This is a genomic window from Amycolatopsis sp. NPDC051716 (genome assembly GCF_040681595.1).
Taxonomy (GTDB): Bacteria; Actinomycetota; Actinomycetes; order Mycobacteriales; family Pseudonocardiaceae; genus Amycolatopsis.
Genome location: NZ_JBFAZA010000020.1, coordinates 1 through 174,311, shown reverse-complemented (window position 1 = coordinate 174,311; position 174,311 = coordinate 1). Strand labels below are relative to the sequence as shown.

The following is a 174,311-nucleotide window of genomic DNA, read 5'->3' as shown; positions in this document are numbered from 1 at the left end:
GCACCGAAGGCCGCCTTCGGTGCGTTCAACGCACCGAAGGCCACATTGGGGCGCTCTTCCCGGACGTCAAACAACTTGCGACGCGCGACACTAGCTGGTCCGCAGGTGCGGCCAGATCTCGTTCCACGGCTGCCGACGGCCCTCGTACAACGTCAGCAAGCCGCCGACCACCTCGCGGCTGCTGCTGAAGTAGGGCGCGATCTGTTCGCCTTCGCCGCGGCTCGGGTTGACGACGAGGACCTTGTCCTTGGTGTCGGACGGCATCCCGAAGTACCAGTAGCCCCGGTGTCCGCTGTAGACCTGCTCGATGCCGTAGGCGCGGCCGTAGTAGTCGGTCGCCGCCGCGAACGGGTAGATCTCGGCGAAGACCGCGGTGTGCGCGCGCACCTCTTCGGGCAGTGCGGCGTACGCCTGGCCCGCGCGGATGCCGACGTCCCGCTGGGGCAGCTCGCCGCTCGCGAACGTCGAGCCGAGCGGGATGCCCTGCCACGACTGGGGCATGCTCTGCACCTTGCTCGCGGGGTAGATCGGCAGCTGGACGACGGCGAGCACGGCCGAGAGCGCGAACACCGGCCAGACCAGCAGGCGCCAGGGCTTCGCCATCCTGCGCCGGCTCAGCTCGGCGGCCGCGGCGCCGAACGGCAGCGCGTACAGCCCCATCGTGTAGTAGAACCGCCCGTCGGTCAGCAGGAACGCGACGAACGTCGCCAGCAGCGCGACCGCGAGGAACCGGTAGCTCCGGAGCTCGGGGGCACGCAGCAAGCGCCAGTACCCGTAGCAGAGCCCGAGCACGCCCGCCAAGAACCCGGCGCCCGACACACTCGTGATGACGAAGGCCACCTTGCCGGTGGACTCGCCCGCGACGACCTGGCCCATCTGCAGGTACGGCCAGCCGTGCGTGGCCTGCCACACCAGCGTCGGAACGGTGCAGACCACGGCCACGGCGGCGCCGAGCCAGAGCATCGGCCGGCGCAGCAGTTCGCGCGGGCCGAGCACGAGCGCGCTGAGCCCGGTGAGCACCCAGAACGCCGGGATCATGAACTTGGTCTCCAGCGAGACCGCGGTGACGATGCCCGCCCAGAGCAGCGGCCGGTCGTCGCGGACGCCGGCCCGGTGCAGCCGCACCCAGCGGACCACCAGCCAGGTGAGCAGGGTCCAGAAGAACGGGTCGAGGGTGTAGGTCGCCAGCCAGTGGCTGACCGTGATGACGCCGCTGCAGGCGTAGGCGCCGGCGGCCATGGCCTGCGCGCCCTTGCCGCCGCCGAGTTCCCGGGCGATGAGCGCGGTGATCCCCGCGCCCGCCGCGGCCGCGAGGCTGACCGGCAGGCGCAGGGCCACCAGCGAATCCGGGAACCACCGGTCCAGCAGGCCGGCCAGCAGCGGCACGAGCGGCGGCTGGTCGAAGTAGCCCAGGGCCGGGTGATCACGCCCGGCGATGAGGAAGTACATCTCGTCGAACCCGCGGGCGTAATTCGCGCTGGTCACCACCATCACGACGCCGACGAGGAAGACAATGGCGAGTACCGGCCCCCACGCGATGCGAGGCACCGCAAGGGAAGCGGGAATCGGTGTCGCAGTGCCGGCTCTCGCGGCGCCTGCCGGGGCGGTCAGCGTCCGTGCGTTCTTGGAAAGCATCACGGGTACCGGCGGTCCTTTCAGTGGGAACCAGCTCGACTCTCAGATGTCAGATACCCATCTGACCGTGGATCAAGCGCGGTTTCGACCTCTCCAAGGTCCAGGATTGGTACGGATGACCCAAGACTTTGGTATGCCCCGACAGGATCGCGTGAAAGGATATTACCCCATTTGGGTAATGCCGTCGGGAGGATGAGTACGGTGAGTAATCGAATCTCGAGAAGTGAGGGGAAGTGTGCCGACGCCGACGGGTGATGTCTAAACCTAATGTGACCCAGATCTCACGAAGGCCGGTCTACCTGGCGTCGATGGCCGGTCTGCAAGAAAAGGGCACCGCGCCCCCTTTGCGGAGTGCGCGGTGCCCTTTTCGGTAGGTGTAAAAACGCTTACGGTGTTGTTTAGTGAATGTTTTCCGGTGAAACCTTCGGTGGCCATTGGCCGACGGGCAGGATTCCTTGCGCGTACGCCTTGGAAACCAGTGCGGAACGGTTGGGAGTTTTGAATCGGCGCAGCATCGCGCTGACGTGGTACTCGATCCCCTGTCTGCTCAGGTAAAGCTTGGTGGCCAGTCGTGCGGTCGAAATGCCGGTGGCGATCCCTTCGAGCACGCGCGCGTCCAGCTCGCTCAGCGTCTTGCGCTGGTCGGGCTCGGGCGGGGGTACCGCCGCGCGGGCTCGATCCGGCCTGAGCAGCATGACGATGCCGCTCACCTCGCCTCCGGCCTTGCGGACGGCGATTCCGGTCAACATGCCGGAGGCCACCGTGAAGCTCGGCCGTTCGGCCAGCATCCGGGTCGTGAACCGGTCCCGGGTACCCGCCCGGAGTCCGGCCAGGTGCTGGGAGACGAGACGTTCGACGCTGGGATGGACGAACTTGCTGAACGTCCGCCCGTAGACGTCGGTCGCGGACCGGCCGAGGTAGTGGAGAAACTCGGCGTTCGCTTCCAGTACGAGGAGGTTGTGGTCGAGATTGGCTACACAGAATTCGGAAAGCTGACCGGCGGCTGCCGGCCACCCTGTTCGCTGCGTCGGGCAAATAGCTCCCGGTGCCGGCGAAGCTTCCATACGCACATTCATTAGTAGACCCCCCAGAGACCTACGAATAATGTTAATTGTATATTAATTGCATGTATGCAGAAGCCATGGTGAACTTCTAACCATAACCTATCAGCAGTGGGTGGGTCAGTCAACCAGGCTTTGATAAGTGTTGAAGTCGGGAGTTTTACTCCTGGGTTAAGTGGACTGAACGGGAAATGATCATGGCTAATAAGGGACCGATTCCCGTCATTCATGCGAGCTGTTCTCGGCCGGGCAAGAGACCTTGGGATATCTTTCGATATACCTTGGTATATTTTTCTGTTGCCTGGATCTCATCCCCTTGTCGTGGCTCGCAAAACAGCGCGGCCGGCTCGTCTCGAAGCCGGAGAGGGTGCGGTGCCCCCGAAGATCAGTGTCCTCGGCCGCGGATCAAACGAGTGTGAGAACAAGCTTATCCAGACCGAACACCAGCGCGGCCGACGCCGCGTTCTTTCCGGCGCTCCGGACCGCGAGCTCGTGCTTTCCGGCGGTCAGCCGCACGGTGCCCCGGTCGTTTTTCACGACTGCCTCGCTGCCGGGCCGGTAGGCGTCGAACGGCTCGCCGATCGCTTTCCCGTCGAGCTCGATCGCGCCCAGGCCGCGTTCGGGGGAGGCGGACCAGAATGCGCTCAGCTCGTACTCCCCGTCCCGGGGCACCGAGACGGACGCGGTGAAGCCGTCGCCGGGGTGGTCCGCCGCGGCCAGCACGTAGGCCGTGTCCGACATGAGGGGACTCAGCGGCACGTAGAGCTGCACGTTCGACTGCGCCTTCGAGGCGAGCGCCTCGGCCTCGATCTCGTATTGCCGTCCCGCGGTGCCCGCGACGGCGGCGGAGGCAGCGCTCGCGTTGCCGGCGCCGTCCACCGCCCGGACGCGGTAGTACCACCGGTCGCCGGGACCGGCGCCGCGGTGCTGGAACGAGAGGCCGGTCGTGGTGCCGGCGAGGTTCGCCGCCGTCAGGGGCACATCGGGCGTTTTCGCCGCGTACACCTCGTACTGCGAGATCATCCCGTCGTCGCGGGCCGGCGCCCACGCGACGTTCACGGAGTCGGTGCGGTCCGCCCTCGCGCGCACCGAACCCGGCACGGCCGGTGGGGTCGTGTCGGCGAAGGGGTCGACGCGGGACAACAGCCGGTACTGCGAGGCCGACCACGCGGGCGCGCCGGCTTTCGGCCGGAGTTCGACGGTGAGCTCGCGCTTGTTCCCGGTCAGTGCGGCGGGCAGCGGGAACTCGTCCTCGAGCCAGCGCGAGGTCTTGTCGTGCAGGGGTTGCCGCCACGTCCCCGCCGCCGTGCCGTTGACGAACACCTCGGCTTCCTGGCCGGCGAGCTGCTGATCGGCCAGCCGCCGGAGGAGCGCGCCGCGGTTGTTCGGCGCGGTCCGCACGGTGAACGTGACGGTGCCGGTCGCCGAGGTCGTCGGCCGCTGCAGCTTCGCCCGGTAGGCCACGCCCTCGACCGTGCTGTCCAGGGTGGACACGGTTTCGCCGCCGGCCCGGTAGCCGTGTGCCGTCCGGCTCGCGCCGTCGGCGGTGTCGACGAGGTCGGTTTCCCGCAGCCCCAACTTTTCCTGGCCGTACCAGTACGAGGTCCAGCTGTGCTCGACCGGATCGGTGTTCACCGAGCCGCGTTCGGCGGAGAACCGCAGTGAGCCGGCGAACGGGATCGAGTCGGTCAGCAGCAGCTTGGTCGCGCCGACGCACAGGGCGGTACAGCCGTCGGCCTGCTCGGAGAAGCCGGACAGCGCGGCCGTCGGTGTCGACCCGGGCATGGTGATGCCGAGGAAGTACCAGCCGCCGCCGTAGAAGTCCTCCGTGCCGGTGCCGTGCAGCGCGGGTGTCGCGCGGCCGTCGACGTAGGCGCGCTCGTCGCCCTCGAGGAATTCGAGCTGGTTCAGGCCACCCGGCGCGCCCCGCATCGTGTCGGTGACACCGTAGAAGGTCCCGCGGCCCCGCGCGTCGAGCAGCGGCACGTCCTGGCCGTCGGGGAGCCTGCCCGACTTGCCGTGGGTGGCGTGGAAGTAGCCGATGGACTGGGCCGCGAGCTTGCCGGCGACCGAGCTGTCCGGCGCCGAGGTGACCTCGACCTTCGCGCCGGTGATGGGCACGCCGGCGTCGTTCACGAGCTCGACCTCGGCGTGGCCGGCGAAGGGCATCGGCCACCACGCCGTGAACCAGCCGCCCGGCGAGGGGTCCACGGCGTACAGCAGGGTCCTGGTGTCGAACGCGCCGAGCCCGGAGCCGAAGAACTCGCCGATGGGCGCGTCGACCGTGGTGCGCCCGTCGAACGAGATGCGCAGGCGCGCCCCGGCGAGCAGGGCGCGAGAGCGCTCCGCGGCGGCTTCGGGCACCGGGATGCGCAGCTTCCGGAGCCCGTGCCACACCTCGCCGCGGTTCGTGTAGTCGTGGGCGCGTTCCTCGGCGGCGTGCCAGTGGCCGACGTCGAGCGTGTCGGTCCTGGTGTAGGAGCCGTCGACGAGACTGTGGACGTCGAAGCGGAACTCGGTGGCGCGGTCCGTGCCCGGGCCGGTCTTCGTCGTGATCGCGAGCGACGATTTGCCCGCCGTGAGCTCCGCGGGCACCTGCAGCGACTCGAACGCGGCATCGCCGGCGGCCGTCGCCGTGACGTCCGCCCGCTTGCCGTCGACGAACACCTGCGCGCGCGGCCCGGCCTCCGCCGGATCGACCTCGCGCGTGAGCCGGACCCCCTGGTTGCGGGGATCGATGGCGACGCGGAACGAACTCCCGCCGCCCGCGCCGAGCGTCCGGCCGTCTTCGTAGCCCGCGGAGGCCGGCACGACCTGTGGAAGGGCGACGCGCAGCCGGGTGATGCGGCCGGGGCCCGTCAGCCGGACCGGCTCGGTGGCCCGGCCGCTCGGGATGTCGGCGGTCCGGGTCGCGGCCGTCGCGCCGGCGGCCGGTGGTTTCGGATCGTCGAAGCCGAACCGCCGCAGCCGCTGGACCACGTCGCCGGCGGGGTCGGCGGGGTCGAACGTGCGCACCTGGGACGCGTCGTCGAAGTCGCGGTAGTCGACGTGGTAGAACAGCGGCGAGCTGCTCATGGTGACCCGCATCGACTGGCGGTAGGGCATCGGGATCCCGATCGACATGCCGCCCTTGGTGCCGAGGCTGTCGCCGACCAGCGGCCAGACGAACGGCCCGCCGAGTTTGCCGGACACGACGTCGCCCATGCGGGCGGCGAGCACCGTCTTGCCGTCGAGTTCGATCTTGATCGTGTTGTTCTCGTAGCGGTCGGGCGGCGGCACGTGGGCCGCTCCGGCCAGGTCCGGCGGCCCGGCCGCCTGCTTGATCGCCTGCTTGGCCGGGGGATCCGGCTCGTCGGGGGGCGTGTCGCCGACCATCCAGATCGAGGTCAGCTCCCCGGCGCCGGTCCGGTCGGCGATGACGCAGCCGTCCGGGCTCTCCCGCAGGCAGGTGTAGGTGCCGAAGAAACCGTCGTCGTTGGCGCCCGACCGGTCGAAGCTGGAGAACCGGCCGCTCCGGTCGCCCGTGCGCAGCGAGCTCAGGCCGTCGAGGTCGCGGTAGACGTCCCAGCCGCCGCGCTGGGCTCCGGGAGCCGCCGCCGCGGACGGCACGCCGCCACCGGAAGCCGTGGCGACGCCGGTCGCGGCGGTGGCGAGCACCAGAAACCCGGACAGCAATCGTTTGCATCGATCGGACCGCACGATGTAGTACTCCCCCAGAGCACTAGGTGATCAATGATGCCGACGTTAGAACATCGGGTGGTTGCTCGCGCGATGGTCTGCGGCTTTGAGGGAAAATGCCAGTCCTGTCCACGTCGGGCCTGGTCAAGGGTTGCCGTGCCCCGGGTGGGGGTGGGAAGCTGGGACACTTGGGGGATGGCCCGCTCCAGGAGCCTGCGCCGCCGCGGTCAGCGCGCCTTCAGCGGCTCCCACCACGACCGGTTGTCCCGGTACCAGGAGACGGTCTCGCGAAGCCCGGTCTCGAGGTCGACCCGCGGCCGGTAGCCGAGCTCGGCCGACGCCTTCGTGATGTCGACCGAGTAGCGGCGGTCGTGGCCCTTGCGGTCGTCGACCGGGAGGATGGCGGACTCGTCGCGGCCGGTCGCTTCGAGCAGCCGGTGGGTCAGCTCGCGGTTGGTCAGCTCGGTTCCGCCGCCGATGTTGTAGACCTCGCCGGCCCGGCCGCCGCCGGCGACCAGCTGGATGCCCCGGCAGTGGTCGTCGACGTGCAGCCAGTCGCGCACGTTGAGCCCGTCGCCGTACAGCGGGACGCGGAGGCCGTCGAGGAGGTTCGTGACGAACAGCGGGATGACCTTCTCCGGGAACTGGTACGGACCGTAGTTGTTGGAACAGCGGGTCACCGAGACGTTCAGCCCGTGCGTGCGGTGGAAGGCGAGCGCGATCAGGTCGCTCGACGCCTTCGAGGCCGCGTAGGGGGAGTTGGGCGAGAGGGGGAAGTCCTCCGCCCACGAGCCGTCGTCGATCGAGCCGTAGACCTCGTCGGTGGACACGTGCACGAAGCGCCCGACGCCGGCGTCGAGCGCTCCCTGGAGCAGCGTCTGGGTGCCGACCACATTGGTCCGGACGAAATCGGCCGCGCCCTCGATCGAACGGTCCACATGCGACTCGGCGGCGAAGTGCACGACCAGGTCGGCGTCGGACATCGTCTGCTTGACGATCGCGGGATCGCAGACGTCGCCGACGACGAACCGCAGCCGCTCGTCGGCCTCGACCGGGGCGAGGTTGGCCCGGTTCCCGGCGTAGGTCAGCAGGTCCAGCACCGTCAGCACTTCCGGTTCGAATCCGGGGTAGGCGCCGGAGAGCGCCTGCCGGACGTAGTGCGAACCGATGAACCCGGCTCCGCCGGTCACCACGACGCGCATCCGGCTCACCTCCCGTTCCGTTGTGCGGCGAGCGCGATTTCCATGACGTACTGCCCGTAGACCGACTTGCTGATCCGTTCGCCGAGCCGGTGGCAGGCCGCGGGGTCGATGAACCCCATCCGCAGGGCGATCTCCTCGAGGCAGGCGATGCGCACGCCCTGGCGTTCCTCGAGCGTCTGCACGTAGTGCCCGGCTTCGAGCAGCGACTCGTGCGTTCCGGTGTCCAGCCACGCGAAGCCGCGCCCGAGATCGACGACGTGCGCGCTGCCCCGCTCCATGTAGGTCGCGTTGACGTCGGTGATCTCGAGCTCGCCCCGCTTGGAGGGGGTCAGGCCCTTGGCGATCTCCACCACGTCGTTGTCGTAGAAGTAAAGCCCCGTGATCGCGCGGTTGGACTTCGGCTCGGCCGGCTTCTCCTCGACCGAGATCAGCATGCCGTCGTCGTCCACCTCGCCGATGCCGTGCCGGTGCGGGTCGGACACCGCGTAGCCGAAGAGGACGCAGCCCTTGAGGTCCTGCGTCTTGGCCTTGAGCATCCCGGAGAAGCCGGGGCCGTGGAAGATGTTGTCGCCGAGGATGAGCGCGGCGTCGTCGTTGCCGATGTGGTCGGCGCCGATGATGAACGCCTCCGCGAGGCCGTTCGGTTCCGGCTGTTCGGCGTAGCCGATCCGCAGCCCGAGCCAGGAACCGTCGCCGAGCAGGCGGCGGAAGGCGGGCAGATCGGTGGGTGTGGTGATGATCAGGATCTCGGTGATGCCGGCCAGCATGAGCACCGACAACGGGTAGTAGATCATCGGCTTGTTGTAGACCGGCACGAGTTGCTTGGACACGGCGAGCGTGACCGGGTGCAGCCGGGTGCCGCTGCCGCCGGCGAGAATGATGCCCTTCATGGGAAACCTCGTGAGGTTGTCGGGACGAACGGAATGGGGGCACCGCGTCCGGGATCGGTGGCGGCGGAGGGGAACGTTCAGGGTGCGGTCGTGTGCGGCCACAGCGACTCGAGCACGTCCGCTGCCCGGACCGAGCCGCCGGCCTCCCGGATTTCGGTGTGCATGCGGGCGACGTGCCGGGCGATCCCGGGATCGGTGGTGACCGACTCGACCGCCGCCCGGATCGTCGCGCCGGTCGCGTCGGCGGGGTCGAGAGTCTTGCCGAGCCCCACCTTCTGGAGGTGGCGGGCGAACGTCACGGCGTCCGGTTGCTGCGGCACCATCACCACCGGCACGCCGTGCCGCAGTGCGTCGAGGACCGTTCCCGCGCCCGCCGAGCAGACCACGGCGCGCACCTGGGGGAACACTGCGTCGTGGTCGACCCAGTCGTGCGCCTCGACGCCCGCGGGCAGCCGGTCGACGTCGGCCGCGCCGAGGTGGCCCGCCGTCGCGAGGACGACCCGCCAGCCGCTGCCCGCGAAGGCGTCCGCGCAGCCGCGGAAGAACTCCGGGTTCGCGGTCGCCGACGTGCCGAGCGAGACGAGCACCGCGCGGTCCCGGTCCTGGTGCGGGCGCAGTTTGCCGCTGTCCGGCCCCGGTTCGGGGCCGACGAACGCGAAGGTGTCGTCGAACCGGTCCGCGTAGGGCTGGAGGGCCTTGGGGATGAAGACGAGGTTCGCCGAAGCCGCGCGGCCGCGCTGGGCGTACTCGAACGCGGCCTCGTCGAGCCCGTACGGCACCAGCGAGGTGAACAGTTCCTCGCCGGCCCGCTCGATGATCGCCGTGTCCGGGATCAGCGGGTTCTCCGGAGCCGGCTCGCCGCCGTCGAGCGAGACCTCGTCGTTGCCGCCGAACCCCGCGAACGTCCGCACGACCGGGCAGCCGGCGTCGCGGGCGACGAGGGCGCTGGTCGCGGTGCTCAGCGCGTCCTCGAGCACCAGGTCGGGGAGCTGGTGCTCGAGGTGCTTGCGCGCGGCCGGCAGGGCCGCCAGCCCTTCACGCAGGAAATCGACGAGGAGTGCGGTCAGCTCTTCCGGGGTGTCCACCGGCCCCACCGCGGCGGGGAAGCGCGACGGGTACGGCACGACGTCCGCGCCCGAGGCGGCCACCGCGTCGGCGTACGACTCGGCGGCGAAGTAGGTGACCCGGTGTCCCCGGCGCAGCAGTTCGCGCACGACCGGCAGGGTCGGCCGGATGTGCCCGAACCTGGGGAAGTTGAAGACCGCGACATGACGGGGGCGGCCGGCCTCGCCGCGGCGAGGCACTCTCGGCGCGTGCGGGAACTCGGCGGCGGTTGGCTTGGACACGCGACCACCATGCCGTCCGCCGAGGTCACGGCCAACCGACGGTGCCGAGTAATGAGAGATTCCCTAGTGGGTCGCACGCGGCGCCGGAAGAACTCCCGATTCCCGCCTAGTGTTGGCCGACAGAACTCGGGGAGTGGCCGAGTTTTCCCGTGAGGAGAGTGCATGTCCCGCCACCGCGAACCGAGTTCGCCCCACCCTCGAGCCGTGGCGCCGCGTTCTGAAGCAGGCACGCGGTCGCGGAACACGCCCGCTTTTCCGAGGGGGTTGCGATGAACGAGCACGCCGGCCCGCCGTTGCGCCTGGGACTGATCGGGTGTTCCCCGATCGCCCGCCGCCGCATGCTGCCGGCCATCGGCCTGGTGGACACGGTTCGCTTGAGCGGCGTCGCCGCGCGCGAAGTCGAGCGCGCGAAGGAGATCGCCGCGGAGCTCGGTACCGTCGCGAGCGGCTACGAGGAGATCCTCGAACGCGACGACGTCGACGCGGTCTACATTTCCTTGCCCAACGGGCTGCACTGCGAATGGGCGGGAAACGCGTTGCGCGCCGGCAAGCACGTGCTGTGCGAGAAGCCGCTGGCGACCACGCGCGAGGACGCCCTCGAGCTGACCGAGCTGGCCGCCCGCAACGGCCTGGTGCTGCGGGAGAACTTCAGCTTCGAACACCACAGCCAGCACACGAAGGTGCGGCAGCTCCTCGCCGAGGGCCGATTCGGTACACCGAGGACGTTCACGGCTTCCTTCTGCATTCCGCCGCTTCCCCCGGACGACACCCGCTACAACGCGGCACTGGGCGGTGGCGCGTTGCTCGACATCGGGGTGTACCCGCTGCGGGCCGCCCAGCTGTTCCTCGGCCCGGACCTGACCGTGACCGGCGCGACCCTGCGCATCGACGAGCGGCTTTCGGTCGACCTCTCCGGCCAGGTGCTGCTGGTTTCCGCCGACAGCGTGTTCGCGACGCTCGACTTCGGGATCCAGCACAGCTACGGCTCGCGGTACTCGCTGTGGGGGAGCACGGCGTCGGTCGCGCTCGATCGCGCTTTCACGCCGCCCCCGAGCCGGCTGCCCGTGTTGCGCATCGACGAGCAGGACCACGCCGAGGAGATCGTGCTGCCGCCGTCGGACCAGTTCCGCAATTCCCTCGAAACCTTCGTGGGGGCGGCGACCGGGCCGGTGGTGGACGAAGACGTCGAGCGTCCGTGGCGGGACGCGGCCGTGACGACCGCCGGCCTCATCGACGAGATCCGCAAGAAGGCCGTGTGCGTCGGTGTGCGTGACGAAGGCGAGAGTTGATGGAGATCATCGGAAACGGCTTCATCGCGGGGCACGCTCGCGCGTACTTCGGCGCGGCGCATCCACACGCGACACTCATCGCAGCGGGAGTGTCCAGTGTGTACCTGACCGACGCACCCGCGTTCGAGCGCGAAGCGAAACTCGTCTACGACGTGATCCGCCGGTGCAAGGCCGAAGGACGCACGGCGGTCTTCCTCTCCACGGCGGCGGCCGGGATGTACGGCGCGCCCGACTCGCCGGGCACCGAGGAGGGCCCGGTGTTCCCGGAGACCCACTACGGCCGGCACAAGCTCGCGCTGGAGGCGGTGTTCGCGGCCTCCAGCGTGCGCTGGCTCGGGTTGCGCCTGACGCACATCGTCGGCGAGATGCAGGTGGCCCACCAGCTCCTGCCCTCGCTCACCCGGCAGCTGCTCAGCGGCAAGGTCACCGTCTACAGCGGCGCTTCGCGGGACCTGCTGGACATCGAGCACCTGATGCGGGCCGTCGACCTGCTGCTGACCCGCGACGTCCGCGACGAGATCGTCAACATCGCGTCGGGACAGCCCGAGGACATCGAGCTCATCGTCGACGGTCTCGAACAGCGGCTGGGGACGCAGGCCGAGCGGACCGTGGTGCACGGCAAGCCGGCCAAGCGTTCCGTCGCGAGCATCGCGAAGCTGCGCAAGCTGGCGCCGGAGATCGACGACTTCGGCTTCGGCCCCGGCTATCTCGCGGCGCTGCTGGACCGCTACGTCGACGACCTGGCGGCTCACGCCAGCAAGGCGCTTTAGCAGCACTCCGCGCGGTCGGCCTGGACCGTTGAGGAACGATCGTTCTTGACTGATCGTTCCTCAACGGTCTACGGTCGTGCCATGGGCCGGCCAAGAGCGTTCGACGAGGACGAAGTGGTGCGCGCCGCCGTCGCGTTGTTCGGCGGCCGCGCGTACGACGGGGTGTCCGTCGACGACCTCGTCACCCACCTCGGCGTGCACCGCAACAGCCTGTACAAGGCGTTCGGCAGCAAGCGCGGCCTCTACCTGGTCGCGTTGCGCCGTCACCTCGCCGACGACGTCGGCCCCTTGGCCGAAGCGCTGGCCGCGGCACCGGACGCCGCGACCGCGCTGCGGCTCGTCACGTCGGCCGACCTCGGCCTGCTGCTGCTCGCGGCGGTCGAACGCGCCCCGGCCGACGAGGAGGTCGCCGCCGAGGTCGCCGCGGCGCTGGCCGCCGTCGACCAGGCGATCGCCGGCGCCCTCGGCATATCCACCGAACTGGCCGCCGCCCTCACGGCGGCCGCACTGGGCATCCTCCTGCGCGGCAACCCCGACGGCGCCGCCGCCGCGCTGACCCACCGTCTCGATCCGCTCGATTGACAAGGAAAACAGACATGGCACTGGTCCACATCGACGGCGACGACCTCGTCGTCGTGATCGAAGGTCTCGACAAGCTCTGGGCCTTCAAGAGCAGCCTCACCATCCCGCTGGCCAACGTCCGCGGCGCGACCGCCGACCCCGGCATCGCCGCCGATCCCAAGGGAATCCGTGCGCCGGGTGCCCACCTGCCCGGCGTGATCACGGCGGGCACCTTCCACCTCGACGGCGAAAAGGTCTTCTGGGACATCAAGGATCCGTCGAAGGCCGTCGTGATCGAACTCGCCGACGAGCGCTACGCCCGCCTGGTCCTCCAAGTCGACAACCCGCGCGAGACCGTCACGCTCGTCGAGAACGCCCTGCGGTGAAGATGTTCCCCCACCTCACCGCGGCCGTGATGTCGCTGGCGGTCGTGACCGCCGCCCCGGCCGAGGCGGCGCCCGGCCTCGTGCCCGCCGCCGACCGCGAAGTCGTCTTCACGGTCGACGGGACGGCGACGTACGGCACCCTCCACGTGCCCGCCCACCGCGCCGGGCACCGGTTGCGCGCGGCGCTGCTGCTGCCCGGCAGCGGCCCCACCGACCGCGACGGCAACCAGCCACCCCACGCGTCTCCGAACACCCTGGCGCAGCTGGCCGCCGCCCTCGACGCCGACCGGATCGCCACGCTGCGGTTCGACAAGTACGGCACCGGCCGCACCGGCCTCGGCGCCTACCGCGACCACCCCTCGGAACTCGATTACCCGGCGTTCGTCCGCCAGGCAACGGCCGCCTACGCGTCGTTGCGCGACCAGCCGGAGACCGACCCGCACGCGCTGATGGTCGTCGGGCACAGCGAGGGCGCGATGACGGCCCTGCTGCTCGGCGGCACCGCCCACCCGCGCCCGGCCGGCCTGGCCCTGCTGCAACCGCAGGCGATCCGCCTGCTGGACCTGGTCGCGCTGCAACTGCACGCCCAGGTCGCCGAGGCGGCCCGGCAGGGCCAGCTGACCCCGGAGCAGCAGCGGACCATCGACGCGGCGATCGACGCCGCCGTCAAGGCTCTGCGCGAACACCGGCCGGTCGACACCACGGGCCTGCCGCCCGCCGTCGCCCAGCTCTTCGAGGCCTTCCAAGGCCCGAGCGGCCGATTCGTGGAGACCGACGACGCCATCTACCCGCCGGCGGCCGCCGCGGCCCTGCGGCCGGGGACCAGGGTGCTGGTTACCTGCGGCACGAACGACGTCCAAGTCCCTTGCGCCACAACGGACGCCCTGACCGCCGCACTACGCCGGGCGCGCGTCGGCGGACCGGGCCGGGTGCCGCTGCCCGGACTGGACCACCTGCTCCACGACGCCGACCACCCGGACACCCCCGCCCCGGCCGCGCTCGACGCCCTGCACCGGTTCGCGGCACGCTGAGTTCGTCACCCGGCGCCTGGGGGTTTCGGCCGCCCCGGCTCCACGCCGAACTTCTCGATCACGAACCGCCAGAACAGCGGCACGGCCTCATCGCTGGTCCGGAAGACCTGATCATCGTGACCGGTCGCCGAACGATGCTCGACAAAGACCCCACCCGCGCCGACAAAGCCCGACGAAGGAGACCGCACAACAACAACCTCGACCGGCGGCCGCGCCGGCACCGGCCGGGTGGTGACCACCAGGTCGTGCATGGACGTGAGCCCCGCCAGGTGTTGGTCACCGCCACCGGCCAGCACACTGTCGACGATGTCGGCCAGGTGGCGGAACTCCGAGTGCCGAGTGGCCATCTCGTGAAATCGAGTGGCGATTTCGGCCCACGGGACCTCGTCGAAGGGACCGGACCAAGCGCGCGAGTTCATCCGCATGCGATCAGTGTGCCAAGCACGCGCCAGTCCACCGACGCTGCCCAGCACAGGCCGACGTCGACATCCGGCTCGGCTGGACATGCCGGCGGTTTCTCCTGGCGCCGCATTCGACGCTGTTGGCCCACTCCTGTTGATCGGCTGGGCGGAGGTCGGCGCCGGCCCGCTGCAGGCGATCGGGGCGACGAGCCGGTCCGAAGGAGTCTCCGGACCGGGCGGGGAGGCGCCGAGCAGGATCGAGCCGCCGGCGCCCGGCGCCGACCAAAGTCCGGCGAGGCCGAAGGGGACCGAAAGCAGCCGGGCACATAATCCGGCCGTGGTCACCCGGTTCTGGCCTACGCTGGACGTCATGACTCGCCATCTCCGCCTCGCCGGTGGTTGTGCAGCCGTAGTGCTCCTGGGATTCCTGACCGCCTGCAGTGGCGACGAACCGCCGAGCCGGGAGGTGATCATCGCGAAGATCAAGTCCGATCCGCAGACTCAAGGCACGTCGGACCGCACGGCCGGATGTCTCGCTGAGTGGTACCTGAAATACGCCACGGCGGACCAGGTTTCGGCCTTCGTGGCCGGCAAGGCGGGAGATCGCCCGCTCGACCAGGTCGCCGCGGATCCGCAGGCCAAGGCCGCCATGCTCGACTGCCTGAAGGCCGCTGCCGACGATCGGTGAGAGTGCCCGGCTTGTGCCCGATTGTGCGAAGATGACGCTGTTTGGGCTATGGCGCGTGATCCAAAGCTGGTTAGGCTGAGGATCAGCAGCGGCCGCCGGCACCATCGTCAAAGGGGGGGATGGCTTCCGGCGGCCACGATCTGGGGGGATCAGTGCACGGTAGACGTGGCTCTGGTGTGCTCTCACGCGTCCTGGTCCTGGCTCTGGTGCTTGCGGTGGTCTTCGTCGGACTGCCCGCATCCTTGCCGCTTTCCCTGGGAGGCAGCCAAAACAACGCACGCCGCCAGCCCGCCGGGGCGCCGGTGCGCGTGCGTGAGCTGGCCGAGCGCCGCACCGCGGACATGCGGGTCTTCGAGCTGTCGAACGGCCAGCTCGAAGCGGAGCTTTCCGCCCGGCCGCAGTCTTTCCGCGACCGGCAAGGAACCTGGCAGCCGATCGACACGACGGTGCGCGAGCACGCGGGCGACGGCTACCGATTCGCCAATGACACCAACGGGTTCAGCACCTCCTTCGGGGACCGGACGGATCGGCTGGCCCGGTTCGCCATGGGCGGCACGCGGGTCGAGCTGGGGCTCGACGGCGCGGGCAAGCCGGTCGAACCCCATGTGGACAAGGACTCCGTCAGCTATCCGGGCGCGTTCGACGGCGCCGAGCTGAACTACCGGGTCACCCGCGATTCCCTCAAAGAGCGGATCGTCCTCGCCGCACCGCCCCGCGACGCCACGTACCGCTTCAGGTTGCACCTGTCCGGCGTCTCCGCCCAAGCGCGGCCGGACGGCTCGATCGCGTTCTTCGGCACCGGCACCGACGGGCCGCCGCGGTACGTGATGCCCAAGCCGTTCATGCTCGACGCGTCGGGTTCGCGCACGGATTCCTTCAGTGGCCAGGTTTCCCAGACGGTCGAGCAGCACGGGCCGGACATCACCGTGGTCGTGCGGGCGGACCACGACTGGCTGGCCGCCCCGCAGCGCAAGTACCCGGTCGTGATCGACCCGACGATCAAGGTCGAGCCGACGTCGAACTCCGGTCAGGACAGCCAGCTCTGGTCCGACACGCCGGATCGCAACGACGGCGCGAGCTACCAGCTCTCGGTGGGCACCGACGGCTCCGGTGTCGCGCGCAGCCTGGTCAAGTTCGACACGTCCGTGGTGCCCGCCGGCACCAGCCTGACGTCGGCGAAGCTGCGGATGTACTACGACAACGAGCTTTACACCAACGCCAACGACGTCACCATGGAGGCGCGCCGGGTCACCGCCGCGTGGGCCGAGAACACCGTCACCTGGAACACCTTCAACGGGGCCTTCGCCGAGGCGGGCCTGGCGACCGCGGTCAAGCGCGCCAACGTCACGCAGGCCTGGTCCGAATGGGACGTCCGCAACATCGCGCAGTCGTGGGTTTCCGGTTCCGCCGGCAACAACGGGCTCCTCGTCAAGGCGACCGACGAGACGCTCAAGCGAGGCGGCGCGATCCACCACGGCGCCGAGTTCGACTACAACGGCGACACGGCGACGTTCCCGAAGCTGCTGCTGACCTACGGCAAGCCGGGCGCCGTCCTGCAGCCGATCACCAAGGCCTACGCCACCGGCGCCGAGCTGGCCTGGACCCCCTACACGAACCCGGGTCCCGGCAACGGTCCCGACGACATCGTCGGGTACCAGGTGCACCGTTCGGTGTCGCAGGTGTACACCCCTTCGGCCGCGACGCTGGTCACTTCGCTGGGGCCGCAGGCGACCCGGTTCGTCGACACCACCGCCCCGGTCACCCCGGACAGCGCACCGGACCTGGGCTGGAACGCCTACTACTACATGATCGTCGTGCAGACCCGCGGCGGCGAGAGCATCCCGAGCGCCACCCAGCTGACCCGCACGCCGAAGGCGGGGCAGGTCCGGCAGATCTTCCCGGCCACGGCCGACACCACGGTGTCCGCCACCCAGCCGAACACCAACTTCAACGTGCTCACCGGACAGCCGTGGCTCCAGGTCGGCAACAACGGCGCCACCCTCGGGAAGAGCCGGGCGCTGGTGAAGTTCGGCGGTCTGAGCGCGATCCCGGCGGGGACCACGATCGTCGACGCCGACGTGTCGATGTGGGGGTTCTACTCCAACGGGTCCGGCGCGACCTTCGACGGGCACACGGTCGGCAGAGCCTTCGTGGAAGGCGAGGCGACCTGGAACCGCGCGTCCGCGGCCGCCGCGTGGACCGCGCCGGGCGGTGACATCGCGGCGAGCCGGTCGGACTTCGTTTCCGGCGTTCCCGACCGCCCGACCTGGCAGATCTGGGAAAACGCGAGCATGGCGCAGGGCTGGGTGAACAACCCGGCGTCCAACAACGGCTTCGAGATCAAGCTGCACGACGAAGCGGGTGCGGCCCAGCGGGTGCTGTTCCTGTCCAACGAGGCGCCGGAGCCCTCGCTGCGGCCCCACCTCGCGGTGTCCTACCTGGGCACCCCGCCGCCTCCGCCCGCCGCACCGGTCGTGTCCTCCGTGGACTACCCGCAGGACGGGCCGCACGGTGCGCCGGGGCAGACGGGCGCGTTCGTGTTCAAGCCGGGCAACACCGTGCCGATCGCCAAGTTCGTCTACCAGCAGGACTCCGATCCGCGCCCCACGGAGGTGCCCGCGACCGGCCAGGTCACGGTGAACCTGGCACCCGCCGCGCCGGGCCGGCGGACCCTGAGCGTGTGGGCGCTCGATGCCAACGGGGTGTCCTCGGGCGAGACGGCCTACACGTACTCCGTCGCGGAGCCACCGACCCACCGCAAGCGAAAGTCGGACTTCGACGGCGACGGCAAGGATGACGTCGTCACCTTCACCCGCGGCAGCGCTCCGGCGGTCTACGTCTCCCTGTCCGACGGCACGAAGTTCGTGCAGGACGGCTGGAAGTGGCACGACAGCTTCGCGGCGCAGAACGAGATCCCGCTGACCGGTGACTTCAACGGCGACGGGAAGGCCGACGCCGTCACGTTCACCCGTGGCACCGACGCGAGTGTCTACGTCGCGCTCTCCGACGGCACGAAGTTCGCGGCCACCCCGGCGAAGTGGCTGGGCGGCTTCGCCGCGGGCACCGACATCCCGGTCGTGGGCGACTTCAACGGCGACGGCCGGGACGACGTCGCCGGCTTCGCCCGCGGCACGGACGGCGGTGTGTTCGTGGCGCTGTCCGACGGCACCAAGTTCGGTACCCCGGTGAAGTGGCACAGCTCGTTCGCGCTGGGCACCGCCATGCCCGCGGCCGGCGACGTGAACGGCGACAACAAGGACGACATCGTCGGGTTCTCCGGCGGTGAAGCGGCGGACGTCTTCGTGGCGCTGTCCGACGGCACGAAGTTCGGCGCCTCGGCCAATTGGCAGGACAACTTCGCCCCGGACGCGAACCGGGCCGCCGTCGGCGACATCGACGGTGACGGCAAGGACGACGTCGTCTCGTTCTCGAACGGCCAGGTGAACGCCGCGATCTCGACCGGTTCGGCGTTCGGCGCCGCACGGCAGTGGAACGCGAGCTTCGCACCCGGCGACGAGCTTCCCGGCCTCGGCGACTTCACCGGGGACGGCAAGTTCGACATCGTCACCTTCACCCGCGGCAGCACCGGGAAGGCCTACGTCGGCGCTTCGGACGGCGCCCGCTTCGGCGCGGGCGTCCAGTGGCACAGCCACTTCGCGGTGGGCGCCGAAGTTCCGCGGCCCAGCGTGTTCGCCGCCGGTCCGGGCACCCCGGCGCCGGTGCCGCCCGCCACGCCGCTCGCGTCCTCGGTGGACTACCCGGCGGACGGTCAGCCGCACGGGCGGCCCGGCCGGCCCGGCACGTTCGTCCTCAAGCCGGGCGACGCCGTGCCGATCGCGAAGTTCGTCTACCAGCTCGACTCCGACTCGCAGCCGACGGAGGTGCCGGCCACCGGGCAGACCTCGGTGACCGTGACACCGCTCGCCGCGGGCAACCGGACCTTGACCGTCCGCGCGGTCACTGCCGGTGGCCTGGCTTCGCCGCCGGCTTCCTACGCTTTCGTCGTCGCGACGCCTCCGCAGGCGCCCGCCGCACCGCTGGTGTCCTCCGTGGACTACCCCGCGGACGGTCAGCCGCACGGCGTGCCCGGCCGGGAAGGCGTCTTCACGCTCAAGCCGGGCAGCACGGCCGCGGTCACCGGGTACCGGTGGCAGCTCGACGACGGCGGTCCCGCGGACGTGCCCGGCACCGGTGAGGTCCAGGTGCGCGCGACGCCGCCGACGCCGGGACAGCACACGTTGACCGTGCGTGCGCTCGGCGTCGAGAACCTGATCTCGCCGCCGGCCACGTACACCTTCGTCGTGGCCGACGCGCCGAACGGACCCGGTGCGCCGCAGGTGCTTTCGCTGGACTACCCGTCGGGCGGGGCACCGTACGGGGCGCCCGGCAAGGAAGGGACGTTCACCTTCCGGCCGACCGGGTCGACGGCGATCGCGGGCTACCGCTGGCAGCTCAACGGTGGCCCGGCCACCGACGTGGCCGGTGCGGGCAAGGTGGCGGTGAAGATCACGCCGGTCACCGCGGGTTCGCAGACGCTCACCGTGCGGACGTTCACCGCGGCGGGCGCGGTTTCGGCACCGGCGAACTACACGTTCGAGGTGGCACCGCTGCCGCCGCCGGACGCGCCGGGTGTGTTCTCCACGGACTACCCCGCGGACGGGCAACCGCACGGCAACGCCGGCCAGGAAGGCGGCTTCACCTTCCGCTCCACCGGGACCACGGCCGTCGCCGGCTTCCGCTGGAAGCTCGACGAAGGCACGACCACGGACGTGCCGGGCACCGGCGACGTCGCGGTGCGGATCACCCCGCCGACCGGCGGCACGCACACGCTGGTCGTGTGGGCGATCGGCAGCGCGGGCAGCGCTTCGGCGCCGGCCGCCTACACGTTCCTGGTCGCCGGGGCGGCACCGACCCCGGCCACGCCGCTCGTGTCCTCCACGGACTACCCCGCGGACGGGCAGCTGCACGGCAGCCTCGGCCAGGCGGGCACGTTCACCCTGCGCAGCCAGGGTGCCGTCGCCGCGGACGCCGTGCGGTACCAGCTGGACACCGACGCCGCACCCACCGAGGTGCCCGCCGGCACCGGCACCGCGACCGTCAGCCTCGCCCCGGTCCGCTCCGGCCAGCGCACGCTGACGGTCTGGGCGAAGGTCACGTCGACCGGGGTGCTTTCGGCACCGGCGAAGTACACGTTCGCCGTCGGTGCGCCGTCCGGCCCGCGCGACTACTTCTACGACGCCGCCGGACAGCTGGCGGGCGTCACGAACAACTCCGGTGAGGCGGCCGCCTACCGGTACGACGCCGCGGGCAACCTCGAGGCGACCGACCGCTACCGCACGGACACCGCGTCGATCTTCGCGCTGGTGCCCACCCGCGGTCCGACCGGCAGCACGGTGGAGATCAGCGGCACCGGATTCGCCACGCAGCCGGCCGGCAACCAGGTGAGCTTCGACGGGATCGCCGCGCAGGTCACCGCCGCGACGGCGACCCGGCTCACCGTGATCGTCCCCGCGGGCACCGGCGGTGGCGCGGTCAAGGTGACCGCGAACGGCAAGACCGCGGCCGCCCGCGCCCCGTTCGTGGTGACCAAGGGCGTGCCGGCTCCGGCGATCACCGGCGTGTCCGCCGACCGCGGCAACTCCGGGGACACGATCACCATCACCGGCACCGGGTTCGATCCCGATGCCACGCGTGATGTGGTGCTGTTCCACCAGACCGCCGCGCGGGTCAAGCAGGCCGGCCCGACCAGCCTGACCGTCGAGGTGCCCGCCGCGGTGGCGTCCGGCCGGATCAGCGTGCGCACGCCCGGCGGAACGGCGACCAGCGGTGCCGACTTCCTGGTGTCGCCGCGCGGGTTCAAGATCGACCAGCTGGTCTACGGCGGCCGGATCGAACTCGGCAAGCCGATGGAGCTCGACATCCCGGCCGGCAAGGAAGCGGTCGTCCTGATCGACGGCCAGGCCGGCGAGCGCGTGCACCTGGACCTGGAGAACAACACGGTCCCGGTCCGCTCGGCGATGTGGATGTTCTCCCCGCACGGCGGCGACTTCGCCCGCCGCACCATGGGCGACCCGCTCGACCTGTGGGCGGGCAGCACGCTGCGCCAGGACATCCCGGTGTTCGGCGCCACCGGCACCTACACGATCGCGGTCGCGCCGGACGACGACGCGGCCGGCAAGGTGCGGATCACCGCGTCGCACACCCTGACCGGGGACAAGCTGACCCGCGACGGCACCGGCGTGCCGTTCACCGTCAGCGTGGCGCAGCAGCGCGCCGAAATGACGTTCACCGCCACCGCGGGCGAATGGCTCAGCTTCGGCTTGACCGACCTGAGCATGCCGGCCAACACCTTCGACGTCCTGGTGACTCAGCCCGACGGCTACAAGAACACCTGGAAGGCCTCGCTCACCCTCTACACCCCGACGATGGTGTTCAAGGCCCGCCAGAGCGGCACGTTCACCGTCGGCGTCACCTTCGGCGCGAACGAGCTCGGGGCCGGCAAGGTCTGGTTGTCCGGGGTGCTCGAGGCGGGCCAGCTCGCGGTCGACGGGGCGGGCACGCAGTTCAAGATCAACCGGCCCGGCCAGTCCGTGCGGCTGCCGTTCACCGGTGTCGCGGGCAAGAACCTGCGGTTCGGCGTCACCGAGAACACGCTGCGCGAGAACGGCCGCCCCGGTTACCCGGGCGGAATCCTCGCCGAACCGGACGACAACCAGGTCGAGCTGCGCACCGGCACGCAGGAGATCCGCAACGTCCCGATCCGCAAGAGCGGCCAGCACAGCCTGTTCATGAGCGGCTGGGAAGCCGTCGGCAGCGCCCGGGGCTGGCTGACCTCCGCGACCGAAGCCGGCCAGCTGCCGATCAACGCGCAGACCAAGGTCACCATCGACCGGCCGGCCCGGGAGGTGTGGTTCGACTACAACGGTGTCCAGGGCCGGCCGCTGCACCTGCAGACCCGGAACAAGAGCCTGCCCGGCTACGTCACCATGCGGGTCTTCCAGCCGACCGGTGGCAAGCTGGTGACCAGCTCGATCGACGGCAAGCTGGACGTTCCCGCGCTGCCCGAGACCGGGAAGTACCGCATCCAGCTCGAACCGGCGTACGCCACCACGGGCGACGTCACGATCGCCGCGTCCGAGCCGCTGGACCTCGGCCAGCTCGCCATCGACGGGCCGCCGCCGACGGCTTCGGTCACCGTGCCGGGCCAGCGCGTCGTCGCGAAGTTCACCGGGCAGGCCGGGCAGCGCCTGAGCCTCGGCTTCACGTCGCCGAACATCCCGTTCCTCAAGCCGACGGTGTACAAGCCGGACGGCACCACGCTGGACTCGCCGTTCAACTTCGGCCTGCCGTGGGGCTTCGACCTGACCACCCTGCCGGTGGCGGGCGACTACCGGATCGTGCTCGAACCGCTCGAGGACGGGGCCGGGCCGGCGGCGGGTGACCTGACCGTCCTGCTTTCGTCCGAGGTAGACGGTGGCAAGGTCGCCGTCGGCGGCGCCGCCGGCACGGTCACCATCGGCCGGACCGCGCAGAACGGGAAGGTGACCTTCGACGGCACCGCGAACGACGTCCTGCAGGCGGACTTCACGTTCGGTTTCCCGAACAACGGCGGGTCCTACTACAGCCTGATCGCGCCGGACGGCACGATCTCGCCGAACCACTCCTGGATTTCGTTCAGCCGGTTCAAGCTGCCCGCGCTGAAGATGACGGGCACCTACACCATGGTGTTCGACCCCGGCGGCCAGGCCACCGGCTCGATGACCGTGGCGCTCAGCAAACCCGCCGCGGCCGCGATGGTGGCCCCGCAGCAGCGGATCGACCCGCCGAAGCCGGTCACGCCGAAGTGCGTCCCCGCCGAACCGGTGCCGGCTCCGGCCAAGTCCGGCAAGGCGCCCGAGGGCTCGGCGCAGCCCCCGGCCGCACCGGAACCCCAGCCTGCCCCGCCGTCCTCGTCGACCTGCGGGTCGCCCGGTGGCTGGCAGCCGGACACCGCCAACCTGAACGGCACCGACTGGAGCACCCGCTACGACCCGGCGCCGGTGCGGGACCGGCCGCTGCAGTTCGACGTCGGGTTCACCGGCCTGGTCGGCAAGGTCCAGTCCACGGCCGGCCGGCCCCTCGCCGGCGTCACGGTGAGCGCCGGCGGCAGCCGCGTCACCACCGACGACAAGGGCAAGTTCGTGCTGACCGGGCTGCCCGGCGGGCACGTCGTGGTGCGGGTGGACGGTCGTACCGGCACCTCCGGCCGCCCGTTCGGCTCGTTCGACATCGGCGTCGACCTCAAGGGCGGCCAGGTCCTCGTCCTGCCGTACACGGTGTTCCTGCCGGAGATCGACGCCGCCGCGACGGTGCACGTGCCCAGTCCGACGACGACCGAGACCGTCCTCACCACCAAGGCCATTCCCGGCCTGGAAGTCCGGCTGCCGGCGGGGACCGTCGTCCGCGACGCCGACGGGAACGTGGCGACCGAACTGAGCCTCACCCCGATCCCGATCGACCGGCCGCCGTTCCCGCTCCCGCCCACCAAGGTCCCGGTGTACTTCACGGTCCAGCCGGGCGGCAGCTACCTCTTCCCCGAGGGCGCCACGATCGTCTACCCGAACTACACGAAGGAGCGACCGGGGACCCGGACCCAGTTCTGGAACTACGATCCGGACGGCCCGGGCTGGCACATCTACGGCTACGGCACGGTTTCGCCGGACGGCAAGCAGATCGTGCCCGATCCGACGGTCAAGTTCTACCGGCTGACCGGCGCGATGACCGCCGTGCCGGGGATGAACCCGCCACCGATCGCGCCGAGGGCCGGCGTGCCCCGCGTCGGGGACCCGGTGGACCCGGCGACCGGGCTCCTGGTGGACGAGACGACCGACCTGGTCGTCGACGACATCGCGCCGATCGAGATCAAACGCAGCTACCAGCAGGGCGACACCGACATCCGCGCGTTCGGCGTCGGGACGAGCTTCAACTACGGCCTCTACCCGTGGTCTCCCGGCATCATCGGGCAGTTCACGTTCCAGGAGTTCGACCTGGTACAGCCGGACGGCAGCAAGATCCACTACCGCCGCACCTCGCCGGGGCAGGACTACGCGGGCGCGGTGTTCAAGGCCGACCCGACGCCGACGAAGTTCGACGGCTCGATCGTGAAGTGGATCGACAGCGGCTGGGACGTGACGCTTCGCGACGGCACCGTGATGGTGATCGGCGAAGAGGCGCCGTTGCAGGAGATCCGCGACAAGTTCGGCAACACCACCACCCTCACGCGGGCGACCGCGCCGCCGGGCACCGACGGCAAGGTCCGTGCCAACGGGCCGGTCACGCAGATCACCTCGCCCAACGGCCGGTGGGTGAAGTTCGCCTACGACGAGTCGAACCCGCCGCGCGTCAAGTCCGTCGAGGACAACCTGGGCCGGCACGTCGGCTACACCTACGACGCCACCGGGCACCTGGAGACGGTGACCGACGTCCGGGGCGGCCTCACCCGGTACACCTGGGACGAAAAGGGCCGGCTCAAGACCATCACCGACCCCAGGGGCATCCGGTACCTGCTCAACGAGTACGACGACAAGGGCCGGGTGAAGACCCAGACGGCCGCGGACAACGGGATCACCCGGTTCGAGTACGTCACGTCGGGCGAGGCGATCGTCGAGACCCGGATCACCGATCCGCGGGGACACGTCCGGCAGATGACCTTCAACGACAAGGGATCGGTGCTCACCGATACCAAGGCGTTCGGCACCGGCGTCGCCGAGACGACGACCAGCGAGTACGACACGGACGGCGTCCGGCTGAAGGCCGTCACGGACGCGTTGCAGCGCAAGACGGCCTACGTCTACGACGATTTGGGCCAGGTAAAGGAAAAGACGGTCCTGGCGGGCACGCCGGACGCGCGCACCGAGAAGTTCGAGCGCACCGGGCCGCATCACGAGCTGACCAAGTACACCGACAGCTACGGCAAGGACACGGTGTACGGGCTCGACCCGCGGGGCGCGGTGCAGTCGGTCACCGACCCGGCGCAGCGCGTCAAGACCTATGACACCAACGAAAAGGGCCTGGTCACCAAGGTCACCGATCCGGCGGGCAAGTTCGCCACCACCGAGTACGCGGGCACCGATCCGGTCAAGACCACCGACCAGCTCGGCCGGGTGAGCAAGGCGGGCTTCGACGCGCTCGGCCGGACGGTGCTGGCCACCGATCCACGGGGTGCGGTCACCGAAACCGCGTACACCGCGGCGAACGAGGTCGCCTCGGTGACCGATCCGCTCGGCCGGACCATGGCGTACGGGTACGACCCGAACGGCAACCGCCACCAGGTCACCGACGCCCGCGGCGGCGAAACGGTCTTCGACTACGACAACATGGACCACGTCGCGAAGGTCACCGACCCGCTCGGCCGGTTCGAGCAGGCGGAGTACGACCAGAACGGCAACCTGAAGAAGCACACCAGCCGCCGCGGCATCGTCACCGAAAACGACTACGACGACCTGGACCGCAAGTCCGAAAGCCGGTTCGGCGCCGAGAGCAGCACGAAGTTCGGCTACGACCTGGGCAACCGCCTGAAGCGGACCGAAGACTCGGTGGCCGGAGTGGCGACCACCGAGTACGACGGCCTGGACCGCGTCAAGGCCGAGACCACCACGCAGGGCAGCGTGTCGTACGACTACGACACCGCCGGGCGGGACCGGGTGCTGAACGTGCCCGGCCGGGCCCCGGTGCGGTACGTCTACGACGCGGCGGGCGCGTTGTCCGAGGTCCAGCAGGGTGGCACGGCGGTCACGACCGTCGGCCGTGACGCGGTGGGGCGCGTGCAGCGGATCGGCGCACCCGCTGGTGGCGTTTCCCAGACGTACGGCTACGACGACGCCGGCGAAGTCAAGACGATCACCTACCGCGCGGGCCAGACCGTGCTCGGCGATCTCGCCTACGACTACGACACGGCGGGGCAGCCGGTCCGGACCGGCGGCAGCTACTCCCGGGCCATGCTGCCGGAGCAGTTCGGCGTGGCCACCTACGACCAGGCGAACCGGATCCGCGGCATCGGCGCGACGCCGGTCAGCTACGACGCGGACGGCAACCTGATCTCCGACGGCGTGGCCGGCTACACCTGGAACGCCCGTGGCCAGCTGGCCACGGAGTCCGGGCCGGGGACGACGGCCGCCTTCAGCTACGAGGCGGACGGCCGCCGCCGGTCCAAGACGATCGACGGTGTCACCACCGGCTTCCTGTACGACGGATCGAACCCGGTGCAGGAGAAGGTGAACGGCGCTGTCACCGCGACGATCACTTCGTCCGGTGTGGACGGTTACCAGCTCCGCGACGCCGGCGGGGTGACCCGCCGGTACCTCACCGATGGCCTGGGCAGCACGCTCGGCCTGGTCGACAGCGCCGGTGCGGGTGCCACGTACACCTACGAGCCGTTCGGCCGGACCTACGTCGCCGGCAACGACGGCGGGAACGCCTACCGGTACGCGGGACGCGAGGACGACGGCACCGGGCTGTACTTCAACCGGGCCCGCTACTACAGCCCCGGCCTGCAGCGGTTCTTGAGCGAGGACCCGATCGGGTTCGACGGCGGGAACAACCTCTACGGCTACGTCGGCAACCAGCCGACGGCTCGGATCGACCCGAGCGGCGAGAAGCCGATGGGGGCCGGCGGCGAGTACGACGGCTACGTTCCCGGCCAGTACCTGATCGACAAAGCGTTCAAGGCGCCGAAACAGATCACTCCCGGCACACCCGTTCTGCGCGGTGAGTACATCAACGATCGCGGACCGGGCGGTGTCCGGGTCGAGCCCTGGGAGGCCTATTATGATCAGTATGGGCGCCTGATCGGCCGCACCGACTACAACGCCGGTCTCCCGGGCCGGAATATCCCGGACGTGCACCACCACGTCTACGAGTACGGCCCCGGACGGAATGGAGCGGAAATCGTGGCACATGCTCCAGGCGAGTACACGTCATGGCGGTGAACGCGGTGCTGGACGAGTACGACCGGCTGCTTCGGGAGGGGCCGTGGTCGATGAGCCGAGTCGTTCTCGAGACGGTCGACGGCGGGCCGTCCTTGAGGATCGAGCTCGAGCGGCGAGGGATGGCCACCGGACCCGCGGGTGTTCTGTTGTTCGAGGGAGTGACGGGACTGGAATTCAAGCAGAATGCCGATGGCCTTCCGCTTGGCTTGCAGATCATCGACATGACCGGTGACGGCTGGGAGGATCTTCGCTACAAGGTGACGGATCCGGAATACGGGATTGCTTCTTTCTGGTGTTCCGATCTTCGGATAGAACAGGGCGAGAAGACGTAGCCCGGTAGCTGTCGAGACGAAGTGCGTGCCGACCGGGCATCGGAGCATTGCCTGCGCGGTCGGCTTGGCTCGGAATCTGGTTTGCGCGGACCGGTGTCCGCCGTGGCTTGGGGGAGTTCAGGATGCGCGCGTCGTCAAGAAGAAGCCGGCTCGTCGCCGCGGGTGCCGCGGTGGCGGTGCTCGCGGGGCTTTCCGCGGGGGTCGCGGCACCCGCACAGGCGGCCGTGGGGCAGGTGGTGAAACCGGCCGGCGCCAAGGTGATCGACGGCAGCTACATCGTCCTCACCAAGCCGAGCCAGCTCGCGGTCCCGGCCGCGGCCGGCGTGCTCACGAGCCGCTACGGCGGCAAGGCCGGGCGCACCTACCAGGCGGCCCTGCACGGGTTCCTCTTCACCGGGACGGCGGAGCAGGCCGCGAAGCTGGCCGCCGATCCGCTGGTCGAACGGGTGGAGGCCGACGCGATCGTGTCGGGTCAGGCCACCCAGCCGCTGCCGCCGTGGAACCTGGACCGGGTCGATCAGCGGAGCACCGTGCTGGACGACGCGTTCACCTACCCGGATGGGGCGGGCGCGGGCGTGACCGCGTACATCATGGACACCGGCGTCCGGATCTCCCATTCGGAGTTCGAGGGGCGCGCCAGTGTCGGCTTCGACGCCATCAACGACGGCTGGAACGGCCAGGATTGCAGCACCTCGGGGCACGGCACGCACGTCGCCGCCACGGTCGGTGGCAAGACGTACGGGGTGGCGAAGAAGGCCAAGCTCGTCTCGGTCCGGGTGCTCAGCTGTGAGAACCTCGGCGCGACCAGCCAGATCATCGCGGGTGTCGACTGGGTGACCCAGCACGCGCAGCGTCCGGCGGTGGTCAACATGAGCCTGGGCGGTGGGCAGTCGGCCGCCGAAGACCTCGCGGTCAAGAACTCCATCGCGGCCGGCATCACCTACGTCGTGGCCGCCGGGAACGACGATCGGGACGCCTGCTTCGCCAGCCCGGCGGACGTGCCCACGGCGATCACCGTCGGCGCGAGCAACCCCGTCGACGAACGAGCCCGCGACTGGAAGGAGACGGGCGGCGTCACCGGCGGCTCGAACTACGGATCCTGCGTCGACTTGTTCGCGCCGGGGGAGTCGGTCAAGTCCGCGCACAACGCCACCGACACCGCGACGGTGACCCTCCGGGGTACGTCGATGGCGTCCCCGCACGTCGCCGGCGCGGTCGCGCTGCTGCTGTCACAGTCTCCCGGCCTGAGCCCGGCCGAAGTGACCAATGCCCTGCTCGGGCGGGCCACGGCCGGCGTCCTCAAGCAGGACACGCTGAAGACCGGTTCCCCGAACAAGCTGCTCTACACCGGCGTGCCGCCGCAGCAGGTCTGCACGGCCGCGAACGACACCCGGCAGCCGATCCCGGACCTGGGCAGCGTCACCAGCACGATCGAAATGACCGCCTGCGGGCGGAAGGTGGCCGCCACCGCCCGCGTGCGCGTGCGGGCCGAGCACCCGGCCCGCGGTGACCTCTCGATCCGCCTCGTCACGCCGGACGGCACCGAGCTGCCGCTGAAGAACGCCGACGGCACGGACGCCGCAGCCGACCTCGACCAGACCTACCCGCTGCCCGATCTGACCACGAAGGACGCCAACGGCGTCTGGAAGCTCGTCGTCCGCGACAACTTCGGCTTCGACGAGGGCGCGTTGGCCGGCTGGAACCTGGTGCTGGCCGAGCCCGCCGTGGCGCTGCCCGTCGTGTCGTCGGCGGCCTACCCCGCGGACAACCAGCCGCACGGCGGCGCCGGGGTCGCCGGCACCTTCACGTTCAAGCCCGGCAGCTCGGTCCCGGTCGCGAAGTACTCCTACCAGCTGGACACCGAGGCGCAGCCGAAGGAGGTGACCGCGGTCAACGGCGAGGCTTCGGTGACCGTCACGCCGGGCTCGGCCGGGCGCCGGACGCTGACCGTGCGCGCGTTCAACGCCGTCGGCGAGCCGTCCGCACCGGTCCCGTACGACTTCGTCGTCGCCGACGTAGCACCGCCGGCCACGCCGTCGGTGTCGTCCTTCGACTACCCCGCCGACGGACATCCCAGCGGTGGCACCGGTTTGACGGGGACGTTCACCTTCAAACCGGGTGGCGCCGAGCCGGTCGACAAATACGTCTACCAGCTCGACTCCGATTCGCAGCCGGTCGAGGTGACCGGCACGGGTGAGGTTTCCGTGGGCGTCACCCCGAATTCGTCCGGAGTGCGAACGCTGACCGTCCGGGCCGCCAAGGGTGGCAGCCAATCCGCGCCGGCCACGTACACGTTCACGGTCGCGAGCGCGGCGGATGTCGTCGACGGTGGCACGATCGTGGCGGACGGCGCGGCGGCCGGCCCGGCGATTCCCGCGGACAAGGTGCTGCGGCTGAAGTTCGACGCGACGGCGGGGGACAAGGTCGGCATCGGCGTTCCGTCGAATTCGCTCACCACTTCGGCACGGCTCTGGCTGGTCGATCCGGGTGGCCGGTCGTTCACCGTCGAGACGAACAACGGACCTACGTATCTCGCCGCCGGCCTCGGGCGTGACGTGACGCTTCCCGCGCTGCGCGCCACGGGGACGTACCAGGTGTTCGTCGATCCGGACGGCGCCGGGACCGGTGCGGTGACCGTGCAGTTGTCGAAGAGCATCGTCGGGACCACCGACACCGCTTCGGCGGGATTCGCCTACAGCCGGATCCGCCCCGGCCAATTCGTGGATCTCGGCTTCGACGGCGCGCAGGACACTTGGTACGACATCGGCGTCACGGATCAGCCCGGCTTCACCTACCTCATGGTGTACGTGTTCGACCCGAGCGGCTCCCGGGTGGGGAATCCGCTGGTGATCACCACCGGTTCGGCGGATCGGCTCCGAATTCCGGTGGCCGGCAGGTATCGGCTGGTCGTCGGCCAGTACTTCGGCGAAAGCACCGGCAGCGGAAAGCTGTGGTTTTCCGCGGAGGTGGCCGCGGGGGACATCAGCGCGACCGGCGCGGGCAAAGCGCTGACCCTGAGCAGGCCCGGACAGCAGGCGCGGCTCAGGTTCGACGGAACTCAAGGGCAGCGGCTCGGGGTGGGGTTCGCCGGCGCGGCGTTGCCCAACGGCTCGCCGAAGGCGGTTCTCGTCGGCCCGGGCGGCGCACTGCTGAACGCGGAAAATTACGGAAACGGGGCGATCTTCCCCGCACTGGGCCAAACCGGCAGCTACGACCTGGTCGTCAACGGCGGCTCCGGAACCGGGACGGTGACCACCTGGCTGTCCGAAGAGATCGCGGCGGGCACGCTCGCCGTCGGCGGCGCCGCGAAGCCGATCAGCGTCGGCCGGGTCGGGCAGCACACCCGGCTGAAGTTCGACGGCACGGCGGGGCAACGCCTCAGCCTCGGCGTGACCGGCGCGACGGCGGGCTTCGACCAGCAGTTCTTCCGGGTGTACAAACCGGACGGCACGGCGCTGAACTACGGGGACAACACCACGGGCGCGGACAGTGCCGCGTTCGGCGCGATGCCGGTGACGGGCACCTACGAGCTCGTGGCGGCGCCCACCAACAGCGCCACCGGCACGGTCACCCTGACCTTGTCCGGTCTCGCCGACGCGGGGACGATCACGATCGGCGGCGCCGCGGCGACGGTTTCGGTCACGCGCGCCGGCCAGGACGGCCAGGTCGCGTTCACCGGCGCCACGGGCGACAAGCTCCGGCTGACCTTCAGCGGCAGCACGTTCGCCGGCAAGACGTTCGTGCTCACGGTGCTCAAGCCGGACGGGACGACCCTGGTGGACCGGGCGTACAAACCCGACCAGAACCCGTACGACCTGCCGGCGCTGCCCACGGCGGGCAGCTACCGGGTGCTGCTCGATCCGTCGTCCGCGGAGACCGGCTCGATCGCGGTCGGCCTGGTCAGGACGCCATGACACCCCACCGCCTCGGCCGGCGGTCGTTCCTGGCCGCAGTGGGGGCGGCGGGCCTCGCCGGCTGCGCGGGCCAGGAGCCGCCGCCTCCGCCACGGCCACCCCGGCCAGTGCCGGGCCAGCCTGGCGTGGTGACGCCCGCGCGCTCGAAGACGGCGCTCGCGGCGTTCGACGTGACCACGCGGGACCGGAACGGCCTGGCCGAAACCCTGCGTGCGTGCGCCTCACCGGTCCCGGACACCACGACGACGGTGGCCGTGGGCGCGTCCCTGTTCGACGGCCGGTTCGGTCTCGAGCGCCCGCGCCACCTGACGTCGATGCCGCCGTTCCGCAACGACGTGCTGGATCCGCAGTGGTGCCACGGAGATCTGCTCGTCCAAGTGAGCGCGGACAGCGAGGAGGCCCTCGACGCGGCGCTGGCCCGCCGGATTCCGGGTGTGACACCGCGCTGGCAGTTGACCGGCTTCCACCCGGACGCCGAATCCCGCAACCTGTTCGGCTTCCGCGAAGGAGCGGGAAACCCCGACATCGCGGACGCGCGCGCCATGGAAAAGTACGTGTGGGTCCAGCCGGGCGACGACGAACCCGCATGGTGCACGGGCGGGACGTACCAGGTAGTCCGCCTCATCCGGCTCGCGATGCCGATTTGGGACGCGGAGCCGATACCGGTACAGGAACGCGTGTTCGGCCGCCGAAAGACCTCCGGCGCCCCTTTGGGCCAGGCGGAAGAAGGCGCAAAGCCCGACTTCGCAGCCGACCCCCAGGGCAGCGTCATCGCCCTCGACGCGCACATCCGCCGAGCCAACCCGCGGACGCCGGAGAGTGAAGCGCACCGGATCTTGCGCCGCGGCCACTCGTACCGCCGTTCGGAGGAGGACGCCGGCCAGATCTTCGTCTGCTACCAGCGCAACCTGGAGTCGGGTTTCGCGACCATCCAACGCCGGCTCGCCGGGGAGGCATTGGAGAAGTACACCCTGCCCTTCGGCGGAGGTTACTTCTTCGTGCTCCCGGCGAGTACGGGCGCGGGCGGCGACTACCTTGGGCGCACCATGCTGGCCACCTGAGTCGGCTGGTCTGGCGCCATGCGCGGATGCCCGGATTCGGCCGTGGTCCGCCGGGGTTGGACATGAATCGGCCCCTACCGCGTTCTCGCTGGTAGGGGCCGGTTTTGCGCGATCAAAAAGGGTGCCCTCGGCAGGATTCGAACCTGCGACACCTGCCTCCGGAGGGCTAGACGGCGTCGCGCCACGACAGGGGCGCTGACCTGCGCAAAGTCGGGTAAGCGCTAAGAGGTCAGTTCAGAATGAGTCGGCGTGTCGTCTTGTGTGTGCTGCCAGGGTTTCCAGAATGTTGGTATGCGTGAGGAGGTTCTGACCGATCAGCTGTGGGAGCGGCTGGAGCCGCTGCTTCCTGTGCATCCGCGGCGTTTCCGCTACCCGGGCCGCAAGCGTGCCGACGACCGTGCCGCACTCGAAGGCATCCTGTACGTGATCCGCGCCGGCATCGGATGGAACCGCCTGCCGACGGCGTTGTTCGGTGCCTCCGGGGCCACCTGCTGGCGGCGGCTGATCGAGTGGCACGAGGCCGGCGTCTGGCAGCAACTGCACGAGCACCTGCTCGCCGAGCTGCGCGCGGCGGGCCTGCTGGACCTGTCCGCGGCGCTGGTGGACTCCACCCACCTGCGTGCCCTCAAAGGGGGGACCACGCCGGACCCAGCCCGGTCGACCGCCGCAAGCTTGGCTCGAAGCACCACCTGATCACCGACGCCTACGGCACCCCGCTCGCCGTCACCCTCACCGGCGGCCACCGCAACGACATCACCCAGCTGATTCCACTGCTCGACGCCATCCCACCCATCCGGGGCGTGGTCGGCCAGCCACGTCGCCGGCCGCGGCGGCTCTACGCCGACCGCGGCTGCGACCACGACAAATACCGCCGACTGGTCCGCGCTCGTGGCATCACCCCGCTCATCGCCCGCCGCGGCGTCGAGCACGGCTCCGGCCTCGGCACGATCCGCTGGCCGGTGGAGCGCACCTTCGCCTGGCTGAAGAACTTCCGCCGCCTGCGCATCCGCACCGAACGACGAGCCGACGTCCACCAAGCCATCCTCAGCCTGGCCTGCTCGATCATCTGCCTCCGCAGACTCATTCTGAACTGGCCCCTAAGTGGCCCGTGTCATTTTGGGAACGTATTGGGAGTGTCTCCCTGGGCAGTCGAGCAGTCGACGCGGGCGAGATCGACGCATGACACCCGGAGACACCACAAGACGTTGCACAGATCGTGGCGGCCGTCCACCGTTGTCCGGCCATCAGGCAGCCAAGGCCCACAAGCTGGCCGGTAGTGGCACAGTGTTGCTGGCCAGGTTGTCCATCAAACTGAGAAGCGCCGGCAGGGACGCGGCGATCGCGAACCTACACCGCTACGCACGCTAGCTTCCGCCGTTCCGCCGCCGAGTGGCTTCACGTGTCGGCAGCGTAGCGGGTCGAACAAAGTCAGTTTGACCTGCCGCCCAGCGACCCAGCAAGTCAGATGCCCACTTGTCTAAATCACTTAAGAAGCTCAAGTCTGACTGACGACCCAGCCGACTATGCGCTAATGCCTTCAGGCGCTCATCATGCAGGAAGTTTAACCTTACCTCAGATTGACGTCCTTTTCTGCCCGTTGCTGCAGTCTGTTCTCCATTCTCAAATCGCCTGGCGTAAAACGCCTCAACGTACGGCAACAACAACAGTGCCGCGGCAACAAAAGTGTCATCCTCAAAGGTTCGTGGTTCTGCGGGAGTTCTAATATTAGAAATCAAAGATCTCGCCGTATACAAAACTTTCTGATCGACCCATGGAGGTGGCGGGAGCTTCTGAAGCCATGGAGAAATTTGTCCCAGAAACTTCCTGCGACGAGCGTCGATAAGTTCTTCACCGGGATTCCCGGGGCGCGTCGGGAACCTGGTAACCCACAAGGCTGCCGGAATTCGAACAAAAGTATAGAAATCATTGGGAGAGTCTACAAAAAGAGCCAGAAATCTACGGAGTGGCGTATCGGTCGAAGCGTCTGGGCCGATCGAGCCAAAAATGTCGTAAAATTCTTCATAAATAGCCCCGGCTCTGACATCAGCGTTTAGGATCGCATCCGATTCAAGAGTGTCCCTGTTTGCGGACACCAGATCCCCGCGCCACTTTAGCCATCGCGCGCGATTATTTTCGATCCAGAAATCAGAGCGAGAACCTCCTCTTCTGCTAGTCGGCAATCCAAACAGCATGAACCATGCTCTCTCTCGAACGCTCGAATCCGAGCTTGTTAGCTTAGAGTTCAATTCGATCGTGAGCTGATCTTCAATTACGTCAATCGAATAAGTCGAAGAGCTATTAAATAGGTGATGGATAGGAGCCGGGCGACTAACATGCTCGATAGAGTCAGACATATCGGAGGCTTTGGGATCAAAAGTCATTTCCACTGCACGATGGACAATTTCTCGCACCATTGTCGGCGGCGGAGCATGAAATTCTAGACACCGACAAAGGAAGCTCAGTATGTTGAATTGCCCTTCGGCTGCGCGCTTAACCTTTTCGTTGATGATGGTATCAAAGATGCGATTCGCGCCATGGCTTCGATTCTTGTTCTCGATCTGAACAGCGAGCTGTGAAACAACATCCCACTCGCCTTTTGCGATATGAGGCAGTATTTGTCGCGCAAGTCGCTCCGGCGACGCTGAACGGCGTGACAATTCGAAGGCTGCAAAATACTCAAGGAATGTTCTGTGCGTAAACTTATAGAGTGGCTCCCCGTCGGCTGTGGAGCCTGCATCCGAAAATACCCAGGCTCGTCCCCTGCAAAATTTAATGAATTGCATCGCGGCACGTCTTGCGCGCTCATCTTGCTCATACGAGGACTCACGCAAATATCTGGCGGTTTCGTCAATAAGTGCCCCTTCAGGGACGCCTTCTTGTGAGCTTTCCTTTGTGAATATCCACCAGGCGAGATGCTTCAAAGCCGCGTCTACCAGATGTGCCACTTCGACATCTACGTAGATATTTCGATGGCTGTCCCACTTATCAAACAGCATCGTTGCGCACTTCTCATACAACTCCGGTCGATTCCGAGGAATATACTTTTCTCCTCGATACATGATGCACATCAAGGAAAGTAGCAACGGGTTGCCGCGCAAGTCAGCCACCACTTTACTTTCTTGCATGAAAGATTTGGCGAGATCTGCAGCTGAGGTTTGCTCGTCCGGCGCGGCTCGTCGGAACCAATTCTCGACGTATTCGCGTACTTGCTCATCCGCGAACCGCGTGATTCGCATTACGCGAAAGGTGTGTTCGTCGACCGGTGCTTGCTCATAACCGACTTCCCGAGAAGTCACCAAGACCTTAGTCAGAGGATAGCGAGAGCAGAACATCTCTACTATGTCTGTAACTTCTCGACGCTTAGATGTATCAATAAGTTCATCAAGGCCGTCGAAAATAACCATCGCCCTGCCAGCGAGGAGCAACATCTCTATAACGCCATCCGCAGGCCTGACTTGATAGATATAATTTACCTTATCTTCGATAAATTGCAAAACTGACTTATCGTTAGCGTCGCGCACAGGAAAGTCGCGTAGAACGATTAAGAAAGGAATCATCTCGCTTGCTGTCTGAGCAAGTCGACATGTGAGAACTGTTGCCGCAGTGGACTTTCCACCGCCTGGATCTCCCAGAATTACAGTGCGATCGATCTCGTCTTGCACCTCAGTTAACGTACTTTCCAGGACTTGACCTTTATCGGCGAGAACGAGGCGCGCGTCCACATAAAGGTCTTCAATCGGAAACCTTCGCTTCTTCTCGAAGTCTGGCAGTACAATGTGGCCGTGCTTGGCAACGACTTGCACACGGTAACTGGCCGCAAACTTCTCGATCTCGTCCCCATGGAGGAGTCCTTGATTTGCCAGAGCTTCCGCATGTCGTTCAATCGCCTCAAGCGTGTTCCTGATAAGTGAATAGCTCGAATTTGTTCGAATTCTGTCAATCACATCCTGCTTGCCTGCGTAAACGTGACTAGTTACCTCCTTGCAACGTTCATCCAGATATTGAAAAAGTGCGTTTGCGATCCGATCAACATCACGCTGCTCCTGCGATTGCAGCCTAATTCGAAGCAGTCGAGTGAAGCTCTCGCGGATAGTATTAATTTGATACTGTGGATCTTTTAGAAGATTTAACGCCAGCAACTCGTGTACCAACGACGCGACTTCGACAGACTTGAGAGCCGTTGCAACTAGGCTCGGCTCGACAGTCAACGACAGCGCCCTTGTCACATCAGTAGGGTCCAGAGACTCTGTTATCTCAGCACTTGCCATCAACGATGCTAGGTCTAGATCAATCTGGGCGTGCTTACCCTTGATCTTCACGGCGCCACCAGCGAGCCGTGCGCCGAGATCCGTAGTCGCCTTGGTGATCAAACCTGCGACGACACTCTCAAGAACGGTCACTGCGGCACTCCTAGTTCATCGGGTGAGCCCGCTATTTTTCACATAAAAGGTGCTGATGTCAACGATTTGATCGATGTTCCACTCGACTGGCTGTCTGAAACGGTATACACGAACAAGCTTGTTTATTTCGTATTCGGCGTGACCTGCGATATTGTCAACCCCCACTCCCGAGCGGACGCCGCGGAGGGGTCTAGGCTCTGCCTCGTCTCCGTGTATTGTCGGCGGCCAGTCGCTTCCTACTTGTCGATGATGGTTCCCTCGCCCATCTCGCCAGGATGCACACTGAGCTGCGACGATGCTACTAGCATCAAACGCGTGAGCGAACACTTGCGCCCAGGCACGGTACCCGACATGAGCGGGCCCGATGACCTGCCAGTCCGCTCGAGCGAGATCGCGTGTGGTGCCTGGACCGCAAGTACCGGTGGGCGCTGGCCAATGGCGGCAGCAGCTATCACCACGCTCCTCGGCGGTGCACGCAGGCGTGCGCCCGCTGTTGGCTCCGGCGGCAACCGCTGGCCAGGTGCCTGGTCGTCGACCATCGTGTGCCCATGTCCGACCAAGCCGACCAGCAGGACGGCCGCGTGCGCTCACCTGCTGAGCGGTCAGCTTAACTCGCCCCATCCTGTGAAGCTTGTAGCTGCGCGCCGCACGCTGCGTATACGCCCGACCGCGGCCTGACGGCTCGGCCGTGATCGAGGTGATCACCGGCGAACAGTTGGAACCCGCCGCGTAGGCGGTATGAGATCCGCGCATAGGCAACGAGGGAACACTCCGGTCACCGCACCCGCCTAAGTGGGCTCCATGAACGTACTTAGGCCACAATTACTAAGAATTTAGATACTTGTCAACTATCTTGTCAATTCGATCAATTGCATCTGTCAGCGGTATTTGCCCCGCCCTGTAGGCTAATACTGTTTTCCGAACTTCGCGCGCCAACTTGGGACGCTTCTCGTCTTCAAGCTTGTTTGCGAATTTTAAGGCTCGCACCATTTGCCACTGCGATCGAATTCGCTTAGAGGCCAAGCTGGCGCAGCCGTACAGGCCGAGCGCGGCTGCCGCCCCCGGGGCAGCCGTTACGAGCGGGTCGGCAAACGGAAATAAATTCCAGGAAGCATCGGAAAAAAAGGCGGCGCCAGCTCCGAGTCCCGCTGCGGCGACGTTACTCGGAGAGTTTAGTGCTCGCTTCCAGAACCCCGGCACGGGCTCTTTGTCGAACGGCTGCAGTTCATTCACGACGACTCCGCTTTCGCGGTTGAATCCGCATTGGTCGACTACTTCCACTGCTTTGCCTTCTGGTGCTGTGGACGTAGTCGTTCATTCGCCGCAATAGAAAAGATTGCGTACGCCTTGAAGTGACAGCCAGGTAGGTCAGAAGTGCCACTAGAGCCACTGCGCCAAAGGCAATCAGGGTCTTTGTGTTATAACCTATGCCACTAATTAGCGACGTAAGTACGACGCCGCCCACTACAACTCTCGAGAAAGAATCGGAAACAGGAGGGGTTCTACGGGTCTGCATCTATCCCTCCAGACTTCATTGATCAACACCTCGCTGGGTTCCAATCTTACTAGCCCCGATCCTCGCCGCTGCCGGAGCCTGCCACATCGTGCGTGGGCTACCTCAAACGCAGCACCAACCCCACGGAAGGGACGCCATGGCCAGTGCAACTAAGAACGGCTGGCCACTGTGGCCGCCGGGCAACACGGATCGCCCACGGTTGCGCCTTGCTGAGGACTCGGACGCTGGGCCGGATTTTTGTCAGCGCGCTGAACGACTGGATCATGCCGAGGTCATCGCCATGGCCCTACTCGGAATCTTCTCCGGCGAGCCGCTGGAACCCGCCGCGTAAGCGCGGCATGCACTACCCGCACGACGGAGGGAACGCCATGGCCAGCACGAATTCGCAACGACCGTGGTCGGTCGGGCCTGGTGGCCGACCACGGCTGCGGACCGGGGCCGCGCCGGAAACCATCCGGGTCCTGACCGCCGCGGTGGACGGCCGCATCATCCCCGACACCTACGTCTCCGATGGCGCCCCCGTGGTCGTCGAACAGGTGTCCGGTGCGGCTGATCCAACCGCCGGGGACGACGACGTGGCGCTGCCGGTGGCCGCGTCGGTGTTGAGACCCGCGCTGCTGGCCAACCTGCTGGCCACCCACACCGACGTGATCCAGAGCAAGGTGAACGAGAAAGGAGACACCTACGACGTGGAAGTCTCCCCGCCGGCCAGCGTGTTGAGTGCGGTGCTGACCGGCCGTTCCTGGCCCGGCCTGCCGGTGCTGCGCCGGATCATCTCCACCCCGGTGCTGCGCCCGGATGGGACGCTGCTGCGAAAGACCTGGCTACGACCCGGCGACCGGTTTCTACCTGACCGCCAACGGCCACCTCGACCCGATCCCGGACCGGCCGAGCGCGGCGCAGGTCGACGCCGCCCGGGAATTCCTGCTGGAACGGTTCCTGCACGATTTCCCGTGGCGGTCGCCGGCCGACCGGGCGAACTACCTGGCGTTGCTGGTGACGCCGCTGATCCGGCCGTTCACCAACCCGCTGTCCCCGTTCGGGATGATCGAGGCGTCCATGCCCGGCTCCGGCAACACGATGCCCGTTCGGGCGGCCGTCGACCCGGACGTTCTGCGCGCGCTCCAGCGCGCGGTCACCAGGCGGCTGGACGGGAAGAAGTTCGCTCCGAGCGTCGCGCGGAAGACCCGAGGAGTCCTGTTCAACGCGCTCGACTACGCGGTCGAAAAGAAGTTGATCGACGCGAATCCGCTGACGTCGGTCAAGTGGACGGCGATGCCGAAGGGCAAGAGGAAGGTCGACAGGCGGGCGGTGCCGAACCCGACGCAGGCGCGGGCGCTGCTGGCTGGCATCGGCGCACTGCCGCGCAGCGGACCGCGGCTTGAGGCGTTCTTCGCCGCGATGTACTACGCCGGCCTGCGACCGGAAGAGGCGGTGTCACTGAACAAGCGGAACGTCGTTTCCTTGCCCGATCCGGTGTGGAGCGACGATGACGGCGGGTACGTCTACGGCTGGGGCACGTTCCGCCTCGACAAGGCCGAGCCGCACGCGGGCGGGCGGTGGACCGACAGCGGGAAGCCCCGCGACGACCGGCCGCTGAAGTCTCGGGATGACGACGCTGAGCGCACCGTGTCGTTTCCGCCGGACCTGACCCGGCTGCTGCACCGGCACATCCTGCGGTACGGCTACGGGCCCGACGGCCGCCTGTTCCGAGCGGAGCAGGGCGGGGAGATCCCGATGATCACCTACACCCGCGCGTGGCGCGCGGTGCGCAAGGTGGTGCTGACGGAGGAGCAGCAGCAAACTCCGCTGGCCGCCCGGCCGTACGACCTGCGGCACGCCGCGGTGAGCACCCAGCTGGTGGCGGGCGTTGACCCGGCGAGCGTGGCCGAGTGGGCTGGCCACTCTGTCGGCGTGCTGTTCGAGGTCTACGCCGCGTTCCTCGACGGGGGAGAGGAGGCCAACCGGGCCCGGATCGAGAAGATCCTCGGTCACAAGCCGCGGAACGACCCGGAAGGCTGATTGACGGCGTCCGGCTCGTTCCCGTGGGAACGCATTGGGAAGAGACACCCGTGTTTGGCCGTGAATGGCCGTATCCAGCCGGAGGATGGGAAGAACCGCTTCGAGCGCATAAGCGCTGGTGAGGAGCGGTTTTTCCCGCTCCCGTAGGGGTGCCCTCGGCAGGATTCGAACCTGCGACACCTGCCTCCGGAGGGCAGTGCTCTATCCCCTGAGCTACGAGGGCCCATCGCTGGGCGACTCCGAAAGCTTAGCGCATGCCCCGCGACCCGCCTCCCGCAGGTGGCCGGACCGGCAATCCCGCTGGTCAGCCCCGGTGAGGTTGATCGATTCGGCGGGTCGTCGCTAGCGTGGGTGGCCCACCTGAAGGAGCCGAGATGGCCGAGTCGTTCCGGGTTGCTCTTGATGAGGCCGATGTCGCCGATCTGCGGGAGCGGCTGCGGCGGACTCGGTGGCCCGAGGCCGAGACCGTCGATGACTGGTCGCAGGGGGTTCCGCTCGCCTATGTGCGTGAGCTGTGCCGGGATTGGGGCGAGGAATACGACTTCGGGTTCGCCCGGCGGGTCAATGCCTTTCCGCAGTTCCGGGCCACTGTCGACGGGGTCGGCCTGCACTTCCTGCACGTCCGGTCGCCCGTGGCCGAGGCGCTGCCGCTCGTTCTTACCCATGGCTGGCCCGGGTCCGTGCTGGAGTTCCTCGATGTCCTCGGGCCGCTCATCGATCCCGAAAAGCACGGGGGCGATCCCGCCGATGCTTTCCACGTCGTCGCGCCGTCGCTGCCCGGGTTCGGGTGGAGTGACAAGCCCGCGCTGAAGACCGGGCGCGTGGCCGAGCTGTGGGACCGGCTCATGACGTCGCTCGGCTACGAGCGCTACGGCGCCCAGGGTGGCGATTGGGGCGCCGCCGTCACGAACGCCCTGGCACGGTCCGGTCACGTGGCCGGCGTGCACGTCAACTTCGCGCCCGTGCGGATGGACACCGCCGATCCGACGCCCGAAGAGCGGCAGGCCCTCGCCGATCTCGAGGAGTTCCGGCGGAGCGGCAGCGGCTACTCCGCCCAGCAGGGCACCCGCCCGCAGACGCTCGGCTACGGCCTCACCGACTCGCCCGCCGGCCAGGCCGCCTGGATCGCCGAGAAGTTCTGGGCCTGGACCGACCACAAGGGCCGCCCGGAGGACGCCGTCGACCGGCAGCGCATCCTGGACGCGATCTCCGTCTACTGGTTCACCGCGACGGCGGCCTCGTCCGCGCGGATGTACTGGGCGAACAACGACCGCGATTTGTCCACTGTGGATGTTCCGGCCGGGATTTCGGTGTTCCCGAAGGAGATCGTGCGGCCGTCGCGGCGGCAAGCCGAGCAGCGCTACACCGACCTGCGCTGGTTCGAGCAGCTGCCCGTCGGCGGGCACTTCGCCGCGCTGGAGCAGCCCCGGCTGTTCGTCGAGCAGGTGCGCGGGTTCTTCCGGCTGGTGCGCTAGGCGAGCCAGCCACCGGTCAACCGCTGCACCGCCGCGCCGTCCAGGTCGGCGAACTTGAGCGCCGCGAACTCCCCGGCCCACTTCGACGTCTGGATGCGGAAGGCGGGCGCCTCCGCCGTCATCGCGTCCAGGATCACTTCGGCGACCTCGTCGGCGGTCTGCGCGCCCTGGAACGACTTCGTGACGTTGGCGATGTACTTCCGCAGGGACTCGGCGTACGGCCCGGCCTCGGCGAAGAGCCGTTCGTCGACGCCGACGTTGTTGACGAACTCCGTCGCGACCGCCCCCGGCTCGACCACGCAGACCGTGACACCCTGCGCCGCGGCGACCGGCGCCAGCGCCTCCATCATGCCTTCGACGGCGAACTTCGCCGCGCAGTAGGCCTCGTTGAACGGCTGGCCGACCACGCCGCCGACGCTGGTCACCGTGATCAGGCGGCCGCCGGCGGCGCGCAGGGCCGGCATCGCGGCCTTCGTCGTCTCGGCGACGCCGAAGAAGTTGACCTCCATCGTCGCGCGGACCGCCGAGACGGGCTCCTGCTCGATCGTGCCGAGGTGGCCGGCGCCGGCGTTGTTGACCAGGACGTCGAGCCGGCCGTAGTCGGCGAGGACGCCTTCGAACGCCGCACCGACGGACTCGGCGTCGGTGACGTCGAGCGGGCGGACGTCCAGTTCGACGCCGGCGTCGGCGGCGGCCTCGCGCAGGCGGCCGGCGCGGCCGGTGTCGCGCAGCGTCGCGACCGTGCGGAAGCCCCGCCGGGCCGTCAGTACCGCCGTGGCCAGGCCGATCCCGGAGGACGTGCCGGTGATCAGGGCGACGCGGTCGTTGCTCATCTGACGAACCTCGATCTGTTCAGGAGAATGATGGTTAATGCAGTGAACTAAAATGACTATAGGCATGGATGGTTCATGCACTCAACTATCGGCATACACTCGGCTGATGAGCGCTGACCCGATCACCGAAGACGTCGTCGCCCTGCTCGGGCGGATCGTCGACCGGTTCGTCGAGTCGTACGAGTCCGCGGCGGCGGCCCAAGGGCTGACGACGGTGCAGGCGAAGGTGCTCGTCGCCCTCGACGAACCGCTGCCCATGCACCGGATCGCCGACAAGCTGAAGTCCGAGCGCTCCAACGTGACCGGGATCATCGACCGGCTCGAGGCCCGCGGCCTGGTGGAGCGCCGTCCGGGTGAACGGGACCGGCGGATCAAGAACATCGTGGCCACCCCGGCGGGAGCCGGGCTGGCGCGCGACTTCCGGCGGTCGCTGGGGTTCGCGGCCGAACCGCTGGCCGCGCTCGTGCCGGAGGACCGCGTCCGGCTGCGGGACCTGCTCGGGCGCATCGTCGACGCCGAAGCGTGACGAGTCCGCCTGGCGGGAAACCCCGCCTGGTGGATTGGATGGCTCGCACCGCGCGCGGTAGCTTGCCGGTGAGTGATCTTAGGCTGTCCTCTGTTGCACATATGCGCATCCGACTATATGTTTGACCCGACGGTGAACCGGGAACGGAGGCGGCATGGGTCAGGGACACGGCCACGGGCACTCGATCGCGCCGGCGAGCGCGTCGGGGCGCTACGTGCGACGGCTGGCCATCGCCCTGGGGATCGGCGCCGGGTTCATGGTGCTCGAGTTCGTCGTCAGCGTGACGACCGGCTCGCTGGCCCTGCTCTCGGACGCGGCCCACATGTTCACCGACGTCCTCGGGGTCGGCATGGCGCTGGCCGCGATCATCCTCGCCCGGCGCAGCGGGCCCACGGTCAGCCGCACCTTCGGGCTCTACCGCGCGGAGGTGCTGGCCGCGCTGGCCAACGCGCTGCTGCTGTTCGGCGTCGCGGGGTACGTCCTCATCGAGGCCATCGGCCGCATCGGCGAACCGCCGGCGGTCCCGGGTCTCCCGGTGCTGCTGGTCGCGGCGGCCGGCCTGGTGGCCAACCTGGTGTCGTTCGCCGTGCTGCGGTCGGGGGCGAAGGAGAGCCTCAACGTCCGCGGCGCGTACCTCGAGGTGCTGGCCGACCTGATCGGCTCGGTCGGCGTCCTGATCAGCGGCGCGGTGACGCTGCTGACGGGCTGGCGCTACGCCGACCCGATCATCGGTGTCGCGATCGGGCTGTTCGTGCTGCCCCGCACGTGGACGCTGGCCCGCCGGGCGCTGCGCATCCTGTTCCAGCACGCGCCCCAGGGCGTCGACGTCGGAGCGATCAACGCGGAGCTGGCGGCCCTGCCGGGCGTGGCCGACGTGCACGACCTGCACGTCTGGACCCTGACCTCCGGCATGGAGGTGGCTTCGGCGCACCTGACGCTGGCGCCGCCGGCGAAGCAGTCGGACGTGCTGACCGAGGCGCAGAACCTGCTGTCTTCGCGGTACGCGATCGAGCACGCGACGCTGCAAGTGGAAGCGCCGCAGTGCGCCCGCCGCTGCCAGGAGCTCTCCTGGTGACGCCGAAGCGCCCGGCCGTCGGAACCGCCGAAGCCGGCTAAGCCGGCAGCGGCTGGGCGCCCCGGCCGGAGAGCATCAGCTTGATCTGGTCCATTTCCGCGCCTTGCGACGTCAGAATGCTGTTCACCAGCGCCTTCAACGCCGGCAGCGTCGAATGCGCGGCCGCGTACTGGGCCATCGATGTCCCGCCCTGGTGGTGGCGCAACATCAGCTGCAGGAAGAACACGTCGAAGTCGCGGCCCGACAGGGAGCGCAGCTTCTTCAGGTCCTCGTCCGTCGCCATGCCGGGCATCAGCGGGCCGGCCCCCGGGTTGACCGACGACGGGGCCATCGACATTCCCGGCATGTCACCGTGGCCCTGCATCGGCTCGGTCATCCACTGCATCGGGGCGCCGATCGGCTGCTCGGGCCGGTCCCACAGCATGAGCCAGCCCTTCATGCGGCCGACCTGCTCGAGCTGCGTGCGCTCGATGTCGAACGACAGCTGCTTGATCTCCGGGTCGGTCGTGCGGTCGCGGGCGATGCCCGCCATCGTCACCGCCTGGAGGTGGTGCGTCGACATGTCCTGGGCGAAGCCGACCTCGACCGAGCCGGCGGCCGGCGTGGCCGCCGGCGGGTCGTCGACGGCGCGGGTGAGGAACATCCCCGCCGTCGCGCCGATCAGCAGGACCGCGAGGAGCGTCCCGCCGATGATCACCCAGCGCGACCAGGTCGGCTGCTCGGTGACCTCGTCGGTGTCGAGGCCGGCTTCGGAGGTCACTTCGTCGTCGGAGCGGAAGCCGGAGCGGACGCGGGGGCCGACGCGGGCGCGGACGGCGGCATGCCCTGCTCACCCTGCGCGGCGGTGCTGCCCTTGTAGTCCATCGGCTTCGCGTCGGGGCCCGGCTTCGAGGCGTCGAACGGCGGCGGGTTGTCCGGGTCGAACTGGCCCGGCACCGCGTCGCAGGACGCGCCGACCTCGGGGTAGACGCCGTTCGGGTTGCTCCGCAGCGCCGCGATGAACTCGTCGATCCGCGGGTCGTTGACGTCGTCCAGCTTGAGCTGGTGGCCCCACGACTGCAGCGAGATCGGCTTGTCCAGGCCCGGGTACGGCGACAGCATCGTGTACGGCTTGCCCTTGGCGCGGACGCTCAGCGTGTTGACCGCGTCACCCGTGACCTGCTGCGGGTTGTAGGCGATCCAGACGGCGCCGTGTTCGAGCGCGTGCACCATGTTCTCGGTGCGGACGGCGGTCGGGTACACGGTGCCGGTGCAGGTGGCCCACGTCTGGTCGTGCGGGCCGCCGAACGGCGGGGTCTTGTCGTAGGCGACGCGCTCGGTCGGCAGTACGTGCACGCTGCCGGTGTAGGTCGCGGTCACCACGCCGGGAATGCGCTTCGAGGGGTCCGGGTCCGACGCGCTCGGCGCGAACGACGCGGCGGCGGCCTCACGGTCGGCCTGCGCACGCTTGGGGGCGGACTGCACCATGTAGTAGATGATCACCGAGGCGGCCAGCGCCACGATGGCGACGACGGCGATGATCGTGCCCCACGGGGTGCCCTTCTTGCTCACCACGGAACCACGGGCCGCCTTCACCGCCGACCCCTTTTTCCGAGTTGTCCCGTTCGCCATGGCTCCCGCGTTCTCCCTCTGGTGGCTGCGGACGGATTCCCGCCCGGGCCAGTGTAGAGACCACGCGTCTGACTACCGTTAACACCTCACATACACCCCAGCCGTGACGTGGCCGAGACCGCTGCAAGCGCCGGACCTGGGCACACCTAGAATTCGGCAAGTGACTCCCGCCGCTCTCGCCGACCTGGTCCGCAGCTCCGCCGTGCAGGTGCTCGCCGCACGCGGCATCGACGACGCCGTGCTGCCGGAGCAGGTGACCATCGAACGCCCGCGCAACCCCGACCACGGCGATTACGCGACGAACCTCGCCCTCCAGGTGGCCAAGAAGGCCGGCCTCAAGCCGCGCGACTTCGCCGAAGCCCTCGCCGAGGCGGTCTCGGCGGACGACGGCGTCGCCTCGGCCGAGGTCGCCGGCCCCGGCTTCCTCAACTTCCGGCTCGCCGCGGCCGCGCAGGGCGACATCGTGCGCCAGGTGCTCGACGCCGGCGCGGCCTACGGGCGCGGCGACGCGCTGACCGGCACGCGGATCAACCTCGAGTTCGTCTCGGCGAACCCGACCGGCCCGATCCACCTCGGCGGCACCCGCTGGGCCGCGGTCGGCGACGCGCTGGGCCGGGTGCTGGCCGCGCAGGGCGCCGAGGTCACCCGCGAGTACTACTTCAACGACGCCGGCGCCCAGATCGACCGGTTCGTCCGGTCCCTGGTCGCCGCCGCGAAGGGCGAGCCCGCGCCGGAGGACGGCTACGCGGGCGGCTACATCAACGACATCGCCGCCGAGGTCATCAAGGCCGAGCCGAGCGCGCTGTCGCTGCCGGAGGCCGAGCGGCACGAGACGTTCCGCCGGATCGGCATCAACCTGATGTTCTCCGAGATCAAGCAGAGCCTGCACGACTTCGGCACCGACTTCGACGTCTACTTCCACGAGAACTCGCTGCACGAGTCCGGCGCGGTCGACGCCGCCGTCCAGCAGCTGAAGGACTCGGGGAACCTGTACTTCGACGAGGGCGCCTGGTGGCTGAAGTCGTCGGAATACGGCGACGACAAGGACCGCGTCGTCATCAAGCAGGACGGCAACCCGGCCTACATCGCCGGCGACCTGGCCTACTTCAAGGACAAGCGCAACCGCGGCTTCGACCTGTGCATCTACATGCTCGGCGCGGACCACCACGGCTACACCGCGCGGCTCAAGGCGGCCGCCGCGGCCTTCGGCGACGACCCGGGCACGGTCGAGGTGCTGATCGGCCAGATGGTCAACCTGGTCAGCGACGGCAAGCCGGTCCGGATGTCCAAGCGCGCGGGCACCGTGATCACCATGGAGGACCTCGTCGAGGCCGTCGGTGTCGACCCGGCCCGCTACGAGCTGATCCGCTACTCCGTCGACTCCACTTTGGACGTCGACCTGGACCTGCTGCGCAAGCACTCCAACGACAACCCCGTCTACTACGTCCAGTACGCCCACTCGCGGATCCGCTCGATCGAGCGGGCGGCCGGCGACCTCGGCCTCAAGTCCGATGTGGACGTCGACTTCGGGCTCCTGACCTCCTCCGCCGAGGGCGACCTGATCCGCACCATCGGCGAGTTCCCGGAAACCGTGCGCCGCGCCGCCGATATGCGCGAGCCGCACCGGATCGCGCGTTACCTCGAAGAACTCGCGGGCGCCTTCCACAAGTCCTACAACTCGAGCCGCGTGCTGCCCATGGGCGACGAAGAGGCGACTCCGCTGACGTACTCGCGGCTCGCGATGTACCAGGCGGCCCGCCAAGTGCTGGCGAACGGCCTCACGCTGCTCGGCGTCACCGCACCGGAACGGATGTAAGAAATGGCGCACCCCGCGGGCCCCAGGCACGCCGACGTCCACACCCACGCCGACACCTCCGGGCTCCAGCCGTCCGGGGTCGAGGAACTCGACAAGCTGCCCGCGAAAGTGTGGCCGCGCAACACCTTCCGCGCCGCCGACGGCGTCGTCCGGATCGCCGGCGTCGACGTCCGCGAGCTCGCCGAGCAGCACGGCACGCCGCTGTTCGTCGTCGACGAAGCCGACTTCAAGTCCCGGTGCGCGGACTACGCCGAGGCCTTCGACGACCCGTCGCTGGTGCACTACGCGTCCAAGGCCTTCCTGTCCATCGAGGTCGCCCGCTGGGTGGCCGAGCAGGGGCTGAGCCTGGACGTCTGCAGCGGCGGCGAGCTCGCCGTGGCGCAGCGGGCGGCCTTCCCGGCCGAGCGGATCACCTTCCACGGCAACAACAAGTCGCCCGCCGAGCTGGAAGCCGCGGTCGTCGCCGGGGTCGGCACGGTCGTGCTCGACTCCTACTTCGAGATCGCGCGGCTGGCCGACATCGCCGCCCGCCACGACGTCGTGCAGTCCGTGCTGATCCGGGTGACCGTCGGCGTCGAGGCGCACACGCACGAGTTCATCGCGACCGCCCACGAGGACCAGAAGTTCGGGTTCTCCCTGGCGAGCGGGGACGCCGCTGAGGCGGTCCGCCGGGTGCTCAACGCGCGGTCGCTGAAGCTCGTCGGCCTGCACAGTCACATCGGCTCGCAGATCTTCGACGCCGACGGCTTCGAGGTCGCCGCCCGCCGCGTCGTCGGGCTGCTCGCCGACCTGGCCAAGGAGCACGGCCCCGAGCTGCTCGACCAGCTGAGCCTGGTCGACCTCGGCGGCGGCTTCGGCATCGCCTACACCGAGAAGGACAACCCGCCGCCGCCCGCCCAGATGATCACGCAGATCCGCGAGATCGTCCGCAAGGAGTGCGCCTACGCGGGCCTGCCGGTGCCGCGGATCGCCGGCGAGCCGGGCCGCGCGATCGCCGGTCCGGGCACGATCACGCTCTACGAGGTCGGCACCATCAAGGACGTCTCGCTCGGCGACGAGTCGGCGCGGCGGTACGTCAGCGTCGACGGCGGGATGAGCGACAACATCCGCACCGCGCTCTACGACGCGGTCTACGACGTCCGGCTGGTTTCCCGCTCCGCGGCCGACAACGATCAGCCGGTACCGGCCGTGTTGTCCCGGGTCGTGGGAAAACACTGTGAGTCCGGCGACATCGTCGTACGAGACTGCTGGCTGCCCGACACGCTGGCTCCCGGCGACCTGCTGGCGGTCGCGGCGACCGGCGCGTACTGCTACTCGATGGCGAGCACGTACAACCGGATGCCGCGTCCGGCCGTGGTCGCCGTGCGCAACGGCAGCTCACGGCTGCTGCTGCGGCGGGAGACGACCGACGACATGCTGCGCCTGGAGGTCTGAAACACCGTGTCTGCTTCCGAACTGCCCGCAGCCGAACGACGTCCGATCCGGGTCGCGCTGCTGGGCTGCGGGACGGTCGGCGGCGAGGTCGCCCGGCTGCTCACCGAGCAGGCGGGGGAGCTGGCCGCGCGGGCCGGCGCGCCGGTCGAGCTGGCCGGCATCGCCGTCCGCCGCCCGGACAAGCACCCCGAGCTGCCGCCGGAGCTGCTGACCGCCGACGCCGAGAAGCTCGTGACCAGCGACGACGTCGACGTCGTCGTCGAGCTGGTCGGCGGCATCGAGCCGGTGCGCGGCTGGCTGCTCGCCGCGCTGAAGGCCGGGAAGTCGGTCGTCACGGCGAACAAGGCGCTGCTGGCTGAGCACTCCGCGGACCTGTTCGAGGCGGCCGACGCCGCGGGCGCCGACCTCTACTTCGAGGCCGCGGTGGCCGGGGCCATCCCGCTGCTGCGGCCGTTGCGCGAATCCCTCGCGGGCGACCGGATCACCCGCGTGATGGGCATCGTCAACGGCACCACGAACTACATCCTCTCGGCGATGGACTCCACCGGCGCCGGCTACGCCGAGACGCTCGACGAGGCCAGCCGGCTCGGGTACGCCGAGGCCGACCCGACCGCCGACGTCGACGGCTACGACGCCGCCTCGAAGGCCGCGATCCTCGCCTCCCTCGCCTTCCACACCCGCGTGACGGCGTCGGACGTGCACCGCGAGGGCATCGCCGACGTCACCGCCTCCGACCTCGCGGCGGCCCGGGGGCTCGGGCGCACGGTGAAGCTGCTGGCCATCTGCGAGCGGGTCATCGACGACGACGGCGTCGAGTCGGTGTCCGCCCGCGTGCACCCGGTGATGATCCCGCGCAGCCACCAGCTCGCGGGGGTCGGCGGCGCGTTCAACGCCGTCTACGTCGAGGCCGACTCGGCCGGTGAGCTGATGTTCTACGGCCAGGGCGCGGGCGGCGCGCCGACCGCGAGCGCGGTGCTCGGCGACCTCGTCGCGGTGGCCCGCAACCGGGTCGTCGGCGGCCGCGGCCCGCGCGAATCCGCGCACGCGGCCCTGCCGGTGCGGCCGATGGGGCAGACGCCGACCCGGTATCACGTCAGCCTGTCCGTCGCCGACCGCGCCGGCGTGCTCGCCCAGGTGGCGCAGGCGTTCGCCGACCACGGCGTCAGCATCGCGGCGGTGCGCCAGAGCGACGTCGGCGACCGCGCGAGCCTGGTCGTGGTGACGCACCAGGCACCCGACGCGGCGTTGCAGTCCACTGTGGACGAGATCAGCCGGCTGGACGTGGTGCACGAAGTTGTCAGCGTCATGCGCGTGGAAGGCGAAGACCAGTGAGCGACGCTTGCGAGCGAACCATGGACATCATGCGCCAAAAGAAATCAAACACTGTCTCGCGAAGCGAGGCGATCGCATGATCAGGCACCCGTGGCCCGGACTCATCGAGGCGTACCGGGACCGCGTCCCGGTCCCGGACGGGGCGCGGGTCGTCACGCTCGGGGAAGGCAACACGCCGCTGCTGCCCGCCCACCACCTGTCCGAGCTGACCGGCTGCGAGGTGTACCTCAAGGTCGAGGGCGCCAACCCGACCGGCTCGTTCAAGGACCGCGGGATGACCGTGGCCATCACGCACGCGCTGGCCAGCGGCCTCAAGGCGGTGATCTGCGCGTCGACCGGCAACACGTCCGCCTCGGCCGCGGCCTACGCCGCCCGCGCCGGGCTCACCTGCGCCGTGCTGGTGCCGCAGGGCAAGATCGCCATGGGCAAGCTCGCCCAGGCCGTCCTGCACGGCGCGCGGATCCTGCAGGTCGACGGCAACTTCGACGACTGCCTCGAACTGGCCCGCAAGACCGCGGCCGACTACCCGGTCACCCTGGTCAACTCGGTCAACCCGGTGCGCATCGCCGGCCAGAAGACCGCGGCTTTCGAAATCTGCGACGTGCTCGGCACGGCACCGGACATCCACTGCCTGCCGGTCGGCAACGCGGGGAACATCACCGCCTACTGGGCGGGGTATTCGGAGTACGCGGCCGACGGTGTGGTGAAGAACACGCCGCGGATGTTCGGCTTCCAGGCGGCCGGTGCGGCGCCGCTGGTGCACGGCGAGCCGGTGCGCGACCCGGACACGATCGCGACGGCGATCCGGATCGGCAGCCCGGCGTCCTGGACCGCCGCCGTGAAGGCCAAGGACGCCTCGGACGGGCTCTTCGAAGCCGTCACCGACGAGAAGATCCTCGAGGCCTACCGCCTGCTGGCCGGCCGCGAAGGCGTCTTCGTCGAGCCGGCGTCGGCCACCAGCGTGGCGGGCCTGCTGGCCACGGCCGCCGACGGCCGGCTCCCGCGCGGGTCCCGGGTCGTCTGCACGGTCACCGGGCACGGCCTGAAGGACCCGCAGACGGCGCTGGCGGGCAACGTCGAGGTCGAACCCCTCGCCGTGGACCCCTCGGCGGTCGCGGCGGCGCTGGACCTGCGGTGAGCGCCTTCACGGTCACCGTTCCCGCCTCCACGGCGAACCTCGGCCCGGGCTTCGACGCCTTCGGGATGGCGCTGAGCCTCTACGACGTCGTCGAAGTGCGGGTCGCCGGCTCCGGGCTCAAGGTCGGGGTGGAGGACGCCGGCGCCGGGGGCGTGGCGGACGTCCCCACCGACGAGACCCACCTGGTCGTGCGGGCGATCCGCGCCACCTGCGAGCACCTCGGCGTCGAGCTGCCCGGCCTGCACCTGCGCTGCTCCAACGCCATCCCGCACGCGCGCGGCCTCGGCTCGTCCGCGGCCGCGGTGGTCTCCGGGGTGGCCGCCGGCTACGCCATCGCCGGCCGGGAACTCGACGCGTCCGAAGCGCTGCAGCTGGCCGCCGGGTTCGAAGGCCACGCCGACAACGCCGCCGCCAGCCTGCTCGGCGGCCTGGTCCTGGCCTGGTGCGACGCCGGCCGCTTCCACGCCGAACGGCTCACGCCGCACCCGTCGATCCGGCCGGTCGTGGCCGTGCCGTCGGTCCGCTCGGCGACCGCGACCACGCGCGGCCTGCTGCCCGCGGTCGTGCCGCACGCCGACGCCGCGCACAACGCCGGCCGCGCCGCGCTCGCCGTCCACGCGCTCACGGCGCGGCCCGAGCTCCTGCTCCCGGCCACCGAAGACCGCCTGCACCAGGGCTACCGCGCCCCCGCGTACCCGGCGAGCACGGAGCTGGTGGCGACGCTCCGTGCACACGGAGTGGCCGCCGCCGTTTCCGGCGCCGGTCCCACGGTGCTCGCCCTGACCACCGCGGGAATACTTCCGCCGGAGGTGGGCGTTAAGGGCTTCGACGTCCTCGAGCTGCCCGTGGATCTTGCGGGCGTGCAGGTTGCGGCTCAGTAAAGGGTGGGTCACGTGCCCGCCGCCACGCCCGCCACGCGGGGGGTGGTTGTTGCACCCGGCACCGCTGCGGTCTACCCTCGGGGGCGTTCGATCACCGTGCGTTTCCGCACCCGATGCCGGTCCCGGGGATTCCCCCGGATCGCATCCTTCGTCGATCCGCCGAATCCGCACCGCCTGGCACGCGGGGTAACGCGGAGGGACGCAGGCGGGTTTCCGGTCTCGGCGGTGCCGAATTCCGTGTCCTCCGAATGGAGGACGCAAACCCCTGTGGTGGAGGCGCTCCAGCTGTGTTCCGCACGGCCGAAGAGCTCATCTCGCGTATCGGGGGGCAATTACGCCGGTTCGCGATCAGAAGCGAGCGGCAGTCCGCTGATCCGCCTGGAGGCGTGGATCGGTCAGGAAGGACATGTGTGAGCAACACCGATCTTTTGAGCGACGTGGGTAGCGACACGGCCGGATCGAACGGCACGGCCCCCGCTCCCAAGCGGGCGGTCGGCGGGCTGACCGGTAAGACCGTCGCCGAACTGCGTTCGCTGGCTGGGGAGCTCGGCGTCGGCGAGACGACGGGCATGCGCAAGGGCGATCTGATCGCCGCGATCCGTGAGCGCCAGGGCAAGTCCCGCAAGCCGCGTGCGGCGGCCGAGACGTTGCCGCTGGAAGGCGTCGGCGAGCCGCCCAAGGCGGCCCCCAAGGCGAAGGCCGAGGCGCCCGCCGCTCCGGCGGAGACCAAGCCGGAGCCGAAGGCCGAGGTGCCCGCGTCCGCGCCGTCGGACGCCCCGCCGCAGGCCGAGCGCCCGCAGCAGGACCGACAGGACACCCCGCAGGACGGCCAGCCCGAGGAGGGTGGCCGCAGCCGCCGTCGCCGCGGGTCCAACCGGGCCGCCGGATCGCCCGACACCCAGCAGGGTCAGGGCGACCGTCAGCAGGGTGGCGACCGCCAGCAGGGGCAGGGCGACCGTCAGCAGGGCGGTGACCGCCAGCAGGGTCAGGGCGGCGACCGCCAGCAGGGCGACCGCAACCGCGACCAGCAGCGCCAGGGCGGTGGCAACCGCGGCGACAACCGCAACGACAACCGCGGGGACAGCCGCCAGGACGGCAACCGCGGGGACGGCCGTCAGGACGGCAACCGCCAGCGCAACAGCCAGCAGGACGGCAACCGCGGCGGGCAGGACAACCGCAACCAGCAGCCGGACGACGACGAGGAAGGCGGCCGTCGCGGCCGTCGCTTCCGCGATCGCCGTCGCCGGGGCAGCGGTGGCGGCCAGCGCGAGGGCGGTTCGCCGGACACCGAGATCCGCGACGACGACGTCCTGCTGCCCGTGGCGGGCATCCTCGACGTGCTCGACAACTACGCGTTCGTGCGGACCTCCGGCTACCTCGCCGGCCCGAACGACGTGTACGTCTCGCTGTCGCTGGTCCGCAAGTACGGCCTGCGCCGCGGTGACGCCATCACCGGCGTCGTGCGCCAGCCGCGTGACGGCGAGCAGCAGCGGCAGAAGTTCAACCCGCTGGTGCGCGTCGACTCGATCAACGGCCTGGAGCCGGACGAGGCCAAGCGCCGCCCCGACTTCACCAAGCTGACCCCGCTGTACCCGAACGAGCGGCTGCGCCTCGAGACCGAGTCGCACAAGCTCACCACCCGCGTGATCGACCTGATCATGCCGGTCGGCAAGGGGCAGCGCGCCCTGATCGTGTCGCCGCCGAAGGCCGGTAAGACCACGATCATGCAGGACATCGCGAACGCGATCTCCACGAACAACCCCGAGTGCCACCTGATGGTCGTCCTGGTCGACGAGCGTCCGGAAGAGGTCACCGACATGCAGCGCTCGGTGAAGGGCGAGGTCATCGCCTCGACCTTCGACCGGCCGCCGGCCGACCACACCTCGGTCGCGGAGCTGTCGATCGAGCGGGCCAAGCGCCTCGTCGAGATGGGCCACGACGTCGTCGTGCTGCTCGACTCGATCACCCGCCTGGGCCGGGCCTACAACCTGGCGGCTCCGGCGTCCGGCCGGATCCTGTCCGGTGGTGTCGACTCGACCGCGCTCTACCCGCCGAAGCGGTTCCTCGGCGCGGCGCGCAACATCGAAAACGGCGGCTCGCTGACCATCTTCGCCACGGCGATGGTCGAGACCGGCTCGACGATGGACACGGTCATCTTCGAAGAGTTCAAGGGCACCGGTAACGCGGAGCTCAAGCTCGACCGGAAGATCGCCGAGCGCCGGGTGTTCCCGGCCGTCGACGTCAACCCGTCCGGTACCCGCAAGGACGAGCTGCTGCTGAACCCGGATGAGCTGGCCGTGACCGTGAAGCTGAGCCGGGTGCTGCACGCGCTCGACTCGCAGCAGGCCATCGACCTGCTGATCTCGCGGCTGCGCAAGACGAAGACGAACACCGAGTTCCTGATGCAGGTGTCGAAGACCGCCCTCGGCGGCGGCGAAGACGACTGAGTCCCGGCCTGCGGAAGGGCCTTCCCGGCGTGCCCGGGGAGGCCCTTCCGCGCCGGGAATAGCTGGTCAGCGGGGTACGTTCCAGTACCCGTCAGCCCGTCTGGCAGAATTACCCGCTGAAGTCCGGCGCCGGTTCACCCCGTGGGAACGACTGGGGACCCGGAGCCAACGAGAGAGGACACCATGAAGAGCGGCATTCACCCCGAGTACGTAGTCACCGAAGTGAACTGCGACTGCGGCAACAGCTTCACCACGCGCAGCACCAAGACCAGCGGCAACATCCACGTCGAGATCTGCTCGAACTGCCACCCGTTCTACACGGGCAAGCAGAAGATCATGGACACCGGTGGCCGGGTCGCGCGCTTCGAGGCTCGCTACGGCAAGCGGCAGAAGAAGGACGCCGACGCCAAGTAGCTTTTTCCACGGCGCCCACCCGCACGCGCGGGTGGGCGCCGTTTCTCGTCTTGACCCGGGCTGAGAGGTGGCAGAGGTGGATTCGAGCTCGCTCAAGGGGCTGCTCGCCGAACACGCGGAGCTGGAGTCCCAGCTCGCGGACCCGGCGGTGCACGCCGACCAGGCGCGCGCCCGCAAGCTCGGCCGCCGCTACGCCGAGCTGTCGCCGGTGGTGCGGGCCGTCCGCGAGCTGGACACCGTCCGCGACGACCTCGCGGCCGCGCGGGAGATGGCTTCCGAGGACGCCGAGTTCGCCGCCGAGGCCGAGGTGCTGGCCGCGCGGATCCCCGACCTCGAGTCGAAGCTCACCGAACTGCTGCTCCCGCGCGACCCGTACGACGGCTCCGACGTCGTGATGGAGATCAAGTCCGGCGAGGGCGGCGAGGAGTCGGCCCTGTTCGCCGGCGACCTCCTGCGCATGTACCTGCGCTACGCCGAGCGCCACGGCTGGAAGGCGGAGGTCCTCGACTCGGTGGACTCCGACCTGGGCGGCTTCAAGGACGTGACGCTGTCGATCAAGACCAAGGCCGCCGCCGTGGACGGGGTGTGGTCCCGCCTGAAGTTCGAGGGCGGCGTCCACCGCGTCCAGCGCGTGCCGGCGACCGAGTCGCAGGGCCGCATCCACACCTCGGCGTCCGGCGTGCTGATCTACCCGGAGCCGGAGGAGGTCGAGGTCGAGATCGACCCGAACGACCTGCGCATCGACGTGTTCCGGTCGTCGGGCCCGGGCGGCCAGAGCGTCAACACGACCGACTCGGCGGTCCGGATCACCCACCTGCCGACGGGCATCGTGGTGTCCTGCCAGAACGAGAAGTCCCAGATCCAGAACCGCGCCCGGGCGCTGCAGGTGCTCCAGGCCCGCCTGCAGGCGGTCGCGGAGGAGGAAGCGGCGGCGAAGGCGTCCGACGCCCGCCGTTCGCAGGTCCGCACGGTGGACCGCTCGGAGCGCGTCCGGACGTACAACTTCCCGGAGAACCGCATTTCCGACCACCGGGTGAACTACAAGGCGTACAACCTGGACCAGGTCCTCGACGGCGAACTGGACGGCGTGCTGGACGCCCTGGCGACCGCGGACCGCGAAGAGCGCCTGGCGGCCCAGTCGGGCTGACCGCGACCCGCCTCCCGCGGCGGCTCGTGGGCTTCGGCGAAGTCCTCGGCTCAGGGCCCGCCACAGCGCCGGCAGCTTGAACGCCAGCGCGAGTCCGAAGAAGACACAGGCCCGCTTCAGCAGCAGGAAGTAGACGGCGCCGAGGGAGAACGCGGTGTAGATCGCGTCGCCCTGGGCACACATGGCCAGCCGGACACCGAAGGCCGGCAGGACCAGCAGAGCGGCGAGCACGTGCCCGATTCCTGTCGCAGCGAACCCGGCTGGCTCATCCCCGTGGCTGGGCTCAACCGGACCAGAAACCGGTGATGAAGCGCAGGTAGATCATTCCGCAGACCAGCGCGTTCGCGTACAGGACCACGTGCACCGCACCGCGCAGCTTCGGGCGCCGCTCGCCGAACAGGACCAGCGCCACGTACATCACCAGGCACGGCAGCAGGTAGCGGTGCACCGACACCACGTTGTTGTTCATCGTCAGCATCACGATCGACGCGAACCCGAACAGCGCCAGCGGGACACCGTCGGCGCGCAGCGCCACCAGGACGTACACCGAGGACGCGAACAGCAGCGCCAGGCCGATCATCGGCAGCACGTGGCTCATCAGCGTCCACGCGTCCATCGGGGTGTCCCCGAGCAGCGCGTGGCCGGTGATCTTGGCTTCGCGCCAGAGCGTTTCGAGGATGTTCGGGTTGAACTGGTGGTACGACCACTCCCGCACGCCCTTGAGCGCGTTGAAGCTGGCGAAGAAGTCCCCGGTCTGGATCTTCATGGCGACCAGCACGCCGCCGAGGCCGAGGAACGCCGCCGGGAACCACAGCACGTTCGCCGACAGCAGGCCGCGCGGCTTCCAGTCCTTCGACCGCCAGAACTCCAGGAAGCACAGGCCGACGAACACCGCCGCCGTGATGCGGGAGGCCGTCAGCGGGATGAGCGTCAGGCCCATCCAGAGCCATTGGCGGCGCAGCGCGAACAGGTAGGCCCAGAAGCCCAGCGCGCAGAACACCGCCTCGCTGTAGAACGAGTGCAGGAAGAACGCGGCGGGCGCGGTGAGGAACGCCGCGACGACCAGCCACGGGGCCCGTTCGCCGTCGAAGAAGTGGCGGCCGATCTTCAGCAGCGCCACCGCGGCCAGCCAGGTGGCCACCAGGTTGACGAGGAAGCCGGCGGCGAGCAGGCCGAGCGTGCCGAAGCTGACCGTCTGCACCAGCCAGACCAGCAGCGGGAACACCGGGTAGAACGCCCGCGTCGGGGCGTAGCTGCCGGTGTAGGCGTGCACGGCGATTTCGCCGTAGTTGCCGGCGTCCCAGCGGTAGGTGTGCGCCAGGAGGCTCATCGTCGAGCCGATGCCCGTCTTCGGGATGCCCTCGTCGACCGGGCTGGACGGCGCGAACAGGTACGCCACCGCGAGCAGCACCACGTTCCAGGCCAGCACCACGGCGAAGACGCGGGCGTAGTCGCCGTTCAGCCAGGCCCAGCGACCGGCGGGGGCCGGTTCCGCACGTTCCGGCTCGACCTCGTCGGCGAGCCGGGACGGGACGGCCGTCCTAGTCATGCGTGACCTCGGCGACCGGCGGCTCGGCGGCCGCGGGCCGCTGCCGGAAGACGACCTTGTTGTAGAGCACGTAGTTCCAGACCAGGCCGACCGCGATCCCGGCGAACTTCGGGATCAGCAGGTTCACCCCGGGGAACGCCGCGGTGACGGCGAAGATGATCGCCGCCTGCACCACCCACAGCCCGAACGCGGTGACACCGAAGAACAGCAGCGCCTGGCGACGGACGTCGCCGTCCTTGGCGCGGAAGGTGAAGTTCCGGTTCAGGGTGAAGCTGAGCAGCATGCCCGTGGTCGTCGAGGCGAAGTTCGCCACGAACAGCGGGACGCCCAGCGTCACCAGCAGCGCGTAGCCGAGGGCGTCGACGAGGGTGTTCCCCACGCCGACCAGCCCGAAGCGCAGCTGGGTCGCCGAAATCAGCTTCACCGGGCGCTTCTTCCCGCTTCGGCGCCCTCGCGGGCCTCGACCGGCACCCCCGGGCCGGTGCGCACCGACGCGACGCCGTAGAGCGGCCGGTTCTGCACCTGGGAGTACGTGCGGCCGATGTAGCTGCCGAGCACGCCGAGCATGATGATCTGGATCCCGCCGAGGAAGAACATCGCGATCCCGAGGAAGGCCCAGCCGGGCACCGCGGTCTGCGGGGCGAACAGCTTGACGCCGCCGACGTAGAGGACCCCGACGAAGCTCAGGAACGAGATCAGGTACCCCATGCGCGTGATCATCCGCAGCGGCGTCACCGAGAAGCCGAGGATGCCGTCGGCGGCGAAGCGCAGCATCTTGCGCAGCGGGTAGCCCGTGACGCCGGCGTGCCGCTTGTCGCGGTCGAACAGCACGGCCGTCTGCTTGAAGCCGATGTAGCTGACCAGCCCGCGCAGGAAGCGGTCGCGCTCGCGGTACTTGCGCAGCTCGTCGACCACCTTGCGGTCGATCAGCCGGAAGTCGCCGGTGTTCTTCGGGATGTCGACCGCGGCCATCTTCCGCAGGAACCAGTAGAACCCGCCGGCGGTCAGCTTCTTGAACGCCGAGTCCTGCCGCGAGCGCCGCTGCGCGTAGACGACGTCGAAGCCCTCTTCCCACTTCTCGATCAGCTCGAGCGCCACCCGCGGCGGGTCCTGCATGTCGCTGTCCATGATGACGACGGCGTCCGCGTCGACCAGGTCCAGCCCGGCGGTGACGGCCATCTGGTGGCCGAAGTTGCGGGACAGCTCCACCACGGTGACCCGATCGTCGCGGGCGCTGAGCTCGGTGAGCTTGGCCAGCGAGCCGTCCCGGCTGCCGTCGTCGACGTACAGGAAGCTGAAGTCGTACTTCCCGGCGAGGGGGGCGGTCACCTCGTCCACGGTCCGGTGCAGCAGGTCGATGTTCTCTTCCTCGTTGTAGATCGGGAAGATGAACGCCACCCGGCGGGTGATCGGCTCTGTGGGCACTGCGGGGCTCCCCGGAGTTTCGGTGTCGAAGGTGCGGGCGGCGCCGTCGAGCAGGCGATTCCCCCGTCCTGGTGCCCTGCATCCTAGAAGATCCGGCCCGGCGCGATCCCGGGACCCGGGTCAGCCCATCGTGGCGGCCGGGGAGCGGAAGCAGCCGCGGCCGGTGCGAAACAGCCCGGCGAGCGGGTCGAGGGTGGCGCCGGTCCGCCGGTCCCGGCGGCCGAAGTCCGCGCCGACCTCGGCGAACTCCGGATCGTTCCAGCCGGTCGAGCGGGGCAACCTGCCGGGCCGGCGCGAACGGCTCCCGCGGCGGCACGATCGGCACCGGGCCGGCGGGGTACTTGTCGGCCAAACCGTGCGGGTGCCTCGATACGCTGGTCGGGTAGGACCGGCGCGTGTCCTCACGGGGGAGTTCCGCCTGGTGTGCCAGGCTCGACGAGGTGAAGGACGACGAGTGAATCGGCAGCCGCTGCGCCTGGCCATCATCGAGGCCACCCGGATCCTCGAGCGCGCGGGCGTCGCCTCGCCGCGGTTCGACGCCGAGGTGATCGCCGCGCACGTGCTCGGGGTCGAACGCGGCCGGCTGCCGATGGTGCCGCTGGTCGACCCGCCGGTCATCGAGGCCATCGGCCAGCTCGTCCAGCAGCGCGCCAAGCGCATCCCCCTCCAGTACCTGACCGGCTGGGCCGCGCTCGGCGACATCACGGTCGCGGTCGGCGCCGGGGTGTTCGTCCCCCGGCCGGAGACCGAGCTGCTCCTCGAGTGGGGCGTCAAGTTCCTGCAGGGCCGCGAGTTCCCGGTGGTGGTGGACCTGTGCACGGGCTCCGGCGCGCTGGCGCTGGCGGTGGCCAACGCCCGCCCGGACGCGGTCGTCTACGCGGTGGACATCGACCCCCAAGCGCTGGCCTGGGCCCGCCACAACGCCGACGTGCACGCCGACGCGGGCAACACCCCGATCAGGTTGTACTCGGGCGACATCGGCGACCCGACGATGTTCGCCGAGCTCGACGGCCTGGTCGACCTGGTGCTGTGCAACCCGCCGTACGTCCCGGAGGGCACCCCGGTGCCCCCGGAGGTCGCGGAGCACGACCCACCGCGCGCGGTGTTCGCGGAGGAGAGCGGCCTGGCGGTGATCCGCCACGCGATCGCGGCGGGCGCAAGGCTGCTGCGCCCGGGCGGCGGCCTGGCCATCGAGCACGACGACACGCACGGTTCAGCGGTCCCGGCCCTGGTGCGGGCGCGCCGGGTGCTGACCGGGGTCGAGGACCACGCGGACCTGACGGGCCGGGCCCGGTTCGTCACCGCCCGCCGGCTGGGTTGACGGGGCGCCGCCCGGGCCGCTGGCTGGGTTGGGTGGGCGGCGCTGGGCTGCCGGCTGAGCTGAGCGGGCGGCGCTGGGCCGCTGGCTGGGTTGGGTGGGCGGCGCCGGGCCGCCGGCTGGGCTGAGGGAGCGGCGCCGGGCCGCCGACAGGGCTGAAGGGGCGGCGCCGGGCCGCCGACAGGGCTGAAGGGGCGGCGCCGGGCCGCCGACAGGGCTGAAGGGGCGGCGTACGGGCCGCCGGTCGGGTTGGGCGGGCAGCGTACGGGCCGCCGACTGGGCTGAGGGAGTGGCGCCGAGCCGCTGGCTGAGCTGAGGGAGTGGCGCCGGGCCGCCGGCTGGGTTGGGCGGGCGGCGTACGGGCCGCCGACTGGGCTGAGGGCGTGGCACCGGGCCGCCGGCTGAGCTGAGCGGGCGGCGCCCGGGGCTTGGTGGCGTCGAGGAACCGCTGCTGGAGGCTGTGATGGGTCGCGGCCCACCACCGCACCCAGCGCTGTCCGACCAGCTGCGCGGCGCAGGCAATCCTGGCCCGCCGCCGGGGGCGCCCCCCCGTCTTCCACGCTACCGATGACCACCGACGGTTTCGGGCGCATCTCGGGTCGGCAGCCGGAGCTGTCCACAGTTCGCGCCGGCAGCCGGAGTTGTCCACAGGCAGGCGAGCAGAAGGGGGCCGCCCGAACCGGCGCGGCCCCCCGACCAGAAGCCGGGCTAGAAGCCGAACGCCGTGCAGCTCGCCGTCGCGGTCTTCGACGGGTCGCTCACCGAGGTCGCCGTCAGCTTCACCCTCGCCGCCAAGTCGCCGCCCTGGCCGCGCTTCGCGTACGCCGGCACCTTCACGTGCCCGCCGAACTTCGCCGTGGCCAGCTCGTTCGGGAGGCGGACCTCCCAGCCCCGGGCGTCCGTCGACACGCTCAAGCGGTACGTGTCCGTGTCGTACGGTGCCTTCGCACCCCGAGCCGAGCCCGTGTTCAGCAGGCCGAACTCGCAGGTGGCCAGGCCTCCCCGGGCGAGGGCCGGGAGGGCCGGGGTCAGCGCCGCCCCGCGGGCCTGGCCGCCCGAGCCGTCCAGCGAAGCCACCGTCACCGTGTACGACAGGATCCCCTGGCGGTCGCGGGCCACGTCGGTGATCAGGAACCGCAGGCGGTTCGCCTCGTCGGTGTACTCGTACGGGCTCGCCGCTTCGGTGCCCGCCTTGAACAGGGCGTCGTTGAGCTGCCGGTAGTCACCGATGGTGATCTTCACCGGCGTCCCGTCCGGCTTCGTGTAGTCGGTGATGCCGATGTCCCGCGGGTTGGCGTCGATCACCCAGTCGAACGGGGCGTTGTCCTGGTTCTTCGTCTTCGTGATCAGCACACCCGAGTCGGGCGCGAACGAGTCCGAGCCCATCCGGTCGACGACCTCGACGGTGTAGTTGTCGTAGCCGCCGCCGTCGCAGAACGGGTCCTTCGACCGGTCGCACTTGGGTGCCTTGTCGCCACCGGTGAGCGTGATGTTCAGGCCGGTGAACGCTCCGGGCCGCGCCTCGGCCTCACGCGCCGTCAACCGCGCCGACACCGGCCCCGAAGCCGCCAGCTCGGCACGGTCCAGCCGCAGCACGTCGGCGGGGTCGACGATGCCGAGCTTCAGCTTGTTGCGCAGCTGGTGCTGGGCCCCCATCGAGCTGCCCTGCGTGGCCGGGATCTGCCACCGCGTGTGCGGGCCGCCGGGGCCGTTGAACGTGCCGCGCGACAGCATGTCCCACGGGCCGCTGTAGCTGCGCGAAGGCGGGACGCCGAACGGGTTGTTGTAGTTGTCACCGATGCCCAGGATGTGGCTGAACTCGTGGGCGTAGGTCGACTGACCGGAGCTTTCGGCCTGCACCGAGCTGCCGTCCTGGGCGTTCGGCCAGATGCTGGCGGCCGAGGCCCACGACGTCCACGGCACGTACCGGGTGGCCGCGTAGTTCGGCAGGTCGTGGTTCGGCGGGCCGAAGCTGTCGGGCACGTTCTCCTTCGTCCCGAACTTCATCTCGCCGAACTCCTGCCAGGTCGAGCTCTCGTCCTGGCCGGCGGAGAGGTAGAAGACGAAGTCGAACTGCTTCGCGGCGTCCCCGACGTCGGCGCGCCAGGCGTCCCCGGCGTCCTTGCGCAGGTCGCGGGCGCAGTTCGCGCCGGGCGGGCACGCGCTCGGCTGGAACTCCATGCCGTACTCGAAGGACTTCCCGGGCATCCGGTACGGCCCGAAGGCGGTCAGCTGCACGCCGAACCGGCCGCCGGAGTCCTCCATCCAGTACTCGTTGATCGTGTGGCCGTTGTTGAGGGCCTCGGGCTTGTTGAGGAAGTCCTGGTAGTGCTTCGCGACGTTCGCCCGCGGAATGTTCGCCGCCGTCGGCGCGGGGTTGCCGAACACGGTCGAGTTGGCGGGACGCGTGACGACGAAGTCCTGGTCCGGGTAGTCGGCGAGCACGACGGCGCCCTTGAAGGTGCGCTGGGTCGGCTTGAGGTTCGGATCGGCCCAGTTCGTGCCGGGCACCTTGCGGTAGTCGGACCAGGTCATGTGGTCCTGGTTCTCCCAGTGCGCGGCATCGATCGGGGCGGGCCAGCCCCGGGTGAGCGGTTCGGCCGCGGCGGTGCCGGTGCCGAGCCCGGTGAGGACGGCGACCGCGGCGAGCAGGGCGAGTGCTTTCGGGGTTCTGGGGCGCATGTGCGGCTCCTTCACTGGGAACCACGGGTGGTGGTTCCCAGTGATCGACCGTATTGAGCCGCACTGTCGTGGTTCTGCCCTGCGGCGAGGTTTACCCGCTTGCCCCACGACGAAAGTCTGGCCACCGGTCAGCCCGGCGCCGGGCATGGCGGCGGCGCCGGATTGTGCCGAGCGTTGTGGACAACTCGGGCCGCGGGCACCGGGAACGCCCGAAACTGTCGGTGGTCGCCGGTAGCGTGGAAGACGGGGGGCGCCCCCAAGGCACCGGGCTGGACGTACTTGCGCCGGGCCGGGCCGCCCAAACCGGCCAGCCGAGCTGAGCCGAGCAGCCGAGCTGAGCCGACCAAGCAGCCGAGCCGAGCAGTTGAGCCGCGCCGACCGGGCCAGCTGCGCTGACCAGTCAACCGGCCGGCGAGTCGAGCAGCCGAGCTGAGCCGAGCAGCGAGCCGACCGGCCAGCCGAGCTGAGCCGCGCCGACCGGCCAGCCGAGCCGACCGGGACCGGCCGGGGCTGCAAAACCCACCCAGAAACGGCCCACTTCGCACCCGCCCAACCACGCCCTACCGGCACCGCTCCGCCACCCACCCCAGCCGGTGTGACGCGGCGAACGCCCCCGCGACCGGCCGGACTACCCTTGGCCCCCATGAGCGTGGTCTACGACTGCAGCAAGCGGGAGACCCGGGCCGACGGGCTGGCCGCGGCGGCCGGGGCGGTGCGGTCGAGCAGGCTGGTCGTCCTGCCGACCGACACGGTCTACGGCATCGGTGCCGACGCCTTCGACGCCGGCGCGGTCCAAGCGCTGCTGCGTGCCAAGAACCGCGGCCCGGACATGCCGGTCGGCGTGCTCGTCGGGTCCTGGTCCACTGTGGACGGGCTGGTGCTCGGGGTGCCGCCGCAGGCGCGGGCGCTCATCGAAGCCTTCTGGCCCGGCGATCTGTCCATCGTGCTGCCGCACGCGCCGAGTCTGCAGTGGAACCTCGGCGACGCCCGCGGCACCGTGATGCTGCGGATGCCGCTGCACCCGGTCGCGCTGGAGCTGCTGCGTGACGTCGGCCCGATGGCCGTCTCGAGTGCGAACGTCTCCGGGCGGCCGCCCGCCAGCACCGCGCAGGAAGCCCAGGAACAGCTCGGCGATTCGGTCGCCGTGTACCTCGATGGCGGGTCGAGCGGGGAGGCCGTCGCCTCGAGCATCGTGGACCTGACCGGCACCGAGCCGGTCGTGCTGCGCGAGGGCGCGGTCGGCAAGGAAGCCATCGCGGAGGTGCTCGGTGTACCCGCGGAATCGTTGGCCTGAAGCCGGATCACCGGGATTTCCGCGGCACGATAGCGTGTCGCGGGTGACCCCGACCCCGCGAGCGTGACGTCCCCGTGCCGCCCACATCCGGTCTCCTCCCCATCCGGGAATACATCCTCGTCGCGCTGACCGCGACGGCCGTGACCTACCTGCTCACCGGCGTCGTCCGCCGCATCGCGATCCGCGTCGGCGCGATCGCCAACCCGCGCGCCCGTGACGTGCACGTCGCCCCGATCCCGCGGATGGGCGGGATCGGCATCTTCCTCGGCGTCGCCGGCGCGATGGGCCTGGCCCACCAGCTGCCCGCGCTGTCGCACGGCTTCGACGCCTCCTTCGACTCGGTCGGCGTGCTGCTGGCCGCGGGCGTCATCTCCCTGATCGGCGCGCTCGACGACCGGTTCGAGCTGGACGCCTGGACGAAGCTGGCCGGCCAGGTCATGTGCGCCGGGATCCTGGTCATCTTCGGCGTGCAGTGGGTGTCGTTCTGGGTGCCGTGGGGCGGCACCGGTGCCTCGTTCGGCTCGGTGCTGGTGCTCGACAAGAACCAGGGCGCGCTGCTCACCGTCGTGATGGTCGTGGTGATGGTCAACGCGATGAACTTCGTCGACGGCCTCGACGGGCTGGCCGGCGGCCTCGGGTTCATCGCGGCCGCCGCCACCTGCGCGTTCTCCCTCGGCCTGCTCGACAGCTCCGGCGGCGACGTCGGCACCTACCCGCCCGCGCTGATCGCGGCCACGCTCGCCGGCGCGTGTCTGGGCTTCCTGCCGTACAACTTCCAGCCCGCGAAGATCTTCATGGGCGATTCCGGCTCGATGATGATCGGCCTGATGCTCGCGGGCGCGACGACGTCGGCGTCCGGGCGGGTGCCGTACCCGCAGTTCAGCGGCAAGGACGCGATCGCGCTGCTCTCGCCGCTGGTGGTCGTGGCGGCGGTGCTGTTCGTGCCGATGCTGGACCTGATCATGGCGGTCGTCCGGCGCACCCGCCGCGGCGAAAGCCCGTTCGCCGCCGACAAGATGCACCTGCACCACCGCCTGCTGGAGATCGGTCACTCCCAGCGCCGCGCGGTCCTGCTGATCTACTTGTGGGCCGGGATCCTCGCCTTCGGCGCGGTGTCGGTGACGCTGTTCGACGACGCCGCGGCGCTGTGGATCATCGGCGTCGGGCTGGTGTTCGCGGTGGTGGTCTCGGTCGTCCCGCGGCTGCGCTCGCGCAACCAGCCGGGGACCTGACCCGCGGGAGTCTCTACACTCGGGGGCAACCGAGCAGGGAGCCAGGTGTGAGCGAAGCCGAAACGCACGAGCAGGAGAACCCGCACGCCAAGGTGGTGCTGCAGGCGGCCCGCGCGATGACGAAGGCCTCGCTGCTGGTGACCCCGCCCGCGGTGCTGGTGTGCATCGCGTTGTTCACCATCCTCAACGGCCTGCCCGGCTTCCTGGGCTCGCTCGTCGGCGGCGTGCTCGCCATGCTGGCGTCGCTGTCCACGCTGGGCATGATGAGGTTCAGCGCGGGCCAGGACCCGATGTTCGTCATGGTCATCGCGCTCGGCGGGTACGTCGTGAAGGTCGTCCTGCTCTTCGGGGCGCTGACCCTGTTGAAGGGCGTCACCGCGCTGCACCCGATGTCGCTCGGCATCACGATGATCGTGGCCATCCTCCTCGCCGCCGCGGCCGAGTTCGCCGCCTTCCGCAAGACGAAGATCCCGACGATCATCCCGTCCTGACGCCGTTACTCTTCGTGCCCTCACCTGCGGCCGCCCGAGTGTGACCGGCGCCATAAAAGTGCGCTTTCGTGCGGACTGCGGACAGTGACCGGGACCCCTCGCCTGCGGTGATCCGGACCGGGTCCCGGCCCGCACCGGACCTGGGTCCCGGGGCGACCCGGGACCTAAGTCCTGGGCTGATCGGTTGGTTAGGAGTACGCCTGTCCGGCACTGATTGACCTGCTGGTATGGTCCGCGTCAAGGGTGGCGGCCTCGACCGCGCACTCCCTCAGACGAACCGCGATCAGCAGAGTGGCGACCGTGTAGTTCCGCCGTCCGGCCGCTGGTCCGAAGTAGACCGCAGGGCAGTGTTCACGCGAGACAACCCCGTGTGCAGAACGTGAAGCCGTGTTCATCGCACAGTGGGGCAGCCGCCTCCGACGTCCCGATACGTATCGGGTACGTTAAGTCCAGATCGTGACGATTCCCCCGGCGGAGTGAACGCCGGCCGGGAGAACCGGAAGGAGCCCAGTGGGCGCGCTGGTACTGACCGAGGGTGAGACATTCAAGCCCCCCGGTGTGGCGGACTTCAACCTGCCGCCTCTCTTCGGCTCCGGGTACTGGGGCAGCTTCACCAAGCCGATGCTGCTCGTGGTGATCTCCGTGATCATCATCATCGCCTACTTCGTGCTGGCGTCCCGGAAGCTGAAGGTCGTCCCCGGCAAGTCGCAGTTCATCGCCGAATCCATCTACGACTTCGGCCGCAACAACATCGCCAGGGAACAGATCGGCTCGAAGGACTTCAAGCCGTTCATCCCGCTGATCCTCGCGCTGTTCACCTTCGTACTGGTGAACAACTTGTTCGGGATCATCCCGTTCTTCCAGTTCCCGACGATGGCGCGGATCGGTTTCCCGCTCGCGCTCTCGGTGCTGGTCGTCTACCCGGTGTACCACTACGTCGGCTTCAAGCGCCACGGCTTCAAGGGTTACCTGAAGAAGGAGCTCGCGCCGGCCGGAGTGCCGGGCTTCGTGCTGCCGCTGTTTTCGACGATCGAGTTCGCGCAGAAGTTCTTCATCGCGCCGGCCACGCTCGCCATCCGGGTGTTCGCCGCGATGTTCGCCGGTCACCTCATCATCATGGTGTTCACCCTCGGCGGCACTTTCCTGCTGAACGAGACCGACGGGATCGGGCTGAAGCTCGTCTCGCCGGTGGCGTTCGCCTTCGCGATCCTGATGACTTTCCTCGAGGCCTTCATCCAGGTGCTGCAGGCCTTCATCTTCGCCCTGCTGTCGGCCGGGTACATCGGCGCCGCGCTGGCGTCGGAGCACTGAGAACACAAGCCCCCGATCCGCGCGAGCGCGTGGACCGAAGTGAAGGGAAATGCACGTGAGCAACATCGTTCTGGCCCAGGCCGCGGAGCAGGCCGCCAACATCAACCCCGGCCTCGCCGCCATCGGTTACGGCCTGGGCGCGATCGGCCCGGGCATCGGTGTGGGTCTGATCTTCGCCGCCGTCATCAACGGCACCGCGCGTCAGCCTGAGGCGCAGGGCAAGCTCCAGGGCATCGGCTTCTCGACCTTCGTGCTGACCGAGGTGCTGGCCCTGATCGGTATCGTCATCTACTTCATCGCCTCCGCTGCCTGAGTTCGTCAGCTCATCGCTTAAGGAGACGTCGTGCTGAAGACTGAATTGGTGTTGGCCGCCGAAGAGGCGCCCAACCCGATCCTCCCGCACATTCCCGAGGTCATTCTCGGGATCGTCGCCTTCGTGATCCTGCTGCTCGTTCTGAAGAAGTACGTCGTCCCTCGCTTCGAGGCCGCGTACGAAGAGCGTGCGCAGAAGATCGAGGGAGGCATCGAGAAGGCCGAGCGGGCTCAGGCCGAGGCCGAAGAGGCGCTGGCCAAGTACAAGGCCCAGCTGCAGGAGGCCCGGACCGAAGCCGCGAAGATCCGCGACGACGCCCGGCTCGAAGCCGAGCAGATCAAGGCGGAGCTGCGGGCCGACGCGGAAGCCGAGTCCCAGCGGATCGTCGCCCAGGGGCAGGCTCAGCTGCAGGCCCAGAAGGCGCAGATCATCGCGGAGCTGCGGGCCGACATGGGCCGCAACGCCGTCGAGCTGGCCAGCCGGATCGTCGGCGAGTCGCTCGAGGACGAGGCGCGCCGCCGCGGCACCGTCGACCGGTTCCTGGCGGAGCTGGAGACCTCGGGTGCCTCCAACGGAGCGGGGAAGTAACCAGAGATGACGCTGCATGCTGCGAGCCGTGAAGCGCTCGGCCTCGCCGAGGAACGCCTCGGCGAGGTTCTGGCCGACGCGGGAGCCGACGCGGCCACGGTCGGCGACGAGCTGCTCTCCGTCGTCGACCTGCTGGACCGGGAGATCGGCCTGCGCCGGGCGGTGAGTGACGCTTCGGCGACGCCGGAGTCACGCTCCGAGCTGGTGCGCCGGCTGTTCGACGGCAAGCTGTCCGAACCGGCCCTGAAGGTGCTCGACGCCGTGGCGGGCAGCCGCTGGTCCAGCCCTCGTCAGCTGGTCGACGGACTCGAGTCGCTCGGGTACTCCGCGCTGCTCACTGCGGCCGAAAAGACCGGCAACATCGACGCCGTCGAGACCCAGCTGTTCCAGGTCGCGCGCGTGGTGGCCCACCACCCGGAGCTCGAGACCGCACTGTCGGACCTGGCCGGTCCCGCGGATGCCAAGCGGAACCTGGTGCGCGGGCTGTTCGCCGACAAGGTGGACGTGGTCACCGAGACCCTCGTCGAGCAGGTCGTCCGCCGGGCCAAGGGGCGCGGTGTCGGCGTCGGCCTCGACGCGCTGGTCAAGCTGGCCGCGGAGCGGCGTCAGCGCTCGGTGGCCTACGTGACCAGTGCGAGCGCCCTGACCGACGAGCAGACCGCCCAGCTGGGCGCGAAGCTGAACGCCATCTACGGGCGGTCGATCGCGCTGCACGTCGAGGTCGACCCCAGTCTCGGCGGCGGGCTCGTCGTCCGCGTCGGCGACGAGGTCATCGACGGAAGCGCGGCGGGGCAGCTCGCGGCGTTGCGCAGGCGGCTGGCCCGGGCATAGCCCCAGGTCACACAAGACTTTGCATACTGGCAAGAACGAAGCGAGAGCGGGAAAGACATGGCCGAGCTGACGATCTCCTCGGATGAGATCCGTAGCGCGATCGAGAACTACGTCTCGAGTTACGCCCCGGACGTGAGCCGGGAAGAAGTTGGCGTCGTGATCGACGCGGGTGACGGTATCGCCCACGTCGAGGGCCTCCCCTCGGCCATGGCCAACGAGCTGCTCGAGTTCCCCGGCGGCGTCCTGGGCGTCGCCCTGAACCTGGACGCGCGCTCCATCGGTGCCGCGATCCTCGGTGACTTCGAAAGCATCGAAGAGGGCCAGCAGGTCAAGCGCACCGGGCAGGTCCTGTCGGTGCCGGTCGGCGACGGCTACCTCGGCCGCGTCGTCAACCCGCTGGGCCAGGCGATCGACGGCCTCGGCGAGATCGAGACCACCGACCGCCGCGCGCTGGAGCTGAAGGCCGCCTCGGTGGTCGAGCGCCAGCCGGTGTCGGAGCCGCTGCAGACCGGCATCACCGCCATCGACGCGATGACGCCGATCGGGCGCGGCCAGCGCCAGCTGATCATCGGTGACCGCAAGACGGGCAAGACCGCCGTCGCCGTGGACACGATCATCAACCAGAAGGCCAACTGGGAGACCGGCGACCCGAAGAAGCAGGTTCGCTGCATCTACGTCGCCGTCGGCCAGAAGGGCTCGACGATCGCCGCGGTCAAGAAGTCCCTCGAGGACTCCGGCGCGATGGAGTACACCACCATCGTCGCGGCCCCGGCTTCGGACTCCGCCGGCTTCAAGTGGATCGCGCCGTACACCGGCTCGGCCATCGGCCAGCACTGGATGTACGAGGGCAAGCACGTCCTCATCGTGTTCGACGACCTGACCAAGCAGGCCGACGCCTACCGCGCGATCTCGCTGCTGCTGCGCCGCCCGCCGGGCCGCGAGGCGTTCCCCGGCGACGTCTTCTACTTGCACTCCCGCCTGCTGGAGCGGTGCGCGAAGCTGTCGGACGAGCTGGGCGCCGGCTCGCTCACCGGTCTCCCGATCATCGAGACCAAGGCGAACGACGTGTCGGCCTACATCCCGACCAACGTCATCTCGATCACCGACGGCCAGTGCTTCTTCCAGTCGGACCTGTTCAACGCCGGCCAGCGCCCGGCCATCGACGTGGGCATCTCGGTGTCCCGCGTGGGTGGTGCCGCGCAGGTCAAGGCGATGAAGTCGGTCTCCGGTTCGCTCCGGATCGACCTGTCGCAGTACCGCGAGCTGGAGGCCTTCGCGGCCTTCGCCTCGGACCTCGACGACGCGTCGAAGGCGCAGCTCGAGCGCGGTGCCCGCCTGTACGAGGTGCTCAAGCAGCCGCAGTACTCGCCGATCCCGGTCGAGGAGCAGGTCTGCACGGTGTGGCTGGGCACGAACGGCCACTACGACTCGGTCCCGACCGAGGACGTCCGCCGCTTCAACCACGAGTTCCTCGACTCGGCCCGGCGCAAGCACGCCGAGATCCTCGACACGATCCGCGAGAGCGGCAAGTTCGAGGACGAGACCGCCGACAAGCTGGTCGCCGCGGTGAACGAGTTCAAGAAGGAGTTCACCACGTCCGAGGGCAAGTCCCTGGTCGAGGCGGACGCCGACGCGATGGACGCCGACAAGGTCGGGCACGAGACCGTCAAGGTCAACAAGCCCGCCCCGAAGAAGTGAGCTGATAGCTCATGGCCGCACAACTCCGGGAACTCCGGTCGCGCATCAAGGCGACCAAGTCGATCGGCAAGATCACCAAGGCGATGGAGCTCATCGCCACCGCGCGCATCACCAAGGCGCGGGCGAAGGTCGCCGCCTCCCGGCCGTACGCGGACGAGATCACCAAGGTGCTCTCGGCGCTGGCCGGTGCGGCGGCCAACCTCGACCACCCGATGCTGGTCGAGCGCCCGAACCCGAAGCGGGCCGCTGTCCTGGTCGTGACCAGTGACAAGGGCCAGTGCGGTGGCTACAACTCCAACGTGCTGCGCGCGACCGAAGAGCTGCTCGCCCTCCTGCGTTCGGAGGGCAAGGAGCCCCAGGTCTACGTCACGGGCAACAAGGGCCTGAACTACTACCGGTTCCGCAACCGCCCGGTCGAGGACAGCTGGACGGGCTTCTCCGACCAGCCGACCTACGCCGGCGCGGTGGCGGCCGGTGAGACCCTGGTCGAGTCGTTCATGGCCGGTGTCGACGACGAGCACGGCAACACCGACGGCGTCACGGGTGTCGACGAGATCCACATCGTCTACACCGAGTTCGTGTCGATGCTGACCCAGCGGCCGGTCGCCAAGCGCGTCGCGCCGCTCGAGGTCGAGTACACCGACGGCGAGGAGGAGCAGCAGCCGAAGCCGGGCGAGCTGCTCCCCAGCTACGAGTTCGAGCCGAGTGCCGACACGCTGCTGGACGCTCTGCTGCCGAAGTACATCAACACGCGGCTCTACGCGGCCTTCCTCGAGTCGGCGGCGTCCGAGCTGGCCGCCCGCCGGACGGCGATGAAGGCCGCCTCGGACAACGCGAACGACCTGGTGGGCAACCTGACGCGGGAGATGAACCAGGCCCGCCAGGCGCAGATCACCCAGGAGATCTCCGAAATCGTCGGTGGCGCGAACGCGCTCACCGCAGCAGGAAGTGATGATTGATGACCAGTACTGAAGCTCCGCGCGCCAAGGGGCGCATCGTGTCGGTGACCGGTCCGGTCGTCGACGTCGAGTTCCCGCGCGGTTCCGTCCCCGAGCAGTTCAACGCCCTCAAGGTCGAGATCGAGTTCGAGCAGCTCCGCAAGACGGTGACGCTCGAGGTCGCCTCCCACCTGGGTGACAACCTCGTCCGCACCATCTCCCTGCAGCCGCAGGACGGCCTGGTGCGCGGCGCCGAGGTCACCGACACCGGCGGCCCGATCACGGTCCCGGTCGGCGACAAGGTCAAGGGTCACGTCTACAACGCCCTCGGCGAGTGCCTCGACGAGCCCGGCTACGGCGATGACCTCGAGCGCTGGGGCATCCACCGCAACGCGCCGTCCTTCGACCAGCTCGAGGGCAAGACCGAGATGCTGGAGACCGGCCTCAAGGTCGTCGACCTGCTCACCCCGTACGTCCAGGGTGGCAAGATCGGCCTGTTCGGCGGGGCCGGCGTCGGCAAGACGGTGCTCATCAAGGAGATGATCACCCGCGTCGCCCGGAACTTCGGTGGTACCTCGGTGTTCGCCGGCGTCGGCGAGCGCACCCGTGAGGGCAACGACCTCTTCCTGGAGATGTCCGAGGACGGCGTCATCAACGACACCGCCCTCATCTTCGGCCAGATGGACGAGCCGCCGGGCACCCGCATGCGGGTCGCGCTGTCCGCGCTGACCATGGCGGAGTACTTCCGCGACGTCCAGAACCAGGACGTGCTGCTGTTCATCGACAACATCTTCCGGTTCACCCAGGCCGGCTCGGAGGTGTCGACCCTGCTGGGCCGCATGCCGTCGGCCGTGGGTTACCAGCCGACGCTGGCCGACGAGATGGGGCAGCTGCAGGAGCGGATCACCTCGACCCGGGGTCGTTCGATCACCTCGATGCAGGCGATCTACGTCCCCGCGGACGACTACACCGACCCGGCCCCGGCCGCGACGTTCGCCCACCTGGACGCCACCACCGAGCTCTCCCGGTCGGTGTTCCAGAAGGGCATCTTCCCGGCGGTGGACCCGCTGGCGTCGACGTCGACGATCCTCGACCCGGCCATCGTCGGTGAGGACCACTACCGCGTCGCCTCCGAGGTCATCCGGATCCTGCAGAAGTACAAGGAACTGCAGGACATCATCGCGATCCTCGGTATGGACGAGCTGTCGGAAGAGGACAAGCTGACCGTTCAGCGCGCGCGCCGCATCGAGCGGTTCCTGTCGCAGAACATGCTGGTCGCCGAGGCGTTCACGCAGATCCCGGGCTCGACGGTGCCGCTGTCGGAGACCATCGAGTCGTTCGACCGCATCACCAAGGGTGACTTCGACCACTACCCGGAGCAGGCGTTCCTGGGTATCGGTGGCCTCGAGGACCTCGAGAAGAAGTACAAGGAAATCACCAAGAAGTGATGCGTTAGCAGACGCAGTCGAGGGCGGCGGGGGCAGTGTCCTATATGGACTCGGGCCCCCGCCGTTCTCATACCAGGAGACAGACCTATTACACTCGGTGGTAACACCCCGAGCGAAGGAGTGCTACGTGGCTGAGATGTCCGTGGAGCTGGTGGCCGTCGAGCGCCGTCTCTGGTCGGGTACTGCCACTTTCGTGGTGGCCCAGACCACCGAGGGCGAGATCGGCATCATGGCCGGTCACGAACCCGTGCTCGGTCAGCTGGTCGAGGGTGGCGTGGTCAAGGTGACGACCACCGACGGGGAGACGGTCTGCGCGGCCGTCCACGGCGGGTTCCTGTCCGTGACCGGTACCGGGGTGAGCATCCTCGCCGAGAGCGCCGAGCTCTCGGACGAGATCGACGTCGAGGCAGCCAAGGCGGCCCTGACCGGGGACGACGAAACCGAGCGGGCGAGGGCTTCGGCCCAGCTCCGCGCAGCGGGTCAGTCGGCCTGAGCGCGAGACGGGCAGGAGCCGGGCCGTGAAGATCACCGTGGTCGTAGCAGGGCTCCTGATCGTGCTCGCGGTGCTGGCCGCCTGGTACGGCCAGCGGTGGATCCGGATGCGCCGCGGTGGTGGCGTGAGCGTCGCGCTGCGGTGGCGTCCGGACAACCCGCGTTCCAGCTGGCACCTGGGGCTCGGCCGCTACGAGGGCGACGAGTTCGTCTGGTACCGGGTGTGGAGCCTGCGCACCGGCGCGGACCGCGTCTTCCAGCGCGAAAGCATGCAGATCGCCGACCGCCGGGACCCGTCCGGCACCGAGGCCTACGCCGTTCCCGAGGGCTCGACCGTGCTGCGCTGCGAGTCGGAGACCCAGGAGGCGATCGAGATCGCCATGGGACCGGGTGCGCTGACGGGCTTCCTTTCGTGGCTCGAGTCCGCCCCGCCCGGGCGGCGCCTCCCGCGGGCGTCCTGACCTGTCTCATTCCGAGACAGCCGGCGGTGGCTGCGCGGGTTTACCGTGGAGGCCATGATTCTCATCGTGGTCAAGTGGCCGGTGAAGGCCGAGCACGCGGACTCCTGGCTCGACATCGTCGGGGACTTCACCCGCGGCACCCGTGCCGAGGCCGGTAACAAGTTCTTCGAGTGGTCCCGCAGCGTCGACGACCGGAACACGTACGTGCTGGTCGAGGGCTTCGAGGGGCAGGACGCGGCCGTCGCGCACGTCGGCTCCGAGCACTTCAAGACGGCGGTCGCGACGCTGGGTGCGTACATCTCCGACAACCCGCGGATCATCAACGTCCAGGACGCCTCCGACTGGGGCCCGATGGCCGAGATTTCCCCCCACTAAACTCACGGTGTGACTCTCGTCGAGATCCCCGGCTCCAAGTCCGTCACCGCCCGTGGCCTGTTCCTCGCCGCCGCCGCGCACGGCACCACCGTGCTCGGCCGTCCGTTGCACTCGGACGACACCGAGGGCTTCGCCGAGGGCCTGGTCGAGCTCGGCTACCGCGTCGACCGGCAGCCGGGCGAGTGGACCATCGAGGGCCGGCCGTCGGGTCCGGGGGTCGCCGAAGCCGACGTCTTCTGCCGGGACGGCGCCACGACGGCCCGGTTCCTGCCCGCGCTGGCCGCGGCCGGCACCGGCACCTTCCGCTTCGACGCCTCCGACCAGATGCGCCGCCGCCCGCTGGGGCCGCTCACCGACGCCCTGCAGGAGCTGGGCGTCGACCTCGAGTTCCGCGGCGAGCCGGGTCACCACCCGCTGACGGTCCGCGCGAACGGCATCAAGGGCGGCGAGCTGACCCTGGACGCGGGGCTGTCCTCGCAGTTCCTGACGGCGTTGCTGCTGGTCGGGCCGCTGACCGCGGAGGGCCTGCGGATCACGGTGACCGACCTCGTGTCGGTGCCGTACGTCGAAATCACGCTGGAGATGATGCGCCGCTTCGGCGTCGACGTCCGCCGCGAGGGGCAGACGTTCGTGGTCCCGGCGCAGCCGTACCAGGGGTGCGCGTACCCGGTGGAGCCGGACGCGTCGACGGCGAGCTACTTCCTGGCCGCGGCGGCGGTCACCGGCCGCACGGTGACCATCCCGGGCCTCGGCTCGGACGCCCTGCAGGGCGACGTGAAGTTCGCCGACGTGCTGCGGGAGATGGGCGCGCACGTCGACCTGACGCCGGACTCGGTGACGGTCGCGGGCCCGTCGGACGGCCTGCGCGGCATCACGGTGAACATGCGGGACATCTCCGACACGGTCCCCACCCTGGCGGCGATCGCGCCGTTCGCCTCCGGCCCGGTGCGCATCGAGGACGTCTACAACACGCGCATCAAGGAGTGCGACCGGCTCGACGCGTGCGAGGAGAACCTGCGCGCGATGGGCATCGAGGTGGCGACCGGCCGCGACTGGATCGAGATCCAGCCGGGCGAGCCCACGGGCACCGTGGTGTCCTGCCGCCGTGACCACCGGATCGCGATGGCGTTCAGCATCACGGGCCTGCTGGTCGACGGCGTGACCCTGGACGACCCGGAGTGCGTGAAGAAGACCTTCCCCGGCTTCCACCAGGCCCTGGGGACCCTGCGGGAGGGCTGGGGGATCTAGGGCTGCCCGCCCGGCGCCCACAGCACGTCACCCTCGGGATTGGCCAGCCGGGCGAGGATGAACAGCAGGTCCGACAGCCGGTTCAGGTACTTCAGGGCGATCGGGTTCGTCGTCTCCGGCTCCGCCTCGTAGAGGGCCCAGGCCGAGCGCTCCGCGCGTCGCGACACCGTGCGCGCCTGGTGCAGGAACGCCGCGCCCGGAGTGCCGCCCGGCAGGATGAACGACGTCAGCTTCGGCAGCCGCTCGTTGAACTCGTCGCACCAGGTCTCGAGCCGGGAGACGTACTCCTCGGTGATCCGCAGCGGCGGGTACGGCGGGTCGTCGGAGATCGGTAGGCAGAGGTCGGCCCCGACGTCGAAGAGATCGTTCTGCACCGTGCGCAGCACGTCCGTCACCTCGGCCGGCAGGCCGCCGACCGCGATCGCCAGGCCGAGCACCGAGTTCGTCTCGTCCGTGTCCGCGTACGCGCCCAGTCGCGGGGACGTCTTCGGCACGCGGGACCCGTCGCCGAGCGCGGTCGTGCCGTTGTCGCCGACCTTCGTGTAGACGCGGTTGATGCGAACGACCATGAACCCACCATAGCGGCCCCCGCCCGGGCCGAATCCGGGCGAGAGGGCATGATTGGCGGCCATGAGCGAGCACTTCGACGTGCATGGCGGAGCCCGGCTGGTCGGCGAGGTCGACGTGGTCGGCGCCAAGAACAGCGTGCTGAAGCTGATGGCCGCGGCACTGCTGGCCGAGGGCACCACGACCATCACGAACTGCCCGCAGATCCTCGACGTCCCGCTGATGGGCGACGTGCTGCGGAGCGTCGGCTGCGAGGTCGTGATCGAGGGCGACACCGCCACCATCACGACGCCGGCCGAGCTGTCGCACCGCGCGGATTCGGCGGCGATGGGCAAGCTGCGCGCGTCCGTCTGCGTGCTGGGGCCGCTGGTCGGCCGGCTGAAGCAGGCCGTCGTGGCGCTGCCGGGCGGCGACGCGATCGGCTCGCGCCCGCTGGACATGCACCAGAACGGCCTGCGCAAGCTGGGCGCGACGAGCACGATCGAGCACGGCTGCGTCGTCGCGAAGGCCGAGACGCTGGTCGGCGCGCAGATCTGGCTGGACTTCCCGAGCGTCGGCGCGACCGAGAACATCCTGATGGCGGCCGTGCTGGCCGAGGGCACCACGGTCATCGACAACTGCGCGCGCGAGCCGGAGATCGTCGACATCTGCACGATGCTCATCGAGATGGGCGCGAAGATCGAGGGCGCCGGCACGTCGACGCTGACCGTGCACGGCGTGGAGCAGCTGCACCCCACGACGCACAGCGTGATCGGCGACCGGATCGTGGGCGCCACCTGGGCGTTCGCCGCCTCGATGTCCCGCGGCGACATCACCGTGCGCGGGGTCAACCCGCACCACCTCGACCTGGTGCTGAACAAGCTCCAGCTGGCCGGCGCGGACGTCGAAACGTTCGGGGACAAGGGTTTCCGCGTGGTCCAGCCGGAGCGCCCGAAGGCGGTCGACTGGGTGACGCTGCCGTACCCCGGCTTCGCGACCGACCTGCAGCCGTTCGCGGTGGCGCTGTCGGCGGTGTCGGAAGGCACGTCGATGATCACGGAGAACGTCTACGAGGCGCGCTTCCGCTTCATCGAAGAGATGGTCAGGTTGTCGGGCGACGCCCGCACGGACGGCCACCACGCGGTGGTCCGCGGCGTCGAACGGCTCTCGAGCGCGCCGGTCTGGGCGTCGGACATCCGCGCGGGCGCGGGGCTGGTGCTCGCCGGCCTGTGCGCGGACGGCGTCACCGAGGTGTGGGACGTCTTCCACATCGACCGCGGCTACCCGCACTTCGTCGAGAACCTGAACCGCCTGGGCGCGAACATCAAGCGCGTCGCCGGCGAGCCTGAGCGGAAGTGAGTCACCCGCCCTGCGCGCCCAGTGCGCGCAGGGCGTACTCCACGAGCCGGTCCAGGTAGTCCGGCTCGGCGGGCGCCTGCCGGACCACCAGGCGCCAGTAGATCGGCGCGGCCAGGACGTCCAGCGCCATCTCCATGTCGAGGTCTCCGGGCAGCTCGCCGCGCGCGATGGCGCGGCGCAGCATCGCCTCGCCGACCTCGCGCCGCGGCCCGCCGATGCTCGTGCGCGTGCTCTCCGCGGTGTCGGGGCTTCGCACGCCCTCGGCGACCAGGTCCGGCAGGATGCGCGAAAACAGCGGGTGCGTCAGCCAGTCGATCAGGCCCTGCATCGTTTCGCGCAGGTCGCCGCGCAGTGAGCCGGTGTCGACGTCGGTCGCGCGGGTGACGCTGAACTCCGCGACGACCGCGGTGATCATCTCGGGCTTCGAGCGCCAGCGGCGGTACAGCGCGCTCTTGCCGACGCCCGCCCGCTTGGCCACCGCTTCCATGGACAAGCGCCCGTAGCCCTGCTCGGCGAGTTCGTTCAGGACGGCGTCGGTGATCGCCTGCGTGACCTCGGGCTGGAGGACCGCGGCGCCGGTCGGGGTGCGTGCCATGGAGCACAGTCTAGCGGGTGGACGGAACGGTACCGTCCCGTCTATGGTTACGACGGGACGGTACCGTCTCGTCCGAACGTTGAAGGAGGCTGCGATGCGCGACTTCGTCGAGCACGCGCTCGAACTGCTGCTCAAGCACGACATGGCCGGGTTCGCCGGGCTCTGGGCCGAGGACGGCGTCCTCGAGTTCCCGTTCGCCGGGCCGGGCTACCCGAAGCGGGTCGAGGGCCGCGACGCGATCCGCGAGTACCTGCGCGACTACCCGAACCTGCTCGACATCCGCGAAGTCACGGCCAAGACCGTGCACGAAACCACCGACCCGGCCGTGGTCGTCGTCGAGTTCACCGTCGCCGGGGTCGTGGTGGCGACGCGGAAGCCGTACGAGCTGTCCTACATCGCCGTGCTCACCGTCGAGGACGGCGAGATCCGCAGCTACCGCGACTACTGGAGCCCGCTGGCCGCGGCCGAGGTCCTCGGCGGCGTCGAAGAGCTGACCGCGGCCTTCACCGGGGGCGACCGTGGCTGACGTCCTGGTCCTCGGCGGCACCGGCACGACCGGCCGCCGGGTCGTCGCGGGCCTGCGTGCCGCGGGAGTCCCGGCCCGGGCGGCCACGCGGAAGCCGGCGGAGCCCGGCCAGGTCCGGTTCGACTGGGCCGACCGCTCGACCCACGCCGGCGCGCTGCGCGGGGCCTCCGCGGTGTACCTGCTGGCCCCGATCGGCGAGGCTTCGCCCGCGGTGCTGGTGGAGCCGTTCTTGGCGGATGCCCTCGACGCGGGCGTGCGGCGGGTCGTCCTGCTCAGCTCGTCGGCCGTCACCGAGGACACGCCCGGGCTCGGCGCACTGCAGAAGCTGGTGCGCACGGCGCCGGAGTGGGCCGTGCTGAGGCCGTCCTGGTTCATGCAGAACTTCACCGGCGAGCACCTGGTCGCCCAGGGCGTTCGGGACGGCGAGATCGTCACGGCCACCGGCGACGCCCGGGTCGCGTTCGTCGACGCCGGCGACATCGCGGCGGTCGCCGTGCGCGCGCTGACCGATCCGGTACCGCACAACACCGGACACGTCCTGACCGGACCGGCGGCCTTGAGCTACGCCGAAGCGGCCGCGATCGTGGCCGCGCACCTCGGCCGCCCGGTGCGGCACCGCGCCGTCGGCACGGCCGAGTTCGCCGAGCACGTGACGGCGTCGGGAACTCCCGCCGAGTTCGCCCGCGTGCTGGCCGCCCTCGACGAGGACATCCGCCGCGGCGCCGAAGACCGCGTCACCACGGTCGTCGAGCAGGTCACCGGACGGCCGGCCCGGTCGTTCGAAACTTTTGTGCAGGAGGAGATCCGGTGAAGCAGCTGATGTTCGAAGACGACGTCCAGTTCTGGTTCGAAACCCTGCGCCTGTTCGGGCACGCGGCCTACGGCGGCTCGGACTTCGGCGAGGTCCTCGCGGCGGCCTCGACGGTGACGCCGGGCGACTACGACAGCTGGCACGACGCCTACCGCGCGCTGGCCGACCGGCTGTACGCCGAAGCGGCCGAGGCGGGGCCGGTCACCGCGCGCGACCTGCTGCTGCGCGCGTCGACGTACTACTTCTCCTCGGAATTCTTCCTGCACGGCGACCCGGCGGACCCGCGGATCGCGGCGGCGTACGACCGCAGCGTCGAGTGCTTCCGCCGGGCGGGGGTGGCCGAGCCGGTCGAAATCCCTTACGACGGCACGGTTCTGCACGGCTACTTCTACCGCGCGCCGGGCGAGGACCCGAAGCCGTTGCTGATCATGCACAACGGTTTCGACGGCAGCGCCGAGGAACTGCACTACCTGGGCGCGGCGGCCGGCGCTTCGCACGGCTACCACGTTCTGACGTTCGACGGCCCCGGCCAGCCGAGCGCGGTCCGGCGCGAAAAGCTCCTGTTTCGCCCGGACTGGGAGCACGTGGTCACGCCGGTGGTGGACTTCGCGCTGGCGCTCGAAGGAGTCGACCCGGCGCGCATCGCGCTGCTCGGCGTGAGCTTGGGCGGCATGCTGGCCCCGCGCGCGGCGGCGTTCGAGCCCCGCCTGGCCGCGGTGGTCGCGGTGGACGGCGTGTACGACGCGGGGTCCGCGGTGACGTCGATGTTGCCGTGGCCGCGCGAGGAGATCGTGCGCCGGGCCCGGGCGCCGCACGACGAGGAGTTCGACGCGCTGCTCGCCGCGGGGCGCCGAACGAGCCCGACGCTGCGCTGGGCGTGCGACCACGGCCGGTACGTGCTGGGCGCGGCGACCGACCGCGAGTTCGTCGCGAAGTACCTGGAGTACACGCTCGAAGACGGCGTCGCGGAGAAGATCACCTGCCCGGTCCTGGTGTGCGAAGCGGCCGACGACCTCTTCTTCGGTGGTTCGCGGGAGACCGAGCCCCGGCGGCTGTACGCGCACTTGGAGGCACCGAAGACGCTGCTGACGTTCACGGCGGAGGAGGGCGCGGACGCGCACTGCCACGTCGGCGCCCAGCGGCTGGCGACGGGCCGGATCTACGACTGGCTGGACCGGACGCTTTAACCTTCGAGGGCGAGCGCCGCGCCGAAGCCCACCAGCGCGGTGCCCGTCGCGCCGTCCATCGCCCGGCGCACCTTCCGCTGCCCCAGCCAGCCCCGGACCCGGTGCACGAAGAACAGCAGCAGCACCTGCCACACGACGCCCAGGGCCGCGACCGTGTACGCGAGCAGCAGCGCGTCGGCCTGGTCCGTCACGCCCGGCGTCAGGAACTGCGGCAGCACCGACAGGTACAACACGATCACCTTGGGGTTGGTGATGTTGGACAGGAACCCTTCGCGGAACCGCCGTCCGCGGGAGGCGCGGGCCCGCCGGACGTCGTCGAGGGCCGCGTAGTTCCCGCGCCAGGCGCCGCGGAGGGCCTGGACACCGAGGAAGACGAGGTACGCGGCGCCGAGCCACTTCACCGTTTCGAACACCGGGCGGTAGCGGGTGATCACCGCGCCCAGGCCGAGCGCGGCCGCCGTGCCCTGCAAGAAGTTCGCGACGGTGATCCCCGCGCACGCCCAGCCGCCGCCACGAGCGCCGTCGGTCAGGGCGTTCTTCAGCACGACCATCGTGTCCGGGCCCGGCATCATCGCCAGGAACGCCATCATCCCGGCGAAACCCGCGTAGGTGCTCCAGGTCATCAGGCCTCCAGGGCGAGGGCGGCGCCGAAGCCGAGCAGCGCGGTACCGGTGACGCCGTCCAGCGCCCGGCGCACCCGCCGGCGCTCCAGCCACGCCCGCACGCGGTGCACGAACACCAGCAGCACCAGCAACCACAGCACACCGAGCACGGCGACGGTGTAGGCCAGCGCGAGCGCGTCCCCCGTCGTGGTGCGCCCCGGATCGAGGAACTGCGGCAGCACGGACAGGTACAGCACCAGCACCTTCGGATTGGTGATGTTGGAGAGGAAGCCTTCGCGGAACCGCCGGAACCCGCCGCCCCGCCGTCGCTGGGCCTCTTCGACGGCGTGGTAGCTGCCGCGGAACGCGCCGCGCAGCGCCTGGACGCCGAGGAAGACGAGGTAGGCCGCGCCGGCCCACTTGAGCGCGAGGAACACCGGCTGCGAGCGGGCGATGAGGACGCCGAGTCCCAGCGCCGCGGCGCTGCCCTGCACGGCGTTGCCGGCGAAGATGCCCACCGACGCGAGCAGCCCGCCCCGGAACCCGCCGGACAGCGCGTTCTTGAGCATGACCATCGTGTCCGGCCCCGGCGCGAGCACGATCAGGACCACGATGACCAGGTAACTCCCGTACGAACTCCACGTCACGGCTGCCCACGCTAACCGACGGGACCGGCCCGGTCTCGCGGATTTCGGTCACACAGTCCACATCTCGCGCACGGTGTGGACAAGTCGGCCGCCGGACGGCTTTCCGCCGATTTTGCCCGCCCCCGCCGATAGACTGGACTTGGGCACGCCCCCCGGAGAGGGTGGGGGCTGCTGTTTGGGGGCGGAGGCCGCCGGCGGCACCGGCCGGGTCGCCCTCGCCGGGCAGGTCACGGTCGCTGTCTCCATGGTCGCTGTCTCCATGGTCGCCTCGGCGGGATCTGCGCGGGTTTCGCCAGTGGCGGACACCGGCGAGCTGCCCGAACCGGTGCTGCGGCAGCACCCCGACGCCACCGGCTCGATCACCTTCGCCGGCGCGGAAGACCGGCGACGGCGCCGGATCGTCCACATCGACCGGTCCGCCGAACGCGATCCGGTGCTCCGCGCGATCGATCACGCACGGAGGGTGCACGAGCACGTGCGGCGCGCGCGGGACTCGGCGGGAGACGCTCCGGCAGAGTAGTGTTCGGCCATGTCAGCAGGCGAAATCGATCTTCTGCCCGGTGAACGCGTGCTCTGGGCGGGGGAGCCGGTCCAGCGCCCGCTCTACGTCGCCGCGGACGGGGTGATCGCCCCGGCGGGTCTCGTCCTCGCCGCCGCCTCCCTTTGGTTCCTGCTCACGAAGCAGCCGAGCGGCCTCACCATGGCCGCCGCGGTGGTCGCGCTGGTGCTCGGCTGCTACGGCGCTGTCGGCCGGTCGGTCGTCCGGTACCTCGCGCTCGGGCGCACCACCTACGCGCTGACGGACAGCCGGATCATCGCGCGCTCGGGCCTGTTCCGGCAGAAGGAACGCTCCAGCGAGCTGGCCGGCCTGTCGGCCCCGGTGCTCAAGACCGGGCCCTCCCGCACCGGGACCATCGCCTTCGGCGGCCCGGGAACGGTGACGTTGATGGGCATCGGCGAGCCCAAGCGGGTCCGCGACCTGCTCACCAAGGCGATCGACGAGGCCAAAGCCCGCCAGGCCCCGCCGGAGGCGGACAGCCCGGCCGCCTGACCGGGCAACCCGCACGGCCTCCCGGAGCGTCAGCCCGGCAAAGAGGAGGTCGCCGTGGATGTGCCGACGAACGTCCTGCTGCCGGGTGAGCGGCTGCTGTGGTCGGGACGGCCACAGCGGCTCATCCTCGCCCGGTTCGACTGGTACCAGTTCGCATTCGGCCTGCTCTGGATAATCGTGGCCATCGTGGTCCCGGTGGCCAGGCAGAACTCGCTGTCGCTCTTCGAATGGGCCCTCGGGGTGGGCGGTGTCGCGTTCGTCTGGGTGCCGGTCGTCGTCAGGTTGCGAGCGCGGCGCGGTGTCGAGTACATCGTGACCGACCGGCGGATCGTGCTGGCCGATCGGTTCTCGGGAAGGACGCTCTCGTCGGCGTATCTCGGCACGCTGCCGCCGCCGGTCGCCCGGCTCCGGCAGGACGGCAGCGGAACCATCGTTTTCGGCAGGTACTCGCGTCCCCCGTTGATGCCCCCTCCTTCGTCGGGGCCCCTGATGTTGACGGGCCTGGTCGCCGTGCCGGAGGCCGGGCGTGTCCGCGACCTGATCGCGTGGGCACAGGCCGGGCAGGCCTGACGTGTCCGAGCGCGTTCGGGCCTGTTCCGGCAGAAGGAACGCTCGAGAGCCCGGCAAAGAGGAGGCCGCCGTGGACGAACCGTTGATCGCGCTGGAACCGGGTGAGCGACTGCTGTGGTCGGGACGGCCGCGGCGGATCGCCCCGACGGGTCTCGAGTGGTACCGCATCGTCTTCGGCTCGGTCATGGTGGCGGGGTTCGCCGCCGTCGGGTTGCCGGCCCTGGGGGTGGCCGTGACCTTGGGGATCGCCGGGCTCGCCGTCGTCTGGGCGCCGGTGCTCTGGCGGCTCCGGACGACGCGGCGCGAGGTGTACGCGGTGACCGACCAGCGGGTCGTGGTGGCCGACCGCGTCTCGGGCCGCACCCGCGCGTACGAGTACCTGAGTGAGCTGGAGCCGCCGGTCGTCCGGCGCGGCCAGGACGGCGGCGGCAGGCTCACCCTCACGAGACGGGACGCGTCCGTGAACCTGCTCGGCTACTCGATGCCGACGCGGAGTGGATCGGCCCCGATCGAGCTGTTCGACGTGCCGGACGCCGACGGGCTGGGTGCCCTGATCGTGCGGGCGCAGGACTGACGTCACCCGGACGTGTCCGATTGCACTGCCACCATAAGTTACCGGTCGGTACACTCGACGAAACGTCCACCGCCGGAGGTGTCCTGTGCCGTACCCAACGGACCGCGAGCGAGACCGACCGTGGGTGATGCGGACCTACGCGGGTCACTCGTCCGCGGCCGCGTCGAACGAGCTGTACCGGCGCAACCTCGCGAAGGGGCAGACCGGCCTCTCGGTGGCGTTCGACCTCCCCACCCAGACCGGCTACGACCCGGATCACCAGCTCTCCCGCGGCGAGGTCGGCAAGGTCGGCGTCCCGGTGTCGCACCTCGGCGACATGCGGCGGCTCTTCGACGGCATCCCGCTCGCCGAAGCCAACACGTCGATGACCATCAACGCGCCGGCCATGTGGCTGCTCGCGCTGTACGTCTCCGTGGCGCGTGAGCAGGCCGAGGCCGAGGGCCGCGATGTGGACGAGGTGCTCGCGAAGCTCGCCGGCACCACGCAGAACGACATCATCAAGGAGTACCTGTCCCGCGGGACCTACATCTTCCCGCCGGGGCCGAGCCTGCGGCTGATCACCGACGTGATCGCCTGGACCGTGCACCACGTCCCCAAGTGGAACCCGATCAACATCTGCAGCTACCACCTGCAGGAAGCCGGCGCGACGCCGACGCAGGAGGTCGCGTACGCGCTGTGCACCGCGATCGCCGTGCTCGACGCCGTCCGCGACTCGGGGCAGGTCGACGCGGCCGACATGGCGAAGGTCGTCGCGCGGATCTCGTTCTTCGTCAACGCCGGTGTCCGGTTCGTCGAGGAGATGTCCAAGATGCGCGCGTTCACCGCGCTCTGGGACGAGCTCACGCGGGACCGGTACGGGGTAACGGATCCCAAGGCCCGCCGGCTGCGCTACGGCGTGCAGGTCAACTCGCTGGGCCTCACCGAAGCCCAGCCGGAGAACAACGTCCAGCGGATCGTGCTCGAGATGCTCGCGGTCTCGCTTTCCCGCGGTGCCCGCGCCCGCGCGATCCAGCTGCCCGCGTGGAACGAAGCCCTCGGCCTGCCGCGGCCGTGGGACCAGCAGTGGGCGCTGCGGATGCAGCAGGTCCTCGCGTTCGAGACGGACCTGCTGGAGTACGAGGACATCTTCGACGGCTCGCACGTCATCCAGGCGAAGGTCGACGAGATCATGGCCGGCGCCCGCGAGGAGATCGCCCGCGTCCAGGACCTCGGCGGCGCGGTCGCCGCGGTGGAAAGCGGCTACATGAAGTCGCAGCTGGTCGCCTCGCTGGCCGAGTACCGCCGCGAGATGGAGAACGGCGACCGGGTCCTGGTCGGGGTCAACAAGTTCGGGACGACCGAGCCGTCGCCGCTGCAGGCCGAAGGGGCGAAGGCGATCGAGACGATCGACCCCGCCGTCGAGAAGGCCGCCGTCACCGCCATCGAAGAGTGGCGCGCCGCGCGGGACAACGACGCCGTCGAGCGGTCGCTGGCCACGCTGAAGGAACGCGCGCGGACCACGGAGAACCTCTTCGAGGCCACTGTGGACTGTGCGCGGGCCGGCGTGACCACCGGCGAGTGGGCCGGCGCGCTGCGGGAGGTGTTCGGCGAATACCGGGCGCCCACCGGCGTGTCCGCCGCCGCGGTCGCCGGCGTGGGCGATCCCGAGCTGGAGCGGGTGCGCGCGCGGGTCCGGGAAACCGGGGCGGAGCTGGGCGAGCGGCTGCGCATCCTGGTCGGCAAGCCGGGCCTCGACGGGCACTCCAACGGCGCCGAGCAGGTCGCCGTCCGGGCGCGCGACGTCGGCTTCGAGGTCGTCTACCAGGGCATCCGGCTGACGCCCGAGCAGATCGTCGCCGCCGCGGTGCAGGAAGGCGTGCACGTCGTCGGGCTTTCCGTGCTCTCCGGTTCGCACCTCGAGGTCGTCCCGCACGTCGTCGACGGCCTGCGGGCGGCAGGCGCCGGCGACGTGCCGGTGATCGTCGGCGGGATCATCCCGCCGGACGATGCCGCGCTGCTGACCGAACGCGGCATCGCCCGGGTGTTCACGCCGAAGGACTACGAGCTCACCGGGATCATGGACGGCATCGTCAGCCTGATCCGGGAGCGGCACGGCCTCAGCTGAGCCCGGCCAGGATGTCCTTTGTGGACCGCACGGTGGCGAAGCCGCCACCGTGCAGGTTGGTCGCCGTCGCGCGGGACAGCTCGTCGGCGGTGAGCACGGTGCCGTCGGGGCCTTCGAGGTCGAACGTGAACGTGGCGTCGAGGGCGAACGTGACGTCGTAGCCGAGGTTCCCGCCCATCCGCGCGGTGGTCTCACAGCAGAAGTTCGTCTGGATGCCCGCCAGCACGATGCTCGTGATGCCGCGCTTGCGCAGCCACGCGTCGAGGTCGACGTCGCCGATGAAGGCCGAGTTGACCCGCTTGCCGAAGACGAGGTCCGGCCGCGCGCCGTCGAGTTCGGGCTTGAAGTCGTTGCCCGGCTGCCCGGGCCGCAGCGGCGAGCCGGGCTTCGGCGAGTCGTGGTGCACCAGCACCACCGGAAGCCGCCGCTCCTGCCACGCGTCGAGCAGGGCCTTCATGTTCGCTTCGGCGCCCGGGTTGTTGCGCGGGCCCCAGAACTCGGGGTCGTCGAACCCGTGCTGGACGTCGATCAGGATGAGTGCCGTTTCGGTCATGACGTCGAGTGTTGCCGTCCGACGCACGGCGAGGGGAGTGGCAGAAGGCGCGCGATGCGGTACTTTTCTGCCATGCGCACGATCGGCGTCCTCCTGCTACCGGGCACCCGGATGTTCGACCTCGCGGTGATCGGCGAGGTCTGGGGCCAGGACCGGACCGACAGCGGCATCGGCCCGTTCACCGTGCGGCTGTGCAGCCCGGGCCGGGTGCGGACCCGTACGTCGCCGTTCGGTGACGTCGCGGCCACGCACGGGCTCGCCGGGCTCGACGGCTGCGACCTCGTGCTGGCGCCGGGCCGCGACGACCCTCTCGCCCCGGTGCCCGCGTCGGCGGTCACGGCGTTGCGGCGGGCCCACCGGGACGGGCGCACGGTCGCCGGGCTGTGCTCCGGCGCGTTCACGCTGGCCGTCGCCGGCCTGCTCGACGGCCGCCCGGCCACCACGCACTGGCGAGACCTCGACACGCTCGCCGGCGTCGCCCCGCGGGCGGAGTTGCAGCGTGACGTGCTCTACACCGACGACGGCGGGGTGTTGACGTCCGCGGGCGTCGTCGGCGGCCTCGACCTCTGCCTGTACCTGGTCCGGCGGGACCACGGCGCCGACGTCGCCGCCAGGCTGGCGCGCCGGCTGGTGATGCCGCCCGCTCGCGAAGGCGGGCAGCGCCAGTACGTCGACAACCCGTTGCCGCCGTCGGCGGCCCAGCCCGGCCTGGCGTCCACAATGGACTGGGCGCTGGCCCGCCTCGGCGCCGGGATCGGGGTCGAGGACCTGGCCGGGCACGCGCGGATGAGCGAGCGGACGTTCCACCGCGAGTTCGCGGCGGCCACCGGCGTCACGCCGGGACGCTGGCTGCGCGTCCAGCGCGTCCGGTACGCGCAGCGCCTGCTGGAGACGACGGCGCTGCCGGTCGAGCGCGTCGCCGAGCGATCGGGGCTGGGCACGGCGGCCAACCTGCGCCGGCGGATGCGGGCCGAGGTCGGCGTCGGCCCGGACGGTTACCGGCGCACTTTCCGGGCCGGAGGGGCTACGGTCGGGGAATGTACGAGCACCTGCTGATGAGCCGGGACGGCGACACCGTCACGATCACCATGAACCGGCCGGAGCGGCGCAACTCGCTGTCCGCGGACCACCTCGCCGAGCTGCTCGCCGCGTTCCGCGCGGCGGGGACGTCCGACGCGACCGGCGTCGTGCTGGCCGGCGCGGGACCGGTGTTCTCCGCGGGGCACGACTTCGGCGACGTGGCCAAGCGCGACTTGATGGGCGTGCGCGAGCTGCTCACGGTGTGCACGGACCTGATGAAGACGATGCAGTCGATCCCGCAGGTGGTCATCGCGCGGGTGCACGGCCTGGCCACCGCGGCGGGCTGTCAGCTCGTGGCGTCGTGCGACCTGGCCGTGGCCGCCGAGTCGGCGGGCTTCGCGCTGCCGGGCGGCAAGGGCGGCTGGTTCTGCCACACGCCGGCGGTGCCGGTGGCGCGCGCGATCGGCCGCAAGCGGCTGATGGAGCTGGCGCTGACGGGCGACGTCATCGACTCGGCGACGGCGTTGGAGTGGGGCCTGGTCAACCGGGTCGTTCCGGACGACCAGCTCGACGACGCCGTCGGGGACCTGCTGTCGCGGGCGACGCGCGGCAGCCGCGCCAGCAAGTCGATGGGCAAGGTGACGTTGTACGCCCAGCTCGACCGGCCCGAGGCAGACGCGTACGCGATCGCGCTGGAGGTCATGGCGGCGGCGTCCCAGCTGCCCGGCGCCCGCGAAGGCATGGCGGCGTTCCTCGAGAAGCGCAAACCCTCCTGGACCGACTGAACCCGCCCCGCTGCGGCCGGGTTTCGTCGTGGCCACGGACCGTACCATACGGTATGGTATGGCCATGGCGGGCAAACGGGACTGGCTGGACGCGGGACTGGTGCTGCTGGCGGAGCAGGGCGCGCCGTCGGTGACCATCGAGCGGCTCACCGAACGCCTCGGGCTGTCGAAAGGCTCCTTCTACCACCACTTCAAGGGCATGAGCGGCTACCGCACCGCGCTGCTGGAGCACTTCGAGGCCGAACGCACCACGCGGTTCGTGGCGCTGGCCGAGGCGGCGGAGGGCGACCGGCTGGGCGCGCTGCTGAAACTCGTCCTCGCGCCGGGGCCCGGGCCGGAGCTGGAGATCGCCGTCCGGGCGTGGGCCCTGCAGGACGCCGAAGCCCGGGCGGTCCAGGAGCGCGTGGACTCGACCCGCGTGGCCTACCTGACCGAGATCAGCGGCGACGCCGGTCTCGCGCGGGCGCTGTACCTGGTGGTCGTCGGGGCGGGGCAGGTCGTGCCGCCGCTGACCGGGCGGCAGCTCAAGGACGCACTGGAACTCGTACTGGGGAGACGGAAATGACCGAGCCGTACGTCGATGGCGCCGATTACGTCGAATTCAAGGAAATCGAGAGCGAGAACAGCCTGCGCGAGTTCGTCGCGGGCCTCTTCGGCTGGTCGCCGCCCTGGGTGAAGGCCCTGTTCGGCGTCCGGTACGTGCTCGCCAAGGCGTTGCGGCTGGACACCGCGTCCGTCCCGCGCACCGGTCGGCTGCGGCCCGAGGACGTCGGCTTCGCGCCCGGCGACCGGGTCGCGTTCTTCACCGTCCGGTCCGGCGATCCGGAGCGGTACCTGGTGGCCGGCGCGGACGACAGTCACCTGACCGGGTACCTGACGGTCGAAGCGGTGCCGCGCGGCTTCCGGGTCGGCACGATCGTGCACTTCCACAACCGCGTCGGCCCGGCCTACCTCGCGCTGATCAAGCCGTTCCACCACCTGGTGATCCGCGGGATGCTCAAGGCTGGTGCCGCTCGGCCAGCATGAGCTGCGCCCACGCGGCGATCGACTGCGCGTCGGTGATGTCGCCCGCCAGGATCATCTTTTCGATGTCCGCGCGCGCGAACCACGCGCTGCGCATGTCCTGCTCCTCGTGCTCGCGCTCCGGCTCGCCTTCGGTGAGGTCCGTGGCGAGGAACACCCAGCCGCGCTGGCTGCTCATGCCGGCGGCGACGTCGAGCTTGCCGAGCGGGACCATCGACCCGGCGCTCAGCCCGGTCTCCTCGCGCAGTTCCCGCGCGGCGAGCTCGGCCGGCGGCACGTCCGCCAGGTCCGGCGCGGTGCCCTGGGGGAACTCCCAGCGCCGCTCGCCGAGCGGGTAGCGGAACTGCTCGACCAGCCGGAACCGGTCGCCGTCCTGGGCGATGACCAGCGCGTAGGTGGGTTTGTCGATCACGCCGTAGATGCCCGGCGAGCCGTCCGGGCGGCGGATCTCGTCCTCCCGCACCGTCATCCAGTTGTTCCGGTACACCTCGCGGGACGCGACACGCTGAATGGGGTCCACGCGCCCAGTATCACCGACCCTGTCCTACCCTCCTCGAGTGCGTCTCGTGATCGCGCGGTGCCAGGTCGACTACGCCGGCCGCCTTACCGCCCACCTGCCGATGGCCACCCGCCTGCTGCTCGTCAAGTCCGACGGCTCGGTGTCGGTGCACTCCGACGACCGTGCGTACAAGCCGTTGAACTGGATGAGCCCCCCGTGCTGGCTGATCGAGGACGGCAAGCTCTGGATCGTCGAAAACAAGCAGGGCGAGAAACTGGTGATCTCGATCGAAGAGGTCTTCCACGACTACTCGCAGGCCCTGGGCGCGGAACCGGGCCTGCAGAAGGACGGCGTCGAAGCGCACCTGCAGGAACTGCTGGCCGAGCACATCAAGACCCTCGGCGACGGCTACACCCTGGTCCGCCGCGAATTCCCCACGGCGATCGGCCCGGTCGACATCATGGCCCGCGACGCCGACGGCAAGTCGGTGGCGGTCGAGATCAAGCGCCGCGGCGAAATCGACGGCGTCGAGCAGCTGACGCGCTATTTGGAACTGCTCAACCGCGACCCGCTCCTGGCGCCGGTGCAGGGCGTCTTCGCGGCCCAGATCATCAAGCCGCAGGCCCGCACGCTGGCCGAGGACCGCGGCATCCGCTGCTTGACCCTGGACTACGACGAGCTCCGCGGCATCGAGTCCGACGAGTTCCGGCTGTTCTGACGTGTTCGACGTGGAGCCGGGCCGGTACGTCCACTACAAGGGCGGCGAGTACGAGGTGCTCGGCGTGGCCCGGCACAGCGAGACCGAAGAGGAACTCGTGGTGTACCGGGCCCTGTACGGCGAGCGTGGGCTGTGGGTGCGTCCGGCGCCGATGTTCAGCGAGACCGTCGAGACACCCGCCGGCCGGGTCCCACGCTTCCGGCGAGTGCCGGACTGACCCGGGTTCGTTGAGACGGGCAGTTCGTTCGGCTGGGCCTCAGTGCCGGAAGCCGACGTCATGGGCAATTGCGGTCGATCCCGGAGAAGACGCTGGAGCACTGGGCCGGCATCTGCCTGGCCGAAGCACGCGGTGACGACCTCGACGGTTCTCGTCATCGTGGTGGGGCGCTGGACTGGGTCGGCATGTTCGGCAAGGCCCTGCCCCGGCGGCCGTTGAAGTGGGCACAGTTCTGGAAGGTCGTGACCCGGTGCGGGCCGGATGACTGGTGGGCGAGGGAAGCGCCGGCGATGAACGCCGGCTGGTGCACATCCCTGAGGCCGCGCTCAGCTGAGTGGCCACCCCCGCGGAGTTCGCCGAGACGCCGGCCGGCTGATCGCGGGTCGTTGAAAAACTGACCCCTCCGGCCGCCCGAAGGGGCGGTCTCGGTGCCGATACCGAATCGATGCCGAAATCGACGTATCTGATCCTTTGATTGTTACTCCGCCAGGAAATCGTTAACCCGATAGGTCGCCGCGCAGTCAACAGAAACTTTTTCATCGCTATTTATGCGCTGTTCGGGTGAGTTCGGGATCTTATTCGCCGGGGTCGTGCGACACTCGATTCGAGGGGTTCCGCCGGTGCGTCCGGCGTGGCCGGAGGGTGGTGCGCTCGGCCGTCTTTCTTCGTCGTGCCAACGTTTCAGTCCGCCTTCGAGCTCGTGGTGCGCATGTCATCCGGCCGACGTGTGCGCATTTTTGCCTGCACGGAGGAGGAAGTCATGCGTTATCGCCCACTCGGTTCCGATCCGGCCGACCCGCGGCTGGGCCGGTTCATTCCGGACGACTGGCGGCACGTGGAAAGGTATCCGCTCGGCGCGCTCGCCGACGAAGACCGGCCCACCCGGTCGCCGGTCGTGATCGGCGTCAACTGGTACTCGGCGTTCGACACGCCGGAACAGGACGAGAAGTCCGGCGAGTTCTTCATCGCGAAGGCCGGCGTCAAGAAACTCGGCCACATCCGCGGCGGCCACTGCGTGTGCCTCGAGCCGGGCGGCACCCCGGACACCGACGCCTGGTACGCGTTCTACGACCAGGGCCACGAAGGCGCCTGCGTCGGCTTCGGCTGGTCGCGGTGCATGTCGATCTTCAACGGCAGCGAGTACGCGGCCCGCTGGCTCTGGGACTCGGCCAAGAAGCGCGACGAGTGGCCCGAGACCAACCCCGGCGACGAGAACGGCACGTCGGTCCGGGCCGCCGCCGAGGTGCTCAAGGACACCGGGCACGTCCTGTGGGACGAGTCCTACGCGGGCGACGACTGGCACGTCCGGGAGCAGTACACCCCCGAAGCCAAGCAGGGCCTCAAGGCGTTCCGCTGGGCCAAGTCGGTCGACGACGTGCACGCCGTGCTCGCCAACCCGCGTGCCGACGAGCTCGGCGCCGTGCCGCTGCTCAATTCCTGGGGCCCGGGCTTCCCGCACCGGACCTACCTGCCCGACGCGGTGCTCGCCAAGCTGATCGAGGAGGACGGCGAGATCGCGGTACCGACCGATCGGTGATGCCGGCCGCTCCCGCGGCGCGAGAACGAGGGCGCGTTTCCCCTGGTGGTGACCGGGGGAGGCGCGCCCTCCGGCCTTTGTGGACACGTCAGCGTGCCGACCCTGAATCCATGCAGTACTGTCGCGATCCGACAGGGTGCTGGTGATTCCTGTCGGTTGTTGTCCTGTTTGAATAAGGAACTGCCGGAGGTGGGTCGGGTGCTCGTCCTAGCCGATGCGAACCTGCGACTCGACGCGAGCGCGATCGACTACATCGAATTGGCGTTCTACTTCGTGCTCGTGCTCGGCATCGGGTACCTGGCGCGGCGGCAGGTGTCGAGCAGCCTCGACTTCTTCCTGTCGGGCCGCTCCCTGCCGGCCTGGGTCACCGGCCTGGCGTTCATCTCGGCGAACCTCGGCGCGGTCGAGGTCATGGGCATGTCGGCCAACGGCGCCCAGTACGGCCTGCCGACCGTCCACTACTTCTGGATCGGCGCCATCCCGGCGATGCTGTTCCTCGGCATCGTGATGATGCCCTTCTACTACGGCTCCAAGGTCCGCAGCGTCCCCGAGTTCATGCGGCGGCGCTTCGGCAAGCCGGCCCACCTGGTCAACGGCATCAGCTTCGCCGCGGCCCAGATCCTCATCGCGGGCGCGAACCTCTTCCTCCTGGCCAGCGTGGTCAACCTGCTGCTGGGCTGGCCGCTGTGGGTATCGATCATCGTCGCCGCCGCGATCGTGCTCTCCTACACCGCGCTCGGCGGCCTCTCCGCCGCCATCTACAACGAGGTCCTGCAGTTCTTCGTGATCGTCATCGCGCTGGTTCCGCTGACGATCATCGGCCTGGTCAAGGTCGGCGGCTGGCAGGGCCTGGTCGACAAGGTGACCAACAGCCCGGGCGGCACCGCGCAGCTGCACTCGTGGCCCGGTGACAACCTGACCGGCTTCGGCAACAGCCTGCTTTCGGTGCTGGGCATCGTCTTCGGCCTCGGGTTCGTGCTCTCCTTCGGCTATTGGACGACGAACTTCGTCGAGGTCCAGCGCGCGATGGCGTCGAAGAGCATGTCCGCCGCGCGGCGCACCCCGATCATCGGCGCGTTCCCGAAGATGTTCGTCCCGTTCATCGTGATCATCCCCGGCATGATCGCCGCGGTCACCGTGTCCGAGTACGTCAAGGACAAGCAGGTCCTGCTGGACGGCGGCACCGCGGAAAGCGGCGTCACGTTCAACAACGCGCTCCTGCTGCTGATGCGCGACCTGCTCCCGAACGGCATGCTCGGCATCGCCATCGCCGGCCTGCTCGCTTCGTTCATGGCCGGCATGGCGGCCAACCTGAGCTCGTTCAACACGGTCTTCACGTACGACATCTGGCAGACGTACGTGAAGAAGGACAAGCCGGACGGCTACTACCTGAACCTCGGCCGCATCGTGACGTCGGCCGGCACGATCCTCGCGATCGGCACCGCCTTCATCGCGTCGAACTCCGGCAACATCCTGAACTACCTGCAGGACTTGTTCTCCTTCTTCAACGCGCCGTTGTTCGCGACGTTCATCCTGGGCATGTTCTGGAAGCGGATGACCCCGCACGCCGGCTGGAGCGGCCTGGTGCTGGGCACGGCGTCCGCCATCACGATCTGGGGCCTGTCGCAGGCCGGGGTGATCGGCCTGGAGGGTCAGGGCACCAGCTTCGTGGCCGCCGGCGTCGCCTTCGTGGTCGACATCGTGGTGAGCGTCGTCGTCTCGCTGGCCACCAAGCCGAAGCCGGACGAGGAGCTGGTCGGCCTGGTCTACTCGCTGACGCCGAAGGAAACCCGCCAGCACGACTCGACAGGCGAGAACGCGGGCTGGTACCGCAAGCCGGGCCTGCTCGCCGGCATCGTGCTCGTCCTGACCATCGCCCTCAACATCCTCTTCTAGGAGGTCGGAATGGCTACCGAGTCGCAGCCGCGCGCACACAAGGCCGGCGCCTTCGACATCCGGCTGATCATCGCCCTGCTGATCGGCGTCTACGGCGTCATCCTCACCGTCATGGGCATCGGCTTCACTTCCGACGAGGAGATCAAGAAGGCCGCCGGCGTCAACATCAACCTGTGGGCCGGGATCGGCATGCTGGTGGTCGCCGCGCTGTTCGTCACCTGGGCCCTGGTCCGGCCGCTCGTCGTGCCGGCCGAGACCGAGACCAGCGACACACCGGCGGCGGCGGGCGAATAGCCGGGTTGTCCGGACAGCGGCGCGAGGGTGCGGCTACCGTGCTTCGCGTGCTCCCTGACGTTCGGCGCCGCCGTCTTCCGAAGCTGTTCCTGCTGGTCACCGCGCTCGCGCTGCCGCTGACGGCGTGCGGGCAGGACCTCGGCAAGTCCAACTTCGCCCGGACGACGGTGCCCGCGGCGGCCGGCTCCGGCCAGGTCGCCGACGGCCCGATCACCGACGCCGCTGTGGCGGCCGATGTGCTCCGCACGATCCAGCCGTGCCAGTTCCTGACGAAGGCCGCCCTCGGCGCCCGGGGCCTCGGCACGGTCGAGAACGACCCGTCGCCGTCGTCCATCGCCTTCGACACCTGCAGCAACAAGGTGAAGGACCCGGGCGGCAAGGAGATCCGGTTCGAGCTCGAGATCGGCAGCACGGTGGTGCCGCGGGCCGACAAGACCGCCGGGGTGGTCGGCGGGCTGCCGCTGCGCGTGAACAAGACCGGCGACACCGACTGCACCGTCGCGGCGATGACGGCGCTGAACCCGGACGTGGCGCTCGCGGTGTCGGTCACCTACGCCGGTGATCCCTGCCGTCCCGGGCAGGCGTTCGCCGACTCCGTCGTCCAGAAGCTGCACAACTCGCCGGAGAAGTACTCGACGCCCGCGGGCACGGTGCTGACCGCCGATCCGTGCGCGATGGCCGACACCGCGGCGGTGACCGCCGTCGTGACGGCGGCGAAGCCCGCGCCCTCGGGTCTGCACTCGTGCGAGTGGCGGGACCGGGGCCCGTCGGTGACGGTCGGGTTCCGGCCGGGCCTGCCGCCGCTCGTCGGCGACGGTTACTCCAAGGTGGACCTCGGCAACGGCGTGACCGGCTTCCAGAAGCAGGCGACCGGCGGTTCGGCCCGGTGCAAGGTCGAGTGGCAGCACCGGCCGTGGCAGGGCGACGACGTCGAACTGGCCCAGGTGGACTACCAGGGCTATGACGACAACGACAGCGATCCGTGCGGCAAGGCGGTGGCCGTCGCGAAGAACGTGGTCACCAAGCTCCCCCGCCCCTGATCTGGCGGCGCGCCGCGCGGAGAGGTAGGAAGGGGGCACCCCACCCGCCGATGTGCCGGAGGCTGCCGTGAAGAAGATCATAAACGACCCGGCGAACGTGGTCGCCGAGTCGCTGCGGGGGCTCGCCGCCGCGCACGCCGACATCCTCCGCGTCCAGTACGACCCGGACGTCGTGATCAGAGCCGACGCGCCGGTCGCGGGCAAGGTCGCCGTCATCTCCGGGGGCGGGTCCGGGCACGAACCGCTGCACGGCGGGTTCGTCGGCCAGGGCATGCTCGCCGCCGCGGTGCCCGGCGCGGTGTTCACCTCGCCGACGCCGGACGCGGTGCAGGCCGCGGTCACCGCGACCACCGGCGAAGCGGGCGCGCTGCTCATCGTGAAGAACTACACCGGCGACGTGCTGAACTTCGAGACGGCCGCCGAGCTCGCCGCCGCCGAGGGCCTCGAGGTGCGCAGCGTCGTGATCGACGACGACGTCGCGGTCAAGGACTCGACGTACACCGCGGGCCGCCGTGGGGTCGGCGGCACCGTGCTGCTGGAGAAGATCACCGGCGCCGCCGCCGAGCGCGGCGATTCGCTCGACGCCGTCACCGCGCTGGCGCAGAAGGTGATCGGCCAGGTCCGGTCGATCGGCGTCGCCCTCACCGCGCCGACCGTGCCGCACGCCGGCACCCCCAGCTTCGACCTCGACGACAACGAGATCGAGTTCGGCATCGGCATCCACGGCGAGCCCGGCCGCGAGCGGATTCCGGCCGAGCCGGCCGACGAGCTGGTGGCGCGGCTGGTCGAGGCGGTCGTTTCGGACCTGCCGTTCGCCTCCGGCGACCGCGTGCTGCTGTTCACCAACTCGATGGGCGGCACCCCGCTCGTCGAGCTCTACCTGGCCCACGGCATCGCCGAGCGGCTGCTGGCCGACCGTGGGATCGTGGTCGAACGTCGGCTGGTCGGCCCGTACATCACCAGCCTCGAGATGCAGGGGATGAGCCTGACGTTGCTCAAACTGGACGACGAACTGACCGAGCTCTGGGACGCCCCGGTCAACACCGCGGCCCTGCGGTGGGGGCTCTGATGGCCTGCACGGCCGAGGGGGTCGCGGCGGCCGTTCGCGCCGCCGCGGCGGTGGTCGCCGAGCACCGCGGGGAACTGATCGACCTCGACCGCGCCATCGGCGACGGCGACCACGGCGAGAACCTGAACCGCGGCTTCACGGCCGTCGTCGCGGCGCTCGATTCCGCCGTGCCCGACACCCCGGGCGGGGTGCTGAAGCTCGTCGCGACGACGCTGATCTCCAAGGTCGGCGGGGCCGCGGGCCCGTTGTACGGCACGGCTTTCCTGCGTGCCTCGGCCAAGCTGGGCCCGGCCGCCGAGCTCGACGTCCCGGCGCTGGTGGACGCGCTGCGCGCCGGCCTCGAAGGCGTCCAGGCCCGCGGCAAGGCCGTGGGCGGCGACGCGACCATGGTCGACGCCCTGATCCCCGCGGTCGCGGCCGCGGAGAAGGCGGCCGGGGACGGCGGGGACGTCGCCGCGGTGCTGACCGCGGCGGCCGACGCGGCCGACACCGGTGCCGAGTCCACAGTGGACCTGGTGCCGCGCAAGGGCCGGGCGTCCTACCTCGGCGAGCGCGCGGTCGGGCACCTCGACCCCGGCGCCCGGTCGTCGGCGCTGCTGCTCCGCGCGTTCGCGGAGGCCGCCCGGTGAGCGTGGGAATCGTGCTCGTGTCGCACAGTGCGAAGCTCGCCGAAGGCCTGGCCGAGCTGGCCGCCCAGATGGCGCCGGACGTCACCATCATTCCCGCCGGCGGCCTCTCCGACGGCTCGATCGGCACGGACTACGACGAGGTCGTCGCCGCCACCCAGCGCGCCGACTCCGGCGACGGCGTCGTGCTGCTCTACGACCTGGGCAGCGCGCAGATGACAGCCGAGCTCGCCGTCGAATCGCTGGCCGACCCCTCGGCCGCGATCGTCGCGGACGGCCCGCTGGTCGAGGGCGCGATCGCGGCGGCGGTCGCCGCGCAGGCGGGGCAGGGCAGCAAGGCGGTGGCCGAGGCCGCCGCGTCGGCCGGCCTCCCCGAGGACCTGGCGCCCGCCGAGGCTGCGGCCGACGCCGCCGAAATCGAGCTGCAGCTGCACAACGAGGTCGGGTTGCACGCCCGGCCCGCCGCGGTGCTCGTGCGCACGCTCAGCGCGTTCGACGCCGAGGTGATCGTGCGGCTCGGCGACCAGGAGGCCGACGGCCACAGCGTGCTGGCCCTGATGTCGCTCGGCGCGCGCCAGGGCGACCGGATCCGCGTGCGGGCGCGCGGGCCACAGGCGTCCGCCGCGCTGGAGAAGGCGAAAGAGCTGGTGGACGGCAATTTCGGCGAGTGAAGCCGGGCGCTCGGCCGGGTGACTTGAGCGGTACTGACTCGATTCCGTCTGGGCTTCCGGCGGTTCCGTGTGGGAGAGTCGGGGCAATTACCAGCGAGTAACATCTCTGGAGGCCTCGATGGCGCGGGACATCTCGACGGTCGGTGTGGTCGGCCTGGGCACCATGGGGGCCGGTATCGCCGAAGTGCTCGCGCGCAGCGGGCTCGACGTCGTCACGGTCGAGCTCGACGAAGCGGGTGTCGCGCGTGGCCGCGGCCACCTCGAGCACTCCACCGAACGGGCGCTCTCCGGCGGCAAGCTGGACGCGCCCGGGCGGGCGGCGCTGCTGGGCCGGATCCGGTACAGCACGTCGCTGTCGGATCTGTCCGAAGTGGACCTGGTGATCGAGGCGATCCCGGAGAGCCTCGAGCTGAAGGCCGAGGTCTTCGCCGAGCTGGACAAGATCACCCGGCCCGAGGTGGTCTTCGCGTCCAACACATCGTCGCTGTCGATCACCGAGATCAGCGTGCACACCGCGCGGCCCGGCAAGGTCGTCGGGATGCACTTCTTCAACCCGGCACCGGTGCTGAAGCTCGTCGAGATCGTCAAGACGGTGGTGACCGAGCCGGACGTGGTCGCCGAAGTGGTCGAGTTCGCCGAGCGGCTCGGCAAGGTGCCGGTGGTGATCGGCGACCGCGCCGGGTTCATCGCCAACGCGCTGCTGTTCGGCTACCTCAACCACGCGGTGCGGATGTACGAGCAGCGCTACGCCACCCGCGAGGACCTCGACGCGGCGATGCGCTTCGGCTGCGGCTACCCGATGGGCCCGCTCGCGCTGCTCGACCTGATCGGGCTGGACACCGCGAACGAAATCCTCGACACGATGTACCACCAGTCCCGCAACCGCCTGCACGCGCCCGCGCCGCTGCTCAAGCAGATGATCACGGCGGGTTTGCTGGGCCGCAAGACCGGCCGGGGCTTCTACACCTACGACGCCCCCGACTCGCCCAACGTGGTCTCCTCCGGTGTCGTGTCCACGGTGGACGGTGTGCCGCCGCGCCCGGTGGCGCGGGTCGGCGTGGTCGGCACCGGCACGATGGCGACCGGCATCGCGGAGGTGTTCGCCAAGCGCGGCCTCGACGTCGTGCTGCGCGCCCGGAGCCTGGAGAAGGCGCAGGCGTCGGTGGCTCGCGTCAAGAAGTCGCTCGACAAGGCCGTGGTCAAGGGCAAACTGTCCGAAGAGGACGCCGCGTCGGCGCTGGCCCGGATCACCCCGGTGACCGACTTCGAGGCCCTGGCCGACGTCGACCTGGTCGTCGAGGCGGTGGCGGAGGAGTTGCCGGTCAAGCAGGCGGTGTTCGCGGCGCTGGACGAAGTGGTCCGCCCCGGCGCGGTCCTGGCGACGACGACGTCATCGCTGCCGGTGATCGAGTGCGCCGCCTCGACGTCCCGGCCGTCCGACGTGGTCGGCCTCCACTTCTTCAACCCGGCCCCGGTGATGAAGCTGGTCGAGGTGGTGTCGACGATCGCGACGGCCCCGGACGTGGTGGCCACAGCGAGCGCGATCTGCGCGACGGTGGGCAAGCACGCGGTGCACTGCGGCGACCGCGCGGGTTTCATCGTCAACGCGTTGCTGTTCCCGTACCTCAACGACGCGGTGAAGATGCTGGAAGCCCACTACGCGGCCGCGGACGACATCGACACGGCCATGAAGGTCGGCTGCGGCCTGCCGATGGGCCCGTTCGAGCTCCTGGACGTCGTCGGGCTGGACGTGTCGCTGGCGATCCAGCGCACGCTGTACAACGAGTTCCGCGAGGAGGGTTTCGCGCCGGCGCCGCTGCTGGAGCACCTCGTGACCGCCGGGCGGCTGGGCCGGAAGACCGGGAAGGGCTTCAAGGACTACTGATCAGTGAACGTGGCGCTGAGGTCGAAAGCCGGCCCGATGGTGACGGCCGGGGCGTCCGGTGCAGGCCAGATCCAGGCCGACCCACAGAGCGCCGGCCAAAGCCGCGCCCGCCAGACCCGCGAAGAGCAAGCGCCAGGGGTTCGTCTTGGTGCGCAACGGTGGCAGGGGCTGCGGTGGCCGTTACCCCGTTGCCCGGATCGTGATCGGCCGGGTCAGCGCTCGGCCACCTCGCCGAGGACCGGTTTCACGTCGAGCACCGGGGTGCCGTCGACGGCTTCCGAGCCCGTGACCGTGAGCGTGTCGCCGTCGACCGCCGTGACCGTGACCGTGTGGAGGCCGATCGGGTTCGGGCGGTCCGGGGAGCGCGTCGAGAACACGCCGGTGCTCGGGCGGTCGCGGTCGCCGCGGGGGTGGACCGCCTGGACGTCGCGGTCCGCCTCGTGCAGCCACGTCAGGAGGACCAGGCGGTCGCCCGGCCGGAGGTCGGCCGCCGCCGGGGTGAACTCCGGGGCGAACACCACCCGGGACGGTGGCGCGCCCTCGTCGCCCTGCTTCGGGGCCGTCGAACGGTCCGTCAGGGTCGACTCGATGCGCGCCACCGGGCGCACCTGGTAACTCGTCACCGGTAGTAGCCCTCCACCGGCACCCGGGCCTCGTCGAACAGTGCCGGGCCCTCCAGCTCGTACCCCCAGGTGACCGGCGGGCGCAGCGTGAGGAACTGCTCCGTCGACAACGCGTAGACGACGCGGCCGAGCCCGGACCGTTCGATCGCGCCGGTGCACATCCCGCACGGCTGCGTGCTGGTGAACATCGTCGTGGCCGCCGCGGTTTCCGGGTCCAGGTTCTGCGCCGCCCAGCGGGCCAGCTTCAGTTCCGGGTGGGCCGTGATGTCGTTGTCGGTCAGCGAGGTGTTGCGGTCCTCGGCCAGGATCTTGCCGTCGGCGTCGGCCAGCAGGGAGCCGAACGGCGGGTTGCCGTGTTCTTCGCGCGCCTCGCGGGCGAGCTCGATCGCCCGCCGCAGCAAGGCTTCTTCGGTGTCCTTCACAGGTTCTCCCTCCAGGACGCGGCCACCGCCGCGAGGTCTCGCCACGCCACCTCCGGGCGCAGCGTTTCGGCCGGGTCCGCGTCGAACGGGTCGAGCACGACGGTGTCCGCCCCCAGCGCCCGCAACTGCGCCAGATCGTCGATGACCTGCTCGAGCGTGCCTTCTCCGGCTCGCCGCTCCGGCCCGGTCACCGGCGCCGCCGTCACACGCAACAGGATCCGCGGCGCGAACGCGGGCAGCGGCCGGTCGCCGGCCAGCTTTTCCAGGCGCCCCAGTGCTTCCCGGAACCCGGCCATCGTCAGCCGCAGCGGGTGCCACGCGTCGCCGAGCTCCACCGCCCGGCGCAGCCCGGCGTCGCTGTGCCCGCCCAGCCACAGCGGGATCGGGTCCACGCGGTAGTCGTCGCGCTCGGCCCACGCCGCGCGGATCGTCCGCAGGTACTCGCTGGTGAGCTTGCCCCGCCGCTCGAACGGCACGCCCAGCGCGTCGAACTCCTGCTTCGCCCAGCCGATCCCGGCACCCAGCACGAGCCGGCCGCCGCTCAGCTCACTGAGGTTCGCCGCCATCCGCGCCACCAGCAGCGGATGCCGGTACGGCACCACCAGCACGGTGGTGCCCAGCCGGACCCGCTGCGTGACCCCGGCCAGCCAGGACAACGTCGTGAACGGCTCGTAGAACGGCGCCGGGTACTGCCCGGCGACGTCCGGCGTGATGGCGACGTGGTCGGACACCATCAGCAGGTCGTAGCCCAGCCCCTCCACCGTCTGCGCCCAGGCACGCAGGACGCCCGGGTCCGTGCCGGGCCCGAAATTAGGGACGTTCACGCCGATCTTCACCGCAAAAGGCTATCGGCGGACGAGCCCGGACCGGAAGGGATCGCTCACGGCGTTCGGCCCGTTCCGCCGTGGATCCCACGGTATGTTCGGCGGATGACCGAGAGTCTCGATCCGACGGACTGGGCCATCCTGGCCGAGCTCCAGCGCGACGCCCGGCTGCCCCTCACCGAGCTCGGCCGCCGGGTGAACCTGAGCGCGTCCGCGGCGACCGAACGGCTCCGGCGGCTCGAGACCGCCGGCGTGATCAGCGGCTACCGCGCGGAAATCGACCTCGCCAAGGTCGGCTACCCGGTGCTCGCCGTGGTCCGGCTCAAGTACCCCGGCAGCCGGCACGAGCCGCTGCGCAAGCTGCTCGGCGAACGCTCCGAGATCCTCGAATGCCTGCGCACCACCGGCGACGACTGCTACACGCTCAAGATCGCCGCGGCCTCCATGGCCCACCTCGAGCAGACGGTGGACGAGCTGGCCCAGTTCGGCAGCACGACCACGAACCTCGTCTACAGCCAGCCGCAGCCCTACCGCGGCCCGCGGGAGCCCGCCCGTGACCTCGGTGCCTGACCGCATCGTCGTGGTCGGCGTGACGGGCTCGGGCAAGTCGACGCTCGCGGCCCGGATCGCCGAGCGGACCGGCCTGCCCTACCACGCCGCGGACGACATCGCCTGGCAGCCGGGCTGGGTCGGCACCCCCGACGAGGAACAGCGCCGCCGGATCGCCGAGGTGTGCGCGCAGGACCACTGGGTCCTCGACGCCGCCTACAGCAAGTGGCAGGACCTCGTCCTGCCCCGCACCCAGCTGATCGTCGGCCTCGACTACCCGCGCTGGCTTTCGCTGGGCCGCCTGGTGCGCCGGACACTGGTGCGGGCGGTGACGCGCGAGCGGATCTGCAACGGGAACGTCGAGTCGGTGCGCCAGATGTTCTCCGCCGACTCGATCATCCGCTGGCACTTCCGGTCGTTCGCGAACAAGCGGGCCCGCATCCGCGCGTGGGCCGCCGAGTCGCCCGGCCCGGTCGTCGTCCGGCTGACGTCGCCGCGCGAGACCCGCCGCTGGCTCGAGACTCTCTGAGCTCAGGCGCCCGGCGGCAGCAGCGGACCGCCGCTCCAGTGCTGGAACACCAGGTTGGTGTGGACGCGGGCGACCTCGTCCCGCGCGGTCAGCTCGTCGAGGACCAGCCGCTGCAGCTCCCCGGCGGAGCTGGTCGCGACGTGCGCGAGGAAGTCGTCCGGCCCGGTCAGGTGGTAGACCGCCCGCACCTCCGGCAGGGAGAGCAGGTGCTCGATGAACGGGTCCACCAGCGGCCGCCGGTGCGGGCGGACCTGGACGAACAGGAACGCCTCCAGCGGCCGCCCGAGCTTCGCCGCGTCGACCGACGCGTGCTGGCCGGTGATCACGCCGGTGTCCCGCAGCCGGGCCACCCGGTCCAGGCACGTCGACGGCGCGATGCCGACCGCGGCCGCCAGGTCCTTGTTGGTGATCCGGGCATCGTTCTGCACCAGACGTAGAATTTCGAGATCGACCGGACTCAGTTCGACAGAAGCGGACATCGCCGAATGATATCCGAGAGTGTTGCTCCTGGTCCGGTGAAAGCTCGACCATGCTCGCATGACTTCCTCGCTGCGCACGCGGGCCGTCCACGCCGGCCGTGACGACCTCACGGACCTCGGCGTGCACGCCGCTCCGCTCGACCTGTCCACGACCTACCCGTCCCGCGACAGTGCCGCCGAAGCCGCCCGGATCGACGCCTTCGCCGCCGGCGCCGAACTCGATGGCCCGCCGATCTACGGCCGGGTGGGCAACCCGACCGTCGAACGGTTCGAGCGCGCGCTCGCCGAGCTCGAAGGCTTCGACCACGGCGTCGCGTTCGCCAGCGGCATGGCCGCCGTCTCGGCTTGCCTGCTTTCCGCGGTGGCGCAAGGGAAGCGGCACGTCGTCGCCGTGCGCCCGCTGTACGGCTGCAGCGACCACCTGCTCCAGTCCGGGCTGCTCGGCACGGAGGTCACCTGGGCCGCACCCGGCGCCGTCGCCGCCGCGCTGCGGCCGGACACCGGGCTGGTTTTCGTCGAGACGCCGGCGAACCCGACCTTGGCCGAGGCGGACATCGCCGAGCTGGCCCGTGCCTGTGGCGAGGTGCCCCTCCTGGTGGACAACACGTTCGCCACCCCGGTCCTGCAGCGGCCCGGCCTGCACGGCGCCCGGATGGTGCTGCACAGCGCGACGAAGTTCCTCGGCGGCCACGGCGACGTGATGGGCGGGATCGTCGCCTGCGACGCGGCGGATGCCGCGCGGCTGCGCCAGATCCGCTTCGCGACCGGCGGCGTGCTGCACCCGCTCGCCGGATACCTGTTGCTGCGCGGGCTTTCCACGCTGCCGCTGCGCGTCAACGCCGCGTCCGCGACCGCGGCGACGCTGGCGTCACGGCTCGGCGAGCACCCGGCCGTGACCGCCGTCCACTACCCGCGGATCGGCGGCCCGCTGGTGGCGTTCGAGGTCGGTGGCGACCCGCACGCCCTGATCGGGGCGGTCCGGCTGATCACGCCGGCGGTCAGCCTCGGCAGCGTCGACACGCTGATCCAGCACCCGGGCTCGATCAGCCACCGGATCGTCGACGAGGGCGATCGGCACGGTGCCGGTGTGTCCGACCAGCTGATCCGGATGTCTGTCGGCCTCGAGGACGTCGAGGATCTGTGGGCCGATCTGGAGCAGGCGCTGAAGGCCGGCTGAGCCCGGTCAGCCGCAGCAGCCGCCACCACAGCAGCCGCCACCGCCACCGGCCGGGGCCGCGGAACCGCTCGCGGCCCCGGTGAGGGCGACCGTGGTGAGCAGCTTGACGGTGTCGGCGTGGCCCTCCGGGCAGGTCGCCGGCGCGCCGGATTCGCTCATCGGGCGCAGGAGCTCGAACGTCTCGGTGCACTCGCGGCAGCGGTAGGCGTAGGTCGGCATGCCGTGATTATCGCCGGAGGCACCCGGGGATGGGAAGCTGGGCGCGTGCAGCCGCCCTCGCTCGCCGACGTCCCGCACCTCGGCCAGGTCGTCCCGTCCCTGCTCGCCGCGCTCGGGGTGCCCGGCTGCGGGAACGTCCTCGCGTTGCCGGAGGCACGCAGCGCCGGCGTGCTGCTCGTCGACGGGCTCGGCTGGGAGCTGCTCGCCGAGCACGCCGCGGACGCCCCGGTGCTGACCGAGCTCGCCCGCGAGTCGCTGCGCGTGGGCTTCCCGTCGACGACGGCCGCCGGGGTCGCCGCGATCGGCACCGGGCTCGCGTCGGGCGAACACGGGATGGTCGGCTACACGTTCGAGATGCCCGGCACCGGCGTGCTCAACGCGTTGCGCTGGTGCAGCCACGAAGACGGCAGCGATCTGCGTGGCGCCCTCCCGCCCCGCGAGGTGCAGCCGCTGCCGACGACGTTCGAGCGGGCCGCCGCGGCGGGCATCGACGCGGCCGTGGTGTCCTCGGCCCAGTTCCGCGACACGGCCTTGACGCTGGCCACCCAGAGCGGGGCGCAGTACGCCGGGGTCCACGCGCTGGGCGACCTCGCCGCGCGGACGTTGTCGGTGCTGGACGGGCGCGCGTTCTGCTACGCCTACCACAGCGAACTCGACTTGCTGGGGCACGTCTACGGCCCCGGCTCGACCGCCTGGCGCATGCAGCTGCGCCAGATCGACCGGCTCGTCGAGTCCCTTGTGGACGGTCTGCCCTCCGGTGCGCTGCTCGCCGTGGTGGCCGACCACGGGATGGTGACCGTCGAGGACAAGCTCGACCTCGAAGACGCCCCGGAGCTGCTGGCCGGCGTCCGGACGTTCGGAGGCGAGGTTCGCGCGCGGCACGTCTACACCGAGCCGGGCGCGGCCGCGGACGTCCTCGCGGCCTGGCGGGAGGTGCTGGGCGAGCGGGCCTGGGTGCGCTCGCGCGAGGAGGCGGTGGCCGAGGGCTGGTTCGGGCACACGGTGAGCGACCGGGTGCTGCCGCGCATCGGCGACGTCGTCGCCGCGGCCCGGGACCGGTTCGGGATGGTCCGGGGGCTCGCGGAGGCCGTGGAGACGTCGCTGATCGGGCAGCACGGGTCGCTGACCACGGCCGAGCAGCTGGTGCCGCTGGCGTTGGCCCAGGGGTAGGCCGTACCCCGGCGGACGACACGTTCGTCTTGCGCGGGGAACTTTCCGCTTCCCGGTGCCGACCTGTCCACTGCGTACCGGACTGACGGGAGTGGGCGGAATGAGCGTGCTGGACGGGATCGGGGTCGTCGGGGCGGGCGGCGAGGGACGGGCCGTGGCCGCCTACCTCGCCGCGCGGGGGCTGCCCGTGCACCTCTGCACGCGGGATCTCGAGGCCGTCGGGGAGATCGCGCGCCGCCGGGAGATCGTCGCGCACGGGGTGCTCGACGGGCGGTTCCCGCTCCGGGAGGTGACCGCGGACCCGGCCGGGCTGGGTGCGCGGGCCGTCGTGCTGGTCGCCACCGTGACCACCGCCTACCCGGAGGTCGCCGCCGGGCTCGCGCCGCACCTGCGTCCGGGGCAGGTGGTGGTGCTGTTCTCCGGCAAGCTCTGCGGGAGCGTCGAGTTCGCCCACGCGCTCGCCGCCGCCGGGGCGCCCGACGTCGACGTCGTCGAGACCGACGCGCTGTTCGCCGCACGGCCGTCCGGGACCGACGGCGTGACCGTGCTCGGCGCCAAGGGCTGGAACCTGATCTCCGGCAGCACCGAGGCCGCCGTCGGCCGGCGCGCCGGGCTGCTGTGCGAGTGGTTCCCGATGCTGGAGGTCGCGCGCAACCCGGTGGAACGTGGCCTGCACGACTTCGGCGCGGTCGCGCACGTGCCGATCGCGCTGGCCAACCTCGGCACCATCGACCGTGCGGAGGAACTGCTCTTCTACGTCGACGGCGTCTCGGCGCGGACGATCGCCCTGCTCGAACGCACCGAGGCCGAGTTCGCCGCCGTCGCGGCCGCCTACGGCGCCCGGCTGCTGCCCATGACCGAGGTCCTCGACCGCTACTACGGCTGCCCGGCCACGACGTTGCTCGACGCGCTGCGGACGGTGAAGCCGTACCGGACGATCGCCGCGCCGACCAGCCTCGACCACCGGTTCCTCACCGAGGACATCCGCTCCACCTTGGTGCCGCTGCAGGCACTCGCGCGGTGCGCGGGCGTCGCCACGCCGATGGTCGACGCGGCGATCACGATCATGTCCGTGCTCGGCGGCGAGGACTTCCGCCGGACCGGCCGCACCCTCCGCCGCCTCGGCTGGGACGGCCTCGCCCACGACGCGATCCTGGACCGGCTGGGCGCCGGGGGCCGGGTGGGGGACCGCGCGGCCTGAGTACCGGCGGGTCTCCCGTGTTCGGGCGGGTATCACGTGTGCCCGGAGAGGCACCTGGTGTGACTGGGCGGGCATCACCCGTGTCTGGAGGGGCATCACGTGTGATTGGAGGGTCATCACACGTGATTGGAGGGTCGACTCGCGTGATTGGGGGGTCGACTCGCGTGCCGGGAGGGTCGGGTGGCGTGCCTGGAGGGTCGGATCGGGTGCGGGCCGGGGCGAGTGGGGTGGCGGTTAACGTTGGGGTGTGCCACGACGCAACCGTCCCGGCCGCCGTTCGGACGGTGGGCCGCCCGAGCGGGACCTCGGTGCCGCCACCGGGTGGGCGCGGGCCGAGTCCGGGACGGACGGGGACTGGCTCGTGCGGACCGTGCCCGGGAGCCAGGCCACCAAGTTCTACCGCTGTCCCGGCTGTGACCACGAGATCCGGCCGGGGACGCCGCACCTGGTCGTCTGGCCCGCCGACGAGACCGGATCCGTCGCCGACCGGCGGCACTGGCACCGGGCCTGCTGGGAAGCGCGGGCCCGGCGGCGGCCGCACCGCCGCTGGTGACTTCGCTCTGGAGTTGTCAAACACCACCCGGCGGTCAGCGCCGGTAGTGCCGGGACATCGCGCCGTCGTACATCTCCTCCGTGTACTCCGTGAAGCCCAGCCTCTCGGCCACCCGCAGCGACGGCTTGTTCGCGATGCTCACGCTGGCCAGCACCGGCACGGACGGCAGCTCGCGGGCGCACCACTCCAGGACCGCCTGCCCCGCCTCCACCGCGTAGCCCTTCCCCCACGCCGACGGCCGGAACCGGTAGCCGAGGTTCAGGACCTTCGCGCCGTGGAACTCGCGCAGCCGCACGCCGCACATGCCGATCACCTCGGTGCCGCCGCGTTCGAGGACCGCGGGGTAGCCGAACCCGTGCTCGGCCCAGTGCGCCAGCCACCCCGAGAACATCTCGGACGCCTCCGTGACCCCCGGCGGTGCGGGGTTGAAGCGGTTGGTCCGGGGGTCGGTGTGGATGTCGACCATCGCCTGCCGGTCCGCCTCGTGGAGCGGACGCAGCAGGAGCCGGTCGGTTTCGATGTCGGTGAACACATCGGCGAAGCTAGCGAGGGGGTCCGACAAAATGACGCGCATGACCGAACTGCCGCTGGTCCTCCTCCACGCCTTTCCCCTGGATTCCCGCATGTGGAACGCGGTGCGCGAGCCCCTCGCTTCACACCTTCGGGTGATCACCCCGGATCAGCGCGGGCTCGGCCGCTCGCCGCTGCCGGAGTCCGATCGCGAACCGAGCCTCGAGGACGCCGCGCGGGACGTCGTCGCCCTGCTCGACCGGCTGGACCTCGACCGCGTCGTGCTCGGCGGCTGCTCGATGGGCGGCTACCTCGCGATGGCCGTGCTGCGGCTCGCGCCGGAGCGCGTCGGCGGGCTCGTGCTGATCGACACCAAGGCCGCACCCGACACCCCCGAGGCCGCCCAGACCCGGCTGGACGTCGCGGATCGCGTCGAGCGCGAAGGCATCGGGAACTGGCTGGCCGAGGCCAACCTGCCCAACCTGCTGGCCGCGTCGACGCGGGAAAAGCGTCCCGAGCTCGTCGAGACGGTCCGGGAGATCATCGAATCCCAGCCGCCCGCCGGCATCGCGTGGACGGCGCTCGCGCTGCGGACCCGGCCGGACTCGCTCGATCTGCTGCGGGAGTCCGGCGTGCCCGCGCTGGTCATCGTGGGGGAGGAGGACCGGATCACCCCGGTGGCCGCGGCGAGCGCGATCGTCGAGGTGATGGACGGCGCGACGCTCGTGGTGCTCCCGGAGTCCGGTCACCTGACTCCGCTCGAAGACCCCGCGGGCGTGGTCGAGGCGATCCTGTCCTGGTACCCCGCGACTCACGAAGAAGCGAAGTAGGCGGCCAGCGCGGAGCGGGCTTCGGGAAGCCGGTGCGGGAACCGCCGGGCGATCACGAAGCGCCACGCCACGGCGAAGAGTTCCCGCAACCGCGTGTACGCGCGGAGGGCCTCGCCGGACACCGAGCCGGGGTAGGCGGCCAGGTGTTCCGGGCCGCCTTGCCGCGCCAGGATGCCGAGGTCCCAGGCGAGCGGCCCGAGCCAAGTGTCCTCGAAGTCCAGCCAGCACGGCCCGGCCGCCGTCGCGATCAGGTTCCCGGGGTGCGCGTCGCCGTGCAGCGGCTGGACCGCGCCGCCCGGCAGCGTGGCTTCGATCCGCGCGGCTTCCGCCCGCAAGCGGGGGTCGAGGTCGTGCCGGGCGAAGAGCCGCTCCAGGTCGTCGAGCGGCCCGCGGCGGGGCAGCTCGCCCGGATATTCGCGCAGGGCCGCGTGCACGTCGGCGAGGGAGCGCGCGACGACGTCCGGGGCGTACCGGTGCTCCGGATCGTGCGGGGTGTGGTGCCAGAGCGTGACCGGCAGCCCGTCCGCGAAATGCGGTCCGGCCGGGGGATCCGCGGTGGGTGAGACGACGAGCACACCACGGTCCGTGAGGAACCTCGAGAGCGCGACGTCCCGGGCCAGCCAGGCCGCCGGTTCCGGGCGGAGCAGGCGGGTCGTGGCGGGCACCCTGGCCACCAGCGGACCCAGCCTCACCAGCACGTTCGAGCGTTCGTGGAGCACTTCGGGATCGTGGGCGGGCAAGCCGAGGCGAGCGGTCACCGCGCGGGCCGCGAGCACCGCCGCACGGGTGTAGTCGTCGGCCACACACCGATCTTGCCAGCCGGTGCGCGCGACTGTCGGTAGCGAGGGCTACGATCCCCCTAAGCCGCCGGATCGGGTCCCGCCCGACCCTGTGGCGCGACGATGACCACCACAAGGTTTCAGTGTTGGAGGCAGGAGTGACGGCCGTAGCCCCCAAGCCGATCGCCACGCGCCCGTACCCCGCGCGCGAGTCGGTTAAGGGTTCGTACCTGCTGCGGTTGTTCCGCACGACGGACCACAAGCAGATCGGGATCATGTACCTGGTCACGTCGTTCGCCTTCTTCATGGCGGGCGGCGCGATGGCCATGCTGATCCGCACCGAGCTGGCGCGGCCCGGACAGCAGTTCCTCTCGCAGGAGCAGTACAACCAGCTGTTCACCATGCACGGCACGGTGATGCTGCTGCTGTACGCGACCCCGATCCTCTTCGGCTTCGCGAACTTCGTGCTGCCGCTGCAGATCGGCTCGCCGGACGTCGCCTTCCCGCGGCTGAACGCGTTCTCGTACTGGCTGTACCTCTTCGGCGGCCTGATCGTGCTGTCCGGCTTCCTGACCCCGGGTGGCGCCGCCGACTTCGGCTGGTTCGCCTACACCCCGCTGTCGGACGCCATCCACTCGCCGGGCGTCGGCGCGGACCTGTGGATCTCCGGCCTGGTGGTCTCCGGTCTCGGCACCATCCTCGGCGCGGTCAACATGATCACCACCGTGGTCTGCCTGCGCGCGCCGGGCATGACGATGTACCGGATGCCGATCTTCACCTGGAACATCCTGGTCACGAGCATCCTGATCCTGCTCGCCTTCCCGATCCTGACCGCGGCCCTGATGGGCCTGCTGGCGGACCGGCACCTCGGGGCGCACGTGTTCGACCCCGAAAACGGCGGCGTGATCCTCTGGCAGCACCTGTTCTGGTTCTTCGGCCATCCCGAGGTGTACATCGTCGCGCTGCCGTTCTTCGGCATCGTGTCGGAGATCTTCCCGGTGTTCAGCCGCAAGCCGCTGTTCGGCTACAAGAGCCTGGTCTGGGCGACGCTGGCCATCGCGGCGCTGTCGGTCGCGGTGTGGGCGCACCACATGTACGCCACCGGCGCCGTGCTGCTGCCGTTCTTCTCCTTCATGACGTTCCTGATCGCCGTCCCGACCGGCATCAAGTTCTTCAACTGGATCGGCACGATGTGGAAGGGCCAGCTGTCCTTCGAGACGCCGATGATCTTCTCGATGGGCTTCATCGTCACGTTCCTCTTCGGCGGCCTGACCGGCATCCTGCTGGCCGCGCCGGCGATCGACTTCCACGTGTCGGACAGCTACTTCGTCGTCGCGCACTTCCACTACGTGCTCTACGGCACGATCGTGTTCGCCACCTTCGCCGGCATCTACTTCTGGTTCCCGAAGATCACCGGCCGGATGATGGACGAGAAGCTTGGCAAGTGGCACTTCTGGACCACGTTCATCGGCTTCCACGGCACCTTCCTGGTCCAGCACTGGCTGGGTGCCGAGGGCATGCCGCGCCGGTACGCGGACTACCTGACCAGTGACGGCTTCACCACGCTGAACACGATCTCCACGATCGGTGCGTACATCCTCGGTGCCTCGACGCTGCCGTTCATCTGGAACGTCTTCAAGAGCTACCGGTACGGCGAGATCGTCACGGTGGACGACCCGTGGGGCTACGGCAACTCGCTCGAGTGGGCGACCTCCTGCCCGCCGCCGCGGCACAACTTCACCGAGCTGCCCCGGATCCGCTCCGAGCGGCCCGCGTTCGAGCTGCACTACCCGCACATGATCGAGCGCATCCACAACGAGGGTGAGATCGGCTTCTTCGGGAAGCAGAAGGTCAACAGCCACGCGGCGCCGTCGCAGGTGCTCACCGAAGCGGTGATCCCGGGAGACCACTCCAAGGACAACGCGAGCGAGCAAGGCGACAAGTAACCCCCTGATCGAGTGAGCGCGTGCCCGGCTGATGTGAAGCCGGGCACGCGCTCTACTTATGTCCGAGCCCGGACCGGCAGACTGACGGTGCAGCGTTGCCGAACGAGGGATGACCAGTGACCCAGACCCCCGTCCTGATCACGACGACCGGCCCCGACAAACCGGGTGTCTCGTCCGTGCTGTTCGCCGTGCTGACCCGGCACGACGTCGACGTGCTCGACGTCGAGCAGGTGGTCATCCGCGGGCAGCTCGTGCTCGGCGTGCTCGCCGGGGTCTACCGCGACCCGGAGGGCCTGCAGGAGACGGTCGAGCAGGCGATGGCGTCCGTCGGCATGAACGTCGACGTGAAGATCGGCAGCGCGATCGGTGACGACCCGTTCGCACTCGGCCGCCGCGACTCCTCCCACGTGCTGGTCGTCCTGGGCCGCCCGGTCACCGCGCGGGGCTTCTCGGAGGTCGCGCGCCGGCTGGCCGCGCTGGGCGCCAACATCGACGCGATCCGCAGCGTCGCCGACTACCCGGTGACCGGGCTCGAGCTGTACGTCTCGGCCGACGAGGACACTCCGGAAGCCGATGCCGCGCTGCGCTCGGAACTCGCCGACGCCGCTGTCGAGGCCGGCGTCGACATCGCCGTGGAGCGAGCCGGCATCATGCGCCGGGCCAAGCGGCTCGTCGTGTTCGACGTGGACTCGACCCTGATCCAGGGCGAGGTCATCGAGATGCTGGGCGCGCACGCCGGGGTCGAGCCGGAGATCCGCGAGATCACCGAAGCGGCCATGCGCGGCGAGCTGAACTTCACCGAGTCGCTGGAACGGCGGGTCGCACTGCTGGCCGGCCTGCCGGCGACGGCGATCGACCAGGTCGCCGCGTCGATCGAGCTGACCCCGGGCGCCCGCACCACGATCCGGACGCTCAAGCGGATGGGCTTCCGCACCGGCGTCGTTTCGGGCGGCTTCACCCAGGTCATCGACGGTCTCGTGGAGGAACTGGGACTCGACTTCGCGGTGGCGAACGAGCTCGAGATCGTCGACGGCAAGCTCACCGGGAAGGTCATCGGTGACGTCGTCGATCGCGCGGGCAAGGCGAAGGTGCTTCGCCGCTTCGCCGCCGAGTACGACATCCCGCTCGAGCAGTGCGTCGCCGTCGGGGACGGCGCGAACGACATCGACATGCTCTCGGCCGCGGGCATGGGCGTCGCGTTCAACGCGAAGCCGGCGCTGCGCGAGGTGGCCGACACCGCGCTGTCGCACCCGTACCTCGACGCCGTGCTGTTCGTGCTCGGCCTCACCCGCGGCGAGGTCGAAGCGGCCGACGCCGCCGACGGGTTCGAGCTGATGCGTCCGTGAGCAGCGTTCTCGACCCCCTGGGCGCCCGCTACGCCTTCTGGTTGGGGCTCCCGGCCGAAGACACGTCGGACACCTCCGACGAGCTCCCCGAGGAAGTCCGCGCGATGCCGGTCATCCTCCGCATCGAACGGGCCGAGCCGCCGGGCCGCACGCCGCTGCTGGAGGCGGCGGCCGCGGCGGCGCTGGCGGTGTGCCTCGACGAGCGCGCCCAGCCCGGCGGCGAGTGGGCCGAGCCGGTGCACGCCTGGCTCGACAACCGGATCCGGAAGGTCGCGCGGCGGGCGCGGGGCGCGCACTGGGCGGCCGTCCAGGAGCTGCCGGGCATCACCGTCGAGGTCGACGGCGCCGAGGCGCGGGCGCTCGTGCCGGGGCTGGTCACCGAGACGCCCAAGGAAGTCGCGCGGCTGCAGATCTCCGGCAGCGAACTGCCGCCGGACGAGCCGGGCCCGCTCCCGGACGGTGTCCCGCTGCTGCTGCTCAACCCGCACGTGCCGATGACCGTCGGCAAGGGCGCCGCCCAGGTCGGCCACGCGACGATGCTCCTCGCCGCGTTGCTGGGCGACGCGGAGCGGGCCGCCTGGGCCGATCGGGGCTTCCGGGTCGCCGTGCGCACGGCGAGCCCCGTGCGGTGGAAGGAACTGCACCCCGGTGACGACCCGGAAGGCGCGTGGCGGCGCGACCGCGTCATCGCCGTGCGGGACGCCGGGTTCACCGAGGTCGACCCGGGCACGATCACGGTGCTCGCCCAATGGGCGCCGGAACAAGCGTCCCCCTGAGCCGGTTGGAGCGGGCATGGGACTCGAAGTACAGCGCGACGGGCAGCACGCGTTCGTGGGGCGCAACGACCGGGGTGCCGAGGTCCGGATCGGCCGGAAAGACGCCGAGGGAGCGTTCTCGCCCGCCGAACTGCTGCAGATCGCGGCGGCGGGCTGCAGCGCGGTGACCGCGGAAGAGCTGATCACGCGGCGGATCGGCGAAGAGGCGAAGTTCCGCGTCGCCGTGAGCGCCGATCGGCGTGAAGGCGCTTCGGAGCTGGACGCCGTGCACGTCGCTTTCGACGTCGACGTGTCGACATTGGCGGCGGATCAGCGGGAGGCGCTGGCCGGCGCCGTGGACCGGGCGATCGACCGGCTCTGCACGGTGAGCCGCACGCTCAAGAAGGGAATCCCGGTGACGGAGACGTTCCCGCAGAACTAGTTCTGGCTGGATTCCCAGACGACGTAGGCCTGGTCGGCGTCGGTCGTCATGGCCTCGATGAACTTCTCGTTGTCGAAGCCCGGCAGGGCCTGCAGGCGCTCGATGAGCGCGTCGGCCGCCGGGTCGCCGCTGGGGACCGCGGTGCCCTTGCCGTCGGTGCCCACCAGCATGAAGAACACGTCTTCGTTCCAAGGGCCGTCAGGGATGACCCTGACCATCACCGACGACAGGTCGGACCACGTGACGGCCTCTTCGCTGCCGTCCGCGAGCCGCCGCCGCACTCCGGTGTCGTCGACGCTGACGGTCCGGGACTGGGCGCTGGACGAATCCTGGGTCAACCGGTGCTCCCTTGTTGCTTCGGTTGCTTCACCGTACCGGGCGGTGCTGTGGAGCGCGTCACGCGGGCGCGGCTGCGTCCAGCCGGCGCAGTGCTTCCCGCACCACCTTCGGGTCCATCGTCGGCCAGAACGGCGGCAGCGACGCGCGCAGGAAGCCGCCGTAGCGGGCGTTCGCCAGCCGCGAATCGAGCACCGCCACCACGCCGCGGTCGGTGACCGACCGGTGCAGCCGCCCGGTGCCCTGCGCCAGCAGCAGCGCCGCGTGGGTGGCCGCCACGGTGAGGAACCCGTTGCCGCCGCGCGCTTCCACCGCGCGTTGCCGTGCCGAGGACACCGGGTCGTCCGGGCGCGGAAACGGGATCCGGTCGACCACCACGAGCTGCAGTGACGGACCGGGGACGTCCACGCCCTGCCACAGGCTCAGCGTGCCGAACAGGCACGTGCGGACGTCTTCGGAGAACTTCTGGACCAGCAGCGACGTCGCGTCGTCGCCCTGGCACAGGATCGGGAAGTCCAGCCGTTCCCGCATCTCCTCGGTGGCCTGCTTGGCCGCCCGCATCGAGGAAAACAGGCCCAGCGTGCGCCCGCCCGCCGCCTCGATCAGCTCGGCCAGTTCGTCCATTGTGGACGACATGAGGCCGTCGCGGCCCGGTGGCGGCAGGTGCTTGGCGAGGTACAGGATGCCGTTGCGCCGGTGGTCGAACGGCGAGCCGACGTCCAGGCCGGTCCACTTCGGGCCCGAGTCGTCCGACGGCGCTTCCTTCTCCGTCGCGGCGCCGGGCGCCTGTTCGACCCGGGCGGCGCCGGGCGGGAGACCCCACTGGCGGGCCATGGTGTCGAACGTGCCGCCCAGCGTCAACGTCGCCGACGTCAGGATCGTCGTGTGCTGGTTGAACACCCGCTCCCGCAGCAGGCCGGCGACGCCCAGCGGCGCCACCTTCAGCGCCGGTGGCCGCGGGTTCGACGAGTACTTGTCGCCGGAGAGCCAGACGACGTCGCGCTGGTGCGCCTGGTCCTCGTCGAAGGCTTCCAGCAGCCGGACCGCGGTGTCGTGCACCTCGTCGAGCAGCGACCGCGCCAGCTTGCGCGCCGTGGCCCCCTCGACGTCCTCCTTGCGGTCGGAACCCAGCGCCGTGATGCACCGGTGCGCGGCGTCGCGGACCGCCGGGATCGCGCCCTTCAAAGGCCGCGGCAGCTCGTCCATCCGGCCCGCGGGCAGGTCGTCGACGATCAGGGCCAGCCCGTCACCCGCTTCCAGCAGGCCGTCGGCGACGTCGGCGTCGATCAGCTTGCCGCAGCGCCGCGCGGCCGCCGCGCACATCGCGCTGGTCAGCTCGCCGGTGGCGACCGAAGTGACCCGGTCGACCAGGTCGTGGGCCTCGTCGATGATGACCACGTCGTGGTCGGGCAGGACCTGGTAGCCCTGCAGCGCGTCGATCGCCAGCAGCGCGTGGTTGGTGACGATGACGTCGGCGCGGCCGGCCTCGGCGCGGGCCTTCTCGGCGAAGCAGTCCGTGCCGATCGGACAGCGCGAAGCGCCGAGACATTCCTTCGCCGTCACGGAAACCTGGCGCCACGCCTGGTCGGTGACGCCGGGGACGAGCTCGTCGCGGTCGCCGGTTTCGGTGTCCGACGCCCACTCCCGCAGCCGCGTGACCTCCTTGCCCAGCCGGGACACCGCGAACGGGTCGAACAGCTGGGCGTCCTCCGGCTCGTCCGGCGCGCCGGAATCCAGCCGGTGCAGGCACATGTAGTTGCGGCGGCCCTTGAGGATCGCGAAGGTCGGCTCGCGGCCGAGCGGCTTCTTCAGCGCCTTCGCCAGGCGCGGGAGGTCACGGTCGACGAGCTGGCGCTGCAGCGCGATCGTGGCCGTGGAGACCACGACCGTGGCCTCCTTCTCGACGGCGTGCCGGATCGCGGGCACGAGGTAGGCCAGTGACTTGCCGGTGCCGGTGCCGGCCTGCACGGCCAGGTGCTCACCGGTGCGGATGGCGCGGCCGACGGCGTCGGCCATCTGCACCTGCCCTGGGCGTTCGGCACCGCCTACGGACTCCACCGCGTGGGTGAGGAGTTCGAGGACGCCGGGGAAATCGGTTCGGGCGGGCACAGCGACACACATTAGCCGCCACCACCGACAGAGATCGGTGCTCCGTCGCGAACGGGCCACTCGCGTCGCGGGACCTCCCGCGGGGGAAGGTCCCGCGGCGGGCGTCAGTCCTGGTTGCGGCCGGAGACCAGCTTCCAGGTCAGCGGCAGCAGGCCGGCGGCGACGACGATCTTGATCGCGTCCCCGATCAGGAACGGCGTGACGCCCTTGGCGAACGCGGTCGACAGGTCGAACCCGGTCGACGCCATCAGCCACGGCACACCGAAGGCGTAGATCACCAGGTTGCCGAGCACCATGGTGCCCGCGGTGCGCACCGGCGTCCGGTCGCCGCCGCGGCCGGCGAGCGCGCCGACCAGCGCGCCGGCGAAGACGAACCCGACGATGTAGCCGGCGCTCGCGCCCGACAGGCCCGAGGTGCCGTGCTGGAACCACGGCACACCCACCGCGCCGACCAGCAGGTACACCAGCATCGAGGCGGCCCCGCGCGACATGCCGAGCGACGCGCCGACGAGCAGCGCGGCGAACGTCTGGCCGGTCATCGGCACCGGACTGCCCGGCACCGGGATCGTCAGCTGCGCGGCGGCGCCGGTGAGCACGGCACCGCCGGCGACCAGGGCGATGTCCCGCACGAGCGAGCCGGGGACGAGGTCGGCGAGCACGGGCCGCTTGCCGGCGAAGGACAGCGAAGACACGAAACCTCCCGAGGTGAACAAGGCGACAACCGAGGTTAACGCTCGTTACCGTCCCGTGGACCCGCCGAGTTGCGTTCCTCACCGGCCACTCGTCCGGGTGGACCCGATCAGGGCGGGCGCCGGACCGGCCGATGACGAAGGGCAGAGCTGCGAACTGTCACGCCAACCGCGGAGGCCGGACATGCGAAACCCCAGGAAGCGGACATTTCGGTTGCTGGCCGTGACGACGCTGGCCGCTCCGCTCCTCGGCGCGGCGGCCCCCGTGACGTCCACCGGATGGGCGTCGTCCGGCTCGGTCGACGTGACGATCGACAACGAGCAGGTCGTCACCGGTGAACTGGCGAAGTGCACCGTCGACGGTCCCTACCAGGGCTGGACGCAAGGCGGCGCCACGGGCGACATCGCGGTGTTCGGCGCCGGTAACACCGGCTGCGGGCGAGCCGGCGAGGCGGCGATCGCCCAGGCGGCCGGGCGCCGCTTCCGGGCGACCGTGCTGCAGCGCTACGGCGGCCCGGAACTCACCGTCCGCACCTTCTCCGCGAAGTGCGCGACGACGGCCACCGGTAGCCAGGGCGAGGTGGCGGTCGGCGCCGTCGAAGGGGTCACCGTGCCGGAGGAGATCCCGCCGAACTACCGGATCGTCATCCCCGGCGGCGCCGCCGGCACCGCGCTGGCGACGGTCGTGCTCAACGAGACCGTGACGCCCCAGCCGCCGGACGGCAGCCTGGTGACGCACGCGGTGCACATCAAGCTGTTCCCGCAGGGCGGCCCGGCGAGCGGCGACATCTACCTGGGGACGGCCGCCTGCGACCCCTTCGGCAAGAAGTAGCTCAGGCCGTCCCGAAGCGCGCGGCCGCCGCGACGAATTCGCCCGCCCGCGTGGCCAGGTCGGGCAGGCTGCCGCCGGAGGACAGCGCGTCGCCCAGCAACGGCGTCGCCGCGGCGACCGCGATCGCGCCCGAGCGCAGGTAGCCCTCGACGTCGGCCAGGTGGACGCCGCCGGTGGGCACCAGCGGGACGTCGGGCAGCGGCGCCCGCACCGCCCGCAGGTACGCGACCCCGCCCACGGCCGCGATCGGGAACACCTTCACCGCGGCCGCGCCGAGCCGCCAGGCCTGGTCGATCTCCGTCGGCGTCAGCGCGCCGCAGATCACGGGGGTGTCCAGGGCGGCGGCACGCTCGAGGACCGCCGGGTTGACCGTCGGCGTGATCAGGTACGCGGCACCCGCGTCCACCGCGATGTCCACATCGGACGCTTCGCGGACGCTGCCCGCGCCGATCAGCGCGGCTTCGCCCAGCGCCAGGCGCAGCGCGGTGATGGCCGCGGGCGCACCCGGCGTCGTCAGCGTCGCTTCGAGCAGGCGGACGCCTGCCGCGTGCAGCACCATCGCGGCGTCGGCGAACCGCGACGCGTCGCCGGCGCGCAGGATCGCGACGAGCCGGTGTTCCGCCAGCGCCGCCTGCAGGTCCTTCACGCGGCCGGGCCGACGGCGGCGGTGCCGGTGTAGGTGACACCCGCCTCGTCGAAGTCCTTCAGCGTCGCGTCGACGGTCGGCTGCGAGCCGCCGACGGTCATGTCCAGCAGCACCCGCACGCCGAAGCCGGCCTTCGCGGCGTCCAGCGCCGTCGCGCGGACGCAGAAGTCCGTCGCGATGCCGACGACGTCGACGTCGGTCACGTCGTGCTCGCGCAGCCAGGCCTCCAGGGACTTCCCGTCGCGGGCCGCCCCCTCGAAGCCGGAGTACGCGGCGCTGTACTCGCCCTTGGAGAACACCTCGCCGATCGGGACGACGTCGAGCGCGGCGTGGAACGACGCGCCCGCCGTGCCGGCGACGCAGTGCACCGGCCAGCTGTCCTTGAAGTCCGGCGTCTCGCTGAAGTGGTCGCCCGGGTCGATGTGGTTGTCGCGGGTGGCCACGACGTGGCTGTACCCGCCTTCGGCGGCCTGCTTCGAAATGGCGGCGGCCGCGGCGGCCCCGCCCGGCAGGCCGAGCGAACCCCCTTCGCAGAAGTCGTTCTGCACGTCCACCACGATCAGCGCGGTTCCCATGGCCGGACTCCGTTTCAGAAGAAGAGGGTGGGGATGGCGGGTTCGCCGTGCGAGAGCTTGAGGCCCTCCCACGGCAAGCTGACCAGGCCGCGGCGCAGCCGCTGCCTCGCGTCGTCGAGCGTAGGCAGGTCGGGCGCCGGACGGCCAGCGCGGATCAGCGGGATCTGCAGCGGCCGGTCGTTGGCTTCCGGTTCGGGAGCGGCCCCCGAGGTCGTCCAGACGACCTCTTCGACCGCCGTGCCGGTGCCGCGGTGGCGCCGCAGCGCGGACTTGCGGCCGCCGCGCGACTCCTTGTGCGCGCTGCGCTTGGCGACCGGCTTGCCGTCCACCTCGACCAGCTTGTAGACCATCCCGGCGGTCGGCGCGCCGGACCCGGTGACCACCGAGGTGCCGACGCCGTAGGCGTCCACCGGCTCCGCGCGCAGCGCCGCGATGGCGTGTTCGTCCAGGTCACCGGACACCACGATCCGGGTGTCCTTCGCACCGAGGGAATCCAGCTGCTCGCGGGCGCGGCGGGCGAGCGGGCCGACGTCGCCGGAGTCGATCCGGATCGCGCCGAGCTCGGGCCCGGCGACGCGGACCGCCGCCTCGATGCCCGCGGTGATGTCGTACGTGTCGACCAGCAGCGTCGTGTCCGCGCCCATCTTGTCCACCTGGGCGCGGAAGGCCGCTTCCTCGCTGTCGTGCAGCAGCATGAAGGCGTGCGCGACGGTGCCGCGCGTCGGGATGCCGTAGCGGCGGCCGGCTTCCAGGTTGGACGTCGTCGCGAACCCGGCCAGGTAGGCGGCCCGCGCGGCCGCGACCGCGGCGTACTCGTGCGTGCGGCGGCCGCCCATCTCGATGATCGGGCGGCCGTGCGCGGCGCCGGACATCCGGGCCGCGGCCGACGCGATGGCGCTGTCGTGGTTGAGGATCGACAGCACCAGCGTCTCCAGCAGCACGCACTCGGCGAACGAGCCGGTGACGGTGAGGATCGGCGAGCCCGGGAAGTACAGCTCGCCCTCGGGGTAGCCGTCGATGTCACCCGAGAACTCGTAATCGGCGAGCCAGCCCAGCGTCGCGTCGTCGACCACCGCGGTGGCCTCCAGCTGCGCCAGTTCGGCGTCGGTGAAGCGGAAGTCCGCGATCGCGTCGAGGACCCGGGCGGTGCCCGCCACGACGCCGTAGCGCCGCCCGTCCGGCAGCCTCCTGGCGAAAACTTCGAATACGCAGGGCCGCGCGTGCGTCCCGTCGGCGAGTGCGCTGCCCAGCATGGTCAGCTCGTAGTGGTCGGTGAGCAGCGCAGTGCTGGCCGTGACCGGCTCCGGTGAACCCATGGGGTAAGCCTATTCACCCACATGGCCGGACCTGGCGCGGCGTACCCCGTCACCCCCGTGACACCATGGGGTGCATGTCCACGCCTGTCGCATCCGAACAGACGCAGGTCGAACCGGCCGGAGCGGAAGTCGCCGAGTCGGACACACCGTGGCGGACCGTGGTGTGGAACGACCCGGTCAACCTGATGTCGTACGTGACGTACGTCTTCCAGAAGCTGTTCGGCTACAGCCGTGACCACGCCACCAAGCTCATGCTGGACGTGCACCAGAAGGGCAAGGCGATCGTGTCGTCCGGCAGCAAGGAGAAGGTGGAGACGGACGTGGCGAAACTCCACGCGGCCGGCCTCTGGGCCACCATGGAGCAGCCCTCGTGAACGGTTGGCGGCGCAAGGGCGCGGTGATCCACGCGGGGTTCGAGCAGCAGGAAGCGGCCGTGCTGCGCGGGCTGGTCAGCCAGCTCGAGGACATGCTCACCGCGCGGGCCGAAGAGGCGCCCCAGGACGAGCTCGCCGAGCTCACCGGCATCCGGACCGGGCCCAGCGAGTCGCCGGACGACCCGGTGCTCTCGCGGCTGCTCCCGGACTTCCACAAGCTCGACCCGGACAACCCGTCGCGGGAGGACATCGACTCCGTCGCGGCGATGCGGTCGCTGCACGAGCCGGAGCTGCTCGACATCAAGGTCGGCGTGGCCAAGATCGTGCTCGACACGCTGCCCCGCGACGGCGGCCACGTTCGCCTGACCGAGGAACAGGCCGACGCGTGGCTGGGCGCGCTCAACGACGTCCGGCTGGCGCTCGGCACCGCGCTCGACGTCACCGAGGACATGCCCGACGAGCTGCCCGAGGACGACCCGCGGGCCCCGCACCTGGGCGTCTACCACTGGCTGACCTGGGTGCAGGAGACGCTGATCCAGGCGCTGACCGGATGATCACCGACGTGCCGGGTGTCCTGGTCGGGCACCACGAGCGGGTCGGCGACGGCTGGGCCACCGGGACGACGGTGGTGCTGGTGCCCGAGGGCGCGGTCGGCGCGGTCGACCAGCGCGGTGGCGCGCCCGGCACGCGGGAGACGAACCTGCTGGAGCCGGAGAACCTGGTGCAGCGGGTCAACGCGGTCTGCCTCTCGGGCGGATCGGCGTACGGCCTCGCCGCGGCCGACGGCGTGATGCGGTGGCTTTCGGAGCGCAACCTGGGCTTTCCCGTCGGGACGCAGCCGCACGAGGTGGTGCCGATCGTGCCCGCGGCCGTGCTGTTCGACCTGCCGCGCAGCGACTGGGGCAACCGGCCCGACGCGTCCTTCGGCTACGCGGCGTGCGACGCGGCTTCGCGCTCGTTCGAGCAGGGCACGGTGGGGGCGGGTGCGGGGGCGGCCGTGGGGTCGCTGAAGGGCGGGATCGGCTCGGCCAGCGAAGTCGTCGGCGAATTCACGGTCGGGGCGCTGGCGGCGGTCAACGCGGCCGGTGAGGCCGTGGACCTGGCGACAGGCCGGGCGTACGCCGCCGACCACGGCGACTTCGGCGTCCAGTGGCCTTCGCGAGCCGCTGACCTGCCCTCCCGCCGGACGGACCTCAACACGACCATCGGCGTCGTCGCGGTCGACGCGGCGCTGTCCAAGGCCGAAGCGCGGCGGATCGCGGTCGCGGCGCAGGACGGCCTGGCGCGAGCCGTGCGCCCGGCCCACACGATGTTCGACGGCGACACGGTGTTCGCGCTGGCCACGGGGGCGCACGAGCTGCCGGACGCGAGCGGCCCGTTCGGCGCGGCGGCCCGGCCGGCGGCGCTGGACGCGCTGTGCTCGGCGGCGGCGCGGGTGTTCGCGCGGGCGATGGTGCACGGCCTGCTGGCGGCGACCACGGCCGGCGGGGTGCCCGCCTACCGGGACGTCTGGCCGGAAGCGTTCGGTCAGCCGCCCGGGTAGGGGTCCTCGGGCAGGGCGTCGCCGGCGGCCTCCAGGTTCGCCGCGCGCACGGTGCTCACGTACTCCTCGTCGATCTCCATGTCGATCCCGCCGACGGACAGGATCGGCCCGAGCGAGGGGTGGATCTCGAGCGGGCCCAGTTCGGTGGAGCGCGGCAGGCGCTCCCAGATCTGCTTCGGCCGGTTCAGGCTCCATCGGCTGCACGCCAGCAGGGTGACGTGCCGGTCGGTGACCATGACCAGGAACCCGACGCGCATGCGTGAGCGGTTGACGTAGAGCGACATCCCCGGGATCACGTACTGGATCCGCTCGTCCGTGCCCAGGTACATCCGGCACCGATCGCGTATTTTCGACGACACTGGCACCCGGCCAGTATCCCGGGAACGGCCGGTGAGCGGTAGGTCTCAGCATCTGGACGAGCTTTGTCCACCACCTAAGATGTCGGTGTGCTCCGGATCCGCCGTGAACTCGTCGACGAGATCGTCGCCCATGCCCGCCGTGACCACCCCGACGAGGCGTGCGGGGTGATCGCCGGGCCCGAAGGGTCGGATTCCCCCGAGCGGTTCATCCCCATGCTCAACGCGGCCCGCTCGCCGACGTTCTACGAGTTCGACTCCGGTGACCTGCTGAAGCTCTACCGCGAGATGGCCGCGAACGACGAGGTGCCGGTGGTGATCTACCACTCGCACACCGCGACCGAGGCCTACCCGTCGCGGACCGACGCGAACATCGCGGCCGAGCCGGACGCGCACTACGTGCTCGTCTCCACCCGCGACCCCGAAGTGCACGAGTTCCGGTCGTACCGGATCGTGGACGCCGAGATCACCGAGGAGCCGGTCGAGATCCTCGGCTGAGCCCACGGAATAAACCGCCGCGCCACCGGCGTCTGCGTGTAAGAACCCACCGGAGGTAAGAACCCATGGCCGTGACCGTCTCCATCCCGACGATCCTGCGCACCCACACCGGCGGCGAGAAGTCCGTCGAGGCGAAGGGCGCGACCGTCCTCGAGGTCATCGACGACGTCGAGTCCCGCCACGCGGGCATCAAGGGCCGCCTGGTGAAGGAGGAGAAGCTGCACCGCTTCATCAACGTCTACGTCAACGACGAGGACGTGCGCTTCGCCGGCGGGCTCGAGGCCGAGGTCAAGGACGGCGACACCCTGACCATCCTGCCCGCCGTGGCCGGTGGCTGATCGATGGCTCGCTTCGAGTCCCTGCTCGACGCGCTCGGCGGCACCCCGCTGGTCGGGCTGCCCCGGCTCTCCCCGACGCACGACGTGCGCCTGTGGGCCAAGCTGGAGGACCGCAACCCGACCGGTTCGATCAAGGACCGGCCCGCGCTGGCCATGATCGAAGCCGCCGAGCGCGAAGGCAAGCTGCGGCGCGGCTCCACGATCCTGGAGCCGACGTCGGGCAACACCGGGATTTCGCTGGCCATGGCCGCCAAGCTCAAGGGCTACGGGCTGGTCTGCGTGATGCCGGAGAACACCTCCACCGAGCGCAAGCAGCTGCTGCAGGCCTACGGCGCGCGGATCGTCTTCTCGCCGGCCGCGGGTGGCTCGAACGAGGCCGTCCGGCGGGCGAAGGAGCTGGCCGAGGCGAACCCCGACTGGGTGATGCTCTACCAGTACGGCAACCCGGCCAACGCCGACGCGCACTACCGCGGCACCGGCCCGGAGCTGCTCAAGGACCTGCCGACGCTGACGCACTTCGTCGGCGGCCTCGGCACGACGGGCACGCTCGTCGGCGTCGGGCGCTACCTGCACGAGGCGAAGCCGGACGTCCGGATCATCGCGGCCGAGCCACGCTACGGCGAGCTGGTGTACGGCCTGCGCAACCTCGACGAGGGGTTCGTGCCGGAGCTGTACGACCCCTCGGTGCTCAACGGCCGGTACTCCGTGGGGGCGTACGACGCGTTGCGGCGCACCCGGGAGCTGCTGGAGAACGAAGGCATCTTCGCGGGCATCTCGACGGGCGCGGTGCTGCACGCGGCCTTGGCGGTGGCCGAGAAGGCCGCGGCCAAGGGCGACACGGCGGACGTGGCGTTCGTCGTCGCGGACGCCGGGTGGAAGTACCTGTCCACGGGGGCCTACGCGGGGTCGCTCGACGAGGCGGCCCAGCGGCTCGACGGGCAGCTCTGGGCCTGAGTCACTCGGCCTGCCACAGCGCGGGCAAGGCGAGGTCGACACCGTCGGCCCGCGCCAGCCGCTCGAAGGTGGCCATGGTCGCTCCCAGGTCGTCGAACGGCTTCGGCAGCAGCTTGAGCGGCTTGGACAGCGGGCGCCAGAAGGCGTCCCAGTGGATCGGGCGGACGACGCGCGGGCCGAGCGCGCCGGCGGTCTCCCGCCAGTACCGCTCACGCCATTCCTCGGTTTGCTTGCCGGCCGCCCCGATGCCGAGGTAGACGACGTTCGCCGAGTAGCCGGTGAGCGCTCCGGGCACGAAGTTCGCCGACGCGTGGACCACGACGCTGCCCGCCGCGTGCGCGATGTGGAACGAGTAGCACCGCCCGGTCTTGAAGGCCTTCGCCCTGGCCGGCAGCCGGACCGGCTCGGTGATCTCACCGGGCACCCGGTCGCCGGCACTGTGCTCGGCCTCAATCGGCGTCACGGTGAAGGCGCCGAACTCGACGGGCCGGCCCGGGACCAGTTCCTCGAACGGCCCGGCGGCCAGGCCGTAGCCCTCCTGGACCTTGCGGGTCGACGGCGAGCCGGCCAGCGTGGCCCCGGTCAGCTCGGCGACGACCGGCGCGTCGAGGGCGTGGTCGACGTGGGAGTGCGCCACCAGCACGGCGTCGAGTTCCGTGATCCCGAGGCGGCGCAGGGCCTCCTCGATCCGGCCGCGGTCCGGCGCCACGCGTGTCGCCAGCTTCAGCAGGGACGGCCGGGAGAAGAAGCCGTCGACCAGGACCGCCGAACTCCCGTCGGTGACCAGGACGTTCGAAACCCCGGCGAACGCCGTGCGCAGTTCGGGCATGCTGGGGAGTATGAAGGTCATCGGGCTGCTCGGCGGCATGAGCTGGGAATCCTCGATCGAGTACTACCGGCTCGTCAACGAGCGGGTGAAGACCGTCCTCGGCGGGTTCCACTCCGCGCACACCGTGCTCTACTCCGTCGACTTCGCCGCCATCGAAGCCATGCAGGCCGACGGCCGCTGGGACGACGCCGGTGCCGAGCTGAACCGGGCCGCCAAGGCCCTTGAAGCCGCCGGAGCCGACTTCGTCGTGCTGTGCACCAACACCATGCACAAGGTCGCCGAGCAGCTGGAAGACGGCCTCGGCATCCCGCTGCTGCACCTCGGCGACGCCACCGCCGCGGCCATCAAGGCCGCCGGTGTCCGCCGGGTCGGGCTGCTCGGGACCGGCTTCACCATGGGGCAGCCCTTCTACCGCGACCGCCTCGCCGCGCACGGGCTCGACGTGCTCGTGCCCACTGCCGAAGACCGCGACCTCGTGCACCGGATCATCTACGACGAGCTGGTGCTCGGCGTCGTGAAGCCCGAGTCCCGCGAGGCCTACCGCGGCGTGATCGCGCGGCTGGCCGGCGCGGGCGCCGAGGGCGTCATCTACGGCTGCACCGAGATCGAGCTGCTCGTCGGGCCGCAGGACAGCCCGGTGCCGACGTTCCCCACGACCCGCCTGCACGCCGAGGCGGCGGTGGACTACGCCCTGGGCACCACCTCGCTGCCCGTGCCGCCCGCCTGAGGTCACACGCCGACCACCGCCTCGCCGCCCGTGTGCGCTTCGTGCTGCGCGACGACCTGCCGCCACAGCCGTTCGCGCTCCTCGTCCGTGAACCGCGCCGGTGAGACGCCGAACACGTCGGCCGCCGCCGTCCACCAGGCCGGCGGCGACTCGATCAGCTCCTTGACGCCGTGGCGGTTCAGGGTCAGCGCCCGCAGGGTGTCGACGCCGGCCGCGTCGCGCCGCTGGAGCACGCAGACCCGCACGAACCCGGACTCCGGCGCCGTCGACAGCCACGCGTGCTTCTCGGCGAAGTCGGCCATCTCCGCCGGGCCGGGTGCGAAGTCGAAGCCGGTGAAGCTGCCCGAGGGGTCGTGGTCGAACCGCCAGCCACCCGGCGCCACCTCCGACGGCCGTAGCCGGTAGGTGTGCGGGCCCTGGACGTACGTGCCTTCCCGGAGGGGGAGCGGCTCGTGGATGCCGTCGCCCAGCCCGGCGTCCACCAGCCAGGTCGCCGACGGGTCCTCGGGCAGGCCGGTGACGGTCAGGGCCAGGTGGTTCCGGTCGACGTTCGGCGCGTCCGCGGCGCCGCCCTGCACCCCGCCGTGGTGGCGCGTGACCTGGTAGCCGAGGGCCCGCAGCAGCGCCGAGAACGCCCCGTTCAGGTGGTAGCAGTACCCGCCACGGCCCCGCAGGATCCGCGCCAGCGACGCCGACGGCTCGAGCGAGGTCGTCCGCCCGAGCTGGATCTCCAGCGGCTCGTACGGCACCCGTTCCACGTGTGCCGCGTGCAGCCGCCGGAGGGCGTCGGCGCTCGGCGGCTCCGCGTCGAGGCCGAGCCGCTGCAGGTATCCGGTGACGTCGAAGTTCCCCATGCCGCCACGGTAGCGGCGACCCCCGACAAAACCCGCGGATCAGGGATTTCACCCGAGGTGGAGTGGCCACGACGCGCCGTAGCCTCGAAGGGTGAGCACCTTGAGCCCCGCCCCGGAAACCGCCGCCGCCAAGCGCGTGCTGCCGCCGAAGCCGGTGGCGGCCGCGATCGTCGCGCTGTCGTTCACCCTGCTGCTGTACCTGGTCGAGCTGGTCGACGTCATCCTCCCCGGTGACCTCGACCAGGGCGGCATCCACTCGCGGGCGCTGTCCGGGCTGGACGGCGTGCTGTTCGCCCCGGTCCTGCACTTGGGCTGGTCGCACCTGTTCGCGAACACCGTCCCGGTGCTGGTGTTCTCCTTCCTCGCGATGGCCGCCGGAATCGGCCGGTTCGCGCTGGTCACGGCGATCATCTGGGTGGTTTCCGGGCTCGGCGTGTGGCTGATCGGGCCGTCGGACGGCGTCACCGTCGGCGCGTCCGGGCTGGCCTTCGGCTGGCTCGCCTACCTGCTGGTCCGCGGCCTGTTCAACCGCGCGGCCGGGCAGATCGTGGTCGCCGTCGTCCTGCTCGGCGTGTGGAGCGGCATGCTGGCCGGGCTGCTGCCGGGCAACCCCGGCGTCTCCTGGCAGGGCCACCTCTTCGGCGCGCTGGCCGGCGTGCTCGCGGCCTGGCTGACCACCCGCCGGGCCGGCAAAGCCGCGCCGGGTAACCTCGAAGTGTGACGTCTCCGCCCGCTGATGCCCCGATCGGTGTGTTCGATTCCGGCGTCGGCGGGCTGACCGTCGCGAGGGCGATCCTCGAGCAGCTGCCCGCCGAGCAGCTCCGCTACGTCGGCGACACGGCGCACAACCCGTACGGCCCGCTCCCGATCGCCACCGCCCGCAGCTACGCGCTCGCGGCGCTCGACGAGCTGGTCGAGAGCGGCGTGAAGGCCCTGGTGATCGCCTGCAACACGGCGTCCGCGGCCTGCCTGCGCGACGCGCGCGAGCGCTACGAAGTCCCGGTGATCGAGGTCGTCCTGCCCGCCACGCGCCGCGCCGTCGTGGCGACGCACACCGGCCGCGTCGGCGTGATCGGCACCGAGGGCACCGTGCGGTCGCGGGCCTACGAAGACGCCTTCACCGCGGCGCCCGGCATCACGCTCACCAGCGTCGCCTGCCCGCGGTTCGTCGACTTCGTCGAGCGCGGCATCACGACCGGGCGCCAGGTGCTCGGGCTCGCGCAGGGTTACCTCCAGCCGCTGCTCGACGCCCAGGTCGACACGCTCGTCCTCGGCTGCACGCACTACCCGCTGCTGCAGGGCGTGCTGCAGATCGTGATGGGCCAGGAAGTCACCCTCGTTTCGAGCGCGGACGAGACCGCCAAGGACCTCGTCCGCGTGCTCACCGAGCAGGACCTGCTGACCACGCGGGACACCCCGCCGCGCCACGAGTTCCTCGCCACCGGTTCGGCGGAGCCGTTCACCCGGCTCGCCCAGCGGTTCATGGGGTTCGCGCCGGGTGTCCTCGCTCCCACAACCGCGTGATCGCGGCGGTGGACGCTTAGGGTGTCGTCGTGCGACTGACCATCCTCGGGTGCTCCGGCAGCATCCCCGGGCCGAACGCCGCCGCGTCCGGCTACCTGGTCGAGGCCGAGGGCTTCCTGCTCGGCCTCGAACTCGGCAACGGCACGCTCGCGCAGCTGCAGGCCGTGGCCGACCCGTTCGACCTGGACGCGCTCGTGCTCACGCACCTGCACCCCGACCACTGCGCCGACGTCAGCGCGCTCACCGTCCTGCGGCGCTACCACCCGGCGCCGCCGTACCCGGCGCGCCCGCGGCTGCTGCCGCTGTACGCCCCGCCGGACGCCCCGGTCCGGCTGGCCAACGCCTACGCCCCCAACGAGACCGAGCGGGCCGTCACGGACCTCTCCGACGTCTACGAGTTCCGGCCACTGCGGTCCGAGCCGTTCCGGATCGGGCCGTTCGAGGCCGTCGCGGTCGAGGTCGACCACCCGACCCCGGCGTACGGGCTGCGGCTGTCCTACGGCGGCCGGATCCTCGCCTTCACCGGCGACACCGGGCCGTGCGCGGCGCTGAACGAGCTCGCCGACGGCGTCGACCTCCTGCTCGCCGAAGCGTCCTGGACGGACTCGGCGGAGCGCCCGGCGGGGGTGCACCTGTCGGGCAAGCAGGCCGGTGAGCTGGCCCGTGACGCCGGCGTCGGGCGGCTGTTGCTGACGCACATCGCGCCCTGGACCGACGCCGGGGCGGTGCTGGCCGAGGCTTCGGCCGGGTTCCCCGGCGCCGAGGTCGTCAAGCAGGGTGCCGTCTACGACGTCTGAGCGCGCGGTCATAGAGTGCACGTGTGGCTCGTAAAGATGGCAGGAACGACGACCAGCTCCGCGACATCAAGATCACCCGGGGGTTCCAGCAGTGGCCGGCGGGGTCGGTGCTGATCGAATTCGGCAACACGCGGGTGCTGTGCGCGGCGAGCGTCACCGAAGGGGTGCCGCGCTGGCGGGCCGGCTCCGGCCTCGGCTGGGTGACGGCCGAGTACGCGATGCTGCCGTCCGCGACCAACACGCGCAGCGACCGTGAGTCGGTGAAGGGCCGGATCGGCGGCCGCACGCACGAGATCTCGCGGCTGATCGGCCGCTCGCTGCGGGCCTGCATCGACCTGGCGGCGCTGGGCGAGAACACGATCGTCATCGACTGCGACGTCATCCAGGCCGACGGCGGCACCCGCACGGCGGCGGTGACCGGCGGTTACGTGGCCCTGGCGGACGCGATCACCTGGCTGGGCGCGGCGAACCGGCTGAACGACCCGCAGCCGCTGTCGTCGTCGGTGGCGGCGGTGAGCGTCGGCGTCGTCGACGGCCGGGTGCGGCTCGACCTGCCGTACGAAGAGGACTCGCGCGCCGAGGTCGACATGAACGTGGTGGCCACCGACGCGGGCACCCTGATCGAGGTCCAGGGCACCGGCGAGGGCGCCACCTTCGCCCGGTCCACTTTGGACAGGATGCTCGACCTGGCGCTCGCGGGCTGCGCGGAGCTGACCCGCCTGCAGAACGAAGCCCTGGCGCTGCCCTACCCGGGTGAGCTGCCGGAGCCGCGCCCGGACAAGAAGAAGGGCTCGAAGTGACGAAGCTGCTTCTGGCCACGCGCAACGCGAAGAAGCTGGGCGAGCTGCGGCGGATCGTGGCCGCGGAAGGTCTTTCGGGCCTCGAGGTGATCGGCCTCGCGGACGTGCCCGACTTCCCCGAGGCACCCGAGACGGCCCCGGACTTCGAGGGCAACGCGGTGGCGAAGGCCCGCGACGCGGTGGCGGCGACCGGATTGCCGGCCATCGCGGACGACTCGGGCATCGCGGTCGACGCGTTGAACGGCATGCCCGGCGTGCTGTCGGCCCGGTGGTCCGGGCGCCACGGCGACGACGAGGCGAACCTGGATCTGGTGCTGGGCCAGCTTCGTGACGTGCCCGACGAGCGCCGGGGAGCCCAGTTCGTCTGCGCGGCGGCTTTGGTGTTGCCGTCGGGCGAGGAGACGGTGGTCCGTGGCGAATGGCGCGGCACCCTGGTCCGGGAACGGCGTGGGGTGAACGGCTTCGGGTACGACCCGATCTTCCGGCCGGACGGCGAGAGCCGGACGTCGGCGGAGATGGAACCGGCGGAGAAGGACGCGGTTTCCCACCGGGGGCTGGCTTTGCGGGCGCTGCTGCCGGCGCTGCGCGAGCTGGCTTAGCTCCGCTTCAGCGCCGGCTCGCCACGCTCATGGCGCGGCGTCAGGCAGCCAGGCCGAGGTCCCGGATCAGCTTCGCCACGTGGCCGGTCGCCCGGACGTTGTAGAAAGCGTGGGCGATCTTGCCGTCGGCGTCCACGACGAACGTCGAGCGGATCACGCCCAGATACGTCTTGCCGTAGTTCTTCTTCTCGCCGTACGCGCCCCACGCTTCGATGACCGTCTTCTCGGGGTCGCCCAGCAGCGGGAACGTGAGGCCTTCGTTCGAAACGAACTTCGCGAGCTTCGCCTGCTTGTCCGGTGAGATGCCGACGACCTGGTAGCCGGCGTCGTTCAGCTCGGCGAGGTTGTCGCGGAAGTCGCAGGCCTGCTTGGTGCAGCCCGGGGTGCTCGCCGCCGGGTAGAAGTACACGACGACGGACCGGCCGCGGAAGTCGCGCAGCGACACCTCGTTGCCCTCGCTGTCGGGCAGGGTGAAGTCCGGGGCTTCGTCACCGGGGGAAAGGCGCTCGGTCATGCCCCGAGCCTAGCGTCAGGCGGGACCGCAGTAGGTGACCGCGACGGCCTCGGTGGCGCTCGGCCGGATCTGCAGCCGCAGCTGCGTCTGCTCGCGCGGGACCGCGAACGCCAGCGTGATGTGCACCGAGCGGCCCGGCATGACGTCCTTGCCCGCGTCGGTGATGCCGGTGAAGCCCTGGGTGGTGTCCACGACCTGCTTGACGGCGGCGCCACTCGAGGTGGCGGTCACGTTGAGGCCCGAGAGCTTGTACGTCGTCGAGCCGTCGTTGGTCAGCTGGACGTCGAAGGCCGCGCCGCGCGGGCTCTGCGGGTACGCCGACGGGCTGGGCCGGAACGACTGCGGGGAGCCGACCGAGATGGTGAGGCCGCTGGCGAACCGGTGATCGGCGCCGAACTTGAGGTCGTGGCCCGCCGGGGAGACCGAGGCGCCGGCGCCCGCGGGTGAGCCGGCCGCGCCGAGGGCCGCGGTGCCGTCGTGCGCCGAGGGGACCCCGCACGCCACCGCCAGGCCGAGCAGTCCTGCGGTGAACATGATCTTGCGGGTGCGCGCGAGCGCCATTGCGGGTACTCCAGTCGGCGGGTCGGGTGCCGTCGGCAACGGGGGATTGCCGGGCGAACCCGCTCCACTCTGGCCGTGATCGCGCGCGGTTACGAGGCGCAACCGGGGGTTGTCGCGCACCTGGTGCCACCCCGTGGCCAATCCGTGACCGGAACGGCACGGCTGGTGACAATCTCTGGCCACATGCCACTTAAACCGCGAGCGCGAACAACAGGATGAAGATCGCGACGCCGGCCACCCACGCCGCCATCAGCCAGCCGAAATCCCGGACCGGGTCGACCGCGCGGCTCTCCTCGCCCGGCACGTACACGCCGCGCTCCTCGAACCAGTCCACCCAGCGGGCGATCCAGTGCAACGGATTGCGCGACGACATGCTTCACCTCCGGGGGCGCGTTTCCCCCGTCACAGTACGCGTTCGGCCACGCACGCCGGAAGACGCGGGCGGCCGTCCACTTCCGACAGGCCACGGCCGGGTGAACCTCGGCGCCACTCGTGTAGAAACTCAGGCGAGTCCGTGACGGTGCAGGATCGCCACCGCACGGACGGTCGCGTAACCGCGCCATTCGAGCGCCGCGGCCGGCGAAAAGCTCGCGAAATCCACCCGCCAGCCACCATCGTCCTGTTGCGCGGCCGCGAGCCGCCGCAGTTCGGCCTCGATGACGTCGTCGGCGAACAACGCGCGCGCCGGGCGGTCCGGCAGCGGGGCGAAGTCCAGGGCGCGGAGGGTTTCGCCCTCCGAACCACCGTCCACCGGGGCCAGTCCGTCGGCCGGGACGAACGCGGCGAGGTGCTCCAGGAGCGCGGGCGCCTCCTCATAGAGGTCGTGCGCCGCGTCCGCGAACTGCACCGCGAAGGACAACGCGATCGCGTGCGGCGGCGCGGAAAGCTCGCGGATGGCGCGGAAGCAGTACCGGGTCGCCGCGGCCAGCCACGGGTGCTCGCGCACGGCCCGGTCGTGGCGGGCGACGCGCAGGGCCACGCCCGCGGTGAACGCGGTGCTCTGCAGGGTGGCCTCCGCCGGATCGGCCTGGACCCAGAAGGGCGCGCAGCCGGCCGGGTCCGCCACGGGCCGGGCGAACGGCAGGCCACCGTCCGGACGGGACGCCGTGGCCAGCCAGTCGCAGAGCTGCGCCGCGTGCGGTGTCGTCGCCGGGGCGATCTCCTCGAACACCTCAAAGGCGTGGAGGGCGCCACCGGGCTGGCTTTCCGGCGCCCGCAGGTCCGGCTCGAGGCCCCAGCCGTAGCCGCCGTCGGCGTTGCGGTAGCCGTCGACGGCGGCCAGCACCGCGTCGGCGCCGGCGGTACCGCCGAGCAGCTCGAAGCGGCGGCGGTCGAGGAGGCGGGCGTGCGTCGCCATGAAGGACGCCGCCGCGGGAAGGTTCACGGACATGCCGCCAGCCTCGCACCGGTGCGGCCGGCGGTCTTGAACGGATCGGACCTCAGGGCAGCCGGGGCCCGACGGCGGGGGCCTCGCGCAGCCGTGCCGCGTCCTGCCCGGGTGGGGCACCGAACAGGCGGCGGTACTCGCGGTTGAACTGCGAAGGGCTGTCGTAGCCGACGAGGTGCCCGACACCGGCGACGTCGCCCGCGTCGGCCAGCAGCAGCGACCGGGCTTCCTGCAGGCGGATGCGCTTCTGGAACTGCAGCGGGCTCATCGCCGTCACCGCGCGGAACTGGCGGTGGAACGCCGACGCGCTCAGCCCGCTCAGCCGCGCGAGCTCCTCGATCCGCATCGGCTCGGCGTAGTTGGCCCGGATCCAGCGGATGGCGCGGCCGACGTGGGCGGTGCCGCTGTCGGCCAGGCCGATCCGGCGGACCAGGCCGCCGTGCGGGCCGGTCAGCAGCCGCCAGAGGATCTCCCGCTCGATCAGCGGCGCGAGCACGGGCGCGTCGGACGGGTGGTCGAGCAGTCGCAGCAGCCGCAGCGCCGCGTCCAGCAGCTCCGGACCGGCGTCGTCGATGGCGATGGGGGACGCGGGTGGGGTGCGAGGCGGCGCCTCGAGCAGCAGCGGGGCGATCGCCGCGGGCCGCAGGGCCAGGCCGAGGCCCAGTGCCGGCGTCCGCGGGCCGGCGCCGACGAAGTGGCCGGTCACCGGCAGGTCGGTGCCGACCAGCAGGTATTGCCCGGCGCGGTACTCGTGCACGTGGTCGCCGAGCAGCAGGCGCTTGCCGCCCTGGGCCATGACGACCAGCAGCGGCTCGGCGAGCGAGTGGTGCGGTTCGCTCGTTTCCACTTTGGACAGCAGCAGGCCCGGCACCGGCGTGCGCAGGTCGGCGTGCGCGTGCCGGGTGATGAGGTCGCGGAGTTGTTCGAGCACTCGTCCAGATAACCGGGGCCGAGAGGATCGTGCAAGAGGTCGGGGCGATCGGTCTACCGGTGAACAGGGTGTTCGCGGTTTCCTGGTCTCAGTCGATCCACTGAGCAAGGAGAGTTTCGTGTCACTCGATCACTACGTCACCCTCGGCCGGTCCGGCCTCCGCGTCAGCCCCTTCGCCCTCGGCGCGATGACCTTCGGCGAGGACCCCGGTGGGGCCGGCTGCGGGGTCGAGGAGTCCGAAAAGATCCTCGCGACCTACCTCGACCTCGGCGGCAACTTCGTCGACACGGCGAACTTCTACACCAACGGGCATTCGGAAAAGATCCTCGGCGACTTCTTCGCCGCCCGCCCCGGCCTCCGTGCGCGGGTGGTGCTCGCGTCGAAGTTCTTCGGCAACCTGTTCCCCGGCGACCCCAACGGCGGCGGCGCCGGCCGGGCGTCGATCATCGCCCAGCTCGACGAGACGCTCCGGCGGCTGCGGACGGACCACCTCGACCTGTACTGGCTGCACAACTGGGACCGCCGCACGCCGATCGAGGAGACCATGCGGGCCCTCGACGACCTGGTGCGCGCGGGCAAGATCCGGTACGTCGGCTTCTCCAACACCCCGGCTTGGGTCACCGCGCAGGCGCAGGCGACCGCCTTGCTGCGCGGCTGGACGCCGTTGATCGCGCTGCAGGTCGAGTATTCGCTGCTGGCGCGGACGGTCGAGGGCGAGCTGGCGCCGTTCGCGCTCGACCAGGGCCTGGCGCTGGTGCCGTGGAGCCCGCTGAAGAACGGTTTCCTGTCGGGCAAGTACCGGCGTGGCGCTCCGGCGCCGGAGTCCGCCCGCGCGGCTTTCGTCGGCGGTCCGTCCGAAGCGGAGTTCGCGGTCGTCGACGCCGTCGCCGCGATCGCCGGCGAGGTCGGGTCGACGTCCGCGGCGGTGTCGCTGGCGTGGTTGCGCGCGCGGCGCGGAACGGTGGTCCCGATCATCGGCGCGCGGCGGCTGGAGCACCTGACCGGCAACCTCGCCGGGCTCGAGGTGACGCTGACGCCGGCGCAGCTGGCCCGGCTGGACGAGGTGTCGGCGCCGACGCTGGACTACCCGGCCCCGATGCACGGCGCCCAGCGGGCGATGCTCCAGTTCGCGGGCACGACGGTCGACGGTGAACCGTCCACTGTGTACCCGCCGTTGCTGCAGAGCGACGTCCGCTACTGAAGGACGCTAACTGCGGAACGTGCGGCGGTAGGTGTCCGGGGGCACGCCGACCGTCCGGTTGAAGTGCCGCCGCAACGTCGTCGCCGTGCCCATGCCGACCGACTCCGCGACCGCGTCGATGCTCGCGTCCGTGTTCTCCAGCAGCTCCTGCGCGCGGCGGATGCGCTGGTTCAGCAACCACCGCAACGGCGTCGTGCCGGTGGCCGAACGGAAGTGGCGGCCCAGGTGGCGGGAGCTCATGTTCGCTCGGCGGGCCAGGTCCTCGACCGTCAGCGGGCGGTCGAGGCGGGCGGTGATCCACGGGAGCAGCGAGGCCAGCGGGTGGTCGTCGCGGGTGGGGACCGGTGCCGTCACGAACTGGGCCTGGCCGCCCGCTCGGTGCGGTGGCACCACCAGGCGGCGGGCGATCGCGTTGGCCGCCGCCGGGCCGTGGTCGGCGCGGACCAGGTGGAGGCACAGGTCCATGGCCGCCGCCTTGCCCGCCGAGGTCAGGACCTGGCCGTTGTCGACGTAAAGGACGTCGGGGTCCACCGTGACCCGCGGGTAGCGGGCGGCGAGGACGTCCGTGTGGGCCCAGTGCGTGGTGGCGCGCAAGCCGTCCAGCAGCCCGGCCGCGGCCAGCACGAACGCGCCCGTGCACAGCGACGCCACCCGGGAGCCGCGGGCGTGGGCGGCGCGCACGGCTTCGACCAGGCCGGCCGGGGGGTCCGCGTCGACGTCGGCCCAGCCCGGCACGAGCACCGTGTCCGCGCGCGCCAGCCGGTCGAGGCCGTGGTCCGGCTCCAGCAGGAACCGGCCCACCCGCACCGGGGCCGGGCCGCAGACCGCGAACCCGTACCGGGGGTCGTCGCCGAACACCTCGGTGGCGATCGTCAGCTCGAACGACAGCATCCCGTCCGTGGCGGCGAGGGCGACAGCGTGCATGTCCGAAACTGTACGCATCCCGTCGTTCCGGACACTGGTGGCGACCACCGCCGCTGGCCAGGATTGCCTCATGACTTCGGTACTGGTTTACGGCGCTTACGGGCACACCGGCCGCTTCGTGGTGGCTGAACTGCGGAAACGCGGCTACGACGTGGTCCTTTCCGGACGGAACGCGGCGAAGCTGCCGGGCGGGCGGCCGGCGTCGGTCGACGATCCGGCGTCCCTCGACCGCGCGCTCGAGGGCGTGGCCGCGGTGATCAACTGCGCGGGCCCGTTCGCCGAGACGGCCCTGCCGGTCGCCGAGGCGGCCATCCGCGCCGGCGTCCCGTACGTCGACGTCGCCGCCGAGCTCGAGGCGAACCTCGACACCCTCGCCCTGACCGCCGACACCGCCGTGGTGCCCGCGATGGCGTTCTTCGGCGGCCTGGCCGACCTGCTGGCCACGGCGGCGATGGGCGACTGGACGGCGGCCGACGAGGTGCACGTCGCCTACGGGCTCAGCGGCTGGCGCCCCACGGCCGGAACCCTCGCCGCGGGGCGGGTGTCCCGGGAACGCCGTGGCGGCAAGCGCATCCGCTTCGCGGGAGGACGGCTGGAGTACCGCGACGACGCGTTGCCGACGCGGGAGTGGCCGTTCCCCGAGCCGCTCGGTCCCCGGCCCGTCCTCGGCGAGTTCTCGATGGCCGACATCGTCACCATCCCGCGGCACTTGAAGGTGCGCGACGTCGTCAGCTACATGACGGTCGACGCGGCGGAAGGCCTCGCGGCGGCGGGCGAGCGCGACGCGGCCGAGACGTTCGTGGTCGACGTCGTGGTGCGAGCCGGGGAAGAGGAACGCCGGATCGTCGCGCGCGGCGAGGACATCTACGCGGTGAGCGCGCCGCTGGCGGTGGAGGCGGTGGACCGGATCCTGACCGGGCGGGTGAAGGTGAAGGGCGTCGCGCCGGCGGGGGAGATGTTCGACGCCGCCGATTTCCTGCGGGCGCTGGCCCCGCACATCACGGTCGAGTAGGCCGCCGGGCGGGGCACGGCGAGCGAGGCCGGCGCGCACCTGTCGCACGCAGACCCCGCCCACGCGCGAGTGGGCCCGGAGAGACTCGAACTCTCACTGGCACGGACCTTCATTCCCGCAAGCTAGCGGGTGCTGGCGGGGCCTTCGGAATCAGCTCCGCTGCAGGTCATCCCGCTTGTTCGCCGATCATCAAACTAGTGGGAACTAACGGCGCTAAGTGCCGGTCTGCTGTAAATCCTGCTGTACGCCCGGCCATCAACTCGGCCAGCATCCCCTCAACCACGGCGAGCCGTTGGGCCAACAGCACGGGGTCGGTTGACGGGTCCGGGCCGGACGTCGGCGGGGCCGCGGTGCGCCGCTCGAGCGCCTCCCGGACGGTGTCGAACCCGGCGTCGGAGAGGTGCGCGTACCGGCGGGTCACCTCGGTGTCGGAGTGGCCCATGACGCGGGCGATCTCCGTCAGCGGCACGCCCTCTTGGATCAGCCACGAGGCGTAGGTGTGGCGCATGTCGTGCGGCCGAACCCGACCTTCGATCCCGGCGAGGTCGAGGGCGCGCTTCCAGATCGTCTTGCCCCAGTCGTTCGACTTCAGCGGCGCGCCGCGGCCACCGCGGAACAGGATGTCGCCGCGGCACTCGCCGATCCGGTGGGTGATCCCGCACGTCTCGCGCAGCCCGAGCGCGGCCTGCCGTTCCCGGTGGGTGACCAGCCGGCCGACGAGGTCGGCCGGTAGCGGGACCGTGCGCTCCTCCTTGTCCTTCGGCACTGGGTCGATCACGTAGGCCTTCTGGTCGAACTTCTCGACGACCCGGATCGTGCCGCGTTGCAGGTCGACCCGGTCCCAGTGCAGGCCGGCGAGTTCGCCGAAGCGCAGCCCGGTCTCGACGCCGAGTCGGACGAGTAGTGCGTTCGGGCCGTCGAGGGCGAACGTGATGGCCTCGACCTCGTCCGGTGTCAGGTACCGCTCGAGGCCGGTCGGGAGATCGGGGTAGGCGACATCTCGCGCCGGGCTGGAGGCGAGCCGGCGGTCGGCGACGGCGGCGTTCAGGCTGGTCTTCAGCAGCATCAGCGCCGAGCGGAACGTCCACGGCGGGCACGGCGGCTTCGCGCCTCGCCGCGGCGGTGTGGTCATCTTCCGCTTCCAACGCTCGACCATCATCGGCGTGATGTCGCCGAGCTTGGTTTGCGACCAGGTTGGCGCGATCCAGTTCCCGGCGACCGACCGGTAGTTCTCGTCGGTGGCGAAGGCGAGAGAGCGGGAGCTGTGCCAGAGGTCGAACCATGCTCCCCACTCGATCTTCGCGCCCTTCACGTCGAGTGCACCTGGCTCGCGCGCTTCAGACTCCCTCCGGCCGGCCTCACGCAGGGCCTGCGCTTCCTGGGTGAACGCGCCGGCAGACTGTTCGACGCCGTGCCCGTCGCGGTAGATGCCCTGGTAGTTGCCCGATGTGAGTCTTCTGGTCCAGGCCACTATGCCTCCTTGCTCAGGTGCTGGGTGATCTCGCGGAACGCGGCTTCGTTCCGCGCGGCCAGTGCTTGCTCCGGGGTCACCTTGCGCGAGAGCGCCTCGATGAGTTCCTCGTCGGCGCGGTAGTCGGCTTCGCGGTAGGCGAGCAGCATTCGCCAGATCCACGCGATGGCGACGGCGGTGGCGGCACCGACGATGAACGGTGGCGTGCTGCGGTAGTCGTGGGTGATGACCAGCAGAACCCCCAGGGTGGCGGTCAGCAGGCTCGCCCCGCCGGTGGCCATGCTGGACGAGGACGCGAAGGTGCGGCTGAGGATCGCCCGGCAGGAGATCCTGACGAAGGAGAAGCCGGTCGAGTTCACGGCGTTGATCCATGAGTGCGTGCTGCGTGAGGTGCTCGTGTCGCCCGCTGTGCAGGCGTCGCAGCTGCGGCACTTGCTGGCGATCGGGACGCTGGCCAACGTGACGGTCCAGGTCGTGCGCGCCGGCGTCGGCTGGCATCCGGGGCTGGATGGGTCCTTCATCTTGTACGAGTTCCTCGACACCCCGTCGATCGTTCACATCGAGCACTTCAGCTCGAGTGCGTTCCTCTACGAGGACCGGGACGTCGCGAACTTCAAGGCAGCCGCGCGCATCGTGCGCGGCGTGGCGATGAGCCCGGAGGACTCGGCCGAGCTCATCGCCGAGGTGATGGAGGATATGGAGATGAGATGACCCTACCCAACCGCCCGACGTGGCGGAAGTCGTCCTACTCGGCCTCGCAGAGCGAATGCGTCGAGGTGGCCCTGGCCCCCGTAGTGGGGGTCCGGGACACGAAGGACAGGGAAGGTGGCGAGCTGACGATTCCGGCAGAAGCGTGGGCGGTGTTCACGCGGCGGGTGCGTTAGCCAGACCAGGAGCCCCCGACGCAGGGCGATGGGCGTCGGGGGCTCCGTCATATCCGGGGCTGCTGTACTTCTGCTGTACGCGACCTGGTCGGGCACCGGGTGGGTGTTGCTCTGGTGCTGGTCAGGCGGCCGGGGTGGGCCCGGAGAGACTCGAACTCTCACTGGCACGGACCTAAACCGTGTGCCTCTGCCAATTGGGCTACGGGCCCCCGGCGCTTGGCAGCCTAGCGTGCGGCGTGGCCCGTGCGGAGGCGGCGGGGCGGTCGACTAAGTTGGGGCACTGGAAGTCCCTTGCGGCGAGGAGGACAAGTGGCCCGCGATCCCGAGACGATCGAGCGTGAGATCGAGCAGGCTAGGACCGCTCTGGCGGCGACGCTCGACCAGCTGACCGTCAAGGCCGACCCGAAGAAGCTCGCCGACGCGGCCAAGGACGGCGTGCGCGCCAAGCTGGACAACCCCAAGGTCAAGTTCCCGCTGATCGGCGCGGGTGTCCTCGTGGTGGTCCTGCTGGTGCGCAAGCTCCTCAAGTAGCGCTCAGGCCTGTTTCGCCGGCGCCTTGCTCTCGGCAGCGGGCGCCGGCGCCGGCGCCGGCGCTGCCGGGCTCTTGCGGTCCTCGACCGCCTTCGGCAGCTGCTTGCTCGGCGGCAGCTGCGGCTTCTTGTCCGCCGCCGCCGGAGTCTGCTGCTTCGGCACGCTGCCGGGCGGCGGGACCTCGAGCGGTGGCAGCTTCGGGAGCGTCAGCCGGGCCGTCATGTACGCACTGGTGAAGTCCAGCGCACTCCCGTTGAGCAGGTGCACCACCGTGGTCTTGCCGTCGCCGGCGAGCTCCTCGACCAGCTGGTCGGCCCGATCGCGCGCGGCGATGATGCCGGGCGCTCGCGCGGTCAGCTCCTTGCCGCGGCCGCTGACCGTGATGGCCCAGTCGGCGTCGTCCTGGACGTACGTCGCCGTGATCGCTTCCACCATCTGCCTCACGCCCCTCTCCCTCACCAGCATCCTTACACAACCGTGACGCGGTCACCGCGTTTTCGTGACGTGGTTCCCGCGCCCCTCCTCAGGTCGCGAAGGTCCAGCACACTTTCTACCTTGTCATCGGTACCGTAGAGCAACTCTGTGTCACAGGACACGACAACGCTGAGTAACGACCAGATGGCCTAGTGCACGCGCAGGCTAACGTGCACGCTGCCGCAGGCCGGTCCACAGCACGTCCATGGCGTATTCGGTGGCCGTTTCGGGGCTCACTTCGTCGTGGCGCTCGCACCAGATCGCGAGCCGTTCGCACGCTCCGACCACGAATTCCGCGGCCGCTTCGGCCCGCAGGTCGTCCCCGGTGTCGAAGTGGCCGCTCATCAGCGCGGCGATGAGGTCGGTCTGCTGCCGCCGGGTCTCCTCGACCTCGTCGGCGGCCGGCGTGCCGATCAGCGCCATCTCGTGCCGCAGCAGCGACCACGCCTGACGCCGTTCCCGGATGAAGACGAAGAAGGCCAGCAGGCCGCGCCGCAGCGCGTCTTCGGCGTCCACCGCGCCGACCGTCGCCTGCTCGGTGACCTCGCGCAGCACCGCCCGCGACTCCCGGATGCAGGCCAGCAGCAGGCCTTCCTTCGAGTTGAAGTACTCGTAGAGCATCGGCTTCGAGACGCCCACCAGTTCGGCGATCTCGTCCATCGACGCCGCCGCGTAGCCGCGTGCCGAAAAGACCTGCTCGGCGACCTCGATCATCTGCCGCATCCGGTCGGCCCGTGGCATGCGCTTGCGCTTCGCGGTGGTCACGGGCCACACTCTACCGCTGGTAACCTACTCTCAGTAAGTTGGACGGCGAGTAACAGGAACTCGGAGGCGTCATGGGCAACCGCACGGAGACCGGGGTCGTCATCGTCGGGACCGGGTTCTCCGGTCTCGGCATGGCGATCCAGCTGCTCGAAGAGGGCCGGGAGGACTTCGTCATCCTCGAAAAGGCCCACGACGTCGGCGGCACCTGGCGCGACAACAGCTACCCCGGCTGCGCCTGCGACATCCCGTCGCACATGTACTCGTTCTCCTTCGAACAGAACCCGGGCTGGTCGCGGGCCTACTCGCCGCAGCCGGAGATCTGGCGCTACCTGCGCGAGGTCGCCGACAAGCACGACCTGCGCCGGTTCGTCCGGTTCGGCCAGGAGATGACCGGCGCCCGCTGGGACGCCGAGGAGAACCGGTGGCACGTCGCCACGAGGGGCGGCGACGAGTTCACCGGTACCGCGCTGGTCGCCGGGGTGGGCGCGCTCCACCTGCCGATGATCCCGGAGCTGCCCGGGATCGAGAAGTTCGCGGGCCCGGCCTACCACTCCGCGCGGTGGCGGCACGACGTCGACCTCGCGGGAAAGAAGGTCGCGGTGATCGGCACCGGCGCCAGCGCGGTCCAGTTCGTGCCGAGGATCGCACCCGAGGTGGCGGAGCTGACGCTGTTCCAGCGGACGCCGCCGTGGATCATGCCGAAGGCCGACCACGAGATGTCCGGCCGGACGCGCGCGCTGTTCAAGGCGTTCCCGCCGGCCCAGCGCGCCTACCGCACCCTGCTGTACTGGCTGCTCGAAGCGCGGGCGATCGGCTTCAACGGCCAGTCGTGGGTGATGAAGCTCGGGCAGCGGATCGCCAAGCGCAGCATCGACCGCGCGATCGAGGACCCGCAGCTGCGGCGCAAGGTGACCCCGGACTACACGATGGGCTGCAAGCGCGTGCTCGTCTCCAACGACTACTACCCGGCGCTGGCGCGCGGCAACGTCGACGTCGTCACCGAGGGCGTGCGGGAGGTCCGCGAGCGCAGCGTCGTCGACGCCGCGGGCGTCGAGCACGAAGCCGACGTCCTCATCTACGGCACCGGCTTCCACGTCACCGACGCCTTCGACGACCTGGAGATCGTCGGCCGCGACGGGCGCAACCTCGGCAAGGAGTGGGCGACCGGGGGGATGCGGACGCACCTCGGCATCACCGTCGCGGGGTTCCCGAACCTGTTCTTCCTGCTCGGCCCCAACACCGGCCTCGGGCACAACTCCGTCGTGTTCATGATCGAGGCGCAGATCTCCTACATCGCCGAAGCGCTGCGGCTGGCCGGGGGCCGGGCGATCGAGCCGAAGCCCGAAGTCCAGGAGCGGTTCAACACGCGGATCCAGCGCAAGCTCGCGAAGGGCATCTGGACCCGCGGCGGCTGCAAGAGCTGGTACCTGGACGCGCAGGGCGTCAACCGGACGATCTGGCCCGGCTTCACCTGGCGGTACTGGCTGGACACCCGGAAGGTGCGGCGCGAGGACTTCCAGGTCGGCTGACCGGGCGGGTCCCTCGTCGGAGGGTGAGGGACCCGCCCGGGATCAGCGGGAGGTGTAGCGGCGGAGGTGGGCGATCAGGTCGACGGTCGGCATCCGGCACAGCTCGGCCATCCGCTCGAGCGCGGGCAGGTCGAGGGCGATCTCGCCGCCGCCCTGCTCGCCGGCCTGCCGCAGGCGGTCCTCGGCCCAGCGGCGCAGCGGCCACAGGTCGGGCGGGGCGTCGGCGACGACCTTGCGCAGGTCGACGCGGACCCGCCCGGGCTCGTCCAGGAACACCCGGCGGTGCACCTTGGCCAGCAGGTCCTGGGGCAGTTCGTCCATCGCGACGCACAGCTCGACCAGGCGCACGACGGAGCACTGTCTGGTGCCCAGCTCGTAGGTGGCCAGCGTCTGCAGCGAGATCTCGCTCTGCAAGTGCTGGTTCAGCTCCTTGCGCGTCCACCCTCGGCTGCGCCGGAGCTTGCGGAGCTCGTCTCCGAGGATCCGCTGGTACTCCTCAGCGTCGATCAGCACATCAATGTCCCCTGCCGTGCGCTCCCACGGCACCCGCACGGGCGTGATAATTCCCGTGCAGGTGCACCCTCACGTGTATGTAAGTGCGCTGGCGCCCGGCCCTTACGCGATTTCGGGCATGTCTTTGATACCGATTGCGCGAGTTAGGCCGAACGGGTTAACGGCGGCTCGCTCACCGGCTCAGTTCACGCAGGGAACGCCCTCGGCGGTGATCGGCTTTTCCTCGTCGGCCCCGGCCGGCGGGGGTGCGGCGGCCGGCGACGTCGCTCCCGGCGCACCGGCGCCCGAGCCCGCGTCGGAGGTCGTGCCCTGGTAGTCGGCGCCGAGGAACACCGTCACGTGGCCCGCCGCCACGCTCTTGTCCTCCTGGATCGTCGGCGAGCCGCCCAGGGCGGACGCGACGGCTTGGCCCTTGTCCTTGCCGCCCTTCGGCACCCAGATCACCGTGGTCTTGCGCGAGGTCGCGTTGGACGTTTCGCCGGAGGTGAAGCCCTTGCCCTCGAGGGTCTTGGCGACGCCCGCCGCGAGGCCGGTGCGCCCGGAAGCGTTCCGGACGTCGACCGTGGTCGCCTTGTTGGCGGGGTCGGCCTGCTGGCCGGGCGGGGCCGGCTCGCCCGGCTGCGGCCCGGCGAGCCCCTGCACGAACTGCTTCACCGCGGTGGGGTCGACCTGGATGGCCGAGCCGTCTTCGGGGGTCTTGTAGTCGATGTTCTTCACCGGGATGGTGCGGAACTCGAGCTGGCCGCCGGTCAGGCCCTTCATCTGCTGGGCGAACCCGAAGATGTCCCAGTGCTGGCTGAGCACGACCGACTTCTTGATCGCGTCGATCAGGTCGTTGAGCTTGCCGGGGTTGGTCAGCGTGCCGGCCGAGAGCACCTTGCGCGCCATGCCGGCCATGAACACCTGCTGGCGCACGACGCGGTCGAGGTCGCCGTTCGGCAGGCCGTGGCGCTGCCGGACGAACTCGAGGGCTTCGACACCGGAGATCGTGTGCTGGCCCTTGGTGAAGTTCGCCCCGGAGTACTCGTCCTTGACGTTGTTGTTCAGGCAGACGTCGACGCCGCCGACGGCCTTGGTGATCTCGCTGAAGCCGAGGAGGTTCACCGCGGCGTAGTTGTCGATGGTCGACCCGGTGAGGTTCTGGACGGTCTCGATCAGCTCGCGAGCCCCGGCCTGGTTGGCCTGGACGTCGAGCTCCTTCGGATCGGTGACGCCCTTCTTCTGCAGGTCCTTGCGGGCCGTCAGCATCGCCCGCGCGTACGCCGAGTTGATCTTGTGCTTGCCGTAGCCGCCGGGGATGTCGACGTAGGTGTCCCGCGGCAGCGAGATCGCGACGGCCTTGCTGCCGTCGTTGGGGATGTGCACGAAGATCAGCGAGTCGGTGTTGAGCTCGCCGTCGGCGTCGCCGGCGCGCAGCTCGTCGAGCACCTCGCGCGGCAATGGGTTGCCCTGGGCGTCGGTGCGGCTGTCGAGGCCGACCAGCAGGATGTCGCGGGCGCCGTCGGCGGGCTTTTCGCCACCGCCGCCGTCGCTGATCACGTTCGTGTAGTTGAGCCCGTTGACCAGGCCCTGCATGGCCGCCCAGGCGTACCCGGTCAGGCCCATCACCAGCAGCGAGACGACGGTCAGCGCGATCTTCGCGCCGCGGAAGGAGTTGCGGCCGGCGCGCGCGGCCGGGCGCGGCTGCGGACGGCGGGACGCCGGTGGCGCCGCACGGCGGGCATCCGCCGGCTCGCGACGCGGTGCCGGGCGGCGCGCCGGGTTGGCGCGCCGTGCGTCGTCGCGGCCTGGCTCGTCCTGCCAGGGCCGGGCGGGGCGACGGCCGCCTTGCCCGTTCCGAGGCGGGTAGTCCACGCGGGCGACTCCTCACTCCATCGATCGGGTGGTGCTCAGGGATGGACGCATGGTGCCTCCCCCGGGTTGCCGTAGCGTTACACATCCCCCTGCGAATGTGCTGCGCGCCACCCAGTTTCCCGCAGGTTCGATGGTTTCGCCTGGTCAGGACGTCACGTTCGCCGGCGGTCGAACCGGGATGAGCGTCCCCGCGGCGGCCAGCAGGGCGAATGCGGCCGTCACCGCGTGGAGGGTGACGCCGAGGAAGCCGGGCGTGCTTCCGTCGGCGGCGAACAGCAGCGACGGCGCGCAGGCGAGCGCCGTGGCCAGCCACGTGCCGGTCGCCGCGCCGGCCCCGATCCGGATCGTGTGCAGCAGGAAGACCCCGAGCAGCAGGTGCACCAGGCTCTGGATCGGGTCGAGCCGCAGGCCGAGCAGGTCGGCGTCGGCCGCGACCCCGCCGAAGCGGGTCAGCGCGAAACCGAACACGCCCAGCGTCGCGTAGCCGATCCCGAGCCCGGCCGCGGCCCGGGTGAGCACCGCCGTCCGGCGGCCGGGGTGGTCGGCCGCACGCGGCGCCCGGACGCCGTGGGTGTGCCGTTCGAACCACCAGAACACCAGCGTGGCGGGCACCGCGAGCAGCCCGACCGCGACCAGCGTGCGCGGGCGGATCAGCCAGCTGACCCCGTCGGCGATCCGGCCGGGCAGGTACACGACGGCGACCAGCAGCAGCATCGCGGCGAGGAACGCCAGGTAGAGGCTCATCGGCGCGCGCAGGACCAACCGGCAGGCGCGGGCGACGCCCGGCCGGTCGCCGAGCCTGGCGAGCGGGCGCGCCAGCAGCCCGAGCACGCCCAGCTGGACGAGGCCGAGCAGCAGCACGCCCCACGGCGGCGCGGAGAACGCGGCGGGCGCGCCCGGGCTGCCGAGCAGGACGGGTGGCCCGTCCCGCAGGACGCTCACCCCGAGGAGGCCCGCGACCCCGGCCGCGGCGGCCGCGGCGAGCAGCCGGCGCGCCGGGCGGAGGCCGTCGGCGTGCGCGAACGCGAGCTGCTGGGCGAGCAGGGCGATGGCGAACGTCGCCACGTAGCGCGGCAGCGGCGAACCGGACCAGCTCGCGGCCAGTTCGCCGCCGGCGACCAGGGCGAGCAGCCCGGCGGCCGCGGGCACCGGCGCCCGGCGGTGCAGGGCCAACAGCGGGGGTGCGCACACGATCGTCAGCAGGTAGACGCCGAGCAGCCAGAGCGGGTGCAGCGCGATCCGCATCACCGTCGCCGTCGTCCCCGCCGGGCTGCCGAGCAGTTCGAGCGCGAGCGGCGTCAGCAGCGCGACGACCGCGAAGATCAACGCCGGGCGCAGCAGCGGGCTCGCGCGTTCGGCCAGGTAGTGGCGGTAGCCGCCGCCGGCTTCCTGCTCGGCGCGCCAGCCGGCCGCGTTGGCGTGGCCGCCGGCGAAGTAGATCAGCGGGGCGAGCTGGGCGAGCCAGGTGAGCGGCCACAGCGCCGTCTCGGCCGCCCCGGCCCAGTGCGCGAGCGCCGTCACGGACTCGCCGAGCAGCAGCAGGACGACCCCGCCGGCACCGAGCAGGGCCCACCGGCTGATCTCCGCGGGTGCGGCGGCGGGCACGGGCGCCCGCGGCACGCGGCGCGCCCGCAGCCAGCCGCGCAGCCGGAAGACCAGCAGGCAGGCGATCACCAGCACCCCGGCGACCATCGGGCCGATCGGGTCGCCGACCGGCGGGCCCCAGCGCTGGTGCCACGAGTTGACGACCAGCCCGGCCGAGTAGAAGGAGGCGACGACCCGGCAGGTGAGCGCCGAGTTCATCGGGTTGAGGTCGCAGGCGTGGTGCATGTCGTAGGACAGGCGGTCGTCCAGGGCCTCCCGGACCTCGGGGCCGAGCGGGTGACCCTTGCGGTCGGCGTACCGGAGCAGGTCGTAGCCGAGGTCGTGGGCCTTGCACGGCACGGCGTAGTCCCACTTCGTGTTGTCGTCGCCCCACGGCGTCGAGCAGCCGCCGTCGACGTGCACGGCGCGGACCGTGCCGTCACGGGCCGGCAGCGCGCCCGGGGTGACGCCGCTGAGCGCGGTGAAGTCCTTCGGCAGCCGGGCGAGCGCGTCGGGGTGCGGACCGGGGTGGACCAGCGCCTCGACGGCGTTCTGCGCGGCCAGCACGTCACCGGTCGGCGGGCCCTGGTCCGGCGGGGCCGGCGGGCGCGAGGCGATCAGCCCGAACGCGAAGACGACCAGCAGGACCAGCAGCAGCCACCCGGACGTCGACCAGGGTCGGCGGGTGCGTGGCGAATCGGTCGGTGCCGGCATGGGTTCAAGGGTGCCAGCCCCGCTCGGCGGCCGACATGGGGATAACCGCCGGGTTGCCCCGGGGGTTTGCCGCAGGCTGCCCGGACGGCTGCCCGTTCTTCCCTACCGCGGCGCGGACGTCCTGGTGAGACTGGGGAGAGGGGGCGCGGCGACCAGGAGGCAGCAGTGCGCTCGACCGAGCTCGCCGTGCCCGCGGAGAACACCGTGCGCGCACTGCGCCGGCTCGCCCCCGGCGCCCGGCTTCGCGAACCGCGCACGCCGGAGCTGCGGGTGCTGGCCGGTGCGCTGCGCGACTGCGCGCCGCCGGAGCTGGCTCGCGCCCACCCCGGCCCGGTCGCCCGGGCGGTGCTGGCCGCGCAGCTGCGGGCGCTGGACCGGGCGATGACCGGCTTCTTCGCGGCCGACGAAGGTGGCCGGGAAGCGGCTCGCCTGGTGCGGGCGGCCTTTTTCGGCAAGGTCCGGCGGGCGCGGCCGCTGCTCGACCGGCTGCACACCGAGCCGGGCTTGCGGACCGCGGCACTGGCCTGGGCGGACGTACTCGGCCACCGGATCCTGGCAGGAGAGCTGCGCGGGGTCCGGGAGCGTCCCGGGGAAGAGGACGGCCGGCTGGCGGCGGAGCTGGCGGTGGCGGCGCTGTTGCCGCGCGCCGAGACCGGCGCGGGCGGGCGTGAGGTGCTCCTGCCGCCGGACGGTGCTGCGGGTGGGCCGGTGGGCGGTGGCTCGGCGCCGGGCTCCGGGCCGGTGGGCGCGCCGCCCGGCGGTGGTGCGGGGGACGCGACCGGGCCGCGGCCGGGGGACGAGTCGCGAGACGGTGCGGGTGATGCCGTCGGCCCACTGCCCGGCGCCGGTGGGGGAGGGACGCCCGGTCCGGGTGACCGTGTCTCCCCGCCGCCTGCCGCCCCGGCCGGCGGCAGCGCCTTCCTCCACGTCCGCTCGGTCCGCGTCACCGACCGCGGCTTCCGGGTCGACGTCCACGCCGATCCCCCCGTCGAGCTGCTGCGCGACGGCGACGGCCTCACCCTCCGCGCCCTGTGGTGGAACGGCCTGGACCGGGTCGCCGACGACCTCGGCCACGAGTACCTCCTGCTGGCCAGGGACCACGCCGGCACCGGGACCGTCCGGCACTGGTGCCACCCCCGTCCGGCGCCCGGCGCGGGCGTCCTGCGGCTCGAGTCCGCCGGCTACCGCGGTGAGCGGGTGCGGCTGGCCCCCGCCTCGGCCGGGACCTGCGCCGAGGTGCTCGTCAAGCTCGAACTCACCGTCCGGCTGGGGGCGTGACCGCGTCCGGGGCGAAGCAGACCTGGTCGCGGCCGTTCTCCTTCGCCAGGTAGACCGCCGCGTCCGCGGACTGGAGGAGACGCTCGAGGGTGTCCCCGTGGCGGGGGTGGCGGGCCACGCCGATCGACGTCGTGCGGTCGGCGATGGTCGCCGGGTCGCCGCGCTTGTCCGTCGTCACCATGTGCAGCTTGGCGATCGCGATGCGGATGCGCTCGGCGGCGTCCCACGTCGCCTCTTCGCCGATGTCCGGTAGCAGAACGAGGAATTCCTCGCCGCCGAAACGGCCGACCAAGTCGCTCGGTCTGGTCACGTCGTCGAGCGTTTGCGCAACGGTGCGCAGCACGTCGTCGCCCGCCGGATGTCCATAGGTGTCGTTAATCCACTTGAAGTGGTCCAGATCGACCATCAGCAACGCCAGTTGATCACCCGATCGAGCGGTCCGTTCAAGCGCCCGTTCCGCCGCCTCTGACCAGCCACGCATGTTGAGAATGCCCGTTTTCGGGTCCGTCCGGACGTCGTTCTGGAGCTGATCGAGTTCCGCGAGGCGATTGAAGACCACGGTGACCACGGCCATCACCGCCACCATCGGCGGGACGGCGGCGAGCAGGATCGCGGTCACCGCGCCGAGGCCGATGGTGATCGCTTCGAGCATGTTGTCGGCCGGGCTGCCCAGCACGTTACGAACCGTGCGCCCGGCGGGGGATCCGAGCAGCAGGACCCCGCCCACGTACGCGATCTGGATCGCTTCGTAGATGGCTCCGGTGACGACGATGGTGCCGGACTCGCGGAGGAAGTCACCCCACCCCGGCCGGCCGAGCAGGTGCGGCCCGAGCGCCGTGTAGGTGAGGTGGGCGAGTGCGCCGGCGAGGCCGTGCGTGATGGACGAAAATATGAAGTTGTGGGCCGGCCGCCGCGCGATGAACCAGTGCTGCAACCGGATGACGGCAATGACGAAAAGGATGAGCGGTACCGGCAGTATCATCGCGGCGGAAAACGTCCACACGGCGGTGAGGTCGATCAGCACCGTTTTGGTCCGGTCGCGTCGCCGTTCTTCCTGGCGCTGGGTCAGCTGAATGTGGACGGTGGCACCCGCGGCCAGAATCGCGAAATTGATCCAGTCGTTTCCGGACGGAATCGGCGAACGGGCGAACGACACGGCGAGAACGGCCACCGCGACGGCCTCGGCCGCCAGCATGAAGGCGACCTGCACCGGACGGCGGCGCCAGAGCGCCCAGTTGCCCGGCCAGTACGCGTGGCGGACCCGGGCGGTCGCCGGTGCGCCACTGGTCGTGGTCGCGGGCGTACCTGTGGTCACGTCCGGTTCCGCGGCGCCGTGGTCTCGGGACACGGCCGCCCGTGCCGCCTGGTCGCCGCCCGGTTCGCCCGGCGCGGCGGGGTCCCCGTCCGGTCCTGGATGCAATTGGTCACCTCCTTTCCAGCCTAGTCCCGGCCTTGAGTAATCTCATCGGTACCTGGCAGAGTGTTCACGCATTCCGTAACCGGGTACCATCCCACAGCAACGGATCGGCCAAGGCCCCGGAGTAACTGCCGGGAACGCGGCGCAAACGGTTCTGCGAGACTCTCCCCGCATGGAGGTGGCCCCCATGAGCAACCGCGACTTCTGAACCACCCTCGAATTGTCACCCGTGACGTCCGTGAATGCCATTCATGATCTTGGCCGTACCCGGAGGTGGCACCTGGCGCTCACGACGGCCACGGTTGCGGTTCCGCCCCGCCCACCCGGCGCCAGGCGAACGCCACCGGCACGGCCAGCAGCAGTCCCACCGCGCCCGCCAGCGCGATGGTCGTGTGCGCGGAACCCAGCGCCTGCGCGACCAGCCCACCCACGCCGACACCCACGCCCTGCGCGACCCGCAGCCCGGTCCGGTACAGCCCACCCGCGCTGCCCCGGATGTCGTTCGGCACCCACGTGATGAACGTGGCGGACACCGTGATGACGTACGCGCCCGTCGCGCCGGCCAGCGCGAGCAGGATCAGCGCGAACGCCAGGTTCGGCCGCAGCGCGAAGGCCGCCAGCGCGGCCAGCGGCAGCGCGGCGAGCACACCGAGCAGCTTGCGGCGGTGCTCGGTCGTGACGAACCGCGACAGCAGGAACGTCCCGGCGACGAAGCCCAGCGGATCGGCGGCCAGCAGCCAGCCCACCGCCTGGTCGCCCGCGCCCAGCTGTGCGGCGAGCGGCGCCGCGAGGCCCTCCGGGATCACCGCCAGGCCGACGAGCCAGGACAGGTAGAGCAGCACCCGCAGCCGTTCGTCGCCGAAAACCTGCCGGACGGCGCCGAACCACGGGGCACCGCCGTCGCCCGCGGCGGGCCGGCGCAGCACCAGCAGCCGCACGGCGACGGCGGCCACCAGGAACGTCAGCGCGTCGATCGCCAGCGCCCACGAGGTCCCGATCGTGGTCACCAGCAGCCCACCGACGGCGAGGCCGACCAGCATCGCGGTGTTGTTCGTGATCCCGCGCAGGTCCTGGCTCTGCAGGTAGACGTCGTCGTCGGTGAAGACCTCGCGGCCGAGCGCGTTCTGCGCGGCGTTGCCGGGCGCGTTCGCCAGCCTCGCGAGGACGAACAGCGCGAACAGCCAGCCCATCGGCATCCCGGGCAGGGCCATCAGCCCGATCAGGACGGCCTGGGCGAGCGAGCCGGTCACCAGCACCGCGCGCCGGGGGAACCGGTCGGCGAGCTGGGACAGGCCGAGCCCGCCGGCGAGCGCGGGCAGGAACGTCAGGGAGTAGACGACGGCCGACAGCAGCGGCGACCCGGTCCGGTCGAAGGTCAGGATGGCCAGCGCGACGATGGTCAGCTGGTCACCGAGCATCGACTGCGTCTCGGCGAACCACAGCGCGCGGAACTCGCGGCTGGCCAGGACGGCCCGGAGCCGGGGTGTCGCGCGCGTTGTCACCTCGTCACCACCACCGTCCCCCGATCGAGTGAACCTGGACCGTCGCATTGTGCCTCTCCGGTGACGACGCCGTCCGGGGGAGTCACGGCCTACCACCGGGAAGCACCCACAGTATGCCGCCGGTTACGCGCCGATGTCCCCTGAATGCGAGCCAGTCACCCCCTCGTGACCGGCCCACGGGTACGTCCGGCTGATCGAACCGGACTCGCTCGGCGCAAGGCGGCGGCCGCTCGTCGTCGCGCCGATGCCGCGTTGGACCGAATGGGCCAAGACTGGACAGTGAGCCGGCCGGGGTGGACGGACCGCGCGCCGCCGGCGCTGCAGATCGGGGAGAAGCGATGGACGGGTTGATGGAGGGCAAGGCGGTCGTGGTCACCGGCGCCGGCCGGGGCCTGGGCGAAGCGTTCGCGGTGCACATCGCGCGCGCGGGCGGGGCAGTGGTGGTCAACGACGTCGACGCCGAGCTGGCGGAGCGGACGGCGGAGACCATCCGGGCGCACGGCGGCCGCGCCGTCGCGAGCGGGCACAGCGTGGCCGAGGCGGGAGAGGCGCAGGAGATCGTCGACCTGTGCGTCAAGGAGTTCGGCGGGATCGACGGGCTGGTCAACAACGCGGGGCTGAACTACGAGGCGCTGCCCTGGGAGGACGACGCCGAGCAGGCGCGGGAGCTCGTCGCGGTCAACGTCCTCGGCGTGGTGAACACCGGCCTGGCCGCGATCAAGGCGATGGTCGACGCGGGCACCGGCGGGTCGATCGTCAACATCTCCTCGGGTGCTTCGCTCGGGCAGCGCAAGCTCGGCGTGTACGCGGCGAGCAAGGGTGCGGTCGCGTCCCTGACCTACTCCTGGGCCCTAGACCTCGAGGACGTCGGGATCCGCGTCAACGCCGTCTGCCCGCTCGCGCACACCCGGATGGTGTGGAAGTCCGAACGCTCCCTGCGCGCCTGCCCGCCGGACCGCACGCCGTCGCGGATCGCGCCGGTCGTGCTGTTCCTGCTCGGTGAGGGTTCGGACGGCATCACCGGGCAGATGATCCGGTGCAACGGCCCGCAGCTGCACGTCATGGGCCAGCCGTTCCTCAAGCAGCCGATCCTCGAGCGCCCGGTGTGGGACACCGAGACCGTGCAGAAGGCGTTCGACGAGGTCTTCTCCGCCCACCTGGAGAACTACGGCCTGGAGAAGCGCGTCCCGCCGCGGCTGCGCAAGTGGACGGAGACGACCTCGCCCCGGACCGCCTAGGAACCCGCGGCCGGCTCGGGGTCGCGGGTCGCCGCGTAGAGAGCCTCGATGTCGGTCGAATACCGGTCGTTGATGACCCGGCGCTTGAGCTTGAGCGTCGGGGTCAGCTCGCCGGATTCGGGCGTCCACGCCTTCGGGAGCACGTGGTAGCGCTTGATCTGCTCGATCCGCGCGAGCCTGCTGTTGGCCGACTCGACCGCGCGTTCCAGCTCGGCCCGCACGGCCGGGTGGTCGGCGAGCTCTTCGGGGGCCGCTTCGACGCCGTTCGCCGCGGCCCAGCCGGGGGCGATCTCGTCGTCGAGCACGATCAGCGCCGTCACGTACGGGCGGTCGTCGCCGATCGCGACCGCCTGGCCGATCAGCGGGTGCTCCTTGAGCAGGCCCTCGACGCGGGTCGGCGCGATGTTCTTGCCGCTCGAGGTGATGATCAGTTCCTTCTTGCGGTCGGTGATCGTCACGAAGCCGTCTTCGTCGATCGTGCCGATGTCGCCGGTGGCGTACCAGCCGTCCGCGTCGGTGGCGTCGGCGATCGTCCCGTCCTCCTGGAGGTACCCGAGGAACACGATCGGCCCGCGCACCAGCAGCTCGCCGTCCTCGGCGACCTTCACCTCGACGCCCTCGACCGCCTTGCCGACGGTGCCCGCGCGGAACGCCTCCGCGGAGTTGGACGTCGCCGCGCCCGTCGTCTCGGACAGGCCCCAGACCTCGCAGATCTCGATGCCGAGCCCGGCCAGGAAGTAGATGATCTCCACCGGGATGGCGGCCGCGCCGCTGGAGGCGACGAGCACCTTGTCGAGCCCGAGCAGGGCGCGCACCGGCGCCAGCGCGGCTTCGTCGGCCTGCCGGATCTTCTCGGCCAGGTCCGCGGGCACCGGCTGGCCGGCGCTGCGCAGCTTGTAGCCCTGCTGCAGCAGCTCGTTCGCCTGCAGCAGCGCGGTGCGCCTGTCCTCCGGGACGCCGCCGAGCATGTTCTTCAGCCCGGCGACCATCTTCTCCCACACGCGCGGGACCCCGAAGAAGCTCTGCGGGTGCACCTTGCCGAGCGCGCCGACGACGCCCGTCGGGTCGGCGAGGGTGTGCACGTGCCCCGCCCAGACGATCGGCAGGTAGATCGACAGCTCGCGCTCGGCGATGTGCGCCAGCGGCAGGTACGCGATGTTCGTCGCGTGCATCGGCGGGTGGTGCAGCTCGGTGACCGCGTACGCCTGGTGGATCGCGTTGCGGTGCGAAAGGACGACGCCCTTCGGGTCACCGGTGGTGCCGGAGGTGTAGATCATGGACAGCGGGTCGTCCGGCTTGATCTCCTGCCAGGACTGCTCGAAGACGTCGGGGTCGGCGGCAAGCGCTTCCCGGCCCCGGGCGCGCAGATCGGCGAGGGAAACGAACCGGTCGTCGCCGCCGGGGATCGCGGTCTCGTCCATCACGACGACGTGCCGCAGCGCCGGCAGGTCGTCGAGCACCGGCCGCCAGCGCGCCAGCTCGCTCTCCCCGCCGAGCACCACGACCGGTGCCGCGCTGTGCCGCGCGACGAACCGGATCTGGTCCGGGCTGAGCGTGGCGTAGGCGGTGCAGGGGATGGCGGACAGGTGCGTCGCGGCGAGGTCGGCGACGATGTGGTCCGGGCAGCCGGGCGCCATGATCAGCATGCGGTCACCGGCGGCGAGCCCGAGCCCGGCGAGCCCGCGGGAGACCTCGGCGATCGCGGTGCGGAACTCCGCCCACGTCAGCGTCGGTTGTCCTTCGATGTCGAGCGAGGTGATCGCCGGCAGGTCCGGGTACTCGACCGCGTTGCGGTGCAGCAGCCGCGGGATCGTCTGGCCTTCGGTCTGCTCGGCGACGGACGGGGTGGTCAACGCTGGCCTCCTCGGTACTCCGGATGGCCACACTGTAGGGGCTCCCGGCGCAGGGGGATAGAGAATCGCGGCCACGTCAAGCGTCGCCGTCGAACCGGACATAGCGGTCAGGTCTCCACCACTGTCCACTGTGTACACGGGCGTCCGCGCCGGAACCGCGCTTCAATGGAGGGGCCGCTTCCACGAGGGACGGCGGACTCCGGGGGGAATCGATGACGCGGTCGGCGCGCAAGCTGCTCGATGAGATCCAGGCGGAACTCGCGCCGCGCGACGGCGACAACCGGCTCGTGCCGCTGATCGCCGCGGGCCGGGCCCCGCGTGCGGTGTTCGCCGCGCTCGCCGCCGAGGAGAAGCTGATCACGCTCAGCGACTGGCGCAGCTTCCACGCGCTGGCCGCCCGGGCCGACGAGCCGAACGCGCGCACCTTCTTCGGCGGCCTCGCGCCGGGAGAGCAGCAGGCGAACGGGATGCTCGACGCGTTGCTCGCGGCGACTGGTCCGGACCACGGGCGGGAATTGCCCCGCGCCGGCTGCCAGGTCTACCCGGCCTACGTCGCCTGGCTCGCGCTGAACGGCGAGTCGTCGGCGACCGCGGCCGGGATCTTCGCCAACTTCGCCGCCTTCGGCCGGTACTGCCGGGACGTCGCCGCCGGCATGCGGGAGCACTACGGCTTCACCGACGAGCAGTGCGCGTTTTTCGACTTCTTCGCTGCGGACGTTCCGGAAATAGAAGAACAAGCGCTCGCCGCGATCCAGGCCGGCCTCGACGCCCACCGGCTCGACGAACGCGAAGCGCACCGCTGCGCGCGGCTGTTCCAGAGCTACGAGCTGCTCTTCTGGAACACGCTGGCCGACGAGTTCCCGGGCTGAGCGCCCGTAGCGGCGGCGGAACCGGTACCGGGCCACCGCAGCGTGATCAACCGACCGCGAATGCGGAATGCCGGGAATTCGCACTCGGTCTCCGGCGAATCCGCGGCAGCGTTTCGCCGATCCTGCGCATTCCGCTTTCCCGGGGGTGTCCACTCCGGACGAAGGCGGGGTGCGGAGGTGTGAGTGCGGGTCCGTGATGTTTGTCACCGAACGATTCGTCGCTGTCGTACGTAGAGAGGCCGGCCCGGACGCGCGGCGGGGATCGGGAGCGCTCCCAGTGCTCACATCCGTACGGGGAACGAAAGTCGACCTGCGACGAAGGTCACGACTTACGGTGGTGGACTTTCCAAGCGCAGGCAGCGAGTGTTGAGGGGTCACCGTTTCAAGATCACGTTCTCGCCACGGACTTGACGCGCCCTGGAGGGCTGCCTAACGTCGTCGCGGGCGAAGCAGACCACGGTGATGTTGATCCGGCTGGTCGGAATCCGGGTGTCGAACGCCTCGGGCGACCCGAAACCATGTACTGCCGGAAGGAAAACGGACCCAGGTGAAGCAGATTTCTCTTCGACGCAACCGGGGATCCTCGATTCGGAAGCGCGTGCTCACGATCGCGCTCGTCCCCAGTATCGCGCTGTTGCTGGTCGGTGTGGCCCTCGCGGGCTACCTCATCTACGACGCGGTCACCGGCCGGGACTACACGAACCGCATCCGGGGCTCGGAAGCCCCGTCGATCCCCTTCCTCGCCTCCCTGCAGCAGGAGCGCCAGGCCACGCTGAGCTTGCTCGCGGGCCAGAGCAACCAGCGTGCCGTGCTGGCGGCCGTCCGGCCGAAGACGGACGAGAACGCCGCGAAGACGATCCAGTACCTCAAGGACAGCTTCGCCGACTACGACGACACCCCGCCGAGCGTGCTGAAGAACATCACCACGTTCTTCGGGCTGTACCAGCAGCTGCCGCAGAACCGGCAGGCCATCGACGGCGGCCAGATGCAGATCAACCAGGCCTTCGTCTACTACAACAAGATGATCGACCAGTTCACCGACGGCGTGGCCGGGCTCGCGCAGAACGCGCGCGGCGCCCAGAACGCCTTCGACCGGCTGACCGCCATCCCGCTGTTCACCGCGGCCGACGCGATGCAGCGCAGTGACGCGCTCGCCGCCGCCGGGCTGGCCGCGGGCGGGCTGAGCAACGACGACTTCCGGACCTACGTCGGTCAGGTCGGTGCCTACCACGCCCAGCTCGACGCCTCGGCGCCGAAGCTGATCCCCGAGGTCAAGGCCAAGTACGACGAGCTGCTGGCCAGCCAGCCGTGGCAGACGGTGAACCAGGTCGAAACCACGTTCCTGCGCGGTGACCTGTCGAAGCTGCCGGTGCCGCAGGACCAGTGGCGCACCGCCGCCCGCCAGGTCGGTTCCGCGCTGATGGGCATCTTCATCCTCCAGAGCTCCAACGCGAGCCAGGCCGCGATCAACGACGCGGACTCGACGTTCACCGAGTCGCTGATCGCCGGCGTAATCGCGGTCCTGTTCGCGGTCTTCGTGGTCTTCGTCGCCGTCCGGCTGTCGAACCGGCTCATCGGCCGCCTGCACCGGCTGCGCGAGGACACCCTCGACGCCGCCGAGGTCCGGCTGCCCGAGCTGGTGGCCCGGGTCCAGGCGGGCGAGCCCGTCGACCTCGAAGAGGGCGGGCACTTCCTCGACCACGGCACCGACGAGATCGGCCAGGTCGCCGACGCGTTCAACAAGGCGCAGCAGACCGCCATCGCGGCCGCCATCGAAGAGGCGAAGACCCGGGAGGGCACCAAGACGGTGTTCCTCAACATCGCCCACCGCAGCCAGGTCATCGTGCACCGCCAGCTCAAGGTGCTCGACCAGGCCGAGCGCAAGCAGGAGGACCCGGAGCAGCTGGACACCCTGTTCCAGCTCGACCACCTCTCCACCCGCGCCCGCCGCAACGCCGAGAACCTGATCATCCTCGGTGGCGGGCAGCCCGGCCGTCAGTGGCGCAACCCGGTCGGGCTCGCCGAGCTGGTCCGCGGCGCGTCCGCCGAGACCGAGGACTTCGCCAGGGTCAAGGCGGCGGTGCTGCCGCAGATCGCCGTCCGCGGCCCGGTCGTCGGCGACCTCGTGCACCTGCTCGCCGAGCTGATCGACAACGCGACGGCGTTCTCGCCGCCGCAGTCCCGGGTCGAGATCCGCGGCAACGTGGTCGGCAAGGGTGTCGTGATCGAGGTCGAGGACCAGGGCCTCGGGCTCGAGCCGGACCAGACCGAAGAGATCAACACGATGCTGGCCGATCCGCCGGACTTCGGGATCATGGCGCTGTCGGACGAGCCCCGCCTCGGCCTGTTCGTGGTCGCGCGGCTGGCCGCGCGGCACGGCATCCAGGTGCACCTGCGGGAGTCGGCCTACGGCGGCACCCGGGCCATCGTCCTGGTGCGCACCGACCTGCTCGCCCCGCTCGCCGAGATCGAGCCGGAGCAGCCGATCACCCCGCCGAAGCCGGAGCTCGTCCCCAATCTGGCCGAGCCCGAGACGACGGCCAACGACGAGGTCGCGCCGCTCAAGCGGCCGGTCCGCCGCCCGCCGCGGCACCGCACCGAGCCGCCCGCGGCCCCGCCGGCGCCCCCGACGGCTCCCGCGGCCGTGAGCCAGCCGCCGACGCCGGTGCCGCCGATGGCGGCCCCGCCGGTGACCGTCCCGCCGCCGGCCCCGGTCCAGCCGTCCGCCCAGCCGCCGTCCGCGCCGACGCCGGTCCCGGCCGGGTCCGTGTCGGAGCCGGTGAGCCAGCCGACCCAGGCCCAGCCCGTGGCCGCGGTCCGGCCGCCCGCCCCGCCCGCCCGGTCCTCGCGCCCGGCGCGGCCGTCCGCGCAGCAGCCGGTGTGGCCGCCGCAGGAGCCGCGGGCCGCGGCGACGCCCGAAAGCCGCCCGCAGCAGCCGCGCCGCCCGGAGGCGCCCGGCCGCCCGCCGCTGCCGCAGCGGCGACGCCAGCAGAGCCTCGTCCCGCAGCTGCGGGAGGATAAGCCGGCGACCGCGGAACGCGAAGAGGTCCGGCTGGATTCCCCGGAGGTCGCCCGCAGCAGGCTGTCCGCCTTCCAGCAGGGCACCCGGCGGGCCCGAGACGAAGAGTTTCCCGAGAACGACGACAGGTACGGAGAGCGCGAGTAATGGTCAACTCAGGCGCCCACGAGCTCGACTGGCTGCTGGACGACCTCGTCAAGCGGGTCGCCGGGGCGGACCGGGCGGTGGTGCTGTCCTCGGACGGCCTGCTCATCGGGAGGTCGGGCAACCTTTCCGAGGAGGACGCCGAACACCTGTCCGCGGTGGCTTCGGCGTTCCAGAGCCTGGCCCGCGGCACCGGGCGGCACTTCGGCGGCGGCAACGTCCGCCAGACGATGGTCGAGATGGACCACGCGTTCCTGTTCGTGACGGCGGCCGGGCGGGGCGCCTGCCTCGCCCTGCTGGCCCGCGAAGACGCGGACATGGGGCTGGTCGCGTACGAGATGAACCTGATGGTGAAGCGGGTCGGCCAGGTCCTCACCTCGGCCCCGCGGACCGGCGCCGGCGTTCAGCCCACGTCGCCATGAGCGCACGGCACGAAGCCTGGTTCGACGACGAGGCCGGCCCGCTGGTCCGGTCCTACGCGGTCACGGGCGGCCGCACCCGGTCGGACACGCTCGGGCTCGACCTCATCACGCTCGTGGTCGCCCTGCGCACCGCGCACGAAGCGGGCATGCTCGAACCGGAGTACGCGCGCATCATCGCGCTGTGCCAGCGGCCGGTCTCGGTGGCCGAGGTGGCCGCCCGGGTCGATCTCCCGCTGCCCGTGGTGAAGGTGATGCTGAGCGACCTCATCGAACAGAACCTGGTGCTGTTCCGTACCGCGGCACCGGTCCAGGAAACCCCCAACCGACACGTATTGCAGGCGGTTCTTGATGGCATCCGGAAACTCTGACCCCCGGCGGAACCTGACCGCGACCGCGGTCAAGGTACTCATCGCCGGCGGGTTCGGGGTCGGCAAGACCACGATGGTCGGTTCGGTGAGCGAAGTGCCGCCACTGCGGACCGAGGAGGTCATCACCACCGCGTCCGAGGGTGTCGACGACCTGTCCGGCGTCGAGCAGAAGACCACCACGACGGTCGCGCTCGACTTCGGCCGCATCACGATCAACCCCGACCTGATCCTCTACCTGTTCGGCACGCCGGGCCAGGACCGGTTCTGGTTCATGTGGGACGAGCTGGCCGAGGGCGCGCTCGGCGCCGTCGTGCTGGCCGACACGCGGCGGCTCGACAGCTGCTTCGCCGCGGTGGACTTCTTCGAGCGCCGCAACCTGCCGTTCGTCGTCGGCGTGAACTGCTTCGACGGCGCGTACCGCTACGGCACCGAGGAGGTCCGGCAGGCGCTCGACGTCGGCATGGACGTCCCGCTGCTGCTGTGCGACGCCCGTGAGCGCGACTCGACGAAGCAGGTGCTGACCAGCCTGATGGAACACGTGATGGCGCGGTCCGACCTCGCGGCCGCCCAGGGCGGTTACTGACCGGACCGCGCCCCCGGGCCCCTCAGCGCTTGATGAGGTTGTCGAGCGCGAGGCGGCCGGGGCCGATCGCGGCGAACAGCAGGAAGATCCACGAGTACACCGCGGCGGGCTCACCCATGTTCTGCAGCGGCAGCAGGCCCATCGGGGCGTGCACGGTGAAGTAGGCGTAGGCCATCACACCGGAGAGCAGGATCGCGGCCGGCCTGCTCGCCAGCCCGACGAGCAGCAGCGCGGCGCCCACGAGCTCGAAAACGCTGCCCCACCAGCCGGGGAACGAGCCGAACGGGACGCCGCCGCCCTGGCCGTCGATGCCGCCGAAGAGCCCGAATCCCTGCAGGCCGTGGAAGCCGAACAGGAACGAGATCACGATCCGGCTCGCGCCGATCACGAGGCCGGTGACCTGGGTCTTGGCCGGGGTGGTGGTGCGGGTTTCGCGGGCGATGGTGGCGGTCATGGTGGGGTTCCTTCCCTGGGTTTCCCTTGCTTCTGCCTACGCGTCGATCGGGCCCCGGCGGGTTTCGACACCCTCGCGGAAAAATCTTGGAAGAGTTTCGGGAGACTGTCTCCATGGCGGGCAAACAGAGTGCCGGGCTCCTGCTCTACCGTGGCCGCGGCGAAGACGTCGAAGTGCTGCTCGGGCACATGGGCGGGCCGTTCTGGGCGAAGAAGGACGCGGCCGCGTGGTCGCTGCCCAAGGGCGAGCTCGACCCGGACGAGTCCCCCGAGAAGGCGGCCCGGCGGGAGTTCGAGGAGGAGCTGGGGCTGCCCGCGCCCGAAGGTGAGTACGTCGAGCTGGGCGTGGTGAAGCAGTCGGGCGGCAAGGTCGTCACGGCGTGGGCGGTCGAGGCCGACCTCGATCCGGCCGCGGTGGTGCCCGGGACGTTCACGATGGAGTGGCCGCCGCGCTCGGGTCGTCAGCAGGAGTTCCCCGAGGTGGACCGGGTGGCCTGGTTCTCGCTGCGGGACGCCCGGGAGAAGCTGGTGAAGGGCCAGCTGCCCTTCCTGGACCGGCTGCTGGCGCTGGTCAGCGGCTGAGCAGCGCCTCGAGTGGCTTGGCGGTGAACGACGGCAGCACGACGTCCGCCTGCCCGAAGTCGAGGTTCCGGGTGATCGCGTTCGGCACGGCGACGCAGGTCAGCCCGGCGGCCTTGGCGGAGGTGACGCCGTGCGGGGTGTCCTCGAAGGCGATGGCCTCTTCGGCGGCGGTGCCGAGTGCGTCGAGGGCCGCGAGGTAAAGGTCGGGATCGGGCTTGGCTTTGTGCAGGTCCCCGGTGAGGACGGCGTCGAAGTAGCCGTCGATGCCGAGCCGTTCGAGGTGCGGGTTCACCCACGCCCCGGACGAGCTGGAGGCGACGGCCAGCTTGATGCCGTTCGCGCGCGCGGTTTCGAGGTAGCCGAGCACGCCTTCGCGGGGGCCGAGGTCCTCGAGCAGCCGGAGGACGTGCGCCCGGGTCCGCGGCCGCAGCGCTTCCGGGTCGATCCCGGGCGCGCGCTCGGCGAGCAGGGCGAACATGGCGGGCGTGGTGCGCTGGGTGCCGATGACGGCGTACCAGGCATCCAGCGGCAGTTCGGTGCCGTGTTCCCGGAAGACGGCCTGCCACGACTGCAGGACGGCGGATTCGGTGTCGGCGAGCGTGCCGTCGAAGTCGAAGACCAGGGCGCGGGTGGGCACGCCTGCACCCTGCCCGCTCGGTGATCGTTCAGGCAAGGGAGTTGTGACGAGCCCGAAAGGCCGCCATGGCCGCTTCGCCGCGCAGCGCGAAGACGACCTCTTCGATGGGGCCGGGTTCGGCGGCGGAGACGGTGCTGAGGGCGATTTCCGCGGCCGGCTCGAGGGGCCAGCGGTAGATGCCGGTGGAGATGGCGGGGAACGCGACGGTCCGGGCACCGAGGTCGTGCGCCACCCGCAGGGCGTTGCGGTGGCAGTCGGCGAGGAGCCCGGAGCGGTCTTCGGTGGCCGACCACACCGGGCCGACGGTGTGCACGACCCACTTCGCGGGCAGGTGGCCGGCGGTGGTGGCAACGGCCTGCCCGGTCTTGAGGCCCTTGCCGTAGTGCCCGGCCCGCAGCTCCCGGCACGCGGCCAGGATTTCGGGGCCGCCCTTGCGGTGGATGGCGCCGTCCACCCCGCCACCGCCGAGCAGCGAGGAGTTGGCGGCGTTGACGACCACGTCGACCTCGAGGGTGGTGATGTCGGCGTCGAGGATCCGGATGCGCATGGGTCCGATCCTGCCGGACACAATGGGTCCGTGCTGCTGGATTTCATCGCCGAGCTGGCCACCGAGGAGTACCTGCTCGAGCCGGCGGACCACCTCGCCGAAGTGCGGCAGAACACCTGGTCGCTGGGGGCGTCTCCGGAGGAGCGGACCGGGCTGACGGCCGAGGGCGTCGTCGCCGCCTTCGAAGCCGTTGCGCGGTCTCTCGATGCTCGCCTGCGTGGGCCGGCGACCTTCTACGTCTGGCACGACCGGCAGGCCGGGGCATTGAGGTCTTCCCTTACTTCCCTGGCCGCCGACGAATTGCTCTTCGGTGCGGAGTACGAGCCGTGCGGCGAGCTGGGGCCGATCGTCGAGGGGTTCCTCGCCGATCCGAGCCCCGGCTTTGTGGCGTGGAGCGCGCTCGGACCGGTTTCAGCCGATGAGCCCGACCCGCCGTTGTCCGTGTGGGTCCGGACGATCTCCTAAGCCAGGAAGAACTCCGTCAGCACCGGAGCCAGCGCCGGCGCCTTCACGATGTGCGTCTGGCCCGGCAGCGTCCGGTACTCCGCCGACGGCAGCACCTTCGCCAGCGACGCCACGCCGTTGCGCATCCAGTCCGGGCTGCGGCCTCCGTCGATCGCCAGTGCCGGGACCGTCACCTCCGGCCAGGCCGCCGGGAGGGGCTCGCCCGCCTGGTGGCCGATCACCAGCGCCGTGTCGTACGGGATCGTGTGGGCGACCCTCTTGAGCTTCGCCCAGAACGGCATGATCCGCATCATCGTCACGGTCGCGCCGCTCAGGCCGACGCCTTCGGTCATGAACATCTTGACCGCCTTGCCGCGCTTGCCTTCCTTCAGCGCCTGGTCGAGCCGCGTCGCGTAGCCGGCCGGGACGCGGGGGCGGGTGGCGTCGACGATGAACGGCGGCTCGTACAGCGCCAGCTTCGTCACGGGGAGGCTGCGCGCCGCTTCGAGGGCCAGGGCGGCGCCGGAAGAAATGCCGAACAGGAACGCCTCGCCGCCCGCCTCTTTGACGAGCGTCGCGACGTCCTCGACCTCGCGTTCGACCGTGTACGGCCCGGTGTCGCCGCTTTCGCCCCGGCCGCGCCGGTCGTAGGTGTACACGGTGAAGTGCGCGGCCAGCTCCCTCGCCAGCGCGTCGTTGGGGGACGAGCCGCGGTAGCACATCGCGCCGTCGACGAGGACGAGCGCGGGGCCGGCCCCGGCGCGGGTGTAGGCGATCTTCGTGCCGTCGGCAGAGGTGGTCGTCGTCATGCGGACAGCGTGACTCCGACGCTTCGATCTGTCAAGACAAAAAAAGTTGTCGGTAGCTCGGGAGACCGCGAGGGCAGAGGCGTCAGGCCGAACGCAGGGTGAGGAGCGTGATCTCGCTGGGCGCGAAGATCCGGAACGGCGGGCCCCAGAAGCCGGTGCCGCGGCTGTTGTACAGCTGGGTCTCGCCGTGCCGGCTCAGGCCGGACAGCGTCGGCTGGTCGAACCGCACCAGGAGGTGGAACGGCCAGATCTGCCCGCCGTGCGTGTGGCCGGAGATCTGCAGGTCGATCCCGGCCTCGCGGGCCTGCACGACCTGCTTCGGCTGGTGCGCGAGGAGCACCACCGGGACGCCGGCGGGCCGGCCGGCCAGCGCCGCGGCCAGGTCGGGACCGTGGCCGGGCAGCCCGGACGCCGCGCCGGTCGGGTCGTCGATGCCGGCGAAGAGGATCCGGTCGCCGCCGCGCTCGAGCAGGGTCGCGCGGTTGTGCAGGGTGTCCCAGCCGAGCCCTTCCATGTGGTCGAGCCACGCCTGGGCCTCACCGAAGTACTCGTGGTTGCCGGTGATGTAGAACCGCCCGAGCCCGGCCTCGACGCCGCCGAGCGGGTCGACCTGCTTGCGGCGCTTGGCCACCGCGCCGTCGGCGAGGTCGCCGGCGTGGCAGACGACGTCCGCCTCGAGCGCGTTGACCGCCGCGACGACCTCCTCGGACCACTTCGTCCGGTCGATCGGCCCGAAGTGGGTGTCGGTCAGCACCGCGACGCGCAGGCCGTCGAGCCCCGGCCCGAGCCGCGGGACGGCGACGTCGACCGCCTTCACCGGCGGCACGCGCATGGCGACGCGGTGGCCGTGCACGAGCAGCCCGGCGGCGATCAGCGCGGCCGCACCCGCGACGATCCGCGACCGCGCCGGGTCGTCGACGCCCAGCAGCGCGACCCGCAGCACCAGGCTCAGGATCGACCAGCTGAACAGCACCCAGATCACCGCGAGCAGCGTGTCGCCGAGGCGGGCGGCGCCGTCGCGCTGGCGGCGCCCGTGGCCGCGGACCATCGCGACCGGCATCGTCACCAGGCCCAGCACGAACACCGCCGTCCCGGCGATCGTCCCCGCGGTACCCCAGTCCGGCGCCAGCACCAGCGTCCACCACGGAACGGTGAACAGCAGCAGCAGTGCCAGGACCGGCACGACCCATCGGCCTCTCATCGAACCAGGTTACAGCCCATCGGGCTGTTAGCGTTTTCGCTACTCTGGTGGGGGAAGGAAGGGGGGACGCCGTGCACACGTTGCTCGAGCTGGCGTTCCCCGCGCTGGTCAGCCCGGCCGCGCTGGTCGCCTTCGCCTCCCTCGCGGCCGCGAGCCTCCTGGTCGTCCTGCTGGCCGGCAGCACACACCGCGCCGAGCTCGCGATGTGGTCGGCGCCGGTGCGCAGCCGCGCCACGGCGTTGCGCCGCCGGGCCCGGCGTGCCGAGTCGATCCGCCTCCGCGACCCGGGCCGGCCGGGCCGAAGCCGCCCACGAGCACCCGGTTCCCGCAGCACGGCTGCGTAGGAACCACTTCAGCGCAGCCATTCCGCTCACCCCACCTCTTCCACTCAAGCGGAGTGCTGCCCATGTTCGGCTTTCTCGACGTGCCCGTCGAAGGCGCGTACCACCTGATCCACGTGCTCACCGGCCCCCTCTCGACGGCGCTGGCCATCGTCGTGTTCACCCTCGGCGTGCGGCTGCTGCTGCACCCGCTCGCCCGGTCGGCCGCCCGCGGCGAACGAGCGCGAACCGCCCTGCTGCCCGAGATCCAGGCCTTGCGGGAAAAGCACGGCCGTGACCGGGAAAAGCTGGCCGCGGAGATGACGAAGCTGCAGCAGGAGTCCGGAACGTCCCTGTTCGTCGGCTGCCTGCCGATGCTGCTGCAGCTGCCGTTCTTCACGGTCATGTACCGGCTGTTCACCACGGCCACGATCGGCGGCGAACCCAACTCGCTGCTCGGCGCGACCCTGCTCGGGACGCCGCTGGGCGCGCACGGCCTGGCCGGCAGCCCGCTCGTGTTCGTGATCGCGGCCGGGCTCGCCGTCGTCGCCTGGTTCTCGGTGCGCAGCCAGCCGGCCACCGTGGACGCCCCGGGCGGGAAGCTGCTACGGCTGCTGCCCTACGGCACCGTGCTCGCCACGCTCGTCGTCCCGCAGGCCGCCGGGATCTACCTGCTCACCACCACGGCGTGGAGCGCGGCGGAACGGGCGTTGCTACGACGCGGCTCGTGACCGCCGCCAGTCCTCGACCGCCTCTTCGACGTCCACCAGCGCCACCGTGAGCGGGGGACCGGAGAGGTGGTTGAGGTAGGCCTGGCGGATCCGCTCGTTGAGGTCCTCGACGAGCTCCCGCACCCGCCGTTCGGTGCGCTCGGCGGCGAGCTTCCCCGGCAGGTCCTGGACTTCCCGCTTGAGCGCGAGCGACGGCGGCAGCAGCACCGTCGTGTCGTGGCCGCCCTTCTGGACTTCGCGGAGCACCCAGTCGGTCACGGCGTCGTTGCCGGTGGGCTTGGGCAGCGGCTTGCCGGTGCCGGGCAGGTCGTCGAACTCGCCGCGCTCGCGCGCTTCGGCGATCTGCCGGTCGACCCACCAGCGGAAGGACACCTTCGGTGGTTTGCGCCTGCTCATCTCCTCGCACCCCCTCCGTCCACTCTCCAGGGTAATGTCCGGATGACGAGCGAGGGGACCGCATGACCGTCGAACGCAGTGGCGCCGAGGACGTCGACCGGACGCTCGCGCTGCTCTGGCGCACCCGCGGCGGCGGTGCCGAACCGACCAGGGGCCGCCGCCCGACGCTGACGATCGAGCGGGTCGTCGCCGCCGCGATCGCGGTCGCGGACGCCGACGGGCTCGCCGCCGCGTCGATGCACCGCGTCGCCAAGGAGCTCGGCGCCGGCACGATGACGCTCTACACCTACGTGCCGGGCAAGGCGGAGCTGGTGGACCTCATGGTCGACGACGTGCTCGTCGGGCGCCGGCTGCCCGGGCCGGGCGAGCCACGCCGCGGGGACTGGCGCGAGCAGGTGGCGCTCTACGCCGAGCGGACCCGGCAGGTCTACCGCGACCACCCGTGGCTGTGCGAGGTCTCGCGCGTCCGGCCGCCGCTGGGCCCCGGCCAGCTGGCGGGCCAGGAGTACCTGCTGTCGATCATGGACGCGCTCGGGCTGCCGCCGCGGCAGGCCGTCGCGGCGGCCAACGGGATCGGCACGTACGTCGACGCGAACGCCGCACTCGGTGCGGAGAACACCCGGCTGGAGCGCAGCACCGGCCAGTCGACCGAGGCGTGGTGGCACCAGCGGTCATCGTTCTGGGAAAACTACTTCGTCGTCGACGCGCACCCGGCGATGAACCGCATCTGGCTCGGCGGGGGCTTCGACCAGAGCGCCAAGGCGCAGGGCGACACCGCGTACGAGTTCGGCCTGAACCGGATGCTCGACGGCATCCAGGCCCTGGTGGACTAGCGCCGGCTGCGCCACCGCAGCCGGCGTCGCTCCTGCTGGGGCACCGAAGCCGGCTGCGCCGTCCCGGCCCGCAGGACGTCCCGGCAGACCGGGTCGAACCGGCCGGGTTCTTCGATCATCGGCGCCGCCAGCACGACGTGCCCGCACACCGCCCGGAACCGCCCCTCGTGCCGGCCCGCCGCGAACTCCTCTTCGGTGACGGCATGGGTGTAGCCGTCGGTGTCGCAGCGGATGTGCACCAGGAACGGCTCCACCTGTTCACCCGGCCGAACTGGTCGAGGTGGTCGAGGTGGGGGCGTCCGTCGAGTCGGCCGGGGCGGCGGCCGTCGACGACGGCGGCGGGGTGGTGGTGCTGCTGGTCGTGGCCGGCGGCGGCGTGGTCGGGTCCGTCGAGGGCGGCGTGACCGGGTCCGAGGACGTCGGCGTGGTCGGCGCCGGGGACGTCGGCGTGGTCGGGGTGGCCGGGTCCGGCGAGGCCGGCGTCGTCGGCGTCGTGGTGCCCGGGGTCTCCGTCAGCGGGCTGTCGACCGGCGGCGCGGGCGGCGCCGGGACGCCGACCGGGGATCCGGCCGCGGCGGCGTCCGGCGCGTTCGGCACGCCGATCGGCACCTGGCTGTCGGGCAGCTGGGCCACCCCACCGCGGTAGGCCGACGCCCAGGCCAGCACGGTGTCCACATAGGACTGTGAGTTGTTGTAGCGGCGCACGGCGATCCGCTGGCCCGCGTCGGTGGAGAGGTCGAGGCCGCCCGAGCACAGGTAGCGCGCGGTGGCCAGCGTCTCGTCGTAGATGTTGTTCGGGTTCGACACGCCGTCGCCGTTGCCGTCGGAGGCGTAGCCGCGCCACGTCGACGGGATGAACTGCGTCGGGCCGACCGCGCGGTCCCACACGGTGTCGCCGTCGTACTTGCCGCCGTCGGTGTCCGCGATCGCGGCGAACGCGCCCGCGCCGTTGAGCACCGGGCCGAGGATCGGCTCCAGCGTGTCGCCGTTGGCGTTGACGTACCCGCCGCGGGCGTGGTTCGACTCGATCCGGCCGATGCTGGCGATCAGCGCCCAGTCGAGGTGGCAGTTCGGCTGTTCCTTGGCGAGGATGTCCGCGGCGTTCTTGTACGCCTTGAGCATGCTCCCCGGGATGCCGAGCGATCCGGAGATGCCGGCGGAGCCGGCCCGCCCGCCGGGCACGACCAGCGGTTCGGGCAGCGGCGGCTGGGGCAGGCTGCCGTCGACCGCGATCGGCGGCATGACGATGTTCGGCTGCTGCGGCCGCGGAGCGGCGGCGATGGCCTGGTCCGGCTGGGTGTCCCCGGCGTTGGCCACGACGACCGGCGCGGGCAGGCCCGTGGTCAGCGTCGGCAGCACGACGAGCGCCCCACCCGCGAGCGCGGCCGCGGCCCGGCGGACCGAACGCGCGCTCGTTCGACGTGGCCGGTGCTTGGGCATGGTCGTCCCCGCTTCCCTCGATCTGTCGCTGATCGCCTCACCCGATCGGCCTCACCCACCGGTACTGACCGGTAGGAGCAAGCTATCCGATGGAACCAAACTTTGGCGAATGCCACAGCCAAATCGACCCTGGATGGAGAAGTTCGTCTGGATGGCACAAAACCTTCGTAGGAAATCTGTCAGATTCACCAGGACTTAACGGGGCGCTGCGGACAGTTTGTCCGACAGGACACCCGGCACGGTGAGCCCGCGGTGCGTCACGTCCGCGGAAAAACGCCGCACGAGCGGATCCGACGGCGTCGCGGTGAACGTGACGACGTCCCGGTGCAGCGGGGGCTTCAGCCGACGCAGCGCCCCCGGGAAGGTCCGAGTCAGCGCGGTGGTCGGGACCAGTGCCACCCCGAGCCCCGCCGCGGCCAGCTGAGCCGCGGTCGCCGCCTGTTTCGTCCGCATCACCGCGTCCAGCACCGTCCCGCAACGCGCAGCCTCCTGATCGAGCCAGCCTCCGAGACCATTGTCCCGGTGGTAGTGCACCACCGGAATGCCCGCGAGGGCGGTCATCGGGACGCCCGCCCGGGCAGCGAGCGGGTGGTCCGCGGCCAGGGCCACGACGATCTCCTCGCGCCCCACCACCTCGGCGGACCCGGTCCAGCGGCTCGGCCGTGGCCCGACCGCGATGTCCGCTTTGCCCGTTTCCAGTGCTTCGGCCAGCGCGTCCGCACTCGTGGTCTCGGTCAGCGTGAGCAGCACTTCCGGCCGGTGGCGGTGCCAGGCGCGCAGGACGGGGGCGAGCAGCCCGGCGGTCATGCTCTCCGCGCACGCGACGCGCAGGGTGCCTTCGCCGCCCGCGGCCACCGCACGGCCGGTCCGGACCACCCGTTCGGCGGCGGCCAGCGCCGCCCGCGCGTCCGCGAGCACCGCCCGCCCGGCCGCGGTGGGGCGGACCCCGCGGGGCAGCCGTTCCAGCACCGGCGTCCCCAATTCCCGTTCGAGCGCGCCGATCTGGTGGGACAGCGCGGGCTGCGACAGGTGCAGCCGGGCGGCCGCCTCGGTGATCGAGCCCGCGTCCAGGACCGCGACCAGGCATTCGAGCGCGCGCAGCGTCGGCATTCGCGAATTCTATCGCAACAATCGAAAACCTTCGGATCGCGACGGGATTGTTCCGGGGCCGCCCGGCGCTGAACGCCGTGTGCGAGACGAAAGGAGCACGGAAATGTCGTTCGAGGGAAAGCGGCTGGTCATCGTGGGCGGCGGCTCGGGCATCGCCCGGCGGATCGCGGTGGACGCGGGCGCGGCGGGCGCGGAAGTGATCTGGGCCGGCCGCCATCCGGCAGTGCTGGTGGAGCGGGGTGTCCGGGCCGCGTTCGCGGATCTCGGGGAGGAATCGTCGTTGAAAGCGCTTGCCGAAGAAGTGGGCGAAGTGGACTTCGTGGTCTCGCTCGCCGCGGCGCCGGCGAACGGCCCGGTCGCGACGCTGGAGCGGGCCGCCGTCGCGCGGGCCTTCGACGCCAAAGTGGTCGGTCCCCTGATGCTCGCCAAGCACTTCGCACCGCGATTCCGCGAAGGTGGGGCCATGGTGTTGTTCTCCGGCGTCGCCGCCTGGCGCCCGGCGCCGGAAAGGACGGTCATGGCGACCACGAACGGCGCGGTCGTGTTCCTCGCCGAAGCGCTCGCCGTGGCTCTCGCGCCGGTCCGGGTCAACGCGATTTCCCCGGGCATCGTCGACTCGGGTGCGTGGGACGGGCTCGGCGAGGCGAAGGCGGAATTCTTCCGCCGGACCGCGGACGCGAATCCGGCCCGCCGGGTGGGCCGGCCCGAGGACGTTTCGGCCGCCACGCTGCACCTCTTGGCGAACCCGTTCGTCACGGGTTCGGTGCTGCATGTGGACGGTGGCGGCCGGCTTGGGTGAGCGAGCCTTTACACGGCCTTGAAGCGTTCCTATGATCGGCCGTCCGGACGCGTTGCCGCCCGTTCGGACGGCCCAGGTGGAGGGTTTGATGGCACGTAGGGCTCCGCGCCGCGAGGTGGTCACCGTCGCCGAGCTGCTGGTCCGGTCCGACGCACCCCTTGATCGTTACCGCGACGAGGACACCGTGGTGTTCCCGCGGGTGGCGCGTCACCGGGAGAAGCCGCAGGTCTTGCGTTCGCTGACGCGGTTGCGGATGTTGTCCGTGGTCGCGGGGGCGCTGGCGCTGACGGGCGGGGTCAGCGCGGCGGTGTCGATGCCGTCCTCGCGCGACCTGGGCGCGGCCTGGCCGCCGGTCGGCTTGGAACCCCCGGCGGTGGCGCTGGTCCCGCTGCCGGCGGACGTCGTCGTGCCGCCGGCCAAACACGCGCCGCCGCCCACGGCTCCGGTGGCTCCGGAATCCGTAACACCGCCACCCTCGCCGGACGGAATTTCCCCGGCAGCCGTCGATCCTGAATCGGATTCCGTCGCCCCGGCGGGGCACCGCGGAACGTTGGCCCGGGCGGTGAAGATCGTCGACAAGGTCAAGGCCCCGGTGAAGGCGAAGCCGAACCCGCCGGAGCAGGCGGCGCCGGTGCGCCACGAGACCCCGGAAATTCCGCTTTGGTCGCGCGGCCGCCCGGGAACCCCGGACTGGCCGGCGATGTGGGGCGCCCGCCGCCCGGCCGGCTTCTCCTTCGGCGAGCACCACCACGGATGCGGCGGCGGTGGCCGTCACCGCCGCTGAGGTCAGGTGCCGAGCGGAATCTGGTACTGCATGAAGCCCTTGTCGAGCGCGACCTGGTCATAGAGCCGCCGGGCGGTCGTGTTCGAGGTTTGGGTGTGCCAGTAGAGGCGCACGCACCCCCGCGCTCGCGCCCACCCGGCAACGGCCTCGATCAGGGCGCGCCCGGCCCCGCGCCCGCGGGCTTGGGTATCGGTGAAGAGATCCTGCAGGTAGCAGACGTCGGCGGAGGTGGTGCTGGCGTGCGTGAGGAAGTGGACGATGCCGACGAGTTCGCCGTCGTCCCACGCGCCGAGGGCGTGCATCCGTTCCCCACGGGCGAACTCCCGCCACGCCCGGTCAACCAGTTCCGGCGCGAGGGTCCTGCCGTAGAACGTGTTGTAGCCGGCGAACAGGTTTTCCCAGGCAGGACGGTCATTTTCGGTCAGGCCCCCGATGGTGATCATGGTCCGAGGCTAACGCGCGGCAGACACGCATCGGACACAACTCGCGAGTAAGGTGACGAACCCGAATCAAATTCATAGAATCGCGGAGCCCGGGTCGGCGAAAGCAGCGGAGGTTCTCGATGGCGCGCACGGCGCACCGTGCCAGTGGCAGCCGCGTCTCGGTGGGGGAGCTGATGCTGCGGCCGGATGTCCGCGGTCGCCGCCGCCCCGAAGATCTCGAAGTACTGGAGCTGGCCTACCGGATGCGCCGCCGAACCGGCCCCGAGGTGGCGGTCCAGGTTCCATCTCCGGGAGCCCGAGCACTGGCAGCGGTGACTGCTCTTTGGCGGCGCAGGCCGAGGTAATCGCGGCGGTTTCGCTGCTGTTGGTGGGCTTTCGGCTGGTCACGCGAGTGGGCTTCGGCGATCGTCGGCTGGAGGGACTCCGGTATGCCGCCGGTTCTCCGGCGGAGTGGTGCCGGGGCTGGTGACGGCAGCGCCGGCGGGTGCGGGCACGACATGGCCTGGCCTTGGTTGCCGGATGGCCGGTGGGTCGGCTGGGTGCGGGCCCTCGAGTCGCCGGGCTGGGTGGCGGACCGTTGGCGGAACTTGCTGGGCGCGGGCTTCGGCTGTGGGGTGGAGCCGCTGTCAGAGTTAGCTGGGCGCGGGCCTTTCGCGGTTGGTGTGGGGCGCGCAGGCTTGGCCCGTGGGGTACGGGGTGGAGCCGCTGTTCAAGACGGAACTTGCTGGGCTCGGACCTTCCCGCGGTTGGTCTAGGCGATGCGCACGGCCTGCGTGACAACCTGCCGAGTCCTCGTGACGCCCGGGTAAGTCGGGTCGTGCGGTTCAGATCCTTTTGCCTGCGGGGGTTGAGGGGGGCGCCGTTGATAGTGCTCGTCGGGCATGGGCTCTTCGGCGGTGTGCCTCGCTTGTGGGCGGGGTTGCCGTTGGCGGTGTTTCTGGCCACGGATCTCTTCGCAGTGGGCGTGGGTGTGGGCCCGCAGCCGTGTGGCTGCGGGCCTTTCCCGTGTTCAGGCTGCGAATGGCAGCGGTTCGTGGATGTTGTTACGTCTGGGTTTTCGGCGCCTGTCGATGAACACCGGTGGCAGGAACTCCGGCAGGCCGTCGAGGGCGATGTGGACTTCCCAGCCGGAGCGGTGCAGGAGTCGGTGGTGGTGGGCGCACATCAGGACCAGGTTGGTGAGGTCGGTGGGTCCTCCGTCGGCCCAGTGGCGGATGTGGTGGCCTTGGCAGTGTCGTGGTGGTCGGTGGCAGCCGGGGAAGGCGCAGCCGCGGTCGCGTAGGTACAGGGCGCGGCGGAGGCCGGCGGAGATGAGGCGGCGGAGGCGGCCGAGGTTGAGGGGTTCGCTCTTGTCGCCCAGGACGGCGGGGATGAGCATGCTGTCGCAGGCGTGTATCCGGGCTTCGGCGGCGGTCATTTCGCCGGTGTCGCCGAGGGTGGCTGTCCCGACGCCGGTCTTGAGGTCGGCTAGCGACACCGCGACCATCACGTGGGCTCGTTCTCCGGCCTGCATGGGCAGATCCGGGGAGTTCAAAGCAAGGTCGACCGCGTCGGAGAAAGCATCGCCGTAACGCTGAGGCAGCGTTCGGTGGTCGGGGCCCTCGTCGCCGGTGCGGCGTTGGGCCAGCGCATCGAGCAGGGCGCTGGCGCGAGTGCCGGTCTCGTCATCGAACCTGCCGTTCAGCTCCCAGATCCCGGAGCGCTTGCGGCGCAGGAAGAGTTCCCGGGTCGGGGCGGCGGGTTCGGAGTCAGAGGGTTCGGCGCCGTCAGGAGCGAGGTGGGCGAGGATGCGGGCCCCGAGGGCGGCGACCTG

The 174,311-nt window shown here is 70.7% G+C and carries 170 protein-coding genes, 3 tRNA genes and 1 pseudogene; 105 read left to right on the top strand and 69 right to left on the bottom strand.

Going from position 1 to position 174,311, the window contains the following annotated elements:
• Positions 1-90 precede the first annotated feature (90 nt).
• The 6 genes from AB0M30_RS27190 to AB0M30_RS27165 all read right to left on the bottom strand — a co-directional run bounded on the left by AB0M30_RS27190 (position 91) and on the right by AB0M30_RS27165 (position 9,812).
• A complete protein-coding gene (locus AB0M30_RS27190; protein ID WP_364588888.1) occupies positions 91-1,548 on the bottom strand; it encodes a glycosyltransferase family 39 protein in 1,458 nt (485 codons plus the stop codon).
• A gap of 485 nt (positions 1,549-2,033) precedes the next feature.
• Positions 2,034-2,699: a LuxR C-terminal-related transcriptional regulator gene (locus AB0M30_RS27185; RefSeq protein ID WP_360173781.1), complete on the bottom strand. Its 666-nt coding sequence runs from the start codon at positions 2,697-2,699 to the stop codon at positions 2,034-2,036.
• 402 nt (positions 2,700-3,101) lie between these two features.
• On the bottom strand, positions 3,102-6,395 hold the full coding sequence (locus tag AB0M30_RS27180) for a DUF2961 domain-containing protein (RefSeq protein WP_364588885.1): 3,294 nt from the start codon (positions 6,393-6,395) through the stop codon (positions 3,102-3,104).
• A 206-nt stretch (positions 6,396-6,601) separates the two neighbouring features.
• Positions 6,602-7,576, bottom strand: coding sequence for a dTDP-glucose 4,6-dehydratase (rfbB, locus tag AB0M30_RS27175; RefSeq protein WP_364588882.1), 975 nt, complete (start codon positions 7,574-7,576; stop codon positions 6,602-6,604).
• Positions 7,577-7,581: 5 nt separating this feature from the next.
• A complete protein-coding gene (gene rfbA / locus AB0M30_RS27170) occupies positions 7,582-8,466 on the bottom strand; it encodes a glucose-1-phosphate thymidylyltransferase RfbA (RefSeq protein WP_364588879.1) in 885 nt (294 codons plus the stop codon).
• Between the two features lie 77 nt (positions 8,467-8,543).
• On the bottom strand, positions 8,544-9,812 hold the full coding sequence (locus tag AB0M30_RS27165) for a macrolide family glycosyltransferase (protein WP_364588876.1): 1,269 nt from the start codon (positions 9,810-9,812) through the stop codon (positions 8,544-8,546).
• A gap of 269 nt (positions 9,813-10,081) precedes the next feature.
• Between AB0M30_RS27165 and AB0M30_RS27160 the strand changes: the two genes are divergently transcribed.
• The 5 genes from AB0M30_RS27160 to AB0M30_RS27140 all read left to right on the top strand — a co-directional run bounded on the left by AB0M30_RS27160 (position 10,082) and on the right by AB0M30_RS27140 (position 13,849).
• Positions 10,082-11,101, top strand: coding sequence for a Gfo/Idh/MocA family oxidoreductase (locus tag AB0M30_RS27160; RefSeq protein WP_364588873.1), 1,020 nt, complete (start codon positions 10,082-10,084; stop codon positions 11,099-11,101).
• A complete protein-coding gene (locus AB0M30_RS27155) occupies positions 11,101-11,871 on the top strand; it encodes an NAD-dependent epimerase/dehydratase family protein (protein WP_103344215.1) in 771 nt (256 codons plus the stop codon). Before AB0M30_RS27160 ends, AB0M30_RS27155 begins: the two co-directional genes overlap by 1 nt.
• A gap of 81 nt (positions 11,872-11,952) precedes the next feature.
• Complete coding sequence (locus AB0M30_RS27150) at positions 11,953-12,453, top strand: helix-turn-helix domain-containing protein (protein ID WP_364588870.1); 501 nt, start codon at positions 11,953-11,955, stop codon at positions 12,451-12,453.
• Positions 12,454-12,467: 14 nt separating this feature from the next.
• Positions 12,468-12,818, top strand: a complete 351-nt coding sequence (locus tag AB0M30_RS27145; protein WP_364588867.1) for a hypothetical protein — start codon at positions 12,468-12,470, stop codon at positions 12,816-12,818.
• A 2-nt stretch (positions 12,819-12,820) separates the two neighbouring features.
• On the top strand, positions 12,821-13,849 hold the full coding sequence (locus tag AB0M30_RS27140) for an alpha/beta hydrolase (protein WP_364588901.1): 1,029 nt from the start codon (positions 12,821-12,823) through the stop codon (positions 13,847-13,849).
• 5 nt (positions 13,850-13,854) lie between these two features.
• On the opposite strand, the gene AB0M30_RS27135 is transcribed toward AB0M30_RS27140, so the two are convergent.
• Positions 13,855-14,274: a hypothetical protein gene (locus AB0M30_RS27135; RefSeq protein WP_364588865.1), complete on the bottom strand. Its 420-nt coding sequence runs from the start codon at positions 14,272-14,274 to the stop codon at positions 13,855-13,857.
• Positions 14,275-14,587: 313 nt separating this feature from the next.
• Between AB0M30_RS27135 and AB0M30_RS27130 the strand changes: the two genes are divergently transcribed.
• The 5 genes from AB0M30_RS27130 to AB0M30_RS27110 all read left to right on the top strand — a co-directional run bounded on the left by AB0M30_RS27130 (position 14,588) and on the right by AB0M30_RS27110 (position 32,211).
• A complete protein-coding gene (locus AB0M30_RS27130) occupies positions 14,588-14,938 on the top strand; it encodes a hypothetical protein (RefSeq protein WP_364588904.1) in 351 nt (116 codons plus the stop codon).
• A gap of 302 nt (positions 14,939-15,240) precedes the next feature.
• Positions 15,241-26,904 (top strand): DNRLRE domain-containing protein, encoded by an 11,664-nt coding sequence (locus tag AB0M30_RS27125; RefSeq protein WP_364588863.1) that lies wholly within the window; start codon positions 15,241-15,243, stop codon positions 26,902-26,904.
• Complete coding sequence (locus AB0M30_RS27120) at positions 26,895-27,236, top strand: hypothetical protein (protein WP_364588861.1); 342 nt, start codon at positions 26,895-26,897, stop codon at positions 27,234-27,236. Before AB0M30_RS27125 ends, AB0M30_RS27120 begins: the two co-directional genes overlap by 10 nt.
• Before the next feature lie 122 nt (positions 27,237-27,358).
• Positions 27,359-31,150 (top strand): S8 family serine peptidase, encoded by a 3,792-nt coding sequence (locus AB0M30_RS27115; RefSeq protein WP_364588859.1) that lies wholly within the window; start codon positions 27,359-27,361, stop codon positions 31,148-31,150.
• Positions 31,151-31,278: 128 nt separating this feature from the next.
• Entirely contained in the window at positions 31,279-32,211 is a 933-nt protein-coding gene (locus tag AB0M30_RS27110; RefSeq protein WP_364588856.1) for a Dyp-type peroxidase, read from the top strand.
• 122 nt (positions 32,212-32,333) lie between these two features.
• Here AB0M30_RS27110 and AB0M30_RS27105 read toward each other — a convergent pair.
• Positions 32,334-32,405: transfer RNA gene (locus tag AB0M30_RS27105), tRNA-Arg, on the bottom strand.
• Between the two features lie 97 nt (positions 32,406-32,502).
• On the opposite strand from AB0M30_RS27105, the pseudogene AB0M30_RS27100 reads away from it, so the two are divergent.
• Positions 32,503-33,281 (top strand): annotated as a pseudogene (locus AB0M30_RS27100) (IS5 family transposase); the annotation flags it as partial.
• 294 nt (positions 33,282-33,575) lie between these two features.
• Here the strand turns inward: AB0M30_RS27100 and AB0M30_RS27095 are convergent.
• The gene (locus tag AB0M30_RS27095; RefSeq protein ID WP_364588853.1) at positions 33,576-36,611 is read right to left on the bottom strand and encodes an NACHT domain-containing protein; all 3,036 of its coding nucleotides are present in this window, start codon (positions 36,609-36,611) and stop codon (positions 33,576-33,578) included.
• Positions 36,612-37,436: 825 nt separating this feature from the next.
• Positions 37,437-37,844, bottom strand: a complete 408-nt coding sequence (locus AB0M30_RS27090; protein ID WP_364588850.1) for a hypothetical protein — start codon at positions 37,842-37,844, stop codon at positions 37,437-37,439.
• A gap of 1,081 nt (positions 37,845-38,925) precedes the next feature.
• Here AB0M30_RS27090 and AB0M30_RS27085 point away from each other — a divergent pair.
• Positions 38,926-40,149 (top strand): hypothetical protein, encoded by a 1,224-nt coding sequence (locus tag AB0M30_RS27085; protein ID WP_364588847.1) that lies wholly within the window; start codon positions 38,926-38,928, stop codon positions 40,147-40,149.
• Between the two features lie 150 nt (positions 40,150-40,299).
• On the opposite strand, the gene AB0M30_RS27080 is transcribed toward AB0M30_RS27085, so the two are convergent.
• Positions 40,300-40,372: transfer RNA gene (locus AB0M30_RS27080), tRNA-Arg, on the bottom strand.
• A gap of 151 nt (positions 40,373-40,523) precedes the next feature.
• On the opposite strand from AB0M30_RS27080, the gene AB0M30_RS27075 reads away from it, so the two are divergent.
• The gene (locus AB0M30_RS27075; protein WP_364588844.1) at positions 40,524-41,624 is read left to right on the top strand and encodes an epoxide hydrolase family protein; all 1,101 of its coding nucleotides are present in this window, start codon (positions 40,524-40,526) and stop codon (positions 41,622-41,624) included.
• Here AB0M30_RS27075 and AB0M30_RS27070 read toward each other — a convergent pair.
• Complete coding sequence (locus tag AB0M30_RS27070) at positions 41,621-42,457, bottom strand: SDR family oxidoreductase (RefSeq protein ID WP_364588841.1); 837 nt, start codon at positions 42,455-42,457, stop codon at positions 41,621-41,623. The genes AB0M30_RS27075 and AB0M30_RS27070 overlap by 4 nt on opposite strands.
• Positions 42,458-42,563: 106 nt before the next feature.
• Between AB0M30_RS27070 and AB0M30_RS27065 the strand changes: the two genes are divergently transcribed.
• Positions 42,564-42,983, top strand: a complete 420-nt coding sequence (locus tag AB0M30_RS27065; protein ID WP_364588838.1) for a MarR family transcriptional regulator — start codon at positions 42,564-42,566, stop codon at positions 42,981-42,983.
• A 154-nt stretch (positions 42,984-43,137) separates the two neighbouring features.
• Entirely contained in the window at positions 43,138-44,058 is a 921-nt protein-coding gene (locus tag AB0M30_RS27060) for a cation diffusion facilitator family transporter (RefSeq protein ID WP_364588835.1), read from the top strand.
• 37 nt (positions 44,059-44,095) lie between these two features.
• Here the strand turns inward: AB0M30_RS27060 and AB0M30_RS27055 are convergent, their stop codons facing one another.
• A complete protein-coding gene (locus tag AB0M30_RS27055; protein ID WP_364588833.1) occupies positions 44,096-44,818 on the bottom strand; it encodes a DUF305 domain-containing protein in 723 nt (240 codons plus the stop codon).
• Positions 44,815-45,633 carry a DUF3105 domain-containing protein gene (locus AB0M30_RS27050; protein WP_364588830.1) on the bottom strand — a complete coding sequence of 273 codons (819 nt, stop codon included), beginning with the start codon at positions 45,631-45,633 and terminating at the stop codon, positions 44,815-44,817. The genes AB0M30_RS27055 and AB0M30_RS27050 overlap by 4 nt, the downstream gene beginning before the upstream one ends.
• Positions 45,634-45,829: 196 nt before the next feature.
• Between AB0M30_RS27050 and argS the strand changes: the two genes are divergently transcribed.
• The 8 genes from argS (at position 45,830) to prfA (ending at position 56,278) form a co-directional block, all read left to right on the top strand.
• Complete coding sequence (argS, locus tag AB0M30_RS27045; protein WP_364588827.1) at positions 45,830-47,485, top strand: arginine--tRNA ligase; 1,656 nt, start codon at positions 45,830-45,832, stop codon at positions 47,483-47,485.
• A 3-nt stretch (positions 47,486-47,488) separates the two neighbouring features.
• Positions 47,489-48,919, top strand: a complete 1,431-nt coding sequence (gene lysA, locus AB0M30_RS27040; protein WP_364588824.1) for a diaminopimelate decarboxylase — start codon at positions 47,489-47,491, stop codon at positions 48,917-48,919.
• 6 nt (positions 48,920-48,925) lie between these two features.
• Positions 48,926-50,251: a homoserine dehydrogenase gene (locus tag AB0M30_RS27035; RefSeq protein ID WP_103344246.1), complete on the top strand. Its 1,326-nt coding sequence runs from the start codon at positions 48,926-48,928 to the stop codon at positions 50,249-50,251.
• Positions 50,252-50,327: 76 nt separating this feature from the next.
• The gene (thrC, locus tag AB0M30_RS27030) at positions 50,328-51,389 is read left to right on the top strand and encodes a threonine synthase (RefSeq protein ID WP_364588821.1); all 1,062 of its coding nucleotides are present in this window, start codon (positions 50,328-50,330) and stop codon (positions 51,387-51,389) included.
• The gene (thrB, locus tag AB0M30_RS27025) at positions 51,386-52,270 is read left to right on the top strand and encodes a homoserine kinase (protein ID WP_364588819.1); all 885 of its coding nucleotides are present in this window, start codon (positions 51,386-51,388) and stop codon (positions 52,268-52,270) included. The genes thrC and thrB overlap by 4 nt, the downstream gene beginning before the upstream one ends.
• Before the next feature lie 410 nt (positions 52,271-52,680).
• Positions 52,681-54,717: a transcription termination factor Rho gene (gene rho / locus AB0M30_RS27020; protein ID WP_364588816.1), complete on the top strand. Its 2,037-nt coding sequence runs from the start codon at positions 52,681-52,683 to the stop codon at positions 54,715-54,717.
• A 183-nt stretch (positions 54,718-54,900) separates the two neighbouring features.
• The gene (gene rpmE, locus AB0M30_RS27015; RefSeq protein WP_086863515.1) at positions 54,901-55,131 is read left to right on the top strand and encodes a 50S ribosomal protein L31; all 231 of its coding nucleotides are present in this window, start codon (positions 54,901-54,903) and stop codon (positions 55,129-55,131) included.
• Positions 55,132-55,207: 76 nt separating this feature from the next.
• Positions 55,208-56,278 (top strand): peptide chain release factor 1, encoded by a 1,071-nt coding sequence (prfA, locus tag AB0M30_RS27010; RefSeq protein WP_364588813.1) that lies wholly within the window; start codon positions 55,208-55,210, stop codon positions 56,276-56,278.
• A 283-nt stretch (positions 56,279-56,561) separates the two neighbouring features.
• Here prfA and AB0M30_RS27005 read toward each other — a convergent pair whose 3' ends face one another.
• From AB0M30_RS27005 to AB0M30_RS26990, 4 genes are all read right to left on the bottom strand, one after another.
• Complete coding sequence (locus AB0M30_RS27005) at positions 56,562-57,827, bottom strand: mannosyltransferase family protein (RefSeq protein WP_364588810.1); 1,266 nt, start codon at positions 57,825-57,827, stop codon at positions 56,562-56,564.
• Positions 57,820-58,251 (bottom strand): GtrA family protein, encoded by a 432-nt coding sequence (locus AB0M30_RS27000; protein WP_103344253.1) that lies wholly within the window; start codon positions 58,249-58,251, stop codon positions 57,820-57,822. The genes AB0M30_RS27005 and AB0M30_RS27000 overlap by 8 nt, the downstream gene beginning before the upstream one ends.
• Positions 58,248-59,252 (bottom strand): glycosyltransferase family 2 protein, encoded by a 1,005-nt coding sequence (locus AB0M30_RS26995; RefSeq protein ID WP_103344254.1) that lies wholly within the window; start codon positions 59,250-59,252, stop codon positions 58,248-58,250. Before AB0M30_RS26995 ends, AB0M30_RS27000 begins: the two co-directional genes overlap by 4 nt.
• A 120-nt stretch (positions 59,253-59,372) precedes the next feature.
• On the bottom strand, positions 59,373-59,531 hold the full coding sequence (locus AB0M30_RS26990) for a hypothetical protein (RefSeq protein ID WP_364588806.1): 159 nt from the start codon (positions 59,529-59,531) through the stop codon (positions 59,373-59,375).
• 175 nt (positions 59,532-59,706) lie between these two features.
• Between AB0M30_RS26990 and prmC the strand changes: the two genes are divergently transcribed.
• Complete coding sequence (prmC, locus tag AB0M30_RS26985; protein WP_091317424.1) at positions 59,707-60,573, top strand: peptide chain release factor N(5)-glutamine methyltransferase; 867 nt, start codon at positions 59,707-59,709, stop codon at positions 60,571-60,573.
• A 705-nt stretch (positions 60,574-61,278) separates the two neighbouring features.
• Here the strand turns inward: prmC and AB0M30_RS26980 are convergent.
• On the bottom strand, positions 61,279-63,252 hold the full coding sequence (locus AB0M30_RS26980; RefSeq protein WP_364588803.1) for a M6 family metalloprotease domain-containing protein: 1,974 nt from the start codon (positions 63,250-63,252) through the stop codon (positions 61,279-61,281).
• Between the two features lie 643 nt (positions 63,253-63,895).
• Between AB0M30_RS26980 and AB0M30_RS26975 the strand changes: the two genes are divergently transcribed.
• The 14 genes from AB0M30_RS26975 (at position 63,896) to aroA (ending at position 75,972) form a co-directional block, all read left to right on the top strand.
• Complete coding sequence (locus AB0M30_RS26975; RefSeq protein WP_013229531.1) at positions 63,896-64,546, top strand: L-threonylcarbamoyladenylate synthase; 651 nt, start codon at positions 63,896-63,898, stop codon at positions 64,544-64,546.
• A gap of 74 nt (positions 64,547-64,620) precedes the next feature.
• Entirely contained in the window at positions 64,621-65,778 is a 1,158-nt protein-coding gene (locus AB0M30_RS26970; protein ID WP_013229530.1) for an MraY family glycosyltransferase, read from the top strand.
• 47 nt (positions 65,779-65,825) lie between these two features.
• The gene (locus tag AB0M30_RS26965; RefSeq protein ID WP_364588800.1) at positions 65,826-66,269 is read left to right on the top strand and encodes a hypothetical protein; all 444 of its coding nucleotides are present in this window, start codon (positions 65,826-65,828) and stop codon (positions 66,267-66,269) included.
• A 510-nt stretch (positions 66,270-66,779) separates the two neighbouring features.
• On the top strand, positions 66,780-67,580 hold the full coding sequence (atpB, locus tag AB0M30_RS26960) for a F0F1 ATP synthase subunit A (protein ID WP_364588797.1): 801 nt from the start codon (positions 66,780-66,782) through the stop codon (positions 67,578-67,580).
• Between the two features lie 55 nt (positions 67,581-67,635).
• A complete protein-coding gene (locus AB0M30_RS26955; protein ID WP_033261340.1) occupies positions 67,636-67,893 on the top strand; it encodes an ATP F0F1 synthase subunit C in 258 nt (85 codons plus the stop codon).
• Positions 67,894-67,923: 30 nt separating this feature from the next.
• The gene (locus AB0M30_RS26950) at positions 67,924-68,481 is read left to right on the top strand and encodes a F0F1 ATP synthase subunit B (RefSeq protein ID WP_364588794.1); all 558 of its coding nucleotides are present in this window, start codon (positions 67,924-67,926) and stop codon (positions 68,479-68,481) included.
• A 6-nt stretch (positions 68,482-68,487) separates the two neighbouring features.
• Positions 68,488-69,312, top strand: coding sequence for a F0F1 ATP synthase subunit delta (locus AB0M30_RS26945; RefSeq protein WP_364588791.1), 825 nt, complete (start codon positions 68,488-68,490; stop codon positions 69,310-69,312).
• A 57-nt stretch (positions 69,313-69,369) separates the two neighbouring features.
• Positions 69,370-71,010, top strand: coding sequence for a F0F1 ATP synthase subunit alpha (gene atpA / locus AB0M30_RS26940; protein ID WP_360173892.1), 1,641 nt, complete (start codon positions 69,370-69,372; stop codon positions 71,008-71,010).
• Positions 71,011-71,021: 11 nt separating this feature from the next.
• Positions 71,022-71,969 (top strand): F0F1 ATP synthase subunit gamma, encoded by a 948-nt coding sequence (locus AB0M30_RS26935; protein ID WP_103344262.1) that lies wholly within the window; start codon positions 71,022-71,024, stop codon positions 71,967-71,969.
• Entirely contained in the window at positions 71,969-73,396 is a 1,428-nt protein-coding gene (gene atpD, locus AB0M30_RS26930; RefSeq protein ID WP_103344263.1) for a F0F1 ATP synthase subunit beta, read from the top strand. The genes AB0M30_RS26935 and atpD overlap by 1 nt, the downstream gene beginning before the upstream one ends.
• A 127-nt stretch (positions 73,397-73,523) precedes the next feature.
• The gene (locus AB0M30_RS26925; protein WP_003102658.1) at positions 73,524-73,889 is read left to right on the top strand and encodes a F0F1 ATP synthase subunit epsilon; all 366 of its coding nucleotides are present in this window, start codon (positions 73,524-73,526) and stop codon (positions 73,887-73,889) included.
• Positions 73,890-73,914: 25 nt separating this feature from the next.
• Positions 73,915-74,349 (top strand): DUF2550 domain-containing protein, encoded by a 435-nt coding sequence (locus AB0M30_RS26920; RefSeq protein ID WP_013229520.1) that lies wholly within the window; start codon positions 73,915-73,917, stop codon positions 74,347-74,349.
• 54 nt (positions 74,350-74,403) lie between these two features.
• Positions 74,404-74,724 carry a putative quinol monooxygenase gene (locus AB0M30_RS26915; protein ID WP_364588787.1) on the top strand — a complete coding sequence of 107 codons (321 nt, stop codon included), beginning with the start codon at positions 74,404-74,406 and terminating at the stop codon, positions 74,722-74,724.
• Between the two features lie 9 nt (positions 74,725-74,733).
• Positions 74,734-75,972: a 3-phosphoshikimate 1-carboxyvinyltransferase gene (gene aroA / locus AB0M30_RS26910; protein WP_364588784.1), complete on the top strand. Its 1,239-nt coding sequence runs from the start codon at positions 74,734-74,736 to the stop codon at positions 75,970-75,972.
• Here aroA and AB0M30_RS26905 read toward each other — a convergent pair.
• Entirely contained in the window at positions 75,969-76,541 is a 573-nt protein-coding gene (locus AB0M30_RS26905) for a cob(I)yrinic acid a,c-diamide adenosyltransferase (RefSeq protein WP_364588781.1), read from the bottom strand. The two genes, aroA and AB0M30_RS26905, sit on opposite strands and share 4 nt — an antisense overlap.
• A 61-nt stretch (positions 76,542-76,602) precedes the next feature.
• Here AB0M30_RS26905 and murA point away from each other — a divergent pair, with 61 nt between their 5' ends.
• The gene (gene murA, locus AB0M30_RS26900; RefSeq protein ID WP_360173909.1) at positions 76,603-77,877 is read left to right on the top strand and encodes a UDP-N-acetylglucosamine 1-carboxyvinyltransferase; all 1,275 of its coding nucleotides are present in this window, start codon (positions 76,603-76,605) and stop codon (positions 77,875-77,877) included.
• A gap of 1 nt (position 77,878) precedes the next feature.
• Here the strand turns inward: murA and AB0M30_RS26895 are convergent, their stop codons facing one another.
• Positions 77,879-78,472, bottom strand: coding sequence for a TetR/AcrR family transcriptional regulator (locus AB0M30_RS26895; RefSeq protein ID WP_364588778.1), 594 nt, complete (start codon positions 78,470-78,472; stop codon positions 77,879-77,881).
• 43 nt (positions 78,473-78,515) lie between these two features.
• Between AB0M30_RS26895 and AB0M30_RS26890 the strand changes: the two genes are divergently transcribed.
• Genes AB0M30_RS26890 through AB0M30_RS26880 form a run of 3 tightly spaced genes read left to right on the top strand, consistent with a single transcriptional unit; the run spans position 78,516 to position 80,996 of the window.
• Positions 78,516-78,998, top strand: a complete 483-nt coding sequence (locus AB0M30_RS26890; RefSeq protein WP_364588775.1) for a nuclear transport factor 2 family protein — start codon at positions 78,516-78,518, stop codon at positions 78,996-78,998.
• Positions 78,991-79,809, top strand: a complete 819-nt coding sequence (locus AB0M30_RS26885; protein ID WP_364588772.1) for an NAD(P)H-binding protein — start codon at positions 78,991-78,993, stop codon at positions 79,807-79,809. The genes AB0M30_RS26890 and AB0M30_RS26885 overlap by 8 nt, the downstream gene beginning before the upstream one ends.
• A complete protein-coding gene (locus tag AB0M30_RS26880; protein ID WP_364588769.1) occupies positions 79,806-80,996 on the top strand; it encodes an alpha/beta fold hydrolase in 1,191 nt (396 codons plus the stop codon). Before AB0M30_RS26885 ends, AB0M30_RS26880 begins: the two co-directional genes overlap by 4 nt.
• Here the strand turns inward: AB0M30_RS26880 and AB0M30_RS26875 are convergent.
• Together AB0M30_RS26875 and AB0M30_RS26870 are read right to left on the bottom strand one after the other, a co-directional pair.
• Entirely contained in the window at positions 80,993-81,619 is a 627-nt protein-coding gene (locus AB0M30_RS26875; protein ID WP_364588766.1) for a LysE family translocator, read from the bottom strand. The genes AB0M30_RS26880 and AB0M30_RS26875 overlap by 4 nt on opposite strands.
• Positions 81,619-82,245 (bottom strand): LysE family translocator, encoded by a 627-nt coding sequence (locus AB0M30_RS26870; RefSeq protein ID WP_364588764.1) that lies wholly within the window; start codon positions 82,243-82,245, stop codon positions 81,619-81,621. The genes AB0M30_RS26875 and AB0M30_RS26870 overlap by 1 nt, the downstream gene beginning before the upstream one ends.
• A gap of 175 nt (positions 82,246-82,420) precedes the next feature.
• Here AB0M30_RS26870 and AB0M30_RS26865 point away from each other — a divergent pair, with 175 nt between their 5' ends.
• The 5 genes from AB0M30_RS26865 to AB0M30_RS26845 all read left to right on the top strand — a co-directional run bounded on the left by AB0M30_RS26865 (position 82,421) and on the right by AB0M30_RS26845 (position 86,544).
• The gene (locus AB0M30_RS26865) at positions 82,421-82,765 is read left to right on the top strand and encodes a hypothetical protein (RefSeq protein ID WP_364588761.1); all 345 of its coding nucleotides are present in this window, start codon (positions 82,421-82,423) and stop codon (positions 82,763-82,765) included.
• Between the two features lie 9 nt (positions 82,766-82,774).
• Positions 82,775-83,296, top strand: a complete 522-nt coding sequence (locus AB0M30_RS26860) for a PH domain-containing protein (protein WP_364588758.1) — start codon at positions 82,775-82,777, stop codon at positions 83,294-83,296.
• A 54-nt stretch (positions 83,297-83,350) separates the two neighbouring features.
• Positions 83,351-83,866, top strand: coding sequence for a hypothetical protein (locus tag AB0M30_RS26855; protein ID WP_364588755.1), 516 nt, complete (start codon positions 83,351-83,353; stop codon positions 83,864-83,866).
• Positions 83,867-83,936: 70 nt separating this feature from the next.
• Complete coding sequence (locus AB0M30_RS26850) at positions 83,937-84,440, top strand: hypothetical protein (protein ID WP_364588752.1); 504 nt, start codon at positions 83,937-83,939, stop codon at positions 84,438-84,440.
• 85 nt (positions 84,441-84,525) lie between these two features.
• A complete protein-coding gene (locus tag AB0M30_RS26845; RefSeq protein ID WP_364588749.1) occupies positions 84,526-86,544 on the top strand; it encodes a protein meaA in 2,019 nt (672 codons plus the stop codon).
• Here the strand turns inward: AB0M30_RS26845 and AB0M30_RS26840 are convergent.
• Positions 86,537-87,097, bottom strand: coding sequence for a cysteine hydrolase family protein (locus tag AB0M30_RS26840; protein ID WP_364588746.1), 561 nt, complete (start codon positions 87,095-87,097; stop codon positions 86,537-86,539). The two genes, AB0M30_RS26845 and AB0M30_RS26840, sit on opposite strands and share 8 nt — an antisense overlap.
• Positions 87,098-87,169: 72 nt before the next feature.
• Between AB0M30_RS26840 and AB0M30_RS26835 the strand changes: the two genes are divergently transcribed.
• From AB0M30_RS26835 to AB0M30_RS26820, 4 genes are all read left to right on the top strand, one after another.
• Entirely contained in the window at positions 87,170-88,153 is a 984-nt protein-coding gene (locus AB0M30_RS26835) for a helix-turn-helix domain-containing protein (protein WP_364588743.1), read from the top strand.
• Entirely contained in the window at positions 88,135-88,902 is a 768-nt protein-coding gene (locus AB0M30_RS26830; RefSeq protein ID WP_364588740.1) for an enoyl-CoA hydratase-related protein, read from the top strand. Before AB0M30_RS26835 ends, AB0M30_RS26830 begins: the two co-directional genes overlap by 19 nt.
• 64 nt (positions 88,903-88,966) lie before the next feature.
• On the top strand, positions 88,967-89,467 hold the full coding sequence (locus tag AB0M30_RS26825; RefSeq protein WP_364588737.1) for a TetR/AcrR family transcriptional regulator: 501 nt from the start codon (positions 88,967-88,969) through the stop codon (positions 89,465-89,467).
• A complete protein-coding gene (locus tag AB0M30_RS26820) occupies positions 89,464-89,928 on the top strand; it encodes a DUF2867 domain-containing protein (protein ID WP_364588734.1) in 465 nt (154 codons plus the stop codon). The genes AB0M30_RS26825 and AB0M30_RS26820 overlap by 4 nt, the downstream gene beginning before the upstream one ends.
• On the opposite strand, the gene AB0M30_RS26815 is transcribed toward AB0M30_RS26820, so the two are convergent.
• Positions 89,900-90,445, bottom strand: coding sequence for an NUDIX hydrolase (locus tag AB0M30_RS26815; RefSeq protein ID WP_364588731.1), 546 nt, complete (start codon positions 90,443-90,445; stop codon positions 89,900-89,902). The genes AB0M30_RS26820 and AB0M30_RS26815 overlap by 29 nt on opposite strands.
• Positions 90,446-90,482: 37 nt before the next feature.
• On the opposite strand from AB0M30_RS26815, the gene nucS reads away from it, so the two are divergent.
• The 10 genes from nucS to AB0M30_RS26765 all read left to right on the top strand — a co-directional run bounded on the left by nucS (position 90,483) and on the right by AB0M30_RS26765 (position 100,377).
• Positions 90,483-91,142 (top strand): endonuclease NucS, encoded by a 660-nt coding sequence (nucS, locus tag AB0M30_RS26810; protein WP_014467679.1) that lies wholly within the window; start codon positions 90,483-90,485, stop codon positions 91,140-91,142.
• A gap of 10 nt (positions 91,143-91,152) precedes the next feature.
• Positions 91,153-91,359, top strand: a complete 207-nt coding sequence (locus tag AB0M30_RS26805) for a DUF1653 domain-containing protein (RefSeq protein WP_364588900.1) — start codon at positions 91,153-91,155, stop codon at positions 91,357-91,359.
• Positions 91,360-92,119: 760 nt separating this feature from the next.
• Positions 92,120-92,896: a hypothetical protein gene (locus AB0M30_RS26800; RefSeq protein WP_360173957.1), complete on the top strand. Its 777-nt coding sequence runs from the start codon at positions 92,120-92,122 to the stop codon at positions 92,894-92,896.
• A gap of 198 nt (positions 92,897-93,094) precedes the next feature.
• Positions 93,095-94,792, top strand: a complete 1,698-nt coding sequence (locus AB0M30_RS26795; protein ID WP_364588727.1) for a sodium:solute symporter family protein — start codon at positions 93,095-93,097, stop codon at positions 94,790-94,792.
• 9 nt (positions 94,793-94,801) lie between these two features.
• Positions 94,802-95,086, top strand: coding sequence for a hypothetical protein (locus tag AB0M30_RS26790; protein WP_364588724.1), 285 nt, complete (start codon positions 94,802-94,804; stop codon positions 95,084-95,086).
• Positions 95,087-95,133: 47 nt separating this feature from the next.
• The gene (locus AB0M30_RS26785) at positions 95,134-96,126 is read left to right on the top strand and encodes a DUF3558 domain-containing protein (protein ID WP_364588721.1); all 993 of its coding nucleotides are present in this window, start codon (positions 95,134-95,136) and stop codon (positions 96,124-96,126) included.
• Positions 96,127-96,193: 67 nt separating this feature from the next.
• Positions 96,194-97,195, top strand: a complete 1,002-nt coding sequence (gene dhaK / locus AB0M30_RS26780) for a dihydroxyacetone kinase subunit DhaK (RefSeq protein WP_364588718.1) — start codon at positions 96,194-96,196, stop codon at positions 97,193-97,195.
• On the top strand, positions 97,195-97,824 hold the full coding sequence (gene dhaL / locus AB0M30_RS26775) for a dihydroxyacetone kinase subunit DhaL (RefSeq protein ID WP_364588715.1): 630 nt from the start codon (positions 97,195-97,197) through the stop codon (positions 97,822-97,824). Before dhaK ends, dhaL begins: the two co-directional genes overlap by 1 nt.
• Complete coding sequence (gene dhaM, locus AB0M30_RS26770; RefSeq protein WP_364588712.1) at positions 97,821-98,492, top strand: dihydroxyacetone kinase phosphoryl donor subunit DhaM; 672 nt, start codon at positions 97,821-97,823, stop codon at positions 98,490-98,492. The genes dhaL and dhaM overlap by 4 nt, the downstream gene beginning before the upstream one ends.
• A 118-nt stretch (positions 98,493-98,610) precedes the next feature.
• Entirely contained in the window at positions 98,611-100,377 is a 1,767-nt protein-coding gene (locus tag AB0M30_RS26765; protein WP_364588709.1) for a 3-hydroxybutyryl-CoA dehydrogenase, read from the top strand.
• A 212-nt stretch (positions 100,378-100,589) separates the two neighbouring features.
• On the opposite strand, the gene tsaA is transcribed toward AB0M30_RS26765, so the two are convergent.
• The 3 genes from tsaA to AB0M30_RS26750 are packed head-to-tail and all read right to left on the bottom strand — an operon-like array spanning position 100,590 to position 102,258.
• The gene (gene tsaA / locus AB0M30_RS26760) at positions 100,590-101,000 is read right to left on the bottom strand and encodes a tRNA (N6-threonylcarbamoyladenosine(37)-N6)-methyltransferase TrmO (RefSeq protein WP_364588706.1); all 411 of its coding nucleotides are present in this window, start codon (positions 100,998-101,000) and stop codon (positions 100,590-100,592) included.
• Entirely contained in the window at positions 100,997-101,422 is a 426-nt protein-coding gene (locus AB0M30_RS26755; RefSeq protein ID WP_093948181.1) for a nucleoside deaminase, read from the bottom strand. The genes tsaA and AB0M30_RS26755 overlap by 4 nt, the downstream gene beginning before the upstream one ends.
• Positions 101,419-102,258 carry an LLM class flavin-dependent oxidoreductase gene (locus AB0M30_RS26750; RefSeq protein WP_364588703.1) on the bottom strand — a complete coding sequence of 280 codons (840 nt, stop codon included), beginning with the start codon at positions 102,256-102,258 and terminating at the stop codon, positions 101,419-101,421. Before AB0M30_RS26750 ends, AB0M30_RS26755 begins: the two co-directional genes overlap by 4 nt.
• Before the next feature lie 93 nt (positions 102,259-102,351).
• Here AB0M30_RS26750 and AB0M30_RS26745 point away from each other — a divergent pair, with 93 nt between their 5' ends.
• Positions 102,352-102,816: an Lrp/AsnC family transcriptional regulator gene (locus tag AB0M30_RS26745; protein WP_364588700.1), complete on the top strand. Its 465-nt coding sequence runs from the start codon at positions 102,352-102,354 to the stop codon at positions 102,814-102,816.
• Positions 102,800-103,324, top strand: coding sequence for an AAA family ATPase (locus AB0M30_RS26740; RefSeq protein WP_364588697.1), 525 nt, complete (start codon positions 102,800-102,802; stop codon positions 103,322-103,324). Before AB0M30_RS26745 ends, AB0M30_RS26740 begins: the two co-directional genes overlap by 17 nt.
• Before the next feature lie 2 nt (positions 103,325-103,326).
• Here the strand turns inward: AB0M30_RS26740 and AB0M30_RS26735 are convergent, their stop codons facing one another.
• Positions 103,327-103,803: an Lrp/AsnC family transcriptional regulator gene (locus AB0M30_RS26735; protein WP_103344294.1), complete on the bottom strand. Its 477-nt coding sequence runs from the start codon at positions 103,801-103,803 to the stop codon at positions 103,327-103,329.
• A gap of 58 nt (positions 103,804-103,861) precedes the next feature.
• Here AB0M30_RS26735 and AB0M30_RS26730 point away from each other — a divergent pair, with 58 nt between their 5' ends.
• Entirely contained in the window at positions 103,862-104,980 is a 1,119-nt protein-coding gene (locus AB0M30_RS26730) for a PLP-dependent transferase (RefSeq protein ID WP_364588694.1), read from the top strand.
• Positions 104,981-104,986: 6 nt separating this feature from the next.
• Here the strand turns inward: AB0M30_RS26730 and AB0M30_RS26725 are convergent, their stop codons facing one another.
• Positions 104,987-105,199: a zinc ribbon domain-containing protein gene (locus AB0M30_RS26725; RefSeq protein WP_103344296.1), complete on the bottom strand. Its 213-nt coding sequence runs from the start codon at positions 105,197-105,199 to the stop codon at positions 104,987-104,989.
• Positions 105,200-105,244: 45 nt separating this feature from the next.
• Here AB0M30_RS26725 and AB0M30_RS26720 point away from each other — a divergent pair, with 45 nt between their 5' ends.
• The 3 genes from AB0M30_RS26720 to AB0M30_RS26710 all read left to right on the top strand — a co-directional run bounded on the left by AB0M30_RS26720 (position 105,245) and on the right by AB0M30_RS26710 (position 108,123).
• The gene (locus AB0M30_RS26720; RefSeq protein ID WP_360173999.1) at positions 105,245-106,369 is read left to right on the top strand and encodes a nucleotide pyrophosphatase/phosphodiesterase family protein; all 1,125 of its coding nucleotides are present in this window, start codon (positions 105,245-105,247) and stop codon (positions 106,367-106,369) included.
• 100 nt (positions 106,370-106,469) lie between these two features.
• Positions 106,470-107,570, top strand: a complete 1,101-nt coding sequence (locus AB0M30_RS26715; RefSeq protein ID WP_364588691.1) for an NAD/NADP octopine/nopaline dehydrogenase family protein — start codon at positions 106,470-106,472, stop codon at positions 107,568-107,570.
• A gap of 247 nt (positions 107,571-107,817) precedes the next feature.
• Positions 107,818-108,123, top strand: a complete 306-nt coding sequence (locus AB0M30_RS26710; protein ID WP_103344298.1) for a hypothetical protein — start codon at positions 107,818-107,820, stop codon at positions 108,121-108,123.
• A gap of 34 nt (positions 108,124-108,157) precedes the next feature.
• On the opposite strand, the gene AB0M30_RS26705 is transcribed toward AB0M30_RS26710, so the two are convergent.
• Positions 108,158-108,697, bottom strand: a complete 540-nt coding sequence (locus tag AB0M30_RS26705) for a GNAT family N-acetyltransferase (protein ID WP_364588688.1) — start codon at positions 108,695-108,697, stop codon at positions 108,158-108,160.
• On the opposite strand from AB0M30_RS26705, the gene AB0M30_RS26700 reads away from it, so the two are divergent.
• Complete coding sequence (locus AB0M30_RS26700; protein WP_364588685.1) at positions 108,696-109,463, top strand: alpha/beta hydrolase; 768 nt, start codon at positions 108,696-108,698, stop codon at positions 109,461-109,463. The genes AB0M30_RS26705 and AB0M30_RS26700 overlap by 2 nt on opposite strands.
• Here the strand turns inward: AB0M30_RS26700 and AB0M30_RS26695 are convergent.
• Positions 109,445-110,266 carry an aminoglycoside phosphotransferase family protein gene (locus AB0M30_RS26695; RefSeq protein WP_364588682.1) on the bottom strand — a complete coding sequence of 274 codons (822 nt, stop codon included), beginning with the start codon at positions 110,264-110,266 and terminating at the stop codon, positions 109,445-109,447. The two genes, AB0M30_RS26700 and AB0M30_RS26695, sit on opposite strands and share 19 nt — an antisense overlap.
• A 134-nt stretch (positions 110,267-110,400) precedes the next feature.
• On the opposite strand from AB0M30_RS26695, the gene ctaD reads away from it, so the two are divergent.
• The 4 genes from ctaD to AB0M30_RS26675 all read left to right on the top strand — a co-directional run bounded on the left by ctaD (position 110,401) and on the right by AB0M30_RS26675 (position 114,731).
• Positions 110,401-112,188, top strand: a complete 1,788-nt coding sequence (gene ctaD, locus AB0M30_RS26690; RefSeq protein WP_103344302.1) for a cytochrome c oxidase subunit I — start codon at positions 110,401-110,403, stop codon at positions 112,186-112,188.
• A 116-nt stretch (positions 112,189-112,304) separates the two neighbouring features.
• Positions 112,305-113,534, top strand: coding sequence for a phosphoserine phosphatase SerB (gene serB / locus AB0M30_RS26685; RefSeq protein WP_103344303.1), 1,230 nt, complete (start codon positions 112,305-112,307; stop codon positions 113,532-113,534).
• Positions 113,531-114,310, top strand: coding sequence for a peptidyl-tRNA hydrolase (locus AB0M30_RS26680; RefSeq protein ID WP_364588678.1), 780 nt, complete (start codon positions 113,531-113,533; stop codon positions 114,308-114,310). The genes serB and AB0M30_RS26680 overlap by 4 nt, the downstream gene beginning before the upstream one ends.
• Before the next feature lie 16 nt (positions 114,311-114,326).
• Positions 114,327-114,731, top strand: a complete 405-nt coding sequence (locus AB0M30_RS26675) for an OsmC family protein (RefSeq protein ID WP_364588675.1) — start codon at positions 114,327-114,329, stop codon at positions 114,729-114,731.
• Here AB0M30_RS26675 and AB0M30_RS26670 read toward each other — a convergent pair.
• The 3 genes from AB0M30_RS26670 to AB0M30_RS26660 all read right to left on the bottom strand — a co-directional run bounded on the left by AB0M30_RS26670 (position 114,728) and on the right by AB0M30_RS26660 (position 117,868).
• The gene (locus AB0M30_RS26670; protein ID WP_103344306.1) at positions 114,728-115,069 is read right to left on the bottom strand and encodes a hypothetical protein; all 342 of its coding nucleotides are present in this window, start codon (positions 115,067-115,069) and stop codon (positions 114,728-114,730) included. The genes AB0M30_RS26675 and AB0M30_RS26670 overlap by 4 nt on opposite strands.
• A 58-nt stretch (positions 115,070-115,127) precedes the next feature.
• Positions 115,128-117,176, bottom strand: coding sequence for an ATP-dependent DNA helicase (locus tag AB0M30_RS26665; protein WP_364588672.1), 2,049 nt, complete (start codon positions 117,174-117,176; stop codon positions 115,128-115,130).
• A 104-nt stretch (positions 117,177-117,280) separates the two neighbouring features.
• The gene (locus tag AB0M30_RS26660; protein WP_364588669.1) at positions 117,281-117,868 is read right to left on the bottom strand and encodes a biotin transporter BioY; all 588 of its coding nucleotides are present in this window, start codon (positions 117,866-117,868) and stop codon (positions 117,281-117,283) included.
• Between the two features lie 211 nt (positions 117,869-118,079).
• Here AB0M30_RS26660 and AB0M30_RS26655 point away from each other — a divergent pair, with 211 nt between their 5' ends.
• Positions 118,080-118,697, top strand: coding sequence for a choice-of-anchor P family protein (locus AB0M30_RS26655; RefSeq protein ID WP_360179417.1), 618 nt, complete (start codon positions 118,080-118,082; stop codon positions 118,695-118,697).
• Between the two features lies 1 nt (position 118,698).
• Here AB0M30_RS26655 and AB0M30_RS26650 read toward each other — a convergent pair whose 3' ends face one another.
• From AB0M30_RS26650 to AB0M30_RS26640, 3 genes are read right to left on the bottom strand one after another with little or no spacing between them, the layout of a single operon-like run.
• The gene (locus AB0M30_RS26650; protein WP_364588666.1) at positions 118,699-119,343 is read right to left on the bottom strand and encodes a bifunctional 4-hydroxy-2-oxoglutarate aldolase/2-dehydro-3-deoxy-phosphogluconate aldolase; all 645 of its coding nucleotides are present in this window, start codon (positions 119,341-119,343) and stop codon (positions 118,699-118,701) included.
• The gene (locus AB0M30_RS26645; protein WP_364588663.1) at positions 119,340-119,918 is read right to left on the bottom strand and encodes an isochorismatase family protein; all 579 of its coding nucleotides are present in this window, start codon (positions 119,916-119,918) and stop codon (positions 119,340-119,342) included. The genes AB0M30_RS26650 and AB0M30_RS26645 overlap by 4 nt, the downstream gene beginning before the upstream one ends.
• Before the next feature lie 14 nt (positions 119,919-119,932).
• Positions 119,933-121,234, bottom strand: a complete 1,302-nt coding sequence (locus tag AB0M30_RS26640) for a nicotinate phosphoribosyltransferase (RefSeq protein ID WP_364588660.1) — start codon at positions 121,232-121,234, stop codon at positions 119,933-119,935.
• Positions 121,235-121,308: 74 nt separating this feature from the next.
• On the opposite strand from AB0M30_RS26640, the gene clpS reads away from it, so the two are divergent.
• Genes clpS through AB0M30_RS26625 form a run of 3 tightly spaced genes read left to right on the top strand, consistent with a single transcriptional unit; the run spans position 121,309 to position 123,151 of the window.
• Complete coding sequence (gene clpS, locus AB0M30_RS26635) at positions 121,309-121,608, top strand: ATP-dependent Clp protease adapter ClpS (RefSeq protein ID WP_013229464.1); 300 nt, start codon at positions 121,309-121,311, stop codon at positions 121,606-121,608.
• Positions 121,605-122,162, top strand: a complete 558-nt coding sequence (locus AB0M30_RS26630; RefSeq protein WP_020640928.1) for a DUF2017 domain-containing protein — start codon at positions 121,605-121,607, stop codon at positions 122,160-122,162. The genes clpS and AB0M30_RS26630 overlap by 4 nt, the downstream gene beginning before the upstream one ends.
• Positions 122,159-123,151, top strand: a complete 993-nt coding sequence (locus AB0M30_RS26625) for a P1 family peptidase (RefSeq protein WP_364588657.1) — start codon at positions 122,159-122,161, stop codon at positions 123,149-123,151. Before AB0M30_RS26630 ends, AB0M30_RS26625 begins: the two co-directional genes overlap by 4 nt.
• On the opposite strand, the gene AB0M30_RS26620 is transcribed toward AB0M30_RS26625, so the two are convergent.
• Positions 123,136-123,480, bottom strand: a complete 345-nt coding sequence (locus AB0M30_RS26620) for a hypothetical protein (protein WP_364588654.1) — start codon at positions 123,478-123,480, stop codon at positions 123,136-123,138. The two genes, AB0M30_RS26625 and AB0M30_RS26620, sit on opposite strands and share 16 nt — an antisense overlap.
• A gap of 117 nt (positions 123,481-123,597) precedes the next feature.
• Between AB0M30_RS26620 and AB0M30_RS26615 the strand changes: the two genes are divergently transcribed.
• The 3 genes from AB0M30_RS26615 (at position 123,598) to AB0M30_RS26605 (ending at position 125,297) form a co-directional block, all read left to right on the top strand.
• Complete coding sequence (locus AB0M30_RS26615) at positions 123,598-124,005, top strand: M67 family metallopeptidase (protein ID WP_103344314.1); 408 nt, start codon at positions 123,598-123,600, stop codon at positions 124,003-124,005.
• A gap of 65 nt (positions 124,006-124,070) precedes the next feature.
• Positions 124,071-124,343: a MoaD/ThiS family protein gene (locus AB0M30_RS26610; RefSeq protein ID WP_086679767.1), complete on the top strand. Its 273-nt coding sequence runs from the start codon at positions 124,071-124,073 to the stop codon at positions 124,341-124,343.
• Between the two features lie 3 nt (positions 124,344-124,346).
• Positions 124,347-125,297, top strand: coding sequence for a cysteine synthase (locus AB0M30_RS26605; protein WP_364588651.1), 951 nt, complete (start codon positions 124,347-124,349; stop codon positions 125,295-125,297).
• Between the two features lies 1 nt (position 125,298).
• Here the strand turns inward: AB0M30_RS26605 and AB0M30_RS26600 are convergent, their stop codons facing one another.
• On the bottom strand, positions 125,299-126,126 hold the full coding sequence (locus tag AB0M30_RS26600; protein ID WP_364588648.1) for an MBL fold metallo-hydrolase: 828 nt from the start codon (positions 126,124-126,126) through the stop codon (positions 125,299-125,301).
• Positions 126,127-126,136: 10 nt separating this feature from the next.
• On the opposite strand from AB0M30_RS26600, the gene AB0M30_RS26595 reads away from it, so the two are divergent.
• On the top strand, positions 126,137-126,853 hold the full coding sequence (locus AB0M30_RS26595) for an aspartate/glutamate racemase family protein (protein WP_364588645.1): 717 nt from the start codon (positions 126,137-126,139) through the stop codon (positions 126,851-126,853).
• 2 nt (positions 126,854-126,855) lie between these two features.
• Here the strand turns inward: AB0M30_RS26595 and AB0M30_RS26590 are convergent, their stop codons facing one another.
• A complete protein-coding gene (locus AB0M30_RS26590; protein WP_364588643.1) occupies positions 126,856-127,707 on the bottom strand; it encodes an arylamine N-acetyltransferase in 852 nt (283 codons plus the stop codon).
• 91 nt (positions 127,708-127,798) lie between these two features.
• Here AB0M30_RS26590 and AB0M30_RS26585 point away from each other — a divergent pair, with 91 nt between their 5' ends.
• The 5 genes from AB0M30_RS26585 to rdgB are packed head-to-tail and all read left to right on the top strand — an operon-like array spanning position 127,799 to position 131,427.
• Complete coding sequence (locus AB0M30_RS26585; RefSeq protein WP_364588640.1) at positions 127,799-128,428, top strand: rhomboid family intramembrane serine protease; 630 nt, start codon at positions 127,799-127,801, stop codon at positions 128,426-128,428.
• Positions 128,425-129,231, top strand: coding sequence for a glutamate racemase (gene murI, locus AB0M30_RS26580; protein WP_364588637.1), 807 nt, complete (start codon positions 128,425-128,427; stop codon positions 129,229-129,231). The genes AB0M30_RS26585 and murI overlap by 4 nt, the downstream gene beginning before the upstream one ends.
• Before the next feature lie 29 nt (positions 129,232-129,260).
• Entirely contained in the window at positions 129,261-130,028 is a 768-nt protein-coding gene (locus AB0M30_RS26575; RefSeq protein WP_364588634.1) for an MBL fold metallo-hydrolase, read from the top strand.
• Positions 130,029-130,051: 23 nt separating this feature from the next.
• The gene (rph, locus tag AB0M30_RS26570) at positions 130,052-130,828 is read left to right on the top strand and encodes a ribonuclease PH (RefSeq protein ID WP_364588631.1); all 777 of its coding nucleotides are present in this window, start codon (positions 130,052-130,054) and stop codon (positions 130,826-130,828) included.
• Positions 130,825-131,427, top strand: a complete 603-nt coding sequence (gene rdgB / locus AB0M30_RS26565; RefSeq protein WP_360179338.1) for an RdgB/HAM1 family non-canonical purine NTP pyrophosphatase — start codon at positions 130,825-130,827, stop codon at positions 131,425-131,427. Before rph ends, rdgB begins: the two co-directional genes overlap by 4 nt.
• Before the next feature lie 40 nt (positions 131,428-131,467).
• Here rdgB and bcp read toward each other — a convergent pair whose 3' ends face one another.
• From bcp to AB0M30_RS26540, 5 genes are all read right to left on the bottom strand, one after another.
• Positions 131,468-131,941 carry a thioredoxin-dependent thiol peroxidase gene (bcp, locus tag AB0M30_RS26560; protein ID WP_364588628.1) on the bottom strand — a complete coding sequence of 158 codons (474 nt, stop codon included), beginning with the start codon at positions 131,939-131,941 and terminating at the stop codon, positions 131,468-131,470.
• A gap of 15 nt (positions 131,942-131,956) precedes the next feature.
• On the bottom strand, positions 131,957-132,502 hold the full coding sequence (locus AB0M30_RS26555) for a hypothetical protein (RefSeq protein ID WP_103344325.1): 546 nt from the start codon (positions 132,500-132,502) through the stop codon (positions 131,957-131,959).
• A 190-nt stretch (positions 132,503-132,692) separates the two neighbouring features.
• Entirely contained in the window at positions 132,693-132,875 is a 183-nt protein-coding gene (locus AB0M30_RS26550; RefSeq protein WP_103344326.1) for a hypothetical protein, read from the bottom strand.
• Between the two features lie 129 nt (positions 132,876-133,004).
• Positions 133,005-133,892: a hypothetical protein gene (locus AB0M30_RS26545; protein WP_364588625.1), complete on the bottom strand. Its 888-nt coding sequence runs from the start codon at positions 133,890-133,892 to the stop codon at positions 133,005-133,007.
• A gap of 49 nt (positions 133,893-133,941) precedes the next feature.
• Positions 133,942-134,820 (bottom strand): AraC family transcriptional regulator, encoded by an 879-nt coding sequence (locus tag AB0M30_RS26540; protein WP_364588622.1) that lies wholly within the window; start codon positions 134,818-134,820, stop codon positions 133,942-133,944.
• A 118-nt stretch (positions 134,821-134,938) separates the two neighbouring features.
• Between AB0M30_RS26540 and AB0M30_RS26535 the strand changes: the two genes are divergently transcribed.
• Positions 134,939-136,021, top strand: coding sequence for an aldo/keto reductase (locus AB0M30_RS26535; protein WP_364588619.1), 1,083 nt, complete (start codon positions 134,939-134,941; stop codon positions 136,019-136,021).
• A gap of 6 nt (positions 136,022-136,027) precedes the next feature.
• Here the strand turns inward: AB0M30_RS26535 and AB0M30_RS26530 are convergent, their stop codons facing one another.
• Positions 136,028-136,945: a helix-turn-helix domain-containing protein gene (locus tag AB0M30_RS26530; RefSeq protein WP_364588616.1), complete on the bottom strand. Its 918-nt coding sequence runs from the start codon at positions 136,943-136,945 to the stop codon at positions 136,028-136,030.
• A gap of 70 nt (positions 136,946-137,015) precedes the next feature.
• Between AB0M30_RS26530 and AB0M30_RS26525 the strand changes: the two genes are divergently transcribed.
• Positions 137,016-137,957, top strand: coding sequence for a saccharopine dehydrogenase NADP-binding domain-containing protein (locus AB0M30_RS26525; RefSeq protein WP_364588613.1), 942 nt, complete (start codon positions 137,016-137,018; stop codon positions 137,955-137,957).
• A gap of 166 nt (positions 137,958-138,123) precedes the next feature.
• Here AB0M30_RS26525 and AB0M30_RS26520 read toward each other — a convergent pair whose 3' ends face one another.
• Both AB0M30_RS26520 and AB0M30_RS26515 read right to left on the bottom strand, forming a co-directional pair.
• Positions 138,124-139,428, bottom strand: a complete 1,305-nt coding sequence (locus AB0M30_RS26520; protein ID WP_364588610.1) for a site-specific integrase — start codon at positions 139,426-139,428, stop codon at positions 138,124-138,126.
• Entirely contained in the window at positions 139,428-139,709 is a 282-nt protein-coding gene (locus AB0M30_RS26515) for a hypothetical protein (RefSeq protein WP_364588607.1), read from the bottom strand. Before AB0M30_RS26515 ends, AB0M30_RS26520 begins: the two co-directional genes overlap by 1 nt.
• On the opposite strand from AB0M30_RS26515, the gene AB0M30_RS26510 reads away from it, so the two are divergent.
• Both AB0M30_RS26510 and AB0M30_RS26505 read left to right on the top strand, forming a co-directional pair.
• On the top strand, positions 139,708-140,139 hold the full coding sequence (locus AB0M30_RS26510; RefSeq protein ID WP_364588897.1) for a DUF5753 domain-containing protein: 432 nt from the start codon (positions 139,708-139,710) through the stop codon (positions 140,137-140,139). The two genes, AB0M30_RS26515 and AB0M30_RS26510, sit on opposite strands and share 2 nt — an antisense overlap.
• Positions 140,136-140,312, top strand: coding sequence for a DUF397 domain-containing protein (locus AB0M30_RS26505; protein WP_364588604.1), 177 nt, complete (start codon positions 140,136-140,138; stop codon positions 140,310-140,312). The genes AB0M30_RS26510 and AB0M30_RS26505 overlap by 4 nt, the downstream gene beginning before the upstream one ends.
• 135 nt (positions 140,313-140,447) lie before the next feature.
• On the opposite strand, the gene AB0M30_RS26500 is transcribed toward AB0M30_RS26505, so the two are convergent.
• Positions 140,448-140,521 (bottom strand) — tRNA-Leu (locus AB0M30_RS26500).
• A gap of 100 nt (positions 140,522-140,621) precedes the next feature.
• Here AB0M30_RS26500 and AB0M30_RS26495 point away from each other — a divergent pair.
• Complete coding sequence (locus AB0M30_RS26495; RefSeq protein ID WP_103344333.1) at positions 140,622-140,843, top strand: DUF3618 domain-containing protein; 222 nt, start codon at positions 140,622-140,624, stop codon at positions 140,841-140,843.
• A 3-nt stretch (positions 140,844-140,846) separates the two neighbouring features.
• Here AB0M30_RS26495 and AB0M30_RS26490 read toward each other — a convergent pair whose 3' ends face one another.
• Both AB0M30_RS26490 and AB0M30_RS26485 read right to left on the bottom strand, forming a co-directional pair.
• Entirely contained in the window at positions 140,847-141,278 is a 432-nt protein-coding gene (locus tag AB0M30_RS26490) for a hypothetical protein (RefSeq protein ID WP_364588894.1), read from the bottom strand.
• 204 nt (positions 141,279-141,482) lie between these two features.
• Positions 141,483-142,040 carry a helix-turn-helix domain-containing protein gene (locus tag AB0M30_RS26485; protein WP_364588891.1) on the bottom strand — a complete coding sequence of 186 codons (558 nt, stop codon included), beginning with the start codon at positions 142,038-142,040 and terminating at the stop codon, positions 141,483-141,485.
• Positions 142,041-142,153: 113 nt separating this feature from the next.
• Between AB0M30_RS26485 and AB0M30_RS26480 the strand changes: the two genes are divergently transcribed.
• Positions 142,154-143,611 (top strand): NAD(P)/FAD-dependent oxidoreductase, encoded by a 1,458-nt coding sequence (locus AB0M30_RS26480; protein WP_364588601.1) that lies wholly within the window; start codon positions 142,154-142,156, stop codon positions 143,609-143,611.
• Between the two features lie 42 nt (positions 143,612-143,653).
• On the opposite strand, the gene AB0M30_RS26475 is transcribed toward AB0M30_RS26480, so the two are convergent.
• From AB0M30_RS26475 to AB0M30_RS26465, 3 genes are all read right to left on the bottom strand, one after another.
• Positions 143,654-144,124: a helix-turn-helix domain-containing protein gene (locus AB0M30_RS26475; RefSeq protein WP_360179316.1), complete on the bottom strand. Its 471-nt coding sequence runs from the start codon at positions 144,122-144,124 to the stop codon at positions 143,654-143,656.
• A 180-nt stretch (positions 144,125-144,304) separates the two neighbouring features.
• On the bottom strand, positions 144,305-145,978 hold the full coding sequence (locus tag AB0M30_RS26470) for an LCP family protein (RefSeq protein WP_364588598.1): 1,674 nt from the start codon (positions 145,976-145,978) through the stop codon (positions 144,305-144,307).
• Positions 145,979-146,122: 144 nt separating this feature from the next.
• The gene (locus AB0M30_RS26465; protein WP_364588595.1) at positions 146,123-148,276 is read right to left on the bottom strand and encodes a phospholipase; all 2,154 of its coding nucleotides are present in this window, start codon (positions 148,274-148,276) and stop codon (positions 146,123-146,125) included.
• A 165-nt stretch (positions 148,277-148,441) separates the two neighbouring features.
• Between AB0M30_RS26465 and AB0M30_RS26460 the strand changes: the two genes are divergently transcribed.
• Positions 148,442-149,554, top strand: a complete 1,113-nt coding sequence (locus tag AB0M30_RS26460) for a hypothetical protein (protein ID WP_364588592.1) — start codon at positions 148,442-148,444, stop codon at positions 149,552-149,554.
• Here the strand turns inward: AB0M30_RS26460 and AB0M30_RS26455 are convergent.
• The gene (locus AB0M30_RS26455) at positions 149,532-150,974 is read right to left on the bottom strand and encodes a GGDEF domain-containing protein (RefSeq protein ID WP_364588589.1); all 1,443 of its coding nucleotides are present in this window, start codon (positions 150,972-150,974) and stop codon (positions 149,532-149,534) included. The genes AB0M30_RS26460 and AB0M30_RS26455 overlap by 23 nt on opposite strands.
• A gap of 284 nt (positions 150,975-151,258) precedes the next feature.
• Entirely contained in the window at positions 151,259-152,473 is a 1,215-nt protein-coding gene (locus tag AB0M30_RS26450; RefSeq protein WP_364588586.1) for an MFS transporter, read from the bottom strand.
• Between the two features lie 338 nt (positions 152,474-152,811).
• Between AB0M30_RS26450 and AB0M30_RS26445 the strand changes: the two genes are divergently transcribed.
• A complete protein-coding gene (locus AB0M30_RS26445) occupies positions 152,812-153,711 on the top strand; it encodes an SDR family oxidoreductase (protein ID WP_364588580.1) in 900 nt (299 codons plus the stop codon).
• Here the strand turns inward: AB0M30_RS26445 and AB0M30_RS26440 are convergent.
• Positions 153,708-155,564, bottom strand: a complete 1,857-nt coding sequence (locus tag AB0M30_RS26440) for an AMP-binding protein (RefSeq protein ID WP_364588577.1) — start codon at positions 155,562-155,564, stop codon at positions 153,708-153,710. The two genes, AB0M30_RS26445 and AB0M30_RS26440, sit on opposite strands and share 4 nt — an antisense overlap.
• 212 nt (positions 155,565-155,776) lie before the next feature.
• Between AB0M30_RS26440 and AB0M30_RS26435 the strand changes: the two genes are divergently transcribed.
• The 5 genes from AB0M30_RS26435 to AB0M30_RS26415 all read left to right on the top strand — a co-directional run bounded on the left by AB0M30_RS26435 (position 155,777) and on the right by AB0M30_RS26415 (position 160,969).
• A complete protein-coding gene (locus AB0M30_RS26435) occupies positions 155,777-156,433 on the top strand; it encodes a transcriptional regulator (RefSeq protein ID WP_364588574.1) in 657 nt (218 codons plus the stop codon).
• A 598-nt stretch (positions 156,434-157,031) separates the two neighbouring features.
• Positions 157,032-159,599: a nitrate- and nitrite sensing domain-containing protein gene (locus tag AB0M30_RS26430; RefSeq protein ID WP_364588571.1), complete on the top strand. Its 2,568-nt coding sequence runs from the start codon at positions 157,032-157,034 to the stop codon at positions 159,597-159,599.
• Positions 159,599-160,018 (top strand): roadblock/LC7 domain-containing protein, encoded by a 420-nt coding sequence (locus tag AB0M30_RS26425; RefSeq protein ID WP_004561732.1) that lies wholly within the window; start codon positions 159,599-159,601, stop codon positions 160,016-160,018. Before AB0M30_RS26430 ends, AB0M30_RS26425 begins: the two co-directional genes overlap by 1 nt.
• A complete protein-coding gene (locus tag AB0M30_RS26420; protein WP_004561733.1) occupies positions 160,015-160,386 on the top strand; it encodes a DUF742 domain-containing protein in 372 nt (123 codons plus the stop codon). Before AB0M30_RS26425 ends, AB0M30_RS26420 begins: the two co-directional genes overlap by 4 nt.
• Positions 160,367-160,969 (top strand): ATP/GTP-binding protein, encoded by a 603-nt coding sequence (locus AB0M30_RS26415; protein ID WP_103344348.1) that lies wholly within the window; start codon positions 160,367-160,369, stop codon positions 160,967-160,969. The genes AB0M30_RS26420 and AB0M30_RS26415 overlap by 20 nt, the downstream gene beginning before the upstream one ends.
• A gap of 22 nt (positions 160,970-160,991) precedes the next feature.
• On the opposite strand, the gene AB0M30_RS26410 is transcribed toward AB0M30_RS26415, so the two are convergent.
• On the bottom strand, positions 160,992-161,423 hold the full coding sequence (locus AB0M30_RS26410; protein ID WP_360179299.1) for a DoxX family protein: 432 nt from the start codon (positions 161,421-161,423) through the stop codon (positions 160,992-160,994).
• Between the two features lie 113 nt (positions 161,424-161,536).
• On the opposite strand from AB0M30_RS26410, the gene AB0M30_RS26405 reads away from it, so the two are divergent.
• Positions 161,537-162,004, top strand: coding sequence for an NUDIX domain-containing protein (locus AB0M30_RS26405; protein ID WP_364588566.1), 468 nt, complete (start codon positions 161,537-161,539; stop codon positions 162,002-162,004).
• On the opposite strand, the gene AB0M30_RS26400 is transcribed toward AB0M30_RS26405, so the two are convergent.
• Both AB0M30_RS26400 and AB0M30_RS26395 read right to left on the bottom strand, forming a co-directional pair.
• On the bottom strand, positions 161,994-162,641 hold the full coding sequence (locus tag AB0M30_RS26400; protein ID WP_364588563.1) for an HAD family hydrolase: 648 nt from the start codon (positions 162,639-162,641) through the stop codon (positions 161,994-161,996). The two genes, AB0M30_RS26405 and AB0M30_RS26400, sit on opposite strands and share 11 nt — an antisense overlap.
• A gap of 28 nt (positions 162,642-162,669) precedes the next feature.
• Positions 162,670-163,188 carry an O-acetyl-ADP-ribose deacetylase gene (locus AB0M30_RS26395; RefSeq protein ID WP_364588560.1) on the bottom strand — a complete coding sequence of 173 codons (519 nt, stop codon included), beginning with the start codon at positions 163,186-163,188 and terminating at the stop codon, positions 162,670-162,672.
• A gap of 30 nt (positions 163,189-163,218) precedes the next feature.
• Between AB0M30_RS26395 and AB0M30_RS26390 the strand changes: the two genes are divergently transcribed.
• Positions 163,219-163,653, top strand: a complete 435-nt coding sequence (locus AB0M30_RS26390) for a hypothetical protein (RefSeq protein WP_364588557.1) — start codon at positions 163,219-163,221, stop codon at positions 163,651-163,653.
• Here the strand turns inward: AB0M30_RS26390 and AB0M30_RS26385 are convergent.
• Both AB0M30_RS26385 and AB0M30_RS26380 read right to left on the bottom strand, forming a co-directional pair.
• Positions 163,650-164,441 (bottom strand): alpha/beta hydrolase, encoded by a 792-nt coding sequence (locus tag AB0M30_RS26385; protein WP_364588554.1) that lies wholly within the window; start codon positions 164,439-164,441, stop codon positions 163,650-163,652. The genes AB0M30_RS26390 and AB0M30_RS26385 overlap by 4 nt on opposite strands.
• Before the next feature lie 82 nt (positions 164,442-164,523).
• The gene (locus AB0M30_RS26380) at positions 164,524-165,642 is read right to left on the bottom strand and encodes a metallophosphoesterase (protein WP_364588551.1); all 1,119 of its coding nucleotides are present in this window, start codon (positions 165,640-165,642) and stop codon (positions 164,524-164,526) included.
• Positions 165,643-165,689: 47 nt separating this feature from the next.
• Between AB0M30_RS26380 and AB0M30_RS26375 the strand changes: the two genes are divergently transcribed.
• A complete protein-coding gene (locus tag AB0M30_RS26375) occupies positions 165,690-165,986 on the top strand; it encodes a DUF6412 domain-containing protein (RefSeq protein ID WP_364588548.1) in 297 nt (98 codons plus the stop codon).
• Between the two features lie 62 nt (positions 165,987-166,048).
• Positions 166,049-166,693, top strand: a complete 645-nt coding sequence (gene yidC / locus AB0M30_RS26370; protein ID WP_364588545.1) for a membrane protein insertase YidC — start codon at positions 166,049-166,051, stop codon at positions 166,691-166,693.
• Here yidC and AB0M30_RS26365 read toward each other — a convergent pair.
• Complete coding sequence (locus tag AB0M30_RS26365) at positions 166,676-167,089, bottom strand: DUF1992 domain-containing protein (protein ID WP_364588542.1); 414 nt, start codon at positions 167,087-167,089, stop codon at positions 166,676-166,678. The genes yidC and AB0M30_RS26365 overlap by 18 nt on opposite strands.
• Positions 167,090-167,151: 62 nt before the next feature.
• Between AB0M30_RS26365 and AB0M30_RS26360 the strand changes: the two genes are divergently transcribed.
• Complete coding sequence (locus tag AB0M30_RS26360; protein ID WP_364588539.1) at positions 167,152-167,922, top strand: TetR/AcrR family transcriptional regulator C-terminal domain-containing protein; 771 nt, start codon at positions 167,152-167,154, stop codon at positions 167,920-167,922.
• Here the strand turns inward: AB0M30_RS26360 and AB0M30_RS26355 are convergent.
• From AB0M30_RS26355 to AB0M30_RS26345, 3 genes are all read right to left on the bottom strand, one after another.
• Positions 167,919-168,176, bottom strand: coding sequence for a hypothetical protein (locus AB0M30_RS26355; protein WP_360179281.1), 258 nt, complete (start codon positions 168,174-168,176; stop codon positions 167,919-167,921). The genes AB0M30_RS26360 and AB0M30_RS26355 overlap by 4 nt on opposite strands.
• A 4-nt stretch (positions 168,177-168,180) precedes the next feature.
• On the bottom strand, positions 168,181-169,362 hold the full coding sequence (locus AB0M30_RS26350; protein ID WP_364588536.1) for a lytic murein transglycosylase: 1,182 nt from the start codon (positions 169,360-169,362) through the stop codon (positions 168,181-168,183).
• 195 nt (positions 169,363-169,557) lie between these two features.
• Positions 169,558-170,472 carry a LysR family transcriptional regulator gene (locus AB0M30_RS26345; RefSeq protein ID WP_364588533.1) on the bottom strand — a complete coding sequence of 305 codons (915 nt, stop codon included), beginning with the start codon at positions 170,470-170,472 and terminating at the stop codon, positions 169,558-169,560.
• Positions 170,473-170,575: 103 nt separating this feature from the next.
• On the opposite strand from AB0M30_RS26345, the gene AB0M30_RS26340 reads away from it, so the two are divergent.
• Together AB0M30_RS26340 and AB0M30_RS26335 are read left to right on the top strand one after the other, a co-directional pair.
• Positions 170,576-171,271, top strand: a complete 696-nt coding sequence (locus AB0M30_RS26340; protein WP_364588530.1) for an SDR family oxidoreductase — start codon at positions 170,576-170,578, stop codon at positions 171,269-171,271.
• A gap of 88 nt (positions 171,272-171,359) precedes the next feature.
• Entirely contained in the window at positions 171,360-172,055 is a 696-nt protein-coding gene (locus tag AB0M30_RS26335; RefSeq protein ID WP_364588527.1) for a hypothetical protein, read from the top strand.
• A 2-nt stretch (positions 172,056-172,057) separates the two neighbouring features.
• Here the strand turns inward: AB0M30_RS26335 and AB0M30_RS26330 are convergent, their stop codons facing one another.
• Positions 172,058-172,498 (bottom strand): GNAT family N-acetyltransferase, encoded by a 441-nt coding sequence (locus AB0M30_RS26330; RefSeq protein WP_364588524.1) that lies wholly within the window; start codon positions 172,496-172,498, stop codon positions 172,058-172,060.
• A 1,009-nt stretch (positions 172,499-173,507) separates the two neighbouring features.
• A partial coding sequence (locus AB0M30_RS26325; protein ID WP_364588521.1) for a DUF222 domain-containing protein occupies positions 173,508-174,311 on the bottom strand: 804 nt, incomplete at its 5' end.

Coding starts and splice junctions, on each gene's coding strand:
- AB0M30_RS27185 (WP_360173781.1), bottom strand. CDS start 2,699: ATGGAAGCTTCGCCGGCACCGGGAGCTATTTGCCCGACGCAGCGAACA.
- rfbB (WP_364588882.1), bottom strand. CDS start 7,576: ATGCGCGTCGTGGTGACCGGCGGAGCCGGGTTCATCGGTTCGCACTAC.
- rfbA (WP_364588879.1), bottom strand. CDS start 8,466: ATGAAGGGCATCATTCTCGCCGGCGGCAGCGGCACCCGGCTGCACCCG.
- AB0M30_RS27160 (WP_364588873.1), top strand. CDS start 10,082: ATGAACGAGCACGCCGGCCCGCCGTTGCGCCTGGGACTGATCGGGTGT.
- AB0M30_RS27155 (WP_103344215.1), top strand. CDS start 11,101: ATGGAGATCATCGGAAACGGCTTCATCGCGGGGCACGCTCGCGCGTAC.
- AB0M30_RS27150 (WP_364588870.1), top strand. CDS start 11,953: ATGGGCCGGCCAAGAGCGTTCGACGAGGACGAAGTGGTGCGCGCCGCC.
- AB0M30_RS27145 (WP_364588867.1), top strand. CDS start 12,468: ATGGCACTGGTCCACATCGACGGCGACGACCTCGTCGTCGTGATCGAA.
- AB0M30_RS27140 (WP_364588901.1), top strand. CDS start 12,821: ATGTTCCCCCACCTCACCGCGGCCGTGATGTCGCTGGCGGTCGTGACC.
- AB0M30_RS27135 (WP_364588865.1), bottom strand. CDS start 14,274: ATGCGGATGAACTCGCGCGCTTGGTCCGGTCCCTTCGACGAGGTCCCG.
- AB0M30_RS27120 (WP_364588861.1), top strand. CDS start 26,895: ATGGCGGTGAACGCGGTGCTGGACGAGTACGACCGGCTGCTTCGGGAG.
- AB0M30_RS27115 (WP_364588859.1), top strand. CDS start 27,359: ATGCGCGCGTCGTCAAGAAGAAGCCGGCTCGTCGCCGCGGGTGCCGCG.
- AB0M30_RS27085 (WP_364588847.1), top strand. CDS start 38,926: ATGGGACGCTGCTGCGAAAGACCTGGCTACGACCCGGCGACCGGTTTC.
- AB0M30_RS27075 (WP_364588844.1), top strand. CDS start 40,524: ATGGCCGAGTCGTTCCGGGTTGCTCTTGATGAGGCCGATGTCGCCGAT.
- AB0M30_RS27070 (WP_364588841.1), bottom strand. CDS start 42,457: ATGAGCAACGACCGCGTCGCCCTGATCACCGGCACGTCCTCCGGGATC.
- AB0M30_RS27065 (WP_364588838.1), top strand. CDS start 42,564: ATGAGCGCTGACCCGATCACCGAAGACGTCGTCGCCCTGCTCGGGCGG.
- AB0M30_RS27060 (WP_364588835.1), top strand. CDS start 43,138: ATGGGTCAGGGACACGGCCACGGGCACTCGATCGCGCCGGCGAGCGCG.
- lysA (WP_364588824.1), top strand. CDS start 47,489: ATGGCGCACCCCGCGGGCCCCAGGCACGCCGACGTCCACACCCACGCC.
- thrC (WP_364588821.1), top strand. CDS start 50,328: ATGATCAGGCACCCGTGGCCCGGACTCATCGAGGCGTACCGGGACCGC.
- rpmE (WP_086863515.1), top strand. CDS start 54,901: ATGAAGAGCGGCATTCACCCCGAGTACGTAGTCACCGAAGTGAACTGC.
- AB0M30_RS27005 (WP_364588810.1), bottom strand. CDS start 57,827: ATGACTAGGACGGCCGTCCCGTCCCGGCTCGCCGACGAGGTCGAGCCG.
- AB0M30_RS26980 (WP_364588803.1), bottom strand. CDS start 63,252: ATGCGCCCCAGAACCCCGAAAGCACTCGCCCTGCTCGCCGCGGTCGCC.
- AB0M30_RS26975 (WP_013229531.1), top strand. CDS start 63,896: ATGAGCGTGGTCTACGACTGCAGCAAGCGGGAGACCCGGGCCGACGGG.
- AB0M30_RS26945 (WP_364588791.1), top strand. CDS start 68,488: ATGACGCTGCATGCTGCGAGCCGTGAAGCGCTCGGCCTCGCCGAGGAA.
- atpA (WP_360173892.1), top strand. CDS start 69,370: ATGGCCGAGCTGACGATCTCCTCGGATGAGATCCGTAGCGCGATCGAG.
- AB0M30_RS26935 (WP_103344262.1), top strand. CDS start 71,022: ATGGCCGCACAACTCCGGGAACTCCGGTCGCGCATCAAGGCGACCAAG.
- atpD (WP_103344263.1), top strand. CDS start 71,969: ATGACCAGTACTGAAGCTCCGCGCGCCAAGGGGCGCATCGTGTCGGTG.
- AB0M30_RS26915 (WP_364588787.1), top strand. CDS start 74,404: ATGATTCTCATCGTGGTCAAGTGGCCGGTGAAGGCCGAGCACGCGGAC.
- AB0M30_RS26905 (WP_364588781.1), bottom strand. CDS start 76,541: ATGGTCGTTCGCATCAACCGCGTCTACACGAAGGTCGGCGACAACGGC.
- murA (WP_360173909.1), top strand. CDS start 76,603: ATGAGCGAGCACTTCGACGTGCATGGCGGAGCCCGGCTGGTCGGCGAG.
- AB0M30_RS26895 (WP_364588778.1), bottom strand. CDS start 78,472: ATGGCACGCACCCCGACCGGCGCCGCGGTCCTCCAGCCCGAGGTCACG.
- AB0M30_RS26890 (WP_364588775.1), top strand. CDS start 78,516: ATGGTTACGACGGGACGGTACCGTCTCGTCCGAACGTTGAAGGAGGCT.
- AB0M30_RS26875 (WP_364588766.1), bottom strand. CDS start 81,619: ATGACCTGGAGCACCTACGCGGGTTTCGCCGGGATGATGGCGTTCCTG.
- AB0M30_RS26860 (WP_364588758.1), top strand. CDS start 82,775: ATGTCAGCAGGCGAAATCGATCTTCTGCCCGGTGAACGCGTGCTCTGG.
- AB0M30_RS26840 (WP_364588746.1), bottom strand. CDS start 87,097: ATGACCGAAACGGCACTCATCCTGATCGACGTCCAGCACGGGTTCGAC.
- AB0M30_RS26835 (WP_364588743.1), top strand. CDS start 87,170: ATGCGCACGATCGGCGTCCTCCTGCTACCGGGCACCCGGATGTTCGAC.
- AB0M30_RS26830 (WP_364588740.1), top strand. CDS start 88,135: ATGTACGAGCACCTGCTGATGAGCCGGGACGGCGACACCGTCACGATC.
- AB0M30_RS26825 (WP_364588737.1), top strand. CDS start 88,967: ATGGCGGGCAAACGGGACTGGCTGGACGCGGGACTGGTGCTGCTGGCG.
- AB0M30_RS26820 (WP_364588734.1), top strand. CDS start 89,464: ATGACCGAGCCGTACGTCGATGGCGCCGATTACGTCGAATTCAAGGAA.
- AB0M30_RS26800 (WP_360173957.1), top strand. CDS start 92,120: ATGCGTTATCGCCCACTCGGTTCCGATCCGGCCGACCCGCGGCTGGGC.
- AB0M30_RS26790 (WP_364588724.1), top strand. CDS start 94,802: ATGGCTACCGAGTCGCAGCCGCGCGCACACAAGGCCGGCGCCTTCGAC.
- dhaL (WP_364588715.1), top strand. CDS start 97,195: ATGGCCTGCACGGCCGAGGGGGTCGCGGCGGCCGTTCGCGCCGCCGCG.
- AB0M30_RS26765 (WP_364588709.1), top strand. CDS start 98,611: ATGGCGCGGGACATCTCGACGGTCGGTGTGGTCGGCCTGGGCACCATG.
- AB0M30_RS26745 (WP_364588700.1), top strand. CDS start 102,352: ATGACCGAGAGTCTCGATCCGACGGACTGGGCCATCCTGGCCGAGCTC.
- AB0M30_RS26735 (WP_103344294.1), bottom strand. CDS start 103,803: ATGTCCGCTTCTGTCGAACTGAGTCCGGTCGATCTCGAAATTCTACGT.
- AB0M30_RS26730 (WP_364588694.1), top strand. CDS start 103,862: ATGACTTCCTCGCTGCGCACGCGGGCCGTCCACGCCGGCCGTGACGAC.
- AB0M30_RS26725 (WP_103344296.1), bottom strand. CDS start 105,199: ATGCCGACCTACGCCTACCGCTGCCGCGAGTGCACCGAGACGTTCGAG.
- AB0M30_RS26715 (WP_364588691.1), top strand. CDS start 106,470: ATGAGCGTGCTGGACGGGATCGGGGTCGTCGGGGCGGGCGGCGAGGGA.
- AB0M30_RS26700 (WP_364588685.1), top strand. CDS start 108,696: ATGACCGAACTGCCGCTGGTCCTCCTCCACGCCTTTCCCCTGGATTCC.
- AB0M30_RS26705 (WP_364588688.1), bottom strand. CDS start 108,697: ATGCGCGTCATTTTGTCGGACCCCCTCGCTAGCTTCGCCGATGTGTTC.
- AB0M30_RS26675 (WP_364588675.1), top strand. CDS start 114,327: ATGGGACTCGAAGTACAGCGCGACGGGCAGCACGCGTTCGTGGGGCGC.
- AB0M30_RS26645 (WP_364588663.1), bottom strand. CDS start 119,918: ATGGGAACCGCGCTGATCGTGGTGGACGTGCAGAACGACTTCTGCGAA.
- AB0M30_RS26640 (WP_364588660.1), bottom strand. CDS start 121,234: ATGGGTTCACCGGAGCCGGTCACGGCCAGCACTGCGCTGCTCACCGAC.
- clpS (WP_013229464.1), top strand. CDS start 121,309: ATGTCCACGCCTGTCGCATCCGAACAGACGCAGGTCGAACCGGCCGGA.
- AB0M30_RS26625 (WP_364588657.1), top strand. CDS start 122,159: ATGATCACCGACGTGCCGGGTGTCCTGGTCGGGCACCACGAGCGGGTC.
- AB0M30_RS26620 (WP_364588654.1), bottom strand. CDS start 123,480: ATGTACCTGGGCACGGACGAGCGGATCCAGTACGTGATCCCGGGGATG.
- AB0M30_RS26610 (WP_086679767.1), top strand. CDS start 124,071: ATGGCCGTGACCGTCTCCATCCCGACGATCCTGCGCACCCACACCGGC.
- AB0M30_RS26605 (WP_364588651.1), top strand. CDS start 124,347: ATGGCTCGCTTCGAGTCCCTGCTCGACGCGCTCGGCGGCACCCCGCTG.
- AB0M30_RS26600 (WP_364588648.1), bottom strand. CDS start 126,126: ATGCCCGAACTGCGCACGGCGTTCGCCGGGGTTTCGAACGTCCTGGTC.
- AB0M30_RS26595 (WP_364588645.1), top strand. CDS start 126,137: ATGAAGGTCATCGGGCTGCTCGGCGGCATGAGCTGGGAATCCTCGATC.
- AB0M30_RS26590 (WP_364588643.1), bottom strand. CDS start 127,707: ATGGGGAACTTCGACGTCACCGGATACCTGCAGCGGCTCGGCCTCGAC.
- bcp (WP_364588628.1), bottom strand. CDS start 131,941: ATGACCGAGCGCCTTTCCCCCGGTGACGAAGCCCCGGACTTCACCCTG.
- AB0M30_RS26555 (WP_103344325.1), bottom strand. CDS start 132,502: ATGGCGCTCGCGCGCACCCGCAAGATCATGTTCACCGCAGGACTGCTC.
- AB0M30_RS26550 (WP_103344326.1), bottom strand. CDS start 132,875: ATGTCGTCGCGCAATCCGTTGCACTGGATCGCCCGCTGGGTGGACTGG.
- AB0M30_RS26545 (WP_364588625.1), bottom strand. CDS start 133,892: ATGTCCGTGAACCTTCCCGCGGCGGCGTCCTTCATGGCGACGCACGCC.
- AB0M30_RS26530 (WP_364588616.1), bottom strand. CDS start 136,945: ATGCACGCTGTCGCCCTCGCCGCCACGGACGGGATGCTGTCGTTCGAG.
- AB0M30_RS26525 (WP_364588613.1), top strand. CDS start 137,016: ATGACTTCGGTACTGGTTTACGGCGCTTACGGGCACACCGGCCGCTTC.
- AB0M30_RS26510 (WP_364588897.1), top strand. CDS start 139,708: ATGCTGGACGAGGACGCGAAGGTGCGGCTGAGGATCGCCCGGCAGGAG.
- AB0M30_RS26515 (WP_364588607.1), bottom strand. CDS start 139,709: ATGGCCACCGGCGGGGCGAGCCTGCTGACCGCCACCCTGGGGGTTCTG.
- AB0M30_RS26505 (WP_364588604.1), top strand. CDS start 140,136: ATGACCCTACCCAACCGCCCGACGTGGCGGAAGTCGTCCTACTCGGCC.
- AB0M30_RS26490 (WP_364588894.1), bottom strand. CDS start 141,278: ATGGTGGAAGCGATCACGGCGACGTACGTCCAGGACGACGCCGACTGG.
- AB0M30_RS26485 (WP_364588891.1), bottom strand. CDS start 142,040: ATGCGGCAGATGATCGAGGTCGCCGAGCAGGTCTTTTCGGCACGCGGC.
- AB0M30_RS26480 (WP_364588601.1), top strand. CDS start 142,154: ATGGGCAACCGCACGGAGACCGGGGTCGTCATCGTCGGGACCGGGTTC.
- AB0M30_RS26465 (WP_364588595.1), bottom strand. CDS start 148,276: ATGCCGGCACCGACCGATTCGCCACGCACCCGCCGACCCTGGTCGACG.
- AB0M30_RS26445 (WP_364588580.1), top strand. CDS start 152,812: ATGGACGGGTTGATGGAGGGCAAGGCGGTCGTGGTCACCGGCGCCGGC.
- AB0M30_RS26435 (WP_364588574.1), top strand. CDS start 155,777: ATGACGCGGTCGGCGCGCAAGCTGCTCGATGAGATCCAGGCGGAACTC.
- AB0M30_RS26425 (WP_004561732.1), top strand. CDS start 159,599: ATGGTCAACTCAGGCGCCCACGAGCTCGACTGGCTGCTGGACGACCTC.
- AB0M30_RS26420 (WP_004561733.1), top strand. CDS start 160,015: ATGAGCGCACGGCACGAAGCCTGGTTCGACGACGAGGCCGGCCCGCTG.
- AB0M30_RS26415 (WP_103344348.1), top strand. CDS start 160,367: ATGGCATCCGGAAACTCTGACCCCCGGCGGAACCTGACCGCGACCGCG.
- AB0M30_RS26410 (WP_360179299.1), bottom strand. CDS start 161,423: ATGACCGCCACCATCGCCCGCGAAACCCGCACCACCACCCCGGCCAAG.
- AB0M30_RS26405 (WP_364588566.1), top strand. CDS start 161,537: ATGGCGGGCAAACAGAGTGCCGGGCTCCTGCTCTACCGTGGCCGCGGC.
- AB0M30_RS26395 (WP_364588560.1), bottom strand. CDS start 163,188: ATGCGCATCCGGATCCTCGACGCCGACATCACCACCCTCGAGGTCGAC.
- AB0M30_RS26385 (WP_364588554.1), bottom strand. CDS start 164,441: ATGACGACGACCACCTCTGCCGACGGCACGAAGATCGCCTACACCCGC.
- AB0M30_RS26380 (WP_364588551.1), bottom strand. CDS start 165,642: ATGAGAGGCCGATGGGTCGTGCCGGTCCTGGCACTGCTGCTGCTGTTC.
- yidC (WP_364588545.1), top strand. CDS start 166,049: ATGTTCGGCTTTCTCGACGTGCCCGTCGAAGGCGCGTACCACCTGATC.
- AB0M30_RS26365 (WP_364588542.1), bottom strand. CDS start 167,089: ATGAGCAGGCGCAAACCACCGAAGGTGTCCTTCCGCTGGTGGGTCGAC.
- AB0M30_RS26360 (WP_364588539.1), top strand. CDS start 167,152: ATGACCGTCGAACGCAGTGGCGCCGAGGACGTCGACCGGACGCTCGCG.
- AB0M30_RS26350 (WP_364588536.1), bottom strand. CDS start 169,362: ATGCCCAAGCACCGGCCACGTCGAACGAGCGCGCGTTCGGTCCGCCGG.
- AB0M30_RS26345 (WP_364588533.1), bottom strand. CDS start 170,472: ATGCCGACGCTGCGCGCGCTCGAATGCCTGGTCGCGGTCCTGGACGCG.
- AB0M30_RS26340 (WP_364588530.1), top strand. CDS start 170,576: ATGTCGTTCGAGGGAAAGCGGCTGGTCATCGTGGGCGGCGGCTCGGGC.
- AB0M30_RS26335 (WP_364588527.1), top strand. CDS start 171,360: ATGGCACGTAGGGCTCCGCGCCGCGAGGTGGTCACCGTCGCCGAGCTG.
- AB0M30_RS26330 (WP_364588524.1), bottom strand. CDS start 172,498: ATGATCACCATCGGGGGCCTGACCGAAAATGACCGTCCTGCCTGGGAA.